The organism is Micromonospora sp. CA-248260 (assembly GCF_050942205.1).
GTDB lineage: Bacteria > Actinomycetota > Actinomycetes > Mycobacteriales > Micromonosporaceae > Micromonospora > Micromonospora antibiotica.
Genome location: NZ_CP192021.1, coordinates 1,820,329 through 2,051,014 on the forward strand (window position 1 = coordinate 1,820,329; position 230,686 = coordinate 2,051,014).

General features: G+C 72.4%; 151 protein-coding genes, 6 tRNA genes and 6 pseudogenes (2 of these 163 running past the window's edge). 87 read left to right on the forward strand and 76 right to left on the reverse strand.

The genetic code is table 11. The features are described 5' to 3' along the window. From ACQP2H_RS08375 to ACQP2H_RS08395, 5 genes and pseudogenes are all read right to left on the reverse strand, one after another. Positions 1-556, reverse strand: the 5' portion of a protein-coding gene (locus ACQP2H_RS08375; RefSeq protein WP_208570737.1) for a spermidine synthase. The gene continues 302 nt to the left of window position 1, outside the view; only the first 556 of its 858 coding nucleotides appear in the window; its start codon is at positions 554-556; the stop codon falls past the left edge of the window. A 28-nt stretch (positions 557-584) separates the two neighbouring features. Beyond that, entirely contained in the window at positions 585-1,550 is a 966-nt protein-coding gene (locus ACQP2H_RS08380) for a hypothetical protein (RefSeq protein ID WP_219468772.1), read from the reverse strand. Between the two features lie 146 nt (positions 1,551-1,696). Next, positions 1,697-4,168: pseudogene (locus tag ACQP2H_RS08385) on the reverse strand (AAA family ATPase). Then, positions 4,168-5,316 (reverse strand): exonuclease SbcCD subunit D, encoded by a 1,149-nt coding sequence (locus tag ACQP2H_RS08390; protein WP_357537714.1) that lies wholly within the window; start codon positions 5,314-5,316, stop codon positions 4,168-4,170. Before ACQP2H_RS08390 ends, ACQP2H_RS08385 begins: the two are co-directional and overlap by 1 nt. A 13-nt stretch (positions 5,317-5,329) precedes the next feature. Then, positions 5,330-7,090 (reverse strand): ATP-binding protein, encoded by a 1,761-nt coding sequence (locus tag ACQP2H_RS08395; protein WP_219468776.1) that lies wholly within the window; start codon positions 7,088-7,090, stop codon positions 5,330-5,332. A 442-nt stretch (positions 7,091-7,532) separates the two neighbouring features. Between ACQP2H_RS08395 and ACQP2H_RS08400 the strand changes: the two genes are divergently transcribed. After that, a complete protein-coding gene (locus ACQP2H_RS08400) occupies positions 7,533-9,074 on the forward strand; it encodes a M4 family metallopeptidase (protein ID WP_219468778.1) in 1,542 nt (513 codons plus the stop codon). Between the two features lie 221 nt (positions 9,075-9,295). Here the strand turns inward: ACQP2H_RS08400 and ACQP2H_RS08405 are convergent, their stop codons facing one another. Next, positions 9,296-10,081: a pyrimidine reductase family protein gene (locus tag ACQP2H_RS08405; RefSeq protein ID WP_357537936.1), complete on the reverse strand. Its 786-nt coding sequence runs from the start codon at positions 10,079-10,081 to the stop codon at positions 9,296-9,298. A 543-nt stretch (positions 10,082-10,624) separates the two neighbouring features. Between ACQP2H_RS08405 and ACQP2H_RS08410 the strand changes: the two genes are divergently transcribed. From ACQP2H_RS08410 to ACQP2H_RS08430, 5 genes are all read left to right on the forward strand, one after another. Then, entirely contained in the window at positions 10,625-11,917 is a 1,293-nt protein-coding gene (locus tag ACQP2H_RS08410) for an ABC transporter substrate-binding protein (RefSeq protein ID WP_219468783.1), read from the forward strand. Positions 11,918-12,032: 115 nt separating this feature from the next. After that, positions 12,033-13,001 (forward strand): carbohydrate ABC transporter permease, encoded by a 969-nt coding sequence (locus ACQP2H_RS08415; protein WP_204924032.1) that lies wholly within the window; start codon positions 12,033-12,035, stop codon positions 12,999-13,001. A 10-nt stretch (positions 13,002-13,011) separates the two neighbouring features. Next, complete coding sequence (locus ACQP2H_RS08420; RefSeq protein ID WP_204924033.1) at positions 13,012-13,854, forward strand: carbohydrate ABC transporter permease; 843 nt, start codon at positions 13,012-13,014, stop codon at positions 13,852-13,854. Next, complete coding sequence (locus ACQP2H_RS08425) at positions 13,851-15,284, forward strand: GH1 family beta-glucosidase (protein ID WP_219468786.1); 1,434 nt, start codon at positions 13,851-13,853, stop codon at positions 15,282-15,284. The genes ACQP2H_RS08420 and ACQP2H_RS08425 overlap by 4 nt, the downstream gene beginning before the upstream one ends. Before the next feature lie 91 nt (positions 15,285-15,375). Beyond that, positions 15,376-16,422: a LacI family DNA-binding transcriptional regulator gene (locus ACQP2H_RS08430; protein WP_208570746.1), complete on the forward strand. Its 1,047-nt coding sequence runs from the start codon at positions 15,376-15,378 to the stop codon at positions 16,420-16,422. Positions 16,423-16,581: 159 nt separating this feature from the next. Here ACQP2H_RS08430 and ACQP2H_RS08435 read toward each other — a convergent pair whose 3' ends face one another. Beyond that, the gene (locus ACQP2H_RS08435; RefSeq protein ID WP_219468788.1) at positions 16,582-17,793 is read right to left on the reverse strand and encodes an acyl-CoA dehydrogenase family protein; all 1,212 of its coding nucleotides are present in this window, start codon (positions 17,791-17,793) and stop codon (positions 16,582-16,584) included. Further along, positions 17,793-18,884, reverse strand: coding sequence for a phosphotransferase family protein (locus ACQP2H_RS08440; RefSeq protein ID WP_357538022.1), 1,092 nt, complete (start codon positions 18,882-18,884; stop codon positions 17,793-17,795). The genes ACQP2H_RS08435 and ACQP2H_RS08440 overlap by 1 nt, the downstream gene beginning before the upstream one ends. A gap of 151 nt (positions 18,885-19,035) precedes the next feature. On the opposite strand from ACQP2H_RS08440, the gene ACQP2H_RS08445 reads away from it, so the two are divergent. Both ACQP2H_RS08445 and ACQP2H_RS08450 read left to right on the forward strand, forming a co-directional pair. Continuing rightward, positions 19,036-19,737, forward strand: a complete 702-nt coding sequence (locus tag ACQP2H_RS08445; RefSeq protein ID WP_433231949.1) for an amino acid-binding protein — start codon at positions 19,036-19,038, stop codon at positions 19,735-19,737. An 89-nt stretch (positions 19,738-19,826) separates the two neighbouring features. Continuing rightward, entirely contained in the window at positions 19,827-20,984 is a 1,158-nt protein-coding gene (locus tag ACQP2H_RS08450; RefSeq protein WP_219468796.1) for a GNAT family N-acetyltransferase, read from the forward strand. A 143-nt stretch (positions 20,985-21,127) separates the two neighbouring features. On the opposite strand, the gene ACQP2H_RS08455 is transcribed toward ACQP2H_RS08450, so the two are convergent. Beyond that, a complete protein-coding gene (locus ACQP2H_RS08455) occupies positions 21,128-21,532 on the reverse strand; it encodes a VOC family protein (RefSeq protein ID WP_244253589.1) in 405 nt (134 codons plus the stop codon). 305 nt (positions 21,533-21,837) lie between these two features. Here ACQP2H_RS08455 and ACQP2H_RS08460 point away from each other — a divergent pair, with 305 nt between their 5' ends. Further along, a complete protein-coding gene (locus ACQP2H_RS08460; protein WP_363823891.1) occupies positions 21,838-24,873 on the forward strand; it encodes a glycoside hydrolase family 9 protein in 3,036 nt (1,011 codons plus the stop codon). A gap of 209 nt (positions 24,874-25,082) precedes the next feature. Continuing rightward, entirely contained in the window at positions 25,083-27,554 is a 2,472-nt protein-coding gene (locus tag ACQP2H_RS08465) for a non-reducing end alpha-L-arabinofuranosidase family hydrolase (RefSeq protein WP_433231953.1), read from the forward strand. A gap of 71 nt (positions 27,555-27,625) precedes the next feature. On the opposite strand, the gene ACQP2H_RS08470 is transcribed toward ACQP2H_RS08465, so the two are convergent. From ACQP2H_RS08470 to bioB, 3 genes are read right to left on the reverse strand one after another with little or no spacing between them, the layout of a single operon-like run. Next, entirely contained in the window at positions 27,626-28,132 is a 507-nt protein-coding gene (locus ACQP2H_RS08470) for a GNAT family N-acetyltransferase (protein ID WP_219468803.1), read from the reverse strand. Between the two features lie 3 nt (positions 28,133-28,135). Further along, positions 28,136-28,384: a hypothetical protein gene (locus tag ACQP2H_RS08475; RefSeq protein ID WP_374197555.1), complete on the reverse strand. Its 249-nt coding sequence runs from the start codon at positions 28,382-28,384 to the stop codon at positions 28,136-28,138. 4 nt (positions 28,385-28,388) lie between these two features. Then, positions 28,389-29,384 carry a biotin synthase BioB gene (gene bioB / locus ACQP2H_RS08480; RefSeq protein WP_208570754.1) on the reverse strand — a complete coding sequence of 332 codons (996 nt, stop codon included), beginning with the start codon at positions 29,382-29,384 and terminating at the stop codon, positions 28,389-28,391. Positions 29,385-29,777: 393 nt separating this feature from the next. Here bioB and ACQP2H_RS08485 point away from each other — a divergent pair. Together ACQP2H_RS08485 and bioD are read left to right on the forward strand one after the other, a co-directional pair. Beyond that, a pseudogene (locus ACQP2H_RS08485) lies at positions 29,778-30,911 on the forward strand (8-amino-7-oxononanoate synthase); the annotation flags it as partial. Between the two features lie 224 nt (positions 30,912-31,135). Continuing rightward, a complete protein-coding gene (gene bioD, locus ACQP2H_RS08490; protein ID WP_219470807.1) occupies positions 31,136-31,840 on the forward strand; it encodes a dethiobiotin synthase in 705 nt (234 codons plus the stop codon). A gap of 20 nt (positions 31,841-31,860) precedes the next feature. Here the strand turns inward: bioD and ACQP2H_RS08495 are convergent, their stop codons facing one another. From ACQP2H_RS08495 to ACQP2H_RS08505, 3 genes are all read right to left on the reverse strand, one after another. After that, complete coding sequence (locus ACQP2H_RS08495; protein ID WP_433231957.1) at positions 31,861-33,351, reverse strand: SulP family inorganic anion transporter; 1,491 nt, start codon at positions 33,349-33,351, stop codon at positions 31,861-31,863. A 634-nt stretch (positions 33,352-33,985) separates the two neighbouring features. Then, complete coding sequence (locus ACQP2H_RS08500; RefSeq protein ID WP_363823896.1) at positions 33,986-35,164, reverse strand: cytochrome P450; 1,179 nt, start codon at positions 35,162-35,164, stop codon at positions 33,986-33,988. A 9-nt stretch (positions 35,165-35,173) separates the two neighbouring features. Beyond that, positions 35,174-35,842 (reverse strand): class I SAM-dependent methyltransferase, encoded by a 669-nt coding sequence (locus ACQP2H_RS08505; protein ID WP_357537944.1) that lies wholly within the window; start codon positions 35,840-35,842, stop codon positions 35,174-35,176. Between the two features lie 193 nt (positions 35,843-36,035). Between ACQP2H_RS08505 and ACQP2H_RS08510 the strand changes: the two genes are divergently transcribed. Then, entirely contained in the window at positions 36,036-36,908 is an 873-nt protein-coding gene (locus tag ACQP2H_RS08510; protein ID WP_308291064.1) for a hypothetical protein, read from the forward strand. A 49-nt stretch (positions 36,909-36,957) separates the two neighbouring features. Here ACQP2H_RS08510 and ACQP2H_RS08515 read toward each other — a convergent pair whose 3' ends face one another. Together ACQP2H_RS08515 and ACQP2H_RS08520 are read right to left on the reverse strand one after the other, a co-directional pair. Beyond that, complete coding sequence (locus ACQP2H_RS08515) at positions 36,958-39,618, reverse strand: M36 family metallopeptidase (RefSeq protein ID WP_433231962.1); 2,661 nt, start codon at positions 39,616-39,618, stop codon at positions 36,958-36,960. Positions 39,619-40,006: 388 nt separating this feature from the next. Then, a complete protein-coding gene (locus ACQP2H_RS08520) occupies positions 40,007-40,606 on the reverse strand; it encodes a TetR/AcrR family transcriptional regulator (protein WP_219468817.1) in 600 nt (199 codons plus the stop codon). A 295-nt stretch (positions 40,607-40,901) separates the two neighbouring features. Between ACQP2H_RS08520 and ACQP2H_RS08525 the strand changes: the two genes are divergently transcribed. From ACQP2H_RS08525 to ACQP2H_RS08550, 6 genes are all read left to right on the forward strand, one after another. Continuing rightward, positions 40,902-40,974: transfer RNA gene (locus ACQP2H_RS08525), tRNA-Gly, on the forward strand. A 34-nt stretch (positions 40,975-41,008) separates the two neighbouring features. Continuing rightward, positions 41,009-41,079 (forward strand) — tRNA-Cys (locus ACQP2H_RS08530). A 13-nt stretch (positions 41,080-41,092) separates the two neighbouring features. Beyond that, a tRNA-Val gene (locus tag ACQP2H_RS08535) sits at positions 41,093-41,164 on the forward strand. Between the two features lie 225 nt (positions 41,165-41,389). After that, complete coding sequence (locus ACQP2H_RS08540) at positions 41,390-43,819, forward strand: ATP-binding protein (protein ID WP_433231964.1); 2,430 nt, start codon at positions 41,390-41,392, stop codon at positions 43,817-43,819. Positions 43,820-43,966: 147 nt separating this feature from the next. Next, positions 43,967-44,039: transfer RNA gene (locus ACQP2H_RS08545), tRNA-Gly, on the forward strand. A 9-nt stretch (positions 44,040-44,048) separates the two neighbouring features. Beyond that, a tRNA-Val gene (locus tag ACQP2H_RS08550) sits at positions 44,049-44,123 on the forward strand. 67 nt (positions 44,124-44,190) lie between these two features. Here ACQP2H_RS08550 and ACQP2H_RS08555 read toward each other — a convergent pair. Beyond that, on the reverse strand, positions 44,191-44,781 hold the full coding sequence (locus ACQP2H_RS08555; RefSeq protein ID WP_433231967.1) for a hypothetical protein: 591 nt from the start codon (positions 44,779-44,781) through the stop codon (positions 44,191-44,193). Between the two features lie 1,118 nt (positions 44,782-45,899). On the opposite strand from ACQP2H_RS08555, the gene ACQP2H_RS08560 reads away from it, so the two are divergent. Then, positions 45,900-46,904 carry an NAD-dependent epimerase/dehydratase family protein gene (locus ACQP2H_RS08560; protein WP_433231969.1) on the forward strand — a complete coding sequence of 335 codons (1,005 nt, stop codon included), beginning with the start codon at positions 45,900-45,902 and terminating at the stop codon, positions 46,902-46,904. Between the two features lie 46 nt (positions 46,905-46,950). On the opposite strand, the gene ACQP2H_RS08565 is transcribed toward ACQP2H_RS08560, so the two are convergent. Beyond that, on the reverse strand, positions 46,951-47,925 hold the full coding sequence (locus tag ACQP2H_RS08565; RefSeq protein WP_433231972.1) for an Acg family FMN-binding oxidoreductase: 975 nt from the start codon (positions 47,923-47,925) through the stop codon (positions 46,951-46,953). A gap of 306 nt (positions 47,926-48,231) precedes the next feature. Here ACQP2H_RS08565 and ACQP2H_RS08570 point away from each other — a divergent pair, with 306 nt between their 5' ends. Then, entirely contained in the window at positions 48,232-48,870 is a 639-nt protein-coding gene (locus tag ACQP2H_RS08570; RefSeq protein ID WP_208569920.1) for a response regulator, read from the forward strand. A gap of 25 nt (positions 48,871-48,895) precedes the next feature. On the opposite strand, the gene ACQP2H_RS08575 is transcribed toward ACQP2H_RS08570, so the two are convergent. Together ACQP2H_RS08575 and ACQP2H_RS08580 are read right to left on the reverse strand one after the other, a co-directional pair. Next, the gene (locus tag ACQP2H_RS08575) at positions 48,896-50,566 is read right to left on the reverse strand and encodes a sensor histidine kinase (RefSeq protein WP_219470809.1); all 1,671 of its coding nucleotides are present in this window, start codon (positions 50,564-50,566) and stop codon (positions 48,896-48,898) included. A 96-nt stretch (positions 50,567-50,662) separates the two neighbouring features. Next, positions 50,663-51,673: an Acg family FMN-binding oxidoreductase gene (locus ACQP2H_RS08580; RefSeq protein WP_255597936.1), complete on the reverse strand. Its 1,011-nt coding sequence runs from the start codon at positions 51,671-51,673 to the stop codon at positions 50,663-50,665. Between the two features lie 184 nt (positions 51,674-51,857). Between ACQP2H_RS08580 and ACQP2H_RS08585 the strand changes: the two genes are divergently transcribed. Further along, positions 51,858-54,197, forward strand: a complete 2,340-nt coding sequence (locus tag ACQP2H_RS08585; RefSeq protein WP_433231976.1) for a heavy metal translocating P-type ATPase — start codon at positions 51,858-51,860, stop codon at positions 54,195-54,197. Between the two features lie 167 nt (positions 54,198-54,364). Here the strand turns inward: ACQP2H_RS08585 and ACQP2H_RS08590 are convergent, their stop codons facing one another. From ACQP2H_RS08590 to ACQP2H_RS08605, 4 genes are all read right to left on the reverse strand, one after another. Continuing rightward, positions 54,365-55,231, reverse strand: a complete 867-nt coding sequence (locus ACQP2H_RS08590; protein ID WP_208569917.1) for a universal stress protein — start codon at positions 55,229-55,231, stop codon at positions 54,365-54,367. Between the two features lie 73 nt (positions 55,232-55,304). Beyond that, a complete protein-coding gene (locus ACQP2H_RS08595; RefSeq protein ID WP_433231979.1) occupies positions 55,305-57,707 on the reverse strand; it encodes a phosphoketolase family protein in 2,403 nt (800 codons plus the stop codon). Between the two features lie 126 nt (positions 57,708-57,833). Further along, positions 57,834-58,664 (reverse strand): universal stress protein, encoded by an 831-nt coding sequence (locus tag ACQP2H_RS08600; RefSeq protein WP_219468846.1) that lies wholly within the window; start codon positions 58,662-58,664, stop codon positions 57,834-57,836. A 53-nt stretch (positions 58,665-58,717) separates the two neighbouring features. Beyond that, positions 58,718-59,551, reverse strand: a complete 834-nt coding sequence (locus tag ACQP2H_RS08605) for a PP2C family protein-serine/threonine phosphatase (protein WP_363822913.1) — start codon at positions 59,549-59,551, stop codon at positions 58,718-58,720. Positions 59,552-59,666: 115 nt separating this feature from the next. On the opposite strand from ACQP2H_RS08605, the gene ACQP2H_RS08610 reads away from it, so the two are divergent. The 8 genes from ACQP2H_RS08610 to ACQP2H_RS08645 all read left to right on the forward strand — a co-directional run bounded on the left by ACQP2H_RS08610 (position 59,667) and on the right by ACQP2H_RS08645 (position 66,749). After that, positions 59,667-59,903 (forward strand): HTH domain-containing protein, encoded by a 237-nt coding sequence (locus ACQP2H_RS08610; protein ID WP_219468848.1) that lies wholly within the window; start codon positions 59,667-59,669, stop codon positions 59,901-59,903. Further along, on the forward strand, positions 59,900-60,481 hold the full coding sequence (locus ACQP2H_RS08615) for a Clp protease N-terminal domain-containing protein (RefSeq protein ID WP_357537952.1): 582 nt from the start codon (positions 59,900-59,902) through the stop codon (positions 60,479-60,481). Before ACQP2H_RS08610 ends, ACQP2H_RS08615 begins: the two co-directional genes overlap by 4 nt. Positions 60,482-60,583: 102 nt before the next feature. Then, entirely contained in the window at positions 60,584-61,591 is a 1,008-nt protein-coding gene (locus ACQP2H_RS08620) for a diacylglycerol/lipid kinase family protein (RefSeq protein ID WP_433231983.1), read from the forward strand. Beyond that, positions 61,584-62,585, forward strand: a complete 1,002-nt coding sequence (locus ACQP2H_RS08625; protein ID WP_433231986.1) for a YihY/virulence factor BrkB family protein — start codon at positions 61,584-61,586, stop codon at positions 62,583-62,585. Before ACQP2H_RS08620 ends, ACQP2H_RS08625 begins: the two co-directional genes overlap by 8 nt. An 82-nt stretch (positions 62,586-62,667) precedes the next feature. Beyond that, entirely contained in the window at positions 62,668-64,161 is a 1,494-nt protein-coding gene (locus tag ACQP2H_RS08630; RefSeq protein ID WP_219468861.1) for a phosphatase PAP2 family protein, read from the forward strand. Between the two features lie 10 nt (positions 64,162-64,171). Then, positions 64,172-65,032 (forward strand): endonuclease/exonuclease/phosphatase family protein, encoded by an 861-nt coding sequence (locus tag ACQP2H_RS08635; protein ID WP_433231988.1) that lies wholly within the window; start codon positions 64,172-64,174, stop codon positions 65,030-65,032. A gap of 89 nt (positions 65,033-65,121) precedes the next feature. Then, positions 65,122-65,640, forward strand: coding sequence for a SigE family RNA polymerase sigma factor (locus ACQP2H_RS08640; RefSeq protein WP_433231990.1), 519 nt, complete (start codon positions 65,122-65,124; stop codon positions 65,638-65,640). Next, complete coding sequence (locus ACQP2H_RS08645; protein WP_433231993.1) at positions 65,637-66,749, forward strand: hypothetical protein; 1,113 nt, start codon at positions 65,637-65,639, stop codon at positions 66,747-66,749. Before ACQP2H_RS08640 ends, ACQP2H_RS08645 begins: the two co-directional genes overlap by 4 nt. Positions 66,750-66,916: 167 nt before the next feature. On the opposite strand, the gene ACQP2H_RS08650 is transcribed toward ACQP2H_RS08645, so the two are convergent. Next, positions 66,917-67,798 carry an alpha/beta fold hydrolase gene (locus ACQP2H_RS08650; protein ID WP_433231995.1) on the reverse strand — a complete coding sequence of 294 codons (882 nt, stop codon included), beginning with the start codon at positions 67,796-67,798 and terminating at the stop codon, positions 66,917-66,919. A gap of 95 nt (positions 67,799-67,893) precedes the next feature. After that, on the reverse strand, positions 67,894-68,856 hold the full coding sequence (locus ACQP2H_RS08655; protein WP_363822929.1) for a TIGR03557 family F420-dependent LLM class oxidoreductase: 963 nt from the start codon (positions 68,854-68,856) through the stop codon (positions 67,894-67,896). Positions 68,857-69,250: 394 nt separating this feature from the next. Here ACQP2H_RS08655 and ACQP2H_RS08660 point away from each other — a divergent pair, with 394 nt between their 5' ends. Continuing rightward, positions 69,251-70,642 (forward strand): cellulase family glycosylhydrolase, encoded by a 1,392-nt coding sequence (locus ACQP2H_RS08660; RefSeq protein ID WP_219468868.1) that lies wholly within the window; start codon positions 69,251-69,253, stop codon positions 70,640-70,642. A gap of 90 nt (positions 70,643-70,732) precedes the next feature. Here the strand turns inward: ACQP2H_RS08660 and ACQP2H_RS08665 are convergent, their stop codons facing one another. The 4 genes from ACQP2H_RS08665 to ACQP2H_RS08680 form a co-directional block, all read right to left on the reverse strand. Then, entirely contained in the window at positions 70,733-72,928 is a 2,196-nt protein-coding gene (locus ACQP2H_RS08665; RefSeq protein WP_433231998.1) for an alpha-galactosidase, read from the reverse strand. A 195-nt stretch (positions 72,929-73,123) separates the two neighbouring features. Beyond that, positions 73,124-74,044 (reverse strand): carbohydrate ABC transporter permease, encoded by a 921-nt coding sequence (locus ACQP2H_RS08670; RefSeq protein ID WP_433232001.1) that lies wholly within the window; start codon positions 74,042-74,044, stop codon positions 73,124-73,126. Then, a complete protein-coding gene (locus ACQP2H_RS08675; protein ID WP_208569901.1) occupies positions 74,041-75,000 on the reverse strand; it encodes a carbohydrate ABC transporter permease in 960 nt (319 codons plus the stop codon). Before ACQP2H_RS08675 ends, ACQP2H_RS08670 begins: the two co-directional genes overlap by 4 nt. Positions 75,001-75,022: 22 nt before the next feature. Continuing rightward, on the reverse strand, positions 75,023-76,348 hold the full coding sequence (locus tag ACQP2H_RS08680) for an ABC transporter substrate-binding protein (RefSeq protein ID WP_219468873.1): 1,326 nt from the start codon (positions 76,346-76,348) through the stop codon (positions 75,023-75,025). 276 nt (positions 76,349-76,624) lie between these two features. Here ACQP2H_RS08680 and ACQP2H_RS08685 point away from each other — a divergent pair, with 276 nt between their 5' ends. Next, a complete protein-coding gene (locus ACQP2H_RS08685) occupies positions 76,625-78,673 on the forward strand; it encodes a beta-galactosidase (protein ID WP_219468876.1) in 2,049 nt (682 codons plus the stop codon). Between the two features lie 40 nt (positions 78,674-78,713). After that, positions 78,714-79,490 carry a DeoR/GlpR family DNA-binding transcription regulator gene (locus ACQP2H_RS08690; protein ID WP_219468880.1) on the forward strand — a complete coding sequence of 259 codons (777 nt, stop codon included), beginning with the start codon at positions 78,714-78,716 and terminating at the stop codon, positions 79,488-79,490. A 27-nt stretch (positions 79,491-79,517) separates the two neighbouring features. On the opposite strand, the gene ACQP2H_RS08695 is transcribed toward ACQP2H_RS08690, so the two are convergent. Continuing rightward, entirely contained in the window at positions 79,518-79,748 is a 231-nt protein-coding gene (locus ACQP2H_RS08695) for a hypothetical protein (RefSeq protein ID WP_219470814.1), read from the reverse strand. Between the two features lie 41 nt (positions 79,749-79,789). Beyond that, on the reverse strand, positions 79,790-80,038 hold the full coding sequence (locus tag ACQP2H_RS08700; protein WP_433232005.1) for a DivIVA domain-containing protein: 249 nt from the start codon (positions 80,036-80,038) through the stop codon (positions 79,790-79,792). Between the two features lie 304 nt (positions 80,039-80,342). Here ACQP2H_RS08700 and ACQP2H_RS08705 point away from each other — a divergent pair, with 304 nt between their 5' ends. The 5 genes from ACQP2H_RS08705 (at position 80,343) to ACQP2H_RS08725 (ending at position 85,268) form a co-directional block, all read left to right on the forward strand. Next, positions 80,343-81,206 (forward strand): helix-turn-helix domain-containing protein, encoded by an 864-nt coding sequence (locus ACQP2H_RS08705; protein WP_219468882.1) that lies wholly within the window; start codon positions 80,343-80,345, stop codon positions 81,204-81,206. After that, complete coding sequence (locus ACQP2H_RS08710) at positions 81,203-81,430, forward strand: DUF397 domain-containing protein (RefSeq protein ID WP_208569895.1); 228 nt, start codon at positions 81,203-81,205, stop codon at positions 81,428-81,430. The genes ACQP2H_RS08705 and ACQP2H_RS08710 overlap by 4 nt, the downstream gene beginning before the upstream one ends. Positions 81,431-81,574: 144 nt before the next feature. Then, the gene (locus tag ACQP2H_RS08715) at positions 81,575-81,823 is read left to right on the forward strand and encodes a type II toxin-antitoxin system Phd/YefM family antitoxin (RefSeq protein ID WP_204957158.1); all 249 of its coding nucleotides are present in this window, start codon (positions 81,575-81,577) and stop codon (positions 81,821-81,823) included. Beyond that, positions 81,820-82,203 carry a PIN domain-containing protein gene (locus tag ACQP2H_RS08720; RefSeq protein ID WP_208569894.1) on the forward strand — a complete coding sequence of 128 codons (384 nt, stop codon included), beginning with the start codon at positions 81,820-81,822 and terminating at the stop codon, positions 82,201-82,203. The genes ACQP2H_RS08715 and ACQP2H_RS08720 overlap by 4 nt, the downstream gene beginning before the upstream one ends. Before the next feature lie 251 nt (positions 82,204-82,454). After that, positions 82,455-85,268 (forward strand): hypothetical protein, encoded by a 2,814-nt coding sequence (locus ACQP2H_RS08725; RefSeq protein WP_433232009.1) that lies wholly within the window; start codon positions 82,455-82,457, stop codon positions 85,266-85,268. Positions 85,269-85,571: 303 nt separating this feature from the next. Here the strand turns inward: ACQP2H_RS08725 and ACQP2H_RS08730 are convergent, their stop codons facing one another. The 4 genes from ACQP2H_RS08730 to ACQP2H_RS08745 form a co-directional block, all read right to left on the reverse strand. After that, positions 85,572-86,495, reverse strand: coding sequence for an AEC family transporter (locus ACQP2H_RS08730; protein WP_433232011.1), 924 nt, complete (start codon positions 86,493-86,495; stop codon positions 85,572-85,574). Positions 86,496-86,550: 55 nt separating this feature from the next. After that, positions 86,551-86,781: a winged helix-turn-helix transcriptional regulator gene (locus ACQP2H_RS08735; RefSeq protein WP_219468893.1), complete on the reverse strand. Its 231-nt coding sequence runs from the start codon at positions 86,779-86,781 to the stop codon at positions 86,551-86,553. A gap of 118 nt (positions 86,782-86,899) precedes the next feature. After that, positions 86,900-88,006, reverse strand: coding sequence for a glycosyltransferase 87 family protein (locus ACQP2H_RS08740; RefSeq protein WP_219468896.1), 1,107 nt, complete (start codon positions 88,004-88,006; stop codon positions 86,900-86,902). Positions 88,007-88,442: 436 nt separating this feature from the next. Next, a complete protein-coding gene (locus ACQP2H_RS08745; RefSeq protein WP_255597939.1) occupies positions 88,443-88,820 on the reverse strand; it encodes a winged helix-turn-helix transcriptional regulator in 378 nt (125 codons plus the stop codon). 116 nt (positions 88,821-88,936) lie between these two features. On the opposite strand from ACQP2H_RS08745, the gene ACQP2H_RS08750 reads away from it, so the two are divergent. Both ACQP2H_RS08750 and ACQP2H_RS08755 read left to right on the forward strand, forming a co-directional pair. Further along, positions 88,937-89,302 carry a DoxX family protein gene (locus ACQP2H_RS08750; protein WP_219468898.1) on the forward strand — a complete coding sequence of 122 codons (366 nt, stop codon included), beginning with the start codon at positions 88,937-88,939 and terminating at the stop codon, positions 89,300-89,302. Between the two features lie 58 nt (positions 89,303-89,360). Next, the gene (locus tag ACQP2H_RS08755) at positions 89,361-89,795 is read left to right on the forward strand and encodes a hypothetical protein (protein ID WP_433232015.1); all 435 of its coding nucleotides are present in this window, start codon (positions 89,361-89,363) and stop codon (positions 89,793-89,795) included. Here the strand turns inward: ACQP2H_RS08755 and ACQP2H_RS08760 are convergent. Beyond that, on the reverse strand, positions 89,769-90,200 hold the full coding sequence (locus ACQP2H_RS08760; protein ID WP_433232018.1) for an NUDIX domain-containing protein: 432 nt from the start codon (positions 90,198-90,200) through the stop codon (positions 89,769-89,771). The genes ACQP2H_RS08755 and ACQP2H_RS08760 overlap by 27 nt on opposite strands. A gap of 101 nt (positions 90,201-90,301) precedes the next feature. Between ACQP2H_RS08760 and ACQP2H_RS08765 the strand changes: the two genes are divergently transcribed. Both ACQP2H_RS08765 and ACQP2H_RS08770 read left to right on the forward strand, forming a co-directional pair. Beyond that, positions 90,302-91,075 (forward strand): phosphotransferase, encoded by a 774-nt coding sequence (locus ACQP2H_RS08765; protein WP_433232021.1) that lies wholly within the window; start codon positions 90,302-90,304, stop codon positions 91,073-91,075. Further along, the gene (locus ACQP2H_RS08770; RefSeq protein WP_219468914.1) at positions 91,072-91,566 is read left to right on the forward strand and encodes an alpha/beta fold hydrolase; all 495 of its coding nucleotides are present in this window, start codon (positions 91,072-91,074) and stop codon (positions 91,564-91,566) included. Before ACQP2H_RS08765 ends, ACQP2H_RS08770 begins: the two co-directional genes overlap by 4 nt. An 18-nt stretch (positions 91,567-91,584) precedes the next feature. Here the strand turns inward: ACQP2H_RS08770 and ACQP2H_RS08775 are convergent, their stop codons facing one another. Further along, on the reverse strand, positions 91,585-92,439 hold the full coding sequence (locus ACQP2H_RS08775) for an alpha/beta fold hydrolase (protein ID WP_433232024.1): 855 nt from the start codon (positions 92,437-92,439) through the stop codon (positions 91,585-91,587). A 53-nt stretch (positions 92,440-92,492) separates the two neighbouring features. Here ACQP2H_RS08775 and ACQP2H_RS08780 point away from each other — a divergent pair, with 53 nt between their 5' ends. The 4 genes from ACQP2H_RS08780 (at position 92,493) to ACQP2H_RS08795 (ending at position 96,546) form a co-directional block, all read left to right on the forward strand. Beyond that, a complete protein-coding gene (locus ACQP2H_RS08780; RefSeq protein ID WP_433232027.1) occupies positions 92,493-93,161 on the forward strand; it encodes a TetR/AcrR family transcriptional regulator in 669 nt (222 codons plus the stop codon). Positions 93,162-93,423: 262 nt separating this feature from the next. Continuing rightward, positions 93,424-94,020, forward strand: coding sequence for an RICIN domain-containing protein (locus ACQP2H_RS08785; RefSeq protein WP_433232029.1), 597 nt, complete (start codon positions 93,424-93,426; stop codon positions 94,018-94,020). 214 nt (positions 94,021-94,234) lie between these two features. After that, positions 94,235-95,500 (forward strand): multidrug effflux MFS transporter, encoded by a 1,266-nt coding sequence (locus ACQP2H_RS08790; protein WP_433232031.1) that lies wholly within the window; start codon positions 94,235-94,237, stop codon positions 95,498-95,500. A 65-nt stretch (positions 95,501-95,565) separates the two neighbouring features. After that, positions 95,566-96,546, forward strand: a complete 981-nt coding sequence (locus ACQP2H_RS08795; protein WP_357537995.1) for a sporulation protein — start codon at positions 95,566-95,568, stop codon at positions 96,544-96,546. 171 nt (positions 96,547-96,717) lie between these two features. On the opposite strand, the gene ACQP2H_RS08800 is transcribed toward ACQP2H_RS08795, so the two are convergent. Next, positions 96,718-97,002: a hypothetical protein gene (locus tag ACQP2H_RS08800; RefSeq protein ID WP_433233490.1), complete on the reverse strand. Its 285-nt coding sequence runs from the start codon at positions 97,000-97,002 to the stop codon at positions 96,718-96,720. A 554-nt stretch (positions 97,003-97,556) separates the two neighbouring features. Here ACQP2H_RS08800 and ACQP2H_RS08805 point away from each other — a divergent pair. Further along, on the forward strand, positions 97,557-97,964 hold the full coding sequence (locus tag ACQP2H_RS08805) for a hypothetical protein (protein WP_374197556.1): 408 nt from the start codon (positions 97,557-97,559) through the stop codon (positions 97,962-97,964). A gap of 242 nt (positions 97,965-98,206) precedes the next feature. Here the strand turns inward: ACQP2H_RS08805 and ACQP2H_RS08810 are convergent, their stop codons facing one another. Together ACQP2H_RS08810 and ACQP2H_RS08815 are read right to left on the reverse strand one after the other, a co-directional pair. Beyond that, positions 98,207-100,465: a HelD family protein gene (locus ACQP2H_RS08810; RefSeq protein ID WP_433233492.1), complete on the reverse strand. Its 2,259-nt coding sequence runs from the start codon at positions 100,463-100,465 to the stop codon at positions 98,207-98,209. Positions 100,466-100,840: 375 nt separating this feature from the next. Next, positions 100,841-102,025 carry a LolA family protein gene (locus tag ACQP2H_RS08815; RefSeq protein WP_219468930.1) on the reverse strand — a complete coding sequence of 395 codons (1,185 nt, stop codon included), beginning with the start codon at positions 102,023-102,025 and terminating at the stop codon, positions 100,841-100,843. A 94-nt stretch (positions 102,026-102,119) separates the two neighbouring features. On the opposite strand from ACQP2H_RS08815, the gene ACQP2H_RS08820 reads away from it, so the two are divergent. Together ACQP2H_RS08820 and ACQP2H_RS08825 are read left to right on the forward strand one after the other, a co-directional pair. Continuing rightward, a complete protein-coding gene (locus ACQP2H_RS08820; protein WP_219468934.1) occupies positions 102,120-102,776 on the forward strand; it encodes a response regulator transcription factor in 657 nt (218 codons plus the stop codon). A gap of 41 nt (positions 102,777-102,817) precedes the next feature. Continuing rightward, positions 102,818-104,377 (forward strand): ATP-binding protein, encoded by a 1,560-nt coding sequence (locus ACQP2H_RS08825; RefSeq protein WP_433233494.1) that lies wholly within the window; start codon positions 102,818-102,820, stop codon positions 104,375-104,377. A gap of 235 nt (positions 104,378-104,612) precedes the next feature. Here the strand turns inward: ACQP2H_RS08825 and ACQP2H_RS08830 are convergent, their stop codons facing one another. After that, complete coding sequence (locus tag ACQP2H_RS08830) at positions 104,613-106,514, reverse strand: tetratricopeptide repeat protein (RefSeq protein ID WP_433232035.1); 1,902 nt, start codon at positions 106,512-106,514, stop codon at positions 104,613-104,615. 57 nt (positions 106,515-106,571) lie between these two features. Beyond that, positions 106,572-107,033 carry a MarR family winged helix-turn-helix transcriptional regulator gene (locus ACQP2H_RS08835; protein WP_357538033.1) on the reverse strand — a complete coding sequence of 154 codons (462 nt, stop codon included), beginning with the start codon at positions 107,031-107,033 and terminating at the stop codon, positions 106,572-106,574. A 50-nt stretch (positions 107,034-107,083) separates the two neighbouring features. Here ACQP2H_RS08835 and ACQP2H_RS08840 point away from each other — a divergent pair, with 50 nt between their 5' ends. Together ACQP2H_RS08840 and ACQP2H_RS08845 are read left to right on the forward strand one after the other, a co-directional pair. Next, positions 107,084-107,605: a VOC family protein gene (locus tag ACQP2H_RS08840; RefSeq protein WP_208569876.1), complete on the forward strand. Its 522-nt coding sequence runs from the start codon at positions 107,084-107,086 to the stop codon at positions 107,603-107,605. Between the two features lie 24 nt (positions 107,606-107,629). After that, entirely contained in the window at positions 107,630-108,634 is a 1,005-nt protein-coding gene (locus tag ACQP2H_RS08845; protein ID WP_219468940.1) for a hypothetical protein, read from the forward strand. Here the strand turns inward: ACQP2H_RS08845 and ACQP2H_RS08850 are convergent. The 4 genes from ACQP2H_RS08850 to ACQP2H_RS08865 form a co-directional block, all read right to left on the reverse strand. Beyond that, positions 108,594-109,124, reverse strand: a complete 531-nt coding sequence (locus ACQP2H_RS08850; RefSeq protein WP_219468943.1) for a potassium channel family protein — start codon at positions 109,122-109,124, stop codon at positions 108,594-108,596. The genes ACQP2H_RS08845 and ACQP2H_RS08850 overlap by 41 nt on opposite strands. A gap of 126 nt (positions 109,125-109,250) precedes the next feature. After that, positions 109,251-109,430, reverse strand: coding sequence for a DUF4236 domain-containing protein (locus ACQP2H_RS08855; protein ID WP_208569874.1), 180 nt, complete (start codon positions 109,428-109,430; stop codon positions 109,251-109,253). A 110-nt stretch (positions 109,431-109,540) separates the two neighbouring features. Continuing rightward, a complete protein-coding gene (locus ACQP2H_RS08860) occupies positions 109,541-109,996 on the reverse strand; it encodes an RrF2 family transcriptional regulator (protein WP_208569873.1) in 456 nt (151 codons plus the stop codon). Positions 109,997-110,003: 7 nt separating this feature from the next. Next, a complete protein-coding gene (locus ACQP2H_RS08865; protein ID WP_219468946.1) occupies positions 110,004-110,918 on the reverse strand; it encodes a helix-turn-helix domain-containing protein in 915 nt (304 codons plus the stop codon). Between the two features lie 158 nt (positions 110,919-111,076). Between ACQP2H_RS08865 and ACQP2H_RS08870 the strand changes: the two genes are divergently transcribed. Next, the gene (locus ACQP2H_RS08870) at positions 111,077-111,853 is read left to right on the forward strand and encodes a glucose 1-dehydrogenase (protein ID WP_219468949.1); all 777 of its coding nucleotides are present in this window, start codon (positions 111,077-111,079) and stop codon (positions 111,851-111,853) included. 167 nt (positions 111,854-112,020) lie between these two features. On the opposite strand, the gene ACQP2H_RS08875 is transcribed toward ACQP2H_RS08870, so the two are convergent. Beyond that, positions 112,021-112,452, reverse strand: a complete 432-nt coding sequence (locus tag ACQP2H_RS08875; protein WP_053653619.1) for an SsgA family sporulation/cell division regulator — start codon at positions 112,450-112,452, stop codon at positions 112,021-112,023. A gap of 293 nt (positions 112,453-112,745) precedes the next feature. Between ACQP2H_RS08875 and ACQP2H_RS08880 the strand changes: the two genes are divergently transcribed. Both ACQP2H_RS08880 and ACQP2H_RS08885 read left to right on the forward strand, forming a co-directional pair. Then, the gene (locus ACQP2H_RS08880; protein ID WP_374197557.1) at positions 112,746-113,372 is read left to right on the forward strand and encodes a TIGR02611 family protein; all 627 of its coding nucleotides are present in this window, start codon (positions 112,746-112,748) and stop codon (positions 113,370-113,372) included. A 57-nt stretch (positions 113,373-113,429) separates the two neighbouring features. Further along, positions 113,430-113,501 (forward strand) — tRNA-Val (locus ACQP2H_RS08885). A gap of 137 nt (positions 113,502-113,638) precedes the next feature. Here the strand turns inward: ACQP2H_RS08885 and ACQP2H_RS08890 are convergent. After that, a complete protein-coding gene (locus tag ACQP2H_RS08890; RefSeq protein ID WP_219468953.1) occupies positions 113,639-113,821 on the reverse strand; it encodes a hypothetical protein in 183 nt (60 codons plus the stop codon). A gap of 134 nt (positions 113,822-113,955) precedes the next feature. On the opposite strand from ACQP2H_RS08890, the gene ACQP2H_RS08895 reads away from it, so the two are divergent. The 4 genes from ACQP2H_RS08895 (at position 113,956) to ACQP2H_RS08910 (ending at position 118,514) form a co-directional block, all read left to right on the forward strand. Next, a complete protein-coding gene (locus ACQP2H_RS08895; RefSeq protein ID WP_219468956.1) occupies positions 113,956-115,152 on the forward strand; it encodes a helix-turn-helix domain-containing protein in 1,197 nt (398 codons plus the stop codon). Between the two features lie 491 nt (positions 115,153-115,643). Continuing rightward, on the forward strand, positions 115,644-115,940 hold the full coding sequence (locus ACQP2H_RS08900) for a hypothetical protein (RefSeq protein WP_219468959.1): 297 nt from the start codon (positions 115,644-115,646) through the stop codon (positions 115,938-115,940). 139 nt (positions 115,941-116,079) lie between these two features. Next, a complete protein-coding gene (locus tag ACQP2H_RS08905) occupies positions 116,080-116,274 on the forward strand; it encodes a helix-hairpin-helix domain-containing protein (RefSeq protein ID WP_219468962.1) in 195 nt (64 codons plus the stop codon). A 284-nt stretch (positions 116,275-116,558) separates the two neighbouring features. Continuing rightward, the gene (locus ACQP2H_RS08910; RefSeq protein WP_363822974.1) at positions 116,559-118,514 is read left to right on the forward strand and encodes an NACHT domain-containing protein; all 1,956 of its coding nucleotides are present in this window, start codon (positions 116,559-116,561) and stop codon (positions 118,512-118,514) included. A gap of 19 nt (positions 118,515-118,533) precedes the next feature. Here the strand turns inward: ACQP2H_RS08910 and ACQP2H_RS08915 are convergent, their stop codons facing one another. Both ACQP2H_RS08915 and ACQP2H_RS08920 read right to left on the reverse strand, forming a co-directional pair. After that, positions 118,534-119,112 (reverse strand): hypothetical protein, encoded by a 579-nt coding sequence (locus ACQP2H_RS08915; protein WP_219468968.1) that lies wholly within the window; start codon positions 119,110-119,112, stop codon positions 118,534-118,536. Between the two features lie 352 nt (positions 119,113-119,464). Next, positions 119,465-120,484 (reverse strand): class 1 isoprenoid biosynthesis enzyme, encoded by a 1,020-nt coding sequence (locus ACQP2H_RS08920; RefSeq protein WP_219468970.1) that lies wholly within the window; start codon positions 120,482-120,484, stop codon positions 119,465-119,467. Between the two features lie 381 nt (positions 120,485-120,865). Between ACQP2H_RS08920 and ACQP2H_RS08925 the strand changes: the two genes are divergently transcribed. The 8 genes from ACQP2H_RS08925 (at position 120,866) to ACQP2H_RS08960 (ending at position 133,743) form a co-directional block, all read left to right on the forward strand. Then, complete coding sequence (locus tag ACQP2H_RS08925) at positions 120,866-121,297, forward strand: hypothetical protein (protein WP_219468973.1); 432 nt, start codon at positions 120,866-120,868, stop codon at positions 121,295-121,297. A gap of 25 nt (positions 121,298-121,322) precedes the next feature. Then, positions 121,323-125,027, forward strand: a complete 3,705-nt coding sequence (locus ACQP2H_RS08930) for a hypothetical protein (protein WP_363822978.1) — start codon at positions 121,323-121,325, stop codon at positions 125,025-125,027. A gap of 128 nt (positions 125,028-125,155) precedes the next feature. Further along, positions 125,156-128,338 (forward strand): ATP-binding protein, encoded by a 3,183-nt coding sequence (locus ACQP2H_RS08935; RefSeq protein ID WP_357538010.1) that lies wholly within the window; start codon positions 125,156-125,158, stop codon positions 128,336-128,338. Positions 128,339-128,484: 146 nt separating this feature from the next. Next, positions 128,485-129,399: an NAD-dependent epimerase/dehydratase family protein gene (locus tag ACQP2H_RS08940; RefSeq protein ID WP_357538012.1), complete on the forward strand. Its 915-nt coding sequence runs from the start codon at positions 128,485-128,487 to the stop codon at positions 129,397-129,399. Positions 129,400-129,586: 187 nt separating this feature from the next. After that, complete coding sequence (locus tag ACQP2H_RS08945) at positions 129,587-130,432, forward strand: alpha/beta fold hydrolase (RefSeq protein WP_219468984.1); 846 nt, start codon at positions 129,587-129,589, stop codon at positions 130,430-130,432. A 27-nt stretch (positions 130,433-130,459) separates the two neighbouring features. Then, positions 130,460-132,340 (forward strand): 2-oxoacid:acceptor oxidoreductase subunit alpha, encoded by a 1,881-nt coding sequence (locus tag ACQP2H_RS08950; RefSeq protein WP_433233496.1) that lies wholly within the window; start codon positions 130,460-130,462, stop codon positions 132,338-132,340. Beyond that, positions 132,330-133,364 carry a 2-oxoacid:ferredoxin oxidoreductase subunit beta gene (locus ACQP2H_RS08955; protein ID WP_208569860.1) on the forward strand — a complete coding sequence of 345 codons (1,035 nt, stop codon included), beginning with the start codon at positions 132,330-132,332 and terminating at the stop codon, positions 133,362-133,364. Before ACQP2H_RS08950 ends, ACQP2H_RS08955 begins: the two co-directional genes overlap by 11 nt. A gap of 163 nt (positions 133,365-133,527) precedes the next feature. Next, positions 133,528-133,743: a DUF5988 family protein gene (locus tag ACQP2H_RS08960; RefSeq protein WP_244253270.1), complete on the forward strand. Its 216-nt coding sequence runs from the start codon at positions 133,528-133,530 to the stop codon at positions 133,741-133,743. Positions 133,744-134,107: 364 nt separating this feature from the next. On the opposite strand, the gene ACQP2H_RS08965 is transcribed toward ACQP2H_RS08960, so the two are convergent. The 7 genes from ACQP2H_RS08965 to ACQP2H_RS08995 form a co-directional block, all read right to left on the reverse strand. Beyond that, complete coding sequence (locus tag ACQP2H_RS08965) at positions 134,108-135,325, reverse strand: cytochrome P450 (protein ID WP_208569858.1); 1,218 nt, start codon at positions 135,323-135,325, stop codon at positions 134,108-134,110. A gap of 12 nt (positions 135,326-135,337) precedes the next feature. Further along, the gene (locus ACQP2H_RS08970) at positions 135,338-138,448 is read right to left on the reverse strand and encodes a non-ribosomal peptide synthetase (RefSeq protein ID WP_357538015.1); all 3,111 of its coding nucleotides are present in this window, start codon (positions 138,446-138,448) and stop codon (positions 135,338-135,340) included. Beyond that, the gene (locus ACQP2H_RS08975; protein ID WP_219468992.1) at positions 138,445-139,296 is read right to left on the reverse strand and encodes a hypothetical protein; all 852 of its coding nucleotides are present in this window, start codon (positions 139,294-139,296) and stop codon (positions 138,445-138,447) included. The genes ACQP2H_RS08970 and ACQP2H_RS08975 overlap by 4 nt, the downstream gene beginning before the upstream one ends. A gap of 184 nt (positions 139,297-139,480) precedes the next feature. After that, positions 139,481-140,257 carry a thioesterase II family protein gene (locus tag ACQP2H_RS08980; RefSeq protein ID WP_219468994.1) on the reverse strand — a complete coding sequence of 259 codons (777 nt, stop codon included), beginning with the start codon at positions 140,255-140,257 and terminating at the stop codon, positions 139,481-139,483. After that, complete coding sequence (locus ACQP2H_RS08985; RefSeq protein ID WP_433232050.1) at positions 140,254-141,039, reverse strand: AfsR/SARP family transcriptional regulator; 786 nt, start codon at positions 141,037-141,039, stop codon at positions 140,254-140,256. The genes ACQP2H_RS08980 and ACQP2H_RS08985 overlap by 4 nt, the downstream gene beginning before the upstream one ends. Positions 141,040-141,462: 423 nt before the next feature. Further along, positions 141,463-141,669 (reverse strand): hypothetical protein, encoded by a 207-nt coding sequence (locus ACQP2H_RS08990; RefSeq protein WP_219468999.1) that lies wholly within the window; start codon positions 141,667-141,669, stop codon positions 141,463-141,465. A 208-nt stretch (positions 141,670-141,877) separates the two neighbouring features. Beyond that, positions 141,878-144,871 carry a BTAD domain-containing putative transcriptional regulator gene (locus ACQP2H_RS08995; protein ID WP_433232053.1) on the reverse strand — a complete coding sequence of 998 codons (2,994 nt, stop codon included), beginning with the start codon at positions 144,869-144,871 and terminating at the stop codon, positions 141,878-141,880. Positions 144,872-145,506: 635 nt separating this feature from the next. On the opposite strand from ACQP2H_RS08995, the gene ACQP2H_RS09000 reads away from it, so the two are divergent. Together ACQP2H_RS09000 and ACQP2H_RS09005 are read left to right on the forward strand one after the other, a co-directional pair. After that, complete coding sequence (locus tag ACQP2H_RS09000) at positions 145,507-146,466, forward strand: ketoacyl-ACP synthase III family protein (RefSeq protein WP_433232056.1); 960 nt, start codon at positions 145,507-145,509, stop codon at positions 146,464-146,466. Positions 146,467-146,486: 20 nt separating this feature from the next. After that, on the forward strand, positions 146,487-146,738 hold the full coding sequence (locus ACQP2H_RS09005) for a phosphopantetheine-binding protein (protein WP_208569850.1): 252 nt from the start codon (positions 146,487-146,489) through the stop codon (positions 146,736-146,738). 114 nt (positions 146,739-146,852) lie between these two features. Here the strand turns inward: ACQP2H_RS09005 and ACQP2H_RS09010 are convergent, their stop codons facing one another. The 4 genes and pseudogenes from ACQP2H_RS09010 to ACQP2H_RS09025 all read right to left on the reverse strand — a co-directional run bounded on the left by ACQP2H_RS09010 (position 146,853) and on the right by ACQP2H_RS09025 (position 156,365). Further along, entirely contained in the window at positions 146,853-148,367 is a 1,515-nt protein-coding gene (locus ACQP2H_RS09010; protein ID WP_357538018.1) for an FAD-dependent monooxygenase, read from the reverse strand. Positions 148,368-148,378: 11 nt separating this feature from the next. Beyond that, positions 148,379-154,825 (reverse strand): annotated as a pseudogene (locus ACQP2H_RS09015) (SDR family NAD(P)-dependent oxidoreductase); the annotation flags it as partial. A gap of 128 nt (positions 154,826-154,953) precedes the next feature. Continuing rightward, the gene (locus tag ACQP2H_RS09020; protein ID WP_308291068.1) at positions 154,954-155,163 is read right to left on the reverse strand and encodes a ferredoxin; all 210 of its coding nucleotides are present in this window, start codon (positions 155,161-155,163) and stop codon (positions 154,954-154,956) included. Continuing rightward, positions 155,160-156,365: a cytochrome P450 gene (locus ACQP2H_RS09025; protein ID WP_219469013.1), complete on the reverse strand. Its 1,206-nt coding sequence runs from the start codon at positions 156,363-156,365 to the stop codon at positions 155,160-155,162. Before ACQP2H_RS09025 ends, ACQP2H_RS09020 begins: the two co-directional genes overlap by 4 nt. A gap of 184 nt (positions 156,366-156,549) precedes the next feature. Between ACQP2H_RS09025 and ACQP2H_RS09030 the strand changes: the two genes are divergently transcribed. From ACQP2H_RS09030 to ACQP2H_RS09060, 7 genes and pseudogenes are all read left to right on the forward strand, one after another. Continuing rightward, positions 156,550-168,441 (forward strand): SDR family NAD(P)-dependent oxidoreductase, encoded by an 11,892-nt coding sequence (locus ACQP2H_RS09030; RefSeq protein ID WP_433232061.1) that lies wholly within the window; start codon positions 156,550-156,552, stop codon positions 168,439-168,441. A 146-nt stretch (positions 168,442-168,587) separates the two neighbouring features. After that, positions 168,588-171,608: pseudogene (locus tag ACQP2H_RS09035) on the forward strand (type I polyketide synthase); the annotation flags it as partial. A gap of 56 nt (positions 171,609-171,664) precedes the next feature. Then, positions 171,665-185,644: pseudogene (locus ACQP2H_RS09040) on the forward strand (SDR family NAD(P)-dependent oxidoreductase); the annotation flags it as partial. A gap of 132 nt (positions 185,645-185,776) precedes the next feature. Further along, complete coding sequence (locus ACQP2H_RS09045; protein WP_219469031.1) at positions 185,777-186,814, forward strand: ketoacyl-ACP synthase III family protein; 1,038 nt, start codon at positions 185,777-185,779, stop codon at positions 186,812-186,814. 81 nt (positions 186,815-186,895) lie between these two features. Then, on the forward strand, positions 186,896-187,753 hold the full coding sequence (locus ACQP2H_RS09050) for an alpha/beta fold hydrolase (RefSeq protein ID WP_208570965.1): 858 nt from the start codon (positions 186,896-186,898) through the stop codon (positions 187,751-187,753). Positions 187,754-187,795: 42 nt separating this feature from the next. After that, positions 187,796-201,922: a type I polyketide synthase gene (locus tag ACQP2H_RS09055; protein WP_433232066.1), complete on the forward strand. Its 14,127-nt coding sequence runs from the start codon at positions 187,796-187,798 to the stop codon at positions 201,920-201,922. A 62-nt stretch (positions 201,923-201,984) separates the two neighbouring features. After that, entirely contained in the window at positions 201,985-203,619 is a 1,635-nt protein-coding gene (locus ACQP2H_RS09060; RefSeq protein WP_219469041.1) for a DHA2 family efflux MFS transporter permease subunit, read from the forward strand. 77 nt (positions 203,620-203,696) lie between these two features. On the opposite strand, the gene purU is transcribed toward ACQP2H_RS09060, so the two are convergent. Then, on the reverse strand, positions 203,697-204,548 hold the full coding sequence (gene purU, locus ACQP2H_RS09065; RefSeq protein ID WP_219469045.1) for a formyltetrahydrofolate deformylase: 852 nt from the start codon (positions 204,546-204,548) through the stop codon (positions 203,697-203,699). A 122-nt stretch (positions 204,549-204,670) separates the two neighbouring features. Further along, complete coding sequence (locus ACQP2H_RS09070; protein ID WP_208569094.1) at positions 204,671-205,159, reverse strand: MarR family transcriptional regulator; 489 nt, start codon at positions 205,157-205,159, stop codon at positions 204,671-204,673. Between the two features lie 88 nt (positions 205,160-205,247). On the opposite strand from ACQP2H_RS09070, the gene ACQP2H_RS09075 reads away from it, so the two are divergent. Then, entirely contained in the window at positions 205,248-206,096 is an 849-nt protein-coding gene (locus tag ACQP2H_RS09075) for an alpha/beta fold hydrolase (protein ID WP_219469047.1), read from the forward strand. 144 nt (positions 206,097-206,240) lie between these two features. Here the strand turns inward: ACQP2H_RS09075 and ACQP2H_RS09080 are convergent, their stop codons facing one another. The 5 genes and pseudogenes from ACQP2H_RS09080 to ACQP2H_RS09100 form a co-directional block, all read right to left on the reverse strand. After that, positions 206,241-207,914 (reverse strand): glycoside hydrolase family 27 protein, encoded by a 1,674-nt coding sequence (locus ACQP2H_RS09080; protein WP_433232071.1) that lies wholly within the window; start codon positions 207,912-207,914, stop codon positions 206,241-206,243. A 169-nt stretch (positions 207,915-208,083) separates the two neighbouring features. After that, positions 208,084-208,521: an Rv0361 family membrane protein gene (locus ACQP2H_RS09085; protein ID WP_219469051.1), complete on the reverse strand. Its 438-nt coding sequence runs from the start codon at positions 208,519-208,521 to the stop codon at positions 208,084-208,086. A gap of 96 nt (positions 208,522-208,617) precedes the next feature. After that, positions 208,618-210,875, reverse strand: a pseudogene (locus tag ACQP2H_RS09090) (catalase). Positions 210,876-211,010: 135 nt separating this feature from the next. Further along, a complete protein-coding gene (locus tag ACQP2H_RS09095) occupies positions 211,011-211,454 on the reverse strand; it encodes a hypothetical protein (RefSeq protein WP_208569099.1) in 444 nt (147 codons plus the stop codon). A 79-nt stretch (positions 211,455-211,533) separates the two neighbouring features. Then, positions 211,534-212,022 carry an iron chaperone gene (locus ACQP2H_RS09100; RefSeq protein ID WP_307799565.1) on the reverse strand — a complete coding sequence of 163 codons (489 nt, stop codon included), beginning with the start codon at positions 212,020-212,022 and terminating at the stop codon, positions 211,534-211,536. Positions 212,023-212,294: 272 nt separating this feature from the next. Here ACQP2H_RS09100 and ACQP2H_RS09105 point away from each other — a divergent pair, with 272 nt between their 5' ends. The 3 genes from ACQP2H_RS09105 to ACQP2H_RS09115 all read left to right on the forward strand — a co-directional run bounded on the left by ACQP2H_RS09105 (position 212,295) and on the right by ACQP2H_RS09115 (position 215,372). Next, positions 212,295-213,578 (forward strand): cytochrome P450, encoded by a 1,284-nt coding sequence (locus ACQP2H_RS09105; RefSeq protein ID WP_219469059.1) that lies wholly within the window; start codon positions 212,295-212,297, stop codon positions 213,576-213,578. A 170-nt stretch (positions 213,579-213,748) separates the two neighbouring features. Next, the gene (locus ACQP2H_RS09110) at positions 213,749-214,009 is read left to right on the forward strand and encodes an acyl carrier protein (protein WP_208569101.1); all 261 of its coding nucleotides are present in this window, start codon (positions 213,749-213,751) and stop codon (positions 214,007-214,009) included. A gap of 127 nt (positions 214,010-214,136) precedes the next feature. Next, the gene (locus ACQP2H_RS09115; protein ID WP_433232077.1) at positions 214,137-215,372 is read left to right on the forward strand and encodes a beta-ketoacyl-[acyl-carrier-protein] synthase family protein; all 1,236 of its coding nucleotides are present in this window, start codon (positions 214,137-214,139) and stop codon (positions 215,370-215,372) included. Between the two features lie 47 nt (positions 215,373-215,419). On the opposite strand, the gene ACQP2H_RS09120 is transcribed toward ACQP2H_RS09115, so the two are convergent. The 3 genes from ACQP2H_RS09120 to ACQP2H_RS09130 are packed head-to-tail and all read right to left on the reverse strand — an operon-like array spanning position 215,420 to position 217,842. After that, entirely contained in the window at positions 215,420-216,742 is a 1,323-nt protein-coding gene (locus tag ACQP2H_RS09120; protein ID WP_357538307.1) for a glycosyltransferase, read from the reverse strand. 43 nt (positions 216,743-216,785) lie between these two features. Continuing rightward, a complete protein-coding gene (locus tag ACQP2H_RS09125) occupies positions 216,786-217,067 on the reverse strand; it encodes a phosphopantetheine-binding protein (protein WP_307799566.1) in 282 nt (93 codons plus the stop codon). A 52-nt stretch (positions 217,068-217,119) separates the two neighbouring features. Next, entirely contained in the window at positions 217,120-217,842 is a 723-nt protein-coding gene (locus ACQP2H_RS09130) for a 4'-phosphopantetheinyl transferase family protein (protein ID WP_357538309.1), read from the reverse strand. A 78-nt stretch (positions 217,843-217,920) separates the two neighbouring features. Here ACQP2H_RS09130 and ACQP2H_RS09135 point away from each other — a divergent pair, with 78 nt between their 5' ends. Next, positions 217,921-219,318 (forward strand): condensation domain-containing protein, encoded by a 1,398-nt coding sequence (locus tag ACQP2H_RS09135; protein ID WP_357538311.1) that lies wholly within the window; start codon positions 217,921-217,923, stop codon positions 219,316-219,318. Positions 219,319-219,333: 15 nt separating this feature from the next. On the opposite strand, the gene ACQP2H_RS09140 is transcribed toward ACQP2H_RS09135, so the two are convergent. Then, positions 219,334-220,539, reverse strand: a complete 1,206-nt coding sequence (locus ACQP2H_RS09140; RefSeq protein ID WP_433232082.1) for a cytochrome P450 — start codon at positions 220,537-220,539, stop codon at positions 219,334-219,336. A gap of 36 nt (positions 220,540-220,575) precedes the next feature. Next, the gene (locus ACQP2H_RS09145) at positions 220,576-221,763 is read right to left on the reverse strand and encodes a nucleotide disphospho-sugar-binding domain-containing protein (RefSeq protein WP_433232084.1); all 1,188 of its coding nucleotides are present in this window, start codon (positions 221,761-221,763) and stop codon (positions 220,576-220,578) included. A 186-nt stretch (positions 221,764-221,949) separates the two neighbouring features. On the opposite strand from ACQP2H_RS09145, the gene ACQP2H_RS09150 reads away from it, so the two are divergent. Beyond that, positions 221,950-223,122, forward strand: a complete 1,173-nt coding sequence (locus ACQP2H_RS09150) for a cytochrome P450 (RefSeq protein WP_208569107.1) — start codon at positions 221,950-221,952, stop codon at positions 223,120-223,122. A gap of 21 nt (positions 223,123-223,143) precedes the next feature. On the opposite strand, the gene ACQP2H_RS09155 is transcribed toward ACQP2H_RS09150, so the two are convergent. After that, positions 223,144-224,007: a TauD/TfdA dioxygenase family protein gene (locus ACQP2H_RS09155; protein WP_219469074.1), complete on the reverse strand. Its 864-nt coding sequence runs from the start codon at positions 224,005-224,007 to the stop codon at positions 223,144-223,146. Positions 224,008-224,177: 170 nt separating this feature from the next. Between ACQP2H_RS09155 and ACQP2H_RS09160 the strand changes: the two genes are divergently transcribed. From ACQP2H_RS09160 to ACQP2H_RS09185, 6 genes are all read left to right on the forward strand, one after another. Next, positions 224,178-225,203, forward strand: coding sequence for a methyltransferase (locus tag ACQP2H_RS09160; protein WP_219469079.1), 1,026 nt, complete (start codon positions 224,178-224,180; stop codon positions 225,201-225,203). Positions 225,204-225,434: 231 nt separating this feature from the next. After that, entirely contained in the window at positions 225,435-226,454 is a 1,020-nt protein-coding gene (locus ACQP2H_RS09165; protein ID WP_208569110.1) for a polyprenyl synthetase family protein, read from the forward strand. After that, complete coding sequence (locus ACQP2H_RS09170) at positions 226,451-227,488, forward strand: UbiA prenyltransferase family protein (RefSeq protein WP_219469082.1); 1,038 nt, start codon at positions 226,451-226,453, stop codon at positions 227,486-227,488. The genes ACQP2H_RS09165 and ACQP2H_RS09170 overlap by 4 nt, the downstream gene beginning before the upstream one ends. After that, positions 227,485-229,185 carry a prenyltransferase/squalene oxidase repeat-containing protein gene (locus ACQP2H_RS09175; protein WP_433232090.1) on the forward strand — a complete coding sequence of 567 codons (1,701 nt, stop codon included), beginning with the start codon at positions 227,485-227,487 and terminating at the stop codon, positions 229,183-229,185. The genes ACQP2H_RS09170 and ACQP2H_RS09175 overlap by 4 nt, the downstream gene beginning before the upstream one ends. Beyond that, positions 229,182-230,465, forward strand: coding sequence for an FAD-dependent oxidoreductase (locus tag ACQP2H_RS09180; RefSeq protein WP_357538320.1), 1,284 nt, complete (start codon positions 229,182-229,184; stop codon positions 230,463-230,465). Before ACQP2H_RS09175 ends, ACQP2H_RS09180 begins: the two co-directional genes overlap by 4 nt. Next, positions 230,462-230,686, forward strand: partial view of a histidinol-phosphate transaminase gene (locus ACQP2H_RS09185; protein WP_433232093.1) — the beginning only. The gene runs 801 nt beyond the window's last position; only the first 225 of its 1,026 coding nucleotides appear in the window; it begins with the start codon at positions 230,462-230,464; its stop codon lies off the right edge, out of view. The genes ACQP2H_RS09180 and ACQP2H_RS09185 overlap by 4 nt, the downstream gene beginning before the upstream one ends.

Consider the following 230,686-nt stretch of genomic DNA (forward strand, 5'->3'; position numbering starts at 1 on the left):
GACCGTCGGCCAGGTTGGCCAGGTACCAGCCGCCCGGCGCGAGCACCCGGGCCACCTGCCCCGCGTACTCCGCGCTGGTCAGGTGGGCGGGGGTACGCGCACCGGCGAAGACGTCGGCGACCACCACGTCGTACCCTCCGTCGCGGCTGGCCTCCAGGGTGGCCCGGGCGTCGGCGACCCGCACCTTCAGCCGGGAGTCGGCCGGCCAGGGCAGCTCTCGGCGGACCAGCTCCACCAGCGCGCCGTCGACCTCGGCGACCCGCTGCGTCGACCCGGGCCGGGTGACCTGCACGTACCGGGGCAGGGTCAGCGCGCCGCCGCCCAGGTGCAGCACCCGCAGCGGGGCCCCCGGCGGGGCGAGCAGGTCCAGCGCCGCGCCGAACCGGCGGACGTACTCGAACTCCAGGTGCGTCGGGTCGGCCAGGTCCACGTGCGACTGCGGGGCGTCGTCGAGCAGCAGCGTCCACGAGCGCGGCCGGTCCGGGTCCGGCACCAGCTCGGCCCGACCGGTGTCCACGTCCACGACGATCCGATCGTCGCCCCGACGGCGGCCCATCAGCGGCACCTCCCATGGTCGTGGCCCATCAGCGACGCATCCCGCTGCGGCTGGCCATGGTCAGCGCGCGGTGCAGCAACCGGGCGTCGCCCAGCAGCCCGCGCAGCCGCCGCTCCAACCCGGCGATCGGCACCAGGTTCTGCGGGGCCCGGGGGTCCTTGTACGGCGAGGAGGCGAACCGGGGCAGGGTGACCAGCGACAGGTCGGCCAGCGCGATCGCGTCCTGCGGTTCGAGGTCGGGCGAGCACTCCAGCCGGACGATCCCGGCCCACGGCGCACCCACCGTCACCGGCAGCCGCAGGTACCACGACCAGCCACCCCAGGCGGTGCCGAGCCGGAACACCGGGGACCGCTGGCCGGAGCCCAGCCCGGTGACCACGGCGGTGAGCCGGGCGTCGAGATACTGGCTGTGCTGGGTCTTGATGTAGCCCAGGGTGCGCGGCAGCTGCCGACGCGCCCGCAGCGGGCCGTCCACCACCAGCAGGTCCCCGTCGGTGCGGGCCGCGTCGGACACGGCGACCTCCAGGGCGGTCAGCGGGGCCTGCACCGCTGCGGGCAGCTTGCTCAGCTCCCCGGTGCCGCCGACCCGGTGCACCGGGTAGCGCACCTGCCCGCAGGCCACCTCCTGCGCCGACGGGCTGGCCGTGAACAGGCCCCGACCCACCCGTGCCCCGGCCAGCTCGGCCGCGCCGCGCTCCAGGTCACAACGGACCACCCCGGCCGCGTACGAGGCGGCGATCCCCGGGTACGAGGCACCGTCCTCCTCGGCCGTCCACACGCTGGCGTCGATCCGGCGTACCCCGTCGACGAGCAGCACCACGTCCGGGGCGGCCACCCCCGGGCGCGGCCCGATCGCCCGCCAGTCCACCGCCGGCAGTTCCACGTCGGTGTCGACCTGGGTGCTGCTCGGCGTCACCGGCCCACCCGGCGTCGCCTCGAACGACGCCCCGTAGGACGGGTCCCAGGCGTCCACGAACAGCTGCGGCCCGGTCACGTCACCGCCCCACGAACCGACCTCGCGCTCACCGGGCCCGCCTTTCGTTCGCGACTGCGGGGCTCCGCTGCGCTGCACTCCTCGCGCTCACCGGGCCCGCCTTTCGTTCGCGACTGCGGGGCTCCGCTGCGCTGCGCTCCTCGCGCTCACCGGCCGGTCCGTTCGACGTGGGCCGTGCGGGCGTCCTTGCGGACCTCGAAACGCACCGGGATGCGCTCGGCCAGCGCCGGCACGTGGGTGACCACGCCGACCATCCGGTCACCCCGGGCGGCCAGGCTCTCCAGGGTGGCGGCGACGATGTCCAGGGTGGCCGCGTCGAGGGTGCCGAACCCCTCGTCCAACACGATCGACTCCAGGCTGGCGGCGGTGGTGGACATCCCGGCGAGCTGCTCGGACAGGGCCAGCGCCAGCGCCAGCGACGCCTGGAACGTCTCCCCGCCGGACAGCGTCCGCACCCCCCGGCGCAGCCCCGCGTCGTGGTGGTCGACCACGAAGAACTCACCCTTGTCGTGGACCAGGTCGTACTGCCCCTGGGACAGCTCCCGCAGGATCCGGGAGGCCCCGTCGACCAGCAGGTCCAACGCCTCGGCCAACAGCCACCGCTCGAAGTTGTTGGCCCGCAGGTGCCCGGCCAGCGCCCGCGCCGTACGCGCCTGCCGTTCGTGCTCGGCGCGCTGTTCCCGCAGCTGGAGGGCCTGCGCGCGGCGTTCGGTGATCCGCCGCAGGTCGGCCTCGGCCCGCTCGGCGGCCACCGCGACCGCCTGCGCCGGGTCGTCGGCGGGGGCAGCCCGGCGGCGTCGAGCAGGCCGCCGAGGCGTTCCTCGACCGACTCGGCGGCCGACCGCGCCATGTGCACCGCCTCGACCAGAGCGTCCCGCTCGGCCCGTCGTCGCCCGGCCTGCGCGCCGGCCCACCCGACCAGGGCCGTCCAGGCGGCGGCGACGTCGTCCCGGTCGGCGGCCGGCGGCCCGAACCGGGCCAGCCCGTCCCGGGTGGTGTCGAAGTCCCGCCAGGCGGCCCGCAGCCGCTCCTCGGCGGTGTCGGCCGCCCCCGGGCCCGCCGGGCGGCGTCCCGGCCGGACCGTACCGCCGCCGCCGCCTCGTCGAGTGCCTGCCGCAGCCGGGCGTGCTCGGCGAGCTGGTCGCGCAGCGCCGCCGGGGTGGCCGCCCCGGCGAGCTGCCCGGCCAGCTCGGTCAGCCGGCCGTGCAGCTGGTCGTGCTGGGCCCGCAGCCGGACCAGTGTCCGGTCCCGCTCCCGGGCGGCGGTGTCCCGCTCGTCGACCAGCGCCTGCGCGGCCTTGCTGGCCGCCCGGGCCGCCTTGCCGGCGGCGGTCGCCGCAGCCACCGCCGAACCGGCCGGCAACGCCGGCACCCGGGGCACCGGCTGCACGCAGACCGGGCAGGTCGCGCCGTCGACCAGGTGCGCCCGGAGCGCGACCGCCTGGTCGGTGGCCTTGGCCTCCTCGTGCGCCCGGAACGCCGCCTCCAGCTCGGCCTCGGCCCGTGCCGCCGCCTCCCGGGCCGCGTCGAGCGCCGCCACCGCCGTGTCGTGCGCGGCCCGCGCCGCGTCCAGCGCCGCCCGGACCGTGTCCGCCTCGCCGGCGAGCCGCTCCGCGTCGGCGTGCGCGCGCAGCAGCAGCCGCAGGGCGCTCTCGTCGCCCGCGCCCGCCAACTCGCCGCGCAGCTTCTCCTCCCGCTCCTCGGCCAACGCCACGGTGCGGGCCGCCGCGTCGACCGCCGCCCGCGCGGTGCTCACCGCGTGGGCCACCTCGGCCACCCCGGCGGGGGCGCGCACCCCGCCAGCCCGGCCAGATCGGCGTCGAGCGCCGCCAGCGCCGCCGTGGCCTCCCGCGCCGCCGCCCACGCCCGCTCCCGCTCCGGTACGGCCGCCGCCACCGCCACCGACAGCTCCCGGATCCGGTCGACCTGCGCGGACGCGGTGGCCAGCGTCGCGTCGTCGACGTCGGTCAACCCGCCGAGCACCCGGGCGACCGCCTCCAGCTTCGCCTCGGCCTGCCCGGCGCGTTCGGTGGCCCGTTTCTGCACGTTCTCGTAGACGCCGAGGCCGAGCAGGTTGACCAGGATCTGCTGCCGGGTGGCCGGCTTGGCGTGCAGGAAGTCGGCGAACTGCCCCTGCGGCAGCACCACGCAGGAGGTGAACTGCTCGTACGGCAGCCCGACCGCGTCCAGCACGGCCTGTTCCATCTCGGCCGGGGTGCCGGCCAGCACCTCGCCCAGGTCCTCCGGGCTGAGCCCGGTGTCGAGCTTGGTGATGTCGAACCCGGGCGGCATCAGCTGCAACCCGGCGTTGGCGGTCTTGACCGTGCCCCGGCCGTCGCGGCGGACCACCCGGGTCGCCACGTACCGGTCGCCGGCCGACTCGAAGACCAACCGGACCCGGGCCTCCACCGCCGACGGGGCGAGCGCGTTTGCCAGCCCTCGGGCGCCACCCCAGCGGGGCACCGAGCCGTAGAGGACGAAGCAGATCGCGTCCAGCACCGTCGACTTGCCCGAGCCGGTCGGCCCGACCAGGGCGAAGAAGTCGGCGTCGGTGAAGTCGACGGTGGTCTCGTCGCGGAAGACGGTGAAACCGGCCAGGTCCAGCCGCATCGGTCGCATCAGCGCTCCACCTCCTCCAGCAACTCGTCGAAGAGGTCCCGGACCCCGTCGTCGTCGTGCCCCCGGCTGCCCAGGTAGTCGGCGAACAGCTCGCGGGGGGAGCGGCCGGCCCGCTGGGCGACCCGGGTGCCGCTGCCCGGGGTGGGCAGCAGCTCGGGGTCGATCCGGATCTCCAACGCGCGGGGGAACAGCTCCTGCACCTCCTCCCGCAGGCCGGCCCGGGGCTGCTCCCGGACGAACACCCGCAGCCAGCCCTCGGGCGGGTCGGCCTCGGCCAGTTGGGCGAGGGTGCCGCGCACCGTACGCAGCGGCACCGCCGCCGACACCGGCACCTCCCGGATCCGGGCGGCGGAGTGCGCGCCCACCTCGACCAGGGTCACCGAGCAGACGTTCTCCTGCTCGCCGAAGTCGACCGCGAGCGGGCTGCCGCTGTAGCGGATCGGGCACGGGCCGATCACCCGCTGCGACCGGTGCAGGTGCCCCAGGGCCACGTAGTGCGCGGTGCCCGGGAAGACCGACGTCGGCACCGCGTAGCCGAGGACGGTGTGCGCGTCCCGCTCGCCGCCACCGGTGCTCGCCCCGACCACGGTGAGGTGGGCGGTGACCAGGTGCACCCGGTCCGGCTCGGTGAAACCCTCGGTCAGCTTCGCCAGCACCCGGCCGAGGTGGTCGGCGTAGGTCTGGGTGGCTTCGGCGGCGGTCAGCTCGTACATCTCCACCGCGCGGACCGCGTACCGCTGGGACAGGAAGGGCAGCGCGGCGAGCTGCCACCGCTCACCGTCGGCGGTGACGCCGTCGATGACGTGCTCGGCCGGGTTGTCGCGGACCCCGCCGCGCAGGGTGATGCCGGCCGCCTCCGCCCAGGGGCGCAACGCGTCGAGGGCGTGGCCGTTGTCGTGGTTGCCGCCGATCGCCACCACGTCGGCCCCGGTCCGGCGCAGCGCGGTCAACGCCCGGGTGACCAGCCGGGTCGCCTCCGGGCTCGGCGCGGCCGTGTCGTAGAGGTCACCAGCGACGATGACGAGGTCGGGGCGCTCGGCGTGGGCGATCTCCATGACCCCGGCCAGCACCTGCTTGTGCTCCTCGGCCCGGGACTGCCCCTTGAGCACCTTGCCGACGTGCCAGTCGGAGGTGTGCAGGATCTTCATGGCGGCCAGCCCCCTAGAACGGAATGTCGTCGTCGGCGCCGCCCGAGCCGACCACGGCGAACGGGTCGATCGAGCCGGTGATCGAACGCAGCGTCTCCGACGGGGCCCGGCCCGCCTCGGACACCCGGGTCGCCCAGGCCGGGAAGGGGAACTCCAGGCACAGCGGGACCGGGATGTCCGGCTGGTTGACGAACATGGTGCCCGGCTTGGCCAGCAGGGCGCGTTGCCGCTGGGCCGGTGGGAGGAAGCCGTACTCCGGGCGGGACGCCTCGGCCGGGTCGAGCCGGCCGACCACCCGGATCGCCGAGTTGGTGACGATCCGCCGCTCGACCTCGCTGGCCGTCTGCTGCGCGCCGACCAGGATCACCCCGAGCGACCGGCCCCGCTCGGCGATGTCGAGCAGCACCTCCTTGATCGGGGAGGAGCCCTCGCGGGGGGCGTACTTGTTGAGCTCGTCGAGGACGACGAAGAGCAGCGGCTTGGCGGTGCCGGACTTCTCCTTGCGTTCGAACTCGCCGCGCAGCGTCACGCCGACCACGAAGCGCTGCGCGCGGTCCGGGAGGTTGTGCAGGTCGACCACGGTGACCTGGGCGCTCTCGGCGGTGTTGATCGCGTGCGGGCGGCGGGTGGCCAGGTCGCCCCGGATCAGTCGACCCAGGTCCTTCTTGCTGCCGATCAGCCGGCGGGCGAACGCGTTGACGGTGCCCAGGCCGACCGCGCTGCCCGCCCAGTCGCCCCGGGTCTCGTCGTCGTTGAGCTGCTCGACGACGTGGTCGACGAGGTCGGCGTAGGAGCCGAGGCGCACCCCGTCGACGCTGACCCCACCGTCGGCGGGCTGGGCGTAGCGGGCCAGGTGGGCGGTGACCGAGTGCACCACCATCGTGTACTGCTGGCGTTCGTCGTCGGCGTCGGCGAAGACGTACGGCAGGAGGCGTTCGGCGCAGAACTCGCTCAGCGTCCAGTAGAAGGCGTCGACGCCGGTGAGCCGGCTGCTCACGTCGGGGGTGCCGGAGGCGTCGCCGACCCGGGGCGGGGCGTACACCCGCACGTCGGGGAACGCCCCCGCGGCCAGCCCCAGCTTGGCGTACGCGGCCCGGGTGGGATCGTCGAGACGGGCGTTGGGGTGGTCGAGGAAGAGCAGGTCCTCGCCCTTGACGTTGAAGATCAGCGCCTTGGCGTTGACCGCGTCGCCGCCCAGCACCCCGGAACGGAACACCGAGTAGAGCAGGAAGGTGGCGAAGCTGGTCTTGGTGGCCACCCCGGAGATGCCGGAGATCGACACGTGTGCGCCCCGGCTGCCGTCGAGGAAGTCGGCGTTGAGGTAGACCGGGACGCCGTCGCGGCCCATCCCCATCGGGATGCGCCGTTCCATCCGGTCGAAGTGCAGCGCGCGGGCGCGGGCGTCGCCCTCGGCCCGGTAGACCGTCGCGCCCGGCGCGGGCGGCACGTACAGCTCCGGGTCGACCCGGGTGGTGGTGATCTCGGCGGCCTCCTGCACCTGGGCCGGGAGGGTGCCGTCGGCGATGGCGAAGACGTCCGACTCGAACTGGGCGCCCTCGTGCCGGGCGCGGACCTGGGTGACCACCCCGGCGATGGTGACCGGTTCCCGGTCGGGCAGGTCGCGCCGGGTGACCACCACGTCGTCGAGCTGGAGGTAGCTGCCCGGGGAGACGGCCGTCCAGAACTGCAACGGGGTGGCGTCGGCGGTGCCGAGCACCCGGCCGACGGGCTCGCCGGGGCTGTCGATCCGGCCGTCGATCCGGTCGTCGGTCATCCGCGGGCTCCGGTCAGCTGGTCGTCTCGGTCAGGGCGCACGACCTGCATCCTGCCCGAGGAGTGCGACAGGTTGCCACGCGACGCGGCGGACGCCACCGGCGGGCGGCCGTGGCGGCGACCCCGGGGAGGCGTACGACCGCCGATTCGGTGACCCGGGGGGAGTGTGCGGTCACCGACGGTCGAGATGTCGGGTGCGGGTGACCGCGTTTCGGCAGGTGGCGCGGGGTGACGGAAATACTCCGAAAAAATCTCGGTCCAGGGCGTGACAGAAACCGGCCGGTTGGGCTGAGAATAGCCACAGCCGACATCGAGGATCTTCTTCCTTCGGTGCCGGTTGTCACGCCCGTAACCTGCGGACACGTGACCGGCCCACGGTCCACCACCGGCGGGCCATCGTCAGTCGGCACCCCCCCGACTGTCCCTGTGGAGGCAGAACCCCGATGCGCCGAACCCCCCTGATGAGCGGCCTCGCCACGGCCGCTCTCCTGGCCACCGTCGTCACGGTGCCCACGGCGGCCACCGCCGCACCCACCGGTACCGCCGACCCGTTCACCCGCGCGGTCGCCCAGCTCAAGGCCCACTCCGGTGCCGGCCTCGCCGCCGACGGCCAGACGTTCACCCCCCGCAACGTGGTGACCGACGCCGACGGCACCGAGCACGTCCGGCTCAACCGCTACTCCGACGGTCTGCCCGTCCTCGGCGGCGACCTGGTCGTCCACCTCGGCAAGGGCGACTCCTGGCGCGGCGCCACCCACCGCCTCGCCAACGCCCCGCAACGCGCCCCGAAGGCCAAGCTCAGCGAGGCCGCCGCCAGCAAGATCGCGTACGCCGCATCGACCGCCACCGGCCGCTCCGTGGCCGGCGCGCAGCTCGTCTTCGACGCCGGTGACACCGCGACCACCCTCGCCTACGAGGTGGTGGTCGGCGGCACCCACGCCGACGGCACCCCGAGCGAGCTGCACGTGCTGGTCGACGCCACCACCGGCGCGGTCCGCGACTCGTGGGAGGGCGTGCAGCGGGAGGGCACCGGCAACACCTTCCACTCGGGCACGGTCTCGGTCGGCAGCAACCTGTCCGGCAGCACCTACCAGCTCGCCGACCCGGCCCGGGGCAACCACCGCACCTACGACCTCAACGGCAGGACCAGCGGCACCGGCACCCTGGTCACCAGCACCAACAACGTGTTCGGCAACGGCACCCTGACCAACCGGCAGACCGCCGCCGCCGACGCCGCCTTCGGCGCGCAGAAGACCTGGGACTACTACAAGAGCGCGCACGGCCGCAACGGCATCCGCAACGACGGCGTCGGCGCGTACAGCCGGGTGCACTACAGCAGCAACTACGCCAACGCGTTCTGGCAGGACGCCTGCTTCTGCATGACCTACGGCGACGGCGGTTCCGGCTGGTACCCGCTGACCTCGCTCGACGTGGCCGGGCACGAGATGACCCACGGGGTCACCAGCAACACCGCCGGGCTGCGCTACAGCGGCGAGTCCGGTGGCCTCAACGAGGCCACCAGCGACATCTTCGGCACCCTGGTCGAGTTCTACGCGGCCAGCGCCAAGGACCCGGGCGACTACCTGATCGGGGAGAAGCTGCGCAGCACCGGCACCCCGCTGCGCTACATGGACAAGCCCTCCAAGGACGGCAAGTCGGCGGACTGCTGGAGCAGCTCGGTCGGCGGCCTGGACGTGCACTACTCCTCGGGCGTGGCCAACCACTTCTTCTACCTGCTCGCCGTGGGCAGCGGCACCTCCTCCTACGGCACCAGCACGACCTGCAACGGCACCACCATCACCGGCATCGGCAACACCAAGGCCGGAGCGATCTGGTACCGGGCGCTGACCCGCTACATGACCACCACCACCAACTACAAGGGCGCCCGCACCGCGACCCTGTCGGCCGCCACCGACCTGTACGGCGCGACCAGCACCGAGTACAAGACGGTCGCCGCCGCCTGGGCGGCCGTGAGCGTCAGCTGATCCCGGTCCGGCGGCGACGGCTCTCCGTCGCCGCCGGACCGTCGCGTTCATCCGCGGGGCGTGGCCACACCGGGCGGTGTGGCCACGCCCCGTGTCGTGCGGGTCCCGCCCCGCCGGTCGACCGGCCGGGCCGTCGCACCCGGGCCGGACTCGGCGGCGTACCCCGGCTGCCTGTGGTGTCGGGCGGCGCGCGCCCGGCGGACCGCCGCAGGGTGCCGGCCTCAGCCGGCGGGTGCGGCCCCGGCGGACGGCGTGTCCGCCGGGTCGCGGGCGTAGCGCAGCATGAGCACGCCGTCCCCGGCGGCCAGCGTGTGCCGCAGCGGCAGCGGTCGGGGCGGGCTGTGCGGTCCGGCGGTGATCCGCCCCGGGCCGGCCCCGGCCAACAGCGGGGCGACGGTCAGGCAGAGTTCGTCGACGAGGTCGGCCGCGGTGAGCGCGCCGAACAGGTGCGGACCACCCTCGCAGAGCAGTTGCCCCAGTCCGCGTCGACGCAGCGCGGCCAGGCCGGCGGCGAGATCGACGGTGTCCCGGCCGACCCGCACCAGGTCGACGGCGTCGGTGAGGCCGGGCGGTGCGACGGCCGTCTCGGTGGTCAGCACCACCGGGCGCACCGGGGCGTCGGCGAAGGCGGCCTGCGCCGGGTCGAGCCGCAGCGACCCGGAGACGACCGCCAGCGTGGGGTACTCGGCCAGGCCCTGCGCGCGTCGCCAGGCCCGCCGTGGCGCACTCAGCCGGATCGCCCGGTAGCCCTCGTGCCGCAGCGTGCCGGCAGCCACCAGCAGCCCGTCGCAGAGCATCCGGAGCAGACCGAAGACCCGCTTGTCCGGGGCGCCGGACAGCCCGGCGGAGTAACCGTCCAGGGTGACCGCGCCGTCGGCGCTGGCGACGAAGTTGACCCGGAGCCGGGGGGTGTCGGCGCGGGCGTAGAGCGCGGTCAGCGCGGCGTCGTCCAGCGGACCGGTGGCCGGCGCGGGCCAGATCCGCCGGATCGGGATCTCGTCGCTCATTCGCCGGCCGGACCGGTGACCACGGGGGTGGGCGCGGGGGTACGGTGCTGGCAGTCGCACCACGTCCGGCCGGGGCAGTCGTCGTGCCTGCGCTGCCGGCACGCTCGGCAGATCATGCGGGCAGCCTATGCGGTGGGGCGGGCGGCTGCCGGCCACCCTCGGCTCTTGCCGCCGAAGGTGTCCGCGCCGGGTCGGCACACCGATCGGGCGGCCGGTGCGGGCCCCCGGTGGCTGCTCTCCCGGCCGGCCCCGTCGTCGCCCGAGCGGGTCGGGGCGACCAGCCCGCTGCGCCACGTCCGGCGACCTGCGTCCCGGTGGTGGAGGGGCATAAACGCGATACCTGGTAACGATCTGGGAACGCTCCCAACGGTCTATTGACACCCCCGACACCTCCCGGCAATCTCATGGGAGCGTTCCCAAGGGCGTGGTGCGGATCACCCGCGGCCACCTCCGACGGACCGGCGGCAGACGTCGGACCGGCCCGGGACATGCAACGGCACCCCCACCACACCAACCCAGCCTCACCATCGAAAAGGGGTCAGGATGAGCGTCACCACGCGGCGTAACCGTTTCGCGGTCGCCGCCCTGGCCGCGGTCACCGCCATCGGCGGTCTCGCGGCCTGCGGCAAGGACGATGAGGCCAAGGAATCCGGCGGCAAGCCCAGCAAGCTGGTCGTCGACACCTTCGGCGAGTTCGGATACGACGAGATCATCAAGCAGTACGAGAAGGACACCGGCATCAAGGTCGAGCTGCGCAAGACCGCGCAGCTCAACGAGTACCGGCCGAAGGTGGTCCGGGCGCTCGCCACCGGTAAGGGCGCCGCGGACGTCACCGCGCTCGAAGAGGGCATCCTCAACGAGTTCAAGACCAACCCGGCCAACTGGGCCGACCTGGCGCCGCTGATTGCCGACCACAGCAAGGAATACCTGCCGTGGAAGTGGGAGCTGGGCAAGGCGGCGGACGGGCGGCTGATCGGCCTGCCCACCGACGTCGGCAGCCTCGCGGTCTGCTACCGCAAGGACCTGTTCGCCGCGGCCAAGCTGCCGACCGAGCGGGACCAGGTGGCCGCGCTCTGGCCGGACTGGAACGCCTTCATCGAGACCGGCAAGAAGTACCGCGCGGCCACCAACAAGGGCCTGATCGACTCGGTCACCACCGCGGCCAGCGCGGTCATGGTGCAGCAGGGCGGTGACCTCTTCTACGACAAGGAAGACAACGTCGTCGCCGACAAGAGCGCGGCCGTGAAGACCGCCTGGGAGACCTCGGTCGCGATGGCCGACGCGAAGATCTCCTCGAAGAGCGCCACCTGGTCGCCCGAGTGGTCGGCCGGCTTCAAGCAGGGCACCTTCGCGGCCACCTTCTGCCCGTCGTGGATGCTCGGTATCGTCGCCGACAACTCCGGCCCGGAGAACAAGGGCAAGTGGGACGTGGCGCCGGTTCCCGGCGGCGCGGGCAACTGGGGCGGCTCGTGGCTGGCCGTGCCGGCCCAGAGCAAGTTCCCGAAGGAGGCGGCGAAGCTCGCCGAGTACCTGACCAACGCCAAGAGCCAGGTCGAGGCGTTCAAGCTCAAGGGCCCGCTGCCGACCAACCTCGAGGCGCTGAAGAACCCGGACTTCACCAGCTACACCAACGAGTACTTCAGCGGTGCCCCGACCGGCAAGATCTTCGGTGAGAGCGTCGAGAAGATCCAGCCGCTGCACCTCGGCCCGAAGCACCAGGCGATCAAGGAGAACGCGTTCGAGCCGGCCCTGCGCTCGTACGAGAACGGGCAGTCCCCCAAGGACAAGGCCTGGGAGCAGTTCCTCAAGGACGCCAAGACCCAGGGCGCCTTCTGATCACTGCACCACCACCGGCGGTGGCGTCCGGGCATGTCCCGGGCGCCACCAATGGCGTCCCGTTCCACGTACCGCCCGCCTCACCGGCCCCGCCGGAGCCGGGAAAGGACCCCGCATGAGCCTCTCGGCCACGACGGCGCCGCCGTCGCCCAGCGCACCACCCCCCACACCTCCCCGGCGGCGCAGCCGGGCGATCACCCTGAACCGCCTCGACCTGAAGCTCTCGCCCTACCTCTACATCGCGCCGTTCTTCGTGATCTTCGGCATCTTCGGGTTCTACCCGATGCTGCGGACCGCGTGGATGTCGCTGCACGACTGGGACCTCATCGGTGACCACAGCTTCATCGGGTTCGACAACTACACCCGGCTGTTCACCGACGAATACTTCTGGAACGCCACGATCAACACGTTCGGCATCTTCATCCTGTCGACGATCCCGCAGTTGCTCCTGGCACTCTTCCTGGCCACCATGCTCAACCGCACCTTCCTGCGGGCCCGGACGCTGTTCCGGATGGCCATCTTCATGCCCAACGTGGTCTCCGTCGCCGCGGTGGCGATCGTCTTCGGGATGCTCTTCCAGCGCGACTTCGGTCTGATCAACTGGGTGCTCAGCCTGGTCGGCGTCGACGCGGTCGACTGGGACGCCCAGAAGTGGAGCTCCTGGACGGCCATCGCCTCCATGGTCAACTGGCGGTGGACCGGCTACAACACGCTGATCCTGCTGGCCGGCATGCAGGCCATCCCGAAGGACCTCTACGAGGCCGCCGCGATCGACGGCGCCAACCAGTGGAAGCAGTTCTGGCGGATCACCCTGCCGATGCTGACCCCCACCTTCGTCTTCGTGGTCACCCTGTCCACCATCGGTGGGCTCCAGCTCTTCACCGAGCCGCTGGTCTTCGGCAACGGCAACATCATCGGTGGCGACCAGCGCGAGTTCCAGACCCTGGCGATGTACATGTACGAACTCGGCATCGAGAACCTCAGCTCCGCCGGCTACGGCGCAGCGGTGGCCTGGGCCATGTTCGTCATGATCGCCCTGGTCTCGCTGGTGAACTTCCTGCTCGTCCGCCGTTCGGTGAAGTGAGGACCGCGCCGTGAACAAGGCATCCCAGCGCCTCTGGCGCACCAGTCCGCTGCTCTACATCGCGCTCGTCGTCGCGGTGCTCTTCTCGGTGTACCCCTTCTACTACATGGTGGTCATCGCCACCCGTAGCCTCGACCAGATCAACGACGTGCCGCCGCCGTTCACCCCGGCCGGCGAGTTCGGCGCGAACTTCGGCCGGGTGCTCGACAACGACGCGGCGAACTTCCTCACCGGCCTGCTCAACTCGGTGATCGTCTCCGCCGTGGTCACCGTCTCGGTGGTGATCACCGGGTCGCTGGCCGGGTTCGCCTTCGCCAAGCTGCGGTTCCGGGGCCGCAACGCCCTGCTGCTGACGATCATCGTGACCATGATGATCCCGACCCAGCTCGGCCTGATCCCGCTCTGGGGCATGATCCAGGACCTCGGCTGGTACGACACCCTCTACGCGGTGACCGTGCCCTTCCTGGTCAGCGCATTCGGCGTGTTCATGATGCGGCAGTACGCCATCCAGGCCATCTCCGACGAGCTGATCGAGGCCGGCCGGGTCGACGGCGCCAGCACCTTCCGGATCTTCTGGAACATCGTGCTGCCGGCGCTGCGCCCCGCCGCCGCCGTGCTCGGCCTGCTCACCTTCATGGAGACCTGGAACTCCTACCTCTGGCCGTACGCCGTGCTCACCCCCGAGAACCCGACCCTGCAGGTGTCGCTGGCGTTCCTGTCCTACGCCTACTACACCGACTACTCGCAGGTGTTCGCCGCGACCGCCATCGGCACCGTGCCCCTGGTGATCGTGTTCATCGTGTTCGGCCGCCAGATCATCGGCGGCATCATGGAAGGCGCCGTCAAGTCGTGAGCAACCCGACCCACCCGCCCGCTGTCGGCGTACTCGACCAGGGGCCGGAACTGACCTTCCCGCCCGGCTTCCTGTGGGGCGCGGCGACCGCCGCGTACCAGATCGAGGGGGCCGCCGCCGAGGGCGGCCGGACCCCGTCGATCTGGGACACGTTCAGTCACACCGAAGGGCGGGTGGTTTCCGGGCACACCGGGGACGTGGCCTGCGACCATTACCACCGGATGCCCGACGACGTCCGGATGATGGCCGAGCTGGGCCTCAAGTCGTACCGGTTCTCGGTCTCCTGGCCGCGGGTGCAGCCCGGCGGCACCGGCGGCGCCAACCAGCAGGGTCTGGACTTCTACCGGCGGCTGATCGACGAGCTGCTGGCCAACGGCATCGAGCCGTGGCTCACCCTCTACCACTGGGACCTGCCCCAGCCGCTGGAGGACGCGGGCGGCTGGCCGGCCCGGGACACCGCCGGTCGGTTCGCCGACTACGCGTCCCTGGTCGCGGACGCCGTCGGTGACCGGGTGACGTACTGGACCACCCTCAACGAGCCGTGGTGCTCGGCGTTCCTCGGCTACGGCTCCGGGGCGCACGCCCCCGGGCGTTCCGACGGGGCGGACTCGGTCCGGGCCGGGCACCACCTCATGCTCGGTCACGGGCTCGCCGTGCAGGCCCTGCGGGCCAAGCTGCCGCAGGCCCAGCTCGGCGTCACGGTCAACCTCTACCCGGTGACCCCGGCCAGCGATGCGCCCGCCGACGTCGACGCCGCCCGCCGCATCGACGGGTTGGCCAACCGGTTCTTCCTCGACCCGCTGCTGCGCGGGTCGTACCCGGCGGACCTGACCGCCGACCTGGCCGAGGTGACCGACTTCGGACACGTCCGGGACGGCGATCTGGAGATCATCTCCACCCCGTTGGACCTGGTCGGCGTCAACTACTACAGCCGGCACGTGGTGGCCGCCCCGGTCGCCGGTGAGGAGCCGGAGAAGTACTGGCGGGCACCGTCCTGCTGGCCGGGCAGCGAGGACGTCCGGTTCGTCACCCGGGGTGTCCCGGTCACCGACATGGACTGGGAGATCGACGCACCGGGCCTCGTGGAGACGCTGCGGCGGGTCCACGAGGAGTACACCGACCTGCCGCTCTACGTCACCGAGAACGGCTCGGCGTTCGTCGACACCGTGCAGGACGGTCGGGTCGACGACGTCGACCGGTTGGCCTACTTCGACGCACACCTGCGGGCATCCCACGAGGCGATCGGCGCGGGAGTGCCCCTGCGGGGCTACTTCGCGTGGTCGCTGATGGATAATTTCGAGTGGGCCTGGGGTTACACCAAGCGCTTCGGGATGGTCTGGATCGACTACGACACCCAGGCCCGTATCCCCAAGTCCAGCGCCAGGTGGTACGCCGAGGTGATCCGACGCAACGGTCTGGCCGCACAATAGGCAGAGGCCAGCCAGCATTCCGGACGGCCCCGCCGCGCCGCCCGCCCCCGGGGGCGGACGGCGGGGACCGTCCGACGTCGGAGGAGAGACGATGACAACGCAACGCACCCGGTCACTCGGGCGCCCGACCCTCGACGCGGTCGCCGCCCGCGCGGGTGTCGGGCGGGGCACGGTCTCCCGGGTGGTCAACGGTTCACCCCAGGTCAGTCCGGAGGCCCGGGCCGCCGTTCAACAGGCCATCGCCGAGCTGGGGTACGTCCCGAACCGGGCGGCACGGGCACTGGTCACCCAGCGCACCGACTCGGTGGCCCTGGTGGTCTCCGAGTCGGGGGAGCGGGTCTTCACCGAACCGTTCTTCGCCGGCATCGTCCGGGGCGTCAGCTCCGGCCTGCTGGAGACGCCGCTGCAACTCTGGCTCGCCATGGTGCAGTCCCCGATCGAACGGGAACGGGTCGAGAACCACCTGACCAACCAGCACGTCGACGGGGTGCTGCTGCTGTCGCTGCACGACTCCGACCCGCTGCCCACCCTGCTGGAGGAGCGCGACCTGCCCACCGTGCTCGGCGGTCGGCCGGCCCGGATGCTGCGCCCCGGGGCACGGCCGTCCTGGTTCGTCGACGTCGACAACGTCGGTGGGGCCCGCAACGCGGTGCAGCACCTGGCCCGGCGGGGCCGACGCCGGATCGCCACCATCGCCGGCCCGCAGGACATGGGCGCCGGCCTGGCCCGCCTGGTGGGCTACCGGGAGGCGGTGGAGTCCACCATCGGCGGGCTCGACCCGCGCATGATCGCCTACGGGGACTTCAGCGAGGGCAGCGGCGCGGCGTGCATGCGCCGGCTGCTGGACGCCTGCCCCGAGTTGGACGCGGTCTTCGTCGCCTCCGACCTGATGGCGTTCGGCGCGCTGCGGACCCTGCGTGAGTCGGGTCGCCGGGTGCCCGAGGACGTCGCGATCATCGGTTTCGACGACTCCCCGGTCGCCCAGCAGGCCGACCCGCCGCTGACCACGGTCTTCCAGCCGGTGGAGGAGATGGGCCGGCAGATGGCCCGGCTGCTGGTGGCCCGCATCCGGGGTGACGAGATCCCCACCCCGCACATCCTGCTGGACACCGAACTCATCCAGCGTGCCTCCACCTGAAGCGCTTCGACAGTTCCGGCCTCCACCCCGGGGCCGTGCCTGACCGGCGATGGCCCGGTTCGCCGCAGGCGGCACCCGCCGTGCGGCACGGGCAGCTGCGCTGTGCGGCTGGTGGCCCGCTCCCGATCCGGGCCGACGGCCGGCGGCTCAGGCTCAGGCTCAGGACCAGCGGCGCAGCTCCCGCTTGGCCAGGGACGAGCGGTGCACCTCGTCGGGGCCGTCGGCGAGCCGCAGGGTGCGGGCCTGGGCCCAGAGCCCGGCGAGCGGGGTGTCCTGGCTGACCCCGGCGCCGCCGTACCCCTGGATCGCCTTGTCGATCACCCACTCGGCCATCGCCGGCGTGGCGATCTTGATGGCCTGGATCTCGGTGTGTGCGCCCCGGTTGCCGACGGTGTCCATCAGCCAAGCGGTCTTGAGCACCAGCAGCCGGGCCTGCTCGATCCGCACCCGGGACTCGGCGATCCACTCCCGGACCACCCCCTGCTCGGCCAGCGGCCGGCCGAACGCGATCCGCTCGTTGGCCCGCCGGCAGAGCAGCTCCAGGGCCCGCTCGGCCATCCCGACCAGCCGCATGCAGTGGTGGATGCGGCCCGGACCGAGCCGGGCCTGGGCGATGGCGAACCCGGCCCCCTCGCCACCGACCAGGTTCTCCGCCGGCACCCGGACGTCGACGAAGTCGATCTCCGCGTGCCCGCCGTGCGGGGCGTCGGAGTAACCGAAGACGGTCATGCCCCGGCGGACGTGCACCCCCGGGGTGTCCCGGGGCACCAGCACCATGCTCTGTTGACGGTGCCGGTCGGCGGTGGGGTCGGTCTTGCCCATCACGATGAACAACCCACACCGGGGGTCCATCGCCCCGGACGACCACCACTTGCGCCCGTTGACCACGTAGTGGTCGCCGTCCCGGACGATCCGGGTGGCGATGTTGGTGGCGTCGGACGAGGCCACCTCCGGCTCGGTCATGCAGAACGCCGAACGGATCTCGCCGGCCAGCAGCGGGGCGAGCCATCTGTCGCGGTGCGCCTCGGAGCCGAACTCGGCCAGCAGCTCCATGTTGCCGGTGTCCGGGGCGGCGCAGTTGACCGCCTCGGGGGCCAGGTGCGGGCTGCGCCCGGTCAGCTCGGCGAGCGGGGCGTACTGCAGGTTGGTCAGCCCGGCGCCGTAGCGCGGATCGGGCAGGAAGAGGTTCCACAGGCCGCGACGGCGGGCCTCGGCCTTCAGCTCGTCGAGCACCGGGGGCCGGGCCCACGGGTCACCCGCCGCCGCGACCTGTGCGGCGTGCACCGGCTCGGCCGGCAGGACGCACTCGTCCAGGAACGCGCCGAGCCGCTCCCGCAGCTCGACGGTGCGCTCGTCGTACCCGAAGTCCATCAGTTCCCCCCGACCGCGCGCAGACCGTGCTCGACCAGCGGCGGCACCATCTCGCCGATCCGGTCGAACCCACCGCCGAGGGTCTGCCCCAGGGTGTGCCGGTAGTGGATGCCCTCGCAGATCACCGCGAGCTTGAAACAGCCGAGGGCCAGGTGCCAGTGCAGCGGCCCCACGTCGACGTCGCTGCGCCCGGCGTACCGGTCGATCAGCTCGCCGCCGGTGGGGAAACCCGCGCGCGGGCCGAGCCCGTCGGCGACCGGGTTGCCCTCGGCGAGATCACTGTCGCCGAGCACGTCCCAGTACGTCAGCAGCAGCCCCAGGTCGGCCAGCGGGTCACCCAGGGTGGCCATCTCCCAGTCCAGCACCGCCCGCACCGACACCGGGTCGACCGCGGTGAGCAGATTGTCCAGCCGGTAGTCGCCGTGCACGATCCGACCGGCGTTGACGCCCTCGGGCACCGAGGCGGCCAGCGCGTCGCGTAACTCGTCCACCCCGGGCAACTCCCGGCTGCGGGACCGGTCGAGCTGGCCGGCCCAGCGCCGCACCTGCCGGCCCAGGTAGCCCTCGGGACGACCGAAGTCGGCCAGCCCCACCTCGGCCGGGTCGACGGTGTGCAGCGCGGCGAGGGTGTCCATCATCGCCCAGGCCAGGTCGCGGCGCTGGCCGTCGGTGAGCGGATCGGTCTGCGCCCGGGTGCGCAGCACCTCGCCCGGCACCCGCTGCATCAGATAGAACGGTGCGCCGATCACCGCCGGGTCGGCGCAGAGCAGCAGCGCCTCGGGCACCGGCACGGCGGTCGGTGCGAGCGCGGCGATCACCCGGTGCTCGCGGGCCATGTCGTGCGCGGTGGCCAGCACGTGCCCCAGCGGGGGGCGGCGCAGCACCACCTCGCGTCCGCCGCAGTGCAGCAGGTAGGTCAGGTTGGACTTGCCGCCGGTGATCAGGGTGGCCCGCAGCGGCCCGTCGGCCACCAGCTCCGGCCGGTGCGCGACCAGCCAGCCGTGCAACCGGTCGAGGTCCAGCCCCGGTGGTGCGGCGTACGGCGGCCCGGGCCGGCTGCCGGGGGACGCGTCGACGGCCGGCTCGGTCATCCGAATAGTTGAGGGCAGGTCAGCCGGGTTGTCAAGGTCAGCCATTTTCCGCCGGGGACATGCCACGGCAACAGGGGCGAAATGGTCAACCGGCAGGCTGGCAACAGCCTGCCGGCCCTGTGCGGCCGGCCCGCCGAGCGGAGGGACTGACATGTTGCTGAGAGTTCGGGTGACCCTGCCGGACCGCCCCGGGACACTCGGCCAGGTGGCCCGTACGCTCGGCGTCTCCGGTGCCGACATCGTCCAGGTCGTGGTGCTGGAGCGGCTCGGTGGCCGCGCGGTCGACGACTTCACCGTGGTCTGGCCGGGCGCCGCCCGGGTCGAGGGCCTGCTCGCCGGTCTCGCCGCCATCCCCGGGGTGCGCGTCGACGGGGTGTGGCGGGCGATCGGGGCACCGACCACCACCGGTCAGGACGCCGAACTGCTCGCCCAGGTGGCGGCGAACCCCACCGACGGGGTGGCCACCCTGGTCGACGCGGTACCGGGGCTGCTCGCCGCAGACTGGGCGGTGGCGGCCGTCGTACCGCTGGACTGGGCCTCGCGGGCCGGCGCGGGGACGGCCACCGTCGGGCACGCCAGCTGGCGTGCCCCGGAGCCGCCCCGGCTGCCCGAGGTGACCCCGCTGCGGGCCCGCACCCTGACCATGGCCGACGGCACGCACTACGCGATCGCGCCGTTCGGCCGGGCCGGGCTGGTGCTGGTGGTGGCCCGGGACCACACCGAGCCGTTGACCGCCGCCGGGTTCCACGCCACCGAGGTCGACCGGCTCGCCCAGTTGGTCCGGGCCAGCGCGGTGATCCTCGGGGACCGGCTCGACCTGGTCGGCCCGCAGTCGGTGACCACCGTCACCTGACCTGGGCGAACGGTTGCCGGTGCGACACCACCGGGCAACGCCACGGCAACAGGCCCCGGGCAGGCTTCGTGGTGGGGAAGGGAGTGGGCATGGCGCTGTGGCGAGTCAGGGCGACCGTGGACGACCGGCCGGGTTACCTGTCGGTCCTCACCGCGAGTCTCGCGCTGCGAGGAGTCAACATCCTCACCGTGCAGGTGCACACCACCGAGGTCGGTGCGGTGGACGACTTCCTCGTCGACGCGCCGGACGCGCTCGACGAGGCGGACCTGATCGCCGCCGTCGAGCGGGGCCGGGGTCGCAACTGCTGGGTGGCGCGCAGCGAGGCGCGTGGCCTGGCCGACCAGCCGACCCGGGTGCTCGGCCTGGCCACCCGGTTGGTCGGCGACCCGGAACAGGCCGGTGAGGTGCTCCGGGCCACCCTCGGCGCGGACGAGGTGACCTGGCGACCGACGTCCGCCACCGGGCACGACGCGGTGGGCACCACGACCATGCTGCTGACCGACCCGACCGGCGGCTCCTACGAACTGCGCCGGCAGGCACCCAGCTTCACCCCGGCGGAATACGCGCGGGCGCAGGCGCTGGTGGAGTTGGCGGCGGCGGTGGCCCGGCGGGAAGCCGACCGGGTGACCCTGGTGCTGCCCGACGGGGCGGAACTGTCCCTCCGGCCAGCGACCGCCGACGACCTGGCCGGGGTGCTGGAGCTGCACGAGGGCTGCTCGGCGCGGAGCCGGCAACGGCGGTATCTGAGCGGCGCGGCGCTGCCCTCGCCGACCCGGCTGCGCCGCCTGCTGGAACCAGCCCGGGGGCTGACCCTGGTGGCCACGACGACCGGCTCCGACGGGGCGGCGGAGTCGGTCGTCGCGCTGGCCAACCTGCTCGCCGAGGGCGACGAGGCGGAGGTGGCGCTGCTGGTCCGCGACGACTGGCAGCGACGTGGTCTGGGCACCGCGCTGCTGCGTCGGCTGCTGACCCACGGCGAGCGGGCCGGCTACGCGGCGCTGGTCCTGCACACCCAGGCCGAAAACACGCCGATGGTGCGGACACTGGCCCGGCTGGGCCGGCCCGCGACGGTCGAGCGGGACGGCACCGTGCTCACCGTCACCGTCCCGCTGGCCGGCGTACCGGCGACCGGCGTCCCGCTGGCCGGCGTTCCAGCGACCGGCGTCCCGGTCACCGGCGGAATCCCGCGCCCCAGCACGAGCGTGGGCGGCACCCGGCCGACCAGCACGAACGGTGGGATCTGCTGACCCCACCGACCATCGAGACGACCCGTACGGCACCGGGCGGGGGCATTCCTCCCGGTGCAAGGCCGAACTCCGATGCGGGGGACGGTGCACAGGCAGGGCCCCCGGTGCGGGGGCCCTGCCCATGTCCGGCGCGATGCCCCGGATCAGCCGAAGAAGGTGCCCGCCCGGCGGTGCCCCGAGACGCAGAACCGGTTCCCCTCGGTGTCGGCGAGCACGACGTACGGTAGCTGGCCGGGTTCCGGTACGGCAGGATAGTGCGGCCAGTCGACCCGGTCGGCACCCAGCCCGAGCAGCCGGTCCACCTCGTCGTCGAGGTCCCGGTCACCCGCGTGCAGGTCGAGGTGGATACGGGGAAACTCCGCCACCGGGCTCTCGCTGACGTCCATGGCCAGCGCCACCCCCGTGGTACCCGGCGGCGGCTCCAGGACGATCCACTCGTCTGCCGGGTAGCGGGGTGGGCGACGGACGTAACCCAGCGCCTCGGCCCAGAACCGGCCGGCGCGACGGTCGTCGGTCACCCCCAACGACACCTGTTCGATCATCGACATCGATCCAGGCTAGTCACGTCGACGCCCAGCCCCGGTACGAACATCCCCCGCCCCCAACTCCGCACCCCCGCCCCGTCCCTCCGCGCCCTGCGTGTTTTCCGCGGGCTCTTCCGGGTGTCGTGGGGGTTGGCCCCTTCACAAACCGATGACCGAACGATTACATTGGCGCACATCCATGGGAGCGCTCCCGCGACTCCTTCGGTTCTCTCACCACCACCCGCCTCCGGCGGCGCTCACCACCCGCGACGCCCCCGTCCCCGCGTCCGGTGGGCGCCGCCGGAGGCACCACCGACAGGAGTTTCGCCATGCAGCACCCGAACCGGCCGGGCCGGTCGGGCGGGGGCCGACCTCGGCTCCGCCGCCTGTTCGCCACCGGTGTCGCCCTGACCAGCGGGCTGGCCCTCGCCGTCAGCGCCCTCCCGCTCACCGCCGGCGCCGCTCCCGCTGGGGCCGAGCGCGCCGCTGCCGCCGGGGCCGCTCCCGCCGCTGCCGAGCGCGCGGCTGCCGAGCGCACCACGGCTGCCGAGGCCGCCGGCACCGGCATGTTCAACTACCCCGAGGCGCTGCAGAAGTCGTTGCTGTTCTACGAGGCGCAGCAGTCCGGCAAGAAGCCGTCCTGGAACCGGGTCTCCTGGCGGGGCGACTCCGCGCTGACCGACGGGGCGGACGTCGGGGTGGACCTCACCGGCGGCTGGTACGACGCCGGTGACCACGTGAAGTTCGGCTTTCCGATGGCGTTCAGCGCCACCATGCTCGCCTGGGGTGCGGTCGAGTACCGCGACGGGTACGTCGCCTCAGGGCAGCTCACCCCGCTGTTGAACAACCTGCGCTTCGTCAACGACTACTTCATCAAGGCGCACCCCTCGGCCAACGTGCTCTACGGGCAGGTCGGCAAGGGCGACGACGACCACAAGTGGTGGGGTCCGGCCGAGGTGCTGCCGATGGCGCGGCCCGCGTACAAGATCGATGCGAGCTGTGGGGGTGCGGACCTGGCGGGGGAGACGGCGGCGGCGATGGCCGCGTCGTCGATGGTGTTCCGGCCCACCGACGCCGCCTACGCCGACAAGCTGCTCACCCATGCCAAGCAGCTCTACACGTTCGCCGACACGGTGCGTAAGAGCTACCACGAGTGCATCACCGACGCGACGAGCTTCTACAAGTCGTGGAGCGGCTACACCGACGAACTGGTCTGGGGGGCGATCTGGCTGCACCGGGCCACCGGCGACGCGACCTACCTGGCCAAGGCCGAGAGCGAGTACGACAAGCTCGGCACCGAGCCGCAGTCCACCACCCGGTCCTACAAGTGGACCCTCGCCTGGGACAACAAGCAGTTCGGGGCGTACGTGCTGCTGGCCAACCTGACCGGCAAGCAGAAGTACGTCGACGACGCCAACCGGTGGCTCGATTACTGGACGGTCGGCGTCAACGGCCAGAAGGTGCCCTACTCGCCAGGCGGGATGGCCGTCCTCGACTCCTGGGGTGCGCTGCGGTACGCGGCGAACACCAGCTTCGCGGCGCTGGTCTACAGCGACAAGACCACCGACGCCACCCGCAAGGCCCGGTTCCACGACTTCGCCGTCCGGCAGGTCAACTACGCGCTCGGCGACAACCCGCGCAAGTCCAGCTACATGATCGGCTTCGGCGCCAACGCGCCGAAGAACCCACACCACCGCACCGCCCACGGTTCCTGGTGGGACAGCCAGACGGTGCCGGTCGAGACCCGGCACGTGCTCTACGGCGCGCTGGTCGGCGGCCCGTCGGCGGCCAACGACGCCTACTCCGACAGCCGGTCGGACTACGTGATGAACGAGGTGGCCACCGACTACAACGCCGGTTTCACCTCCGCGCTGGCCCGGCTCTCCTCCGAGTACGGCGGCACCCCGCTCGCCAACTTCCCCAGCGCGGAGACCCCGGACATCGCCGAGCTGACCGTGGAGACCACGGTGATGCAGGCCGAGCCCCGGGCGACCGGGCTCAAGGCGGTCGTCTACAACAAGTCGGCGTTCCCGGCGCGGGCGCTGACCAACGGGAAGTTCCGTTACTACTTCCGGCCCGAGGGCAGCACCGCCGTGCAGGTCACCCCCGGCTACACCCAGGGGTGCCCGTCGCCGTCGACCGCCAAGCAGCTCTCCGGCGACATCTGGTACGTCGAGGTGGACTGCACCGGCTACACGATCGCCCCGGCCGGGCAGTCGCAGCACCGGATGGAGGTGCAGTTCAAGATCGGCGTACCGGAGGGCGGCACCTGGGATCCGACCAACGACCCGTCGTACCAGGCCACCGCCGGCCCGAACCCGAAGGTGCCGCTGTACGCCGGGACCACCCGGGTCTGGGGTGACGAGCCGACCTCGACGCCGACCGACACCACCCCGCCCACCGTCCCCGGCACCCCGGTCGCCTCCGCGATCACGCCCACCGGCCTGACGTTGACCTGGCCCGCGTCCACCGACACCGGTGGCAGCGGCGTGGCCGGCTACGACGTCGCCATGGAGCCGGTCGGCAGCGACGTGCGCTCCTCCTTCCGCACCACCACCAACAGCCTGACCCTGACCACGCTCTCGCCCGCCAGCAACTACCGGTTCTCGGTCCTGGCGCGCGACGGTGCCGGCAACAGCTCGTTGTGGTCGTCGGCGCTCGCGGTGGCCACCCCGGCGGGCACCGGTTCGGACACCAGCGGGCCGACCCCGCCGGGCACCCCGACCGCGTCGAACATCGGCGCGAACGGGGTCACCCTGAGCTGGACGCCGTCCACCGACAACGTCGGGGTCACCGGCTACCGGGTCTACAAGACGTCCTGGCCGGCCCATCTCGTCGTCGCCACGAGCACCGGCACCACCGCCCAGGTGACCGGGCTGACGCCGGACACGTCGTACGGGTTCTACGTGGTGGCGGTGGACGCCGCCGGCAACCCGTCCACCCCGTCGAAGACGCTCACCGTGCAGACCCTGCCGGGCACCTCGACGCCGACCCCGACGCCGACCTCCACCCCGACGCCCACCCCGACCCCGACCACGCCCGCCTCGTCGTGCAAGGTCGGCTACACCACCACCGACTGGACCAATGGCTTCACCGCCAGCATCAGCATCACCAACACCGGTACGACCGCGCTCAACGGTTGGAGCCTGGCCTTCACCTTCCCGACCAGCGGTCAGAAGGTCAGCCAGGGCTGGTCGGCGACGTTCGCCCAGACGGGGGCGGCGGTGACGGCGACCAGCATGAGCTACAACGGGGCGTTGGCCCCGGGCGCGTCCACCAGCATCGGGTTCAACGGCACCCACACCGGCAGCAACCCGAAGCCGACCACCTTCACCCTCAACGGGGCGGCCTGCACGGTCTCCTGATCATCGACGTGACGTGGCCGGCACCGCACCCTGGGTGACCGGCCACGTCTCGTCGGGCCGGGCGCGGCCAAAAATATTCCGATACTTTTCCGAAACATCTTTGTTCCGGCCGGCACATGATGGAAACATCGACGGCACTAGATGTGACAACCGATACGTCCGGCCGTCCCGTCCCGACGGCCCGGCTGTTGGCCAGCAAGGAGGCCACGATGGCAACAAGCCCATCCGTTCACCACGGCGGGAGCCGGCGACGGCGACCACCCGCCGTCCGGGCGCTGCTCGCCGGCGCGGTCAGCGTCGTGACGGTGGCAGCAGTCGCGGTGATGATGCCGTCGGCGAACGCCGCCGCGACCACGCTGGGCGCGGCCGCCGCGCAGTCGGGCCGGTACTTCGGCACGGCTATCGCGGCCGGCCGGCTCGGCGACTCGACGTACAGCACGATCGCCGGCCGCGAATTCAACATGATCACGGCCGAGAACGAGATGAAGCCGGACGCGACGCAGCCCCAGCGCGGCCAGTTCAACTTCAACTCCGGTGACCAGATCTACAACTGGGCGACCCAGCGTGGCCTGAAGGTCCGTGGGCACACCCTGGCCTGGCACGCGCAGCAGCCGGACTGGATGAAGAACCTGAGCGGCAGCACGCTGCGCCAGGCGATGATCGACCACATCAACGGCGTGATGGGCCACTACAAGGGCAAGCTCGCCGCGTGGGACGTGGTCAACGAGGCGTTCAACGAGGACGGCAGCCGCCGGTCGTCGAACCTCCAGGGCACCGGCAACGACTGGATCGAGGTGGCGTTCCGCACCGCGCGGGCCGCCGACCCGTCGGTGAAGCTCTGCTACAACGACTACAACATCGAGAACTGGTCGTACGGCAAGACGCAGGGCGTCTACCGCATGATCCAGGACTTCAAGTCCCGGGGCGTGCCGATCGACTGCGTCGGTCTGCAGACCCACTTCACCGGCGGCAGCTCGCTGCCGAGCAACTTCCAGACCACGCTGTCCAGCTTCGCCGCCCTCGGGGTGGACGTGGCGCTGACCGAGGTCGACGTCACGAACTCCTCCACCACCCAGTACGCCGGGCTGACCCAGGCGTGCCTGAACGTGCCGCGCTGCATCGGCATCACCGTGTGGGGCGTGCGCGACAGCGACTCCTGGCGCTCCAACGAGAACCCGCTGCTGTTCGACGGCGGCGGCAACAAGAAGGCCGCGTACAACTCGGTCCTCAACGCGCTCAACGCGGCCCCGCCGACCTCCGGGCCGACCACGGGCCCGCCCACCACGCCCCCGCCCACCACGACCCCGCCGCCGAGCGGCGGTGCCGGACGGATCGTCGGCGTGGCGTCGAACCGGTGCATCGACGTGCCGAACTCCACCCAGACCAACGGCACCCGGGTGCAGCTCTACGACTGCAACAGCCAGTCCAACCAGCAGTGGACGTACACCAGCAACAAGCAGCTGCGGGTCTACGGCACCAAGTGCCTGGACGCGAACGGCGCGGCCACCGCCAACGGCACCGGGATCATCATCTGGGACTGCAACAGCGGGGCCAACCAGCAGTGGAACATCAACTCCAACGGGACCATCAGCGGCGTGCAGTCCGGCCGCTGCCTGGACGTCTGGGGCACCGGCAACGGCCAGCAGGTCCAGCTGTACGACTGCCACGGGCAGACCAACCAGCAGTGGCGCACCGACTTCGGTGGCAGCAACCCGCCCACCACCGCGCCGCCGACCACGCCGCCGCCGACCACCACGCCGCCCCCGGGTGGTGGCTGCGCGCTCCCGTCGACCTACCGGTGGTCGTCGACCGGCGCGCTGACCAGCCCGAAGAACGGCTGGGTCTCTCTCAAGGACTTCACCAACGTCGTCTACAACGGCAAGCACCTGGTCTACGGCTCGTACGTCAACAGCAGCGGCCAGTACAGCTCGATGAACTTCGGCACGTTCACCAACTGGTCCGACATGGCCTCGGCCAGCCAGAACGGCATGAGCCAGGGCACCGTGGCACCCACCCTGTTCTACTTCGCCCCGAAGAACATCTGGGTGTTGGCGTACCAGTGGGGGCCGACCTCGTTCAGCTACAAGACGTCGAGCGACCCGACCAACGCCAACGGCTGGTCCTCGGCGCAGACGCTGTCCACCGCCACCCTCCCGGACGCCCCGTACGGGGTGATCGACCAGACCCTCATCGGTGACGACCAGAACATGTACCTGTTCTTCGCCGGTGACAACGGCAAGATCTACCGGTCGAGCATGCCGCTGGGGAACTTCCCGGGCAGCTTCGGTTCGAGCTACACGACGATCATGACGGACTCGACCAACAACCTGTTCGAGGGCGTCGAGGTCTACAAGGTGCAGGGCCAGAACCAGTACCTGATGATCGTCGAGGCGATCGGGAGCCAGGGGCGCTACTTCCGGTCGTTCACGTCCAACAGCCTGGGCGGCTCGTGGACCCCGCAGGCGGCCAGCGAGAGCAACCCCTTCGCCGGCAAGGCCAACAGCGGCGCCACGTGGACCAACGACATCAGCCACGGTGACCTGGTCCGCACCAACCCCGACCAGACCAAGACCATCGACGCCTGCAACCTGCAACTGCTCTACCAGGGCAAGGACCCCAACGCGAACACTGACTACAACCTGCTGCCGTGGCGGCCGGGTGTCCTCACCCTCCAGCGCTAGGCGCACCTGCGCCCGCGCAACGACCGGGGCGTGTCCGGCACCTGAGGGTGCCGGGCACGCCCCGCCCGGTTTCAGTCGGCCAGCTCCTCCGCGAGCAGGTCCATCAGCAGCGCGTCGTGCCAGTGCCCGTCCGCGCCCCGCTCGTACCGCCGCATCACGCCCACCGGGCGGAACCCCACCTTCGCGTACGCCCGGATCGCCGCCGTGTTCGCCGCCGCCGGATCGATGGTGAACCGGTGGTGGCCGTACTCGTCGACCAGGTGCCGGACCAGGGTACGGACCGCGTCCCCGCCCAGCCCGTTGCCGCGTACCGCCGGATCGAGGAAGACGTCCAGGCTGGCGTGCCGGTAGTCCGGGTCGGTCTCGGCGTACCACTGGATCGCCCCGACCAGCCGGCCCGCGTGCTCGACGACGTAGACCGTCACCGTGTCGTCGGCCAGGTCGGCCCGCACCGACGCGGCCAGGTCGTCACCGCCGCGCCACCAGCGGCGTACCTCCGGGGTGGCCCGGATCGTGGCCAGGGCGGGCACGTCCGCCTCCGTCACCGGCCGCAGCGTGACCGCCCGCCCGCGCAGCACGCCTCAGCCCCGCCGCTCGCCGTGCTCGACGCAGACCGCCGACCAGCCGACCGGCAGCACCTGCACCTTCATCCGCCGTCGACAGTGCCCGCAGTAGCGGGGCGGTTCCAGCACCCGGGCCGTCGCGCACCCCGGGTGCGGGCCCGCCGTGGCGTCCGCACCACAGCGGTCGCACCAGGTCGCGTCCGACGTCAGCACGGCGGACTCCGCCGTACGGCCGTCGGTGGTCGGGTCACCCGCGTCGGTCATCATCACCTCACAGGGTGGCGGAGAGGGCCTTGACCGGCATCTTCAGGTCGTCGAGCAGCTTCAGGTCGTCGGTCGCCGGCCGACCCAGCGTGGTCAGGTAGTTGCCGACGATCACCGCGTTGATCCCGCCCAGCAGGCCGTCGCGGGTGCCCAGGTCACCGAGGGTGATCTCCCGGCCGCCCGCGTACCGCAGGATGGTGCGCGGCATGGCCAGCCGGAACGCGGCGATGGCCCGCAGCGCGTCCTTGCCCTCCACCACCGGCCGGTCGCCGAGCGGGGTGCCCGGACGCGGGTTGAGGAAGTTCAGCGGCACCTCGTGCGGGTCCAGCTCGGCCAGCTGCGCGGCGAACTCGGCGCGCTGCTCCACGGTCTCGCCGAGGCCGAGGATGCCACCGCAGCAAACCTCCATGCCGGATTCGCGGACCATCCGCAGGGTCTCCCAGCGCTCCTCCCAGGAATGCGTGGTGACCACGTTCGGGAAGTAGGAACGGCAGGTCTCCAGGTTGTGGTTGTAGCGGTGCACGCCCATCTCGACCAGGTCGTCGACCTGCTCCTGGCTGAGCATGCCCAGCGACGCGGCGACCTGGATGTCGACCTCCGCGCGGATCGCGGCGACCCCCTCGCGCATCTGCTTCATCAACCGGTCGTCCGGCCCGCGTACGGCGGCCACGATGCAGAACTCGCTCGCCCCGGTCGCGGCCGTCTGCTTCGCCGCCTCCACCAGCGACGGGATGTCCAGCCAGACCGAGCGCACGGGGGAGGTGAACAGGCCGGACTGCGAACAGAAATGGCAGTCCTCCGGGCAGCCGCCGGTCTTGAGCGAGACGATCCCCTCGACCTCGACCTCCGGGCCGCACCACCGCATCCGCACCTCGTGGGCGAGCTGGAGGGCGGCGGGGACGTGCTCGTCGGGCAGGGTCAACACCGCGAGGACACCAGCCTGGTCGAGGCCGACGCCGTCGCCCAGCACCTGGGTCCGGGCCTGGTCGAGGATCTCTGGCATGGGTCGTACCCTACAAGGCCGCCCCGGGCCGGGAAACGCCCGAGCCGCCGCCCACCCACCGCCCCGGACCGGGCCCCGCCGACCCCGAGCCGCTGCCCCGGACCGGGCTCCGCCGACCCCGAGCCGCTGCCCGCCGGCCGCCCCGGTCCCGGCCCCGCCGACCCCTCGACCGGCTCCGTCCCCACCCCCGCACGTCGGTGCGGCGGGCCCGCCGCCACGCCGGTGCCGGCCCGGCGGATGGTAATTTCGCCCGGCGGCGACAGCGCCGCCCACCCGCCCGGCGGTACGAGCCGGGCGGGGTCGGTCGTCCGGCAACAGGCGTCGGGCGGGACGGCACGCCGGGCGGTACGGGCCGGGCGGAGCGGGTCGAACGGCGGACGGAGGCGATGACCGGTGGCGGACTGGCTGGCGGCCCTGGACCGCCGCGCCGCACTGCGGGCGAAGGCGGGACTCACCCGCACCCTGCGCCCCCGCGCCGCCGGCGACCGGGTGATCGACCTGGCCGGCAACGACTACCTGGGGCTGGCCACCCACCCGGAGGTGGTCGCCGCCGCCGGCCGGGCCCTCGCCGGGTACGGGCTGGGCGCCACCGGTTCCCGGCTGGTGCGTGGGTCCACCGACGTGCACCACGCGTTGGAGGACGACCTGGCCGACTGGCTCGGCGTCGACCGGGCACTCGTCTTCTCCTCCGGATACCTGGCCAACCTCGCCGCCGTCCGGGGCCTGGTCCAGCCGCGTACCCTGCTCGTCTCGGACGCCCACAACCATGCCTCGCTGATCGACGGCTGCCGGATCTCCGGCGCGGAGACGGTGGTCACCGCGCACGTCGACGTCGACGCCGTGGCCGCCGCACTCGCCGCCGCGCCGGGCCGCCCGGCGGTGGTGGTCACCGAGTCGGTCTTCTCCGTCGACGGTGACCTCGCCCCGCTGGCCGCGTTGCACGCCGTGGCCCGGCAGCACGGTGCGTTGCTGCTGGTCGACGACGCGCACGCGCTCGGTGTCACCGGTCCGGCCGGGGCCGGCGCGGTGGCCGCCGCCGGGCTCGCCGGTGCGTCGGACGTGGTGGTCACCGCGACCCTGTCCAAGGCGCTCGGTGGGGCCGGTGGGGTGGTCGCCGGTCCGGCCGAGTTCGTCCGGCACCTGGTGGAGACCGGGCGTACCTTCATCTTCGACACCGCGCCGCCGCCGTCGGTCGCCGCCGGGGTGCGGGCCGCCGTGGCGGTGGCCCGGGCCGCCGACGACCTGCGGGCCGAGCTGGCCGACCGGGCCCGGCACGCGGTACGCCGCCTCGGCGCGGCCGGGCTGACCGTGTCCGCCCCCGACGGCGCGGTGGTCTCGGTGACCGCCCCCGGCCCGGAGGCCGCCACCGCCTGGGCGGCCGACTGCCGGGACCGGGGCGTCGCCGTCGGCTGCTTCCGCCCGCCGTCCACCCCGGACCACCGCTCCCGGTTGCGCCTGACCCTCTCGGCCGGGGTCACCCGAGCTGACTTCGAACACGCCCTGGAGGCCATCGTGGAGTGCGCCCCGCAGTCGCGAGCTGAGGTGGTTCCCGTGAGCGCGAGGAGTGAGCCGGGTTTGCGAGCCCCGCAGTCGCGAGCTGAGGTGGTTCCCGTGAGCGCGAGGAGTGAGCCGGGTTTGCGAGCCCCGCAGTCGCGAGCTGAGGTGGTTCCCGTGAGCGCGAGGAGTGAGCCGGGTTTGCGAGCCCCGCAGTCGCGAACCGAGATTCTGCCGTGAGCGGGTGGAAGGGTGCGGTGCTGGTCACCGGGACCGACACCGAGGTCGGCAAGACGGTGGTGACGGCGGCGATCACCGCTGCCGCGCAGGCCGCCGGCCTGCGGGTCGCGGTGGTCAAGCCGGGCCAGACGGGTACGGCCACCGGCGAGCCCGGCGACATCGACTCGGTGACCCGGCTGGCCGCCCCGCTGACCGGTCGCACCCTGTCGAGTTACCCGGACCCCCTCGCCCCGCTGGCGGCGGCCCGGGTCGCCGAGTTGGAGCCGCTGGAGCTGTACACGGCCGTCGATGCGATCCGCGCGGAGGTCGACAAGCACGACCTGGTGCTCGTCGAGGGAGCCGGTGGGCTGCTGGTGCCGATGGGGCTGCGCCCGTCGGGCGAGGCGTGGACGGTCGCCGACCTGGCGGTGTCGCTGGGCGCTCCGGCGGTGGTGGTGGCCCGGGCCGGGCTCGGCACCCTCAACCACACCGCGCTCACCCTGGAGGCGTTGGAGCGTCGGGCCGTGCCCGCCGGGGTGGTGATCGGTGCCTGGCCGGCGGAGCCGCAACTGGTGCACTGGGCGAACCTGACCGAGTTGGTGCCGAACCTGCTCGGCGCGCTACCGACCGGTGCCGGGTCGATGGACCCGGGGGTGTTCCGCCGGTCCGCCCCGGGTTGGCTCACCCCCGACCTGTACGGGGTGCTCGACGACTGGCGCACCTGGGCCGAGGACGCCGGCTGAGCGGTCCGCCGCCGGTGCCCTCACTCGGTGGCGGGGACGGGCCGGGGCTGGTCGTCCTGCGCCGGCCGTGGGGCGACGACCTGCACGCTGACGGCGGCGTCGCGGTTCTGCGCCTCGACCCAGGAATCCAGGGCGGTACGGCAGGCGTGGTCGACGTGCCGCAGGCCGCCGAGGTCCAGCCGTACCCGCCGGTCGTCGGGCAGCCCGTCGAGGGTGGTCAGGATGGTGGGCAGCCGCAGGAAGGTGGCGTTGCCGCTGATCGTCACGTGCACCGGGTCGACGTCGTCGTGCACGGTGACCCGGACGTGGGACGTCTCCCAGGCGGTCTTGACCACGGCTAGGCCGAGGCCGACGAGCACGCCGGTGAACAGGTCGGTGCCGAGGATCGCGACGGCGGTCACCACCAGCACCACAGCTTCGCCCCGGTGCTCCCGCCACAGCTCGGGCAGGGCCCGCCACGGCAGCAGCTTGCATCCGGCGTGCACGAGCACGGCGGCGAGCGCGGGCATCGGGATCAGCCCCACCAGGCCGGGCACGGCGGCGACGAAGAGCAGCAGCCACACCCCGTGCAGCACCCGGGACGCCTTGGTCCGCGCCCCGGCCCGGACGTTGGCGGAGCTGCGTACGATGACGGCGGTCATCGGCAACGCGCCGAGCAGGCCGCAGACGGTGTTGCCGGTGCCCTGGGCGACGAGTTCCCGGTCGAAGTCGGTGCGCGGCCCCTGGTGCAGCCGGTCGACGGCCGCCGCGCTGAACAGGCTCTCCGCCGAGGCGACCAGGGTGAACGTGACGACGGTGGCGAGCAGCCCCGGGTCGGTGAGGGCCGTCCAGTGCCCGAACGACGGTTGGATCGCCGCGAGCAGGCCCTCCACCTCGATGGTGGCGACCGGTAGCCGCAGGACGGCGCTCACCCCGGCGACCGCGACGACGGCGACCAGCGCCCCGGGGACCAGGCCCGGCCGGCCGGGCAGGGTGTCCCAGAGCAGCATGACCACGATCGTGGCCACTCCGACGGCGAGCGACACCTGTGCCGTGCCGGAGCCGGTGAGGTACCCGACCAGGTGGGGCAACCCGGTGAAGCCGGCGAGGCCGGTCGGTGGGGTGTCGGCGCCGGCCAGGACGTGGAGCTGACCGGCGATCAGCAGCAGGCCGATACCGGTGAGCATGCCGTGCACCACGGCCACCGAGATGGCCCGGAACCACCGGCCGAGTCGTAGCAGCCCCAACCCGATCTGGAGCAGGCCGGCGACCAGCACGATGGTGCCGAGGCCGGCCAGCCCGTACCGGTCCACGGCCTCGGCGACGAGGACGGTCAGCCCGGCGGCCGGTCCGCTCACCTGGAGACTGCTGCCCGGCATCACCCCCACCACCAGCCCACCCACCACCCCCGTGACCAGTCCGAGCTCGACCGGTACGCCGGAGGCGACCGCGATCCCCACACACAGCGGCAACGCCACCAGGAACACCACCAGCGACGCCGGCAGGTCTCCGCGGACCGCCGCCCACCTCACCTGACCCCACCCCTCCACGCGCCTTGCCCACCCCACCCCACCCACCCCACCCACCCCACCCACCCCACCCGCCTCGCCCCGGTGATCAAGAGCTTTGCGTCACCGTTGATCTCCGTTTTGACCAAAACTTCTTGATCAACCCAGGAGGGCGGGGGTTTGGGTGGGGTGGGGGAGTGGTGGGGGGTTGGGGTGGGGTGCACGCTGACCTCCCGGGTTGGTGTGGCGCTGGGCGTCACGTGGGTTCAACCCGTTGTGGTGAGTGACGGTTACGCCTGTTTGGGCAGGTCGGCAGGATGATGCGTGGACGTCATCAGCTCGAAAGGGGCCGACTGGGACACCGGTGCCGGCGAATCCGTGCCGGCGAATCCGTGCCGGGCGGGGGTCGGTCCGGGCCGGAGGTGTCTTGGACCGGAGGTGCTCCACCCCGGAGATGTTCCAGGTCGGGGCCGCCCCGGGCGGAGCTGCTGCGTGGAGCGGGAGCCGGGCCGAGGCGGGTCGGGTGGGGCGGGAGGCCGTGACTGCTCATCCGCACAGCAGGGTCGGCGAATCCGTACAGCGGGGCCGGGCGTACCTGCCCCGTTCACCCGTACAGCGGGGCCGGCGTACCTGCACCGGCGGCGGGCCCGGGCGGGGCTCAGGTCGGGCGGGTGTGGGCGCGGCGGACCACGAAGGCGTCGGGCATCCGGAAGGTGAGGTTGTCCGGGCACCACGGTGGACGGACCACCGTCACCGCGTCCAGCAGCGGTGCGGCCTCGGCGACCACCACCGCCGCTTCCAGCCGGGCCAGCTGCGCGCCGACGCAGCGGTGCGCCCCCGCCCCGAAGGCCAGGTGCCGGCGTGACCCGCGCTGCCCGGGACGGAACCCGGCCGGCTCGGCCACCACCTCCGGGTCGCGGCCGGCGCGGGCCAGCCACAGCAGCATCGAGCTGCCCGCCGGCACCGGTGTGCCGCCCAGCGTGGTGTCCGTCGCGGCCACCCGTCGCCAGGTGACGATCGGCGGCTCCAGCCGCAGGCCCTCCTCCACCACGTCGGCGACCGCGACGGTGCCGGCCCGCAACCCGGCGCGCACCCCGGGTTCGCCGGTGAGCCGGTGCAGCAGCAGGGTCAGGAACTGGCTGGTGGTCTCCTGCCCGGCGACCAGCAGGAAGAACAGCGCCCCCACCACCACGTCGGGGGAGTGCCCGGCGGCACGCAGCCGGGCCGCCAACCCGCCACCGACGGCGGCGAACTCCCGTAGTACGGCGTGGAAGCGGCCCACCTCGACGGCGAGGGTCTGCTGCCGGTCGACGTCCAGCGGGGCCCAGAACAGCTCCAGGGCCGCCCGCGCGAAGTCCTTCACCGCGCCCACCGGGGCGTCCGGCAGCTCGACCAGCCGGGCCAGTGCCAGCAGGGGCAGGTCGGCGGCGAGCCGGGCGTGCAGGTCGACCGGCCGACCGGCGGCCAGGTCGGCGGCGATCCCGGCCACCCGGTCCCGTACCAGGGCCGTCAACCACGGCCGTTGGGCGGCCACCCGGTCCGGGTGCAGCGCCTCGGCGACGATCGCCCGGATCTCCGGGTGGCTGGGGCCGGCGTTGTTCGCCAGCGTCGGCGGCAACCGGAACCGGTGCGCGGTGAGCACCCGCAGCGCGGCCACCGGGATCGGCGTCACCGCGTCCAGGGCGTTGTCGGGTCGCCAGGTCACCGCGTCGGCGAGCACCTGCCGGACCAGCGCGTGCCGGGTCACCACCAGATGGCTGCCGCCGACCCGGTCGACGACCGTGGCCACGTCCGGCCAGGGCCCGTCGACGGCCCCCTCCCACCCCCGGAACAGCACCCGGTCACGCTAGCGGGCGGCCCCCGGCGGGGCGGGATCCAGCTCCCACACCGTGGTGTGCTTCACCCGTACGCTCTCCAGCGCCTCCGGCACCGGCACGTCGTAGCCGGCCAGCTCGTGGAAACGTTCCCGGGGCAGGAACGCCCGGCCCGGGTCGCCGACCAGCACCCGGGCGCCGGAGCGGGCGGCCCGCAGCAGGAAGCGCAGCACCCGACGGGCCATCGCCTCGCTGTAGAAGACGTCCCCGGCGAGCAGCACCTGCGCGTCCCCGGCGTTGCCGTCGAGGACGTCGGCCAGTTCGGCGTCGACGCGTACCCCGTTGGCGGCGGCGTTGAGGGCGACGGCGGCGACGGCCCGCTCGTCGATCTCCACCGCCCGCACGGTCGCCGCGCCGGCCCGCGCGGCGGCGATGGCGACCAGGCCGGAGCCGGAGGCGAGGTCGAGCACCCGGCGGCCGGCGACCACCTCCGGGTGGTCGGTGACGTACCGGGCCAACCCCTGCCCACCGGCCCAGGCGAACGCCCAGAACGGCGGCGGCTGGGCGCTGCGGAACTCGCCTTCGGTCAGCTCCCACAGGCCGATCGGCTCGTCGGCCTGGTGCAACAGCACCTCGGGTACGAAGGCGACCGGGGCGAGCCGGGCGTGCAGCCGGACGAAGGCGGCGGAGAGTTCGGACACCCGCCCAGGATGTCAGCCGCACGTCGGCCGGCCCGGCGCACCCTCACCGCCGGCCGATGGTGCTCCCCACACCCATTTTCGGCGTGTCGTGGGGTGCGGGTGACCGGTTCACCACTGTCGGTGTTAACCCGACCCGCACTTGCCGCTCGGCGCGAACACGCCCGTCTACCGGCTTCCCCATCCTGCTCATAGCGTGGCGAGTGGACAAGACCGACGGGAGGACGAGGCGGTGGTGATGGTGTGGCGGAACGCGCTACGGGTCGGGGCGGTGCTGGCCTGCCTCACGGGGACAGGGCTCGCCGGGCCGGCACCGGCATCGGCGGCGGACCGCTTCGCCACCGAGCTGAGCGGCCTGCCCGACGAGTTCACCGCCGGTGACCAGGTACGAACGGTCTCGGCGGTGGTGTCCCGCAAGGGCAACGGCGGATGTGTGAAGGTCCGCTGGTCGATGGTGCTCTCGGTGCAGGGGCTACGACTGGACCAGGTCAAGATGGACCGGATCGAGGAGACCGGCTCGTTCCCGCTCGACATCCGGGCCGAGGGGGCGGTGGCCCGGCTGACCGACCGGCAACTCGACCCGGGCACCCTCTGCCCGGACCGCACGGTCACCGCCACCTACCGGGTGGCCTTCGCCGAGGACGTCACCCGGGGCCGGATCACCCTGGCCGCCGAGGCGTACGACCCGAACCTGCGGCTGCTCGCCCGGCAGAGCGCCACCCGGCAGGTCGTCGGCACGGCACCTGCGCCCACCACGGCGGCACCCGAGCCGACCACCGCGTCGCCGGAGCCGACCGAGGAGGTGCTGGAGCCGACCGCGGAGGAGACCGAGCCGACCGAGGAGGCGCTCGCCGAGGTGCCGCCACCGCCCGCGGCGAACCGTTCGGCCAACCAGAGCGGCGGTTTCGGTCTGGTGCAGGCGGCCTTCCTGCTCGGTGGGCTGCTGCTCTTCCTCGGCGTCGGCCTGCTGATGCGGCTGCGGCAGCTGACCCGGACCGCCGCCGACGGGGTGGAGGGCGATGCCCGCCCGGTCCGTCGACCGGTCCGGTGGACCACCGTCCGACGGTGATCGGGGGCCGCCGGGGCCGGGTGGCGCCACCACCCGGCCCCGGCGGGTTTCACTTCCCGAACACCTGGAACTCGGCGACGCGTATCTGGTCGCGCGCCGGGCTGGCGGTGGCGCAGTCGGTCTGGGTGGCCGGGTCGTCGTCCTGCTCACCGGCGTACGCCGGGCCGCCGGTGCACTGGCTGGCCAGCACCTCCAGCCGTACGTGGGTGGCGACGGTGGTCGGCACCCGGAACGACCGCAGGATGATGTCCCGGCTGTAGGCCCGGTACTTCCCGCCGGGGAACGCGTCGTCGGCGCTGGTGTAGACCCGGGTCCAGCGGGCCGGGTCGGCACAGTCGGTGGTGCTCGCGTCGCAGGTCGACACCGCGAACGACCGCAGCGCGCTCAGGGCGTTCTGCGCGCCGGGGTCGGCGTCGCCGGTGATCGCCGGGCGGAGCATGGCGCTGACGTTGACCCGCTGCACCGGCTGCGGCGTGCCGCCGGGCAGTGTGACGGTGACCCCCTTACCGGCGACCCCGGTCAACGACGCCCAGTTGGTGGCCTCGGTGTCGTCGCCGATCCGGTCCAGGTTCACCCCGTCGCCGGTGATCGTCGCCCCGGACGTGGTGGACGCCAGGTTTCGGCTCAGCCGCAGGTCGACGTACCCCTGCTGGCCGGCCTTGGCGACCACCTCCAACCGCTGGTGGCCGAACCCGGGGGCGACCGCCAGCACCTGGTACGTCCCGGCGACGGCCTCGAAGGTGGCCGGCAGCGGGGTGGCCGGGTCGGTGTCGGCGACCGGGGTGGCCCGCGCCTCGTAGTCGCCGACGTAGAGCCGGATCGGCGCGTCGGTGCTGTCGCCCCGGGGGCGCAGGGTCAGCGTGGCGTTGCCGCCGGTCGGGCTGGCGAAGCTCGGCGTCGGGTCGGTGTCGGCGGCGCCGACGGTGGCGGCGTCGCGGCCCATCCCGGAACGGGCGAACTCGGCCCAGATCAGCTCCTGGTTGGCCCCGCCGAAGCGCAGCCGGTCGGCGGTGAGCAGGTTGTCCCGCATGTCGAGCATGCTGACCTGGCTGGCCGCCTGGAGCAGGAACGAGTCGAAGACCAGCTGCACCCAGCGCCGGTTGCCGGGGCAGTTCTCGGCGGCCACCCGGCCCTGGGCGCAGTCGAGCTGCCGCTGCGGGGTGCCCAGGCCGTACTTCTTGACCAGGGCGGCGCGGATGCGGAAGTTGGTCGCGCCCCAGATCTCCCCGTCGGCGTGTACCGCCGGTCCGGCGGTGTTGTAGCCGACGTCGGAGTAGTTGAGCGGGCTGCGGCTAAGGTCGTAGTTGCGGATGCCGCTGACCAGGTTGCCGGTGACGTAGCCGCCGGTGACGAAGGGCGTCTCACCGGGGGCGCGCAGACCGTGCTCGTAGAGGTACTCGGCGGCGAGCAGGTCACTCCACGACTCACCCATCGCCCCGCCCTGGTGCCCGCTGATCCCGCTGTCCGGGCCGGCGATCATCCGGTTGGTGATGGCGTGGGTGTACTCGTGGCCGATCACCGTCATGTCGTAGTCGCCGTCCACGCACGGCGGGTACGGCCCACCGGCCTGCGGCTGCCACAGGTACATGTTGGTGGTGGGCGGCAGCCCGTCGCGCGGGGTGGACTGGTTGGCGTTGTTGCGGTTGCCGCTCAGCGCGCCCTGCTGGGCCCGCCCCTGCTCGGCGTCACCGCCCAGGCCGGCACCGCTGACGTTGACCGCCTGGAGGTTCCAGGTGGACTCGGTGAAGCCGAGGTGCCAGGCCCAGTCGTGCATCCGGTTGTGCATGGCGAACAGGTTGGCGGTGGCCGCGTCGGCGTCGTTGCGCTGGGCGGAGGTGAACGCCGCCGGGTTGCAGCGGGACTGGTGCCACTGGTCGGTGAACGGGTACTCGTAGCGCCGGTCCGGGCGGGCGGGTGCGTTGACCAGCGGGCTGCCGGCGCCCCAGGAGACCACCGTGTTGGCGGAGTTGCCCCGGGTGGTGCCGGTGGGGGCTCCGGTGGCCAGGTCGACGTCCCAGGGCTGCCCGCTCGCCGGGTCGCGGAAGGCGGCGACACAGTCGGGTGCGGGGCTGGCGCACCAGCGGACCCGGGGGTCCTGCCCGGGGGCGAGGTCCTGCGGCGGGGTGGCCGGGTAGACCGCCCAGCTCGGGTTGTCGGAGTCGAAGTCGACGAGGTCCTCGCGGAGCAGCACCTTTGCGCTGATCGCGTCGACGTAGGTGGTGAAGGCCGCCGGGTGGTCGCTGTCGCGGCCGATCAGGGTCACCTCGTAGGCGGTCCGGTTGCCGTCGAGCGGGGTGGGCACGGCGACCGGCCGCACCTGGTGGCTGGCCACCCCGGCGGCGTCCAGGCCGGCGTCGGCGAGCGCGGCGTCGTACGCCTGCGCGGCGGTGCGGGTGGCCGGGGCGGGGGCGGAGGTGTCCCGGGACAGCGAGGAGCTGACCGAGAGCACGGTGCCGTCGGCGACCGCCACGGTGACCAGGCCGTCGTGGCCGGCGGGCAGGTCGCCGAAGCGCTGCCGCAGGGTGACCACCGCGCCGTCGCCGACCGGGCGGACCAGGAGGCGGTCGAGGGCGGCGACCGCGTCGGCGTCCAGCCCGAACAGGTCCCGCTGCTGGGTGAGGTAACGCCGGGCGGCGGCCTCCGGGTCGGCGGGCAGGCCGGTGGCGAGCCGGGCCGGGCCGAGGGCGTGCGGGTGCCGAGCCGGTTCCACCGCACCGGGACGCCGGTGGCCCGGGCCAGGCTGCGCTGGCGGGCGTCGGGTGCGGCCGTACCGGTGCGGTTGTCGACGTCGGCGCCCTGGTGGCGGTCGTCGGCGAACGAGCCGGAGCGGCCCGGGGCCGGGGCCGCGGTGTCGCCCGGTGCGGCCGTGGCGGTGCCTCCGCCGGGCAGCAGGGCGGCGACCACGGCGGCGGTCGCCAGTACGGGAACGAGCCGGCGTCGGTGCCGGCTCGTTCGGGGTGTCCACTCCGGTCTGGGCACGGAACCTCCTTGTGGGAGCGGGGACCGGCGCGACGCCGGCCCGGCGCAGGCGTGGTTACGCATGCGCATTCGTGGATACCAGGCGGATCGGGTGGGGGCAATGGCGCGCGGTGCGCGGATCAGACGAGTTGGGCGGGCTCGAGGCCCAGCTCCCGGGCGGTGACCAGCCGGATCCACTCACCGAACTGTCGCCGGGAGATCACCCGCTCGTGCACGGCGAGCTGGACGGCGAGCCCGTCCATCACCGCGTTGATCCGCCAGGCGGCCCCGGCCGGGTCGGCGCACTGGAAGGTGCCGTCGGTCACCCCGGCCGAGATCACCGCCGCCAGGTCCTGCCGCCAGCGCAGGTCCAGCCGGCGGCAGACCTTTTCCAACTCGGGGGTACGCAGCGACTCCGCCCAGCCGTCGATCCACATCGCCCAGGGGCGGCCGGTGGGGGTGTAGAGGCGCAGGATGCGCCGGAGCTTGGTCAGCGGCGGGGTGGCGGAGCGCAGCACCGCGTCCAGTCGGGACAGTTCCTGCTCGACGGCGTACGCGAAGGCCTGGGCGAGCAGCCGTTCCTTGGTGGCGAAGTGGTAGAAGACCAAGGCCTGGCTGACCCCGGCGGCGGCGGCCACGTCGGCGGTGCGGGTGTTGGCGAGTCCACGCTCGACGATCACGTCGCAGGCTGTGCGCAGCAGGGAATCCAGGCGGACATCGGCGGCGGCACGTCTCGTCACGCCGCTACGGTAACCCATCGACACGACCACAGGGAGTTACCGACCCGACCGATCGGGCAGGTGGCAGTCGGAAGCCGGACAGCGTCCCTCCGGCGCGTCGGATGGCTTCCCGACCTGTTCGGTGACGGTGCGACAGATCGGGGCACCGCCACCAGTCGAATTTCCTAGGACGCTCTGGCGGTGGTGGTGGCGCTCACCCCACCGCCCCGGACGCGCCGTCCGTCGACCCGATTTGGCATCGGTCCGACCGCTCGGCTAGAGTTTCCATCCGTCACCGGGTGTGTCCCGGAGACAAGCGGACGTAGCGCAGCTGGTAGCGCATCACCTTGCCAAGGTGAGGGTCGCGGGTTCGAATCCCGTCGTCCGCTCGGAGCTGCCGCCACGCACGACGGGGGCAACCTCGGTGGGGTGGCCGAGAGGCGAGGCAACGGCCTGCAAAGCCGTGTACGCGGGTTCAAATCCCGTCCCCACCTCGGTAACAAGCACGGGCGATTGGCGCAGTGGGAGCGCGCTTCCTTGACACGGAAGAGGTCACTGGTTCAAACCCAGTATCGCCCACACGGTCAGTAGGACCACCTTCCGCGTCCGGAAGGTGGTCCTACTGCTTTTCCCCGCCGGCCCTGCCGCCGGCCGGGACGTACCGCACCCCGCCGGATGCCGGGGAAGCCGACACCCGGTCCGGGCGGCCTCCCGGCTCGTGGGAGGTCAGCGCTCAGCGTCGATGCGATGTCTATCCTTGCTCCGACTCTGCCAAGGGACGTCGCGACGCCGGGTGGGTGTGGTGTGGGGGAGACCGGTCGGGAGGCGCTGCTCGCGTTCGCCGAGGAGTTGCGACGGCTACGCCAGCTCGCCGGCGGGCCGTCATTGAACACCCTGGTGGCGGTCGCCGCCCGGCGGGGCAGGCCACTGGCCCGCTCCACCCTCAGCGACAAGCTCAACGCCAGGTCGTTGCCCGACTGGGACTTCGTCACCGGCTACCTGGGCGCCTGCGTCGCGTACGCCGAACAGGCCGGCACCCGGTTGCCCGCCGACCTGACCGACCCGGCCAGGTGGGAGACGGCCTACTGGCGGTTGCGGGGCGCGGCGGACGCGGCACGGGCCGACGGCCGGCGGGCCGTCGCCCCCACCGACCGGGACCGACCGGCACCCGCCGGGACCCCGCCACCGCAACCGGGCGGGCGGACCCCTGAATTCGTCCCCCGGCAGCTCCCCGCGACGGTCCGGCACTTCGCGGGTCGGTCCGCGGCGCTGGCCACCCTGACCGCGCTGCTCGCCGAGCCGGCCGGCCCGCCGGGCACCGTGCCCATCTCGACCATCTGCGGCACGGCCGGGGTGGGCAAGACGACCCTCGCCGTGCACTGGGCGCACCAGGTCACCGACCGTTTCCCCGACGGGCAGCTCTACGTCAACCTGCGCGGGTACGACCCCGACGCGCCCGCACTGGCCCCGGCGGAGGCGGTGGCCGGGTTCCTGGAGGCGCTCGCGGTGCCCCCGGAGCGCATCCCGGTGGGGCTGGCGTCGCAGGCCGCGCTGTACCGCAGCCTGCTCGCCGACCGGCGGATGCTGGTGCTGCTGGACAATGCCCGTGACGCCGACCAGGTGCGTCCGCTGTTGCCCAGCTCCCCGGGCTGCCTGGTCCTGGTGACCAGCCGTAACCAGCTGCCGGGGCTGGTCACGGCCGAGGGCGCCCGTCCACTGTTGCTGGACCTGCTGTCCCCGGCGCAGGGACGCGAGTTGCTGTCCCGGCGGCTGGGTGCGGTGCGGGTCGCGGCCGAGCCGCAGGCGGTGGACCGGATCGTCGCCGCAGCGGCCGGCCTGCCGTTGGCGCTGGCCATCGTGGCTGCGCGGGCCGCCACCCACCCGGACTTCCCGCTCGCCCGACTCGCCGCCGAGCTGACCGCCACCCGGGGCGCCCTGGACGCGTTCAGCGGCGGCGAGGCCGGCAGTGACGTGCGGGCGGTGCTGTCCTGGTCGTACCGGGGTCTGGACCCGGTGGCGGCCGGCCTGTTCCGGGCGCTCGGGACGCACCCCGGCCCCGACGTGTCGGTGGCGGCAGCCGCCAGCCTCGCCGCCCTGTCGACGGCCGAGGTACGCCGGCCACTGGCGGTGCTGACCCGGGCGAACCTGCTCACCGAGCACACCCCCGGCCGGTACACCCTGCACGACCTGCTCCGGGCGTACGCGGTCGAGTCGGCCCTGCAGACCGACTCCGCCGGTCTGCGCCGGGCGGCGCTCGGCCGGCTGCTCGACCACTACCTGCACACCGCCTACGCGGCAGCTCTGCTGCTGCACCGGCATCGCGACGACATCGACCTGCCGGCGGCGCTACCCGGGGCGACGGTGGTCGAGCCGGCCGACCGGGACGAGGCATGGGCGTGGCTCGCCGCCGAACACCGGGCGCTGCTCGCCGCGATCGATCTGGCGGCCGAACACGGCTGGCCGACCCACGCCTGGCAGTTGGCGTGGAGCGTCAACACCTATCTCGACCGGGTGGGGGCCTGGCCCGACCAGTCCCGCGTCCAGGAGGTGGCGCTACGGGCCGCCACCGCAGCGGTCGACCGCGACGGTCAGGCCCGCGCCCACCGCAACCGGGCCGTCGCCTGCCTGCGCCTCGGCGCGTACGACGAGGCCCACGACCACCTGGAACGCTCCCGGCACCTGTACGCCGAGCTCGGTGACCGGGTCGGCGGCGGCCGGACCGAGCTGAACCTCGGCATCCTCGCGGAACGGCAGGGCGACCACCGGCGGGCACTCGAACACGCGCAGCGGGCGCACCGGCTCTTCGAGGCCGCCGGGCACGCGCAGGGGCAGGCCAACGCGCTCAACAACATCGGCTGGTACCACATCCAACTCGGTGACCATGCCCGCGCCCTGGACTACTGCGGGCGGGCCCTGGCGCAGCAGCAACAGACCGGGAACCGGTACTGGGAGGCGCACGCCTGGGACAGCCTCGGCTACGCGCACCACCACCTCGGCCGGCACCGTGAGGCCATCGACTGCTACCGGCACGCGCTCGCGCTGTGGCGGGAGGCCGGCGAGCGGTACTTCGAGGCCGTCACGCTGATGCACCTCGGCGACAGCCAGCAGGCCGCCGCCGAGCCCGACGTCGCCCGGGTAGCCTGGCGGCACGCCCTCGAGGTGCTCGACCGGCTCGGTCACCCCGACGCCGCCCAGGTGCGGGAACGGCTCGCCGGTCCACCGGCCCCGCAGTAGGGGCCGTCGGCGCAGGACACCCGCGGGACGCGGGGTGGCGTCGGGTGACATGGCCGGAGCGTGCGGCATGCCGGGGCGGGGTCGGCGGGGCGGGCGATCTTGCCATCGGGTAGAGTTCACCCCGTCGCCGGGGAAACCGGGCGGCACGCGGACGTAGCGCAGCTGGTAGCGCATCACCTTGCCAAGGTGAGGGTCGCGGGTTCGAATCCCGTCGTCCGCTCTCGACCACGGGCGATTGGCGCAGTGGGAGCGCGCTTCCTTGACACGGAAGAGGTCACTGGTTCAAACCCAGTATCGCCCACCAGAGAATCACGAAAGCCCCGGCTCCACTGAGCCGGGGCTTTCGCGTTGGTCAGCTGTTCGGGTGCGGGTCAGCTGTTCCAGTGCTGGGCGACGAGGTCGGCGGCCTGGGTTTCCCACTGGGCGTAGTGGTCGGGGTACGCCGACACCTGGACCGTCTGGGCGGCCTTGGTCAGGGGCATGTCCTGCCAGCCGTCGACCTGCTTGAGGCCCTTGAGGAACGCCAGGGTGGCGTACTCGGGGTCGGTGATCTGCTCCACCGTGCCCCAACCGGAGGACGGGCGCTGCTGGAACAGACCCTGCGAGTCGTGGTCGTTGCGGTCGCCGAGGTGGCCGAGGTTCTCCAGCTTCGACTCCTGCAGGGCGGTGGCGATGGACACCACGGCGGCCCGCTCGTCCATGCCGGCCTTCTTCGTCGCGGCGATGATCGCCTTGACGTTGCCGGTCTGCTCGTCGCCCAGGTCGATGCGGGACTGCTCGCCCTGCACGCCGTGCGGGATCAGCTTGCCCTTGTCCACGGCCGGCTTGTCGGCCTGGACGACGGCGACGGGGCTGGTGTCGATGGTGGGGGTGTCGCCGAGGTGCAGCGGGCCGGCGGCGAGGCCACCGGCGAAGGCGAGACCGGCGATACCGAGGACACTCTTACGCAGGATCGTGGTCATGGGGAAGCTCCTTCGGGGGGTTGACACCCACCGGGCGCCCGTGGGGACAGGCGGCGGGGGATGCGGGCACCACGTCGGCGCGCTCATGGGGGAAAGTCCGAGGGGTTCCGGTCGGGGCCTGCCGCTGACGCGGTGGCCGCACGGGCCGGAGTCAGATACAACGACCGGGGTCCCGGGGTCATTCCCGGCGGGTGGCCGGGCCGGGTGGGTGCGGTCGTGCACCGGGTGTAACGACCGGCAGTGGTCGGTCATTCCGGTGGGGGCCGCGCCGGAGGCGTAACGACCGGCAGTGGTCGGTCATTCCGCGTCGCGGCGGTGGGTCATTCTGCCGGAGGTGGTTGCATCGGGCCCGGTGGCGGGGCCGCCGCTGCGGCCGTCCACCGGGTGTAACGCATCCGGGCCGGCCGGGATTCCGTCAGGCGGCTCACGGCCGTCACCTCTGTCCGTTTTCCGGGCCGCCAGATTCGGACATTCTTCGCCGCCGGGCCGCCGGGCTGCCCTTATGCCTGTGCTGGGTGCAGCGTCCCCTGCATCACTGTTGCGCGGAAAGCTATATGCCTGTGCGTCATAAATATGCCTGACAGGCATAACGGAGCCCGAGGAGTTGCCCGTCCCGTGGACCGTTTTCAGCCGCTCAGTGGAATGCTTGCTTTTACTAGCCAAAAATCCTGTTCGTCCCTTTTTATTCGAGGCGGGTGGCCGGTACCCGGTCGGGCGTAGGCGTGTGCAGGATGATCGTGGGGCGATATGGCGGGTTCGGGCCATGCGGATACCGCCACCTCTCGAATATCGGGACGATCATCCCGGTCCGACCGGCCGGATGGCCCGGTGACCGGCGGGATGCCCTCGCCACTCGGTCAGCGGGGACGAGCCCGCCGCCACCGCACTTGCACCGTCGTGACGCCACCGTCCCTGCTGTCGACACGCCACCGCCCCTGCACCATCCACACCGGGTGCACCGCGCCGCGCGTGACGTGGACCGAACCGACCCGTGTATCGGTCGACGAAGGACCGGCGGGGAAGTCGAGCAGCGCACTGGCCCGGGTTCTGCCGATGGCAGATCCGCTGCCGGTGAACAGGGTGCCGCATCGGTGCCCCCGAACGGCAGGGTGGGACGGATGAGACTGCTGATGCTGGGCGGCACCGGGTTCGTCGGGTCCGCCATCGTGACCGAAGGGGTACGCCGGGGCTGGACGGTGACGATGTTCAACCGGGGGATACACGGGGGCACCCCGCGGGGCGTACACCGGTTGCGGGGTGATCGGACCGCGCCGGGCGGGCTGGCCGAACTGGCCGGCGGCGGGTGGGACGTGGTGGTCGACACCTGGGACGGCGCACCCCGCGCGGTACGCGACGCCGCCACGCTGCTGCACTGTGCCGGGCACTACGCCTACGTCTCCAGCGGCTCCGTCTACGCCCCGCCCGTGCGCCCCGGGGTCGGTGAGGAATCGGCGGTGGTGGCGTCGGCGGCCGACGACACCGGCGACGACGACTACGCCCGGTGCAAGGCCGGTGGGGAACTGGCCGCGACCGAGGTGTTCGGGGAACGCGCCCTGCTGGTGCGGGCCGGGCTGATCCTCGGGCCGGGGGAGGACATCGGGCGGCTGCCGTGGTGGCTGCGCCGGGTGGCCCGGGGCGGTGACGTCCTCGCACCCGGCCCGGCCGACCTGCCCGTGCAGTACGTCGACGTCCGGGACCTGGCGGCCTTCACGCTCGACCGGGCCGCCGAGGGCGTGGGCGGCGCGTTCAACGTGATCAGCCGCCCGGGGCACACCACCATGGGCGAACTGCTCACCGAGGCGGTGGCGACGACCGGCGGCGCTGCCCGACTGCGGTGGACCGCCCCCGAGGTGATCCTCGCCGCCGGGATCGAACCGTGGAACGACCTGCCGATCTGGATTCCGTCGGGCCACGAGTACCGCTGGTTGCAGGAGCGTGGCGTCGAGAAGGCGTACGCGGCGGGGCTGACCTGCCGTCCGGTGGCCGAGACGGTCGGTGACACCTGGCGCTGGCTGGAGCGGGTGGGGTCGGTCCCGCCCCGTGCGGGGCGGCCGGCGCGAGCGACCGTCGGCCTCGACCCGGCCCGGGAAGCCGCCCTGCTCGCCACCCACCATCCAGCCTGACCCGCACCGCGCAAGTCGAGCGTGGTACAGGCCGGGCGGCGGGGGTTCAGCCGGGTGCCACCGCCACGTCCAGCACCTCGTCCACGCTCCGCCTCGGTGTCGCCACCCCCGGCTGGCCGTATCCGATCCGCATCACCATCTGCGGCGTGCCGAAACGTCCCAGCGACAGCCGTAGCGCCTCCCGCGCCCCCGACACCTCGATCGGCTGCGACAGCAGCGACACCGCGAGCCCCGCGTCGGTCGCGGTCAGCAGCACCCGCTGCAACGCCTGCCCGGCCAGCACCTGGTCGACGACCGTGTTGCCGGCCGCGCCGAGCACCGCCACCAGCGGTTCCGGTTCGAAGTCGCGGCCGGGGGCCCGGTCGAGGCCGCCGAAGCCCCGCGACGGCAGCAGGTCCTGCGGCTCGGTCTGCGGACCACCGGCGCGGGCCGGCACCCCGTCGGGGGCGGGCTCGGTGCGGACCCAGTCGGCGCGTTCGGCCCGGTAGGCGGGGTCGCGTTCGAGTACCCGGTGGGCGCTGCGGGCGACCTCGGCGAAGGCGTTGACGGGGCCCACCCCGATCACCAGTTCCAGCCAGCACTGTTCGGCGCGGGCCGCCTCGCCGAGCCGCCAGCGGGCGTCGGCGGGCACCGGGTCGGGCCAGAACGGCGCCCGGTTGCTGAACCGGCGGCCGATGGCCGCGTAGAGGCTCTGCTCGGTCGGGGTGGGGCGGCGCGGCAGTTCCGGGACCAGTCGGGCCAGCACGTCCGGGTCGGCCGGGTACGGTCGCAGCCGTACGGTCGCCGGGGTGCCCGCCACGGCCAGGGACAACCGCAGGTTGAACAGGGCCGCCCCGCCGGAGATCCGGGTGCCCCAACCGCTCGGGTCGGTGGCCGGCAGCCGGCGGGTCGGGTCGACCGACACCTCGATTCCGCCGTCGCGCAGTCGGAACCGCCACGGCTGGGTGTTGTGCAGGGAGGGCGCGCGGACGGCGTCCGCGACGGCGGCCCGCAGTTGCGTCTCGGTGTACCCGGTGCCCATGGTCGTGCTCCTTCCGTGGCGGTTCGTGCCGCTCCACCCCGAGCGGGGAACGTGTCGCCCCCGGCCGGCCGACGCCGCCCCCGGTTCCCGGTGGTGGTTCCCCTCCACGGTCCGTCACCGGCAGGTGGGCCGGGCAGGGCCGGACGTCCCGACCCACCGGGCCGCCCTTCCCACCGGCGGAGCGCCCCGTGCCCGACCCGCCAGGCCGGCCCAGTCGGCGTGACACGCGAGGGAGGATGGTGCGACGTGCCAGGTTAGGGACCTTCGGCCCGTGCACGAGCGCGTCCGGGCGGGTAGAAACGAGGGATGATCCGGGTGTTCCTCCTCGACGACCACGAAGTCGTCCGCCGTGGCCTGGCCGACCTGTTGCAGAGCAGCGGCGACATCGAAGTGGTCGGCGAGTCCGGCTCCGCCCAGGAGGCGTCCCGGCGGATTCCCGCCCTCCGCCCCGACGTGGCGATCCTCGACGCCCGGCTGCCCGACGGCAACGGCATCGACGTGTGCCGGGACGTCCGGGCGGTCGACTCGTCGATCAAGGGACTGATCCTCACCTCGTACGAGGACGACGAGGCGTTGTTCGCCGCGATCATGGCGGGTGCGGCGGGTTACGTCCTCAAGCAGATCCGGGGCACCGACCTGGTGGACGCGGTCCGTCGGGTCGCGGCCGGGCAGTCGCTGCTCGACCCGGCGATCACCACCCGGGTGCTGGAGCGCATCCGCAGCGGCGTCGAGCAGCCGCGCGAGCTGAAGAGCCTCACCGAGCAGGAACGCCGCATCCTGGAGTACGTCGCCGAGGGGCTGACCAACCGGGAGATCGCCGGCAAGATGTTCCTCGCCGAGAAGACCGTGAAGAACTACGTCTCCAGTGTGCTGGCCAAGCTGGGCCTGGAGCGCCGCACCCAGGCCGCCGTCCTCGCCACCCGCCTGCTCGGCCAGCGCCCCTGACCCACCGACCCCGGCCGCCCGGGGGTCAGTCGCGCAGCGGGACCGACCAGTAGAGCTGGGTGCCGTGCGGCTCGATCCGGCGTACCTCGAACTCGCCGCCGTGCCGTTCGGCGCGCTCGCGCAGGTTGACCAGGCCACCCCGCGCGGCGGCCGGGTCACAGCCCACCCCGTCGTCGGTGACCGTCACGGTGACCCGGCCGGCGTCGACCCGGACGGCGACGGCGACCCGGTTGGCCTCGGCGTGGCGTACCGCGTTGGACAACGCCTCGCGGAGCACGGCGGTGAGGTCGGGGCGGACCGGTTCCGGCACGGCGCTGTCGATGGGCCCGTCCAACTCGACGGCGGGGCGGAAGCCGAGCGACCCGGCGGCCACGTCGACCGCCTCCCGGATCTCGGTACGCAGCGCCGCGCTCATCGGGGTACGCAGCTCGAAGATGGTGCGGCGGATGTCCCGGATGGTGGCGTCGAGGTCGTCGACGGCCGCGTTGATCCGCTTGGCGACGTCGGGGCGGGCGTGCATCGCGCCGCTCTGCAGTTGCAGGCCGGTGGCGAACAGCCGCTGGATCACCACGTCGTGCAGGTCCCGGGCGATGCGTTCGCGGTCCTCCAGGACCACCAGCAGTTCCCGTTCCTCCTGGCCCCGGGCCCGTTCCATGGCCAGGGCGGCCTGGCCGGCGAAGCTGGCCAGCAGGGTGACGTCGGCGTCGGCGGCCCGGCCGGCGTCGGGCCGGTGGGCCACCACCAGCACCCCGTGCAGGGTGTCGGCGGCGGCGAGCGGGGAGACCACCGCCGGGCCGGCGACCACCGGCACCGGCCAGGGTGCCGCCTCGGCCAGGTTGTCGAGCAGTTCCCGGCGACGCTCGGTGACCGAGCCGGCGAAGCTGGTCTCGCTGGCCGGCAGCAGCGCGCCGACCAGCCCGTCGGCGTCACCGTCGGCGGAGTCGACCACCTCGACGGTGAACTGCCCGGCGTCGTCGTCGTAGAGCAGCACCAGCGCCAGCTCCGCCTCGGCGACCTCCCGGGCCCGGCGGGCCACCAGGGTCAACGCGTCGGTCCGGCGTACCTCGCCGAGCAGCACCGAGGTGATCTCGGCGGTCGCGGCCAGCCAGCGTTCCCGACGGTGGGCCAGCGCGTAGAGCCGGGCGTTCTCGATGGCCACCCCGGCGGCGGCGGCCAACGCCACGACGATCTCCTCGTCGTCCTCGGTGAACTCCGCCGCGCCCTGCTTCTCGGCCAGGTAGAGGTTGCCGAAGACCTGGTCGCGGATGCGCACCGGCACGCCGAGGAAGCTGTGCATCGGCGGGTGGTTCGGCGGGAAGCCGTACGACTGGGGGTGCTGGGTGATGTCGGGCATGCGGACCGGGCGGGGCTCGTCGATGAGCAGGCCGAGCACCCCCCGCCCGTGCGGCAGGTCACCGATCTTCGCGTGCAGCTCGGCGTCGATGCCGTGGGTGATGAAGTCGTGCAACAGCCGGTCGGGACCGATCACGCCGAGCGCGCCGTAACGCGCACCGACCAGCTCGCAGGCCGCCTGCACGATCCGTCGCAGGGTGCTGCGCAGGTCGAGGTCGGTGCCGATGCCGACCACCGCGTCGAGCAGCGCCCGCAGCCGCTCCCGGCTGGTCACCACGTCGCCGACCCGGTCGAGCATCTCCTGGAGCAGCTCGTCGAGGCGGACCCGGGACAACGGGCTCAGCCCCAACGAGGGGACCGGATGGTCATTGCGGGAAGCAGGGGTGCTGGCGGCCACGCGGGCGAGTTTAGCGCCCGGTGACCGCCCGGCACGAGATCGTCAGGACCGCTGGTCGCGTACCGCGGAGGTGTCGACCACCTGCGCGGCCGGCAGCCGCGGGGTGTGCGGCGGGCCGGCGTGCGCCGGGTCCGCGAGCCCGATCCGCAGCACCAGGTACGGGTAGCCGAGCCCACTGAGCAGTTGCCGCAGCTTCTGCCGGGTGCCGGGCACCTCGACCACGCCGGACAGCGGCACCACCGACACCCCGTGCCGGGTGGCGGTCAGCCACAGTGCGGAGAGTGCCTCACCGGCCTCCAGCCAGCTGTCCGGTTCGTCCTCGTCGCCGTAGAGCAGCCCGTAGACGGCGGCCTTGTCGTGCCCCGGCCCCACCGGGAGGTTGCCGGGGCTGCCGAAGTCGCGGGCCGGGACGGTGGTCTGCGGCTGGTCCTGCGGCAGCACCTCCGGCGGCAGTCCGGTGCCGGTGTCGGCCCGGTGGGTCCAGTACTGCAACTCCTCGCGCGTCTGCGGGTCCTCCGCCTCCACGGTGCCGGCGTGCGAGGCGGTGGCGGCCAGCTCCATCACCTGGTCGGCGTCGAGGATCTGCAACCGGGCGCCCTCGTCGTCCGCCGCGCGGGTGATGTCGTCGACCACCTCGGCGGGCACCGGCTCGTCGCTGACCGGCCGGCGGTCGGTGTGCCGGACCTGCATGCACTGCACCAGCCGCATCGCGTCCGGGTCGGCCCCGGCAGGGGTCAGGCCGGTCAACCGGGCCAGCAGGTCCGGTTGCTGCGGGTCGGGCAGCCGCTCGACCACCGCCGTCCAGCCTTCGGCCGCCAACGCCACCCGGGCGTGGTGCAGGGCCGCGCCGCAGCTGAGCGCCAGCAGGCGGCCCTCCGGGTCGGCGGCGGTGAGCTGACGGTCCCGGACCACCCGCAGTTCCAGGGCGTCCGGCAGGACCCGCCAGCGCCACGGCTGGGTGTTGTGCACCGACGGGGCGTGGCCGGCCGTCGCGGCTGCCTCCGCGAGCGCGGTGGTCAGCGGGCGGTCCGTCGCGGGCGTCTGGTGGCTCATCGGCACGACCTTTCCGTTTCTCCCATCGTGCCCCACCCGGTCGGTCCACGGGCGGGGATACCGTCCCATCCTGCCCCGTCCGCCCCGGTACGGACACGGCGGCAGGTCCCACCCGGACGGGCACTTCGGCCTGTCGTTTTCCCGTTCGGCGCCACTGACGCGGTGCCGTTGGGACGATCCGCAGGTGGGCACGGAACAGCGGGAGTGCGTTCCGGGGCGACCGGTCGGCCGGCGTCGGGCGCGTTGGCGTGAGTGGACGCCGCTGACCCTGCTCGCCGGGGCGGTGCTGGTCGGGGCGGTCCTGTGGGCGGCCGGTCGGCGGGGAACGGCCGACGTGGTCTGGGCGGCGTCGACCCTGGTGGCGTTGGTGCCGGCGGTCTGGGCGGTGCTGCGTCAGCTGTGGCGGCGGCGGTTCGGGGTGGACGTGATCGCGGTGCTGGCGTTGGCCGGTGCGCTGCTCGTCGGGGAGTACCTGGCCGGTGCGGTGATCGCGGTGATGGTGGCGACGGGGCGGGCACTGGAGGCGTACGCGCAGGGGCGGGCGACCCGTGACCTGCGTGCCCTGCTGGAGCGGGCACCCCGGCGGGCACGGCGGCGTACCCCCGACGGGGGCGTCGAGGTGATCGGACTGGACCGGGTCGCGGTGGGTGACCAGCTGCTGGTCGGGCCGGGGGACGTGGTGCCGGTGGACGGCGTGTTGACGGCCCCGGCGACGCTGGACGAGTCGGTGGTGACCGGGGAGTCGCAACTGGTGGGCCGGGCCGCCGGGGAACAGGTGCCCAGCGGGGTCGTCAACGCCGGTGCCGCCGTGGGTCTGCGGGCCACCCGGGACGCGGCGGGCAGCACCTACGCGGGGATCGTCCGGCTGGCGCGGGAGGCGACCGCCCACCGGGCCCCGACGGTACGGCTCGCCGACCGGTACGCGGCGGCGTTCGTCCCGTTCACCCTGGTGCTGGCCGCGGTGGCCGGGGTGTGGTCGGGGGAGTTCGTCCGGGCGGTCGCGGTGCTGGTGGTGGCGACGCCGTGTCCGCTGCTGCTGGCCACCCCGATCGCGATCGTCTCCGGGTTGTCGCGGGTGGCCCGGCGGGGTGTCCTGGTGCGCGACGGTGGTTCGCTGGAGCTGCTCGGCCGGGCCCGTACCCTGCTGCTCGACAAGACGGGCACGCTGACGGCGGGCCGGCCCTGGGCGGCGGAGACGGTGGTCGCTCCCGGCGGCGACCGGGACGAGGTGCTGCGGCTGGCCGCGTCGGTGGAGCAGCTCTCCCCGCACGTGCTGGCCGTGGCGCTGGTGCGGCAGGCCCGCCAGCGGGGGCTGGCGTTGGCCACGCCGACGGAGGTGACCGAGGAGCCGGGGCGCGGGGTGAGCGGCCGGGTCGACGGCCGGCTGGTGCGGGTCGGGCAGCTCGGTGGTGACCTGCCCGGCTGGGCGGAGCTGGCCCGGGACCGGGCCGAGTTGGCCGGCTGGTCGACGGTGTGGGTGAGCGGCGACCAGGGCCCGCTCGGCGCGATCCTGCTGGCGGACCCGGTCCGTCCCGATGCCCGCCGGACGGTACGCCGGCTGCGGGAGGCCGGGTTGTCCCGGTTGCTGCTGCTCACCGGGGACCGGCCGCGTACCGCCGAGCAGGTGGCCCGGCTGGTGGGGGTGGACGAGGTGCTGGCCCGCTGTTCGCCGCAGGAGAAGGTGGACCGGGTCCGGCGGGAGTCGCGGCGGGCGGTCACCGTGATGGTGGGTGACGGGGTGAACGACGCGCCCGCGTTGGCGGCGGCGCACGTCGGGGTGGCGATGGGGGCGACCGGGGCGACCGCGTCGGCGGACGTCGCCGACGCGGTGATCACCGTGGACCGGCTGGACCGGCTCGCCGACGCCGTCGAGATCGCCCGCCACGCCCGCCGGATCGCGGTGCAGAGCGCCGCCGTCGGGATGGGGTTGGCGGTGCTCGCGATGCTGGTCGCCGCCGCCGGTCGGCTGCCGCCGGTGGCGGGCGCCTTCCTCCAGGAGGGCATCGACGTGCTGGTCATCCTCAACGCGTTGCGGGCGTTGCGTGGTGGGCTGCGCCGTCGGGACGTGCCGCCGACCACCCGCGCCCTGCTCGACCGGTACGCCGGCCAGCATGCCGGCGTACGCGACGTGCTCGCCCGGGTACGTGACACCGCCGACCTGGTGGCGACCCGGCCGACCGCCGAGGGGTGCCTGCCGGCGCTGCGCGACACGCACCGGCGGCTGACCGACGAGGTGCTGCCGCACGCCGACGCCGAGGAGCGGCAGCTCTATCCGGCGTTGGCCGGCCCGCTGGGCGGCGACGAGGCGACGGCCACGATGAGTCGGGAACACGTGGAGATCCACGGGCTGGTGGACCGGATCGGCGGTCACCTGGCCCGGGCCGACGGGCGGTTGCGCCCCGACCAGGTGCCCGACCTGCTCGCCAGCCTCTACGGACTGGACGCCGTGCTGCGCCTGCACCTGGCCGGGGAAGAGGAGGACTACCTTTCCCTCGATCCCGCCCCGCCCACCCCAGGGTCCTGATCCACTCGCCGGCTCAAACCGTCGGTACCCAGGCGGCGTCCCGCCGCTCGCGGAACGCCGCCACGCCCTCGCGGCCCTCGGCCGCCGATGTCGCGGTGTCAGGTCGTTCGGGACACCGCGACATCGGCCCGCAAGTTGATCACGCAAAGCCGCCCCGGTCGGGGTGGTCAGCGTTCGCGGACGACCGCTACCGGGCAGTGCGCGTGCTGGATGAGCTGCTGGCCGACCGAGCCGAGCAGCATCCCGCGCAGCCCGCCCCGTCCCCGGCTGCCGACCACCACGAGCTGTGCGTCCCGGCTCGCCTCGACGAGCGCGGCGGCCGGCCGGGCCGGTGCGATCTCCACCGTGACCGGCACCTGCGGGAAGGTCTCCCGCCACCCGGCGAGGGCCTGGTCGATCTCGGCCCGGTCCGCCGCGAGCCGGGCCTCGGCGTCCGGGTCGGAGGGCCGCCAGCGGTCGTCCGGCGGTTCGAAGGCCCGCAGCACCCGCAGCGGGGCGTCGCGTTGCGCGGCCCGTTCCACGGCGAACCCGAGCGCGGTGCCGGCCTGATCGGAGCCGTCGTAGCCGACCACCACCGGCCCGTCGACCTTGGCCTGCGCCTCCCGCACCACCACCACGGGGCAGTGCGCGTGGGCGGCCACCGACACCGCCGTGGAGCCGGCGAGCAGACCGGTGAAGCCGCCGTGGCCCCGGCTGCCGAGCACCAGCAGCCCGGCCTCGGCGGAGCGTTCCTCCAGCACCAGCGCGGGCGGGCCGTCGAAGACCTCGCCGTGCACGGTGACGCCGGGCCAGGCGGCGGTGGCGTCCGCGGCGGCCTTGTGCACCAGTTCCTCGACCTGCCGTCGGGCGTCGTCGTCCGGCCAGACCCCGGGGGCCACCCCCGGGCCGACCCAGCCGGCGACGGTCATCCACTCGAAGACGTACGCCAGCCGGACCGGGCGTCCGCTGCGCCGCGCCTCGGCCAGCGCCCAGTCCACGGCGACGCCCGCGTCGGCGGAACCGTCGTAGCCGACCAGGATCTCGTCGGAGTTCATCGTCTCGTCCTTTCCTGGCTGGTGGGGCGTGGTGGGCCGGCCGGTGACCGGCCCACCACGGACCCCGGAGGTGTCACTGCCCGTCGAGCTGCTGCGGCTGGGTCTCCCGGATCCAGCGCCACTCGGCGACCCGGGGGTCGTCCTCACCGTGGCGGCGGGTGTGGTCGCGGCAGGCCTGCCGGGTGTCGACCATCTCCTGCCGCAGGTGGGCGGCGCGGGCGGCCAGGCCGGGCACCCGGTCGATGACGTCGATGACCAGGTGGAAGCGGTCCAGGTCGTTGAGCATCACCATGTCGAACGGCGTGGTGGTGGTGCCCTCCTCCTTGTAGCCGCGCACGTGCAGGTTGTCGTGGTTGGCCCGGCGGTAGGTGAGCCGGTGGATCAGCCACGGGTAGCCGTGGTAGGCGAAGATGATCGGCTTGTCGCGGGTGAAGATGGTGTCGAACTCGTTGTCCGGCAGGCCGTGCGGGTGCTCCGACGACGGCTGGAGCCGCATCAGGTCGACCACGTTGACGACCCGCACCTTCAGCTCGGGCAGGTGCTGGTGGAGCAGGTCGGCGGCGGCGAGGGTCTCCAGGGTCGGCACGTCACCGGCGCAGGCGAGCACCACGTCCGGCTCCTGACCGTCGTCGGTGCTGGCCCAGTCCCAGATGCCCAGGCCGCGCCGGCAGTGCTGGACCGCCTCGTCCATGGTCAGCCAGTTCGGGGCGGGCTGCTTGCCGGCCACCACCACGTTGATGTAGTGCCGGCTGCGCAGGCAGTGGTCCATGGTGGAGAGCAGGGTGTTGCCGTCCGGCGGCAGATAGACCCGGACGACCTCGGCCTTCTTGTTGACCACGTGGTCGATGAAGCCCGGGTCCTGGTGCGAGAAACCGTTGTGGTCCTGTCGCCACACGTGGCTGGACAGCAGGTAGTTCAGCGAGGCGATCGGCTCCCGCCAGGGGATGCCCCGGGTCACCTTCAACCACTTGGCGTGCTGGTTGACCATCGAGTCGACGATGTGGATGAACGCCTCGTAGCTGGTGAAGATGCCGTGCCGGCCGGTCAGCAGGTAACCCTCCAACCAGCCCTCGCAGAGGTGCTCGGAGAGCACCTCCATCACCCGGCCGTCGGGGGAGAGGTGGTCGTCGGTGGCCTCGATCCGGCCGTCGAAGGCCCGGTCGGTGACCTCGAACGCGGCACCGAGCCGGTTGGAGGCGACCTCGTCCGGGCCGAACAGCCGGAAGGTCTGCGGGTTGGCGGTGATCACGTCGCGGACCCAGGTGCCGAGCACCCCGGCCGCGCCGACCACCGGCTCACCCGGCTGCTCGACGTCGACGGCGTAGTCGCGGAAGTCCGGCAGGGTCAGGTCCCGCAGCACCCGCCCGCCGTTGGTGACCGGGTTGGCGCTCATCCGGTGCTCGCCCTTGGGCGGCAGCGCGGTCAGCTCGGCGACCGGGGCGCCGGTGGCGTCGAAGAGCTCCTCCGGACGGTAGCTGCGCAGCCAGCGCTCCAGCTCGGCCCGGTGCTCCGGGTTGTCGCGCACCTCGGCGATGGGCACCTGGTGGGCGCGGAAGGTCCCCTCGACCTGCTTGCCGTCGACCTGGGCCGGGCCGGTCCAGCCCTTCGGGGTCCGCAGGATGATCATCGGCCAGCGGGGGCGCTCGACGTGGCCGCCGGAGCGGGCCACCCGCTGGATCTCGGCGATCTCGTCGCAGGCCCGGTCCAGGGTGGCCGCGAGGAGCTGGTGCACCTGCGTCGGGTCGTCCCCGGCGACCAGGTACGGCTGGTAGCCGTGGCCGCGCATCTGGTTGAGCAGGTCCTCGGTGGGGATCCGGTCCATGACCGTCGGGTTGGCGATCTTGTAGCCGTTGAGGTGCAGGATGGGCAGCACCGCGCCGTCGCGGGCCGGGTTGAGGAAGACGCTGGACTGCCAGCTGCCCGCCAACGGGCCGGTCTCCGCCTCACCGTCGCCGATGACGCAGGCCACCAGCAGGTCCGGGTTGTCGAAGGCGGCGCCGTAGGCGTGGCTCAGGGCGTACCCCAGCTCGCCGCCCTCGTGGATCGAGCCCGGCACCTCCGGTGCGACGTGGCTCGGGATGCCGCCGGGGAAGGAGAACTGGCGGAACAGCCGCTGCATGCCGGTCTCGTCACGGCTCACCGAGTGGTACAGCTCGCTGTAGGTGCCCTCCAGCCAGGTGTTGGCGACCAGCGCCGGGCCGCCGTGGCCGGGGCCGGTGACGAAGATCGCCGACAGGTCCCGGTTGACGATGACCCGGTTGAGGTGGGCGTAGAGCAGGTTCAGGCCGGGGCTGGTGCCCCAGTGGCCGAGCAGCCGGGGCTTGACGTGCTCGGGGGCGAGCGGCTCGCGCAGCAGCGGGTTGTCGAGCAGGTAGATCTGCCCGACGGTGAGGTAGTTCGCCGCCCGCCAGTAGGCGTCCAGCCGGCGCAGCTCGTCGTCGGTCAGGGGGCTGTGCAGGTCGAGAGCGGTGTCCATGCTGCCAAAGCCTCTCGCGGGTCGGGGAGTTCTGCACCCGGAAGCGCCGATTCGCCCCGGGCAGACCCAGTCTTCGTGATTGCCCGGTCACCGGTCAGGGCCGTTGGTCCCGCCCTCGCCGGGTCGTCATGCCCCGCCCGCCCCGGCGGAAACCAACCCACGGACGACGATGACCGGCGCGGGCGCGTGGTAGAGCAGGGTCTGGCTCACCTCGCCGAGCATCCCCCGCCCCGGCTGGTCGCCCCGGGCGCCGACCAGCGCCACCTGCACCGACCGGGACTGCTCCACCAGGACGGTCCCCGGATCGCCGCGTACGGTGTGGCACTCCGCCGGCACGTCCGGATGGTGCCGGCGGGCCTGGCCGACCAGCGTGCCGAGCACGTCGTCGCCGTCGTCGGGTCGTCCCGGCTCGATCACCCGTACCGCGATGACCCGGGCCCGGCGGCGGGCGGCACAGCCGAAGGCGAAGGCGAGCGCGGCCCGGGAGCTGGGCGAGCCGTCCACGCCGACCAGCACCGGGCCCGGGGGCGGTGGGTCGCGGCGGACCACCAGCACCGGGCAGCCGGCACGGGCGGCGAGCTGCACGGCGGGCGCGTCGGCGGGTACGCAGCCGCCGCGGCCGGCCATCCCGCCGTCCCCGATGGCCACCAGGAACGCCGTCCCGGAACGGCGGATCAGGGCCTCGACCGGTGCCCCCTCGACGATCTCCCCACTGACCGGCAGCCCTGGTTCGACATCGTTCGCGGCCGTGGCGGCCCGGGCGACCAGTTCCTCGGCGGCGTCGCGGCTGCCGGCGACCGACGGGCCGGCCAACGCGGCCTCCCAGTCGAAGGCGTGCAGCAGGGCCAGGTCCCGGCCGTGCGCGGCGGCCTCCCGGGCGGCCAGCCGGACCGTCGTGAGGTCCGTCGGCGCCGGCCCGACACCGACCACCACCGGCCCGCCCGTGGACCCGGTCATCCGGTTCACCTCCCGGGCGCCCGCACCTACGCCCCGCGCCGTCCCCACCGACGCTAGTCGCGCCGGGGGGGCGGTGGAGCCCGATCAGCCGGACGGGTCGGTCCGGTCCCCGGGTGTACGCGCAGCACGATGGCGGTGGCGTTGTCGCTGCCGCCCTCGGCCAGGCTCGCGGCGAGCAGGGCGCGTACCGCCCGGGTCGGGTCCGGCTCGGCGAGCAGTTCGCGTAGCCGGTGGTAGTCGAGCTGGTCGCTGACCCCGTCGGTGCAGAGCAGCCAGGTGTCGCCGGGGCGCAGCGGCACCCCGAGCAGGTCCGGGTCGGGCCGGTCGGGGTGGCCGAGGTAACGCAGCAGTTGGTAGCGGGCGCGGGACGCCTCCCGGGAGTTCGCCGGCCACCAGCCGTGCAGCACCCCGAGCCAGGCCATCGTGTGGTCCACGGTCACCAGTTCCAGCAGCCCGTCGCGCAGCCGGTAGGCCCGGGAGTCGCCGAGCTGGACGATCCAGGCCAGTTCGCCGTCGGGCGCGGCGAGCAGCGCGGTCAGCGTGCAGCCGGCCAGCTCGTCGACGGCGGCGCCGGCCCGGCGTACCCGGATCTGGGCCTCGGTGACGGCGGCGCGCAGCTCGCGGGGGCCGACGGCCGGCCAGCCGGCGTGGACCAGTTCGCGCAGCGTGTCCCGCGCGGTGCTGCCGGCGACCCGGCTGCCCTCGCCCTCGCCCATGCCGTCGACGACCACCGCGAACGGTAGTTCCGGGTCGACGTGCAGGACGTCGAAGTTGGCCGAGTAGCGGTGACCGGCCACGGTGCCGCCGGCGATCTCCCACTCGATCCGGCCGACGGGCAGCCGGCGGGCCGCCTCGATGGGCTGGTCGGTGGTGCGGCGACGGAACACCAGCGGACGGTAGCACCGTCGCGGGCCTGGACCGGGGTGTCCGGCGTCGTGTCGGCGCAGGTCGGGTGCGTCAACTATGGTTGACAGGGCCGAATTGTCAACGTAAGTTGACAGCATGAGTCGGGCAACGGAACTCGCGGCAGCCGCCGGCAGCACCGACCCCCGGGTCGGCCTGCGCGCGGTGCTCGCCCTGCGTCGGCTCCTCGAACGGCTGGAGGTGGTCCAGGTGGACAACGCCCGACGGCAGGGCTGGTCCTGGCAGGAGATCGCCGACGCGCTCGAGGTGAGCCGGCAGGCGGTCCACAAGAAGCACGCCGGGCGACCGGCGGTCCGAGGAACCTGGGAGGAATGATGTTCGAGCGGTTCACCGATCGGGCCCGCGCCGTCGTCCGGAGCGCGGTCGAACAGGCCCAGCGCGACGGGCGACGTCCCGTCGGCACCGAACACCTGCTGCTCGCCGTCCTGGCCGACACCGATGCGCTCGCCAGCCGGGTGCTCACCTCCGCCGGCGTCGACGCCGACGACCTTCGCGCCCGGATCCGGCGGCACGTCGGTGATGGCGGGCTCGGGCTCGGCGAGGCGGACGCGGCCGCGCTGCGCGAGATCGGCATCGACCTCGCGGCCATCGTCGCCCGGATCGAGGACAACTTCGGCCCGGACGCCCTGCGCGAGGCGGCCCCGGCCCCACGTCGACGGTGGCCGCTGCGCCGGCCGGTCGGCGGGCCCTTCTCGCCCCGTTCCCGCAAGGCGCTGGAGTTGGCGCTACGCGAGGCGCTCCGGCTGCGGCACCGGCACATCGGCACCGAACACCTGCTGCTCGGCGTGCTCCGCGAGGGTGGCGGCCTGGGGGCGGTGGTGCTGACCGAGGCGGGCGTGGACCTCGACGACCTGCGCCGACGGGTCGAGTTGGCGCTGCGGACGGCGGCCTGACCGGTCGAGTAGGTCCCAACCCGGATCAAACCTGTTTGCGGTCAATGCAACGTCGGTCGTCGTCGGGTCGCTGACCCGGCCGGGGTGCTGCACACTGACGCCGTGGACGGTGCAGAGCAGAAGCGTACGGTGACCGACGGCGACCGCGCCCCGCGCTCGGCGGTGGTGGTCAACCCGACGAAGGTGACTGATCTCGACGAGTTCCGCGCGACCGTGGAGGAGGCGCTCGCCGCCGCCGGTTGGCCGGCCCCGACCTGGTACGAGACCACCGCCGAGGACCCCGGCCGGGGCCAGACCGAGCAGGCCGTCGCCGCCGGGGCCGAGCTGGTCTTCGCCTGCGGCGGCGACGGCACCGTGATGGCCTGCGTCACCGCGCTCGCCGGCACCGACGTCGAACTCGCCGTGCTGCCCCAGGGCACCGGCAACCTGCTCGCCGCCAACCTGGGGCTCTCCAACGACCTGGCCGCCGGCCTCCAGGTGGCCGTCGAACGCGGCCGACGCCGACTCGACGTCGGCGTCGTCGACGACCAGTGCTTCGCGGTCATGGCCGGGATGGGCTTCGACGCGCAGATGCTGGCCGACACCTCCGAGACCACCAAGGCCCGCATCGGCTGGCCCGCCTACGTGGTGGGGGCGGCCAAGCACCTGCGGGACCGGCCGATGCGGCTCACCGTCCGCATCGACGACCGGCCCCCGATGCGCCGCCGGGCCCGCACCGTGCTCGTCGCCAACGTCGGGCGGCTCCAGGGCGGGGTGCGCCTGCTCACCGACGCTGAGCCCGACGACGGCTGGCTCGACGTCGCCGTGCTCACCCCCAACCGGGTCCGGCACTGGCTCGCCATGGGCTGGGCGCTGGTCCGCCGGCAGGGCAGCGTCCCCCGGATGGAGGTCCACCGGGCCCGCAAGGTCGTCATCACCAGCACCAGGGCCCAGCCCCGGCAGCTCGACGGCGACCTGATCGCACCCGGCCGCACCCTGACCGCGGAGATCAAACCTGAGTCGCTCTGGCTCTGCGTGCCGCGCCCGGCCCGTGACCCCGACCTGGCGTACGACGCCGACGCGGCGGCGCAGCGCGGCGAGAAGCTGATCGAGGAAGCCCGCCGTGAGTAGCACCAAGCTCGTCCCCGAGACCCGGTTGATGGCGTCGGACGAACTCTCCGCCGACGACGCCTGGCGTACGCTGCGCCGGCTCGGTGGCTGGCAACTGCTGCGGGACGCGTTCATCCGGTTCCGCTACGGCGACGGGTTCAGCCACTCCCGCGCGTTCGCCCTGCAACTCTGCCTCGCCGTGGTCCCGTTCCTGATCGCGCTCACCGGCCTGATCAGCGATCTGGGTGTCGAGGAGGGTGGCCGGGTGGTCGCCGACACCGTGCTGGCGCTGACCCCCGGGCAGAGCGAGCAGGTGGTGCAGGATCTCCTCGGCGACGGGGACCGCACCGAGAGTACCGGCGAGTTGGCGTTGACCCTCGGCCTGATCACCGGCCTGGTGGCGCTGACCACCACCATGGCCCAGATCGAGCGCGGCGCCAACCGGATCTACGGCGTCGAACGGGACCGCCCCGCGCTGTGGAAGTACCTGCGCGCGGCGGTGCTCGCCGTGGTCGCCGGCCTGCCCGCCCTGGCCGGGTTCCTGATCCTGGTCGGCGGCGGGGCGATGGGCGAGTCGGTGCAGCGCCACTACGAGTGGGGTGATCTCGCCGCCGGCCTCTGGGAGGTGGTGCGCTGGCCGCTGAGCCTCGTGCTGACCGTGGTCGCGGTGGCGGTGATCTTCCGGCACGCGCCCCGACGCAAGCAGCCCGGCCTGTCCTGGCTCTACTTCGGCGCCGGCATCGCCACCGCCCTGTGGTGGCTGGCCAGCCTGCTACTCGCCGCGTACGTCAAGTTCAGCGGCGGCTTCGGCCAGACGTACGGGGCGTTGACCGGGATGATGGCGTTGCTGCTGTGGGCCAACCTCACCGGCATGGCGCTGTTCGGCGGGTTGTCGTTCGCCGCCCAGTTGGAGGCGATGCGGATCGGCGCTCCGGAGCCGGCCCAGCCGGACCTGTGGGAGCCCGAGGCCGAGCGGGAGGAACTGCTCGACACCGGTGACATGACCGCACTCTGAGCCCGCCACACCGGACGGGCGTGTACGGGACGGCAGAATCGGGTACAGCGCGCCTCGCCACGTTGACGCAGGGAGGTGCGGGGTGACCGCGGTCAAGGACACGACGGCCCGACGGCCGCTCGGCCATTTCGCCGAACGGAGCGTCGCCGGCCTGCTGGCCGTGGCCGGCGCGGGCGTGGCCTTCGGGCTGCTGCTGATGCTCGTCCGGTTCAAGTGGAGCCCGATGTACCACGCCGACCACGAGGCGGCCGAATGGTTCAACGGGCTCGTCGCGCCGCACCACGCGTTGGTCACCGTGCTCCAGGCGGTCACCGACCTGGGTGGCCGACCGGTGCTGATCTGGCTGGTCACGATCGCCGTGGTCACCCTGCTGATCCGTCGCCAGTCCCGGCTGGCGGTCTACCTGATCGTGACCGGGGTGGGCGGGCTGATCCTCGACCCGTCGCTCAAGGCCCTGGTCGGCCGGCTCCGCCCGGTGGTCGACGTCCCGGTGGCCAGCGCACCCGGCAACAGCTTCCCCAGCGGGCACGCGCTCGGCTCGTTCGTCGCGTACGGGGCGTTGCTGCTGGTCTTCCTGCCCGCCATGGCGCCCCGTTGGCGTAAGCCGGCGATCGCCATCGTCGCCGTGCTGGTGGCGCTGATCGGGTTGACCCGGATCGCGCTCGGCGTGCACTTCGTCTCCGACGTGATCGGCGGCTGGCTGCTCGGCGCGGCCTGGCTCGGTGTCACCGCGTACGCCTTCCGGCTGTGGCGGCGCGAGCGTGGCCGGCCGGTGTCGTCGCTGAGCGAGGGGCTGGAACCGGAGGCCGGTGACAAGATCACCCCCGCCCCGGCCGAGGAGCACGTGCTGGAGCACCCGCGCTCCGCCGTAGCCGAGCTGCTGGTCGGCTGGGTGATCGTCTTCGGCGCGCTCTACGCCTTCGGCAGCTACGTCAGTTACCACGCCAAGGGCACCATCTTCGAGACCCTGGACACCGACGTCCCGCGCTGGTTCGCCGCCCGGCACACCGACTTCCTCACCGAGCTGAGCTGGTGGTGGAGCAAGTTCGGCGACACCCACGCCATCCTGATCGTCTCGCTGGTCTTCTGCCCGCTGGTGCTGGCCATCTGGAAGCGGTGGCGGCCGGTGCTCTTCGTGGTGCTGGCGCTCTTCGGCGAGCTGAGCCTGTTCCTCGCCTCGGCCCGGGTGGTGGACCGGCCCCGCCCGGCGGTGGAGAACCTCGACGGGCAGATGCCCACCTCGTCCTTCCCGTCTGGGCACATCGCCGCGACCACCTGCCTCTGGCTGGTCATCGCGATCATCGTGTTCGTCCGTACCGACCGCTGGTGGCGGTGGCTCTTCGTGGCGATGGCCGTGATCATGCCGGTCGGGGTGGCGGTCTCCCGGATGTACCGGGGCATGCACCACCCGACCGACTTCATGGGCGCGCTCATCCTCAGCGGCCTGTGGATCGGCCTGCTCTACTGGGTGATCCGACCCAACGCCGACGTCTACGAGGGCAACCGGCCCGAGATCGAGTCGGAACAGGTCGACGAGCTGGACGACGAGCTGGCCAAGGCCGGCCGTCCCGGGTGAGCCGGCCACCGTGCTGCGGATGATGACCTGGAACATCAGGACCGGCGGTCGGGACCGGACCGGCCCCGACCGGCGGGACCTGGTGTGCCGGGTCGTCACCGCGCAGGCCCCCGACGTGCTGGCCGTGCAGGAGCTGCGCGGCTTCGACCGGCCGGGGGTGCTGGCCGGGTTCGCCGACCGGGTGGGGATGCGCCCCCACCTGGCCCGCAGCTGCTTCGGTCAGCCGGTGGCGGTGCTGGTCCGCCCGCCGTGGCGCATCCGCTCCGCCGGGCCGGTCCGTCGACCGTTGCACCACGCGGCGCAGCGGGTCGAACTGGCCACCACCACCGGCCCGCTCACCGTGTTCGGCACCCACCTCGACCCGTACACCGGGCTGCGGCGGCGCATCGAGGCCGGCTGGCTCGCCCGTGCGGTAGGCCGCGCGCCGGGGGAGTTGGCGCTGCTCGCCGGTGACCTGAACACCCTGGACCCGGGCACCGACCACACCGACCGGGTGGCCCGGCTGCCGGCGGCGTACCGGCGGCGGCACCTGCGCCGCGACGGGCGGACCGTGGACACCCGGGCGGTGGCCCGGCTGCTCGCCGCCGGCCTGGTCGACCTCTGGACCCACGCCGCCGGGCCGCCTGAGCTGCCCCGCGTCGGCGGGCCGGCCGATCCGACCCGCGCCGCCGGCCCGGCCGAGGTCGGGTTGACCGCGCCGACCCGGCACGGCGGTGGCGTCGAGTTCTCCGGCATGCGGCTGGACTACCTGCTCGGCACCCCGGCGCTCGCCGCCCGGCTGCGCGACGTCCACGTGGTACGCGGCGGCGACACCGAGTACGCCTCCGACCACTACCCGGTCGTCGCCGAGCTGGACCTCGACCCGGCCTGACCGCCCACCACGGAACCCGTGCAACCCTTTCCGGTCCCGCCGCCATCGTTACGGGTGACAGTGCCAGCGTCCGGGACGGGGAGTGACCGATGCAGCCGACGCAACGGCAGGAGTACGTCGATTTCGTGACGGCGGTGACACCGAAGCTGCGCCGGACGGCGTACCTGCTCACCGGGGGTGACGTCCATCGTGCCGACGACGTCGTCCAGCAGACGCTCACCCGGCTCTACGTCAAGTGGGGGCGGGCACGGTCCGCCGACGACATCGGGGCGTACGTGCACCGGATGCTGGTCAACGCGTTCCGGCAGGAGCGCCGGTCCCGCTGGTTCGGGGTGCAGCTGTTCGACCGGGCACCGGAGCCGGCATCGGTGGGTGTCCCGCCGACGGATGCCGTGGTGGACACGGTCGCGGTGCGGGCCGCGCTGGCGGGGGTGCCGCCGGGGCAACGGATGGTGCTGGTGCTGCGCTTCTATACCGACCTGAGTGTCGAGCAGACCGCCGAGGTGCTGGGCTGTTCGGCCGGCAACGTCAAGAGTCAGACCGCGCGCGGACTCGCCGCGCTGCGCCGACAGCTGCCGCTGACGGACCGGACGGAGGCGAACCGATGATCCACGACGACGAGAGACTGGTCCGGGACCTGCTGACCCGGGCCGCCGACGACCTGCCGGCCGGGGGCCCGGGAGCACCGGCGTTGGTGACGGCGGGGGAACAGGCGGTGCGGCGGCGCCGTCGGCTGACCGTCGCCGCGACGGCGGTGGTCACCGCCGTGGCGCTGCTCGGCGTCACCGCCCTGGTGGGGGTACGACCGTCGCCGACCCCGGCCGACCGGACCTGGCCGCCGACAGTGGCACCAACCACCTTTGATCCCGCCCAGCAGCTCTTCCGGTTGACCTGGCTGCCCGCGGACCTGCCCCAGCGGAGTTTCTCCAGCGGCGGGGACAGGCAGTCGAGTGGGGCGGCCCTGTTCTCGCCGGTGGGTGCGGGCCCGGCGCGAACGTTGATCCGCAGCATCGGGGTGACCGTGGGCGCACGGGGGGTGGACTTCTTCACCGACCAACTGACCCGGGACAACAGCATGGCGGGAAAGTTGCGCAGCGGTCCGACGCCCTGGGCCACCCCGCCAGGTTCACCTGTCGATCCGGTGCAGGGACACCCGGCGTTCCTGCACACCAGCCCCAACGGCAAGGAGACGATGCTCTCCTGGCAGTACGCCCCGGACGCCTGGGTCACGGTCAAGGCAGTCGCGGTCGACCGGCCGGCGGAGGTGCTGCGGCGGGTGGCCGAGGGGATGGTGTGGGAGCGGCAACCGGTCCGGGTCCCGTTCCTGCTGGTGGCGCTGCCGTCGGAAGCCCGGCTCGACGAGGCACGGATAGGCTGGCGGAACGGCCGGTGGGAGGGGGCCGACCTCGTCTACCGCCTCCCGGGTTCCGCTGCTGCCGGCGCGGACTTCACCGTCGGCCTGGAGCGCGGGGAGTGGCTGGACGAGCCGACCGGCGTCGTGCACGGCCGACCGGCGTGGATTTCTGTCTGGCGTGGCTGGTCCGGCAGCTGGTCGGTCGGTGGCGTGCCCGGCTGCGCCGGCTGCCGGGCAACGGTGGGGACGAGGAGTCCGGCGGGCAGCGCCGCGCTCGGCGGCGAGGACGGGGCCCGGGACCTGGCCGCCGCCCTCCGGCCGGTCGCCACCCCCGACGACGGATCGGCCTGGCGACCGCTGTGACGTCACCCGGCGGGGAGTGGGCGCGTGGTCCCTCCCCGCCGCCGTCAGAGGAGCAGGTTGACCAGGACGGTCAGGGCGATCGAGGCGAGCACCGAGAAGAGGATCATCAGGAGGCAGCCGAGGCCGCCGCCGAGGGGTCGGATCTGCGTGTTACCGAAGCGCATGGCTCACCTTGTCGGGTTCGGGTCGAGCAGGTCACGGATCGCCCCGGCCACCGGCCCGGGGGCGGTGGTGAGCACGTTGTGGGCGGCACCGGGCACGGTGACCAGCCGGGCGTCGGGCACCAGCCGGGTCACCTGGGCCCGCCACCGGGGCGGCACGATCGGGTCGCGTTCTCCGGCGAGCACGAGGGTGGGCACGGTGATCCGGACCAGGTCCGCCTCCACCGCGTGGCGTACCGAGTGTGAGACGGTGGTGGCGACCCGCCACGGCCGGGCGTCGAGGACGTCGCGGCACAGGATCGGCGCCTGCCAGGGCGACTCCCGCAGGGTGTCCACCAGCCACCGCCCGATCAGCCCCCGGCGGGACCGGGCGGTCGGATCGCTTGTCGGCCCGGCCAGCACCAGTGCCCGGACCGCCCTGGGGCGGTCCACGGCGAGCGCGGCGGCCACCTCCGCGCCGAACGAGTGCCCGACCAGGCAGACGGGCGGCATCCGGTACGCGTCGAGCCAGGCCAGCAGGTGGGCGACGTGCTGCCGCAGGTCGTAGGCGCGGCCGGGGCGGGTGCTCAACCCGAAGCCGGGCAGGTCCGGCGCGTACACGGGGTGGGTGGTGCCGAGCGTCTCGGCCAGCGGGGTGAGATAGCGGTGCGACACGGCCAGCCCGTGCACCAGCAGCACCGGGGGTGTGTCGGGGTCCACCGGGTCGGCGGAACGCCGGGTGTGCGTGCGGAGCCGGTCGACGAGACGGAACTCGCTTGTCAACGCCGCCCGTACCCGGGGCCCGGCGGCCTCCGGGCCCGGCGCGGTGACCGGGTGGGACGTGTGGGCCGGGCCGGGAGTGTCGGCCCGGCCGGGAGTGTGGGCGGGGTGCCGATCCAGGCCGGCCATGGGGCGCGGCGCGGCGAGGGCCCGTCGCCATGCGCCGGAGCAGGCCGGGCGCGGGGCGGGGCGGGTGCGCGACCCGTCCTGCCCCGCCACGGAGGTCACAGGTCGCGCAGCCGGGGCAGCAACTGCTCCTGCGCCCAGTCCAGGAACATCGGCTGGCTGTCCCCGCCGACCTGCACGATCGCCACGTGCGTGAAACCGGCGTCGACGAAGGCGCGGAACGCCTCGACGTGCCGCTCGACGTCGGGACCGCAGGGGATACCGTCGGCGACGTCCTCCTCCCGGACGAACTGGGTGGCGGCGGCGAAGGCATCCGGGTCGGGCAGGTCGGCGTTGACCTTCCAACCGTTGCCGAACCAGCGGAACTGGTCGTGCACGATCTTGCGGCACTCGGCCTCGTCGGGGCCGTAGCAGATGGCCACCTGGCCGTAGCGGGGCTGCCCGGCGCCGCCCGCGTCGTCATAGAGCTGGATGATCCGGGAGTCGGGTTCGGTGGCGACGATGCCGTCGGCGTACTCGGCGGCGAGGGCGGCCGACGACGGTCCGGACGCGGCGACGGCCATCGGTACGGGGCGTCCCGGCCGGTCCCAGACGTAGGCGTCGGGGACGTCGAAGTGGTTGCCGGAGAAGGTCAGCGTCTCGCCGTTGAGCAGCGGACGGATGATCTGGAGCGCCTCGGAGAACATCTCGTGCCGCTGCTGCACGTGCGGCCAGCCGCCGACCACGTGTTCGTTGAGGTTCTCCCCGGCGCCGAGGCCGAGGGTGAACCGCCCGTCGGAGAGCACCCCGATGGTGCTGGCCTTCTGCGCCACCACCGCCGGGTGGTAGCGGCGGATCGGGCACGTGACGAAGGACATCAGCTCGGCCCGGCTGGTGGCGTGGGCGACCGCGCCCAGCACCGACCAGGCGTACGGGGAGTGGCCCTGCGCGTCGAGCCACGGGTAGTAGTGGTCGGACATGACCAGCTGGTCGAAGCCCGCTGCCTCCGCCCGTACCGCGTGGTCGACCAACTGCTTGGGGCCGGTCTGTTCGCACATCAGGGTGTAGCCGACGCGGACCATCCTGGTTTCTCCTCCCGGGCGACGATCGTCACCGGATACCCCTGCGCGACGCCGGTCAACCTCGCCGGTGCGGCCGGCTCACCCGACCGGGTGACCCTTGACGGCCCCGGGAGGGGGGTCTAGGGTCCGACTTAACCGGTTCAGGCTGGTGGTGTCACATCCTGTGGTGGGGATGACTGCCCCCTGTGGCGGCCCATGGTCGGTGTGGGTCGCCACAGGCCCGGCGGGAAACGCGTCAGTAACTTAACCGGTTGCCTTCCCGGCTCCATCGGCATACGCTGATCCGCACGCGGCCAGGGAGTTCCGGCGGCGGCTGTCGGGCTGCAGCCGAGCGCCACCCACCAGCATCGCCACCCCGCCAGGGCAACGGGGTCGACCCTTCCTGAGGAAACCCATGAAGAAGCGACTTTCCGTCGCCGGTGTCGCCCTGCTCACCGTCCTCGCCGCCGTGTTCGCCTTCGGTCAGCCGGCCCAGGCCGCAGCCGGTTTCACGGTCTCCGGTGGCAAGCTCTACGACGCCAACGGCAACGAGTTCATCATGCGGGGCGTCAACCACGCCCACACCTGGTACCCGCAGCAGACCACCTCCTTCGCCAACATCAAGGCGCTCGGTGCGAACACCGTCCGGGTGGTGCTGGCCAGCGGTGACCGCTGGACCAAGAACACCGCTGCCGACGTCAGCAACGTCATCTCGCTCTGCAAGGCCAACAAGCTGATCTGCGTGCTGGAGGTGCACGACACCACCGGCTACGGCGAGCAGGCCGGGGCGATCACCCTGGACCGGGCGGTCGACTACTGGCTGAGCATCGCCAGCGCCCTGCAGGGCCAGGAGCGGTACGTCATCGTCAACATCGGCAACGAGCCGTACGGCAACCAGGGCTACGCCACCTGGGCCACCGACAACGCCAACGCGATCAAGCGGCTGCGGGCCGGCGGCATCACCCACACGATCATGGTGGACGCCCCGAACTGGGGTCAGGACTGGTCGTTCACCATGCGCGACAACGCGGCCGGGGTGTTCGCCGCCGACCCGCAGAAGAACACCGTCTTCTCGATCCACATGTACGGCGTCTTCGACACCGCCGCCGAGATCAGCGACTACCTGGGCCGGTTCCGCACCGCCAAGCTGCCCATCGTGGTCGGCGAGTTCGGTTTCGACCACTCCGACGGCAACCCCGACGAGGACACCATCCTGTCGTACACCCAGGCCAACGGCATCGGTTACCTCGGCTGGTCGTGGAGCGGCAACGGCGGTGGCGTGGAGTACCTCGACATGACTACCAACTTCAACCCGGCCGCCCTGACCACCTGGGGGCAGCGGATCTTCAACGGCGTCAACGGCATCAAGTCGACCGCGAAGGAGGCGTCGGTCTACTCCGGCACCACCCCGACGACGCCGCCCACCACGCCGCCGACCACCCCGCCCACGACCCCGCCGACCAGCCCGCCGCCCACCACCCCGCCGGTCACGACCCCGCCGGCGACCGGTGGCTGCACCGCGACGTACACGATCATCGGTTCGTGGCAGGGCGGGTTCCAGGGTGAGGTCAAGGTGACCGCCGGCAGCGCGGCCATCAACGGCTGGACGACGAAGTGGACCTACGCCAACGGCCAGACCGTCAGCCAGGCCTGGAACGCGACGCTGAGCAGCAGCGGCAGCACGGTGACCGCCCGCAACGTCGACTACAACGGCCGGCTCGGTGCCGGGGCCAGCGCGGCCTTCGGTTTCATCGGCAGTTGGACCGGCAGCAACCCGGCCCCCACGGTGACCTGCACCGCGAGCTGACCGCCTCCGCAGCACCGGTGGCCGGGTCCCCTGGGGCCCGGCCACCACCGTCCTCGCCAGGATGGCGCCCTGCGTCCGGACCCGGGCCGGTCAGTCGACCGCGTCGACCTCCAGGAGCAGGGCCTGTTCCGGGTGCAGGGCCGGCAGGTGCAGACCCACCGTCGCCAGCACCGCGCCGCCCAGCGTGACACCGGGCAGCCAGCGGGGTTCGGTGATCTGCATCGCCGCCGGCTGCGGTACCCCCTCGGCCGGGCGGACGGCGTAGCGGCGGGTCGGGTCGAGGCCGGGCAGGCGGACCGGGCCGGGGGTCTGCGTGCCGGAGGTGGCCACCCGGGACACCGCGTACACGGCGCGGGAGCGGTCGTGGGCGACCACGCCGTGCGCCTGTACGGCCGGGTCCGGATGATCGAACCGCACCACCCGCCCGGTGTGCAGCAGCGGCCGGAGCCGCTTGTGCAGGGCCACCCAGGCGGTCAGCTCGGCCCGCTCCTCGGCGTCGATCGCGACGATGTCCCATTCGATGCCGTGGTGGCCGAAGAGCGCGGTGACCGCCCGGAAGCCCAGGGTGTGCACCCGGCCGGTGGTGTGCGAACGCCCCGGGCCGATGTGTGTGCCGACCAGTTCCGGGGGCAGCAGCAGGCCGGTCCAGCGTTGGATGGACAGCCGTTCCAGGGCGTCGTTGGTGTCGCTGGCCCAGACCCGGTCGGTGCGCCGCAGGATCTCCAGGTCGACCCGGGCCCCGCCGGACGAGCAGCTCTCGATCTCCAGGTGCGGGTGCCGGGCGCGTAGCTCGTCGAAGAGCCGGTAGGCCGCCACGGTCTGCGCGTGCACCCCGGGCCGGCCGGCGTGCCCGGCCTCGGTGAGGTCCCGGTTGTGGTCCCACTTGAGGTAACTGATCCCCGGGTTCCCGGTGAGCAGCGCGTCGAGCCGATTGAGCAGGTGCGCGTACGCCGCCGGGTTGGCCAGGTCCAGCACCTGCTGGTGCCGCCACGGCAGGGGTAGCCGGCCGGGGGCGGCGAGCACCCAGTCGGGGTGGGCGCGGTGCAGCTCCGAGTCGGGGTTGACCATCTCCGGTTCGACCCAGAGCCCGAACTGCATGCCGTGCCCGCGGACATGCTCGATGAGCGGCCCCAGGCCGGCGGGCCAGACGTCGGCGTCGACCTGCCAGTCGCCCAGGCCGGCCCGGTCGTGCCGGCGGCCGGTGAACCAGCCGTCGTCGAGGACGAACCGCTCGACCCCCACCTCGGCGGCCCGGTCGGCGAGGGTCCGTAACCGGTCCAGGTCGTGGTCGAAGTAGACCGCCTCCCAGACGTTGAGGGTGACCGGGCGCGGCGTGCGGGGGTGGCCGGGTCGGGCCCGCAGGTGGGTGTGCAGCAGGTCGCTGAGCCCGTCCAGCCCGGCGGGGGAGTGCACCGCGTAGAGCAGCGGGGTGGCGTACTCGTCGCCGGGGCCGAGGACGATCTCGCCGGGGGCGAGCAGTTCCCCGCCGCCCAGGGTGGACTCCCCGGTCGGGCGGCGTTCGGCGACGGTCACGTGGTCGCCGCTCCACGCGGTGTGCACCGCCCACACCTCGCCGTGGCCGAAGCCGAACCCGGCGGTGCCGGCGACCAGCAGCAGGGTGGCGTCGTGCCCGGTGCGGCCGTGCCGCCCCTCGCGGACCCACGCGCCCTGCGACCATGTGTGCCGTTGCGGTGCGCGTTCGCGGCACCAGCGCCCGGTGAGGTCGAGCAGTTCGGTGGCGACCGGAGGCACCGGCAGCGCCGGCGTCAGCTCGCGTACCTCGTAGGGGTGGTCGGCGTCGTTGCGCAGCCGGTGCCGCACGGTCAGCACCCCGACCGGGTCGAAGGTGATCTCGACGGTCAGGGTCAACCCAACGCCCGGGTCCGTCGCCCGCACGCTCACCCGCGCCGCGCCGACTCCACCCCGGTCATCCTCCTCATGGGCTACGCGCACCGCGTCCCCCACGTCGCCACGCGGATCGTCGACGTCGATCACGTCGAGGCGGAAGGCGGTCGACCAGTCCCGTCCGTGGCGGTGGCCGGCGAGGCCGGGCCGGCCGCTCCAGCCGGCGCTCGCCTCGGGCAGCAGGGACAGCACGGTCGGCGCGTCGAAGCTGCTCGGCACCACCGGTGGCACGGTGGCGTCGACCAGGGTCGGCAGGTCGTCGGCGGGCACCGGACCGAGGTCGGCCCCCCAGTGCACGATCCGGGGCAGTCCCGGGCCGCGCGCGTCGAGCACCAGGCTGGTGCGGCCCCGGCGCAGGTGGATCACGGTCGGATCGGTCATGGCGCTCATCTCCGGTGCGGGCACCCCGGCGTCCGTCACGGTGGGTGAGGTCGAGGGGTGTCAGTAGCGCGCGAGAGCGGTATGCCTGTGGGTCATATTTATGCCTGCCAGGAATACCGCTCTCGCGCGTGGGTGTGGGTGGGGGCCATCGAGATCGTCAGCTCATAGAGGCGCGGGTGGGTGGGGGCGGTGACCTCAGCCCTTGGACGCGCCCAGGGTCAGGCCCTTGACGAACTGCTTCTGCAACAGAAAGAAGATCACCAGGGTGGGGATGGCGACCAGCACCGAGCCGGCCGACACCAGGTTGTTGTCGGTGAAGAACTCGCCGCGCAGGTTGTTCAGCGAGCTGGTGACCGGGAACTTGTCGCCGGTGCGCATCAGCACCGTGGCCCAGAAGAACTCGTTGTAGATCCAGGTCACCTCCAGGGTGGCCAGCGCCGCCAGCGCCGGCCGGCACAGCGGCATGGTCACCTGCCAGTACTGCCGCCAGATGCTCGCCCCGTCCACCATGGCCGCCTCGTAGAGGTCGCGGGGCAGCGCCTTCATGTAGTTGCTCAGCACGAAGACGCAGAAGCCGCACTGGAAGGCCACGTTGACCAGGATCAGCCCCCAGTAGCTGTCGTAGAGCAGCTCGGAGTCGCTCATGAACTCCGGCAGCGGCACCTCGGTGAAGATCCGGAACAGCGGGATCAGCAACGCCTGCTGGGGCAGCAGGTTGGCGGCGGTGAACAGCCCGAGCAGGACGATGTTGAGTTTCCAGCTGAACCGGGCGATCACGAACGCCACGCACGAGGCGAGGAACAGGGTCAGCAGCACCGCCGGGACGGTGATGTAGACCGAGTTGAGGAAGTGCTTGCCGAACTCGGCGGTCCGCCAGGCGGTGACGTAGTTGTCGAGCGTCCAGCCGCCGAACGAGACGTACCCGTTGGCGGCGGTGTACTCGTAGGAGCGCAGTGAGGTCAGCACCGCCCAGAGGATCGGGAAGAGCCAACCGACGGCGACCGCGCCGAGGAACAGGTGCAGCGCCACCCGGGCGGGGCGCAGCGGCCGACGGCGCGGGGCGGCCTCGGACACCGGCTCCGAGGTCGGCGGACGGGTCGTGGTCGACGCGCTCATCGCCGGTTCTCCCTCATGACGACGGCCAGGTAGACGGTGATGAAGACCAGCGAGACGGCCAGCATGATCGTCGCCAGGGCGGAGCCGAAGCCGATCCGGCTGGCCTCGCCGACGACGTTCTGGGTGACCAGGGCGGAGATCAGCTCCAGGCCGTTGCGCCCCTTGTTGATCACCCAGACCAGGTCGAACGCGCGCAGCGACTCGATCACCGTCACCACCAGCACGATGATGTTGATGGGCCGCAGCACCGGGAAGATCACCCGGAAGAAGGTGCTGGTCTCCGATGCCCCGTCGACCGAGGCGGCCTCCCGCAGTGACGGGTCGACGCCCTTGAGCCCGGCCAGGTAGAGCAGCATGATGTAGCCGACGTGCCGCCAGCCGGCCGCGACCAGCACCGCCCAGATGTTGACGTTCGGGTCGCCGTACCAGTCGGTCTGGCTGCCCAGGACGGCGTTGAGCAGACCCTGGTCCCGGGAGTAGATGAGCTGCCAGACGAAACCGATCAGCGCCAGCGACAGCACCACCGGCAGGTAGAGCGCGGTCTGGTAGAACCGGCTGCCGCGGATCTCCTTGTCGAGGAGCACGGCGAGGAACATCCCGAACGGGGTGGCGACCACGAACAGCGCGGCCAGCCAGAGCAGGTTGTTCTGCATCGCCGGCACGAACGGCGGGTAGATGTTGACCACGTCGGAGTAGTTCCGGCCACCGACCCAGTCGATCTCGCTCAGCGGGCCGATGCCGTCCCAGTCGGTGCCGGAGAGCGCCACGGTGGCCAGCGCGGGAAACCAGACCAGGGCGACCACCAGCAGCAGCGGTACGAGCACCATCAGCGTGATCACCACGCGGTCGGTGCGGGACAGGAGCCGTAGCCGCCGACCACGACCACCCCGGGTGGGGGTGGCCGGGGTCGGTGCCGGTACGGCGTGATCCGCTTGGATCAGGGGCAGGTCGGACACGACGGTCCTCCCCCTCTCGCCGTCAGCTGGTGAAGATCGACTTTTTCTGGTTCTCGATGCTGTTGACCAGCCCGTCGATGTCCTTGGGGTTCTTGATGAACTGCTGGAGCGCCGGGATGATCACCGTGGAGGCGAAGTCCGGCCGGGTGTCGCGGTCGAGGAACTGGGCGATCTCGGTGGCCGAGCCGACCAGCTCGGCGGCCTTCTTCTGCAGGGCGGTGTAGCCGCTGGTGTCCGCGCCGCTGTTGGCGACCAGAGTGGTCGGGTCGTTCTTCACCGTGATGTCGGCGGCCTCCTTGGAGCCGACGAACTCCAGCAGTTTCTTGGCGTTGGCCTCGGACTTCGGCTTGCGGGCCAGCATGTAGCCGTCGATCGGCGCGTCCAGCGCCTTGGCCCCGATGGCCGGGTCGATCTCGGGGAAGGTGAAGAAGTCGATGTCGTCCTGCTCGTCGTTGCCGAACTGCTGGGCGACGAAGAGACCGAGCAGGTACATGCCGCTCTTCTTCTGCTGCAACGACTGGGCGGCCTCCTGCCAGGTGCGGCCCAGGCTGTCCGGCTGGTGCAGCGGCAGCAGCCCGGCCCAGGTGTCGAAGACCTTCTTGACCTTGTCGGAGGTCCACGCCTCCTTGCCGGCCATCAGGTCGATGTGGAACTGGTAGCCGTTGATGCGCAGGTTGAGGATGTCGAAGGTGCCCATCGCCGGCCAGCCGTCCTTGTCGGCGAAGGCGATCGGGGTGAGCCCGTCCCGCTTCATCTGCGCGCTGAGGGCGGTGAGCTGGTCGAGTGTGGTCGGCACCTGGTAGCCGTGCTGCTTCCAGACCGACTTGCGGTAGAACATCGCCCACGGGTAGTACGACGACGGCACGAAGTACTGCTTGCCGTCGTCCCCGGTGGACGCCTTCTTGAACGCGTCGGAGTAGCCGGAGAGCTTGCCCCACAGGTCGCTGATGTCGCCGGCCAGGCCCTTCGCGGCGAAGAAGCGCATCCGGTAGCCGGCGAACCACATGAACACGTCGTCCGGCTTGCCCTGGAGGTAGTTGTTGATGTTCTCCTGGTAGGTGTTGTGGTCGACGGTGTTGATGCTGGCCGTGATGCCGGACGAGGTCTTGAACCCGTCCATCACCTTGGCGATGACCCCCTTGGGCTGCGGGTCGGACTGGTTGGAGCCGAGCGACACCTCCTTGCTGTCGCTGCCCGACCCGGAGTCGGAGCCACAGCCGGCGAGCAGCCCGGTGCCGAGCAGCGCGCCCGCGCCGACCCCGGTGAGCAGGGAGCGTCGTCCGATGCCGGCGACGGAGGACGGTACGAGCCGGGAGAGGTACTCGGCTTCGGTGCGGGGACGGGACATGGTGCCTCCTGCGGATGAAGAGGTGCGCTGCGCCCGAGGGCCGTCAGTGGTGGGGGAGGGAGTGGGGAATGCCAACATAGATCCACCGAGAATGAACATTGGCCAACACAAACTCCCGGTGGCGCTTGAAGCTACCCGTCCGTGCGGCCCTGTCAAGAGGGCAGCTCCGGATCGGTATCGGAGCGTTGGCAGGTGGCCTGGGAGGTAAACGTTGGAAAATCCGCTCGTGTTGGAAAGTGTTGACTTGATCGACCGCTAGGGGCACGCTCTGCTCTCATGCGGCAACACGGCAGCTGGCAGGGCGACGGGATCTACTTCGGCGCCGACTACAACCCCGAGCAGTGGCCCGAGCAGGTCTGGGCCGACGACGTCGCGCTCATGCGCCGGGCCGGCGTCAACCTCGTCTCGGTCGGAATCTTCTCCTGGGCCCTGCTCGAACCGTCCCCCGGGCGGTACGAGTTCGACTGGCTCGACCGCGCCCTCGACGTCCTGCACGCCGGCGGCATCCACGTCGACCTGGCCACCGCCACCGCCAGTCCGCCCCCGTGGCTGGCGCACCGGCACCCCGAGACGCTGCCGCGTACCGCCGACGGCACCGTGCTGTGGCCCGGCGGCCGGCAGGGCTACTGCCCCAGCTCGCCGATCTTCCGCCAGCGTTCGCTGGCCCTAGTCGAGGCGGTCGCCGACCGGTACGCCGAGCACCCCGCCGTCGTCATGTGGCACGTCTCCAACGAGCTGGGCTGCCACAACGTGCACTGCTACTGCGACGTCAGCGCCGATGCGTTCCGGGAGTGGCTGCGGGAGCGCTACGGCGACCTCGACCGGCTCAACGACGCCTGGGGCACCACCTTCTGGAGCCAGCGCTACCACGACTGGGCCGAGATCAACCCGCCGCGCGCCGCGCTCACCTTCGCCAACCCCACCCAGCAGCTCGACTTCCTGCGCTTCTCCTCCGACGCCCAGCGCGCCCAGCTGCGCGCCGAACGGGAGGTGCTCAAGCGGCGGGTCCGCCAGCCGGTCACCACCAACTTCATGATCGGCATGGGCATCAAACACATGGACTACCACTCCTGGGCGTCCGACGTGGACCTGGTCGCCAACGACCACTACCTGACCGTCACCGACCCGTACGCCCACCTGGGCCTGGCGTTCGCCGCCGACCACACCCGGGGCGTGGCCGGCGGTGACCCGTGGCTGCTCATGGAACACTCCACCAGCGCGGTCAACTGGCAACCCCGCAACGTCGCCAAGACCCCCGGCCAGCTGCGCCGCAACAGCCTCACCCACGTGGCGCGCGGCGCCGACGGGGTGCTGTTCTTCCAGTGGCGGGCCTCCCGGGCCGGCGCGGAGAAGTTCCACTCCGCCCTGGTCCCGCACGCCGGCCCGGACACCAAGGTCTTCGACGAGGTCTGCCGGCTCGGCGCCGACCTCAGGGCCCTGGCCGAGGTACGCGGCAGCCGGGTCGACGCCGAGGTGGCGATCCTGTTCGACTGGGAGGCGTGGTGGGGTGTCGAGCTGGACTCCCACCCCAGCGTCGACGTCACCTACGCCGACCGGATGCGGGCGCTCTACGACGCGCTGTGGCGGGCCGGCGTCACCGCCGACGTGGTGCACCCGTCGACCGACCTGTCCGGCTACCGGCTGGTCCTCGTCCCCACCCTCTACCTGGTGCGCGACGCCGACGCCGAGGCGCTGAGCCGGTACGTCGCCGGGGGCGGCACGGCGCTGGTGACGTACTTCAGTGGGATCGTCGACGAGCACGACCACATCCGGCTCGGCGGCTACCCGGGGGCGTTCCGGGAGCTGCTCGGGGTGCGTACCGAGGAGTTCTTCCCGCTGTTGGCCGGCGACCGGGTCGTCCTCGACGACGGGTCCACCGCCGACGTGTGGACCGAGTGGCTGCACCCGGCCGGCGCCGAGGTGATGGCGTCCTACGAGGACGGTCCGCTGCCGGGTGTGCCCGCGCTGACCCGGCACCGGGTCGGCGACGGCACCGCCTGGTACCTGGCCACCCGGCTCGACGAGGCGGCCACCGACGCCCTGGTGGGCCGGCTGCTCACCGAAGCCGGGGTACGCCCACCGGTCGTCGCCCCGACGGGCGTCGAGGTGGTCCGCCGCCGGGCCGACGACCGGTCCTGGCTGTTCGTGGTCAACCACACCGACGCCGAGGTGACCCTCGACGCGACCGGCACCGACCTGCTCACCGGTCAGCCCTGCGGCGGGACGCTGCGGGTGCCCGCCGGGGAGGTGGCCGTGGTCCGGGAGGAGCAGGCGGTGACGGAGGCGGTCCCAGCGGTTGAACCGCCCCCGGCCGCAGCGGCCTGACCTGCGTACCGTTCCCTCGTCCGCGCGGTTGGGAGGTTCGATGCTCGCTCAGCAACGGCAGAACGCCATCCTGGAGCTGATCCGGCAGCGCGGCGGGGTGCGGGTCAGCCACCTGGTCGCCCGGTTCGGCGTCTCCGACATGACGATCCGCCGCGACCTGGAGGTGTTGGCCGAGCGGGGGCTGGTCGACAAGGTGCACGGCGGGGCGACCCTGGCCGGCCCCGGGTCGGCCGAGGAACCCGGCTTCGCCGCGAAGTCGATCCGCCAGCAGGACGAGAAACGGGCCATCGCCGGCCGGGCCGCCCGGATGGTCGAGCCCGGCATGGCCGTCGCGCTGTCCGCCGGCACCACCACCGCCGCGTTGGCCACCCTGCTCGGCGACGTGCCCGGGCTGACCGTGGTGACCAACTCGATCCCGGTCGCCGATGCGCTCTACCAGAATCCGCGCGTCGACCAGACGGTCGTGTTGACCGGCGGCATGCGTACCCCGTCGGACGCGCTGACCGGGCCGGTGGCCGAGGCGGCGATCCGTACCCTGAATGTGGATCTGCTCTTTCTCGGCGTGCACGGGATGAGCCCGCGCACCGGGTTCACCACCCCCAACCTGCTGGAGGCGGCGGTCAACAAGCGGTTGATCGGGGCGGCCCGGCACCTGGTGGTGCTGGCCGACCACACCAAGTGGGAGACGATCGGCATCGCCACCATCGCCCCGCTGGCCGAGGCCGATCTGTTGATCACCGACGCCGGGCTGCCGGCGGACGGCCGCCAGCAGATCGGCGAACAGGTCGGTGAGCTGGTCGTCGTCGAGGTCGACTGACCGCCGTCGCGTCCCCGCCGACCTCGGTCACCGTTCGGGGTCGCACGGCCCGTCGTGGTCGGCCCGCGCCCGGCAGCGCCGCCGGCCAGCCATGATCCGGTCACAGAACACCCACCGTCGTACGTGCTGGGCGTCCTCGGCGGAGACGGTGGCCCCGGCCACCTCGACCCCCGGCACCAAGGCCAACGACCGCGCCAGCGTGTATGCGAAACGCAACGCCTGCTCCTCGGTCGTGACCCTCACGGGCAGGTGCACCACGTAGCGGTGACCGTCGTCCCGGCGGGTCGTCGGCCCGTGGCTCAGCACGGGGGACGGTTGGCCTGGGCGCTGCGGCGGTCCCGCAGCAGCCGCTTGAGCCTCGTGTTCTCCCCGGTCAGCCGGGTCACCTCCTGATGCAGGCTGGCCAGCTCCAGGGCGATCCGGAGCAGGAACCGGCGCACCTCCCGGGGGTCGAGGCCGCGACGGCCGAAGCCGACGGTGGGGAACTGGTGGTCGCGGACCAAGACCGGATGCAGCCGGGCCGGCAGGGTGCCGTCGTCGCGGATCATTCGTCGCCTCCTGACGGGTACGGGGTCGCGGGAACCCACGCCGCCGTGATAGGTATTCAGCAAGTCGGTCGGAGCCGGAATTCGGCTTCATGTTGAGACCCGACGAGATCCGGTATGCGGCTGCCATCCGCGAGGCCGTCTCTCGTCACCTTCTCGGCTGTTGGCACAGCCGCGGTTACTGCGCTTGCACCGGGCGTCCCCGGGGGCCGGTGATCACCCTCACCCGAAGGCCACATTTCCAGTGGGCTGGAACTGGAGCAATGGTTCCTTCGCGGGCCTCGTCAACTTTTTCGAGAGGTGGATCATGCCGCACAAGCCGTTCATACGGACCCTGCGCGCGCAGTGGCTCGGCCAACAACTCCGCGCCCTCCGGGAAGAACGCGGAATGACCTTGAAACTCGTCTCGGAGCACCTGCAACGCGACATGTCGGCGCTCGGGCGCTACGAGCGGGCGGACTGGCCGATCCGCAAGGGTGACGTCGTCGCACTGCTCGACCTCTACGGTTTCCACCATGCCGCCGAGCGGGCCCGCCTGCTGGCGCTGGCCGAGGACGTGTGGCGCACCGACCGGTGGGACGAGGACTACGGCGACGTCGTCGACTCGTCCTTCATCGAATACCCGTGGCTGGAGGGCCGGGCCGACAAGGTGTGCTGCTTTCACATGACCCTCGTGCCGGGGCTGCTCCAGACCCGGGCCTACGCCGAGGCGGTGATCCGGAACGCGGCCGAGCCGGAGGCGTCCGAGTCGATGATCAACCGCTGGGTCGAGCTGCGGCTCTCCCGCCAGGAAGTGCTCTCCAAGGAACGCCCGATCACGATTCATACCGTCATCGACGAATCCGTCATGCGTCGCCGGGTCGGTGGTGCCCAGGTTCTTCGGGACCAGCTCGCACACCTGGTGAAACTCCAGGCCCTACCGCAGGTTCGTATCCAGATCATGCCGTCGTCGGTCGCTCTCCACCAGGGACTCGACGGCACGTTCTGGATCTTCCATCTTCCTGAACCGTACCCTGCGGTTGCTTACGTCGAATCACTCGGCGGCCGGCTCTACATGGAGTCGCCGAAGGCCGAGCGCTTTCTTCGTGCGTACGATCGATTGTCGAAGTCCGCACTCGGCAAGGACGAGTCCACCGCCCTGATGGGGGCCATTGCAGAGGAGTTGGCATGAACGAGGCTTTGCCTGCGGTTGCCTGGCACATCAGCACCAAGAGCGACAGCAACGGCGGGAGTTGTGTGGAGGCGGGGCCGTTGCTTGACGGCTCGGGTCGGGTGGCCGTGCGACACAGCAAGGCGCGTGACGCGGCGACGATCGTCTACACGGCTGACGAGTGGGCGGCCTTCGTCGGCGGAGTCAAGGACGGCGAGTTCGATTTCGCCAACGCCTCCTACTGAACGTCGGTTCCGGGAGGATCTTGGCGAATTCAGCCCTCCAGGGGGCCATCTGCCGCCAAGATCCTCCGCCGCCGCGGCATCGCGGTGCGCCTGTCCGTAGTGAGGTTCGCCGGCACCGCGTAGCACATGTGCTACGTTGGTCGTATGCATGAGGTGGGGCTTCGGGAGATGCGGCAGAACGCCAGCGACCTGGTGCGTCGTGCGCAGGCGGGTGAACGTTTGACGATCACCGTTGCCGGCCGTCCGGCAGCCGTGCTCGGCCCGGTCAGCCCCCGGACCTGGCGGGAGTGGGACGACCTCGCCGGCGTGTTCGACCAACCTACGGACCCCGCCTGGGCAGACGATCGGGATCTCCTGGACGGTGTCGTCACCGACCCATGGGCCGAGCGGTGAGTCGGGGCATCCTCGACACCAGCGTCCTCATCGCCAACGACGTAACACCGATCCCGGGTGAGCTGGCCATCAGCGTTGCCAGCCTTGCCGAACTCCAGTTCGGTGTCCTGGTCGCCAAGACCGCCGAGGCGAGGGCACTCCGGTTGGCGCGGTTGAGCGCCATCCAGCGCCGATTTGATCCGCTGCCCATCGACGACGTGATCGCCGACAGCTACGCACGACTGGCTGCCCGCGTCGTCGAGACCGGCCGTCAGCCGCGCGCCAGAGTGATGGATCTGCTCATCGCCGCGACCGCACACGCCCACGACGCCGCCGTCTACACCCGCAACGCCAGCGATCTCGCAGGACTCGAAGACCTGATCACGATCCGCACAATTTGACGTGACCCGTTCCGGGAACTCGTCGTCCTGGGATCTGCCATTCCCGACACCCGCCGGCCATGTCATTGGGGCCGGCCACCACCCGAGCTGCCTGGTCCCGCACCTCGGAGGCGTCGAAAACCGCCCCTACGGATCGCGCTCCCCTCGCTACGATGACGCCCTCGGCGTCGACAGAGACGCCGCCACGGGGGAGGGTACAAGTCCATATGAGACGCCTCAGAGCGGCCATACCGCTGACGGTTCTTGCGGTTGTGGCAGCCATGGTGACCACCGGTTCTCCAGCCTCGGCCGCCGACTCGTTCGATGTGACGCTGAAGAGCTGGGCCTATCTTGACTCGCAGAACCCGGACGCGAAGGTCGTCGATGCGACGGTGGCGCCGCCGGTCGGAACCTCCCGCGACGAGGCCGACCGGACGCACATCTACCGCTCCTACTTCACCTACGACCTGACCAGGTTGAAGGGCACGGTCGTCCACAGCTCATACCTGTGGACGAACGAGAAGTCGGTCGTCGACTGCTCCGCCCCGGCAACCATCGAGGTGTGGCGGACCCGCCCGGTCAAGAGCAACACCACCTGGCTGCGTCCGCCGGCCGAGATCGAGAAGCTGTTGACCGCCAAGCGGGGTGCCGGCGCCGCCTATTGCCCCAGCTACCTGGGCTTCGACATGGTTGCCACGCTCAACGCGGCGCTCAGCCGAGGTGAAAAGAGCATCACCCTGGAGTACCGGGTCGCCGCCGATCAGGAAGGCGTCGGGTGGACCGGTCGTACCTTCGACAAGCCGGTGCTCAGCGCGACGGTGAACCATCCGCCCACGATCACGAAGCTCCAACTGAAATACCCGGACCGGCCGTGCGGCACGCCGGCCAAGCCGTCACCGGCGGCGCGGAACACGGTCTTCTCAGCCACCCCCAGTGACGCGGACGAGGGCGACCACCCGACCGTGCTGTACGCGATCTGGCCGGTCGACCACCCCGACCAGCGTCGCGAATTCCATGACTACTACGGCACCGACCTGAGCCAGTACGCCGACGGTACGGTCCTCGCCTGGCAGGCACAGGCCAGCGACTACTACGACCAGGGCCCATGGAGCAGGACCTGCTACCTGGTCATGGACCTGACCGCACCGGCCAATCCGCCGAAGGTGTCGTCGCGGACCTATCCCGAGGGTGACTCCCCGGGCGGTGGCACCGGCATCGAGGGAACGTTCCGGTTCGACGGGGCTGGCGACCACGACGTGGTGGCGTTCACCTGGCGTGACTCCATGGGGTATTCCGGCCAGGTTCCGGCCCGGCACCCGGGCGGCAGGGCGACCCTGAAGTACACCCCCAAGCTACGGTTGATCACCGACCTCTATGTCGCGTCCGTCGACGCGGCGGGTAACCGGGGGCCCGAGAAGAACTACCGGTTCCGGGTCGCCGAAACGGCACCGCGCGTCGATGTCGTCGTGCAGGGCGTCGGCCTGCCGAGCACGATCACGTTCGTCGCGTCGAAGCCCGAGACCACCGCGTTCGGGTACCAGCTCAAGGACAGCGCGGAGGTCCGCCTCCCGGCGGTCGACGGCAGGGCCACCGGCCCTGTCACGTTCACCACCACCGGCCTGATCGACGTGGCCGTCCGGAGCTACGCCGACAACAAGCTGATCGGGCAGGAGACCCTGCAGGTCTGGGTCACCGACGCTCCCGGCATCGAGTCGGCGGAGTTCAACCTCGACACCGACCAGGTCGCGGGCAAGGTCGGCTCGTTCCGGTTCACCCCGCACAGCAACGATGTCGTCGCCTACGAGTACAACCTCGACGACGAGTGGAAGACCATTCCGGCAGCCGACGACGACACCGCCGTACTGCCGTGGACGGCGACGCCGGGCTGGCACTCGATGGTCGTCAGGTCGGTGCGGGCGGACGGTTCCACGTCGATGGAAGCGGACCACCAGTTCAACATCATCGACACCCGCCCGACCGCCTACGCCAACGAGCTGAGCAGCTGGCCGCGCCGGGACGGCGTCGGCGTGCCGCTCAGCGTCGAGTTGCAGAGCCAACTGCCGAACCTGACCGGATTCGTCTACCGGTTCGACGGCGGCAGCGAGCAGACCGTGCTCACCGAGGGCAATCCGTACGCTCTCATCACGGTCACGCCGACGCACGCCGGCGACAACACCGTGGTCGTTCAGGCGCTGCTGTCGGACGGTACGCGCTCGCCCGCCACCACCTACACGTTCGGCATCTGGTCCGGCCCCGTGGTCACGCAGACGCCGGAGGGCGACGGCACCGTCGGTCGGACCGTGACGTTCACTTTCCATCCGGGGCTGCCGGACGTCGCCTCCTACCGATACTCGTTCAACAGCGCCGACGAGGAGACCATCCAGGCCGGTCCCGACGGCACCGCGACGGTCACGTACACGCCGGGCTCGTGGGGCTACAACGACGTGCGGGTCACGAGCATCGGCGCGGACGGCACCGAATCGGACCTGCGGATCGCGCCGTTCAGCGTTCGGGACAACAAGGTCGCTGTCTACAGCACCTACGACTGGTCCCGGGCGGGGATCGGCTGGACCGGATACTTCTACTTCAGCACCCAACTGTTCGGCGAGGTGACCGAGTACCACTATCGGGTCAACGACGGCCCGGAGCAGATCCTGCCGGCGAGCGCCGACGGTACGGCGACGCGCGTCGCGGTGCCGTTCGAACGCAACGGTACGAACACGCTGCACGTGCGGAGCCTGACGGCGGGCGGTGAACTCTCGCCCGTGACGGATTACGACTTCACGGTCGGCAATGCGCCCTACGTCGTGAGCGCCCAGTATCCGGACGGCGTCTGGTCTGGCGGTGCAGGTGTCCCCGGCACCTTCGAGTTCAGCGGCGGCACTGCGGGAATCGTGTCCTTCTCCTGGCAGGTCGACGACGGCCCCTCGACCGACGTGGCGGCTGACAGCCAAGGGAGGGCGTCGATCACCTACACGCCGGCGCAGAACTTCGAGACGTACACCCTGTCGGTGACCGGCCACAAGGCGGACGGCACGGACACCGACACCACCCGCTACTCCATCCACGTCTCCAACGGCACCTGACGACCGCGATGCGGCACGGCCGGCCCTCCGACAGCAGAGGGTCGGCCGTTGGCCGGACGGGCTTCGTCGGCGGCGTCAAGGACGGCGAGCGCCGAACCTCGCGAGCGCCGGGGCCTGACCGGCCATCCGGCATTCAACCCGGCGACGGGAAGGCCGACTACCTCGTCGTCTACCGCGAAGGCGTAGTCCGCGCCTGGCTCAACCGCAGCGGCAACCTCTGATCCACAGGTAGCGTGGGCTGCCCACTGCCTCAACGGTGGTGGGCAGCTCCGCTGTCGAGACAACCACATCGCCGACGCGGACCTACCCGAGCAGTGCGGCTGCCGTGGCCAGGGTGGCCAGCGACAGTGTCGTGGTCAGCACCACCGCCCGGTTGGCCACCGCCTCACCGACGCCGTACTCCTGGGCGAAAATGAACGTGTTCTGCGCCGTCGGCAGGCCCGCGCACACCACCACGGCCAGCACCTGCGGCGCGGACAGGTGCAGGGCCAGCCCGGCCGCGTACGCGATGACCGGTTGCGCGACGAGCTTCAGCGCGGTGATCACGGCCAGGGCGGCGGGCTCGGCCGGCTCTGCCGGTGAGGGCGCGGTGCGGTGCAGCGACGCGCCGAGCGCGACCAGGGCGGCGGGAACCGCGGCGCCCGACAGCAGGGTGAGCGACGCGCCGGCCGCCGGCGGCAGGTGCAGGTCGGCGGCCGAGCACGCGACACCGAGCAGCGACGCCAGGATCACCGGGTTGCGTACCGGCAGGGAGGCGATCCGGCGGACCCGTACCCGCCCGGCCGGGTCGCGGTGCCGGTCCAGGGCGATCATGATCACGGGCGTCACCACGAGCACCTGCAGCAGCACGACCTGCGCCAGGAACGACACGTCGCCGAGGACCTGCGTGGCGATCGGGATGCCGAGGTTCGCCGAGTTCACGTAGCCGGCGGCCATGCCCCAAAGGTGCCGTTCGCCGGGCTCGCGACCGAACAGCCGGCCCGCGCCGACCCATCCGAACCCGACGACCGCGGCCGTGCTCACCCCGAAGGCGAGCAGCGGGCGGCCGGCGAGCCCGGAGAACGGCATCCGGGACAGGGCCAGGAACAGGGCGGCCGGCATCGCCAGATGGAACACGAAGCGGCCGAGCACCGACGCTCCCGCCGCGCCCAGCAGGCCCCCACGACAGGCCGCGTAGCCGATCACGGTGAGGACCCAGATCGGTACGAACGCCGACACCAGGCTCATCCGGGCGTTACCGGCGGGCGGACGTCGCGCCGGCCCGGGGACTGGCGGGGGTCGGTCATTCCGGCGGGGTCTGGTGGAGGGCTCGGCTCTCCTCGATGTGGGGGACGTGTTCGATGGCCCAGCCGGCGAGGGCCAGCGCGGGTGGGATGAGGCTCTTGCCGGTGGGGGTCAGCGCGTACTCCACCCGGGGCGGGACCTCCGCGTACGCCGTGCGGGACACCAGGCCGTCCCGGATGGTCCGGCCGCCGTCGCCCCGGATCATGCAGGTGTGTTCGTACTGCGACATGACCACCCCCTGTGCCTTACGCGCACCCGTGTGCCTTTTGTAAGCCCTCCATCCACGTCTTCAACGGCACCTGACGCCGGTACGAGGACAGATCTCGCAGGCGTAGGCGGCCTGGCGATCATCCACCGGACAGGCCAGGGTGGCCGGTGAACGACCGGCCATCCTGGCGTCCCCCACCGTCATCTGGTCGCCGGGCGAGCGGGCCGACCCGACGGCCGAGCGCCACCGCCACCCCGACGGACACGGCGAGGGCGGCGAGGACGTAGGCGTTGCCGACGACGTGCTCCACCGGGGTCCATTCGTACTCGCGGCGCCAACCCCACGGTGGCCACAGGAACGGGCGGGCCACGAAGACCGCGATCCACGCGAGGCCCGCCCATCGGTTGTGCTGCCACAGCGCCAGCCCGACCGGAACGGCCCACACCCAGTGGTGGGACCATGAGATCGGCGAAGCGAGCAACATGGCCAACGCTCCCAGGCCGGTGCCCAGCACCCGATCGCCGCGTCGCCAACACACGGCGCCGATGACCACGACCGCGGCAGCGAGCGGCCCGGCGACCGCAAGCCACAGCAGGTTCGGCGGCGGAGCGTCGAGTAGCCGGGTGAGCACGCCGAACACCGACTGGTTGTGGGCAAGTTGCGGGGGACCCACCCGGCCCGCCGAGAAGAGATTCTCGGTCCAGTACGCCCTTGCCGAGCCCGGGATGACCGCGACCCCGATCGCCACGGTACCGGCGAAAGCCAGGAGCGCCCGCCCTGCCGTCGTGCGGCGACCGACCATCACCAACAGCACGACGAACACGAGCGGGGTCAGCTTCACCCCGGCTGCGATGCCCACGAGGACGCCGGACCAGCGTCGTTCCGGATGGACCAGATCGATGAGCACCGCCAGCATCAGTAGCAGGTTGATCTGGCCGAACGTGAGGTTCTGCCACACCGGCTCCAGAGCGAGCGCACCCACGGTCGGCAGCGCGACATGCCACCCTGCCACGGGGCGGCCGAGCGCGCGGCCCACCAGCGCGACGGCCCCGGCCAACGCGGCCACCGAGGCCGCAGTCCACAACGCCGTAGCGAGCCAGAACGGCAGCGGACCCAGCGGCACCATCGCCAGGGCCGCGAACGGCGGATAGGTGAACCGCAGGTTGGTCGCCGGGTCACGGGACCCGTAGAGCGGCATACCGTCGAGGACCAGCCGGCCGCCGTACTGGTAGACCGAGAGATCCACGAATTCTCCGTGGACGCTCAGCTTGGCAGGTACCGCCGCCCAGGCCGCTGCCCCTGCCAGGGCGGCAGCGGCGACGACCACGGCCAGGACCGGGCCGACCCCTCGCAGCGCGGGAGGCTTCCCGCTGGGGGCGCTTCCCGGCGAGCAGCGGCTGTCTGACATTCGCCGACCATAGCGCCACGCGAACCCCATCCACACTCGACCGCCCTCGCTCGGGTCTCCCACAGAGAACGCCGCGCTCCCGGTATGAGCCCGTGCTGCGGTCTGTCAGCCTCTCTCTCCACTGTGCAGCCCCGACGACGATGACGTGCAGTAGCTCGTGACGGTCGTGACGAGTGTCTGCGGCGGAGCGCCACCGGCGAGGCGCGCGCCTGCGTCAACTACCAGCGTCACCGGCGGGTGGCGTCGCGTCGGCCCGGGGACTGGCGGGGGTCGGTCATTCCGGCGGGGTCTGGTGGAGGGCCCGGCTCGCCTCGATGTGGGGGACGTGTTCGATGGCCCAGCCGGCGAGGGCCAGCGCGGGCGGGATGAGGCTCTTGCCGGTGGGGGTCAGCGCGTACTCCACCCGGGGCGGGACCTCCGCGTACGCCGTGCGGGACACCAGGCCGTCGTGCTCCAGGTGGCGCAGGGTGAGCGTCAACATGCGCTGGGAGATGCCGGGGATCTGCTGGTGCAGCTCGGTGAAGCGCAGTGCGCCCGCGTCGAGCGTCGCCACGATGAGCAGCGTCCATTTGTTGCAGATCCGGTCCAGGATCGCCCGGATGGTCCGGCCGCCGTCGCCCCGGATCATGCAGGTGTGTTCGTACTGCGACATGACCACCCCCTGTGCCTTACGCACACCCGTGTGCCTTTTGTAAGCCCTCCGATACTGACACATGATGTGGCTAGTTCCTTCTCGTAACCATCGTGTTCAGAGCTGGAGGATCTGTCATGACACTCGCCTACTGGATCATCGCCGCCCTGCTGGCCGTCTTCTATCTCTACGCCGGGGGCAAGAAGGCCACCCAGAGCCGGGAGCAGTTGCAACCGATGATGGGCTGGGTCGACCGCGTACCCATGCCGCTGGTCCGGACCATCGGGGTGCTGGAGGTGCTCGGCGCGGCCGGCCTGGTCCTGCCGCCGCTGACCGGGATCGCACCCTGGCTCGCCGTCGCGGCGGCCGTCGGGTTCATCCTGATCCAGGTCGGCGGCATCGCGGTGCACCTGTCCCGGGGCGAGATCCGCCAGCTCGGGCTCAACGTCGTCCTGCTGGTGACCGCCGCCGTCGCCACCTGGCTGGCCACCACCTGGGTATGAGCCGCACGAGGGTCGTCCGGCTCGCCGACGCACCGCCCGCACCAGGCAGAATGCCGGGATGGCACTCGACAGGTCCGGGAAGTTGTGGCGCGGGGAGAACGTCGACGACCTCGCCGACTACCTCCGCTACTTCGCGGCGGGCGGTTACCCGGTCGCCACGGTGGTGGAGTCCCGGTGCGCCGGGTGCGACGGCCGTGCCTTCCGCGTCGACATCGACGAGGAGGAGGCGACCCGGCGGACCTGCCTCGCCTGCGGTGCGGTCGCCTTCATCGGCGACAGCGCCGACTACTGGGACGAGACCGGTCACGAGTCCTGCTCCTGCCCCTGCGGGGGTGAGGAGTTCGCCGTCGCGGTCGGCTACGCGCTCGGTGCCGACGGCGAGGTGCGCTGGGTCAGCGTCGGCCTGAGGTGTCTCGACGACGGCACGCTCGGCGTCTACGCCGACACGAAGATCGACTACCTGCCGTCACGCCACCTCCTCGATCAGGCGTGAGGCGGGCGGCCGGTCCAGGGCGCGGAGCAGCGCCGGTAGGCCGCTGTGCACGAGGGGGAGGCCGCCCAGCTCGCTGAGCCCGACCCAGGCGAGGTCGTCATGCTCGTCGGGCGCACGGTTGGTGGGCGAGCCGAGCCAGGCTCCGACGTGCCACACACCCACGTGTACGGCGTCCTCGCCGCTGCCGGACCGCAGCTCGCCCAGCCGGGAGCAGGACTCCGCGACGATCTCGACGCCGACCTCCTCGCACAGCTCACGGGCGAGGGCCTGGCGTTCGGACTCGCCCGCCTCGACGTGGCCCCCGGGCAGATCCCACAGATCCGGGTACGCCAGGCGGGCCGGACTGCGGTGCACCAGCAGGGCCGCGTCGTTCACCACGAGCGCGCCGCAGACGACGATGTGCATGCCGGGATTCGACCACAGGGGTGGGACAGTCGGGCCGTGGTCGGGTCCGGTCGGACGAAATTCGGTGTCGTCGGCGTCGTGACGCACGGTATACCCGGCAGATGCGTGAAGAAGTGCTGCCCGGCGGTAACACCACGGGTGCCGTGTTGATCGACGGTGTCGTACACAAGCGGGCGTCGCGGTGGACGACCACCGTGCACGCGGTGCTGCGGCATCTGGAGGATGCCGGGTTCGACGCCGCCCCCCGCGCGCTCGGCTTCGACGACCAGGGCCGCGAGATGCTCAGCTATCTGCCGGGGGAGACGATCGGCGGCCGGGAGCCCTGGCCCGACTGGGCGTCGGCCGACGCGCTGCTGGTGCAGGTCGGCCGGTGGCTGCGCCGGGTCCACGACCTGACCGCCGGTTTCACGCCGCCGCCGGACGAGTGCTGGTTCGTCGGCCGCACGATGGGCCCCGGGCTGGTCGTCGGGCACCAGGACGCGTCCCCCTACAACGCGGTGGTGGACGGTGCCCGGCTGGTCGGGTTCTGCGACTGGGACACCGCCGGCCCGTCGTCGCGGGAGTGGGATCTGGCGTTCTCCGCGTTGACCTGGGTGCCGCTGGCATCACCGCGCGACGGCAGCCCGTTGACCGACGGCGATCTGCGCGAGCGGGCCCGCCGGTTGCGTCTGCTGCTCGACGCGTACGGCTACGAGGGCGACCGGGGTGAGTTCGCCGCCGCCGTGCCGCAGCGGGCCCGGCGGCAGGCGGGAGTGATCCGACACCTGGCCGACGCCGGGGATGCTGCGGCGACCGCGCTGCTGCCCATCGCGGCACTGCTCGAACAGTCCGCGACCGACGTCGAAGCCCTCCCGGCGACCTTCTGGACGCATTGACCGCTTCGGGGGCGGGTGTCACCGGCACCGTCAGTCCCGGGGGTGGGCGGCGGCTGCGGCGACGGTGGCCAGCTCTTCGCCGGAGAAGCCGGCGCGGCTCACGACTGTTCTTCGGCTACCAGTTCGCCACGAAGGCCGCCACCCCGACCACCATCCCCGCGTACGCCGTCGACGTCTACGTCGAGGCGATCGTCGCTGACCCGCGCGGGCTGCGGGCCAGCTTCGGCTACTACCGGGCGCTGGACGAGACGATCGCGCAGAACGAACGGCGGGCGAAGACCCGGCTGACGCTGCCGGTGCTCGCCATCGGCGGTGCGCTCTACAGTGGCGCACTGGTCGCCGGGACGATGCGACTGGCCGCCGACGACGTCACCGAGGCGATCATCGACGACTGTGGCCACTACGCCGCCGAGGAGCAGCCGGCGCGGTTCACCGAAGCCCTGGAGGGCTTCCTCGGCGGCGGGTCGGCGTCGGCCGCGTCGCAGGGTTGAGGCCGGCCCGCCGCCGGGTCACGAGTGGGCCCGCTCCGAGGTGACCGGGGTGGTGAAGAAGTCGGCGAGCGCGTCGACCAGGTGTCGCGGGGCGCGGTTGAGCGCGTCGTGGCCGGCGCGGGGCACCGCCAGCGTGCGGGCGTGCGGCATGACCCGGGCCAGTGCCTCGTTGATCGGCCGGTAGTACGGCGGCCCGCTGCCGCCGTAGGCCAGCAGCACCTCGGCGGTGATGCCGGCCCACCGCTGCGGCGAGCTGTCGTGCTGCTGGATCAGCGCGCTCTCGTCGAGGGTGGTCGGCAGCAGGTCGCCCATGGTGCGCCCGATCGGCGTACCCAGGAACAGTCGGCAGATGGCGATCCGCGCGGCCAGTGGCAGGCGCGACGCGGCCGACTGGGTGTTGAGGCCGGCCCCGGTGAGCGCCAGGGCGCGGGCGATGTCGCCCGCGTGTGCCGCCGCGCGGGCGGCGGGCACCCAGTCGAGGGGGAACAGGCCGTTGACCTGGACCGCCGGGTCATAGAGGGCGAGCCGGTCGATCGGCAGTCCACGGGCGGCGGCGCGCAGGGCCACGAAGCCGCCGCCGCTGTGCCCGAGCACGTTGCCGCCCCCGGTGGCGGTCAGCAGTGCGGCGAGGTCGTCGACGTCCTGCTCGCCGTCGTAGGGCTCGGCGCGGGCCGCCGCGTCGGCCCGGCCGCGACGGTTGTAGAGGTGCACGGTGAACCGGTCGGCCAGCCGCACCGCCAGTCGGCGGTAGACCTCGATGGTGACGCCGCCGCCGTGCACCACGATGATGCCCGGGCCGCTGCCGGTGGAGTGGAGCACGATCTCGGCGTCGTCGGCCGCCGGCACCCGTTGCTCGGTCCAGTGCTGTTGCATGTCGTCCTCCCCAGCAAAACTGCGAACGCCGTTTGCGGTTTTAGAGTGTAGCGGTGACCTCACCCGACGAGCCAGCGCGTACCCCGATCTGGTCCCGGCCGGCCCGTGGGCAGCGCGGGCCCGCTCCGACACACACCCGGGACGAGATCGTCGCCGCCGCGATCGCGACCGCCGACGCCGACGGCATCGGCGCGGTCTCCATGCGGGCGGTCGCCGCCGCGCTGCACACCGGCGCCGGCTCGCTCTACCGCTACCTGTCCTCCCGCGACGACCTGCTCGACCTGATGGTCGACCGGGCGGCGGGGGAGTTGCGCCCCTACCCGGAGGCCGGCGACGACTGGCTCGACACCATGCTGCGCCTCGCCCGGCGGCAACTCGACCTCTACCGCCGGCACCCCTGGCTGGTGGAGGTCCTGCCCCGGCCGACCGCCCCCGGCCCGCAGAGCCTGGCCTGGTTCGACCACTGCCTGGCCGTCCTGCGGCCGGTGCCGGCCGCGACCACCACCAAGTTCGAGGCGATCGCCATGATGACCGGGGTGACGTCGCTGTTCGCCCGGCAGGAGTCCGCCGCCCCGCCGGCCGGCTTCGCCGGCATCGACCTGGCGGCGTACCCGAACCTGGTCGCCGCCGTCACCGACCCGTCACCGTCCGCGCCCCACGACCTCTTCGCGACGACGGTACGCAGCGTCCTGCGCGGCCTGCTCGTCGACGACGCCGGGTGAGGCACCTCCGCAAGGTGATCTGAGCCTTTTTCTCGAAACGCAATTCGAGCGGCGTGCTGGCGAGCCAATTCGGTACTGGTTGTGCGGCAGATCCCAACTTCGGGAATCCCTTTCCCGTAGTGGAACGGCGATGGGCGGTGGACTCCGGCCGGACGAGAAAATGATTGCAATCTCCCACCCGCATCCGGATACTTAGGAAAGGTATTCACATCTATGAATGGACTGACGTATGAGTCGTCTCCGTCGTGATCACCGTGCCCTCGTGTCGGGATTCGGAGCCACCCTTCTCGCGCTGAGCCTTCTGGTGTGGCCGGCCGCCGGTGCAACGGCGCAACTGGAAACTCCCGACCGGAACGACACGAAGATGGGAGTCAACGCCAACTACTATCAGCTCAAGAATCCGGACTCCGGATTGTGTCTGACCCTCTACAATGGCAACGCATTCGATGGGGCGCCGCTGGTCGTCATGCCATGCTCCCAGGGTGGGAAGACCATGAGCTGGGCTTTCAGTGCTGGGAACGCCGGTAATCTCTCCACCCAGGCCGATCCGAGTCGATGCGCCGACGTCCTGAACGGCGTGACCGCCGACGGAACCTCCGTACTCGACTGGACCTGCGGTTCCACCAACCCCAACCAACAGTGGACCCTCACCAACGGTGGCAGACTGCTGAGCGGACTGTCGGGCGGATGGTGTCTGTCCATCTACGGGGACAACCCGGCACCTGGGACGATCGTCGTCCTGATGTCGTGTCTGAATGAGGGCGGAAGCGCCTCCCCCTACCCCTCGCCCTCTCCGTCCCCTTCTTCGTCGCCGTCTCCGAGTGGGGCGGGCGACTACGCGAAGTGGGTTATCAGCTAGTGCCATGACATGAACGCTCGCGGTGCCGGGCCAGGTGGCTCGGGTGGCGGGCCGGCCGTGGACGTGGACGACGTGGAGCTGACCTGGCGACGTTCCGCCGATGTGGCGATACCCCAGATGCGGGGATGGCGCCACATCGGCGGAACGTGGTGAATCAGGCAGCCGAGGTCCTCGGGGTGCCGGCACTCCACCGTGATTCGTCTACGGTCCATGGGTGACACCTCCGCGGGTCGAGACGCCGTCCATGTCGTACCGGCCCGACCGGGCGGCGGGCAAGCCCTCCATGATCGCGCTGGTGCTGCTGACCGGGGTCGGGCCGTTCGCCACCGACGCGTACATCGCCGCCCTACCCGAACTGCGGCGCTCCCTGGACACCAGCGCCACCATGGCGCAGCTGACCCTGACCGCGTTCATCATCGGCGTGGCCGCCGGTCAGCTCCTGCTCGGCCCGGTCAGCGACGTACGGGGCCGGCGCGGCATCGTCCTGGTGAGCACCGTGAGTTTCGTGCTGCTGTCGCTGCTCTGCGCCGCCGCCCCGACCGCCGGGGTGCTGGTGCTCGCCCGGCTCGGGCAGGGGATCGCGGCCGGCACCGGGGTGGCGCTCGGCCGGGCGATGGTGACCGACGCGTGGCAGGGCGACCAGGCCGCCGCCCGGTTCGGCAGCATCGCCTCGGTGACGTTCCTCGGCCCGGTGCTGGCACCGGCCGTCGGCGGGGTGATCCTCGACCACGGCACCTGGCGTACCGTCTTCGTCGCCCTCACCGGGCTGGGGGCGGCGATGGCGGTGGCCGCGCTGGTCGGCCTGCCGGAGACGCTGCCCGCGCACCGCCGGCACGACGGCGGCCCACGCCCGGCGCTGGCGCGGATGGCCGGCCTGCTGCGCGACCGGACGGTGCTCACCAACCTGATCGTGCTCTGCCTGGCCATCGCCGGGTTCTTCACCTACATCGGCGGCTCGGCGTTCGTCTTCCAGACCGCCTACCGGGTGGACGAGTCCCGATACACCCTCATCTTCGCCACCAACGCCGCCGGCATGGCCGCCGCCGGGCTGCTGTTCCGGGTGCTGGTCAGGCGGGTAGGAGCCAGCCGGTTGCGGGCCGCCGGGCTCGCCGCGTCCACCGTGGCCACCCTCGCGCTGCTCGTCGTCGCCCTGGTCGACCGGGAGGCCGGGTGGCCGCTGGCCGTGCCGTGGACGCTGCTCGCCGTGGTGGTCGCCGGCATGGGTCTGACCCTGCCGGCCAGCACCGCGCTGACGCAGGAGGCCGGCCGGCGTTCCGCCGGCACCACCGCCGCGCTCCAGGGTGGTCTGGGTTTCCTCGCGGGCGCGCTGGTCACACCCCTCACCGGCCTCCTCGGGTACGCGAGCCTGCTGCCGATGGCGGCGGCCATGGCGGTCTTCTTCGTGGCGGCCTGCGTGATGCTGGTGCTGCTGGCCCGCCCCGGTGCGTCCTTTCAGGCACTTCACAGTCCTGGCAATTAGGGTGCGGCGGGTAACCGTGCGTGCTCCACGGTGGAGTACGCGCCGACCGTGAAGCGGGAGTTCCGATGGTCTTCAAAAAGATGCTGAGCGCGTTCGGGGTCGGTGGGCCCAGCGTCGACACCGTCCTGGCCAACCCGAACACCCGGCCCGGCCTGACCCTCGACGGCAACGTGAACCTGGTCGGCGGGGACGCCCCCGCCAACATCGAGCAGGTCGTCATCGGCCTGGTCACCCGGGTCGAGATCGAGGGCGGCGACAGCGAGTACGCCGGCGTCATGGAGTTCCACCGGATGGTGGTCAGCGGCCCGCTCCAGCTCGCGCCGAAGCAGCAGCTCGCCCTCCCGTTCCAGCTGCCGGTGCCGTGGGAGACCCCGATCACCGACGTATACGGTCAGCGTCTGCACGGCATGACCATGGGGCTGCGTACCGAGCTGGCGATCGCCCGCGCGGTCGACAAGAGCGACCTCGACCAGGTCAACGTCCACCCGCTGCCGGTGCACGAGCACATCCTCGGCGCGTTCCAGCAGCTCGGTTTCCGGTTCAAGCACGCCGACCTGGAGCGGGGTCACATCCGGGGCTCCCAGCAGACGTTGCCGTTCTACCAGGAGATCGAGTTCTTCGCCGCACCCCAGTACGCGCAGGCCATCACCGAGCTGGAGCTGACCTTCGTGACCGGCCCGCACGGGGTCGAGGTGGTGCTGGAGTGCGACAAGCGGGGTGGTTTCCTCAGCTCCGGGCACGACGTCTTCGGCCGCTACACCGTCTCCCACACCGACGTCGACCGGGTCGACTGGGTCCAGGTCGTCGACGGCTGGCTGCGCGAGACCACCTCCACGTACGGCAACCTGCGCGCCTCCTCCGGATACGGTGCCCCCACCCACGGCTACCCGATGCACGGCCACGGCCACCACGGCCGGGGCCCGGGGATGGGCGGCGTGGTGGCCGGTGCGGCGCTCGGTGTCGCCGGTGGCCTGGTCGCCGGTGAACTGATCGAGGACGCCTTCGAGGGCGACGACGACGGCGGCGACTTCGGCGGCGACGAGTGAACTGAGGTCACGTCCGGCGGACGGGCCGTCGCCGGGCGGGCCCCTGGTCCGGTGTGGACACACCGGGACGGCCGGACCCTGCTCGGCGGTCCCCCAGAGCAGCGATGGCCCCCGGGAGCAATCCCGGGGGCCATCGTCCCGCGCAGCTCGCGCTGCTCGGGTCAGCTACGGTCAGCGACGACCCTTGCGCTCCGCGCCGGAACGCCGTGCCGAACCCGCCTTCGCCAGGCCCCGGCTCACCAGGTAGGCGCCGGTCAGGGCGGTCAGGAACCACCACGCCTGCGTCGGGTTGTTGATGTTCAGGCCGTTCGTGGCGGTACCACGCCAGAAGGCGGAGATCACCACGACCGCGACTGCGGCGGCGTACACCCAGAACTCGGTCGTCAGGAACGACTGCTTGGTCTCCGTACCCGGAGACGGCATCGCTTCCTGGTGCCCGTCGTGCATCATCGGCATCTGCCGGGTCTGCTCGTTCATCATGGCGTTGCGCTGGGCGGTGTCCATCGGCCGGTTCATGGGCCTGGTGGATGCAGCCTGCGTGCTCATCTGGTCCTCCTCAGGATTTGATGAGTACCTGCGCTCCCTCACCCCGCTACCGCGGTCGGCCACGGCACGGTTCGCCTGCTGTGGCGGGGGCACCCTGGGTCTACCCCCCGACGGCGAGCAGGTAACACCGGCTCCGGCCGAAATTCCGCCGCCGCCGGGCCCACCCTCCGGTGCCCCGACCGTGGTACGCGGCGACGCCGCGCCGACGCAGCTCCGGTCCGCCCGGGCCGAAGCGGGGTGCGGCCCACGCGTGGTCGGGCCGAGGTGCGGTCTGCCCGGGGTCGGGCCTGGGGTGCGGCCTTTGCGTGGTCGGGGCGGGTGCGGTCCGCCCGAGGGCGGGGCGGGGTGCGGTCGCTGTCTCGACCGCCTGCTGCTGACCTGGTCCCCGGGGCTGGATGCGGTGTTTGGTCGTGCGGGCCACGGGCACGCAGCGGGTTCCGCCGAGACTCTGCGAGGTGATGGACGTGCGCGACGACGACATGATGCGGAACTCCACCCGTAAGGCCGAGGAGCGGCTCACCGCCGGGGTGTACGGCCCCGGGGCGCTCGACGAGGTGACCGTGCCCCGGGTCGACGTGACCAGAGCCCTCCAGGAGGACGACCCGGACGACGTGGCCGACGTGCCGATCGACCCGGAGGTATTGCGCGACGGTGGCCCGACCCGGGGCCAGGGGGCGGTGACCACCACCGGCGGCACCGCCGGCCCGGCCAGTGTGCGGCGGGTGGCCCGGCAGCCCGGACGACACCCGGGCACGGTCGCACCGACGACCACCGGCGACGCCACCACCGGCGGGCTGAGCACTCCGACCGGCGGCCCCGTCAGTGACCAGTCGGCCAGCGCCGTCGAGATCGGCGACTTCTCCGACGACTGACCGCGCTGCTGGAGGGGCACCCGCCCCATGATCACGCTCGAACATGGATGTAGTGGTCTCCTCTCGCCCGGGAGGCCACTACATCCATGTTGCAGCACGATCTTGCCGATCACGGGCCCGGTGCGTCGGGGCCGGGGTCGGGCGTCGAAGGGGTCGGGCATCGAAGGGTGGGCGTCGAGGGATCGGGCGGACCCCACGGCGGTCGCCCGGTGAACGCGGTGGCCCTCTTCGAGAGGTGGGGGTCAAGGGGTCGGGCGGAGCACCCCCAGGCGTTGGGTGGCGCGGGTCAGCGCGACATAGAGGTCATTGCGGCCCCGGGGGGACTCGGCGACGATCCCGTCCGGGTCGACCACCAGCACCGAGTCGAACTCCAACCCCTTGGCCTGGCCGACGGTGAGCAGCACCACCCGGCTCTCCAGCTCGGGCTGCTCGCCGACCGCCGCCTCGGGCAGCGCGGCCAGCAGTACACCCGCCAGCTCGTCGGCCCGCCCGACCGGCACGATCACCCCGAGTCGCCCCTCCCGGTCACCCGGGCGGGCATCCGCACCGCCACCGTCCAGCCCGGCGGCCTCCCGACGGGCCGCCTCGACCAGTTCCACGCCGAGCCGGCCCGGCTCGACGGTCCGGTCCCACGGCGGCACCCCGCTGTGGCGTACCGAGCGGGGTGGGCGCAGCTGCGGGTCGATCCCGGCGAGCACCTCGGCGGCGACCGCCATGACCTCCGCCGGGGTGCGGTAGCTGACGGTCAGCTCCTCCAGCCGCCAGCGCCGCGCCACGTACGGTTCCAACGCCTCGGCCCAGGACGGGGTGCCGGCCAGCGCACCGGTCTGCGCCACGTCCCCCACGATCGTCATCGACCGGCTCGGACAGCGGCGCATCAGCAGCCGCCAGGCCATCGGGGTCAACTCCTGCGCCTCGTCCACGATGATGTGCCCGAACGCCCAGCTCCGGTCGGCGGCGGCCCGCTGCGCGGTGGTCAGCCGGTCGGTCTCCTCCTGCCGTTCCAGCAGCCGGTCGGCGTCGATCAGGTCGGTGACACCGAGGATCTCACCGCCTTCGGCCTCGTCCTCCACGTCGATCGAGCGGGAGCCCCGGGCGATCTCCAGCACACCCTCGGCGTACTCGCGTTGGAAGGAGCGGATGCGTTCCCGGCGGGCGGCTGCGGCCCGCTCGTCCTCGCCGAGCAGTTCGGCGGCCTCGTCCAGCAGCGGCACGTCGGCCGGCGTCCAGCCGTCGCCCGGCGGCCGGTGCAGCAGGGCACGTTCGTCGTCGGTGAGCATCGGCGCGGCGGCGGCGATCCGCTCCGGCGAGGCGTACAGGTCGGCGAGCAGCCGCTGCGGGGTGAGCACCGGCCAGAGCTGGTCCAGCGCGGCGGTGACCTCCGGTTCCTCGCGCAGTTCCCGGCGGATCTCGGCGCGGTCCGCCTCCTCCAGCAGGTTGTCCCCGCCGAGCGGATCGGCCCCGATCCGCTCGGCGACCTGCTCGGCGAGGGCGTGTACGACCTCGATGTCGAACAGGGCACGGGCCAGGTTGTGCGGGCGGTCGGTGCGCCGGACCCGGTCACGGGCCAGGCGTACCGTCTCCGGGTCCAGCCGCAGCACCTCCCGCTGGGGCAACTCGATCTCCAGCGGCGCGTCGGGCACCCACTGCCTGTCCCGGACGGCGGCGGCGAGCACCTCGGCCAGCACCGACCGACCCTTGAGTGCGGCGGTGCGGGCCGGTTCGGCGCGGCGGGCGCTGACCCCGGGGAAGAGGTCGCCGGGGGTGCTGAGCAGCACCCCCGTCTCGGCCAGGGCCGGCAGCACCTGGGAGATGTAGCGCAGGAAGGTGGCGTTCGGCCCGACCAGCAGCACGCCCCGGGTGGAGAGCTGCTGGCGGTGGGTGTAGAGCAGGTACGCGGCGCGGTGCAGCGCGACGGCCGTCTTGCCGGTGCCGGGGCCGCCCTGCACGACCAGCACCCCGGGCAGGTCGGCCCGGATGATGCGGTCCTGCTCGACCTGGATGGTCTCGACGATGTCCCGCATCCGGCCGGTCCGGCCGGCGTTGAGCGCGGCGAGCAGGGACGCCTCACCGGTCAGCTCCTCGTGCCCGGTGGGGGAGGCGGTCTCGATGTCGAGCACCTCGTCGTTGAGGCCGGTGACCTTCCGTTCCCGGGTACGCAGGTGCCGCCGCAACCGGACACCCTGCGGGTTGGCGGCGGTGGCGAGATAGAACGGCCGGGCGGCGGGAGCGCGCCAGTCCATCAGCAGCGGTTCGTAGTCGCCGTCGGTGTCGAAGATGCCGATCCGGCCGACGTAGTGCCGGCTGCCGTCGGCCCCGTCGAGCCGACCGAAGGCCAGCCCCTGTTCGACCGCCGAGAACTGCTCTACCTGGTCGGCGTACATCCGCACGGCGCTGTCACGTTGCGAGCGGTCCTGCAGGGTGCCGCCGCCGGTGCGCAGCTCGTCGGTGAGCCGTCGGGTGGCCTGCTCACGCAGGTCGTCCAGCCGGCCGTAGAGCATCGAGACGTACTCCTGCTCGCGGCCGATCTCGTCGTCGGGTTGCCGCAGCTCGTCCGGGTGCGTTGACAAGCCGTCTCCTCGTCGATTAAAATCGCTTCTGGAATGGCTTTGTGCCATTCCTTTTTGCATTTCGGGAACTGTTCAAGATACCGCCTGCGTCGGCACTCCACCAAGCCTTCACCCTGCCCCGGCCGATGCCACCTTCCCGTGGCACACCGCAGGGCGTCCCACCCGGTGTGTTGCCACCCTCCCGGCAGGCGAGGTCGGCGCTGCCGGGGTCGGACACGCCGACGGGGGCCGGTACCGGCACACGCCGACGGGGGCCCGTACCGGCTCGCGCCGGCCCGGACCCCCGAGGGTCGTAGCGTGCAGGATTCAGCCCCGCGCGGCCTGGTACAGCCGCTCCGGGGTCACCGCCCCGGCGAGCACCCGCCCGTCGTCGGTGAGTAGCACGCTGAACAGCTTCCCGGCGAACAGCCGGCCGCTGCCCCAGTCCCCGCTGACCTTCGGCAACCCGTTGAGCATGTCGAGGGCCTGCGCCGCGCCGGGTCCGTCGGCCGGTCCCGGCTTCGCCGCGTCACCGACCGGGGTGCGCGCCGCGTCCGCCGCGTCCGTCCGCGCCACCAGCACGGTGGTCCAGCCGGTCCCGACCGTACGCAGACCGGCGTCGTCGCCCGCCCCGGGCTTCGCCGCGGCCCCGGCCTTCCGGTGCGCGTCGGCCTTCGACCCGGCCCTGTCCTTCGACCTGGCCCCGTCCTTCGACCCGGCCTCCGCACCCGGGAGGTCGCCGGTCGCCTCGGTCACCTTCACCCCGGGCGGCGGGTTGAAGGTGAACTGGTCGGCGTCCGGCCGGCGGTAGTCGACCTGGGTGAAGGCCATCTCGAAGGCCGGCTGGTCGGCACCGTTGGCGAGCACCTCGAACCGCAGCGGCACGTGCTCGGTCGCGTCGATGGCGATCCGCACCTGGTGCACCAGGGACGCCTGGTCACGCGGGGTCAGCACCAGCTCGTACGCGTCCCGACCGGCGACGGTGGCCGACCGGCCGGTGGTGACCAGCGTGCTCGGGTCGACGGCGGCCAGCGCCCGCTCGGCGGCCTCCTTCGGGGTGACCGGCAACGCGCCCTCCGCCGCCCGCCCGGTCGACTCCGGCAGGGTCCGGTGGGTCGCGGTGTTGGCCTTGCTGTCCCAGGTCCACACGTCCCGGCCGGAACGGATGACGTCCCGCTCACCGAGGGTGTCGAGCAACGCGACCCGCTGCCGGTCCGGACCCGAATACCAGACCCGCAGGGTGTGCGTGCCGCTGAGCAGCGCGGCATCCCCACCGGCCAGGCCGACCAGTTTCGGCAGCCCGAGATCGGCGCGCTGCACCACCGTGCCGGAGAGCCCGTCCAACCGGGCGGTCTGCAGGTCGACGAGCAACTGGGCGGCGCTGCGCGGCGGCAGCGCGGGTTCGGCGTTCGCGGCGAACGTGCCGATCGCGGCACCTCCGCCCACGACGGTGACCGCGGCGGCCAGTGGCACCAGCCACCGCAGGGTGGAACGGTTCTTCAGTACGGACATGGGGCACCTCCTGGGACCATCCTGCCCGTCGGGTGCTGTGAGCCGGCTGAGGACGGCGTCCCGGTCGGTCGCGTCGGGGTGGCACGCTGGGATGATGCGGGTGCTGGTGGTGGAGGACGAGACGCGGCTGGCGGCGGCGTTGCAGCGCGGCCTGACCGCCGAGGGGTTCGTGGTGGACACGGCGGGCACCGGGCCGGCCGGGCTGGACGCCGCCCGGCACGGCGGATACGACGCCATGATCCTCGACGTGATGCTCCCCGGCCTGTCCGGCTACGAGGTGGTCCGCCGGTTGCGCGCCGACGAGTGTTGGCTGCCGGTGCTGATGCTCTCCGCCAAGGACGGCGAGTACGACCAGGCCGACGGGTTGGACTGCGGGGCCGACGACTACCTGACCAAACCCTTCTCGTACGTGGTGCTGGTGGCCCGGCTGCGGGCGTTACTGCGCCGGGGCGCCCCGGAACGGCCGACCGTCCTCGCCATCGGGGACCTGAGACTGGACCCGGCCCGCCGCCGGGTCACCCGCGCCGACACCGAGGTGGTGCTCACCGCCCGGGAGTTCGCACTGCTGGAGTACCTGATCCGCCGCCCCGGCGAGGTGATCTCCAAGACCGAACTGCTCGACCACGTCTGGGACGCCAGTCTGCGTACCGCACCCAACGCGGTCGAGGTGTACGTCGGCTACCTCCGCCGCAAGATCGGCCGGGACCGGTTGGAGACCGTCCGGGGTGCCGGCTACCGGCTGACCTCGTGAGACGCCCCCGCTGGCCGGTGCTCGGCCTGCGCGCCCGGCTGATGGTGCTCGGCGTGGCCGGCCTCTCCGTGGGGCTGGCCCTCGGCGGGGTGGTGCTGCTGGTCGCGCTCGGCTGGACGCTGCAACGCACCGTCGACGAGGAGGCGTTCCGCACCGCCGACGCGGTCGCCCGGCTGGCCGGCGAGAACGCCCTGCCCGACCCGCTGCCGGTGGCCGGCGGGCAGCTCCGGGTACAGGTGGTCGACTCCGCCGGGCGGATCCGGGCCGCCTCCATCGACGCCGACCGGCTGGTGCCGATGGTCCGTCCCGACCAGCTCACCGGCACCGGCCGGCAACGCACCGTGGTGCCCGGCCAACGCCTCGGCTGGGAGGGGCCGGTGCGGGTGGTGGCGGTGCCCGCCCAGTCCGCGGGGGAACCGTTGACCGTCCTGGTGGGCCGCTCCACCGTCGACATCCGACACGCCACCCAGGCCGCCCGGACCGTGCTGCTGGTCGCCTTCCCGCTGCTGGTGGGGCTGCTCGCGGTGGTCGCCTGGCGGGTGGTCGGGGCGACCCTGCGGCCGGTCGAGGCGCTGCGCAGCGGGGCAGCCGAGATCACCGGCCGGGACGCGGCCGACCGGCTGCCGGTGCCCGCCTCCCAGGACGAGATCCACCGGCTGGCGGTCACCCTCAACGACATGCTGGACCGGCTGGAGGCGGCCCGTGCCCGGCAACGGTCGTTCCTCGCCGACGCGGCACACGAGCTGCGCAGCCCGCTGACGAACATGCGTACCGAGCTGGAGGTGGCCCAGCGCCTCGGCGACCGCACCGACTGGCCGGTCGTCGCCACCGACCTGCTCGCCGACACCGAACGGCTGGGTCGGCTCGTCGACGACCTGCTGCTGCTGGCCCGACTCGACGAGCAGCCGACACCGGGGGCCGGTCACGCCCGCGAGGCGGGGCCGGTGGAGCTGGGCGGGTTGCTCGCCGAGGTCGCCGCCCGCTGGCCGGGCCCACCGCCCGCCCCCGCGACGGAGCCACCGGACGGGGACGACCCGTCCACCCCACCCGGGGCCGGCCCTTCGTCTGTCCCGTCGGATGTGGTCAGCCGGTGCGTCCCGGCTGGTGTCGGCGTTCCGCCTGTTCCGTCGGGTGGGGGCAGCGCATCGGTGCTGTCGGGTGGGGGCAGCGCGACCGTCCCGCCGGGTGTCGGGGATCCGTCCGGGCCGCCGGTCGTGCTCGTCGCTGCGGCGTCGGGGCCGGTATGGACGGTTGGCGTCCCCGACGAACTGCGCCGGGTGCTGGGCAACCTGGTCGACAACGCCGTCCGGCACGCGCGTACCCGGGTCGTGCTGGCCGTCGAGTCGACGACGGACGGGGCGTACCACCTGGTGACGGTGACCGACGACGGGCCGGGCATCCCGGTGGCGGACCGGGACCGGGTGTTCCGCCGGTTCACCCGGCTGGACGAGGGCCGGGCCCGGGACGCGGGCGGCGCCGGGCTCGGCCTGGCCATCGTCCGGGAACTGGTCCGCCGGGGTGGCGGCACGGTCGACCTCACCGACGCGAAACCCGGCCTGACAGTCCGGCTCCACCTCCCGACCCTCCCAGACCCCGACTAACCACCCCCACCCACCCCCACCCCCACCCCCACCCGAGTTGATCAAGAGGTTTGCGTCAGGATTTTCGTTGTGGGTGACGCAAACCTCTTGATCACCGCCGCGTCCAACCGATTGCCTGGGTGATCAAGAGGTTTGCGTCAAAGATCGAGGGTGGGGTGACGTAAAGCTCTTGATCAACTCCGGCGGGGGCGGGGGCGGGGGCGGGGGCGGGGGCGAGGGGGGAGGGGGGAGGGGGTTAGCGGCGGGTGGTGCAGATGCGTTTGGCGCGGGCCACGACGTCGGTGGACCAGACCACGGCGACGGTGAAGCAGTAGTTGGTGGTGCGGTCCAGGCCGTGTACGACGAAGTTGTCGGTGCCGGGCGGCAGGGTCTGGAACGGGCGGGGATCCTGCCCGGCCTTGGCGGCGGAGAGGATCACCGGCCCCTCGCTCCCGGCCGGGTACGTCCAGGTCAGGGTGATGCCGTCGGGTCGGTCGCGCAGCGTCACCTTGCCTGGTGGGGTCCCCGGTGAGGCGGGTGGGACGGCGTTCGGCGTCGCGGCGGTCGGCGTTGCCCCGCTCGGTGCGACGGGCGGCGGGTCGTCGGAACTGCCCACCTGGGACACCCCGGCGATCACCGCGACCGCGCCCAGCAGCACCACCGCGACCCCGACCGCCACCAGCGGTACGGCACCCGGGCGGCGTGGGGGCGGGGCGTGCCGGCGCGGCACCAGCACGGGCAGCAGTCGGGACGGGTCCACCGGCGGCTCCGCCGGCACGACCCGGCGTACCCCGGCGGCCTCCTGCCCGGGGTGGCCCGGCGGCGGGGCGTAGGGGAATTCCCGCCGGTCGCCGGTCACCCCGGACCCGGCCGTCGTGGTGGCCGACTCGGGCGGCCAGTGACCGTCGTCCCCGCCCCAGCCTGACCTGGCCGAATAGCCAGAGCCAGCCGAATGGTCCGACGTGGCCGAATAGCCCGACCCGGCCGAGGTTTCCGATGTCGCCGGATAGTCGGACGTCGAGGGATGGCCGGGTGCCGCCTGATGGTCAGACGTCGTCGGATAGCCCGACGCCGCCGGATAGTCGGACGTCGAGGGATGGCCGGATGCCGCCGGATAGCCAGGCGTCGTCGGATAACCCGATGCCGCCGGACGGTCCGACGTGGCCGGATAGCCGGTGCCGCCGGGGTGTCCGGTGCCGTCACGGGTGGGGTAGCCGGCGCCGGTCGGCTGGTCGGGGGGGCCGAAGCCCGCCGGGTGACCGAAAGCGGTGGGCCGCCCGGTGCCCTGCGGGTAGCCGGTGTCGTCGGGGGGTAGCCGCTGGCCGGGCACCGTCGGCGGGTACGCCTCGTCGGCGGGCACCACCCCGGCCGACCAGGCCGACAGGTCGGGGGGCCCTTCGGCGGGTGGTGGGGTACGGGCGGCCGGCACCACCGGCGCGTCGCGTTCCGGGGTGGGCTCGTCGTCGCAGACGTGATCCGGGTCGGCAGCCGCCCGGGCCAGCGCGGCGACCTGCCGGGCCAGCGGGTCGTCGGCGGCCAGGTGCTGGCGGGCCAGCTCGCGGGCGAGAGCGAGGTTGTCGTGCGCCTCGTCGAAACGGCCGCAGTCGCGTTGCATCGCACCGAGCCGGGCGAGCATCTTGATCCCGCTGGCGTGCCCGTCGCCGTAGACCTCGCGGTGCAGCTCCCACGCGTCCTGGAGGCGTTCGCGGGCCTGGGCGCACTGGCCCCGGGCGTACTCCACGGTGGCCAGGTCGGCGTGCGCGGCGAGCACCCGCAGCGACTCGGGGCCGTCCCAGGCGGTCAGCTCCAGGATCACCTCGGAATAGAGCCGGGCGGCGCGGGCGTCGCTGCCGACCCGGTGCAGCACCGCCGCCAGGGTGGCCGCCGTGGAGATGGTCCGCTGGTCGGAGATGCCGTACAACCGGCTCGACGCCGCGTACGCGAAGGCGGCCCAGCCGCGTGCCGAGTGTGGTTCGCCGAGGGTGACCAGCAGTCGGGCCTGGAGGCCGGCGGCCTCGGCCAGCTCGGGGGAGGCGTGGTCGGGACGGGGGTCCGCGTCGGTCAGCGCGTCGGCCAGCAGACGCTGGGCGCCGGCCAGGTCGCCGGCGGACACCAGGTGCTGCGCCTGGAGGGTCAGTTCACCGAAGCCGGAAGACACGCCCCATCGTGCTTGGCCGGCAACCGTTAGTACAACCCTTGCCGGTCGGCAACTTGGTCAAGAACCGGTCAGGTGGGCGACCAACGTCTCGCTGATCCGGCGCAGCTGGTCCACCTGGGCGGGGCTGAGCGCGTCGAACAGGTGCCGGCGTACCCCCTCGACGTGGCCGGGCGCGGCGGCGGCGAGGGCCGCGAAACCGTCGTCGGTGAGGACGGCGATCTGGCCGCGCCGGTCGGTGGGGCACTCGTCGCGGCGGACCCAGCCGGCGGTCTCCAACCGGGCGACGGCGTGCGAGAGTCGGCTGCGTGACGAGCCGGTGAGGTCGGCCAGCTCGCTCATCCGCAGTTGTCGGTCGGGCACCTCGGAGAGCCGGACCAGGATCTCGTAGTAGGCGTGCGGCATCCCGGCGTCGCGTTGCAGCTCGCGGTCGAGGGTGTCGCTCAGCGCCCGGGAGGCGGTCAGGAAGGCACGCCAGGTCTGCTGCTCGTCGTGGTCCAGCCAGCGGGTCATGACCGTCATCATAGCCGCAATAGTTGAACGCTCAACCAAAACGCGCTACCGTGGGCGGCATGGGAATCCACCGCCTCAACCACGCCGTGCTCTACGTCTCCGACCTGCGTCGCAGCATCGACTTCTACCGCGACGTGCTGGGCTTCCGCCCGGTGCCGATGACCCCGGACGGGTTCCGGGGCGCGGCCTTCCTCCAGGCCCCCGACTCGACCAACGACCACGACCTCGGCCTGTTCGAGATCGGCGCGAACGCCGGCCGCTCGCAGGCCGGCCGGGCCACCGTCGGCCTCTACCACCTGGCCTGGGAGCTGGACACCCTCGACGAGCTGGCCGCGACCGCGCAGCGGCTGGCCGCCGCCGACGCCCTGGTCGGCACCTCCGACCACGGCACCACCAAGAGCCTCTACGGCCGCGACCCCGACGGGTTGGAGTTCGAGATCGTCTGGATCGTCCCGGCCGACCAGCTCGACGAGGACACCCTCGCCGCCCGCAAGCGGATCGGCCGGCTCGACCTCGACCGCGAACGGGCCCGCTACGGCGGCCAGACCCGGGGCGGGGTGGGGATCTCCGTCCCGGTCTGAACGGCCGTAGGGTAGAACGACAGCATGTCGATCGACGCCGTCCTGCCGGAGCTGCTCGTCCGCCAGCTCGACCACTGGCTGCCGGGGGCGCTGCACCGCTCCCGGCGGGCCACCCTCGCGCTGGCGTACGCCGGTGATCCGGGCAGCGCCGAGGCGGCCCTGCGGGTGGTGGCCGGCCACGCCGACCGGCTCCGGGGCCGGCGGCTCACCGTGCTGGTGCTCGCCGACGGCGGCCCCGAACTGCCCGCCCGGCTCGGCGTCGTCGGGGCCGGCCTGCCCGGTGACGTGGCCGTGCACGTGGTGCCCGGCGACCCGGCCCGGCTGCCGGTGGCACTCAAGGCGGCCGGCGCGGCGGGCGCACCGCTGCTCACCCTGGTCGACGGTGTGCCGCCGGACCGGGCGCTGCTGGCCGCCACGACCACCGGCCGACCGGCCGAGGTGCTGCTCACCGCCGCCACGACCACCGCCCTGCGGCCGGCCCTGACCGCCGCCGGGTTTCCGCTGGTCGCCGAGGTCGAGCTGGTGCCCGTCGACGGGTCACCGGCCAGCAGGGTGGCCTTCGGCACCGGGCTGGACAGGAGCCTGGAGGCGTTCAAGGACGCCCTCTGGGCCGCCGCCGGGTCCGGCGCCGCCGACAGGTCCAGGGTCACCCACGGGCCCGGGGCGGGCGACGAGTCCAGGGTCACCGACGGGTCCGGGGCCGCCGACGGGTCCATGGTGACCGGCGGGGGCGCTGCGATCCGCTACCGCGACCCGGCCGGCGGGCTGCTCGACGTCGCCGGGCCACCGGCGGCCGGTCCGTTGTGCGGCGAACTGCTCGCCGAGTTGACCCGGCACGGCCCGCGTACGGTGACCGAGCTGCGGCGGCACGCGCTGACCGCGACGGCGTACCGGGCGGTGGACGCCGGGCGCGCGCTCACCGAGCTGCTCGACACCGGTGCGGTCAGCCGGGACCCGGAGCACGGGCGGCTCGGCGGGGACGTGCTGATCAGCGCGGTCCCCGCCCCGGCCGCCCGGTCAACTGCCTGACCACGATGGACGCCCCGGTGGCGATCACCCCGATGCTGAACACCATCTGCACGCAGACGATCGCCTTGGCGAGCTGCCCCTGGGCGTGTACGTCGCCGTAGCCGACGGTGGTGAGGGTGGTCAGGGCGAAGTAGAGCGCGTCCAGCCGGGTGTGCAGCCCGGAGAACTGGTCCGGCCCGCTGCCCGCCACCACGTAGTCGGCCACCGCGAAGGCGAGCAGCCCGGCGACCAGCGCCACCACCAGGCGGCTCAACGACCGGACCTCGTCCTCGCCGACCGGGGCACCGGCACCGAGTTGACGGCCCACCTGGCGGGTCACCAGAAAGGTGACCACGGCGATCAACAGCAGGGTGCCCACCGCGCGCAGGGTCAGCCGCAGGCCGTTCGGATCAGGCTCCAACGGGATCAGGAAGTAGCTGACCAACAGCAGGGCGCAGGCCGCCAGGGTGTGCCGGCGTGCCCGCGCGTAGCTCCCGTCGTCGCGTGCCATGCGGCGATTCTGCTCCGTAGGGGCGGGGCCGACCCGGCGAATCCGGAACCCGACCGGTGCCCTACCGGGGCACAGACGTCGAACGGGACACCGGTGAACCACCGGTGCCCCGTTCGACGAAGGACGTCACGCCCGGGATTTGTCCTGCTTCCAGGACAGCGGCCCCGGCAGGTCGACGCGGTGCGCCTTGGCCTTGGAGTTCCAGGACCAGCGGCCGATCTTGATGCTCCACGACGAGAAGCCGTTCTCGGTGAAGTTCAGGATGATCGGCCCGTACTTCTTGCGCTTACGAAACATCAGGCCCATCGTGGCGCTCCCTTCGCGTTTCCTGTCGTCGTTGCCGTCTCGACCCGGTAGATGCCCGCATCCACCAAATCCGAAACCTGCTCCGGTCCGAGCTGGACGGACGCGGTGACTCAGCGCGGCTCCCACGCGTCGGGCAGGGTGGTCAGCCGCCGCACGTGCGTCGGGAGCCGGCCGCTGACCACCTCGGCGAGGCTCACCTCGTCGAGCACCTGTCGGACGGCGGCGCGGACGGCCACCCAGAGCCGGGGAAGGTTCTCCGCCGAGCCCTCGTACCGGGTCTCCTCGGGGCGCAGCCCGCGTACCCCGGCCAACGGGCCCTCGACGGCGCGCAGGATCGCCCCGACGGTGACCTCGCGCGGCGGTCGGGCCAGGGTGTAACCGCCCTCGGCGCCGCGCTGCGCCCGGACCACGCCGGCCCGACGCAGGTCGGCCAGGACAGCTTCGAGAAACTTGCGCGGCATGTCCTGCTCGCTGGCGATCGCCTGGGTGGAGAGCAGGGAGGGGTAGGCGGTGGCCAGGCTCAGGGCCGCTCGAACCGCATAGTCGCCGCGCGCGGAGATCTGCACCCTGCCATCATGCCCGTCCGGCGGGGGTGCAGGGGTCGCCGGGTCGACGTGGCGCGACGATCCGCTGCGGTGACCGCCCCCGGGCGGCCCGGAACGCACCCGGGCTCACCCCCACCTCCCGGGTGAAGAACCGGCCGAAGTTCGTCGGCTCGGGGAAGCCGAGCTGGCGGCCGATCCGGGCCACCGGCTCGTCGGTGGCGGCGAGCAGCCGGCGGGCCTGGAGCGCGACCCGCTCGTCGACCACCTGCTTGGCGCTGCGCCCGGTCACCGCCAGACAGGCCCTGGTCAGGGTACGCACCGAGCAGCCCAGGCGGGCCGCATAGTCCTCCACCCGGCGGGTGTACGGGTAACCCGCCTCCACCTCCCGGCAGAACCGGCGGAACGTGGCCGCCTCGGTCCGCTGCGGATCGGTGTCGTCGGTTGCCCGTTCGGAGTCGCGGGCACCGGGCAGCAGGGCCAGCCGGATGAGCAGGACGGCGAGCTGGTGCCGGAGCAGGGCGCGGGCGGCCGGGTCGTCCCGGTGCCGCCGGTGGTCCACCACGAGTTGGGAGACCTCGTTGATGACGGCGTCCTCGTCCTCACCGGTCAGCTGGTGGTGGTGCGGCACCGCGGCGGGGTCGACGTCCAGCCCGTGCAGGGCGTCGGCGTGCCAGCGCAGCACGATCGCGTCGAGCCGCGCGGGACAGCGCAACACCTGGCCGGGCGTGGCCCGCAGCAGGGTGCCGGGCCGGCAGGGCAGCGCGTGGAAGTCCAGCTCGACGATGCCGTGCCCACCGGTGACCAGGATGAGCAGATCGTTGTCGAGCAGGACCGGCCGGGGTTGGCCGGCGCCGGGGGTGAGGTCGCCCAGCTCCAAGATGTCGATCTCGGGGCTGGGCAGGTCGGGACGGGTTGCCGGGGGGAGCTGACCGGAAGGGACCATCGTCTTCGACCGTAACCGGGGACGGCCGGGGTCGCATCCCGGCGACGGGACCCGGTCGCGCTCCCGGGTGGCCCGGTCGACCGTCGCGGGGTTGTCCGCCCGCCGGGGCCGGGCTACGTTACCGATCGGTAAGGACCGCGACGTGCGATGGGGTGCTCATGACGGATCTGTTCTCGGTCGACGGCAAGACGGTCCTGGTCACCGGCGGCTCCCGGGGGATCGGGCTGATGATCGCCCGGGGCTTCGTCCGGGCCGGGGCCACCGTGGTCATCTCGTCCCGCAAGGCAGACGTGTGCGAGGCGGTGGCCAAGGAACTGTCCGCCGAGGGGCGCTGCGCGGCGATCCCCGCCGATCTCAGCGACGACGCGGGCGCCGAGGCCCTCGCCACCGCCGTCGGCGAACGGTACGACCGGCTCGACGTGCTGGTCAACAACGCGGGCGCGACCTGGGGTGCGCCGCTGGAGTCGTACCCGGACGCCGCGTTCGACAAGCTCTGGTCGGTCAACGTGAAGGCGGTTTTCCGGCTCACCACCGCACTGCTGCCGCTGCTGCGCGCGGCAGCCGACGACGACGACCCGGCCCGCGTGATCAACATCGGCTCCATCGACGGCCTCCGGGTGCCGGCCATGGAGGTGTACGCGTACTCCGCGACGAAAGCAGCCGTGCACATGCTCACCCGCAGCCTGGCCCACCAGCTCGCCGCTGAGCGGATCACGGTCAACGCGATCGCCCCGGGCCCGTTCGACAGCAAGATGATGGCCTTCGCCCTGGACGACCCGGCGTCGCGGGCGGCAATCGCCCAGCAGGTGCCGCTCGGTCGGATCGGCCGCCCCGAGGACATGGCCGGCACGGCGATCTACCTGTCGTCGCGGGCCGGGGCGTACCTGACCGGCGCGGTGATCCCGGTGGACGGCGGCATCACCACCCACGGCTGACCGGCGTACCCGACGGGTGGCCGGCCGGGCCCGGGGGCCGGCGGTCGGGCCGCGTACCGGCGGGCCAGGTCGCGTACCGGCGGCGGGGGTCGCAATGGTGCGGACTGGAAGTGGACGGCCGGAGCCGCGCGGACTCGGCAGATCCGCGCGGCTCCGGTACGGGTCGGTCAGCGGCCGGCGAGCAGCCGGGTCACCGCCGTGTCGACGTCCAGGTGCTCGGCCTCCCGGCCGCGCGGGACGACGACGTAGGTCCGGCGCAGGAAGCGCACCAGCACACTGCGCGGGACCTCGAACAGGGCGTTACCGTCGGGCGACGACAGGGCCAGCGCGACGAAGTCGCCGCGCGGGGTGGCCCAGGGCCAGACCCGGACGTCGCCGATGCCGGCCGGCTCGTCGAGGCCGGTGACCAGCAGTTCGCGGGCGAAGGACCAGCTCACCGCCTCGCCCCCGGCCGATTCGGCGTGGAACAGGACATGGACCGCATACGGGTCAGCAGGGTCGTAACGCAGGCTGGCACGCACCGGCAATGCGGTGGCGTCAGGCGCGACGAGCCTTAGCGACGTCTCGACCTCTACGGTCGTCGGTCGGATGACACTCATGGACGTTCTCCCCCCGGCACCGCTGCGGAACGCGCGTGTCCCGCTTTTCCCATACTCAGGTGCTACTGCTGGCTACGCTCCGCCATACGCTGACTTCACCCAGTGGTGGGAAGGGGGTCCGAATCGCCGTGAGAATGTGAGAATTCTTGTAGGATTTCCGGTTCTGCCCAGTCGGGAGCCCGTCCGAAGTCGGGTGGTTCAGTCGTCGACTTACTCCGGTAACGTCCAGTGGTCTGCGCAAGTGACGGTCCAGGACGACACTGAGGGGTGAAATGGCCACGAAACGTTCCTCAGTGGATGCGGTGAGTACGGCCGAGTCGCCGAAAGTAGGGGCCCGAGCAGCCAAAAGGCGGGGTGACAGGGTGCCGATCACACCATCGGACCGGGACGGTCGGACGACCTCCGACACCGGTCGCACCGCCGGTGCCTCCCGCGCCGCCCGAGGCCGGCCCCGACCGGCCGCCAACGGTCGGGCCCGGGGCGGCGCGGGCCGGTCGGGCCGTACCGCCCTGGCCGCCCGTCCCACCGGCTGGCGCTGGCGGCTGCGCACCACCCTTGAGCTGATCCGGGCCAACCCCACCGGCCGGGTCGCCCTCAAGATATTCATCGCCGTCGCCGGGGCGCTCGTGGTGACCGTCGGCATCGCCCTCATCCCGCTGCCCGGCCCCGGCTGGCTGATCGTCATCGCCGGCCTCGCCATCTGGGCCGTCGAGTTCCACTGGGCCCGCCGACTGCTCGGCTTCACCCGCCGCCACGTCCACGCCTGGACCCGCTGGGCCACCACCAGGTCGCTGCCGGTGCGGTTCCTGCTCGGCTCCGTCGGCCTGGTCTTCGTCGCCGTGGTGCTCTGGCTCTCGCTCAAGTACAGCCTCGGCATCGATTTGGTCGCCCAACTGCTCCGCTACCTCGCCACGACCTGAACGGGCACCCCGGGTTTTTGGCTCCGCCCCACGATCGGGTAGAGTCAACGGCGCTGAGGGCGATTAGCTCAGTGGGAGAGCGCTTCGTTCACACCGAAGAGGTCGCTGGTTCGATACCAGCATCGCCCACCCTCGATATGCAAAGCTCAAGGCCCCTCGATCGAGGGGCCTTGAGTCGTTTCTGTCGATCAATACCGGTCGAGAGGCAGCGAGAAGGCAGGTGCCGGCGGCAGGCCGGTGACGCCCTTCTGTGCAACGGCAGTGGCTCAGCTCGCTGTCAGCGGGTCTGAGGCGTACCCCTGCTCCACGCACAGTGTCGCCTCGGGGTAGTGGGCGAGCACCTTCGCGCCGTCGCGCTGCGGGTCGGCCAGGCCCACCGTGACGCACCGGCCGAAGTCGGTGCCGCAGGCGGCGAGCGCGGGGAGTAGCGCGGCCAGGCGGCGGTGCATGGTCGGACCTCCAGTGGTACGGCGGGCTGCGCCCTTCGGGCACGACGGGTACAACGAACCGGCCGGTGGTCGGGGTACCGTCCGACGAGGTGGCGACCGGGTGTCGCCTGGCCCGGTGAGCTTGGAGCGGCGCTATGGTCTCGTCTGCCGACCCGCGCTTCGGTGTAGCTCTGCGTGAGTTTCGGGAGCAGCGTGGTCTGTCGCTTCGTTCCCTGGGGCAGCGTGCTCATCGGAGTAAGAGCCATCTGCACGAGTTGGAGACGGGACTCAAGGCTCCGACAGTCGACACGGCTTGTCACCTGGATCGGGTTCTCGACGCGGGAGGTGCACTCGCGCGGTTGGTGGATGCGCCGACCGACCATGCGGCCGAGGCCGGCGAGCTGAGGGCCAGAGTCGCCGCCAGCGATGTCAGCGCGGACGTGCTCGACCGGATCGAGCAGGGCGTTGACGATCTCGCCAGTGCCTACCCGACGATGACACCGACGGGTCTCCTGCCGTTGGTGCGGCGGCATCTCTCCTACGTCGGGCGGTTGTTGGAGGGGAGGGTGACGCTCGCGCAACGGAGGCGGTTGTTGGTTGCCGGTGGCTGGTTGGCGGTGCTGCGGGCGACGGTTCACATCGACCTGCGGCAACGGACTGCTGCGGTCGCCCACCTGCGAGCCGCTCGTGACCTTGCCGAACATGCTGAGCACGGCGAGATCCAGGCGTGGTGCCTCGAAACCCGGGCCTGGGATGTGCTGACTCAAGGTGACTACCAGGGAGCACTCGATCTCTCCCGTCAAGCGCAGCGGGTCGCTCCGAAGGGGAGTTCCGCCCGCATTCAGGCGACTGCTCAGGAGGCTCGCGCCTGGGCGCGGATCGGCGATGTCGGTGCGACTCGCCGAGCGTTGGACCGGGTGGAGCGGCTGACGGCGAATCTGCCCGTTCCTGAGCGGGCCGAGCACCACTATCGCTACGACCCGGCCAAGGCTGCCGCGTACGCGGCCACGACTTTGGCGTGGGCGGGTGACCCCGGTGCCGAGCAGGTGGCGCGGGCGGTGTTGGCCGAGCTGGACCCGTACGGCGATGGGGGAGCGCGGCCCCGCCGGTCCGCGTCGGCCCGCCTCGACCTCGGTCTTGCCCTGGTCGCCGCCGGTCAGCCGGACGAGGCGGTTGCCCTGGGGGCGCAGGCGGTGGCGTCCGGACGGGTGGTGCCGTCGAACTGGTGGCGTGCTGCGGAACTGCTGGCGAAGGTGGAGCAGTCGGGAGTGCCGGAGGCAGTGACACTGCGCGATGTGTGCACCGAGTTCGCACCGGGACGGCGACTATCAGCGGACAGCACACCCGGTTAGCGGACGCTCACCCTCTGGATCGGTGGCCTGCGGAGCATGAGGCTGGACCTCGCTGAAGCCGGGCACGGAACGAGGAACACCAGTGGGGTGCTGCCCTCCATGCCCTGAAGACGGAGGGCCAGCCACATGGCGGTGAACAGCGGACTCCTGCGGCGAATTGTTGGCCGGTGCTTTCCGTCGTCGCCGGTTGTTTCCGGGGTCGGAGAACGCGTCCAGGCAGTGGAGCAGGACGCCGCCCGGCGACGGTTGTTGGACCTCGCGCGCGGCGTACCACCGCGCCCGGCAACGGGTGGGAATGCCATCTCGTCGAAGCAGCGCGTTCCGTACGACGGGTATCTGTCGGCCACGGCGCTGACCCTCGCGCGCCGGCATCGACCGGTCTGGTGTTGGCGGCGATGGCGGTGGGTCTGTCGGTGCGGGGCCGAGCTGCCCTGCCACGTCCGACACCGGATTCCGATCAGCCGTGGGCACTGGCCGACCGAGGAGGAGCAGTGACCAGTCACGGCCCGGTGCCGCCGGTCTGGAGTTGCGGCGGCTGCGACCGGCCCTGGCCGTGCCCCACCCGGCGGCAGGAACTGCGCGCGGAGTACGCCGACGCGCCGGTGTCGTTGGCCCTCCACCTCGGGGCCTGCTTCGTCCGGGCGGCCGGGGACATGCCCTGGGCACCGGCCGGCCCCCTGTACCGCCGCTTCGTCGGCTGGACCAGGCAGCCGCCGGAGGTGCAGCACCGAAGTGCGGTGACCGTGCCAGCCGCACCCGACCGGCACCAGCGCCACCAGGCCGGATGACACCCGATCCGACGGGCCGGGAGTCCACTGTCTGCTGGCCGGGCAACGGTCCGGCCGGGGACCGTAGTGGCCGTCCGGCCTCGTGACACGTTCACGTCGGTGGCTGCGGGTGCGCCTGCGGGTGCGTAGGGTCGGCGACGTGAACGCCTCCCTCGACACCCTGCCGACGATCGGTGCGCCGGCAACGCGTGCGCTGACCGCAGCCGGCTACCCGACGTTGCGCGACCTCGCGGGTGTGCCGCGCGCCGAGTTGGCCGCACTGCACGGGGTGGGGCCGAAAGCGCTCGGGATCCTTCAGAGCGCACTGGAGCAGCACGATCTCAGTCTCGGGTAGGGGTGCGGCCGGGGAAGTGCGCGACGCTGCCGCCAGCCGGTTCGGTTCGGGAACCTCCGGCCGGGCCGGACCGATCGCCTCGCTTTACGCCCTGCGATGGTCATGGCACGCTTCGTAGGCGTGCGGATGCGTGCGGTTTCAGTATGGTGGGAAGGGTAGGTCGACGGGGTTCGATGGCGAACATATGGCGGCGTAGGGCGGCGTATCCACTACTCCTCTGGCTGGTGTTGGGCGCCGTCATCGCGGGCGCGTGGAAAGTGTTCGGTAGCTCCACCCTGCTGACGGTGCTGACGATCCTGTCCACGGCGGCCGCGCTACTGCCGTTGTTCAAGGAAATCCGGTCTGAACGCGACGTCGTGAGCACCCCGGAGCAGGTCGACCAGGCCGTGCGGGTGCTCGCCATCGAGGTGCGCAAGCAGTGGGACGAGGAGTCTCGTCGGCGTCAGCTCCAGGAGACGCGGCAGATGCCGGTCCGCTGGGAGGTGGCGGAACGGCCGAAAGCCCAGTCACCGCTGCCGTCCACCGGGGAGCTGCCGCGGCTGATCGACGAGTTCGTGGGGCAGCCCCGCGCCATGGTGGTCATCGGCGAACCAGGTTCGGGTAAGACGGGCCTGTGCGTCATTCTTGCCCTCGACCTGCTGAAGGAAGCAGCCGAACGAGTTCCGCTGCTGTTGCAGATCGCCTCCTGGGATCCGGCAGAGAACCTCGACAACTGGATGGTCCGGAGACTGGTGGAGGATTATCCGTTCCTGGGTAGCGAGGCGCGGTTCGGCTCCACCGCCGGCAGTGAGATCGTCACCCAGCGCCTGGTGTTGCCGATCCTGGACGGCCTGGACGAGATGGCACCGGCGCTGCGGTCCGTCGCGCTGCGGGCGCTACACAGCGACTGGTCCGACCAGCCTTTCGTGTTGACCTGCCGTACGGAGGAGTTCCTGACGGCCAACGAACAGAACCTGCTCACGGGTCTGCTGGTCGTCCGTCTTCGGCCGCTGGAACCCCAGGCCGCGGCGAACTTCCTGCTCGACGCCAGCGCCGACGCGCGGTTGGAGGAGTGGGAGCCGGTCCTGGCCGACCTGGTCGCCCATCCGTCGAACGACCTGGCACGGACCCTGACCAATCCGCTGATGCTCGCGCTCGCACGTACCGTCTACGAGGCTGAGGACGTGTCGCCGGGTGAGCTGCTCGACAGGGAGCGGTTTCCCCGGCAGCACGACGTCGAGGAGTATCTCCTGGACCGGTTCGTTCCCACGGTGTTCCGTATCCGCCCGTACCGTGGGGTGCCGAATCCGGCCCGGGTTTCCCGTCGGTGGGATCCTGCGGTCGCCCAGCAGGCGTTGGTCTTCCTGGCCATGCATCTCCAGACCCTGGGGACTCGTGACCTCGCCTGGTGGCAGCTCACCCGTGCGGTGCCCCGTCCGGTCCCGCAGGTCGTACGGGTCACGGTGGGCACGCTGGGGTGCGGTCTGCTGGGTTGGGTGATGTTCGGGTTGTTCGGCCGGCCCTTCCTGGGAGCGGCCTTCGGCCTGGGGGTGGGCTTCCTCGCCGCGCTTCCGTTGGGAAGGTTGCGGGACAAGCGGCCGCGTCGGTTCGTACCTCGGATGCTCCGCCGCGCGGATCTGGCTCCGGAGTTTCTGGTTCGGGACATCGGCTTCGGTGTGGTGGGCGCGCTGGTCGGCGGTCTGATCGTCGGTCTGCTGTTCAGCGCCGGATACGGGGTGTTGATCGGTCTGTTCTTCGGCCTGGTGTTCGGAATGGTGCGACGGTTCACCGAGCCGACCGAGACGAAGGAACCGGCCAGTCCGGGCAACGTGTTGCGCGGCGACCGCAGCACCGTGCTGTACGGGACCGTCCTGGGGGCGACGGCGGGTGGGTTGGTCGGCGGCTTCATGGGGGGCATCGTCGGGGCCGAACAGTACGGGCTGATCTATCACCTGACCCCGGTGATGGAGGGACTCCTCGGCGCCTCGGTGGGGCTGCTGCTCGGGGCTGCCGGCCTCGGGATGATGGTCTACGCCACCAGCGCGTGGGCTCAGCTCGTGTTGGCGCGGATCTGGCTGGCGTGGCGTGGCCGAACGCCGCTACGGCTGATGACGTTTCTTGCCGACGCGCACAAGCTCGGCGTGCTGCGCCAGGTGGGGCCGCTCTACCAGTTCCGGCACGGGCTGCTCCAGGACCGTCTGGGGCGGCCGGTACCGGGGCCGGTGGAAACGCCGGAGGCGGAGCCGGCGGTTCGCGGATGACGGTCGGGTGGGGCGGGGATCACGTCGCCCGCGCCGTGGTGAGTTGCACTGGCCCGCTGAGGGACCAGTGCGCCACCCGGCCGGGCCACCGGTCGCCCGACCCGGTGTCGCCCACGCCCGCGACGTAACGGGCCTGCGGAAACCGGATGCGCGCCCAGGTGATGGGTATGTCCACCGGGCGGATCTGCAGGTCGGCCAGACGTCTCCGCACGCTGTCGCTGCCGCGACCGGCACCGTCGCTGCCCCAGTAGCCGAACTCGATTCGCGCCTGCGGCGAGACGTCGGCACCGAGGTCGGTCTGCTGGTGAAGCAACCAGGCCACGTCGGCGGGGTCGGTCAGATCCACCGTGCGGACGGCGGACCGGGTTTCTTCGACGGTCACCTGTACCCGGAGCGCGACCACCTCGAAGGGGTGTCGCCGTAGCAGCTGTGACAGGGCCTCGAGCCAACTCCGTTCGAAGGCCTGTTGTCGCCGTTCGAAGATCACCAGTGCGACGGCACGCGCGAGCGTGTAGCCGATCATCGCGACAGCGGTCCAGGTCGCCAGAACGTGGTCGACCAGCAGACGATCGGCGATCACGGCGAGCGCGGCGGCCACCAGCCAGCCCAGGGTGACGTTACGGGCGTGGGCGAAGGACGACCGGTGGGAGCCGACGGTGAACCGCCGCACGAGCGCGGCCGGCCAGCCCAGTGGTGCCGGGGGTATCGGGACACCCGGCTGTACGCTGCCCGACTCGGCCAGCATCCCCTCTGCTGTCCTCACCGCCTGCCGCCTCTCGCCGGCACCCCTGCCCGCGCTGCCGTCGTGCTCCTCGGCCGCGATGACCACGCGGGCCGCTCGCCTCCCGGGTCCACCGTCCGGGAGCGATCGGCTCTCTCCGGTTCACTCTACCGGCCGCGACCACGCCCCCACCGAACGTGAAGACAAAAAGCTAAATTGTACCCGCGCGTCAGCCGCTGTCATCGGCATGGGGATTCTCCGCCACGGGACCGATGTTCCCTGCCGGCCAGAAGAGCAACCGGTGGGGCCGGCGATCGGTGGGGTCGGGTTCCGCTGCGGGGAGACGCGGGCGGGCGAGGGTGCCGGCTCGCTGCCGGTGCCGGTCGATCAGGTGATGGACCAGCCCACCCGCCAGCATCATGAACAGCATTCCGAACAGTCGGTCACGGCTGCCCCCGGGGTACCGGTGGCGGAACTCCCGGCGTAGGTGCCCGATTCGTCGGCCGGTCTCGAACAGGGTGATCGATCCCAGCGTCACCTCGGTGGTCACGCCGGTGGCGCGGTCCAGCGCCACATCGTGGTAGTCGTCCAACACCTGGAGGACGTCGCCGAGTTCCACGAGTAGCCGCTGGTCGAGCGGTGGCAGCGCCGGCCGGAGCAGCCCGAAGAGCGCTGTCGTGCCGAGCCCGCCCTTGCCGCGGGTGATGCGCCGCAGGGCCTGCCCCGAGACGACGGACCCACGCTGCTGCCGCGACTGGATCTGGAACCGGTGCATCCGGCGAAGCGCCGCATGGACCGGTGCGGAATCCTCGTGCCGCAGCACCGTCTCGATGGCGCGGTAGAGCCCCAACAGCATCGTCTCGGCATCCGACTGTGGCTGGAAGGAACCGCCGTCGAACAGGACCGTCAACCGCTCGTCCAGGTCAGGGGCGCGGAAGTTGTCGAACAGGTCATCGTACACCCGGGTGAAGGAGCTTCCCAGCACGGCCCGGTCGGCCCGGAAGGCGATGCCCGTGGCCTGCGCGTAGCCGGACATGGCCAGACACACCTTGACACTGGTGCCCAGCAGGATCCGCGAGATCTGCCGTCGTCGGCCCACACCGGTGATGCTCGCGTCGATGATCGGCCCCACCGTCCGGTCGAAGACCTCGATGATCCCGTCGACGTCGCGTCTGACGAACCGATACACGCCCGGCCAACCCAGCGCCAGTGGCGCGAGACGCAGTACCGCGACGACCTCAGTGGACACGGCCGGTGCACTCGGGCCGAGCCGACCGGGACGGCCCTGATGATTCTGGACCCGTCACCGCCGGCCACCGTGCCTGCCGGGCGGCCGGTGCGAGTGCGTTGCGGGGATCGATCGTTGCCTAGGGGCTGTTTCACGACTGTGGGGCATGTGTCGACACTATCGAAGAACATCACCGGGTGTGTTCGGCTGATGACGCGCCGGTTCGCAGTGGTGACCTCGGCGCGGGCCGGAGGGGGTCAGCACACGGCCCGGTCGTGAGCTGGGGGACGCCACGACCACTCTCGGCTTCTCCGTCACCGATTGTGCCGGGTGGTCCGGTGGTGCGGCGTACTGAATCGGGGATTCACTGTCTGTCCACTGGGGCGACCTACCCTGCCTGGCATGACATCGAAGCGTTTCGAGTTCCGTCGTGCGGTGGCGACGGTCGTCGCGTCGGTCGGCGCGGTCGCGCTGGTCGTGGCACCGACGACGCCCGCCTCGGCCTCCACCATCCGCGACGGGTGGGTGCAGCTCTGCCCCTGGGGCAACTACCGGGTGCACCTCGAATACCTGACCCTCAACAACCAGACCGTGCAGCTGGGCCCGGTCCTCGACCCGGGGGCCGACTGCTGGTGGGGGCCGGTGCCGACCGGCAGCGAGGCCACCCTGATCTCGGTCGTCGGGCACTTCAACACCAGCACCGACACCTTCCTGGTGATCGGCCCGAACCGGAAGTACGAGACGTTCTACAACGGCGTCACCGGGATCGGCATCGCCGCCGAGGGCACGACCGCCTCCGGTGGCCGTAAGGACGCGCACTACTACCGGTACTGACCCACCCGGAACAGGGGAGACGTTCATGGTCCGCGCTGCCCGCGTACTGCTGGGGCTGTTGCTCATCGCGACGGTCGCCGTGCCCCCGCCGTCGTCGGCGCAGGCAGCGGCCCGGCCGGCGGGGGTGCCGCCGTCGACAGGCGGGGCGGCGTCGCTGGTGGCGGGCGTCGCGGGGGATGCCGAGCTGACCGCCGGCAACCGGATCGGCGGGGTCGCCGGGATGCCCGACTGGTCCCGGGTCGGCTATCTCGGCGGCCAGTCGTTGCCGACCGACGGTGATCTGGCCGGCGGCGCCTGCACGATCGACCCGGCCCGGCTGGCCGGTGAGTTCGGGGTCCGCGCGGACGATTCGGTGGACGACAGCGTGGGCCTCCAGTCGGCCATCGACCGGATCAAGGCCAACTGCTCGCCGTCGGGCAACGCCCGCCGGCTCTCGCTGATCGCGCTGCCGGCCGGGCGGATCGACATCTCCCGGCAGATCTACGTCGACGCGAACTTCCTGGTGCTGCGGGGCCAGGGCGCGGGCAGCGGCGGGACCCGGGTGGTGTTCCGGCCGGACGTCAACACCCGGTACGACACGCTGACCGCCGACGGCAGCCGGTGGAACCAGGACACCATGACGTTCGGCTCGGCACCGGACACCGGCACCGGGGGCTGGATCTGGCCGGGCCGGGCGTTGTTCAAGGTGCAGACCCGCGAGGTCGCCGAACGGTACGCCGACGAGTGGTCCGCCGCCCCCGCCAACCGTAAGGACCTGTTCGAGGGCTCGATCAACCAGCACTGGGCCTCCGGCCAGAAACTGGGATCGGCCTCCACCGACCCGGGGTTCTCGGCCCGCGCCGGGCAGAACGTGATCCGGCTCGACGCCAAGGCGAAGATGGACGGCTTCCGGGTCGGCGGCTACGTCTGGGTCGGGGTGGCCAACAGCCTGCGCTTCTACGAGCAGCAGGGGCTCGCGCCGGACGACCCGGGCACCCGGGAGAACCTGCACATGCGCCAGCAGATGTTCCGGGCGACCGCCGTGAACACGTCGGCGAAGACCGTCACCCTGGACCGCCCGCTGGAGTACGACGCGCCGGTCGACTCCACCTCGGACGGCTCCGCGCCGATCGCCGGCAACGTCTACACCAGCAAGATCACCCCGCTGCGTGCGGTGGAGGGCGTCGGCTTCGAGAACTTCGCGTTCTCCCAGGAGATGTCCGGCCTGCCCAAGCTGCTCGGTGGCGTCTACCAGCCGAGCCCGACCGACGCCGTGCACAACTACGGCAACCTGGCCCCCGAGTACGCCATGCACGGCATCGCCTTCAAGTGGGCCGCGAACAGTTGGGCGCGTGGGTTGGCCGGGTCGATGACCGGCTCGCACCCGATCGTCACCGAGGTCGCCCGCAACCTCCAGATCGAGCACAACACGTTCGACGGGGCGTGGAACAAGGGCAAGGGCGGCAACGGCTACCTGCGCGGCAGCCGGGTCTGGGACTCGCTGTGGGCCTACAACACCAGCCGGAACCTGCGGCACTTCACGTTCCAGTGGTCGGCCAGCGGCAACGTGGCGTTCGGCAACGACCTGGATTCCGACCTCAACCTGCACGGCGGCTGGGAACGCTACAACCTGTTCGAGGGCAACACCGTCCGCGTCCCGTACGAGCACCGGTCCGGCAGTTGCACCGCCAACTGCGGCGGCGAGGGCGGCGAACTGGAGGACGGCACCTGGTTCCCGATCTGGTGGGCGGCGGCGGCGAAGGCGATCAAGTGGTCCGGCGCGTCCGGCCCGCAGAACGTCTTCCACCGTAACACGATGATCAAACAGTCCGTCGCCGGTGGTCCCTACCTGCCCTACGAGCCGTATTCCAGCGACGGCGCCGATGCGGAGGCGATCTACCAGTTCGGGTCCGACCAGGCGAATCCGCGCGCGTTCACCCCGCTGAGCCAGGGCGGTACGGCGATCAAGGACTGGTCCGGCCGGGAGACCGTGAACTACGCCGGCCAGGGTGTCGCGGTACGCACCGGCGAACGGTGGCCGTCGCTGTTCCTGCGCGACGTCGGCCAACTCGAACCACGCGACGGCAACCGCCGGACGGTCGTGACCTGGAACATGCAGGGCGCGGGTTCCAGCGCGGGCGGCACCTACGAGAACAAGTACGCGACCGTGACGGGTTTCCTCAGCGCGGGGGCGCTGGCGGTGGCGCTCCAGGAGGCCGGGTCGCCACCGGCCGGCAGCGCGCACGAGCGGGGCCAGTACACCCAGAACGTGTTCCAGAACAACGGTGTCTTCCCTCCGGTGTACGAGTACTACCTGGGCACCCTGCTCGGTGAACCCACCCGTCACCTGTACTGGTTGAACACGGACACCTCGACGCAGGGCCCGAACCGGGTCAACCTGGCCATCGCCACCGCCCAGCGGGCCGACCAGATCGCCCTGGTCCCCGGTCAGGCGGGCGCCCGGCCGGCACTCGGCGTGCGGATCGGTGAGACGTTCTTCTTCACCGTGCACGGCTGGTCGGGCAACGGCGCCGGCAACGACATCCCGACCACGCTGGCGAACATCCGCACGTACATCCAGAACAACCCCGGCCCGAACGGCCCGTACGAGTGGATCGTGCTCGGTGACTTCAACCGTGAGCCCCAGGATCTGCGCAACGCCCTGCCGGCCAACCAGTACGGCGTGATGGCCCCGGACGGCAACACCCACCCGACCCTCGGGCCGGTACGCACGCTTGACTACGCCGTCACCGCCTTCGGCAACGGTGCGCCGCGGCTCTTCCAGGCCCACACGGAGACGACGATCACCAACTCCGACCACCACCCGGTGACCTACGGCTTCGAGCTGCGCGCCGCCGCGCAGGTGCCGCCGCTGTCCACGCCGACGAGGCCCGGCCAGGCCCTGCTGCGCAACGCCGCCACCACCCGGGTGGCCGACGCCGAACCCAACGGCGGGTCGCTGGTCGTGGACACCGCGTACGACCCGTCGCGGGCGCAACAGTGGCGGCTGGAAGGGGACAACGAGTTCCCCGGTCACCTGCGCCTGCAACGGGTACGGGAGGGCAACTCGACCGACGACCGCTACCTGGGCCTGGCCGACGCCGCCCCGGACGCCCGCGCGGCACTGGGCTGGTCACCGTCGCTGGCCCAGCTGTGGCGGCCGGTGAGCAACGGCGACGGCACGTACACCCTGCTCAACTACCTGACCGGCCAGGCGCTCACCGCGCTGCCGGGCGACTTCCTGCTGGCCGCCCGGGACGCGACCGACTCGCCGTACCAACGGTGGTTCCTCTCCTCCTCGACGGACCTCGAACTGCGGCGGGACATCCTGCCCGTCACCGCCCCCGCCGGCACGGAGGCCGAGCTGGGGGTGGCCGGCCCGGACGGCGTCGAGGGCCGGCCGGTGCAACTGCTGCCCACCACGACCGGCACCAGGGAGTGGCAGCCGGTGCCGGCCGGGCAGCGCGGTGCCGACCGGTGCTTCTATCTGCTCCACGGCGACGAGTACCTGACGTCCACCCCCGACGGGGGCCTGCCCCGGCCCGGCGCCCACGTCGTGCTCGACGACTACGACCCGCACAGCGAGGGACAGCTCTGGTGCGTCCACCAGGACAGCACCTCGATGAGCATCTACAACAACACGGTCGTGCAGGGCCAACTCGTCCAGACCTACCTGACCGGGCACGGCCTGAACGCGCACCTGAGCGTGGAGTCCGTGCCGGACAACGGGCGCGACGGCTGGCGTTGGTGAGTGACGCCCGGTCAGCCGGCCACCGCCTCGGGCGCGCCCTGCTCTCCGGTCGGCATTGCGGCCTTTCGCGTAAGCTGAAGGCCGTCGATGTCGTCGACGGCCGGGGGTACCGAGGTGTGGCGGGGCTGATGTCGGGACAGGGCGTCGGGGGCGAGCACCGGATCCGGTCGCCAGGCGCACTGCGACTGCAGATCCTCGGCCCGCTCCGGGCCTGGCGGGACGGCGTCGAGCTGGACCCCGGCCCCCGCCAGCGGGCCTACCTGCTCGCCCTGCTCCTGGCCCGCGCCGGTGGGCCGGTCAGCGCCACCGAGCTGATCGACCTCGTCTGGGGAGACGACGCCCCCGCGACCGCGCTCAACGTCATCCACAAGTATGTCGGTGCGCTGCGCCGCCTGCTGGAGCCCGAGCTACCACCCCGCGCGGTCGGCTCCTACCTGCACCGGCACCCGACCGGCTACCGGCTGTCCGCCACGGCGCAGATGCTCGACCTGATCGCCTTCCGCGAGCACGTCGTGGCCGCCGACGCCCACCGGGTCGGAGGGCGGGGCGGGGCCGCCCTCGACGCATACCTGCGGGCGCTCGCGTTGTGGCGGGGGCCGGCCGGTGACGGGCACGTGCACCGGCCGGGTGCCGTCGCCCTCTTCGCGGCGCTGGACGGGGAGTTCCTCGCCGCCGCCGTCGTCGCCGCCGATCTGGCCGTCTCGCTGGGGCAGCCGCACCACGTGCTGGCCCCCCTGCGCCTGGCGGCGACGATGGCACCTCTGCACGAGCCGGTGCAGGCGAGCCTGGTCACCGCGTTGGCCGCCGCCGGTCAGCAGGAGCAGGCACTGGCCGTGTTCCGGGCCGTCCGCACCGACCTCGCCGAGCAACTGGGGGTCGACCCCGGCCCGGCCCTGGGGCAGGCCTACCACCGGGCGTTCGGCCCGGCGTCGACGCGGTCGGTGCCGCCCGTGGCACCCCCGCCGCAGGCCCCGACCGGTGGCGGCCTGGTCGGCCGGGCCGGCGAACTTGCGGCACTGCACCACGCGACCACGGCGGCCCTCGCCGGGGGCACCGCGCTCGTGGTCGTCCAGGGCGAGCCCGGGGTCGGCAAGACCCGGCTGCTCCGGGAGGCCACCGCAGAGGCGGAGCAGCGCGGCGCGTTCGTCGTCCGGGGGCAGTGCCCCGAGGGCGGCGGCGCCCCCTCGATGTGGCCGTGGGTGCAGGCCATCCGCGCCGTCCTCGACGGGCTGCCCGCCGGGCAACGACACACCTCGGTCGGCCGGGAACTGGGCAGCCTCCTGGAACCGCGCCGGGACGTCCTCGCCGCGCCGGTGCTGCCCGACAACGGCTTCCCGTTCCGGCTCTTCGAGCAGGTCGTCGCGATCATCGCGGCGGCCTCGGCGCAGCGGCCGATGGTGCTCGTGCTCGACGACCTGCAATGGGCTGACAGTGCGTCACTCCAACTGGTCAGCCACCTCGCGGCCCGCCTGCCCGACCGCACCACGCTGATCGGTGCGCTACGCGACCGCGCCCCCACCCCTGGCTCCGCACTGTCCCGGATGCTCGCCACGGTCAGCCGGCTCCCCGGCCACCAGCGGATCATCCTCGGCAACCTCAACGAAGCCGAGGTGGCCGAACTCATCCGCCGGGAGACCGGTGCCGTGCCCACCCCCGATGCGACCCGCGGCATCCTCGCCCGCACCGCCGGGAACCCGTTCTTCGTCCGGGAGCTGTCCCGCCTGCTCAACGACCGGCCCCGGGGGCGGGCCGGCGTGCCGGCCACCGTACGAGACGTGGTCATCGACCGGTTGGCCGGGCTGGACGCCGACGCCCGCGACCTGCTCCGGATCGCCGCGTTGATCGGCCGGGACGTGGAACTCGGACTGCTCGCCCGCGCCGCCGGCCTCGACCTCGACGGCTGCCTCGAACGGTTGGAACCGGTGCAGGCGCTCGGCATGCTGGAGAGCCGGCCGGCCGATCCGTTCTCGCTGAGGTTCGCCCACGACCTGGTGCGCGAGGCGGTGGCCGCGACGACCCGACCGGCACAGGTCGGGCAGCTGCACCTGCGCATCGCGGACGCGCTGGAACGGGGCGGGCCGGACGCCGAGACGGTGGCCGAGCGCCTCGCGCACCACCTGTGGTCCGCCGGTCTGCTCGCCGAGCCGGCCCGGACGGCCCGGGCGCTGATCCGCGCGGGCCGGCACGCGGCGGGCAAGTCGGCGCTCGACGTCGCCGAGCGACACCTGCGCGCGGCGGTGCAGGTGGCCCGCGGCGCGGGCCTCGCCGAGTGGGAGCTGGCCGCGCTGGCCCAGCTCACCGCGGTCCTCGGGATGCGGTCGATGTACGGCTTCTCGGTGACCGACCTGCTGGAGCGGGCCGAACACCTGGCCTGTGGCCTCGGCCTGGAACGGGAGGCGGCCAGCTTCCTCTACTCCCGCTGGGCCGCCCTGGTCCAGGCGATCGAGCTCGACCGCAGCGCCCCGTTGGCCCGCCGGCTGCTGCGCCGGGGCGAGGAGTCCGGCGATCCGTGGGTGCTCGCCTGCGGTCTGCACGCCTGGGGCCTGCAACAGTGGGACTACGGGGAGATCGGCGAGGCGATCCGCTGGCTCGACCGGTCCCGGGACATGATCTTCGACATCCCGCGCAGGGACGGGGACCCAGTGCGGCACGACCTCCAGCTGCTGATGGCCGCGATGCTGGCCGAGGTCACCACGTTGCACGGTGCGGTGGCGGACGGGCGGGCCCTGCTCGACGGGCTCGAAGACCTGGCCGGCGAGGACCCGTACATGGTCACGGTGTGGGCGTGCGCCGCCACCCGCATCGCGGTGATCGTCGGCGATCCGGTGCTGGCGCTGCGCGCCTCCGGGCGGGGGATCGCGGTCGATCCCGGGTTCTCCTTCGTCTTCCTCGGCACCTACCAGCGGCTGGCCCGCTACTGGGCGCTGGCGGTCACCGGCCGGGACCCGATCGGCAACGCGGACCGGGCGCGACAGCTCATCGCCTCGCACCTGCTCGACCCGCCCCGCTCGGACGTCGCCGCCTGGCACGGGCTGCTCGGCGAGATGCTCATCGCCGGTGGGGCGGTCGACGCCGCCGCGACGGCGCTCGACCAGGCCGACTTCTATCTGGAGTCCTGCGGTCAGCGCCATCCGGAAGGGCTGCTGCTCCTGCTGCGGGCCCGGCTCCTGCGGGCCCAGGGTGAGCCGGTCGAGGTCGTGACCGCCGCCGCCGAGCAGGCACGGGCGGTGTCCGCCGAGCGGGGTGCGTTCCTGCACACCCGTCGCGCCGAACGGCTCCTCGCCGAACTGGCGACCCTGCCCACGCGATAGCGGCGTCGATCGTGGCGAGCATCCTGCCGTACGGCCTCCGGCACGTCCTCGGTGACCGCTACGTGCCGTTCGGTTTCGGCACCTGACAGCACCTCGCGGCGGTGCACCGCTTGACAAGCCGCCCCGTCCGGAGTGGACGATGGGACGTGAGAATTCTCGTGGTGGGCGGCAGTGGCCTGATCGGCACCCATGTGGTCGGGGTGCTGCGCGGGCGGGGCCACACGGTCACCACGGTGGCCCGTACCGCCCAGCCGGGCGTCGACCACCTGCTCGATCTGGAGTCCGCCGCGATCGACGACCTCCGGCCGTTGCTCGCCGGCCACGACGGGGTCGTCCTCGCCACCCGGGCGGACGAGCAGCGGGTGCTGCCCCGGCCGATCCACCCGCTCCTGCGTCGGGAACTCGTCGACCCGCTGGTGCGCCTGTTCACCGCCGCCCGCGAGGCGGGGCTCACCCGGGGGGTCGTCATGGGCTCCTACTACACCCACTTCGACCGGTTGCATCCACAGTGGCGTCTCACGACCCGCCACTCGTACATTCGGTGTCGGTGGGAACAGGCCCGGGAGGGACGGGCCGCCGCCGGCCCGGATCTGCCGGTCACCGTGCTGGAGTTGCCGTTCGTGTTCGGCCGGACCGGCGACCGGCTGCCCAACTGGGCCGGTCCGCTCGACCGGTGGGCACGGTCCCGGGCACCGCTGGCGGTTCCCGTCGGTGGAACGGCCGCCGCTTCGGCGCGCAGCGTGGCCGAGGTCGCCGTCGACGCGCTCGAACAGGCCCGGGGCGGGGACGTCCCGGTCGCCGACGAGAATCTCACCTGGGCGGCGATGATGGGCCGCATCGCCGACGCGGTCGGCCGTCCCCGTCGGGTCGGCCGCCTGCCCGCCCCCGTCGTCCGCGCCTCGCTGGGCTGCGGTGGCCTGCTGCACGGTCTCGCGCGCCGGGAGGCGGGCCTCAACCCGACCCACCTCGCCGACCTGCTGCTGGCCGACCTGTTCATCACGCCCACCACCGGCCGGTCGCTGGAACCGGCGCTGCGCGCCACCTTCGCCCCCACCGCCTAGACACGCCGCCGCCCGGCGGCGCCGGGGTCAGGCACGCCACCGCCGGGTGCGCTGCCGGTGGGCATGCCCGCGCATCGGACGTTGCCGCCGCCGCCCAGGCACGCCGCAGGATGGCCCGCGTCGGGCGGGTGGGGTGCTACAGCCACACGCAAGGTTCGCGTTAGGTCCGCCCGCGACGATCGGGCGTATGAGTGAGATCGGTCGCACGCTTCGGGTTCCGGACGCCAACCTGTACTACCAGATCTGTGGTTCCGGGCCGGTGCTGCTGATACTCCAGGGCGGGGACGGGGACGCCGACCGGGCGGCCGGTCTGGTCGAGCAGCTCGCCGACGCGTACACGGTGGTCACCTACGACCGGCGTGGCCTGTCGCGCAGCGTCATCGACCCCGACGACGGCCGTCCGGTGCCCGTGGAGACCCACGCCGACGACGTGCACCGGCTGTTGGCCGAGGTGACCTCGGAGCCGGCGGCGGTGTTCGGTTCGAGCATCGGCGGCCTCACCGGGCTGCACCTGGCCACCCGGCACCCGGAACAGGTCCGGGTGCTGGTCACGCACGAGCCGCCGATCCTCGACCTGCTGGCCGACGACATGTGCCGCACGGTCAACGCCGGTCTGGACGAGGCGGAGGAGCTGCACCGGGGCACCGGTGGCCTGCCGGCCCTGCTACGTCTGGGCGCGCTCAACGGCGTGGACTTCCGCCGGTTGGAGACCGAGCCGGGGGTGACCATGTCCCCACCCGACGAGCGGCGCACCGCGAACATCGAGTTCTTCCTGGCCCGGGACCTGCCCGCGTTCCGGGACTACCGGCTCGACATGGACGATCTCGACGCGATGAAGACCTCGCCGACCCGGGTCGTCCCGGCCGGCGGGCAGGACTCGCACGGCGTGTGGGGCTACGTCGCCGCCGAGCGCCTCGCGGCCCACCTCGGGGTGGCGACCACGGATTTCCCCGGTGGGCACGCCGGCCTGACCACCCACCCCCGCGCCTTCGCCGCCCGGCTGCGCGAGGTGCTCTCCAGTTTCGGCGTCTGACGATCGGGAGGCGAGACCATGACGACGATGGTGCACGACACGACGACGACCGGCGCGGCGACGGGACAGGCTCCGGTCCGGCAGCTCGACCGGGTGGTCATCCGCTTCGCGGGTGACTCGGGCGACGGGATGCAGCTCACCGGGGACCGGTTCACCTCGGAGACCGCCCAACTCGGCAACGACATCGCGACGCTGCCCAACTTCCCGGCCGAGATCCGGGCGCCCGCCGGCACCCTGCCGGGCGTGTCGAGCTTCCAGCTCCACTTCTCCGCCTCCGACGCCCTCACCCCCGGCGACGCACCCGACGTCCTGGTCGCGATGAACCCGGCCGCGCTCCGGGCGAACCTTGCCGACCTGCGGCGCGGCGCGGCGATCATCGTCGACACCGACGAGTTCACCGGACGCCAACTGACGAAGGTCGGTTACCGGGCCAACCCGCTGGAGGACGGTTCGCTCGACGGGTACGAGGTCCATCCGGTGCCGCTGACCACACTGACCATCGGCGCGCTCGCCGACACGGGGGTGTCGAAGCGGGACGCCGAACGGGCCAAGAACATGTTCGCGCTCGGCCTGCTGAGCTGGATCTACGCCCGTCCGTTCGCGTCGACCCTGCGGTTCCTGGAACGCAAGTTCGCCACCCGCCCGGAGTTGGCCGCCGCGAACGTCACCGCCTTCCGGGCCGGCTGGAACTACGGCGAGACCACCGAGGACTTCACCGTCCGGTACGAGGTCGCGCCGGCCCCGATGCCGCCCGGCCGGTACCGCAACATCACCGGCAACGCGGCGTTGGCGCTGGGCCTGGTGGCGGCCGGCGTCCGGTCGGAGCTGCCGGTGTTCCTCGGCGCGTACCCGATCACGCCCGCCTCGGACATCCTGCACGAGCTGTCGAAGCACAAGCGGTTCGGCATCACCACCATGCAGGCCGAGGACGAGATCGCGGCGATCGGCGCAGCTCTGGGCGCCTCCTACGGCGGGGCGCTGGGGGTGACCACCACCTCGGGGCCGGGGGTGGCGCTCAAGGGTGAGACGATCTCCCTGGCGGTCGCGCTGGAGTTGCCGCTGGTCGTCATCGACGTGCAGCGCGCCGGCCCGTCGACCGGGATGCCGACCAAGACCGAACAGGCCGACCTGGACATCGCGCTGTTCGGCCGCCACGGCGAGGCGCCACTGGCGGTGATCGCCCCGGCGACACCGGCGGACTGCTTCGCCGCGGCGATCGAGGCGGCCCGGATCGCGCTGACCTACCGCACCCCCGTCATCCTGCTGTCGGACAACTACGTGGCGAACGGCTCCGAGCCGTGGCTGCTGCCCGACGTGTCCCGGCTGCCCGACCTCCGGGTCAGCTTCGCCCGGGAACCCAACGGCCCGGACGGCCGGTTCCTGCCGTACCTGCGGGACCCGCAGACGATGGCCCGGCCGTGGGCGGTCCCGGGCACCCCGGGGTTGGCGCACCGGATCGGCGGCCTGGAGAAGGCGGACGGCACCGGCGACATCTCGTACGACCCGGCCAACCACGACCTCATGGTCCGCACCCGGGCGGCCCGCATCGCGTCGATCCCGGTGCCCGACCTGGAGGTGGAGGACCCGGACCCGGACACCCGCGTGCTGGTGCTCGGCTGGGGCTCGACGTACGGGCCGATCACGGCGGCTTGCCGGGCGCTGCGCCGACGGGGACTTGCCGTGGCGCAGGTCCACCTGCGGCACCTGAACCCCCTGCCGGCGAACCTCGGCGACGTCCTGGCCCGCTACGACCGGGTGGTCGTCCCCGAGATGAACCTGGGTCAACTCGCCCGGGTGCTGCGCGCCCGGTACCTGGTCGACGTGGTGTCCCACACCAAGGTCGAGGGTTCGCCGTTCACCACCGGCGAACTGGCGAACGTCTTCGAGAGGGTGATCGGTGATGCCTGAGGTCGCCCTGTCGTTGACCGCCCGGGACTTCCGCTCCGACCAGGAGGTCCGCTGGTGCCCCGGGTGCGGTGACTACGCCATCCTCGCCGCGGTGCAGGGGTTCCTGCCCGAGTTGGGCATCCCGCGCGAGAACATCGTCTTCATCTCCGGTATCGGCTGCTCGTCGCGCTTCCCGTACTACCTGGACACCTACGGGATGCACTCGATCCACGGGCGTGCCCCCGCCATCGCCACCGGCCTGTCCGTCAGCCGGCCCGACCTGTCGGTCTGGGTGGTCACCGGTGACGGCGACGCGCTGTCGATCGGGGGCAACCACCTGATCCATGCCCTGCGCCGCAACGTCAACCTCAAGATCCTGATGTTCAACAACCGGATCTACGGCCTGACCAAGGGGCAGTACTCGCCGACGTCCGAGCTGGGCAAGACCACCAAGTCGACGCCGGTCGGCTCGCCCGACACACCCTTCAACCCGCTCTCGCTGGCGCTCGGCGCCGAGGCGAGCTTCGTCGCCCGTACCCTGGACGCCGACCGTCAGCACCTGCAGTCGGTGCTGCGGGCCGCCGCGGCCCACCGCGGCTCGGCGTTCGTCGAGATCTACCAGAACTGCAACATCTTCAACGACGGTGCCTTCGCGCCGCTCAAGGACCCGGACGTCCGCGACGACCACCTGATCCGGCTCACCCACGGCGAGCCGATCCGGTTCGGTGCGGACGGCCGGTTCTGCGTCACGCATCCGCCGGGCGGCTTCGGGCTCGTCGTACGCCGCACCGCGGAGGTGCCGGCCGGCGAGATCGTGGTGCACGACGAGTCGGTCACCGACCCGGCGTACGCGTTCGCGCTGACCCGGCTCTCCGGCTCCGACCTGGGCACCACCCCGGTCGGCGTGTTCCGCGCCATCGACCGGCCCTGCTACGACGACACCGTACGCACGCAGCTCGCGCACGCCACCGCGACCATGCCGCACGATCCGACGGGGATGCTCGCCGAACTGCTCGACAGCGGCGACACCTGGACGATCGGCTGATCGCCGTGCACCGGAGACGAGACGGGCGGGGCCGAGGACGTCCCCGGACCGTGCGGGCCGGGGACCGGCCCGACATCGTCACCGACCGGGACGTCGGCACCGGCGCTTCCCGACCCCACCGTCGGGCACAGCCCGTCGACCGCACAGAGCCGGAGGTATGGCCATGACCACGTCGCAGGTGAAGGTTCGTCTCGAGGGCGGCCCGAACGGTTTTCCCGACGACTTTCGGGCCCGACTGGTGAGCAGCCTGGAGCCGAAGATCAAAGTCCGGTACGGCTGCGGCTACGAGCACTTCGAGCGCACCGAAGAGTCGCTGACGGCAGTCGACGGTGACGTCGTCATCTACCGCTGGACGGCGCAGACCCGCGTCGCCGAGTGACATTTCCCCCCACCCGCGGTGGCCGCCATCATCCCCCCGATGGCGGCCACCGCGCTGTTCGCACCTGATCCTTGCCCGGTAGTCGGGTCGGGCAGGTAGCGGTCGGCGCGGCCGGCGGACCTGTGCAGGGACCGGGCTCCGGGTGGACCGGGCGGGTGTGGACGGCGGTTTCGCTTTCGCGCGGCCCGGGGTTTCGCGCGGTCCGGGGTTTCGCGCGGTCCGGGGTTTCGCGGGGACCGGCCCATGTGCGCCGGGGCATCCCGTGGGGCCGGGTCCGGGCATGCCGGAAGGGTGGTGGCGGGCACGGCACTGGCACCGCCGGCGGGACGTGGCCGGCGGTGCCAGTTGGTTCCGCGAACTCAGCTCACCAGGTGACGGGAAGGGAGGTTACGCCACCGGTGAGGGTGAAGTCGCGGAACTCCAGCTCGGCTGGGGGGACAGCGAGCTGGAGGTTGGGGAAGCGGACGAGCAGCGTCGCGAACAGGCACTGCAACTCGGCCCGCGCGAGGCTCGACCCGATGCAGAACCGGGGCCCGTGCCCGAACGCGATGTGCCGGTCCGAGTCGCGGGTGATGTCGAAGCGGTCCGGGTCGACGAAGACGTCCGGGTCCCGGTTGGTCGCGGTGAAGGCCAGCAGGACCAGGTCACCGGCCGGTACGTCGGTGCCGCAGACCGTGATGTCCTGGTGGGCGTAGCGGGGCAGGACGTCCTGGGTGGACGGGGCGACCATGCGCAGCATCTCCTCGACCGCGGACGGCACCAGGCTCAGGTCGTTCTGCAGCTTCTCCCGCTGGTCGGGGTGGGTGAGCAGCAGCAGGGTGCCGAGGTCCAGCCGGGTGACCGTGGTCTCGTGGCCGGCGAAGAGCAGGCCGGCACCCATCCGGGCGATCTCGTCGTCGGTGAGGTTCTCCTGCTCGGCGACCGCGAGCAGGTCGGAGAAGACGTCCTCGCCCGGCTCGGCCCGCTTGATGTCGATCAGCCGGTACATGTAGGCGACGAGCCGTTCCCAGGCGGCCTTCGCCGCGGCGGGGTCGTCGAGCGCGGTGGCGCCGGCCGAGTAGTGCCGGAACTCGGTGCGGTCCTCCGTCGGCACGCCCAGCAGCTGGCAGATGACCAGGACCGGCAGCGGGAAGGAGAGGGCCTCGTGGAAGTCGGCCGGCTGCGGGCTCGCCGCGAGATCGTCAAGCAGCTGGTCGACGATCTCCTGCACCTGCCCGCGCAGCTTCTCCACCCGGCGGGCGGCGAACGACGGCCCGATCAGCCGCCGGAACCGCTGCCGGGCGGCGACCTCCTTGTCCGGGGTGCCCAGCGGCCCGGTCAGCACGGCCGCGTTCGCGACCCGGGCCGCCTTGGCCGGCTCCGGGTGCGATCGGCCCAGACGCGGGTCGTTGAGCAGCGTCTTGACCTCCTCGTACCGGGTGACCAGCCACGCCTCGTCACCGGCCGAGGTGCGCACCCGGACGATCGGTTGGGTGTCCCGCAGCTCGCGGAACAGGGGTGCGATGCCGTTGACGTCGAACTGGTCGCGCTCGAACGGCAGCGCGGGCAGGTCGACGACGGGCAGGTCGCTGGTGATTGTCATGGTGGATGCTCCTTAGTTGAGTGAGATCCGGTCGAGGCGCTGCCGCTGGGCCGCCCGTACGCCCTCGGCGAGTGCGATCGGCGTGGGGTTGGCGAAGATGTCGGCCAGCGCGAGCCGGACCCGCAGCCGGGCCTCGACCTGCTGGACGAGCCGGGCGGCGAGCAACGAGTGCCCCCCGGCGGTGAAGAAGTTGGACGCGGCGTGCACGTCGGCGTGGCCGAGCAGGTCCTGCCACAGGGTGATCAGCTCGTCGACCACCGGGTCGCCGCTGGCCGCCGCCGGGCGTACGGCCTCGCGTGCCCGGCGTTGCCGCTCCTCGGCGAGCCGACCCAGCGCGGGATAGTCGACCTTGTCGTTGCCGGTGGTCGGGAAGCCCGCCACGACGATGAACTCCTGCGGCACCGCGGCGTGCGGCAGCACCCCGATGGCGTGCCGCCAGAGGTCGTCGTGGACGGCGTCGTCCGGGTCGGGGCCGACGACGAACGCGACGAGTGTGCCGTCCGCGCCACCGTGCACCAGCACCGCCGCCGCGTCGACCGCCGGATGCTCACCGAGCACCGACTCGACCTCGCCCAGCTCGATCCGGTTGCCCCGCAGTTTCACCTGGCGGTCCATCCGGCCGAGCACCTCGATGGTGCCGTCCGGCCGCCAGCGGGCCAGGTCCCCGGTGCGGTAGAACCGCCCGTACCGCTCGTGCCCGCCGAACCGTTCGGCGGTCAGTTCCGGGCGGCGGTGGTAGCCGATCGCCACGCCCGCGCCGGCGATGCAGAGTTCCCCGTGCAGGCCCACCGGCAGCTCGCGACCCTCCGGGTCGACGACGAGGACCTGGGTGTTCGCGATCGGCGTACCGACGTGGACGGGCCCGCTGAACGGGGCGTCGAGCAGCGCCGCGGTGGACCAGATGGTCGTCTCCGTGGGGCCGTAGACGTTGTGCAGCTCCCGGCCGGCCCCGGCGAGTTGCCGGGCCAGCCCGGCGGGCAGCGCCTCGCCGCCGCTGAGCAGCTGGACGTCGCGTAGGACGTCCCCCGCTTGTTCGGCCACCAGCCGCCAGGTCGTCGGTGTCGCCTGCACGATGTCGACCGGATGCTGCCGCAGCACGTCCAGCAGCACCGACCCGTCGGTGCGGGCGGCGTCCGGGGCGACCACGGTCGAGCCGCCGGCCGCCAGGGGCAGGAAGAGTTCCAGGGCCGAGATGTCGAAGCTGAACGTGGTCAGCCAGAGGGTCGCGGTGCGTGCGTCGGCGTGGAGCAGGTCGACGAAGTGCTCGATCAGGTTGGCCAGCGCCCGGTGGGTGATCCAGGTGCCCTTCGGGCGTCCGGTCGACCCGGAGGTGTAGATGAGGTAGGCCGGGTCCGCACCGGCGGCGAACTCGTCGGTGGCCGGGTCGACCGGGGTCGGCTCGGCGGTGGTGACCTCCACCGGGTGCAGCACCATCCGGCCGGGCACCTCCGGCACCGGGGTGCCCGGATCGGCGATCACCACCCCCGCGCCCGAGTCGTCGAGCTGGTAGACGATCCGTTGGTACGGGTGGGCCGGGTCGATCGGCAGGTAGGCGGCCCCGGCCAGCCAGGTGCCCAGGACCGCGCCGACCAGTTCCGGACCCCGCCGGCCCAGCAGGGCGACCACCCCGCCCGGGCCCACCCCGGCCGCGCGTAGGGCCGTCCGGGTGCGCTCCGCCGCCGCCCAGATCTGGGCGTACGACACCTCGCGGTCGCCGTCGCGGACCGCCACCGCCGTCGGTGCCGCCGCGACCCGGGCGGCGATGGCCGTCAGCACCGAGGGGCTCCGCGCCGGACGGGTGGTCGCGTTCGCCGCGCCGATGGTGGCGAGGTCCGCCGGGGCGTGCAGGGGTAGCGCGTCGACCGGCTCCCCGCTGCGCTGGCCGAGCGTCACCAGCAGCGCGTCGAAGCGCGCCAGCATGGCGGTCACGTCCGCCCGCCCGAGGACCTCGGTGTAGAAGACCGCCCGTACGTCCAGCGCGCCGGCCGTCGAGATGACGAAGAACTCCAGGTCGAACTTGCTGAAACCGTTCTCCACGATGCGTCGTTGGGCCCGCAGCCCACCGAGGTCGTAGCTGGCCTGCCCCTCGTCCGGGACGTAGTTGAACAGGTGCTTGAAGACCGGGTTGCGCCAGGAACCGGTGGCCGGTCGGAACTGCGCCATCAGCGCCTCGACGGGCACCTCGCGGTGGATGATCGAGGCGAGGAACACCCCACGGGCCTCCCCGACCAGGCTGGCGAAGGTGACGCCCGGCGGGATGCGCAGCCGCAGCGGCAGCGTGTTGATGTGGTAGCCGACGGCCCGGCTGCTCTCGGCGGTCCGCAGCGAGGCGGGTGCGCCCACGACGACGTCCCGGCCCGCGCCGTGGCGGGACAGCAGCAGGCTGTACGCCGCATAGAGGATGACCGCCTCCGGTGCCCGCAGCTGCCGGGCGAGGGTACGCACCGCGTCGTACGCCGCCGCCGACAGGCGGGCGCTGACCCGGTCGCCGGTGAGGGTCGGTTGGGCCACGTCCGGGGCCTCGCACCACAGGGCGAGCCCGGACGGGTCGAACCCGGCCAGCTGGTCCCGCCAGTAGGTGAGGCTGCGTTGGCTCGGTGCCGTCTCCAGGCAGAGCGGGGCCGGCTGCGCCAGTTCGGCGGGCGGCTCGGCGTCCTCCGAGATCGCGGTGTAGTGGGCGACCAGTTCCTCGGTCAGCACCACCGAGGAGAGGGCGTCGAAGTTGAGGTGGTGCACGGCGAGGCAGAGCACGTCCCCCTCGGGGGTGCGGAACCGTCCGGCGCGCAGCAGCGGGCTGCCGTCCATCGCGAACGGGCGACCCACGTAGTCGGTGAGCAGTTCCTCCAGGTCGGCCCGGGTGACCTCGTACTGGTCCAGCGTGATGGTGATCTCGGTCGGGCCGAGGACGTGCCGCAACAGCCCCGCCGGGGTGTCGCGGAAGACCGTACGCAGCGTGGCGTGCCGCTCCAGCAGTCGGGCGAGGGTCTCCTCCAGCTCCCAGTCCCCGAGTTCACCCTCGACGTCGAGGGCCACCGCCAGGTTGTTGACGCCGGAGCCCGGGACGAGTTGGTCGAGCATCCACAGCGCCTCCTCTTTGCGGGTGGCGGCGGCCGGCCCGGTCACGACCGTGCCCCGCCGTGGACCCGTACCCGGCCGAGCAGCTCGCGGGTGGCTGCGGCGACCGCCGGGTCGGCGAGCATCCCGGCGTGCTCGACCGGGAAGGTGATCTCGTTGCCGGCGAGGTTCGTCGGGGCCTGCGGGTTGATCGTCCGGTACCCGTTGAGGCCGCTGGTGGGGCTCGCCGAGGTGAGCACCGTCGCCCGCGACCACGCCGGCAGCGGGTCGAACTGGCCGGCGGCGCAGAGGTAGCTGATGAAGGAGCGGAAGAGGGTGACCACCTCGGCGCCGCTCGTGGCGTCCAGGCCGAGCCGGGGGAAGGCCACCGCGCCGACCTGTCCGAAGATCTCGCTGAGCCGGTCCGCCAGCGGCTCCAGGCCGGCGAGGTCGCGTTGGGCCTGCCGGCCCGCCTCCCGCGCCTCGTCCAGCTCGGTCGGCGTCAGCGAGGAGGTGGCCACCTCGATGATCTTGGCGAACTGCCAGTACATGGTCAGCGGCGTGACGGTCTCGGGGTCGAACAGGATCAGCTGGGGCTCCGGCTGCCACTGACCCACCTGCGCGGCCAGGGCCGGGGCCAGTGCGCCCCCGGCGCAGAATCCCATGACCGCCGTCACCGTACGGCCGCTGTCGCGGACCTCGTCGGCCCAGCGCTTCACGTATCCCTCGCCGCTGGGCCCGACCAACGCGTCCATGCCGAGCGGAACGGTCTCCCACACGCTCGAATCCGGTCCCAGGTGCGGTGCCAGGTCGGCGAACCGCGCCTCCGGGCGGCCGGTGGCGTCGAAGTCGATGGCCAACGCGACCTCGTCGGTGCTGCCTGTCGTCAATGCTCGCCAGGTGGTCGATTCATTCATCGTGTTTCGGTCCCCTCGCTCCACTGTCCGTCTGGGGAACGCTATGGCCGGTCACTGAAACCGTTCTAAAGCCGGACCCCGCGTCGATCGACGCCGATCTTCGCCACTGCGGACGGCAATGGGGGACGCCATCCGACCGACCCCGCTGCCTGTGCGCACCGGGGCCGGTCCGTGTCGATGGGGCTCAGCTCAGCCGCAGATCCGCCTGGATCGCCCGGGCCACCGGGGCCCAGTGCCGCAGCAGGAAGAAATGGTCGCCGGCGAACGGTTGCAGGCGGAATCCGCCGTCGGTGTGGCCCGCCCAGGCCCGCGCGTCGGCGAGCTCGACCCGGGGGTCGGAACTGCCGTGCAGCGCCGTCACCGGGCACCGCAGCCGGGGCACCCCGGCCCGGGGGGCGTACGTCTCGATCGCCCGGTAGTCGGCCCGGATGGCCGGCAACACCATCGCCGTCAGTTCCTCGTCGGCGAAGACGTCGTCGTCGGTGCCGCTGAGTTCCGCGACGTCGGCGAGCAACCCCCGGTCGTCGCGCAGGTGGACCGTCTCGTGCCGGGACACCCCGGGCGCCCGGCGACCGGAGGCGAACAGCCACAGCGGGGCGACCCCGAGCTGTTCCAGGCGCAACGCCACCTCGAAGCCGAGGATCGCGCCCATGCTGTGCCCGAAGAGCGCCACCGGTCCGGGCACGGCCGCCCGGATCACCTCGGTCAGCAGGTCGGCCAGGGCGTCGATGGTGCCGACCGGCGGCTCATTGCGGCGGTCCTGCCGGCCGGGGTACTGCACGCACGTCACGTCCGCCTCGGCGGCGAGCAGTTCGACGAGCGGCCGGAAGAACGTCGCCGCGCCGCCGGCGTGCGGCAGGCAGATCAGGGTGGGTCCGCCGCTGCTGCGGGTGCCGAACCGGCGTAGCCAGAGGTCGGGCTCGTCGGTGCGGTACGGCGCGTTCGCCGTGGTCGTGGTCACGACGCCGCCGCCAGCGGGCTGACCAGCATCGACGACCCGAGGTCGCGGTCCTGGAGGATGTCCTGGTGCAGATCGCGCAGGGCCTGGCAGGGCTCGATGCCGATCTCCATGTCGAGCCGCTGGCGGGCGGTGTGGAAGACGGCCAACGCCTCGGCCCGGCGGTCCGAACGGTGCAGGGCGAGCATCAGGTACTGGTAGAGCTTCTCGCGTAGGGGCTGCTCGGTGATGAGGGCGGAGAGCTGGCCGACGATCTCACGGTGGCCGCCGAGGGTCAGCTCGATCTCCATCAGCTGCTCCAGGCACTCGATGCGCAGCTCGTTGAGCAGGGTGGCGTACGCGTACACGACCGGGCTGTCGATCAGTCCGCTGAACGCGGGTCCGCCCCAGAGCAGGAGGGCCCTGCGCAGGGTCTGGGCAGCCGGGAAGAACTGGCCGGCCCGGCGTAGCTGCTGGCCGAGGTGGGCCAGCCGGCGGAACTCGTCGGCGTCCAGGTCGCCCTCGGCGGTCAGGATGGTGTACCCCCGGGGCCGGGTCATGATGGCGGCGTCGTGGCCGCTGGCGCGCAGCACCTTGCGGAGCTGGGAGATGTAGACGTAGAGCGCGTCGTTGGCCCGGCTGGGCGTGTCCTCGCCCCAGATCTCGCTGAGCAACTGGTCGGAGGTGACCATCTGGTTCGTCTTCGCCAGCAGCACCGCCAGCAGGGTCTCGGTCTTGCGGGTACGTGGTGTGACGACACCGCCGACGCCATGGACCCGTATCTCGCCAAGGATCTCGTACTTCACGGATGTTCCCCCCGTCGAGTGGGCCCGCCGGCGCGGTGTCGGCGGTGCGTGGCATCGGGTGGAGTGCCGGCGCTGTCGTGGCGAGTCAGTCCGCCGTCTGGTCAACCCAAGTCACTACGCCACTGTGGCGCAGGTCGATACCGAATCAGTCCCGATCCGTTCCCGCCGGCCGCATCGCCGCAGTTCGCGGTGGGGAGGGCGGGCCGCCGGGATCCGGGAACGACGGCGGCGTGACGCCGGACGGGTGTCGTCGGTCGGTGGCGGAGGCGGCACCCGGGTGCGGCGACGGCGGTCCACGCCGGCACACCATGTCTACCCGATAGACCGAAGTCGCCACAACCGTTGGTTTTGAATGCGTTTTGCGTCATGCGCCCATAAGTGCCGCACTGTCGTCGTCCTCGCCATCTGGGACCGCAATGGTATTCATGGGTAGCGATGTGGGATCGTTCCGGTAGCGACGGTTGTGACAGTGGCATTGTCAAAACGACCGACGAACATCGGGGGAACGTCATGTTCAAGATTCGCATCCTGGGTCGGGCCGCTGTCGTATTGTGCCTGGCCGTTGGGGCCTCCGCGGTTACCGGGCTCGGCGCAGATCGCGGTCAGGTGGCTGCCGGTCAGGAGGGTCACACCGTTGTCACGGTGGTCGCCGACGGGCCGTTGCTCGACAATGGTGGACCACGCTGAGGCGCCCGCCAGCCGAATAACGTCATCGATCCGTAGCGGATTTTACGACGCCCCACCATGGCAGCGCATTGATCGATGTCGTCGGGCGGTGCTGTTTCGAGGTGCGGATGCCGTGCCCCGTGACGGTGGCCGCCCGGCACCGGGCCGGCGGTCAGTGCGCGACGGCCGACCGGGACTGCTCCAGCCGCCCGAGGTGCTGCTCCAGATCGTCGCCGGTGACGCCCATGGCACGGTAGAGGCTCAGCGCGGCCTGCCAGTCCGTCATCGCCTGATCCAGGTCCCCGAGACCCGCGTGGGCGCGTCCCATGCCGTCCAACGCGCGCGCCTGTTCGAGACGCAGACCGATCCGGTCTGCGTTCTCGTGGGCCGTCCGGTGCCGGGTCAGGGCACCGGTGAAGTCGCTGCGTTCCGTGCTGACCCGACCGAGGACGTTCTCCACCTCCGCACGCAGCGCCGGGTTCTCCAGGCCACCCAGCAGGCTCAGCGCGCTCAGTCCGTGCCGTTCGGCCTCGGCGAGCCGACCCAGCCGCATCAGGACCTCGGCGTACCGCGTCTCGAGCATGGCCCGGGCCCGGCGGCTGTTCGTGGTCTGCACCGGAACGGCCGCCAGGGTCAGCGTGGCCAGCGCGGCGGTCCCCTCGCCCAGGCTGCTCTGCGCCGAGGCGAGCCGGGTCAGGGCCGAGGCGAGGTCGGCCGGCTGGTCACGGCCGTCGAGCAGGCGTACCGCCTCACGGGCGCTCGTCACCGCCTCGGCGTGCATGCCGAGGACGTTCTGTAGCTGGCTGATGTTGCTCAGCGCATTGCCCTGCTCGGCCAGGCCGCCCATCGTACGGTGGATGGCCAGCGCCCGTTGCTGGTAGCTGAGCGCCTCCTCGAACCGGCCCATGCTGGCGCAGACGATGCCGATCCGGCCCAGGCAGGTGCCCTCCCCGACGGTGTCGTTGGTGTCCTGGGCGATGGCCAGCGCGTCGGCGTAACACTCCAGCGCCTCGGTGAACTCGCCGAGATACCAGTGCGCGATCGCCACGTTGATCAGATTCAGTCCCTCGTGGACCGGCTCGTCGATGCGGCGGGCGGCGGCTGCGGCGTTGCGGAAGGTGGCGACGTGCTCGTGCATCTCGCCCCGGACGTAGAGGAAGAAGGCCATCGTGCGGGGCAGGTGGCACAGGTGGAAGTCGTGCCCCCGGTCGGTCGCCAGGTCGATCGCGGCGAGCAGGTTGCGTCGTTCGGCCTCGAACCACTCCAGCGCCTCCGCCTGGTCGTCCAGCGGCGGAACGTCCTGCGGCGGATGCCGTACCCGGGCTTCGGTCACGAACCGACCGGGCTGGACCCGGTTCGCCGCGGTCTCCGCCGTGACGACGTAGTAGTCGAGCAACCGGTGCAGGGCGGTGGCGTTCTCGTCGTCGTCCTGGGCGAGGACGGTGCGGACGAAGTTGCGGACCAGGTCGTGCATCTCGTACCGGTCGAGCTGCCGCTGGATGAGCAACTGCGAGTCGAGCAGGTCCTCCAGGATCTGCTCGGCCCGCTCCTGCGGGACGCCCGCGAGCGCCGCGGCGGTGTAGGCGTCGCAGCTCTCCCCGGGGAACATCCCGATCAGGCGGAACATCTGCTGATGGTCGGGACCGACCCCGTGGTAGGACAGGCCGATGCTGGCCGCGACGCTGCGGTCGTCGAGGACCAGCTCCCGCATGAGCCGCCCCTCGCGGCGCAGCCGGCCGATCAGATAGCCGAGCGTCCACTTCGGGCGGTTGTGCAGCCGGGCCACGGCGATGCGCAGGGCCAGCGGCAGCCGTCCGCACGCCTCGACCAGGGCCTGCACCTCGGCCTCGGTCGCCCGGTGCCGGTCACCGAGCAGCCGGTGGACGATCGCGCTGGCCTCGTCGTCGAGCGGGGGGTCGAGGGTGATCGAGTGGGTCCCGTCCAGCCCGTTGAGCCGTGACCGGGTGGTGATCAGCACCAGACTGGTGGCCGAGCTGGGCAGCAACGGGAGGACCTGCTGGGCGCTGCTGGCGTTGTCCAGCAGGATCAGCAGCGACCGGTCGGCGGTCTTGGCCCGCCACAGCGCCGACCTGCCGACCTGGTCGGTGGGGAGCTGCTCGCCCGGGGTGCCCACCGCCCGCAGCAGGATGCCCAGCGCCTCGACCGGGTCGACCGGCTCCCGGCCGTAGGTGAAGCCGTGCAGGTCCAGGAAGAGCTGACCGTCGGGGAAGCCCTTGCCCAGGCGGTGTGCGGCGTGGATCGCCAGGGTGGTCTTGCCGACGCCGCCCATTCCGTTGATCGACACGAGGGTCAGCGCCGTGGCGTCCGGTCGGGCGTAACCGACGAGCGACTCCAGGGTGTCGACGTGTCCGGTGAAGTCGACCAGGTCCCGGGGGATCGTCATCGGACGGTTCGACGACGTCACGACCCGGGCCGCGGGTGCCGACGCCCGGGTGGCGGAGCGCGGATCGAGGACCGGGTCGTTGCGCAGGATCTGCTCGTGCCGCCGGTTCAGCTCCGGCCCGGGGTCGATGCCCAACTGGTCGGCGAGCGACTGCCGGGCGTCGGCATAGACCTGGAGGGCCTCGGCCTGCCGGCCGGCCTGGTAGAGCGCGGTCATCAGCAGGACCAGCAGCCGCTCCCGCATCGGGTGCTCGGCCGCCAGCGCCCGGAGCTGGCCGACCAGGTCACCCTCCTCGCCGATCTCCAGTTGCAGGGTGATCAGACGTTCGACGGTCATCAGGCGTCGTTCGTCGGCGCGGGCCGCAGCGGTGCGTACGGTGAGGCCGTTCATGCCGCTCAGCGCGTCGCCGCGCCAGAGGGACAGGCCGGTGGACAGGGCGTCGATGGCCTCGTCGGGACGGCCGCCGTCCTCGGCGGCCCGGGCCCGGACGAGTTGTCTCTCGAAGATCTTCAGGTCGACCGCAGTGTCGTGGACGTCCATCCGGTAGCCCGGCCCGTCCGTGACGATCAGCCCGGGGGGCAGCCGCCGACGCAGGTCCGCCACGATCTTCCGGATCTGGTGCGCCGCCGTCGAGGGTGGTTGCGTCTCCCAGACGACCTGCACGAGTTGTTGCAGGGTGACGACGCATCCGGTGGCCAGCAGCAGGGCCGCGAGCACCAGTTCCTGCCGGGTGCCGCCGAGGGGTACGCGGACGCTGTCCACCCACACTTCCAGGGGACCGAGGAGTTTGAAGACAATTGGTTGATCGGCGGTGATCAACGACTCTCGATCATCCCCGGATGGCAACGTGTCCCTCCCCAAGAGATGTGACGAATCGCAATTAATCATGTTTCGGCGAGAGTGTCAACCTGCTTTATTTCACGTTGTCGATATGGTCGTTAAGACCGTTCCGAGAATTTTGCCGAAGGTGTTTGTGCGGGCGGGTCCGGGCCAGCGGTGTCGGGTGCCGGGAACGACGTGCACGGGAGCGTTTCGAATAGAGGTCTCTTGTCGGCGATGCGACTCGCCCGCGCTGTGACTCTCCCTCATGAAAAGCCGCCCCGCAAGCACCGACACCTGCTCGTTCGTCGCGAGCGGGCGAGCTCGGACCGGCGGTCGGGGCGGTGATGGCGGCTGCGCCGACCGGATCCGTCCCGCCGGGTGGGGGCGCCGGACGGGCGGGTGCGCCACCACCGGCCCGTACCAAGATCCTCTTTAGGTCGCCGTTAGGCGGGCCGAGGACCGTTGGGGATGTTGGCCGCACCATTTCCCGAAAGCGGGTGGCAATGAAAGTCCAGAACGTCTTTGTCGCTGGTGTCGGCACGTATCTGCCGGACCGCATCACCACCGAAGAAGCCGTGAAACGCGGTTGGTACGACGAGGCGAACCGCACCCACAGCGATCTTCATTCGATCGCGGTCGCAGCGGACATGCCCGCCCCCGACATGGCGTTCCAGGCCGCCTCGGAGGCGATGAAGCGGTCCGCCCACCGCCCCGAGGACGTGGCGGCGCTGATGCACTGCCCGGTCCACTACCAGGGGCCCGACACCTGGTCCGCCCCGCACTACATCCTGCACGAGACGCTCGGCGGGCGGGGGGTGCCGGCGCTGGAGATCCACCACGGCTGCAACGGGATGCTGTCGGGGCTGCGGCTGGCGGCGGCGCAACTGATGGCCGACCCGGAGTCGACCGCCGTCCTGCTCACCGCCGCCGACAACTTCTCCACCCCGGTCGTCGACCGCTGGCGGATCAGCTCGCACTACGTGCTGGCCGACGGCGCGAGCGCCGCCCTGCTGTCCACCCGGGGCGGCTTCGCCGAACTCCTCGCGGTCGGCTCGGCGTCCAACCCGGCGGCCGAGGTCCTGCACCGGGGCGGCGAACCACTGTTCCCGCCGAGCATCACCACCGGGCAGCGGGTCGACCTCGAGGCGCGCTCCCGCTACTGGGCCGAGCAGTGGGCCAACGGGGTCACCCCACCGGTGTTCCACCTCGGCGACCTGGTCACCGAGACCGTCGACCGGGTGCTCGACGAGGCCGGGGTGACGATGGCCGGCATCGCCCGGGTCGCCCACAGCGGGGTGGCCCTCGACCAACTCCAGAACGGGATCTTCGACCCGCTGGGGATCACCGCCGAGCAGACCGTGTGGGACTTCAGCCGCACGGTCGGGCACTGCGGCGCCAGCGACCAGATTCTCGCCCTGGACCACCTGGTGACCACCGGCGCCGTCGGCCCGGGCGACCACGTCCTGCTGCTCGCGGTCGGCGTCGGCATCGAGGTCGGCTGCGCGGTAGTCAAGATCATCGAAGAGCACCGTTGAGTCGACCGGAAGGACCCACCGTGCAGCAGGAAACCACGGCAACCACACGTGAGGAGATCCGGCAGGCGATCGCCGTCGTGATCGGCCTCGACGCCGCAGCCATCGGCGACGACGCCAACCTGGTCCAGCTCGGCCTCACCTCCCTGCAACTGATGCGGCTGGTCAACGGCTGGCGTCGCGCCGGGATGCGCGTGCGCTTCGGTGACCTCGCCGCCGCACCCACCGTGACCGCCTGGTCGCAGCAGCTCGCCGACGCCGTCACCGCACCCTGACCCGACCGCCCCGACCCGACCGCCCCGACCCGACCGCCCCGAACCGGTCCGACCCGACCGCCCTGACGGCCAGCGCCCCCGACCACCGGTCGGGGGCGCTGGCCGTGCCACCGGTCACCCGGCCGGCTCACCGAACCACGACTTGAGCGCGCCGGACAACCCCTCGGCATCCGCGACCGGATCCCCGGCCCAGGCGACGTGACCGTCCGGACGTACCAGGACGGCGTCCACCGGGATCTCCCCGGTCGGGTCCGCGTGAACCGCGTCCACCCGGTCACCCAGTGCCGCCAGGGTGCGTCCGGCCGGCTCGGGCGTCCGGCCGGCCAGGTCCAGGTAGACCCCGCGCCCGCCATGGTGCAGGTCGGCCACGCCGCCCGACGTCGTCGCCCCCGTCGCCGTGGCGGCCAGGGGCCGTACGCCGGTCAGCGGCACATGCGGCAGCCGGCGACCCGCCGGCACCGGACCGGTCGGCTCCACCCCGACGTCGTAGCGGACGTCGAGCCCGGTGGACAGCTCCAACAGGTAGGTGTTGACCTGCGGCAGGCGCAGGAGATCGGCGAAGAGGCCACGCAGCGGGGTCACCCGGTCGATCGGATGGATCAGCGCGAGCTGCGCATCGGTGGCCGCTGCCGCCCGGACCGCCTGCGGATGGCGCTCCTCGTGGTAGGTGTCCAGCAGGTCGGGGCGGCCCCACCCGGACAGCTCCGCGGCGAGCTTCCAGCCCAGGTTCACGGCGTCCTGCAGACACAGGTTGAGGCGCAGGCCGGCCAACGGATAGAAGGTGTGCGCCGAGTCGCCGGCCAGGAAGACCCGGCCGCTGCGCATCCGGTCCACGGTCCGGGTCTGGCCGCCGTAGCGACGGACCCAGCGCACCGGCGCGTCCGGGAACTCCGCCCCGGTGAGCCGGGCGATCGCCGCACGCAGCTCGGCGGTCGTCGGCGCGGTGTCGGCGGGAGGCGCGACGTCGAACTCCGCCGTGATCACCCGCAGCAGCCCCGGCCCGACCGGCACCGCCGAGTAGACGCCCCCGCCGGGGCAGAACTTCGACCCCCGGTGCTCCGGGGGCAGGTCCGCGACCGCTATCTCCACGTCGGCCACCAGGCCGCAGTTCGCCGGGCCGGCCCCCGGGAAGTCGATGCCGGCCGCCGCGCGCACCGTGCTGTCCTCGCCGTCGGCCGCCACCAGGAAGCTGCCGTGCAGGTGGTACTCGCCGCTGGGGGTGGCGACCCGGACCCGTACGCCGTCGTCGTCCTGGTGGAAGGCCGTCACCCGGTGGCCATGGCGCACGTCGGCCCCCCGGGCCACGGCGGCGTCGCCGAGCCGCCGTGCGATGAACTGGTGCCCGAGCAGCATGGCCGGCTGGTGCCGGCCGTCGAGCGGCGACATGTCCAACCACATCAGCGAGAAGTGGGTGCCCTGCACGGGGGAGACGTGCCCGCGCAGGCCGGCGAGCAGACCCCGCTGGTCGAGCAGCTCGGCGGTGGTGGTGTTGATCGCCTGTCCGGGCGACTCGTCGGTCAGGCCGGGGCTGCGCTCCAGCACGACGACGTCGATCCCCCACAGGGTCAGCTCGTGCGCGAGCATGAGCCCGGTCAGGCTCCCCCCGGCGATGATCACTGGTGCGGTCATGTGCGACTCCTTCAGCCGATGCCGAGTTCGTTGTCGATCAGGTCGAAGATCTCGTCGTCGGTCGCCGTCGAGATCGCGGTCACCTCGTCACCGGTCTCCGCCACCACGGCGGACCGCTGCTCCTCCACCCGGTCCTGGAAGCCGGCCAGCCGGGCGGCCAGCCGGCCCATCGCCGCGGCGTTGGGTGCCGCCACCGTCAGGTCGGCGGTCAGCCGGTCCAACTCGGCGAACAACACCGCGAACGGGTCCTGCTCCCGGGGCGTCAACCGTTCACCGAGGTGCCTCGCCAGCTGTGCCGGGCTCGGGTGGTCGAAGATCAGACTGGCCGAGAGCCGCAGCTGGGTCGCCGTGGCGAGCCGGTTGCGCAGCTCCACCGCCGTGAGCGAGTCGATGCCGAGGTCCTTGAACTGCCGCTCCGGGGGGATGCCCGCCGTCCCGGCATGGCCCAGGGTGATCGCCGCGTTCTCGCAGACCAGGGTCAGCAGCAGGGCGTGCCGGTCGCCGTCGGTGAGCCCGGCGAGTCGTTCGGGCAGCGGCCTGAGCGTCGCCGGACCGTCCGGCTCCGACGAGGCTGCGTCGACCGGCCCGGTCAACGCCCGGAAGAGCGGCGCGAGCAGCCCGTCACGCGCACGGGCGGCGAGGGTGGGCAGGTGCAGCCCCATCGCGACGGTCACCGGCTGCCCCAGGTCGACGGCCGCGTCGAGGGCGGTCAGGCCGTCCGCGACGTCCATCGGCCGTACGCCGATCCGGCCGAGCCGCTGGAGATCCTGCTGCTGGAGGCCGGCGCCCATCCCCGACTCGGTGTGCCACAGCCCCCACGCGATCGTGGTGCCGGCGAGCCCCAGGGTGTGGCGGTGGTGAGTCAGGGCGTCCTGGAAGGTGTTGGCCGCGGCGTAGTTGGCCTGACCGGCGTTGCCGAGGGTGCCGGTGGCGCTGCCGAAGACGACGAGGGTGACGTCGGGGTGGTGTTGGAGTGCGGTGTGGAGGGTGTGGGTGGTGTCGATTTTGGCGGTGAGGGTGGTGTGGAGGGTGTGGGGGGTTTGGGTGGTGAGGGGGGTGTCGTGGAGGGTGCCGGCGGTGTGGATGACGGTGGTGAGGGGGTGGGTGGTGGGGATGGTGGTGAGGAGTTGGTGGAGTTGGTGGGGTTGGGTGAGGTCGATTTGGGCGGTGTGGGTGGTGGTGCCGTGGGTGTGGAGTTCGGTGGTGAGGGGGGTGAGGGTGTCGGGGTTGCCTCGGGTGGTGAGGAGGAGGTGGTGGTGGGGGTGGGTGGTGGCGAGGTGTCGTGCGGTGTGGGTGGCGAGGGCGCCGGTGGCGCCGGTGATGAGGATGGTGCCCCGCGCGGGCTGCGGTGCGGGGACGACCAGCGCGATCTTGCCGGTGTGCCTGGCCTGACTGAGGTGCCGCAGGGCGTCGGGGGCGTTGGTCACGTGCCAGCCCGTGACGGGCAGGGCGGGCAGGGCGTCGGTGGTGAGCAGGTGGGTGAGGGTGGTGAGGAGTTGGTGGATGCGGGTGGGTCCGGCGTCGAGGAGGTCGTAGGGCTGGTAGGTGAGGTGGGGGTGGGTGGTGGTGACGGTGTGCGGGTCGCGGATGTCGGTCTTGCCGATCTCCAGGAAGGTGCCCCCCTCGGCCAGCAGCGCGAGGCTGGTGTCGACGTGCGCGTGGGTCAGGGTGTTCAGCACGACGTCGACACCGGCGGGATCGGTCTCGCGGATGCGCTCGCCGTACGCCGTCGTCCGGGAGTCGTGGATGTGGGTGGCGGGGACCCCGAGGGCCGCCAGGGTGGCCTGCTTGGGTGCGCTCGCGGTGGTGTGCACGGTGGCCCCGAGGTGCCGGGCGTAGTGCAGGGCGGCCATCCCGACCCCGCCGGTGGCGGTGTGCAGGAGGAGCCGCTGACCGACCCGCAGGTCGGCCAGGTCGGTCAGGCCGTACATGGCGGTCAGGTAGACGATCGGCAGGACCGCCGCCTCGACGTCGCTGAGCCGGGCCGGGGTCCGCACCAGATGACGGTGGTCGGAGACCGCCACCGGGCCGGCACAGCCCTCGGGGAACAACCCCATCACCCGGTCCCCGACCGCCAGCCCGGTGACCTCGGAGCCGACCTCGACCACGACGCCGGCGCCCTCGCCACCGATCTGCGCGTCGTCGCCCGGGTAGAGCCCCAACGCGATCATGACGTCCCGGAAGTTCAGACCCGCCGCGCGCATCGAGACCCGTACCTCGCCGGCGGCCAACGGGCGGTCCCCCGCAGGCGACGGCACCAGCGCCAGGTTCGCCAACGTGCCGCGGCTCGTCACGTCCAGCCGCCAGTTCCCGCCGCCGGTCGGGGGCCGTAGCACGGCCGCGGAGTCGGCGACCGGGACCAGCCGGGGGACCAGTGTGGTGTCGTCCCGCACCGCCGCCTCCGGCTCCGGCCCGGCCAACGCCGACGACAACGTCGCATCGGCCGGACCCGGCAGGTCCAGCAGCGCGAACCGGTCGGGGAACTCGGCGCGCGCCGACCGGATCAACCCCCACACCGTGGACGCCGGCAGATCCTGGATCTCCGGCCCGGTCCGGGTGGCGACCGCCCCCCGGGTGACCGTCACCAGCCGGTGGTCACCGAAGGCGGGTTCGCCGATCCACCGCTGCGCCAACCCCAGCGCCCGTTCGGCGACCTCGTGGGCGAGGGCGACGACCTCGTCGCAAGGGCGCGCGGCGGCCCGGTCGATCGCCGGCCCCGGGCCACCGTCGGTCACGCAGGTCACCAGGGTGTCGGCGGCGACCGCCGTGCCGGCGTCGATCGCCGCCGCGAGAGCGTCCAGGTCGGCGTGGACGGCGACGTCGCGGCCGGCTGAGCGGAGCGCGTCGGCCAACTTCAGCGGGTCCACGCCGACCACGTGCACGGCGGTCGACCCGGCGGCCGGATCGGCCTCCTGCGGCACCCACTCGACCCGCAGCGGCGTGACCGGGGCCGACGGGGCGGCCAACTGGTCTACCGCGAGCGGCCTCGTGGTCAGCTCCTCCACGGTGATCACCTCGGCGTCGTCGAGGTCGGTGGCGACCAGCCGTACCGCGTGCTCGGAGAGCCGGGTCAACCGCACCCGCAGGGCGGCGGTGCTGCGGCCGGTCGCGCGCACCCCACCCCAGGAGAACGGCACCCGCAGCGGACCGTCGAGGTCGGCCGGCGTCGCGATCAGCGCGTGCAGCGCCGCGTCCAGCAACGCCGGGTGTACGACGTGCCCGTCGATCTCGGTCCCGTCGGGGAGGCTGACCTCCGCGTACAGCTCGTCGCCGTGCCGCCAGAGCGCCCGCAGGTTACGGAAGGTCGGGCCGTAGGCGTAGCCGTGGTCGGTCAGTCGCGCGTACAGGCCGGAGAGGTCGACGGGCTGCGCCCCCGGCGGCGGCCAGACGCCGGGCGCCGCGGGCGTGGAGTCGGGTGCCGGTTCGGGGCTGAGTGTGGCGGTGGCGTGGGTGGTCCAGGTGGTGGTGGTGCGGGTGTGGATGGTGAGGGTTTGGTGGCCGGTGGGGGTGGGGGTGGTGAGGTGGAGGTGGAGGTGGGTGGGGGTGGTGGGGTGGAGGGTGATGGGGGTGTGGAGGGTGAGGTCGGTGATGGTGGGGGTGTGGGGGGTGGTGGTGTGGAGGGTGAGGTCGAGTAGGGCGGTGGCGGGCAGGAGGGTGGTGGTGTTGATGGTGTGGTGGTGGAGCCAGGGGTGGGTGGTGGTGGTGAGGGTGCCGGTGTGGTGGGTGGTGTGGTCGGGGGTGGTGATGGTGGTGGTGAGGAGGGGGTGGGGGTGGGTGGTGTGGGTGTGGGGTTGGGGGTGGAGCCAGTAGTGGTGGTGTTGGAAGGCGTGGGTGGGGAGGGTGGTGTGGGTGGGGTTGGTGGTGGTGGGTGTGGGTGGGGTGGTGTGGGTGGTGTGGTGGGTGGCGATGGCGGTGGTGAGGGTGTGGTGTTCGGGGTGTTTGGGGTGGAGGGTGGGGGTGAAGGTGTGGCCGGTGGTGTGGGTGTGGGGTGCGGTGGTGGTGAGGGTGGTGTCGGGGCCGAGTTCGATGTGGTGGGTGGGGGTGTTGGTGAGGTGGGTGAGGGCGTGGTGGTAGCGGACGGGTTGGCGGATGTGTTGGGTCCAGTATTCGGGGGTGGTGATGTGGTGGGGGTCGGCGGGTTGGCCGGTGAGGGTGGAGAGGATGGGGGTGTGGGGTTGGTGGTAGGTGAGGGTGGTGGCGGTGGTGTGGAAGGGGGTGAGGATGGGGTCCATGTGGTGGGAGTGGAAGGCGTGGCTGACGTTGAGGCGGGTGGTTTTGTGGTGGTGGGTGTTGAGTTGGTGGGTGAGGTGTTCGATGGCGTCGTGGTCGCCGGAGATGACGAGGTGGTGGGGGCTGTTGATGGCGGCGATGGTGAGTTGGTGGGGGTATTGGGTGAGCCATTGGGTGGCTTGGGTTTCGGTGAGGTTGGTGGCGATCATGGCGCCGCCGGGGGTGGCGTTTTGCATGTGGTGGCCGCGGGCGGCGACGAGGGTGCAGGCGTCGGGGAGGGTGAGGATGCCGGCGGCGTGGGCGGCGGCGATTTCGCCGACGGAGTGGCCGATGAGGTAGTCGGGGTGGATGTTGTGGTGGGTGAGGAGGGCGTGGAGGGCGGTTTGGAGGGCGAAGAGGGCGGGTTGGGCGTATTGGGTTTGGTGGAGTGCGGGGTGGTTGGTGAAGACGAGGTCGTGTAGGGGGATGTCGAGGTGGGGGTTGAGGTGGGTGGCGCAGGCGTCGAAGGTTTCGGCGAAGGCGGGGTGTCGGGTGTGGAGTTCGGCGCCCATGTGGGGGCGTTGGGAGCCTTGGCCGGTGAATTGGAAGAGGGTTTTGGTGGTGGTGGCGTGGCCGGTGGTGGTGCCGGGGTGGGGGGTGTTGGTGGTGATGGCGTTGAGGCCGGTGAGGAGGTCGTGGAGGGTGTGGCCGGTGATGGTGGCGCGGTGGGGGTGGCGGGTGCGGGTGGTGGCGAGGGCGTGGCTGACGTGGTGGGGTGGTTGGGGGTGGTGGGTGAGGTGGTCGTGGAGGCGTTGGGCTTGGTCGTGGAGGGCGTCGGGGGTGTGGGCGGTGATGGTCCAGGTGAGGAGGGTGTTGGTGGGGGTGGGTTCGTCGGGGGTGGTGGGTTGGGGTTCGGGTTGTTCGAGGATGAGGTGGGCGTTGGTGCCGCTGATGCCGAAGGAGGAGATGGCGGTGCGGCGGGGGCGGTCGTGGTGGGGCCAGGGTTGGGTGGTGGTGAGGAGGGCGACGTTGCCGGTGGTCCAGTCGACGTGGGGGGTGGGTTCGTCGATGTGGAGGGTGGCGGGGAGGAGTCCGTGGTGCATGGCGTGGGTCATTTTGATGACGCTGGCGATGCCGGCGGCGGCTTGGGTGTGGCCGATGTTGGATTTGATGGAGCCGAGCCAGAGTGGGGTGTCGGGGTGGTGTTCCTGGCCGTAGGTGGCTAGGAGGGCGTGGGCTTCGATGGGGTCGCCGAGGGTGGTGCCGGTGCCGTGGGCGTCGACGGCGTCGATGTCGGCGGCGGTGAGGCGGGCGTTGGCCAGGGCGGCGCGGATGACGCGTTCCTGGGCGGGTCCGTTGGGTGCGGTCAGTCCGTTGGACGCGCCGTCCTGGTTGACCGCGCTGCCCCGGATGACCGCGAGGACGGGTCGTCCGGCCCGGCGGGCGTCGGACAACCGCTGCACCACCACCACACCCACACCCTCGCCCCAACCGGTGCCGTCCGCGGACGAGGAGAACGCCTTGCACCGGCCGTCGGGCGCCAGGCCACGCTGGCGGCTGAACTCCACGAAGGTGGTCGGGGTGGCCATCACCGCGACCCCACCCACGAGCGCCGTCGAGCACTCCCGCTTACGCAGCGACTGGGCGGCCAGGTGCAACGCGACCAGCGACGACGAGCAGGCGGTGTCCACCGACAACGCCGGCCCCTCCAATCCGAGGGTGTAGGCGATCCGGCCCGAGGCGAGGCTCGCGAGGCTGCCGTTGGCGACGTAACCCTCGAAGCTCTTCGGCGCCGGTCGTAACCGGGAGCCGTAGTCGTTGTACATCACCCCGACGAAGACGCCGGTGTCGGTGCCGCGCAACGCGTCCGGCGCGATACCCGCCCGCTCCACCGCCTCCCACGACGTCTCCAACAACAACCGCTGCTGCGGATCCATCGCCAACGCCTCACGCGGCGAGATCCCGAAGAACTCCGCGTCGAACCCACCCGCCTCGTACAGGAAACCACCCTGCCGCGTGTACGACCGACCCACCGCGTCCGGATCAGGATCGTAGAGACCCTCCAGATCCCACCCCCGACCCTGCGGAAAATCACCCACCGCGTCGCGACCCTCGACCACCAGATCCCACAACTGCTCCGGCGAGACCACCCCACCAGGAAAACGACACGCCATACCCACGATCGCGATCGGCTCCCGATCCTGCTCCTCCACCTCGGCGAGGCGGGCGCGGGTCTGCCGCAGATCGACGGTGGCGCGCTTGAGGTACTCACGGAACTTGTCTTCGGAGTTCGACACGGGACAGGCCTTTCCGGGTGCCAGGGATGCGGGAACCCGGCCCACGCGCCCGGTGGGCGGGCTGTCGAGCGAAGCGGGAATCAGTCCCGCTCGTGCACGGAGATGGCGTTGCTCGGGCAGTGCCGGGCGGCGGTCCGGGCCTCCTCGTACCGGTCCGCCGTCGGCTCGACGACCAGCACCACGGCGATGCCGTCCTCCTCGCGCTGGTCGAACAGGTCGGGGGCGGCGAGCACACACTGGCCCGAGCAGCAGCACTGCTCCTCGTCCACGGTCAGGCGCAGGAAACTCACCAGGTCACCTCCAGGGAGTGCAGGCCGTAGACGGTGGCCTCCTTGAACGGCTGCTCCTCGGGGGAGGTCAGCAGCTTCATGGCGGGCAGCCGGGCCAGCACCGTGTCGTAGACGATCTCGAGTTCGGCGCGGGCCAGGTTCTGCCCGAGGCACTGGTGCACGCCGTAACCGAAGGCGACGTGGCCGCGGACGCCGCGCCGGAAGTCGATGGTGCCCGGGTCGGCGAAGACGTCGCCGTCGTGGTTGGCGGCGGCGGCGGAGGCGACGAAGCCCTCACCGGCGCGCACCCGGTCCGCGCCGAGGTCGATGTCGGCCAGCGCGACCCGGGCGGTGGGGTAGTCGACGATGCTGAAGTAACGCAGCAGCTCCTCGACGGCGTTCGGGGTCAGGGTGGGATCGTCGGTCAGCTGCGTCGCGAGCCGCTCGTCCCGCAGCAGCGCGAGCAGGCCGAGCGAGATCATGCTCGCGGTGGTCTCGTGCCCGGCGAGCAGCAGCAGCATCGCGAACCCGGTGAGCAGCTCGTGGTCGTAGCAGTCCGCCGCCCGGTACTTCACCGACAGGCGACCCAGCAGGTCGTCGTCCGGATTGCCGTCCTTGCTGCTGACCAGGTCCCCGAGGAAGGCGCGGAGCGCACCGAACGACTCCTGCCGCTGCTGCGGGGTGCTGGCCCGGGCCAGCAACACCTCCGTGTGCCCCTGGAAGACCTCGCGGGAGCCGTACGGGACGCCGAGCAGCTCGCAGATGACCAGGGAGGGGACCGGCAGGGCCAGCTCCCGTACCAGGTCCACCGGGCGGGTCCCGATCGCCAGCAGCGCGTCGATCCGGTCGTCGACGATCTGCTGGATGCGCGGCCGCAGCTGCCGGATCCGGTGCACGGTGAACTCCGCGGCCACCATCCGCCGGTGCAGCGAGTGCTCCGGCTGGTCCATCGAGAGCAGGAAGCCCTTCTGCGCGAAGGCCTGCACGTTGGCGACGGTCGCCGGGAAGCCGGGGTGGGCCCGGTTGGCACTGGTGGCGGGGTGGCCGAGCAGCGTGCGGACGTACTCGTGGCTGGTGGCCAGCCACGCCGTGTTGCCGTCCTGGAGGGTCACCCGGGACAGCGGCCGGGCGGCCCGCAGCTCGGCGTACTCGCGTGGTGGGGAGAACGGGCAGGTACGGGGCATGGGGAATGCCGGTGCGCCCGGAACGCCGTCTTCGGTCATGCCGGGAACCTAGGGACGGACTCTAAATTCACCCTTACCCGCGCCCGTCAGCCCCCGGTTTCCCCGCTCCGAGCAGGCGATTTAGAGCCCTGATAGGGCGATCTAAGTACGTACGCGGACAGTCCTGTGTAGTCCGATGGGTCTGCTCTCTTCAGACCCGCGACCCCCAGGGGGATGGCCCGCGATGGCAAACGAAGACAAGCTCCGTGAGTACCTCAGGCGGGTCACCACCGACCTGCAGCAGACCCGACGCCGACTGGCCGAGGTCGAGGGTGCCGACCGGGAGCCGATCGCGATCGTGGGTATGGCGTGTCGTTTTCCTGGTGGGGTGGTCTCGCCGGAGCAGTTGTGGGATCTGGTGGTCGAGGGTCGCGACGCGGTGGGTGATTTTCCGCAGGGTCGGGGGTGGGATCTGGAGGGTCTCTACGATCCTGATCCGGACGCGGTGGGTCGGTCGTACACGCGGCAGGGTGGTTTCCTGCACGAGGCGGGTGGGTTCGACGCGGAGTTCTTCGGTATCTCGCCGCGTGAGGCGTTGGCGATGGATCCGCAGCAGCGGTTGTTGTTGGAGACGTCGTGGGAGGCGGTGGAGCGGGCGGGTATCGCGCCGGACGCGTTGCGCGGCACCGACACCGGCGTCTTCGTCGGCGCGATCCCGCAGGACTACGCGCCCGACGTCCGTGCCGTGCCGGCCGAGGCCGAGGGGTACGTCGGCTCCGGCGTGCTGACCAGCGTGGCCTCCGGCCGGATCTCCTACACCCTCGGATTGGAGGGGCCGGCGTTGTCGGTGGACACCGCCTGCTCGTCGTCGCTGGTCGCGTTGCACCTGGCGGTCCAGTCCCTGCGCCGGGGGGAGTGCTCGATGGCACTGGCCGCCGGCGTGACGGTGATGTCCGCGCCGCGGTTGTTCATCGAGTTCAGTCGGCAGCGCGGGCTGTCCCGCGACGGCCGCTGCCGGGCCTTCGCCGCCGGGGCCGACGGGACCGGGTTCTCCGAGGGTGTGGGTGTGGTGGTGGTGCAGCGGTTGTCCGACGCCCGCCGGGCCGGACGACCCGTCCTCGCGGTCATCCGGGGCAGCGCGGTCAACCAGGACGGCGCGTCCAACGGACTGACCGCACCCAACGGACCCGCCCAGGAACGCGTCATCCGCGCCGCCCTGGCCAACGCCCGCCTCACCGCCGCCGACATCGACGCCGTCGACGCCCACGGCACCGGCACCACCCTCGGCGACCCCATCGAAGCCCACGCCCTCCTAGCCACCTACGGCCAGGAACACCACCCCGACACCCCACTCTGGCTCGGCTCCATCAAATCCAACATCGGCCACACCCAAGCCGCCGCCGGCATCGCCAGCGTCATCAAAATGACCCACGCCATGCACCACGGACTCCTCCCCGCCACCCTCCACATCGACGAACCCACCCCCCACGTCGACTGGACCACCGGCAACGTCGCCCTCCTCACCACCACCCAACCCTGGCCCCACCACGACCGCCCCCGCCGCACCGCCATCTCCTCCTTCGGCATCAGCGGCACCAACGCCCACCTCATCCTCGAACAACCCGAACCCCAACCCACCACCCCCGACGAACCCACCCCCACCAACACCCTCCTCACCTGGACCATCACCGCCCACACCCCCGACGCCCTCCACGACCAAGCCCAACGCCTCCACGACCACCTCACCCACCACCCCCAACCACCCCACCACGTCAGCCACGCCCTCGCCACCACCCGCACCCGCCACCCCCACCGCGCCACCATCACCGGCCACACCCTCCACGACCTCCTCACCGGCCTCAACGCCATCACCACCAACACCCCCCACCCCGGCACCACCACCGGCCACGCCACCACCACCAAAACCCTCTTCCAATTCACCGGCCAAGGCTCCCAACGCCCCCACATGGGCGCCGAACTCCACACCCGACACCCCGCCTTCGCCGAAACCTTCGACGCCTGCGCCACCCACCTCAACCCCCACCTCGACATCCCCCTACACGACCTCGTCTTCACCAACCACCCCGCACTCCACCAAACCCAATACGCCCAACCCGCCCTCTTCGCCCTCCAAACCGCCCTCCACGCCCTCCTCACCCACCACAACATCCACCCCGACTACCTCATCGGCCACTCCGTCGGCGAAATCGCCGCCGCCCACGCCGCCGGCATCCTCACCCTCCCCGACGCCTGCACCCTCGTCGCCGCCCGCGGCCACCACATGCAAAACGCCACCCCCGGCGGCGCCATGATCGCCACCAACCTCACCGAAACCCAAGCCACCCAATGGCTCACCCAATACCCCCACCAACTCACCATCGCCGCCATCAACAGCCCCCACCACCTCGTCATCTCCGGCGACCACGACGCCATCGAACACCTCACCCACCAACTCAACACCCACCACCACAAAACCACCCGCCTCAACGTCAGCCACGCCTTCCACTCCCACCACATGGACCCCATCCTCACCCCCTTCCACACCACCGCCACCACCCTCACCTACCACCAACCCCACACCCCCATCCTCTCCACCCTCACCGGCCAACCCGCCGACCCCCACCACATCACCACCCCCGAATACTGGACCCAACACATCCGCCAACCCGTCCGCTACCACCACGCCCTCACCCACCTCACCAACACCCCCACCCACCACATCGAACTCGGCCCCGACACCACCCTCACCACCACCGCACCCCACACCCACACCACCGGCCACACCTTCACCCCCACCCTCCACCCCAAACACCCCGAACACCACACCCTCACCACCGCCATCGCCACCCACCACACCACCCACACCACCCCACCCACACCCACCACCACCAACCCCACCCACACCACCCTCCCCACCCACGCCTTCCAACACCACCACTACTGGCTCCACCCCCAACCCCACACCCACACCACCCACCCCCACCCCCTCCTCACCACCACCATCACCACCCCCGACCACACCACCCACCACACCGGCACCCTCACCACCACCACCCACCCCTGGCTCCACCACCACACCATCAACACCACCACCCTCCTGCCCGCCACCGCCCTACTCGACCTCACCCTCCACACCACCACCCCCCACACCCCCACCATCACCGACCTCACCCTCCACACCCCCATCACCCTCCACCCCACCACCCCCACCCACCTCCACCTCCACCTCACCACCCCCACCCCCACCGGCCACCAAACCCTCACCATCCACACCCGCACCACCACCACCTGGACCACCCACGCCACCGCCACACTCAGCCCCGACGAGCCCACCGTCCCGGCAGAGATCGGCATCTGGCCCCCGGCCGGTGAACCGGTCGACATCGACGCGCTCTACCCGCTGCTCGCCGCGAAGGGCTACCACTACGGGCCCTCGTTCCAGAACCTGCGCCGTGCCTGGCGTGCCGGTTCCGACGTCTACGCCGAGGTCGAGCTGCCCGACGACCTGCGCCCCGACGGTCACGCCGTGCACCCGGCGCTCGCCGACGCGGCCCTGCACGCGCTGATCGCCGTCGCCGTCGACGACCTCGGCACCGCGCCCCGCGTGCCGTACAGCTTCTCCGGCGTCGCCGTGCACGCCAACCTGGCCACGTCGGTGCGGGCCCGGCTCACCGCGATCGGCGACGGTGCGTACCAGGTGCTGCTGGCGGACCCGGCCGGGCACCCCGTGCTCTCCATCGACCGCCTCGACCTGCGCGACCTGGACCCCGCCACGCTGCCCGTCGCCGCCGCGCCCGGCACCGAGCTGCTGCACCGCCTCGACTGGCAGGAACTACGCGCGGACGCCGCGCCGCCGGCCGACCCGGCGGGCTGGGCCGTCCTCGGTACGCCCGGACCGGCGCTGCACGGCGCGCTGCCCGGCCTGCGCCAGGTGCCGGACCTCGCCGCCCTGCTCGCCGGTGAGCTGCCCGACGTGGTCTTCCTGCCCTGCCGCACCCCACGCCCGGACGAGACGCCCGCCGACGCCCCGGCCGCCACCACCGACGATCCGGTCGCCGCCGCACACGAGTTGACCGAGGCGCTGCTGCACAGCCTCCAGCAGTGGCTCGCCGAGGAACGGTTGGCCGGCACCCGACTGGTGGTCACCACCGAAGGTGGGGTCGCCGCGCACCTCGCCGACCAGATCGCCGACCTGGCCGCCGCCGCGTGCTGGGGCCTCACCCGCTCCGCGCAGGCCGAACACCCCGACCGGTTCGTGCTGCTCGACCTGGACGGACGCCCGACCGACCCGTCGGTGCTGGCCGCCGCGCTCGCAGCCGCCGAACCGCACCTCGCGGTGCGCTTCGGCGTGGCGTACGTCGACCGGCTGGTCCGCTGCGCCGACGACCCGGCGCGGCTGACGCTCCCGGACGAGAACTGGCGGTTCGGCACCACCTCCGCCGGCACCCTGGCCAACGTCGCCATGGTCCCGGCACCCGAGGCGCTGCGCCCGCTACGCGACGGCGAGGTGCGGGTACGCACCCACGCCACCGGCCTGAACTTCCGCGACGTGCTCATCGCGCTGGGCAGCTACCCCGGTGAGGCGCCACTGGGCAGCGAGGGCGCGGGCGTGGTCGTGGAGACCGGTCCCGGCGTGACCGGACTCGACCCGGGCGACCGGGTGATGGGCCTCTTCTCCGAGGGCACCGGCCCGCTCGCGGTCTGCGACCACCACCTGCTCACCCGTACCCCCGACCACCTCAGCGACAGCCAGGCCGCGGTGCTGCCGATCGCCTACCTCACCGCCATGTACGGCCTCGGCGACCTCGCCGGCCTGCGGGCCGGGCAGTCCGTCCTGATCCACACCGCCACCGGCGGGGTCGGGATGGCCGCCCTGCACTACGCCCGGCACCTCGGGGCCACCGTGCACACCACGGCCAGCATCGGCAAGCAACCCACCCTCAGCGCGCTCGGTGTGCCCGACTCCCACATCCACGACTCCCGCACCACCGCGTACCGGGAGGGGATAGCGGCGGTGGCCCCGCAGGGGGTCGACGTCGTGCTCAACAGCCTGACCCAGGCGCACGTCGACGCGGGACTGGCACTGCTGGCCGAGGGGGGCACCTTCCTGGAGATCGGCAAGACCGACATCCGCGACCCGCACACCGTCACCACCACCCACCCCCACCTCACCTACCAGCCCTACGACCTCCTCGACGCCGGACCCACCCGCATCCACCAACTCCTCACCACCCTCACCCACCTGCTCACCACCGACGCCCTGCCCGCCCTGCCGGTGGCCGTCTGGCCCGCCAGCGACCTTCCCGACGTGCTCCGGCACCTCAGCCTCGGCCGGCACACCGGCAAACTGGCCGTCACGGTGCCCGCCCCCAGACCCGCCCAGGGCACCATCCTCATCACCGGCGCCACCGGCGCCCTCGCCACCCACACCGCACGACACCTCGCCACCACCCACCCCCACCACCACCTCCTCCTCACCACCCGAGGCAACCCCGACACCCTCACCCCCCTCACCACCGAACTCCACACCCACGGCACCACCACCCACACCGCCCAAATCGACCTCACCCAACCCCACCAACTCCACCAACTCCTCACCACCATCCCCACCACCCACCCCCTCACCACCGTCATCCACACCGCCGGCACCCTCCACGACACCCCCCTCACCACCCAAACCCCCCACACCCTCCACACCACCCTCACCGCCAAAATCGACACCACCCACACCCTCCACACCGCACTCCAACACCACCCCGACGTCACCCTCGTCACCTACAGCAGCGCCGCCGCGACCATGGGGAACCCGGGCCAGGCCAACTACGGCGCGGCCAACGCCTTCCAGGACGCCCTCGCCCACCACCGCCACCGCAACGGCCTGCGCGCCACCGCCATCGGGTGGGGGCTCTGGGACACCACCAGCGGAATGGCCGGCGGTCTCGGGCGGGCCGAACTCGATCGGATCGCCGCTGCCGGCGTCCTGCCGATCGAGGTGGAGCAGGGACTCGCCGCCCTCGACGCCGCCCTCGACATCGACCGCCCGACGGTCCTGCCGGTACGACTGAACCTGGGCGCGTTCGCCGCCCGGGACGCCGTACCGCCGATGCTGAGCAGGCTGGTCCGGCCCGCCCGGCGGCGGGCGGCGGCGGCGACCGACGCCACCGGCCACCTGGCCCAGCGGCTGGCCGGGCAGACCCCGCAGGAGCAGACCGCGTTCCTGTCCGACCTGGTACGTGCCGAGGTGGACGTGGTCCTCGGTCGCACCGACGGTGAACCGGTCGACCCGCAGCGGCCCTTCCGGGAGCTGGGTGTGGACTCGCTGACGGCCGTCGAACTGCGCAACCGGCTCGTCGCCGCGACCGGCATCACGCTCGCCGCGACCGCGGTCTTCGACCACCCCACCCCGGCCGCGCTGGCGGAACACCTGCGTACCGTCGTCGCCGGGCCGGACGGCGCGGCACCGGTGACGCCGACGACCCGCACCGCCGTCGCGGTAGCCGACGACCCGGTCGCCATCATCGCCATGTCGTGCCGGTTCCCGGGCGGCGTCGCCAGCCCGGAACACCTGTGGCGGGTGGTCGCCGACGGCGTCGACACCATCGGCGACTTCCCCACCGACCGGGGCTGGAACGTGGACGACCTCTACGACCCCGACCCGGCCGCCGTCGGCCGGACCTACACCCGGCAGGGCGGGTTCCTGCGCGACGCCGACACGTTCGACGCGGACTTCTTCGAGATCAGCCCCCGTGAGGCGGCGGCGATGGACCCGCAGCAGCGGCTGCTGCTGGAGACCTCGTGGGAGGCCATCGAGGCGGCTGGCGTCGACCCGGCGGAACTGCGCGGCAGCGACACCGGCGTCTTCGTCGGCGTCATCACCAGCGACTACGTCACCCGGCTGGGCCACACCCCGGCCGGCGTCGAAGGGCACGTCTCCACCGGCACCACCACGAGCGTCGCCTCCGGCCGCATCGCCTACACCCTCGGCCTGGAGGGGCCGGCCATCACGGTCGACACCGCCTGCTCGTCGTCGCTGGTCGCCCTGCACCTCGCCGCCGGGTCACTGCGTACCGGCGAGTGCTCGCTGGCCCTGGTCGGCGGGGCCACCGTGATGGCCGGGCCGGTCAACTTCGTCGAGTTCAGCCGGCAGCGGGCGCTGTCGGTGGACGGCCGCTGCAAGGCGTTCTCATCCTCCGCCGACGGCACGGGCTGGGGCGAGGGCGTCGGCGTGATCATGTTGGAGCGGTTGTCGGACGCCCGGCGGAACGGGCACCCCGTCCTGGCTCTGGTGCGGGGTAGTGCGGTGAATCAGGACGGTGCGTCGAATGGTTTGACGGCTCCGCATGGTCCGTCGCAGGAGCGGGTGATTCGTCAGGCGTTGGCGAATGGGGGGTTGTCGGCGGGTGAGGTGGATGTGGTGGAGGCGCATGGTACGGGGACGAGGTTGGGTGATCCGATTGAGGCGCAGGCGTTGTTGGCGACGTATGGTCGGGAGCATTCCGCGGAGCGTCCGCTGTTCCTCGGCTCCCTGAAGTCGAACGTCGGCCACACCCTCGCCGCCGCCGGAGTGGCCGGCGTGATCAAGATGGTGCTGGCGATGCGGGCCGGGGTGATGCCGAAGACGCTGCACGTCGACGAGCCGACCACGCACGTGGACTGGTCGTCGGGTGCGGTGGAGCTGCTCACCGAGGCGCGGATGTGGGACGGTGACGGGCCGCGTCGGGCGGGCGTGTCGTCGTTCGGTATGAGCGGCACCAACGCGCACGTGATCCTGGAGTCGGTGCCGGAGCCGGTCGTGGTTACGGGCGACGAGCCGGTGGGGCCGGTGCCGTTGGTGTTGTCGGCGCGGTCGGTGGAGGCCCTGCGGGCGCAGGCGGTGCGGTTGGCGGGTTTTCTGGGTGGTGTTGGTGGTGGGGTGTCGTTGTCGGATGTGGCGTGGACGTTGGCGGGTCGTGCTGGGTTTGCGCATCGTGCGGTGGTGGTGGGTAATTCTCGGGCGGAGTTGGTTGCGGGTTTGACGGCGTTGGGTTCTGGCGCGGATTACGTGTCGTCTCCGATTCCGACTTCGACCACGTCTCCGGTTCCGACTGCGACTGCGTCTCCGTCTCCGAATGCGGCTCCGACTGCAACTTTGGCTTCGACTGCGGATTCGGTTCCTGCTTCGTCTTTGGTTCCGGTTCCGGTTCCGGTTTCTGTTCCGGGTTCGGGTTCTGTTCCGGGTTCGGGTGTGGTGTCGTCGGGTGTGGTGTCGGGTGGTGTGGTGTCGGGTGGGACGGTGTTTGTGTTTCCGGGTCAGGGGTCTCAGTGGTGGGGTATGGGTCGGGAGTTGTGGGAGTGTGATGCTGTTTTTCGGGGTCGGTTTGAGGAGTGTGTGGGGGTGTTGGGTGGGTTGGTGGATTGGGATGTTCGTGGGGTGTTGTTGGAGGGTGGGGAGGAGTGGTTGGGGCGGGTTGATGTGGTGCAGCCGGCGTTGTTTGTGTTGATGGTGTGTTTGGCGGAGGTGTGGCGGGCTGCGGGTGTGGTGCCGGATGCGGTGGTGGGGCATTCGCAGGGTGAGTTGGCGGCGGCGTGTGTGGCGGGGGTGTTGTCGTTGGAGGTGGCGTTGGGTGTGGTGGTGGGTCGGTCGCGGTTGGTGGGGGAGCGGTTGGCGGGGTTGGGGGGGATGGTGTCGGTGGGGTTGTCGGTGGGGGAGGTGGGTTCGTGGTTGGTGGGTTTTGGTGGTGAGTTGGTGGTGTGTGTGGTGAATGGGCCGGGGTCGTGTGTGGTGGGTGGTCCGGTGGGTTTGTTGGGTGACCTGGTCGGGTTGTTGGAGGGTGGGGGTGTGTGGTGTCGGTGGGTGCCGGTGGATTATGCGTCGCATCATCCGGTGGTGGATGTGGTGCGGGATGAGTTGTTGGGTTTGGTGGGTGGTGTGGTTGGTGGTGTGGGGGATGTGGTGGTGTATTCGTCGGTGCGGGGTGGTGTGGTGTCGGGGGTGGAGTTGGGGGGTGGTTATTGGTTTGAGAATTTGCGGTCGGTGGTGCGGTTTGATGAGGTGGTTGGGGTGTTGTTGGGGGATGGGTTTACGCGGTTTGTGGAGTGTTCTCCGCATCCGGTGTTGTCGGTGGGTTTGCGGGAGTCGTTGGGTGTGGTGGGTTCGGGTGGTGTGGTGGTGCCGACGTTGCGTCGGGGTGAGGGTGGTGTGGGTCGGGTGTTGTTGTCGTTGGGTGAGGCGTTTGTTGCGGGGGTGGAGGTTGATTGGCGTGGGGTGGTGGGTGCGGGTCGGTTGGTGGATGTGCCGACGTATGCGTTCCAGGGGGAGCGGTACTGGTTGGAGGCACCCCGCAACACCGGCGACCTGAGCGCCGCCGGTCTGGACCAGGCCGGCCACCCGATGCTCGGCGCCGCGGTCGTGCTCGCCGGTGACGCCGGGACCCTCTTCACCGGCCGGGTCTCGCTCACCACCCACCCGTGGCTCGCCGACCACCTGGTCGGCGGCACCGTCCTCCTGCCCGGCGCGGCCTTCGTCGACCTGGCCCTGCACTGCGCCGCGTACGCCGGACTGGCCATGGTCGACGACCTGACCCTGCACGCGCCGCTCGCACTGCCCGCGCACGGCGTCGTGGACCTCCAGGTCGTCGCGTCCGCCCCGGACGACACCGGCCGCCGCCGGGTGACGATCCACGGCCGGTCGGCCGACACCGACTCCGGTCAGGACTGGACCCTGCACGCCAGCGGGGTGCTGACCCCGGTTGCCGACCCGGCCGGCACGGCGCTGACCAGTTGGCCGCCCGCCGACGTGGTGCCCGTCGACCTCACCGGCCTGTACGACCGGCTCGCCGAGCACGGCTACGGCTACGGCACCGCCTTCCGGGGCCTGACCGGGCTGTGGCGGGACCCGGACCACTGCTACGCCGAGATCACCCTGCCGGAGGGGACCGACCCCACCGGCCACCGGCTGCATCCGGCGCTGCTCGACGCGGCCCTGCACCCCCTGCTGGCGCTCGCGCTCGCCGACACCGACGGCCCGCTGCCGCTGCGGATCCCGTTCTCCTGGCAGGGGGTGACGGCCGCCGACGTGACGCCCGCCCGACTGCGGGTGCGGTGGGACGCCTCCGGCGGCGAGACCGTCCGGATGGACATCGCCGACGACACCGGCACCCCGGTCGGATCGGTACGCGCGCTGACCCTCCGCGAGATCGACCCGGCCCGGCTCGCCGCGCTGCGTACCGACCGGCTGCCGCTCTACGAGATCCGCTGGAACCCCGTCGAGACCCCGGCCGGGGCGGACGCCACCCAGGACCATGTCCTCGTCGGTGCGGACGGCCACCACCTGCGTGACCTGCCGGGTGTCGATCCGGCGGACTACCCGGACGTCGAGTCGCTGCGGGCGGCGGTCGCCGACGGCCGGCCGGCACCGTCCACCGTGCTGGTCTCCTGCGTGGGCGCGGCACCCGGTGCCGGGGTCGATCCGACCGCCACCGGGCTGCCCACCCGGCAGGTGCTCGACACGGTGCAGGGCTGGCTCGCCTGCGGTGAACTGGCGCAGTCGAAGCTGGTCGTCGTGACCAGCGGCGCGTTGCCGCTGCCCGGTGACACCGACGTCGAACTGGCCATGGCACCGGTCGCCGGCCTGCTGCGTACCGCGCGGGCGGAGAACCCCGGCGCGGTGGTGCACATCGACGTCGACGCCGATTCGGGCCCGGCCCTGCCCGGCGCGTTGGCCACCGGGGAGTCGGAGATCGCGCTGCGAAACGGCGTCGGCCTCGTACCACGGTTGGTGGTACGCCGCTCGGCGGAGCCTGCCGCGCCGCCGAGGCTCGACCCGGACGGCACCGTCCTGATCACCGGGGCCACCGGGGCGCTCGGCGCTCTCGTCGCCCGGCACCTGGTGGCGACCTACGGCGTGCGGCACCTGCTGTTGCTGAGCCGGCGCGGCGCGGACGCCCCCGGCGCCGGTGACCTGCTCGCCGACCTCACCGCGCAGGGGGTGACGGCCCGGCTGGTCGCCTGCGACGTCGGGGACCGCGAATCCGTCGCCGCGGCGCTCGCCACGGTGCCGGCCGACCACCCGCTCACCGCGGTCGTGCACGCCGCCGGGGTCATCGACGACGGGGTGCTGCCCAGCCTCACCCCGCACCGCCTCGACGTCGTCTGGCGGCCGAAGGTGCAGGCCGCCCTGCACCTGCACGAGCTGACCGCGGACGCCGACCTGGCCGCGTTCGTGCTGTTCTCCTCGGTGGCGGGTCAACTCGGCAACCTCGGTCAGGGCAACTATGCGGCGGCCAACGTCGCCCTCGACGCGCTCGCCGAACACCGCCGGGCCGCCGGCCTGGTCGGCACCTCCCTGGTCTGGGGGTTGTGGGGCGAGACCGACGGCACCGGGGCCGGCGCGGCGGCGAAACTCGACCGGGCGGCGCTGGACCGGGTCAGCCGGGGCGGCCTGCTGCCGCTGTCGCTCGACGAGGGGCTAGCCCTCTTCGACGACGCGCTGGCCGCCGGCCCGGCGGTGCTGGTCACCGCCCGCTTCGACATCGCCGGCCTCAGCGCCCGCACCGAGACCGACAACGTGCCACCCCGGCTGTCCGGGCTGACCCGCACGGCCCGCCGCCCCGCCGGTGGCCAACGGGCGTCCCGACCGCTGGTCACCCGGCTCGCCGGGCTGCCGGTCGGCGAACAACAGAAGATCGTGCTGGACCTGGTACGCAGGAACGTCGTCGCCGTCCTCGGCGGCGACCGGGTGGCGCGCGTCGACGACGACCGGTCCTTCAAGGAACTCGGCTTCGAGTCGCTGTCCGCGGTCGAGTTGCGCAACCGGCTCAGCGCCGCCACCGGTCTGCAACTGCCCGCCACGATGGTCTTCGACCATCCACGGCCCACCTCGCTGGCCGAGTTCATCCGGGAGACCGCCGCGCCGGCCGACGCCGAGGGCCCGGTCCTCGCCGAACTCGACCGGCTGTCCGCCGCCATGGCGGCGGCCTCCTCCGACCGGGGGCTGCGCCGGCTGGTCGCCGCCCGGCTGGAGAGCATGCTCGCCGACTGGAAGACCACCCCGGCGGACCGGTCGGCCGGCCCGGAAGCCAACGCGCGCATCGAGTCCGCGTCCGTGGACGAGATCTTCGACCTGATCGACCAGGAGTTCGGCACGGTGCCGCAGTGAGCGGCCACCGGCCGCAGGAGTCAACGAGAGCGGGTGTCCAGCGCATGTCAGGTGACGAGGCGAAGCTCCTCAACTACCTCAAGCGGATGACCATTGAGCTGCGCGACGCCCAGGAACGCATCCGGGATCTCGAAGAGAGCCGCCACGAGCCGATCGCGCTCGTCGGGATGAGCTGCCAGTACCCCGGCGGGGTGCAGACCCCGGACGAGTTGTGGGACCTGGTCGCCGGTGAGGTCGACGCCGTGGCCGGGTTCCCCACCGACCGGGGGTGGGACCTCGACGGGCTCTACGACCCGGACCCGGACACCGTCGGCACCAGCTACGCCCGCGAGGGTGGTTTCCTCTACGACGCGGCCGAGTTCGACGCCGGGCTGTTCGCCATCACCCCCCGCGAGGCGCTGTCCATCGACCCCCAGCAGCGCCTACTGCTCGAACACGCCTGGCAGTCGATCGAGCGGGGCGGCGTCGACCCCCGGTCGCTGCGCGGCAGCGACACCGGCGTGTTCGTCGGGGTGATGTACAACGACTACGGGTCGCGGCTGATGCCGGCACCGGAGGGCTTCGAGGGGTACGTCGGCAACGGCAGCGCGGCGAGCATCGCCTCCGGCCGGATCGCCTACTCGTTGGGCTTCGAAGGGCCGGCGATCACCGTCGACACCGCCTGCTCGTCGTCGCTGGTGGCGATCCACCTGGCCTGCCAGTCGCTGCGCTGGGGCGAGTGCTCCCTGGCCCTGGCCGGAGGCGTCACGGTGATGGCGACACCGGGGGTGTTCATCGAGTTCTCCCGGCAGCGCGGCCTGTCGCCCGGCGGCCGGTGCCGGTCCTTCTCCGCCGGGGCCGACGGCGCCGGCTGGGCCGAGGGCGTCGGAGTGGTCATGTTGGAGCGGTACTCCGACGCGCTGCGCAACGGGCACCCGGTGCTCGGTCTGATCCGGGGCAGCGCGGTCAACCAGGACGGCGCCAGCAACGGCCTCACCGCCCCGAGCGGGCCCGCCCAGGAACGTGTCATCTTCAACGCCCTCGCCGACGCCCGGCTCACCCCCGCCGACCTCGACGCGGTGGAGGGGCACGGCACCGGCACCACCCTCGGCGACCCGATCGAGGTACGCGCCCTGCAAGCCGTGTACGGCGCCGGCCGGGACGCGCAACGCCCCCTCTGGCTGGGCTCGCTCAAGTCCAACATCGGGCACAGCCAGGCCGCGGCCGGAGTCGGCGGCCTGATCAAGATGGTGCAGGCGATGCGGAACGAGGTGCTGCCCCGGTCCCTGCACGCCGACCCACCGACCCCCCACGTGGACTGGTCGTCGGGCGCGGTACGCCTGCTGCGTGAGGCCGTGGCCTGGCCGGTCGCCGATCGGCCACGTCGCGTCGGCATCTCCTCCTTCGGGATCAGCGGCACGAACGCCCACCTGATCCTGGAGGAGTCGCCACCCCCGCCCGCCGGGGAACACGGGTCCGCGCCGGTGGTGACACCCGACCGCCCGACCGCCTGGCCACTGTCGGGTAACTCGCCCAAGGCACTGCGGGACCAGGCACGACGGCTCGCCGCCCACCTGCGGCGTCGACCGCTGCGGCCGGTCGACGTGGCGTACACCCTGAATCGTCGTCCGCTGTTCGCCCACCGTGCCGTTCTGCTCGGCACCGACCCGGCCGAGCTGCTCACCGGTCTGGACCGGTTGGCCGGCGGCTCGGGCTCCGCCCAGGTGGTGCGGGGCCGCCCCGCCCCGCCCGGCGGTCGTACCCTCGCCATGATCTTCTCGGGTCAGGGTTCGCAGCACGCGGGCATGGGCCGCGACCTCTACCCGGCGTTCCCGGCCTTCGCCGCGGCCCTCGACGCGGCGTGTGCGGCCCTCGACGCGCACCTGCCGGTGGTGCTGCGCGACGTGCTCTTCGCCCCGGCGGGCACCGCCCTCGCCGCGCTGCTCGACCAGACCCGGTTCGCCCAACCTGCCATCTTCGCCGTGGAGGTGGCGCTGTTCCGGCTCCTCGAACGGTTCGGCATCCGGCCCCAACGGCTCGTCGGGCACTCGGTCGGCGAGTTCGCCGCCGCCCACGTCGCCGGAGTGCTCACGCTGGCCGACGCGGCGACCCTGGTCACCGCACGCGGACGACTCATGCAGGAACTGCCGGCCGGCGGCGCGATGGTGGCGGTGCAGGCCACCGAGGCCGAGGTGACACCGATGCTGGTGGACCGGGCCGCCGAGGTCGCCGTCGCCGCCGTGAACGGACCGTCCTCCGTCGTGGTCGCCGGTGACGAGCCGGCGGTCGCCGAGATCGAGGCGGCCTGGGCCGCCCAGGGCCGGCGGACCAGCCGACTGCGGGTCAGCCACGCCTTCCACTCCCCCCGGATGGAGCCCATGCTCGACGAGTTCCGGCGGGTGGCGGCGGGCCTGACCTACCGGCCGCCGACCGTCGAGCTGGTGTCCACCGTGACCGGTCGACCGGTCGGCCCGGGTGAACTGGAGGACCCGGAATACTGGGTGGCGCACGCCCGCCGGCCGGTCCGCTTCGCCGACGCCGTCCGGGCGCTGGCCGCCGCCGAGGTCACCGAGTACCTCGAAGTCGGCCCGGACAGTGTGCTGAGCGCGGTGGTCACCGAGAACCTCGGCGTCGCCGGCACGACCGGTGCGGTGCTGCCGCTGCTGCGCCGCGACGTCGACGAGCCGGTGGCGTTCCTGACCGGGGTCGCGAACTGGTACTGCCGGGGTGGCGGCGTCGACTGGGACGCGCTGACCGACGGGCTGGCCCCGACCACCGTCGACCTGCCCACCTACGCGTTCCAGCGCAAGCACTACTGGCTGGACGCGGTCGCACCGATGGTGGCCACCCGCCGGGCACCCACGCCGCCCGACTCGCTCACCGACGGCAGTGACGAGGCGGAGCCGTCGCTGGCCGTCACCCTGCTGCGGCTACCGGCCGCCGAACGCCGGGCGACCCTGCTGATGGCCCTGCGCGGGCTGGCCGCCGAGGTGATGCGGCTCGACCGGGCCGACGACGTCGCCGCCGACGTCCCCCTGCTCGAACTCGGGTTCACCTCGCTGATGGCGATCGACCTGCGCAACCGGGCCGCCGCCGCCACCGGAGTGGACCTGCCCGCCGCGCTGGTCTACGAGCACCCGACGTTCGAGGCGATCGTCGACTACGTCGACACCCTGATCACCGTCTAGACCCTCCGCCCCACCCCCTGATGGCCCGCGATCGACGCAGAATGAGGTCAGTTGTCATGCCGCAGACCCGTGACTTTTCCGAGGACGCGATCGCTGTCGTCGGCATGTCCTGCCGCCTGCCCGGCGCGGCGAACCCGGCCGCGTTCTGGGCCCTGCTCGCCAGCGGGGGCAACGCGATCGGCGCGGCACCCACCGACCGGTCGGGGCCGACCGCCCCACCCGGCGGCTTCCTCGACGACGTCGCCGGGTTCGACGCCGCCTTCTTCGGCATCTCCCCGCGCGAGGCCACCGCGATGGACCCGCAGCAGCGGCTGATGCTGGAGCTGGCGTGGGAGGCGTTCGAGGACGCCCGGCTGGCACCCGACCAGCTGGCCGGGCGGCCTGCGGCGGTCTACGTCGGCGCCATCCAGGACGACTACGCCCAACTGGCCGGCCGGGTGCCCGCCACCGTCCACACCCTCACCGGGCTGCACCGCAGCGTCGTGGCCAACCGGATCTCCTACACACTCGGCCTGACCGGGCCCAGCGTGGTCGTCGACTCCGGGCAGTCGTCGGCGCTGGTCGCCGTGCACCAGGCCTGCGAGAGCCTGCGCGCCGGGACCGTCTCGCTGGCCCTGGCCGGCGGCGTGAACCTCATCCTGGAACCGGGGAGCACCGCCCGGGTCGGCGAGTTCGGCGGTCTCTCCCCGGACGGCACGGCCTGGGTCTTCGACGCGCGCGCCAACGGCTACGTACGCGGTGAGGGCGGCGGCCTGGTCGTGCTCAAGCGGCTCGCCGACGCGGTGGCCGACGGCGACGACATCTCCTGCGTGATCCTCGGCGGGGCCGTCAACAACGACGGTGGCGGTGCCGGCCTGACCGTCCCGGACGGCGACGGGCAGGCCGACGTGATCCGGCGGGCGCACCGGCAGGCGGGCACCGACCCGGCCCACGTCGGCTACGTCGAGCTGCACGGCACGGGCACGCCCGTCGGCGACCCGGTCGAGGCAGGCGCGCTGGGTGCGACGATCGGCGTGCACCGGCCGGCGGACGCTCCACTGGCCGTCGGTTCGGCCAAGACCAACGTCGGGCACCTCGAAGGGGCCGCCGGTCTGGTCGGTCTGCTCAAGCTCGCGTTGAGCGCCCGGCACGGGCAGATCCCGGCGAGTCTGAACTTCAGCACCGTCAACCCGCGCATCGACCTGGCCGCGCTGAACCTGCAGGTGCAGTGCACGCTCGGGCCGTGGCCGGCGGACGCCGCCGGTGACGGCGACGCCCTGGCCGGCATCTCGTCGTTCGGAATGGGCGGCACCAACGCCCACCTCGTCGTCGGGCGGGCGCCCCGGCCCACCGGCGACCGGACCGACGCGCCGACGCCCCCGCACACCGCCCCCTGGGTGGTGTCCGCTCAGAACCCCGCCGCACTGCGCGCCCAGGCGGCCACGCTGCACCGGTTCCTCACCACCGGTGGCGACGTCGCGGGCGTCGACCTCGGCTACTCGCTCGCGACGACCCGGGCCGCCCTGCGGCACCGGGCGGCGATCCGCGCCGGTGACCGCGCCGACATGCTCGCCGCCCTCGCCGCGCTCGCCGCCGGTGACGACCGACCCGACCTGGTCGTCGGCCGCGCCCAGCCCGGCCGGGTGGTCTTCGTCTTCCCCGGCCAGGGCTCGCAGTGGGAGGCGATGGCCCGTGGCCTGTACGCCGACTCCGCGGTGTTCCGCGACCGCCTCGACGAATGTGCCGACGCGCTGGCCGCGTACACCGACTGGGACCTGCGCGACGTCCTGCTCGGCGGGGACGCCGACCAGTTGGCGCGGGTCGACGTGGTCCAGCCGGTGCTGTTCGCCGTGATGGTGTCGTTGGCGGCACTGTGGCGGGCGCACGGGGTGGAACCCGACGCGGTGGTGGGGCACTCCCAGGGTGAGATCGCCGCCGCGTGCGTGGCCGGCGCGCTGACCCTGCCGGACGCGGCCCGGGTGGTGGCCCTGCGCAGTCGGGCGATCCGGGCCCTGGCCGGCACGGGCGCGATGGCGTCTGTGGCGGCGTCGGCCGAGCGGCTGCTGCCGGTGCTGGAGCAGTGGAGCGACCAGGTGGCGATCGGGGCGATCAACGGCCCCGACTCGACCGTCCTGTCCGGAGCGGTGGACGTGCTGCCGCAGGTGCTCGCCGAGCTGACCGCGCAGGGGGTGCGGTGCCGGGCCATCCCGGTGGACTACGCCTCCCACTCCCCGCAGGTCGAGACGGTCCGCGACGAGGTGCTCGCCCAGCTCACCCCGATCACGCCCACCAGTGCCCCGGTCACCTTCTACTCGTCGGTGACCGGAACGCCCGTCGACACGGCCGGTCTGGACGCCGCCTACTGGTACCGCAACCTACGGCAGACCGTCCGGTTCGAGCCGGCCGCCACGGCGTTGCTCGACGACGGGTACACCACGTTCATCGAGTGCAGCCCGCACCCGGTGCTGGCCGTCGGCCTGCGGGAGACCTTCGCCGCAGCCGGGCAGCCGGCGTCCGTCGTGCCCAGCCTGCGGCGCGACGAGGGCGGCCTCGACCGCTTCCGGCAGGCCGTCGGCCATGCGTACGTCGTGGGTGTCCCGGTCGACTGGACCACGTCCTTCCCGGGCGCACAGCGGATCTCCCTGCCCACCTACGCGTTCCAGCGCAGGCCCTTCTGGATCGACGCGCCCGCAACGGACCCGGGCACGACGACCGTACGGCCCGACGCCGACGCGCCGGTGGCCGAGGAGCCCGTCGGCGACGGGGCCTGGGCGACTGACCTGCGGGAGCTGCCGGCGGAGCGGCGCCTCGACGTCGCCCTGGAGTTGGTCCGGCGGCGGGCCGCCGGCATCCTCGGTCATTCGAACGCCACCGACGTGGACCCGGAGACGACGTTCAAGGAACTCGGCTTCTCCTCGCTCACCGTCGTGGAACTACGCGACCGGCTGGTCGCCGACACCGCCCTGCCGCTGCCGTCCTCGCTCGCCTACGACTTTCCGACTCCGGTGTTGGTGGCGGAGCGGTTGGTGGGTTTGGTGGTGGGTGGGGTTTCGGGTGTGGGTGTTGCGGGTGTGGGTGTGGGTGAGGCGGTGGCGATTGTGGGGATGGGGTGTCGTTTTGGTGGTGGGGTGGGTTCGCCGGGGGATTTGTGGGATGTGGTGTTGGGTGGGGTTGATGTGGTGGGTGGGTGGCCGGTGGATCGTGGGTGGGATGTGGAGGGTTTGGTGGGTGGTGGGGTGCCGGGGTGGGGTGGGTTTTTGGAGGGTGCGGGGGTTTTTGATGCGGAGTTTTTTGGGGTGTCTCCGCGTGAGGCTGTGGTGATGGATCCGCAGCAGCGGTTGGTGTTGGAGGTGGTGTGGGAGGCGTTGGAGGGTGCGGGTTTGGGTGTTGGTTTGGATGGTGTTGGGGTGGGGGTGTTTTTGGGGGTGATGGGTTTGGAGTATGGGCCGCGGTTGTGGGAGGCGGGGGAGGGTGTTGGTGGGTATGTGTTGACGGGTTCGGCGGGGAGTGTGGTGTCGGGTCGGGTGGCGTATGTGTTGGGTTTGGGTGGTCCGGCGGTGTCGGTGGATACGGCGTGTTCGTCGTCGTTGGTGGCGGTGCATCAGGCGGTGGGGGCGTTGCGGTCGGGTGAGGTGTCGTTGGCGGTGGCGGGTGGGGTTGCGGTGATGGGGTCGCCGGGGATGTTTGTGGAGTTTGCGCGTCAGGGTGGGTTGTCGGGGGATGGTCGGTGTAAGGCGTTTTCGTCGTCGGCGGATGGTACGGGGTGGGGTGAGGGTGTTGGTGTGGTGGTGTTGGAGCGGTTGTCGGATGCGCGGCGTAATGGGCATCGGGTGTTGGCGGTGGTGCGGGGTAGTGCGGTTAATTCGGATGGTGCGTCGAATGGTTTGACGGCTCCGCATGGTCCGTCGCAGGAGCGGGTGATTCGTCAGGCGTTGGCGAATGGGGGGTTGTCGGCGGGTGAGGTGGATGTGGTGGAGGCGCATGGTACGGGGACGAGGTTGGGTGATCCGATTGAGGCGCAGGCGTTGTTGGCGACGTATGGTCGGGAGCATTCGGCGGAGCGTCCGTTGTTTTTGGGTTCGTTGAAGTCGAATGTTGGTCATACGATGGCGGCGGCGGGTGTTGCTGGTGTGATCAAGATGGTGTTGGCGATGCGTGCTGGGGTGATGCCGAAGACGTTGCATGTTGATGAGCCGACTCCGCATGTTGATTGGTCGTCGGGTGCGGTGGAGTTGTTGACTGAGGCGCGGGTGTGGGGGGGTGTGGGGCCGCGTCGGGCGGGGGTGTCGTCGTTTGGGATCAGTGGGACGAATGCGCATGTGGTTCTGGAGTATGCGCCGGAGTTCGAGCCGGAGCCGGTGGCGGTGTCGGGTGGTGGTGAGCCGGTGGGGCCGGTGCCGTTGGTGTTGTCGGCGCGGTCGGTGGAGGCCCTGCGGGCGCAGGCGTCGCGACTGGTCCCGGTCGTCGAGCGCGGCGAGTCGCTGGCCGGAATCGCGTCGGTGCTGGTACGTGAGCGTGCCGTGTGGGAACACCGGGCGGTGGTCGTGGGCAATTCCCGCGCTGAGTTGGTCGCCGGTTTGACGGCATTGGCTTCCGGTTCGGACCACGTGTCGACGCTGGCTTCGTCTTCGTCTTCGTCTTCGTCTTCGTCTTCGTCTTCGTCTTCGTCTTCGTCTTCGTCTTTGGTTCCGGTTCCGGTTCCGGTTTCTGTTCCGGGTTCGGGTTCGGGTTCTGTTCCCGGTTCGGGTTCGGGTTCTGTTCCCGGTTCGGGTGTGGTGTTGTCGTCGGGTGTGGTGTCGTCGGGTGTGGTGTCGGGTGGTGTGGTGTCGGGTGGGACGGTGTTTGTGTTTCCGGGTCAGGGGTCTCAGTGGTGGGGTATGGGTCGGGAGTTGTGGGAGTGTGATGCTGTTTTTCGGGGTCGGTTTGAGGAGTGTGTGGGGGTGTTGGGTGGGTTGGTGGATTGGGATGTTCGTGGGGTGTTGTTGGAGGGTGGGGAGGAGTGGTTGGGGCGGGTTGATGTGGTGCAGCCGGCGTTGTTTGTGTTGATGGTGTGTTTGGCGGAGGTGTGGCGGGCTGCGGGTGTGGTGCCGGATGCGGTGGTGGGGCATTCGCAGGGTGAGTTGGCGGCGGCGTGTGTGGCGGGGGTGTTGTCGTTGGAGGTGGCGTTGGGTGTGGTGGTGGGTCGGTCGCGGTTGGTGGGGGAGCGGTTGGCGGGGTTGGGGGGGATGGTGTCGGTGGGGTTGTCGGTGGGGGAGGTGGGTTCGTGGTTGGTGGGTTTTGGTGGTGAGTTGGTGGTGTGTGTGGTGAATGGGCCGGGGTCGTGTGTGGTGGGTGGTCCGGTGGGTTTGTTGGGTGACCTGGTCGGGTTGTTGGAGGGTGGGGGTGTGTGGTGTCGGTGGGTGCCGGTGGATTATGCGTCGCATCATCCGGTGGTGGATGTGGTGCGGGATGAGTTGTTGGGTTTGGTGGGTGGTGTGGTTGGTGGTGTGGGGGATGTGGTGGTGTATTCGTCGGTGCGGGGTGGTGTGGTGTCGGGGGTGGAGTTGGGGGGTGGTTATTGGTTTGAGAATTTGCGGTCGGTGGTGCGGTTTGATGAGGTGGTTGGGGTGTTGTTGGGGGATGGGTTTACGCGGTTTGTGGAGTGTTCTCCGCATCCGGTGTTGTCGGTGGGTTTGCGGGAGTCGTTGGGTGTGGTGGGTTCGGGTGGTGTGGTGGTGCCGACGTTGCGTCGGGGTGAGGGTGGTGTGGGTCGGGTGTTGTTGTCGTTGGGTGAGGCGTTCGTTGCGGGGGTGGAGGTTGATTGGGGTCGGGTCGTTCCGGAGGCTGTCCGGGTCGACCTGCCCACCTACCCCTTCCAGGGCCGCCACTACTGGCTGAACCCGACCGCACCCGGCGGGGCCGACGTCTCGCACGCCGGTCTGACCGCCGTCACCCACCCGCTGCTCGGCGCGGTCGTCGAGCTGGCCGGCAGCGCCGTCACCGGGCTCACCGGCACCCTCTCCCTCGCCGCCCAGCCCTGGCTGGCCGAGCACGCCGTCGGCGACACCGTGCTGCTGCCCGGCACCGCGTTCGTCGAGATGGCGCTGCGTGCGGGCGACGAGGTCGGCTGCGACCACGTCGACGAGCTGACCCTCCAGGCGCCCCTGGTGCTGACCGACCGCACGCCGGTGCACGTCCGGGTGGAGATCGACGAGCCGGCCGGGGACGGTCGCCGCGAGATGAGCATCCACTCCCGGGCCGCCGACGTCGATCTTGGTACCGCCTGGACCTGCCACGCCACCGGCACGCTGGCCCCCGAATCCCCCGACCCCGACGCCCCGGCGCACCCTGCGGTGTGGCCGCCCCAGGGAGCCACCGCCGTGGACGTGCGCGACGCGTACGACGAACTGGCCGACGGCGGCTACCGCTACGGTCCCACCTTCCAGGGGCTGACCGCGATGTGGCAGCGCGGTGACGAGGTGTTCGCCGACGTGCTGCTCCCGGAGGCGGCCCACGCCGACGCCGCCTGCTTCGGCCTGCACCCGGCGCTGCTGGACGCGGCGCTGCACGCGGTGCTCATCCGTGACCGGCTGGCCGGCAGGGACGACCTGCGGTTGCCGTTCGCCTGGCAGGGCGTCACGCTCGCCGCCGCCGGGGCCTCGATGCTGCGGCTGTCGCTGCGTCCCACCGCGACCGGGGCGATCACCCTGACCGCCGCCGACGGCGCCGGCCAGCCGGTGCTCACCGTCGAGTCGTTGACCTTCCGCGAGGTCGACCCGGCCCGACTCGGCACGGCCGCCCGGCCCGACGCGCCCCCGTTGTACGGCCTCGACTGGGTCACCGAGCCCACCGGTGGCACCGTCGACCCGTCGCCGCTGCGGTGCGCCCTGCTCGGGCCGGACCCGTTCGGTCTGGGCGCGGTGCTGACCGACGCCGACCACTACGCCGATCTGCCCGCCCTGGTGGCCGCCGGACGGCAGGTCGACGTCGTCGTGGTGACCCGGCCCGACGCCCCGCAGGGCCCGGCCGTCGACGCGGCGCACGGTGCCGCCAGCTGGGCGCTCACCCTGGCCCAGGAGTGGCTCGCCACCGAGGACCTGGCCGACGCCCGGCTCGCCGTGGTGAGCCGGTACGCGGTCACCACCGACGCGGGCACGACCGCGTCCCCGCCGGCCCAAGCCACCGCCTGGGGGCTGCTGCGCTCGGCGCGGACCGAGAACCCGGGCCGGTTCCTCCTGCTCGACCTGGACGACGACCCCCGTTCGCTGGCCGCGCTGCCGGCCGCCCTCGCCACCGACCGGTCCGAACTGGCCGTCCGCGGCGGGGAGCTGCGGGTGCCCCGGCTGGCCCCGGTGCGCCCCGGCGTGCTGCCGGTGTCCGGGGGCGACTGGCGACTGGACGGCACCGGGTCGGGCAGCGTGGACGGTCTCACCATCGTGGCGGGGCAGACCCCGGTCACCGGGTCGGCCGCCCTCGCCCCGCACGAGGTCCGGATCGCGGTACGGGCCGCCGGCCTGAACTTCCGTGACGTCCTGATCACCCTCGGCGTCTACCCCGGCGAGGCCCGGATGGGCATCGAGGGTGCCGGTGTGGTGACCGAGACCGGCACGGCGGTCACCGACCTGCGGCCCGGGGACCGGGTGATGGGCATGGTGGCGGAGTCGTTCGCCGGCACCGCCACCGTGGACCACCGGCTGCTCGTGCCGATCCCGGCCGGTTGGTCGTACGCCCAGGCCGCCGCGGTACCGATCGTCTTCGCGACCGCCTACTACGGACTCGTCCACCTGGGCGGCCTAAGCGCCGGGGAGTCGGTGCTGATCCACGCCGCAGCCGGTGGCGTCGGGATGGCCGCCGTGCAGTTGGCCCACCAGCTCGGCGCAACGGTGTACGCCACGGCCAGCCCCGCCAAATGGGCGGCGGTACGGGCCCTCGGCGTCCCCGCCGACCGGATCGCCTCGTCGCGTACCGACGGGTTCGAGGCGACCTTCCGGGCCGCTGCCCCGGGTGGCGTCGACGTCGTGTTGAACAGCCTGGCCGGCGACCTGCTCGACGCGTCGTTGCGCCTGCTCGCCGACGGCGGCCGGTTCGTCGAGATGGGCAAGACCGACCTGCGTGACCCGGACCGGGTCGCCGTGGACCACCCCGGCCGCCGTTACCAGGCGTTCGACCTGATCGAGGTCGGTCGCCAGGACCCGGACCTGATCCAGCACATCCTGACCGAGATCGTCGACCGCTTCGCCCGGGGGACGCTGACCCACCTGCCGTCGAGGTGCTGGGACGTCCGGTCGGCCGCCGACGCGTTCCGCCAGCTCAGCCAGGCCCGCCAGATCGGCAAGGCGGTGCTGACCGTACCGGCCGCCTGGGACCCCGACGGCACCGTCCTGATCACCGGGGGCACCGGTACGCTCGGCGGCCTGCTCGCCCGCCACCTGGTCACCCGCCACGGCATGCGGCACCTGCTGCTGGCCAGCCGCCGTGGCCCGGCGGCCCCCGGTGCCGCCGAGCTGGTCGGCGAACTCACCGGACTCGGGGCGACGGTCGAGGTCGCCGCCGTCGACGTGGCCGACCGGGACGCCCTGGACGCCCTGCTGGCCGGTGTCCCGGCGGCGCACCCGTTGACGGCTGTGGTGCACACCGCCGGGGTGCTCGACGACGCCCTGGTCCCCGCGTTGACCGACGAGCGGGTCGCGGCGGTGCTGCGTGCCAAGGCCGACGCCGCGTGGCACCTGCACGAGGCCACCCGCCACCGTGACCTTGCCGGGTTCGTCCTCTTCTCCTCCATCATGGGTCTGCTCGGCAACGCCAGCCAGGCCAACTACGCCGCGGCGAACGTGTTCCTGGACGAGCTGGCCCACGCCCGCCGTGCCGAGGGCCTCCCGGCGATGGCCCTGGCCTGGGGCTTCTGGGACCAGCGCAGTGAGATGACCGGGCAGCTCGGTGACATCGACGTGGCCCGGATCGCCCGCCTCGGCCTGGCCCCGCTGACCGTCGAGGACGGCCTGGCCCTGTTCGACGCCGCGCTCACCGCCGACCGGCCGACGGCCGTCCCGGCCCGGCTCGCCCTCGACGCCCTGCGCTCGCCGGCGGCCGGTGCCGTCCCGGAGCTGCTCACCAGCCTGGTGGGTCGGCGTGAGCGTCGGGTCGCGGCGGCCCGGGTGACGGGCAACGCCCTGGCCGAACAGCTCATCGCGCTGCCCACCGCGGAAGGCGACCAGTTGCTGGTCGAGCTGGTCCGGCAGACCGCCGCCGCGGTGCTCGGTCACGCCTCCGCCGCCCAGGTCCCGGCCCCGGCGAAGTTCAAGGACCTCGGCTTCGACTCGCTCTCCTCGGTGGAGCTGCGTAACCGGCTGAGCGCGGCCACCGGCAGCCGGCTCTCCGCAACCATGGTGTTCGACCACCCCACCCCGACCGCAGTGGCGGCGTACCTCAGGGACGAACTGCTGGGCGGCCGGCCGGCGGTGACGGACGCGCCGCTGCCCACCCGGACCGCGACCGACGACGACCACGTCGCGATCGTCGGCATGGCCTGCCGGCTGCCCGGCGGCGTGGGTTCACCGGACGAGCTGTGGGAGTTGCTGACCAGCGGCGGCGACGCGATCGGCGAACCGCCCAACGACCGCGGCTGGGACCTCGTCGACCTCTTCGACGCCGACCCGGACCGCCCTGGCAAGACCTACGTGCTCGACGGCGGGTTCCTGCCGGAGGCGGGGGAGTTCGACGCCGGCTTCTTCGGCATCTCGCCCCGCGAGGCGCTGGCGATGGACCCGCAGCAGCGGCTGCTGCTGGAGACCTCGTGGGAGGCGCTCGAGCGGGCCGGGATCGTGCCGGAGGCCCTGAGTGGCTCGGCCACGGGGGTCTTCGTCGGCGCGCTCGCCCAGGACTACGGCTCACCGCTGCACGAGGTGTCCGAGGGCCTGGACGGGCTGCGGCTCACCGGGAGGTCCACGAGCGTCATCTCCGGGCGCGTCGCCTACGCGCTGGGCCTGCAGGGCCCGGCGGTGACTGTGGACACGGCGTGTTCGTCGTCGTTGGTGGCGTTGCACCAGGCGGTGGGGGCGTTGCGGTCGGGTGAGGTGTCGTTGGCGCTGGCCGGTGGGGTGTCGGTGATGGCGACCCCCGGCATGTTCGTCGAGTTCTCGCGGCAGCGCGGTCTGTCGGTGGACGGCCGCTGCAAGGCGTTCTCATCCTCCGCCGACGGCACGGGCTGGGGCGAGGGCGTCGGCGTGATCATGTTGGAGCGGTTGTCGGACGCCCGGCGGAACGGGCACCCCGTCCTGGCTCTGGTGCGGGGTAGTGCGGTGAATCAGGACGGTGCGTCGAATGGTTTGACGGCTCCGCATGGTCCGTCGCAGGAGCGGGTGATTCGTCAGGCGTTGGCGAGTGCGGGGTTGTCGGCGGGTGAGGTGGATGTGGTGGAGGCGCATGGTACGGGGACGAGGTTGGGTGATCCGATCGAGGCGCAGGCGTTGTTGGCGACGTATGGTCGGGAGCATTCCGCGGAGCGTCCGCTGTTCCTCGGCTCCCTGAAGTCGAACATCGGTCACACGATGGCGGCGGCGGGGATCACCGGCGTCATCAAGACCGTCCTGGCCATGCGGGCCGGGGTGATGCCGAAGACGCTGCACGTCGACGAGCCGACCACGCACGTGGACTGGTCGTCGGGTGCGGTGGAGCTGCTCACCGAGGCGCGGATGTGGGACGGTGACGGGCCGCGTCGGGCGGGCGTGTCGTCGTTCGGGATCAGCGGCACCAACGCGCACGTGATCCTGGAGTCGGTGCCGGAGCCGGTCGTGGTTACGGGCGACGAGCCGGCGGGGCCGGTGCCGTTGGTGTTGTCGGCGCGGTCGGCGGAGGCGTTGCGGGCCCAGGCGGTGCGGTTGGCCGGGCTCGTCGAGCGCGGCGAATCGCTGGCCGGAATTGCTTCCGGACTGGTGCGGGAACGTTCCCGGTGGGAGCACCGAGCAGTGGTCGTCGGCAATTCGCGCGCCGAGTTGGTCTCCGGTCTGGCGGCCGTGGGATCGGGTTCCGGCGCGGCGTTGGCCGCTGCGGGGAGTTCCGTTTCCGGTCGGGTGGTGTCGGGTGGGACGGTGTTTGTGTTTCCGGGTCAGGGGTCTCAGTGGTGGGGTATGGGTCGGGAGTTGTGGGAGTGTGATGCTGTTTTTCGGGGTCGGTTTGAGGAGTGTGTGGGGGTGTTGGGTGGGTTGGTGGATTGGGATGTTCGTGGGGTGTTGTTGGAGGGTGGGGAGGAGTGGTTGGGGCGGGTTGATGTGGTGCAGCCGGCGTTGTTTGTGTTGATGGTGTGTTTGGCGGAGGTGTGGCGGGCTGCGGGTGTGGTGCCGGATGCGGTGGTGGGGCATTCGCAGGGTGAGTTGGCGGCGGCGTGTGTGGCGGGGGTGTTGTCGTTGGAGGTGGCGTTGGGTGTGGTGGTGGGTCGGTCGCGGTTGGTGGGGGAGCGGTTGGCGGGGTTGGGGGGGATGGTGTCGGTGGGGTTGTCGGTGGGGGAGGTGGGTTCGTGGTTGGTGGGTTTTGGTGGTGAGTTGGTGGTGTGTGTGGTGAATGGGCCGGGGTCGTGTGTGGTGGGTGGTCCGGTGGGTTTGTTGGGTGACCTGGTCGGGTTGTTGGAGGGTGGGGGTGTGTGGTGTCGGTGGGTGCCGGTGGATTATGCGTCGCATCATCCGGTGGTGGATGTGGTGCGGGATGAGTTGTTGGGTTTGGTGGGTGGTGTGGTTGGTGGTGTGGGGGATGTGGTGGTGTATTCGTCGGTGCGGGGTGGTGTGGTGTCGGGGGTGGAGTTGGGGGGTGGTTATTGGTTTGAGAATTTGCGGTCGGTGGTGCGGTTTGATGAGGTGGTTGGGGTGTTGTTGGGGGATGGGTTTACGCGGTTTGTGGAGTGTTCTCCGCATCCGGTGTTGTCGGTGGGTTTGCGGGAGTCGTTGGGTGTGGTGGGTTCGGGTGGTGTGGTGGTGCCGACGTTGCGTCGGGGTGAGGGTGGTGTGGGTCGGGTGTTGTTGTCGTTGGGTGAGGCGTTTGTTGCGGGGGTGGAGGTTGATTGGGGTCGGGTCGTTCCGGAGGCTGTCCGGGTCGACCTGCCCACCTACCCCTTCCAGCACGAGCACTACTGGCTCAAGACCACCCCGTCCGGCGTCACCACCGATCGTGGCGACCATGCGCTGCTCGGCGCCCCGGTGGAGTTGCCCGGCTCCGGCGGGGTGGTGCTGACCGGCACCGTCTCCCTGGCCGGCCTGCCCTGGCTGGCCGCCCACACCGTCGGGGACACCGTCGTACTGCCCGGCACCGCCCTGCTCGACCTGGCGCTGAAGGCCGGCGACGACGTCGGGCTCGACCACGTCGACGCCCTGACCCTGCACGAGCCGTTGACCGTGCCGGCCCGGGCGGCTGTCCACCTGCGGGTGGAGATCGGCGCACCGGGGGACGACGCCCGCCGGCCGCTGAGCATCCACGCCCGACGGGCGGACACCCCGGCCGGAGCGCCCTGGCGCTGCCACGCCTCCGGCACGCTCGCCGCCGGCGTACCGTCGCCGGGTGTCGACCTGACGGTGTGGCCGCCGCCGGCCGCGACCGGAGAGCCCGCCGCCGACGGTGTCGCGCGCTGGCGGCGCGACGGTGAGGTCTTCGCCGAGGTCCGGCTGCCCGACCGGCAGCGCGCCGAGGCGGACCAATTCGGACTGCACCCGGTCCTGCTGGACGCCGCACTGCGGGCCGTCGACGACCCGGCCGACGCGCCGTCCCGGCTGGCCGAGTTGCGCGGCGTGACCCTGCGGGCGGTGGGCGCGACCGTGCTGCGGGTGCACCGTGCCGCGTCGGGGCAGGTCACCGTCGCCGACGCGACCGGTTCCCCGGTGGCGACGATCGCCGCCGTCACCACCCGCCCCTGCCCGACCGGTGAGGTCCGGACCGCGAGCGCCGCCGCCCAGGACGGCCTGTTCCGGGTGGAGTGGGTCCCGGTGTCCACGCCGGCCACCCCGCCGTCGCCGCCGACGATGGTCGTCGTCGGCGCCGATCCCCTGCGGGCCCGCGCCGGGCTGATGTCGGCGGACACCTACGCCGAGGCGTACCCCGACCTGGCCGCGCTCACCGCCGCGGTCGAAGCCGGCGCGGCCCGTCCGGACGTCATCCTGCTCAGCGACACCGACCCCGCGCCGTCGGCCGGCAGCCCCTGGGAGACCAGTCGCCTCGTCACCCTGCGCCCGGACCCGACCGCCGCGGCCCCCCGCCGCCGTGGCCGGGCGGGCACCACCGGAACCGCCGCGGTGCCGGCCGCCGCGGTGCCGGCCGCCGCGGTGCCGGCCGCCGCGGTGCCGGCCGGTGCGACGCCCGCCCATGGCGACACCGTCGTGGTGGACGGCGTCAAGGCGTCCTGGCGGGCACTGACGACGGCGCTCGCCCTGGCCGAACCGCACCTGGTCGTCCGTCGCGGGACGGTGCTGACGCCCCGCCTGGCCCGGGTCACCGTCCCGGTGGACGACGCGACGCCGCCCGACGTCACCGGGCCGGTGCTGGTCACCGGCGGCGCGTCGGCGGCGCGCGGGGCGACCGTGGCCTTCCTGCGCGGGTGCGGGATCGAGGCCGGCGACGGCAGCGGGGACGCAGCCACCACCGTGGTCCGGCTGGACCACCCCGACGCGACGGTCACCAGCGCCACCCCGACCGTCGCGCTGCTGCGGGAACGGCCCGCCGGGGACCTGTCACCCGACGAGCTCGTCCTCGTCGAGGCGGCCTGCCGCGTCGGCGGGTCACTGGTCGTCGCGGCCGGGGCCGGCGCCTGGTCGCGGTCCCCCGACGCCCCGGCGCTGCTGCGGTCGTTGGCCCCGGCCGGCACCCGCCGCACCGCACGGGCCGTCGCCGACGCCCCGGCCGGCCTCAAGCAGCGGCTGGTGCTCGCGCCCGAGGGCGACCGGGACCAGATCCTGCTGGAGCTGGTACGCCGCAACGTCGCGGCGGTGCTCGGCCTGGCGTCGGCCGAAACCGTCGAACGGGACCGGCGGTTCCGGGACGCCGGGTTCGACTCGCTGTCCGCCCTGACGGTCCGCAACCTGATCAGCACGGAGACGGACCTGCGGCTCGCGCCCACGGTGGTCTTCGACCACTCCACCCCCGACGCCCTGGTGCGTCACCTCAGGCAGGAACTGCTCGGCTACTGACGATCCGCCGGCCTGCGGCGGAACACAGCTGAAGAATGGAGGGACCCCGTGCGAGTCGAAGGTGTCTATCTCGACGGGATCGGCCACCACCTACCCGACTGGGTGAGCGCCGAGGACGCGGTCGCGGACGGCCGGTACCGGGCGGAGGTCTTCGAGGCGAGCGGCCTGACCGGGACGCACATCTCGACGAAACTGCCCGCCCTCGACATGGCGGTGCTGGCCGCCCGGACCGCGCTGGAACGGTCCTCGGCCGGGACCGCCGACGTCGAGTCGCACATCCACGCGAGCGTCTACTACCAGGGGCCCGAGGGCTCCTACCCACCCGGCTACATCCTGCGTGAGCTGGGTGTCGCCGGCGCCGGCTCCCTGGAGATCCGGCAGGGGTGCAACGGGCTGCTCGCCGCGCTGGAGATCGCCGTCGGGCAGCTCACCGGCGTGGCCGAACTCGCCGTGGCTCTGCTGACCACCGCCCAGAACTTCGAGACGCCGCTGGTCGACAGGTGGCACGGCTTCGGCGACTCGTACATCCTCGCCGACGGTGCGGCGGCGGCCGTCGTCACCACCGAACCCGGCTTCGCCGAGGTCCGGTCGATCTGTTCCGGCACCCTGCCCGGGCTGGAACGGTGGCACCGTGGCGACGGCCCGTTGACCCCGCCGGTCGAGCAGAGCGCCGAACAGGTGTCGATGACCGCGCGGGCGGCCGCCTTCACCGACGACGAGATGCCGCTGGCCCGGGCCGTGGAGAGCCTCAGCGAGTTCGACGTCGGCATCATCCGCCGGGCGCTGGTCGACGCGGACCTCAACGTCGCCGACCTGGCCCGCGTGATCACCATCAACGAGGACGCCCGGATGACCGAGTTCACCACCCTCGGCCCGCTCGGCATCGACGTGTCTCTATCGACATGGGACTATGGCCGGTCGGTTGGCCACGTCGGCGCCGCCGACCTGGTCATCTCACTGGACCACCTGCTCGACACCGGGCAGGTCCACCCCGGCGACCACCTCCTGCTGGTCTCCCAGGGCCCGGGATGGCTCTGCTCCGCCGCCGTCCTCACCCTGCTGGAGAAGCCGTCCTGGCTGGAGTGAAGTGCCGTTTTAGATGCGTTCTAGGCCCTCTGTCTAGCGTCGAACCGTCACACGTTCCGAGTGCGCAACGGAGGGGATTCAGTGGACGCGATCGTGGCCGACGATGTCGATGCCGGGACCTTTGGCGTACCCGGAGCACGTCTGTATTACGAGGTCCAGGGCCAGGGGCCGGTGTTGCTGGTCCTCCAGGCCGGTGAGGGTGACGCCGGCCGGACCAGCTATCTCGTACAGCAACTCGCCGACCGGTACACGGTGGTGACCTACGACCGGCGCGGCCTGTCCCGCAGCAAACTCGACGGGCCACCCGCAGCGTTGACCATGGAGACCCATGCCGACGACGCGAGCGCCCTGCTCGCCCACCTCACCGACCAGCCGGCCCACGTGCTCGGCTCCGGCTACGGTGCGGCGATCGGGCTCTATCTCTCGCTGCGCCACCCGGAGCAGGTCCGCACCCTGGTCGCCCACGAGGCCCCCACCCTGCGACTGCTGCCGGCGGCCACCCGCGAGCGGGTCGTACGGGGGGTGGCCGCGGCCGAACGCGCCTACCACAACGACGGTTGGGGCCCCGCTATGAAGCAGATGGCGGCACTCAGCGGCATCGACCTGACCACGCTGGAGATGGAACCGGGCGTCGACTTCCAACCGATGACGGTCGACCGGGCCGCGAACATCGAGTTCTTCGTCAAGTACGACGGCCCGGCCTTCCGCAACTGCCAGCTCGACGCCGACGACATCGCCCGGCTCAAGCAGACCGGCATCCGGGTGGTCCCGGCCGGCGGCTGCATCTCACAGGACATCTGGGCGTACGTCTGCGCGGAGGCACTCGCCGACGAACTCGGCACGGCGGTGGTGGAGTTCCCCGGTGGCCGCAACGGCCACACCACCCACCCCCGCGCCTTCTCGGCACGCCTGCACGAGGTGCTCGCCGCCGTCGCCTGACCTCCGCGCCCGACACCCAACCTCGAACAGGGACGGCCATCCATGGGAAGCACTGCCCCCGCGTACCAGGACGCCATCGCGGTCATCGGAATGTCCTGCCGATTCCCCGGCGCCGCCTCCCCGGACGAGTTCTGGGACCTGTTGGTACGCGGGGAGGAGGCGATCCGGGAAGCGCCGGCCGACCGCTGGTCCGGCGACCCGGGCACGGTCCGTCGTGGCGGCTTCCTCGACGACGTGGCCGGCTTCGACGCCCCGTTCTTCGGGGTGTCGCCCCGCGAGGCCGCCGCGATGGACCCGCAGCAGCGGCTGATGCTGGAACTGGCCTGGGAGGCGCTGGAGCACGCCGGGGCCGACCCGACGCCGCTGCGCGGCTCGTCGACCGGGGTGTTCATCGGCACGATCCAGGACGACTACGCCACCCTGACCCGGCGCGGTGGCGGCGACCCCGGCCCGCACACGCTGACCGGGCTGCACCGCAGCGTCATCGCCAACCGGGTCTCCTACCGGCTGGGCCTGGCCGGGCCGAGCATGGTGGTCGACACCGGCCAGTCGTCGGCACTGGTGGCGGTGCACCGGGCGATCGAGTCGCTGCACGCCGGCGAGTGCACGATGGTGCTCGCCGGCGGAGTCAACCTGATCCTGACCGGGGAGAGCACCGACGCCGTACGCGGCTTCGGTGGCCTGTCACCCACCGGGCGTACCCACCTGTTCGACGCCCACGCCGACGGCTACGTCCGCGGTGAGGGCGGTGGCCTGGTCGTGCTGAAGCGGCTCGCCGACGCGGTCGCCGACGGCGACCGGATCTTCTGCCTGATCCACGGCGGTGCCGTCAACAACGACGGTGGCGGCGACGGCCTGACCACGCCCAGCCAGGCCGGCCAGGAGCAGGTCGTCCAGCTCGCGCACACCCGGGCCGGCACCGACCCGGCCGACACCGGCTACGTGGAACTGCACGGCACCGGAACCCCGGTGGGTGACCCGATCGAGGCCGCCGCACTCGGTGCGGTGGTCGGCACGGCACTGGCACCCGGTGACCGGTTGCTGGTCGGCTCGGCCAAGACCAATGTGGGCCACCTGGAGGGCGCCGCCGGGGTGGTGGGGCTGATCAAGACGGCGCTCGCCCTGCGGCACGGGCTGATTCCCGCCTCCCTGCACCATGAGACGCCCAACCCGGCGATCGACTTCGCGGCCACCCGACTGACCGTGCAGACCACCCTCGCGGTCTGGCCCGTCAACCGGCCCCTGGCCGGCGTCTCGTCGTTCGGCATGGGCGGCACCAACTGCCACCTGGTCCTCGGCCCGTGGCCCGCGCCGCCCGCCGCCGTTGACGCCCCGACGTCCGTCGACGGGCCCGGGACGCCGTCGGGCACCCAGGTGGCCGCACCCGCCGTCGCCCGGGTCGTCTGGCCGCTGTCCGGTCGTACCCCGGCGGCGCTGCGCGCCCAGGCGCACCGCCTGCACCGCCATCTCACCGACCGGCCCACGGTGCCGATCGGCGCTGTCGGCCGTTCGCTGGCCGGCCGCAGCGGCTTCGACCACCGGGCCGTCGTGGTCGGCCGCGACCGTGAGGAACTGCTCGCCGGGTTGGCCGACCTCGCCGACGGCCGTCGCCGGGCGGGACTGGTCACCGGTCGGGCCGACACCGGCACCCTGGGCTTCCTGTTCACCGGGCAGGGCGCGCAACGCCCCGGGATGGGACGCGACCTGTACGACGCCTCGCCGGTCTTCGCCGAGGCGTTCGACGAGGTGTGCGCGGAACTCGACAGGCACCTGGACCGGCCGCTGCGCGAGGTCGTCTGGGACGATCCGACCGCGCTGGACCAGACCGGCTACACGCAACCCGCGCTCTTCGCCCTCCAGACGGCGCTCCACCAGCTCACCGTCTCCTTCGGGGTACGCCCCGACTACCTGCTCGGTCACTCGATCGGTGAACTGTCCGCCGGGTACGCCGCCGGGGTCTGGTCCCTGCCCGACGCCTGTCTGCTCGTCGCCGCCCGTGGTCGACTGATGCAGGCCGCGCCGGCCGGCGGCGCGATGCTGGCGATCGCCGCGCCGGAGGACGTGGTGACCGCCCACCTCGCCGACTTCGCCGCACGGCTGGACCTCGCCGCCGTGAACGGCCCGAACGCGGTCGTCGTCTCCGGCGACGCCGACGCCGTCACCGACCTCGCCGCCCGCTTCGACCAACTCGCCGTCAAGACCCGACGGCTCCGGGTCAGCCACGCCTTCCACTCCGCCCACATGGACCCGGCGCTGGACGAGTTCACCCGCGTCGCGGCCGGCATACCCGCCCGGACGCCCCAGGTGCCGGTGGTGTCGAACGTGTCCGGGAAGCTGGTGCAGGCCGAATACACCGACCCGACGTACTGGGCGGCGCAGATTCGTCGACCCGTCCGTTTCCTCGACGGCCTGCGTACGCTGCGGTCGGCCGGGGTCACCGCGTTCCTGGAACTCGGCCCGGACCCGGTGCTGACCGGGCTGGCCGAGGCGGAGCACGACGCCGGCTCCGGCAGCTCCGACGACACGGCGTACGCCGTCCTGCTGCGGCGGGACCGCGACGAGCCGACGACGGCGTTGACCGCGCTGGCCCGGCTGCACTCCCACGGTGTGCCGGTGAACTGGTCCCCACTGTGGCCGGACGCGGACCGCGCCGACCTGCCGACCTACGCGTTCCAGCGGCGACCGTACTGGATCGACACCGCCGCCTCCTCCGCCGGCACCGCCTCCACCGCCACCGCCACCGCCTCCACCGCCGGCTCCGCCGTGCCGGTCGACGTGCCTCCGTCGACCGCGCCGGAGGCACCCGCGACCGGGGCGGCGGAGGTCGACCCGGCCAGCTGGGCTGGGCGGCTGTTGGCGCTGCCCGAGCACGAGCGCCGGCCCGCCGCCGAACTGCTCGTACGTCGCCTGGTGGCCGAGACGCTCGACTATGCCGACCTGGCCGACGTCGACGGCAGTCTCACCTTCAAGGAACTCGGCATCACGTCGCTCACCGCCGTGGAACTACGCAACCTCGTGACCGCCGAAACCGGCCAGTCGTTCTCCGCCTCCATGGTCTTCGACTTTCCGACTCCGGTGTTGGTGGCGGAGCGGTTGGTGGGTTTGGTGGTGGGTGGGGTTTCGGGTGTGGGTGTTGCGGGTGTGGGTGTGGGTGAGGCGGTGGCGATTGTGGGGATGGGGTGTCGTTTTGGTGGTGGGGTGGGTTCGCCGGGGGATTTGTGGGATGTGGTGTTGGGTGGGGTTGATGTGGTGGGTGGGTGGCCGGTGGATCGTGGGTGGGATGTGGAGGGTTTGGTGGGTGGTGGGGTGCCGGGGTGGGGTGGGTTTTTGGAGGGTGCGGGGGTTTTTGATGCGGAGTTTTTTGGGGTGTCTCCGCGTGAGGCTGTGGTGATGGATCCGCAGCAGCGGTTGGTGTTGGAGGTGGTGTGGGAGGCGTTGGAGGGTGCGGGTTTGGGTGTTGGTTTGGATGGTGTTGGGGTGGGGGTGTTTTTGGGGGTGATGGGTTTGGAGTATGGGCCGCGGTTGTGGGAGGCGGGGGAGGGTGTTGGTGGGTATGTGTTGACGGGTTCGGCGGGGAGTGTGGTGTCGGGTCGGGTGGCGTATGTGTTGGGTTTGGGTGGTCCGGCGGTGTCGGTGGATACGGCGTGTTCGTCGTCGTTGGTGGCGGTGCATCAGGCGGTGGGGGCGTTGCGGTCGGGTGAGGTGTCGTTGGCGGTGGCGGGTGGGGTTGCGGTGATGGGGTCGCCGGGGATGTTTGTGGAGTTTGCGCGTCAGGGTGGGTTGTCGGGGGATGGTCGGTGTAAGGCGTTTTCGTCGTCGGCGGATGGTACGGGGTGGGGTGAGGGTGTTGGTGTGGTGGTGTTGGAGCGGTTGTCGGATGCGCGGCGTAATGGGCATCGGGTGTTGGCGGTGGTGCGGGGTAGTGCGGTTAATTCGGATGGTGCGTCGAATGGTTTGACGGCTCCGCATGGTCCGTCGCAGGAGCGGGTGATTCGTCAGGCGTTGGCGAATGGGGGGTTGTCGGCGGGTGAGGTGGATGTGGTGGAGGCGCATGGTACGGGGACGAGGTTGGGTGATCCGATTGAGGCGCAGGCGTTGTTGGCGACGTATGGTCGGGAGCATTCGGCGGAGCGTCCGTTGTTTTTGGGTTCGTTGAAGTCGAATGTTGGTCATACGATGGCGGCGGCGGGTGTTGCTGGTGTGATCAAGATGGTGTTGGCGATGCGTGCTGGGGTGATGCCGAAGACGTTGCATGTTGATGAGCCGACTCCGCATGTTGATTGGTCGTCGGGTGCGGTGGAGTTGTTGACTGAGGCGCGGGTGTGGGGGGGTGTGGGGCCGCGTCGGGCGGGGGTGTCGTCGTTTGGGATCAGTGGGACGAATGCGCATGTGGTTCTGGAGTATGCGCCGGAGTTCGAGCCGGAGCCGGTGGCGGTGTCGGGTGGTGGTGAGCCGGTGGGGCCGGTGCCGTTGGTGTTGTCGGCGCGGTCGGTGGAGTCGTTGCGGGCGCAGGCGGTGCGGTTGGCGGGTTTTCTGGGTGGTGTTGGTGGTGGGGTGTCGTTGTCGGATGTGGCGTGGACGTTGGCGGGTCGTGCTGGGTTTGCGCATCGTGCGGTGGTGGTGGGTAATTCTCGGGCGGAGTTGGTTGCGGGTTTGACGGCGTTGGGTTCTGGTGCGGATTACGTGTCGTCTCCGATTCCGACTTCGACCACGTCTCCGGTTCCGACTGCGAATGCGACTGCGTCTCCGTCTCCGAATGCGGCTCCGACTGCAACTTTGGCTTCGACTGCGGATTCGGTTCCTGCTTCGGTTTCGTCTTCGTCTTCGTCTTTGGTTCCGGTTCCGGTTCCGGTTTCTGTTCCGGTTTCGGGTTTGGTTCCGGGTTCGGGTGTGGTGTTGTCGTCGGGTGTGGTGTCGGGTGGTGTGGTGTCGGGTGGGACGGTGTTTGTGTTTCCGGGTCAGGGGTCTCAGTGGTGGGGTATGGGTCGGGAGTTGTGGGAGTGTGATGCTGTTTTTCGGGGTCGGTTTGAGGAGTGTGTGGGGGTGTTGGGTGGGTTGGTGGATTGGGATGTTCGTGGGGTGTTGTTGGAGGGTGGGGAGGAGTGGTTGGGGCGGGTTGATGTGGTGCAGCCGGCGTTGTTTGTGTTGATGGTGTGTTTGGCGGAGGTGTGGCGGGCTGCGGGTGTGGTGCCGGATGCGGTGGTGGGGCATTCGCAGGGTGAGTTGGCGGCGGCGTGTGTGGCGGGGGTGTTGTCGTTGGAGGTGGCGTTGGGTGTGGTGGTGGGTCGGTCGCGGTTGGTGGGGGAGCGGTTGGCGGGGTTGGGGGGGATGGTGTCGGTGGGGTTGTCGGTGGGGGAGGTGGGTTCGTGGTTGGTGGGTTTTGGTGGTGAGTTGGTGGTGTGTGTGGTGAATGGGCCGGGGTCGTGTGTGGTGGGTGGTCCGGTGGGTTTGTTGGGTGACCTGGTCGGGTTGTTGGAGGGTGGGGGTGTGTGGTGTCGGTGGGTGCCGGTGGATTATGCGTCGCATCATCCGGTGGTGGATGTGGTGCGGGATGAGTTGTTGGGTTTGGTGGGTGGTGTGGTTGGTGGTGTGGGGGATGTGGTGGTGTATTCGTCGGTGCGGGGTGGTGTGGTGTCGGGGGTGGAGTTGGGGGGTGGTTATTGGTTTGAGAATTTGCGGTCGGTGGTGCGGTTTGATGAGGTGGTTGGGGTGTTGTTGGGGGATGGGTTTACGCGGTTTGTGGAGTGTTCTCCGCATCCGGTGTTGTCGGTGGGTTTGCGGGAGTCGTTGGGTGTGGTGGGTTCGGGTGGTGTGGTGGTGCCGACGTTGCGTCGGGGTGAGGGTGGTGTGGGTCGGGTGTTGTTGTCGTTGGGTGAGGCGTTTGTTGCGGGGGTGGGGGTTGATTGGCGTCGGGTGGTGGGTGCGGGTCGGTTGGTGGATGTGCCGACGTATGCGTTCCAGGGGGAGCGGTACTGGTTGGAGGCACCCCGCAACACCGGCGACGACACGACCGCCACCGGCCACGCCCTGCTCGGTGCCGCGGTGGAGCTGCCCGGCTCCGGCGGGGTGGTGCTGACCGGCAGGGTGTCCCTGACCGACCAGCCGTGGCTGCGTGACCACGCGGTCGGCGACACGGTCGTCCTGCCCGGTACGGCCTTTCTCGACATGGCACTGCGCGCCGGTGACGAGGTCGGCTGTGGCCACGTCGACGAGTTGACCCTGCACCAGCCGCTCGTCCTGACCACCGGTTCCGTGCAACTGCGCGCCGTGGTCGACGCCGCTGACGACGCCGGTCGCCGGCCGGTGTCCATCTTCGCCCGGAGCGGCTCCGGCGAGACGGACTGGACGACGTGCGCCGCCGGTGTCCTCTCCGACAGTGACGACCGGGCACCGGCCGAGGGCCTGGCCGACACCTGGCCGCCGGCCGACGCGGAACCCCTCGACTGCGTCGAGCTCTACTCCGACCTGGCTACCCGGGGCTACCACTACGGCCCGGCCTTCCAGGGCGTACAGGCCGCCTGGCGGCGCGGAAACCAGGTCTTCGCGGAGGTGGCGCTCGCCGCCGAGCAGCACGCCGAGGTGACCGCCTTCGCCATCCACCCGGCGCTGCTCGACGCGGCCCTGCACGCCGGCCTGACCGACCCGGAGGCACCCGCCGCGCCGGTGGAGCTGCCCTTCGCCTGGTCCGGCGTCGCCTTGCACCGCACGGCGGCGACCACGGCCCGGGTCCAGCTCACCCGGACCGCACCCGGTGTCCTGCACCTGGTCGTCACCGACCCGACCGGCGCGGCGCTGGCCACCGTGGACACGCTCGTGATGCGGCCCATCCCCGGCGGCCTGCGGGGACCCGCCACCGACGGCGGCCTGTACGCCATCACCTGGTCACCCTCCGGTGACCGGGAGCCCGCTGCGGCGGACCCGGCGGATGCACCCGACCGGCAGGTGCTGGACCTGACCGACCGGGGGGTCGGCACCACCACCGACGGCGACGCCGCCGAGGCCGCCCGGTTGCTCGTGCACGAGGTCCACGCCGAGGTCACCCACTGGCTGACCGGGGCCGGCACCGACGGGTCCCCGGGCGGGGCCCACCCGTCGAAGCTGGTCGTGGTGACCCGGGGCGGGGTCGCGGTCGGGCCCGACGAGGACGTCGACCCGGCTGCCGCCGCCGTGTGGGGGTTGCTGCGTACCGCCCAGATCGAGCACCCGGACCGGATCGTGCTGATCGACCTGGACGACGACGAGCGCTCCCGGGCCGCCGTCACCGTCGCCGGGTTCGGCACCGAGCCACAGCTCGCCATCCGCTGCGGCGTCGAGCACCGGGCCCGGCTCACCCGGCTCGCCCCACCCGGCGACGCCTCGCGGGCCACCGCCGGGACGCGCAACGACGGCACCGTCCTGATCACCGGTGCCTCCGGGGTGCTCGGTGGGGTCTTCGCCCGTCACCTGGCCACCCGATATCCCACCCAGCGGCTGCTGCTCGTCGCCCGGCGCGGTGCCGCCGCACCCGGGATGGCCGAGTTGACCGCCGCGCTGGGCGACCTCGACGCCCGGGTGGAGGTGGCGGCCTGTGACGTGACCGACCGGACGCAGCTCGCCCGGCTGCTCGACGCGATCCCCGCCGCGTACCCGCTCACCGCCGTGGTGCACGCCGCCGGGGTGCTGGACGACGGACTGCTCACCTCCCTGCGCCCCGAGCAGCTCGACGCCGTCCTGCGGCCGAAGACCGCGGCGTGGCACCTGCACGAGTTGACCCGCGACCTCGACCTGGCCGAGTTCGTGCTCTTCTCGTCGGTGACCGCGACCCTGGGCAACGCCGGTCAGGCCAACTACACGGCGGCGAACGGCTTCCTGGACGGCCTGGCCGCTCACCGACGCGCCCACGGCCTGCCGGCCACCAGCATCGCCTGGGGCCTGTGGGCCACGGCCTCCGGCATGACCGCCCACCTGAGCCGGACCGACCTGAACCGGCTGGGCCGCGACGGGATCGGCGCGTTGGACGAGGCGGCGGGCCTGGCGCTGTTCGAGGCGGTCCGGGCGGGCCACCCGACCGGCCCGGACCCGTTGCCGGCGACCGTGGTCGCCGCCCGGCTGGACGAGGCCGCGCTCCGCGCGAAGGCGACCGCCGGGCTGCTGCCCGCCCTGTTCGGGGACCTGGTCCGGGTCGCCCCACGCCGGGTGCGGGCGACCGCCGGTGTCGACGCCGGTCAGTCCTGGGAGCGGCGGATGGCGGCGCTCCCTGCGGCCCGGCGTCGGGAGGCGGTCACCGAGCTCCTGCGCGGCGCGGTGCTCACCGTCCTCGGACACGACCCGGCCGGGACGATGGAGGCCGACCGCACCTTCAAGGACTTCGGCTTCGACTCGCTCAGCGCGGTCGAGCTGCGCAACCGGATCGGGGCCGCCACCGGGATCACCCTGCCGGTCACCCTGGTCTTCGACCACCCCACCCCGGCCGCGCTCGCCGAACACCTCGACCAGCGGGTCTCCGGCGGCACCGGTCCCGCCCCGACGCCGGTCGCCCCGACGGTCGGGCCGGCCGACGAACCCATCGCGATCGTGGCGATGGGCTGCCGCTACCCGGGTGGTGTCGAGTCCCCGGAACAGCTGTGGCGGCTCGTCGCCGACGGTGTGGACGCGGTGGGCGGGTTCCCCCGCAACCGGGGCTGGGACATGTCCGGTCTGCTCGACTCCGGCTCGGACGGGCCCGGCACCAGCCACGCCGACCAGGGTGGTTTCCTCTACGACGCCGACCGGTTCGACGCCGACTTCTTCGGCATCAACCCCCGCGAGGCCGCCGCGATGGACCCCCAGCAACGGCTGCTGCTCCAGACCGCCTGGGAGACGTTCGAACGGGCCGGCCTGCCGTCGGCCACCCTGCGCGGCAGCCGTACCGGCGTGTTCGTCGGGGTGATGTACGGCGACTACGGGGCCCGGCTCGCCACCGCGCCCGAGTCCTCCGAGGGCTACCTCTACAACGGCAGTGCCGGCAGTGTCGCCTCGGGACGCATCGCGTACACCTTCGGGTTGGAGGGGCCGGCCGTCACCGTCGACACGGCCTGCTCCTCGTCGCTGGTGTCGGTGCACCTGGCGGCGCAGGCCCTGCGTCGGGGCGAGTGCACGATGGCCCTCGCCGGTGGTGTCACCGTGATGGCCACCCCCAAGACGTTCATCGAGTTCAGCAGGCAGGGCGCGCTCTCCACCGACGGCCGGTGCCGGGCCTTCTCGTCGTCGGCGACGGGCACCGGATGGGCCGAGGGGGTCGGTCTGCTGCTGCTCGAACGGCTCTCCGACGCCGAACGCAACGGGCACGAGGTGCTCGCCGTGTTGAGCGGCTCCGCCGTCAACCAGGACGGGGCCAGCAACGGGATGACCGCGCCGAACGGGGCGGCCCAGCGTGCGGTGATCCGGCAGGCGCTCGCCTCGGCCGGGCTCACCGGCGTCGACGTCGACGCGGTGGAGGCCCACGGCACCGGCACCCGGCTCGGCGACCCGATCGAAGCCGAGGCCCTCATCGCGACGTACGGCGTCGGACGCTCCCCGCAGACGCCGCTGTGGCTCGGCTCGCTCAAGTCCAACATCGGCCACGCGCAGGCCGCCGCCGGGGTGGGTGGTGTGATCAAGATGGTGCTCGCGATGCGCCACGGCACCCTCCCGCGCACCCTGCACGTGCAGGAGCCGACGCCGCACGTGGACTGGTCGGCCGGCGCGGTCCGCCTGCTCGACGAGGCCCGGGACTGGGTCGCGGTGGCCGACCGTCCCCGCCGGGCGGGCATCTCGTCGTTCGGCATCAGCGGCACCAACGCCCACGTCATCGTCGAAGCTCCCGCGCCGGCCGGACGCCCCGGCGACGACGTCCCGGACAGCCCGTCCGCCGACGCGGGGAAGGAACCGGCCGGGGTAGCGCCGGGCACGGACGATGGCGGTGCCGGGGCGGCGGCCCTCCCGGTCCTCGTTCCCCTCTCGGCGCGTACCGCCGAGGCACTGCGCGGTCAGGCCCGCCGGTTCGCCGCCGCCCTGGCCGACCTGCCGCCCGGCTCCGACGGGCAGCGGGCGCTGGTCGCGGACACGGCGTACACCCTGGGTCGGCGGGCGGTGTTCGCGCACCGCGCGGTGCTGGTCTGCCGGGACCACGACGGCCTGCTCGCCGGCCTGTCCGCGCTCGCCGACGGCGGCGTGGCCGGCGGCGTCGTCACCGGGCGCGGCACACCCGGCGGGTTGGCCCTGATGTTCACCGGGCAGGGCAGCCAGCGTCCCGGCATGGGCGCCGAGTTGTACGCCACCGAACCCGTCTTCGCAGCGGCCTTCGACGCGGTCTGCGCCCACCTCGACCCCTACCTGGACCGTCCCCTGCGCGCAGTGGTCTTCGCCGCCCCCGACTCGGCCGACGCCGCGCTGCTGGACCGGACCCGCTACACCCAGGCGGCCCTGTTCGCCGTGCAGACGGCGCTCTACCGGCTGGTCGAGCGGGCCGGCATCGTCGCGGACCGGCTGATCGGCCACTCGATCGGTGAGGTCGTCGCCGCGCACGTGGCCGGGGTGCTCACCCTGCCCGACGCGTGCCGGCTGGTGGCGGCCCGCGGCCGGCTGATGGAGTCGGCCCCCGAGGGCGGCGCGATGATCTCGATCCGGGCCGACGAGGCCACCGTGACCGCCCTGCTCGGGCCGGACGCGCACCGGTTGAGCATCGCCGGGATCAACGGCCCGGAGTCGGTGGTCGTCTCCGGCGACGCCGACGCGGCGCAGCGGGTCGCCGAGCGGTGCCGGGCCGACGGCCTCGGCACCCGGCAGCTGCGCGTCAGCCACGCCTTCCACTCCGCACACATGGACGGTGTGCTGGCGGAGTTCGTCCGCCTCGCCGGCGAGTTGACCTTCCACGAACCCGAGATCCCGATCGTCTCCAACGTCACCGGTCGCACGGCCACCACCGAGGAACTGACCTCACCCGACTACTGGGCCCGTCACCTGCGCGGCACGGTCCGGTTCCACGACGGGGTCCGCACCCTGCACGCCGACGGGGTCCGGATCTTCGTCGAGCTGGGACCGGACCCGGTGCTCGCCGCGATGGTGCAGGGCAGCATCGGCGGTGCGGAGCCGGCACCGGTGACCGTGGCCGCGTTGCGGACCACCCAGCCGGAGCAGGACACCTTCGCGGCGGCCGTGGCGACGGTACTGGCCAACGTCGAACACCCCGACCCGGTGGCGGTGCTGGCCGCGCGCAATCCGGCCGGCCGGCTGGTCGCGTTGCCCACCTACCCGTTCCAGGCCACGCGGCACTGGCTCGACGCCCCGGCCCCGGTCGGGGACACCCGCGCCGCCGGCCAGGACACCGCGGGTCACCCCCTGCTCGGTGCCGTGGTCGAGTTGGCCGACGGGGCGGGTGAGCTGCTCACCGGTCGACTCTCGGTGGCCGACCAGCCGTGGCTGGCCGACCACGCGGTCGGCGGGGTGGTCACGCTGCCCGGCGCGGCGATCGCCGACCTGGCCGTCCGGGCTGGCGACCAGGTCGGGTGCGGGCGGGTCGACGAGCTCACCTTCCGGACGCCGATCGTGCTGCCGGCGCAGGAGGCCGTCCGGCTCCAGGTCACCGTCCGGCCGGCCGACGGGTCGGGGCGTCGGGCCTTCACCGTGCACACCCAGCCGCAGGACCGCTCCACGCCGTGGCGGCTCAACGCCGACGGAGTGCTCGGCACCGAGGCGGCCACGCCCGCCGGGTGGCCCGAGGGCGACGCGCCGTGGCCGCCGCACGGGGCGTCGCCGGTGGACCCGGACGCCCTGCACGCCGACCTGGTGGCCGCCGGCCTGGCGATCGGCCCGGCCTTCGCGGGCGTACGGGCGCTCTGGCGGGCCGGTGACGTCCACTACGCCGAGGTGGCCCTGCCCGACGAGGTGTCGTCCGACGCCGCCGGTTTCGGCCTGCACCCGGCGCTGCTCGATGCGGCACTGCGCGCCGTCGCGTTCGGCGTCCCACCGACCGACCGGCTGCACCTGCCGTTCACCGTCGCCGGTTTCGCCCTGCACGCCGGCGGCGCGACCACCGCCCGGGTACGGCTCGCGCCGGGCTCCGGGGCCGGCACCGTCTCCGTGTCGTTGGTCGACCCCGCCGGTGCGCCGATCGCCGACATCGACGAGTTGGCCCTGCGGCCGTACCAGCCGGACAGCGGGCCGACGGGTGGCCTCTACCGTCTCGACTGGCACCCCGTGGCGCTGCCGGCCGTCGACCCGAGCCCGCACCCCCGGTGGGCGGTGCTCGACGACGGTCGCGTCCTGGCCGACTCGGCGGCGGAGCTGCTCGGCCCGGCAGCCCTCTTCGTCGACATGACGGCCGTCCACGAGGCGGTGACGAACGGGGCCCCGCCGCCGTCGGTGATCGTGGTCGACGCCGTCTCCTCGATCGCCACGAGCCGGGCGATGGCCGCGCTCGCACCGCCGTTGGCCGCCGAACGGGCCGTCGCCGACACGCTGGAGTTGTTGCAGCAGTGGCTGGCCGACGACCTGCTCGCGGACGTCGGTCTGGTGGTGCTCACCGAGCTGGCGGTCGCCGCGCGCCCGGGTGAGACGCCCGATCCGGCGATGGCCGCGGTGTGGGCGATGCTCGGTAGCGCGCAGAGCGAGCACCCGGGCCGGATCACGGTGGTCGACGTGGACGGCACGCCGGCCTCGATCACCGCCCTGCCGATGGCGCTGGCCGCCCGGGATCCCCGGCTGGCCCTGCGTGACGGCGTCGCCCTCGCTCCCCGGCTCGCCCCGCTTCCCGCCCCGGCCCGGACCGCCGGGGACCGGCCGGACCCGACGGCCACGACGGGTGACCGGCTCGACGCCGACGGCCCCGTGCTGATCACGGGTGCGACCGGCGCGGTGGGGGCCGTGCTCGCCCGGCACCTCGTCGCACAGGGTGTCCGTCGGCTGGTGTTGACCGCCCGGCGCGGCCCGCAGGCGCCCGGCGCGGCGGAACTGCTCGCCGACCTGACCGCCGCCGGTGCCACCGCCACCGTCGTCGCCTGCGACGTCGCCGACCGGGACCGGTTGGCCGAGGTGCTCGACGCGTACCAGCCGGGTGCGGTCTTCCACGCCGCCGGTGTGCTCGACGACGGGGTGCTCACCGGGCTGACCGCGCAACGCTGTGCCGCCGTGCTGCGCCCCAAGGCCCGGGGCGCGTGGAACCTGCACGAACTCACCCGGGGTCGACGCCTCTCGGCTTTCGTGCTGTTCTCGTCGGTGGCCGCCACCGTCGGGACCGCCGGTCAGGCCAACTACGCGGCGGCCAACGGTTTCCTGGAGGCGCTGGCCGGGCAGCGTCGCGCCGAGGGACTTCCCGGCCTGGCCGTCGGCTGGGGGCTGTGGGGCACCGGCGGTATGGCCGGCGAGCTGGGCGCGGCGGACCGGGCCCGGCTGGCCCGCATCGGCATCTCCCCGATGGCCGCGGCCGATGCGCTGGGCCTGCTCGACGAGGCGCTCGCCGGGGTCGACCCGTACCTCCCGCCGGTCGTGGTGGCTGCGGCGTTCGCGCCGGCGGCACTACGCGCGGCGGCCGGGGCCGGTGGGCTGCCGGACGTCCTCACCGCACTGGCTCCCGTGGTGCCCGTGCCGGCCCGCCGGGCGGCGGCCGTGAGCTCCGCCCCCGGGAACGACCCGGGCAGTCTCACCGACAGCCTGGCCGCCCTGTCGACCCAGCAGCGTGGCGAGCGGCTGCTGGACCTGGTCCGCACGGAGATCCGCGGCGTCCTGGGTTACACCGACGCGGAGGTCGTGGACGACGAGCGCAGCCTGCGCGACATGGGTTTCGACTCGCTCACGGCGGTGGAGCTGCGCAACCGGCTGAACACCGTCACGGGACTGCGGCTGCCGACCACGCTCGTCTTCGACTTTCCGACCGCGGTGGCGCTGTCGGAGCAGATCGGCACCCGTCTGGTGCCGGAGACCGGTGAACCCGCCGGAGCGGTGCTGGCCGTGCTGGACCGGCTGGACGCTCTGCTGGCCACCCGCGACATCCCCGACGGGGAGGAGGACGACATCGGTGAGCGACTGAGGAATCTGCTGTGGAACTGGCAGGGCCGGCAGGGCGGCGACGAAGCCGCCGGGGGCGCCGACGAACTCGACACGATCGACGACGACGACCTGTTTCACACATTGGACCGGGAGCTCAGCGGTCCGCATCCGGATCGGCTCCCCTGACCGGCACGCGACCGTGTGGTCGGCACCGGCAACCGCATCATGAGGCATGGAAGGGAAATATCTTGAATAGGCTGCGCGGAAACCCGTGGGCGGTGCTGGCGACACTGTCGATCGGTTTCTTCATGACCCTGTTGGATCTCACGATCGTCAACATCGCCATCCCGGACGTGATGTCCGACCTGGGCGCCTCGTTCAACCAGGTGCTCTGGGTGATCAGCGCGTACTCGCTGGTCCTCGCCGTCCTGTTGATCACGACCGGGCGGCTCGGTGACCTGAAGGGACCACGGCTGCTGTTCCTCACCGGTACGGCGCTCTTCACCCTGGCGAGCGTCTTCTGCGGTGCGGCACAGAACCCCGGCCAGCTCATCGGGGCGCGGGCCGTGCAGGGCATCGGCGCGGCGATGATGGTGCCGCAGACCCTCGCGATGATCATCGGTATCTTCCCGCCGCAGCGGCGGGGCACGGCCATGGGCGTCTGGGGTGCGGTCGCCGGTGTCGCCACCATCTCCGGTCCGACCCTCGGCGGTCTGCTGGTGTCGACCTTCGGCTGGCGGTCGATCTTCTTCGTCAACGTGCCGTTGGGCATCGCCGTGCTGGTGCTGACCCCACTGCTCATCCCCAACATGAAGCCGGACCGCAAGCACCGCTTCGACGTGGTCGGCGTGCTGATCGCCACCGCGGCGCTGTTCTGCGTGGTGTTCGCCCTCAACGAGGGGGAGCGTTACGACTGGAGCGCGAAGATCTGGGCGTTGCTCGCGGTCGGGGTGGTGTTGATCGGCGTCTTCATCGCCCACCAGCGCACCAAGCAGGACGACGAACCGCTGGTGCCGTTCGCGTTGTTCCGGGACCGCAACTACACGATCATGAGCATCAACGCGGCCGTCGTCTCGATGGCGATGCTCGGACTGGTCCTGCCGATGAACCTCTACCTCCAGCAGGTCCTGGGGATGGACGCATTGCACGCCGGCCTGACGCTGGCACCCTCGCCGCTGGTCGCGATCATCGTGTCCCCGTTCGCGGGTCGGCTGTCGGACCGTATCGGCGGCAAGTTCGTCCTGCTCTTCGGTCTGACCATGTACGCCATCGGCATGGTCATCCTGGTCAGCCTGGCCCAGTTGGACAGCAAGTGGTACACCTTCCTGCCCGGTCTGCTCGTCGCCGGCGCCGGCACCGGGTCGTTGCTGGCGCCGATGGCGACCGAGGCGATGCGCGGGGTCAACCCGCGGCTGGCCGGAGCGGCGTCCGGGCTGAACAACACGGTGCGGCAGCTCGGTTCGGTGCTCGGTCTGGCGATCGTCGGCGCGCTGATCCAGAGCCGGCTCGCCACCACGGTCCGGGAGGAGGCGACCGCGCAGGCCGGGCAGTTGCCGGCGGATGTGCGTGACCGGTTCGTCGACGCCGGGGTGCAGGCCGGGGCCGGTGGTCCCGGTGGCATCTTCGGTCACCTGCCGGGCGACCTGCCGGACCAGCTCCGGGCCCAGATCGCGACGGTCTTCACCAACGTGTACGACCATGCCTTCCTGTCCATGTTGAAGACCAACTTCCTCTTCCCGATCGCCATCGTCGTGGTCGCGGCGGTGCTCACCACGTTCGTCCGGCGGCGGCCCCCGGCCCCGACCCCGCCGGGCACCGCGGTGCCCGCACCGGCGCCGGCCGCTGCGGCTGCGGTGGCCCCGACCGAGGCAAGCCGGACGTAGCACGGCTGACACCCGAGACGACGTGTCCCTGGTCCGCAGTCGCGGCCGGGGACACGTCGTTTCGGGTCGGGCGGGGTTCAGAAGACCAGCACCCGGTTGTCGTACTGGAGCAGCCGGTCGGCGCAGTGCCACTCGACGGCTCTGGCCAGGACGGTCCGTTCCACGTCCGCGCCGAGCCGGACCAGGGTGGCGGTGGTGTCCCGGTGCGAGGTGCGGATCACGTCCTGCTCGATGATCGGCCCTTCGTCCAGCGCGGCGGTGACGTAGTGCGCGGTGGCGCCGATGAGCTTCACGCCGCGCTGCCGGGCCCGCTCGTACGGGCCGGCGCCGGGGAACGCTGGTAGGAACGAGTGGTGGATGTTGATCACGGGGACGCCGACCTTCTCCAGGAACCCGCCGCTGAGGATCTGCATGTAGCGGGCCAGCACGATCAGGTCGCACTGCCCGGCCAGCAGGTCGGCGAGGGCACCCTCGGCGGCGTCCCGGGCGCCGGGCCGGACCGGGACCTCGTGGAAGGGCACGCCGAATCCGGTGACGGTGTCGCGCAGGACGGGGTGGTTCGAGGCGACCAGGGTGACGTCCGCGGCCAGCTCTCCGCGCCGCCACCGCCAGAGCAGGTCGACCAGGCAGTGGTCGGCCCGCGAGGCCAGGATCGCGATCCGTTTGACCTGTCGGGCGTCGCTGAACCGCCACCGCATGCCGAACGGCTCGGCGATGGCGGTGGCGAACTGGTCGCTCAGGCCCGCCCGTCGCTCGGGTGCGATGGTGAACTCGGTACGCAGGTAGAACTGACCGCCGCTGGGTTCGCTGGTGTACTGGTCCAGCTCCACGATGCTGGCTCCCCGCAGGTGCAGGAACCTGGCCACGGCGGCGATGATCCCCGGCTGGTCGGGGCTGGACACGATGAGACGAAGGGTGTCGACCGACATCTGCTCTCCTCGACGATCTCGGGGTGCCCGGGAAGGTGACACCCCGACGCCGAGCCTGCCCTGCGGACCTAACGCGGATCCTGCGTCGTGCCGTCGTGCCGTCGTTCACCCGTCCGTCGGGCTCATCCGTCGCTCGCCTCGGTGCCACCGCGGAGCCGCAGGAGCGCCTGCGGGGTGAGGCTGCGGGCGAGGGTCTCCAGGGCGGCGGTGATCTCGGCGATCCGCTGCGGGTCGTCGGTGCCGAGTGCCGTGGCCAGCGCGCCGTCGATCGAGGCGGCCCTGATCTGGACGACCCGGTCGGAGACCTGCTGTGCGGTGTGCAGCAGCAGCCGTCGCCGGTCGTGGGGGTCGGCCACCGCGTCGATGGCACCGGCCTTGCGCAGGCGTGCGGCGCAGACCGACACCTTGCTCTGCGGGAAGCCCGTCCGCTCGGCGATCTCGCTGACCGAGGTGCCCGGATGGGCCCGGATGTCGCTTGCCACGATGAGCACCGAGCGGTGCAGCGCCGGGTGGGGGTCTACCCCCTCGGTGGGGATCGCCTCTTCGCCGATCTTCATGAGGGTGCGCCCCAGGAGGAACAACTCGATGCCGTTCACCCGTTCAGAGTACATCAGAAACGATCCATCATTCGAGATGCATCTGATACGATGCTTTTATCGGCGCGAGGCCCGCCCGTCCGTCAAGCGCATGGAGATGCACATGTCCGCAACCGACACCCTCCGGACCGGTACGCTCGCCGTCGCCGGCGCCCGCCTCTACCACGAGGTCCGGGGCAGCGGCCCGGTCCTGCTGATCGGCCAGAGCGGTGAGGGTGACGCCCGCCGGACCGCCGACCTGGTCGCACAGCTCGCCGACGCGTACACCGTGGTGACCTACGACCGGCGCGGGCTGTCCCGCAGCGCGCTCACCGACCCCGACCGGCCGGTGACCCTGGCCGACCACGCGGACGACGCCGCCCGCCTGCTGGCCGCCCTCACCGACGAGCCGGCCGCGATGCTCGGGTGCAGCCTCGGTGCCTCGATCGGGCTCCGCCTGGCCGTCCACCATCCCGGCCGGCTGCACACGCTGGTCGCCCACGAACCGGTCTCGCCCCGGCTGCTGCCCACCGGCGAGCGGACCCGCCACGAACGCGAACTGCTCGACGTCCAACGCCTCTACGCCGCCCGTGGACTGACCGAGGCCATGCGCGAGATCGCCCGGGTGCTCGGCATCGACCCGACCTGCCAGCAGGCCGAGCCCGACCTCACCCCGCAACCGTTCACGCCGCGCCGGGTCGCCAACTTCGACACGTTCATCCGCCGGGACTTCACCGCGATCGTCGGCGACGACCTGCGCCCGGCCGACCTGCCCGGCTGCGGCACCCGGATCGTCCCGGCCGTCGGTGCCCGCACCGCACCGGAGGTCTTCGACCGCCGGTGCGCCGACCGGCTGGCCGAGCTGCTCGGGACCGCACCGGTGGTCTTCCCCGGCGGCCACAACGGCAACACCACCCACCCCCGGGGGTACGCGGCCACGCTGCGCCGGGTCCTCACCGCCGCGCAGCGCTGACCGGCGGAGCCGACCACCCACCGTGCGGCGTGGCACCGGGGCGCCGACCACCCGCCGTGCGGCGTGGCACCGGGGCGCCGACCACCCGCGGTGCGGTCCCGCGTGCCGGTGGCGCATCGGCGGCCGGTGCCGGGGTGGGACGGTTCAGCCGCGACTCCACCGCTGGCTGGTCGCGCCGTTGCAGTCCCAGATCTGGGTACGGGTGCCGTTGGCCGTGCCGTTGCCCACCAGGTCCAGGCACCGGCCCGAGCCGACCGCCGTGACGGTGCCGTCGGCGTTGAAACGCCACTTCTGGTTCGACTGGCCGTTGCAGTCCCAGATGATCACCGACGTGCCGTTGGCGGTGCCGGCGTTGTTGACGTCCAGGCACTTGGTGCCGTAGACCCGCAGCTCCTGGCTTCCGGTCGAGGTCCACGACTGGTTGGCCTGGCCGTGGCAGTCCCAGACGATGGCGGTCGCGCCGTTGGTCTGCGTCGCGCCGTTGACGTCGAGGCACCGGCCGGCGGAGACGCTGCGTACGGCCGACGTCGTGCCCGGCGGGGGCGTCGTCGGTGGGGGAGTGGTCGGCGGCGGGGTGGTCGGGGGTGGCGTCGTGGGCGGCGGGGTGGTGGGCGGGGGCGTGCCGCCGCCGGTGACCAGGAACATCGCCGCGCCGTGCGCCGGCACCGAGGCGCTGATCGTGCCGGTCGACGTCGAGCTGCTGTGCGCCCACAGGTCCCGCACCGCGTAGGACGACGCGCTGCCGAGGCCGAGCGCGCTGGCCGTGGTGGTGACGGTGGCCGTGCCGCCGCCCCGGTTGAGCAGCACCGTGGCCACCCCGCCGGAGGACATCGGCTTGCGCCAGACCTCCAGGTCACCGCTGTCACTGATCTTGTAGCCCTGCCGGCCGCCCCAGTCCTGGTTGACCGCGATGACGTCGGTGTTGGTCAGGATGGTCCGGGTGGCCGCCGACATGGTGCGCAGGTCGTTGCCGGCCAGCAGTGGGGCGTTCAGCAGCGCCCACAGGCTGAAGTGGGCCCGCGACTCGGTCTCGGTGGGGCCGTTGCCGACCTCCAGCATGTCCGGGTCGTTCCACGCGCCGGGACGGGCGTACGAGTCCTTGCCGACCTGCTGGTCGAGGATGCCCATGATGGAGTTCCAGTTGCCGCCGATGTCGCCGGTGTTGCGCCAGGAGTTGCCCACCGACGCGCCCCAGGTCCAGACGCTGTCCTGGCCCCAGTTGCACAGGCTGTAGAGGATCTGCCGGCCGGTCGCCGCCAGCGCGTCCCGCATCGCCGTGTAGCGCTGCTGTCCGCTGCGACCGAGGTGGTCGCCGCAGTTGTCGTACTTGAGGTAGTCGACGCCCCAGGACGCCCAGAGGTTGGCGTCGCGCTGCTCGTAGTTGATGCTCGCCGGGTAGCCGGCGCAGGTGGTGGTCCCGGCCGAGGAGTAGATGCCCAGCTTGAGGCCCTTGCCGTGGACGTAGTCGGCGAGCGCCTTCATGCCGCTGGGGAACTTCGCCGGGTCGGCGACCAGGTCGCCGCTGGCGTTGCGCTGTTTGGTCGACCAGCAGTCGTCGATGTTGACGTACTCGTAGCCGGCCGCCGCCATGCCGCTTGTCACCAGCGTGTCGGCGGTCTGCCGGATGAGCGTCTCGTTGACGTTGCAGCCGAACGAGTTCCAGTCGTTCCAGCCCATCTGCGGGGTGCGGGCCAGGCCGTTCTCCAGCGCCTGCGCGGGCGGGGCGCTGCCGAGCACCGCCGCGCCGGTGACCACCGCCGTGCCCAGGGTCGCCGCCAGCAGTACGGGGGACAGCAGGGCGACTCGTCGTCTGAACATGCGCACGCTCCTTGCCGGGGTGCAGGCCACGATTCGTAATACATCGACGTTCGCCAACGTAATTCGTCTGACATCTGACGTCAATACGCGCCCGTCGACCGTACCCGGGGCCGGCCTGCGCCGCCCTCGCCCGGGCCGCACCGCCCGCCGCCCGCCGTCCGGGGGTCGGTCACCGGACGTCCGGGCTGCACACCTTCCAGTCGCCGTCCTGCCGCTCGACGTTCAGCCCCACCGTCCGGGGTGCCTGGTCCGAATAGGTGACCTCGGCGGTCACCCACCGCAGGGTCGGTCCCTCGCTCAGGCGCTTGACCGTCACGTCGGTGATCCGGAACCCGGTCACCCCGTACCCGGCCGCAGGACGGTCCAGCCAGTCCGCCCGCGACTCGCGGCGTCGGTCGGCCGCACACAACATGTCGTACGCGCCGTTGTCGTCATGCCTGACCACTGCGGACAGGTAGGCGTCGGCGGCGGCGCGGATGCCGGGCTCCTCCCTCGCGTCCTTGTGGGACAGGTAGAAGCCGGCGGCCGGTGTGCCACAGCAGAGCAGCACGCCGACGCCGACGATAGCGATGACGAAACCCCGGTCGGAGAGGTCCTTCTCGGCCACCGCACCGACGGTACGGGCCGGCGGCAAGGTGCCCGCCGGCCCGGCCGCGACGGGTGTCCACCGTGCACCACGGCGGACACCCGTCGACAGCCCCCGTCAGGAGACCGAGGCGGGGAACCGGTCCCAGACCCGGTGCGCGGCCAGCAGGGGCTGCGCGTCGGCGAGCACGCCGCTCGGCGAGTCACCGGCCACCACACCCGCCGCGCCGGCCACCCCGGCCAGCTCCAGCACCCGCACGCCGTCACCCCACGCGCCGATCACCTTGGCGTGCCGCCAGCACTCCTGCACCAGCAGCAGCACCCGGGGGTCGACCACGGTGGCGTCCGCCGCGCCCTCCTTGGCGTCCCGGGCCGGCAGCGCGCCGGGGCCGGCGCGGGGGCCCCGGCCAGCAGCAGCGCGTCAAGCTCGACCGAGCGGCCGGTGGCGAAGGTCCGCTGCACCGTCAGGCCGCCCACCGTGCCGCCGTGCGCGGCGATCACCAGCGGCACCATGCCGGCGGCGGACACCTCCCGGCGTACCTGCTCGACGTCGTCGGTGTCGGCGTCCGCGTCGACCACGATGCCGACCGTCCGGCCGTCGGCCGGCCAGACGCGGCCGAGCTGGGACAGCGCCGGGCTGGGCGTGACGTCGGCCAGCGGCACGGTCGGCTCCGGTGCCGGCAGGCCCAGGCCGGTGGCCACCTGCGCGCAGAGCACCGGGTCGATGTTGGCCAGGCACTGCAACTGCCGTTCCCGGATCGCCTGGTGGTAGCACTTGCCCAACTCGAAGGTGTAGGCCCGGACGATGTGCTCCCGCTCCACCGGCGACATGCTCAGCCAGAACAGCCGGGCCTGGCTGAAGTGGTCGTCGAAGGAGGCCGGGTTGGCCCGGACCTTCGGGGCCTCGGCCACGGTGACCGGCACGTCGACGAACGCGTTCTCGGCGTCCCCGGCCGGGAACGGGTTGCCCCCGTCGAGCGAGTTCGGCCGGTACGGCGCGACCCCGGCGTGCACGGCCTGCTGGTGGAACCCGTCGCGGAGCATGTCGTTGACCGGCGCGTGCGGCCGGTTGATCGGGAGCTGCGAGAAGTTCGGCCCGCCCAGCCGGGTGAGCTGGGTGTCGACGTACGAGAAGAGCCGCCCCTGCAACAGCGGGTCGTTGGTGACGTCGATGCCCGGCACCAGGTGGCCGAGGTGGAAGGCGACCTGCTCGGTCTCGGCGAAGAAGTTCGTCGGCGTCCGGTTGAGCACCAGCTTCCCGACCGGCTGCACCGGTGCCAGCTCCTCCGGCACGATCTTGGTGGGGTCGAGCAGGTCGATGCCGGCGAAGGTCTCCTCCGGGGTGTCCGGGAAGACCTGGAGGCCGAGTTCCCACTCCGGGTACGCGCCGGCCTCGATGGCGTCGTAGAGGTCACGCCGGTGGAAGTCGGGGTCCATACCGCTGAGCAGCTGTGCCTCCTCCCAGTCCAGCGAGTGCACGCCCAGCTTCGGCTTCCAGTGGAACTTCGCCAGCACCGTCGCCCCGGCGGCGTCGACCAGCCGGAAGGTGTGCACCCCGAAGCCCTCCATGGTCCGGTACGAGCGCGGGATGCCCCGGTCGGACATGTTCCACAGGGTGTGGTGCTGCGCCTCGGTGTGCAGCGAGACGAAGTCCCAGAAGGTGTCGTGGGCGCTCTGCGCCTGCGGGATCTCCCGGTCCGGGTGCGGCTTGCCGGCGTGGATGATGTCGGGGAACTTGATCGCGTCCTGGATGAAGAAGACCGGCATGTTGTTGCCGACCAGGTCGAAGGTGCCCTCGTCGGTGTAGAACTTGGTGGCGAATCCCCGGGTGTCCCGGACGGTGTCGGCCGAGCCCCGGGACCCCAGGACGGTGGAGAACCGGACGAACACCGGCGTTTCCTTACCCTTGCGCAGGAAGCCGGCCCGGGTGACCTCTTCGGCGCCGTACCCGGTGAAGACGCCGTGCGCGCCCGCGCCCCGGGCGTGCACCACCCGCTCCGGGATGCGTTCGTGGTCGAAATGGGTGATCTTCTCGCGGAGGTGGTGGTCCTGGAGCAGCGTCGGCCCGCGCGGACCGGCCTTGAGTGAGTGGTCGGTGTCGCGCAGCCGGGCCCCCTGCGCGGTGGTGAGGAACTCGCCCTGCTGGCCGTTGGCGACGGCCGGTGCGCCGGTGGCCGCGCCGGTCGGGGTACGGGTCTGCGGTGCGCCCTGTTCCTTCTTGGGTGGCAGCGGACCGTGCGGGGTGGTGGGCTCCTCGACGGTCGGCGGGGCGGTGCCCGGTGCGCCGGGCACCTCGGGGGTGATCAGGTGGGACACCTTCTCGGCTGCGGCGTCCACCACGTCCTTGACGACTTCGGTCGGCTTGCGGGATTCCATCTGGGTGGCACCTCTTTGTGCGGAGCGGGGAACGGGTCTTCTTCCCCTACCCGGGCATCCCACCGCAAAACACGCAGGGCCGTCCGGTACGCCGCCGCCCGCCGCCCGCCCGGGCACCGCGCTGCCGCCGTGGGGTCAGCGCAACGCGCGGAGGGTGACGGCGGTGACCGCGCCGTACGCCAGGTGCGGGACCAGGTCGGCTACCCAGTCGGTGGCCGACCAGGTCCGCGGGTCGGTGACCCGCAACAGGGTCAGCGGGCCGTTGGAACCGATCATCGCCAGGCCGGTCAGCGCGAGGGTGGACACGCCCAGCGGCAACCGGCGACCACCGGCCGCCACGTAGCCGACGGCGGCGGCCACCGAGGTGACGTAGCCGAGCAACGGCCCGAGCCCGGACCGCCGGTTGGTGGCGGTCCGGGCGTCACCGAGGTCGACGTGGGCCAGTTCGGCCAACCGGCCGGCGCTGTCCTCGGCGGTGCTGCTGGCCGGCCGGGCCCGGACCACCATGTCGAGGTAGGTGACGGCGTTGAGGGCGGACGCGCCGGCCGCACCGGCGATCAGGGCTCTGCTGGTCGGCATCATCCCTGCCGCGTACCCGCCTGAGCGGCGGTGACACCCCGGAGCACCGCCCGCCAGCCGGGACACCGGCCGCTGCCGGTCAGGAGACCGCTGCCGTCACCAGTTCCCGGACCCGCTTCTCCACGGTAGGGCTCCAGGTACGCAACGCGTACGACACCGGCCAGAGGTCACCGTCGTCGAGGTGCGCCGCCTCCTGGAAGCCCAGGGTCGAGTACCGGTAGTTGAACTTGCCGGCGTCCTGGAAGAAGACGACGATCTTGCCGTCCTCGTTCGCGTACGCGGGCATCCCGTACCAGGTCTTCGGGGACAGCTGCGGAGCCGCCGTGACCACCGTCAGGTGCACCCGCTCGGCCAGCGCCCGGTCCGCCGGGGCCATCTGGGCGATCCGGTCCAGCACCGCCTGCATCCCGTCGGCCTTCTTGGCGCCCTTCTTCCCCTCGGCACGCAACTCGGCGGCGCGTTCCTGCATCGCGGCGCGCTCCTCGGCGCTGAACCCGCCGGCATCGGCCCCGGCGGCCTCTCCGGCGGTGCCGCCGCCGGACGCGGCGGTCGAACTCTTCGTGGACACGCTGTCTCCCTCACTGGGTGGACGAGGCGCGGCGTCCTGCCGGCCACCTGGGAAAAGGCTATGGTCCGGTGCCGCCGCCCGCTTCTCGATTCCTGACCAACGGCAGGCGGCCGGATGATCCCACCGTGGGGCAGGACCGGGCTGCGCCGGTCCACCCGGGTTGGCGGCCGGCTGGCGGACCCGTCGTCGGGGGTGCCGGTCGTGGACACGTCGCCGTCGATGCGTCTATGGTCACCGCATCCTCCGCCCGTGCCCGTCGTCCGAGGAGCGCCATGGGTTTCCCGGTATCCCTCGACGACCTGCTCGGCGACGAGGTACGCCGCGACCCGTACCCGTACTACGCCCGGCTGCACGAGCTGGGGGAGGCCGTCGCGCTCGCCCCGACGGCCCCGTACGCCGCGGTGGTCCACGGGTACGACGCCGCCCACCGGGTCCTGCGTGATCCGGTGTTCCGGGTGCTCGACGCGGACCACCTGGACCGGGCCGGCCTGCGCTGGCGGGACCACGCGGTGATCCGGACCCTGCAGGCCAGCATGTTCAACGCCCCGCCCGACGACCACGCCCGGATACGCCAGTTGTTCGGCCAGGCGCTGACCGCCCGCCGGGTCACCGCGTTGGAACCGGCGATCCTGCGCATCGCCGACCGGCTGCTCGACGGGCTCGCCCGGGAGGGCGCGGACGGCCGACCGGTGGACTTCATGGCCGCGTTCGCGTTGCCCCTGCCCAGTGCCGTCGTCGGCGAGCTACTGGGGGTGCCCGAGCGGGACCGGGGGTGGTTCCCGGCGCGGGTGCGGGCGTTCGACGCGGTGCTGGAGATCGGACCGCGTTCGTTCCGGGAGATCCGGGCCGCCAACGTCGCCGCCGACGAACTGACCGCCTACTTCACCGACCTGCTGGCCGTACGCCGGGCGGAGCCCCGCGACGACCTCGTCTCGGCGCTGGCGGCGATCCGGGACGGACGCCCCGACCAGCTGTCGGAGGCCGAGCTGCTGGCCAACCTGATCGTCATGTACAACGCGGGGTTCCGGACCACGGCCAACCTCTTCGGCACCGGGCTGACCCTGCTGTTGGCGCGGCCGGCGGCGTTGGCCGCGTTGCGCGCCGACCACAGCCTCGCCCCGGCCTACGTGGAGGAGATCCTGCGGTACGAGCCACCGGTGCACTTCGCCGTGCGCTACGCCGCCGAGGACACCGACATCGCCGGAGTCGCCGTCCCCCGTGGACGGTCGGTGCTGGTGCTGACCGGTGCGGCCAACCGCGACCCCCGACGGTTCCCCGACCCGGACTCCTTCGACCCGTCCCGCCCGGACAACCGGCACCTGGCCTTCAGCGCCGGGCCGCACTACTGCGTCGGCGCGGCGCTCGGCCGGGCGGAGGGGCGGCTCGTCCTGCCCCGGCTGCTGGACCGGTTCCCGGCGCTGGCGCTCGCGGCGGAGCCCGGCGAACGGCGGCAACTCATGCTGCGGGGTCACGACCGGCTCCCGGTGCGGCTCGTCGCTGCGGACACCGATCGGTCCGCCGGCACCGTCCGGGTGGACCTTGCGAATCGGTCTTGATTGAGTAAGGTCGATTCACACGGAGCGGCTGCTCCGGTGACCAGAACGGCGACGGTCACGCCGACGTCGTACCCGGTCTCCGGCCGCGTCCCCGGCCACCTGTCACGCCTCCCGCGCCCCACCGGCTGCCGGGCCCGCCGACGCCGACCTCCGGAAAGGAAACAACGGCCATGACCGACGAGATCCGCGCGTTCCTCTTCGCCGCGCTGACCGAGATGAAATACGACATCGAGGGCGCCGACGACGACACGGTGTTCGGTCCGGCCGGCCTCGACGTGGACTCGCTCGGCCTCGCCGAGCTGGCCGTCCGGGTGGAGGACCGGTTCGGGGTGGCGTTCGACGACGACGAGGCCGAGGCCCTGGCGATGATGACGGTCGGCGAGTTCTGCGGCGCGGTGTCCCGGCGCATCCAGCCCGCCTCGGCGCACTGACCGTGCCCGCCGCGCCACCCGCCCGGACGCCCGTCGACCGGTCGGCTGACCGGGCCCGGTGCGGTCGGGCCCACGGTTGTCGTCGGTGCGGCCGGGGTGTCGCCGGGACCGGGCGGGAGGGACGCGCGTGCGTGCGGGTGTGACGGTTACCGGGATCGGGCTGGTGAGCCCCGTCGGCAACACCGCCGCCGAGGTGTTCGACGCGGTCTGCGAGGGCCGCTCCGGCCTACGCCGACCACCCGGGGGGCACCCGGTCGACGGGGTCGTCGACGTCGCGGCGTTCAGCCCGGACATCGACCCGGCCAGTGTGCTGCCCGGCCCCGAGTCCCGGGTGGTGGACCGCTCGATCGTGATGGTCCTGCGGGCCGCCGAGGACGCGTTGGCCGACGCCGGTGTCGAGGTGGGCCGGGACGTCGACCCGTACCGCGTCGCCGTCATCGTCTCCGGCGTCGGCGGCCTGTCGACCCTGGCGAGCCAGGTGCTCGCGCGGGCCGAGCGGGGCCGGTTCGGGGTCAGCCCGTACCTGCTGCCCGGGACGCTGCCGAACATGGGCGCGGCACGGATCGCCATCCGGTTCGGCATCCGGGGCTACACCTCGTCGATCGGCACGGCGTGCGCGTCAGGTGCCCAGTCCCTCGGCGAGGCGCTGCGGATCCTGCGCGCCGACGAGGCCGACATGGTGGTCTGCGGGTCCAGCGAGGCGCCGCTCTTCCCGGCCTTCGTCGACGCGTTCGGCAACGCCCGCGCGCTCGCCCACGGCTGGTCCGACCCGACGGCCGCGAGCCGTCCGTTCGACCGTCGCCGCAACGGTCTCGTCCTCGGCGAGGGGGCCGGGGTGTTCGTCCTGGAACGCACCGCGCACGCCGTGGCGCGCGGCGTCCCCCGGTACGCCGACCTGCTCGGGTGGGGGGCGAACAACGACGCCTACCATCCCACCACCCCGCGCCCCGACGGGTCCGGGGCCGCGCACTGCATGCGGGCGGCGCTGCGCGACGCCGGTCTGCACGCCGACGAGATCGGCTACCTCAACGCCCACGGCACCAGCACCAAGGCCGGTGACACGGCCGAGATCGCCGCCCTGCGTGACGTCTACGGCACGGCCACCCCGCCGGTGAGTTCCACCAAGGGCGTCACCGGGCACCTGCTCGGCGTCTCCGGGGTGGTCGAGGCGGCCATCGGCATCGAGGCGCTGCGCCGCGGTCTGCTGCCGCCGACGCACAACCTCGACGACCCGGACCCGGCCGACGAGGTCGACCACATCCGCAAGCAGCCCCGGGCCGTCCCGGTGACCACCGTGATGTCCAACTCGTTCGGCTTCGGCGGCCACAACGTCAGCCTGGTGTTCGGCCCCGCCGGGGGCTGACCGGCCGGGGCCGCCCGAGCGGGCACCGGCCGGCCGCACCGGGCGGTTCAGCGGATCGTGAGCACCGTCGCGGTGTCGTGTACGCCGACCGTGACGTCGAAGTGCTGGTGCAGCATGTCGGTCAGGTAGTCGAGGTCCGCCACGAGGGGCACCGGCAGCATCGCCCGCTGGTCCGGGACGGCGTGGGTGGCGACCAGCTCGATCCGGTCGGCCTTGAGCAGCCCCCGGGTCAGGAAGGCCGGCAGGTCCTCGGGGAGGAGACAGCGCCACAGGTCGACGTTGACGATCAGATCGAGCGCACCGGCCTTGAACTGCTGGAGCACGGTGCCGAGCAGGTGCGCGTTGGTCGGGCCGGGCGGCGCGTCGTGGTCGAAGGTCTGCGAGTCGGGGCCCAGCTCCAGGGTGGACACCCCGTTGCCGATGACCAGGGCCGCGCCGGTGGCCAGCTCCGCGCGCAGCGCGGCGGGCAGCACCGCCGGCCGCCCCAACCCCGCCCGCCGGTACGCGTCGATGGCCTGGCCGTAGAGCCGGATCCGGCCCAGGTGCCGCCCGAACGTGTTGATCGAATACAGCACCTCGACGTCGTAGCGCAGGTGCTTGCGCAGCAGGTACTTCATGTTGTCCATCGAGGCGAGCCCGTTGGACGTCTTGCGGAAGTGCGGCAGATGGTAGGACGTCGCCTCGACGTCCAGTTCGAACAGGTCGGGCCGGGCCCCGTGCAGGTGGAAGATCCGGTAGAAGAACTCCAGATCCTCGAACCCCCACTTGACGATCGTCTCGTCGAAGCCGCCCACCCGCAGGAACGACTCCCGGTCCACCGACGCGTTGTGGGTCAGCCCGAGCACCCAGGGCGCGCTGGGGAAGTCGTGGATCCGTTGCGGGTGGGAGATGTCCTCCAGCCGGGGGTCGCCGCGCTCGGCGTCGAGCAGCTCCGCCCCGATCGGCTCACCCCGGCGCAGCGCGTCCGCACCGGCCCAGTCGAGGTCGTACCGCTGACCCAGCAGCACCCCGGGCCGGCCGTCGAGGGCGTCGTGGTGGGCCCGGTGCCGGGCCAGCAGGGTCGGGTGGGCCACCGTGTCGGCGTCCAGGAACAGCAGGGTGTCGGCGTGGGCGCGGGCCGCCGCCGCGTTGCGGTTGGCACTGCGGCCCCGGTTGGCTTCGCTGCGTACGCAGTCGATCCGCAGCCGGTCGGCATAGCTCCCCACGAGAGCGGTGAGCGGTTCGGCCGAACCGTCGTCACCGACGATGACCTCGAATTCCTGTGGCGGCAGGGTTTGCCGGGTCAGGGACGTCAGCGTCGTGTCGAGCGCCGTGCCGTTGTTGTGGGCGGGGATCACCACGCTCAGCCGGGGCTGGTCCATGGTCGGCATGTGACTCCTTCGCGAAACGCCGGCCAGGCCCCGTCGCGGGCCGTCAGCGGGGGGTGCAGTGCGCGGTGATGTAGTCGGCCAGGTCGGCGACCGTGGTCATCTGGTCTTCGTCCAGATCCTCCACGTCGATCTGGATCTCCAGCTCGTCCTCGATCTCGAGCAGCAGCTCCAACGCGAGGGAGGAGCTGAGGCCCAGCTCGTCCATCAGCTGGGTCCGTTCGGTGACCGGGGCCGGCGGCCTGAGCATCCGGGTCAGCAGCGTGGTCATGCTGTCGACGACCTGCGCACGCAGCTGCGGCGCAGTGGCCGTGTCGGACTCTGTCACGGGACCCTACGCTCCACCATGGAGCCATCAGAGCAAACGTGATCGTCGGGTGTCAACGGGTGCGACGATCTTCAGCCGGGGTGCCGGCGGGACGATCCGTCCACCCGGTCGGACCGTACGACGTCGCGACGTCGAACGGCGGCTCGCCGGCGAGCGCCACCGCGACCCGGTACCCGCCCGGGGTGGCGACGTCGGTGACCCGGTGCACCCCCACCGGGTCGCCGCAGCGCACCACGTCGTCGCGGTGCACCGGCAGCGCCAGCTGGGGCCAGAGCCGACCCCCGGCGGCCTTGACCACCGCCTCCTTACGGGCCCACAGCCGGGCGAACCGGTCGGCCCGGGCGGCGGCGTCGGGCCCCGAGCGGACCAGCCGCGCCTCCTCGGCGGCGAAGAACCGGTCGGCCAGCGCCACCGGGTCCAGCCCCGGCGTCGGATGCTGGATGTCCACCCCGACCGCCCGGTCGCCGGCCACGGCGATCGCGACGAGTTCGTCGGAGTAGGACAGGCTCGTCTGCGGGCCACCCCGGGGGTGGGTCAGCGTCGGTTTGCCGTGCCGGCCCCGCCGCCAGCTGAGCCGCTCGGGTGGCAGGTCCATCGCACGGCCCACCAGGACGCGCAGCGCGCCGTGCGCCACGGTGAACCGGTCCCGGGTGGCCGCCTGGGCGAGCGTCGCCGCGCGGGCCCGCTCGTCGGCGTCGAGCAGCGCCCGGTACCGGGCCAGCTCGTCCGGGGACACCCGGGCCGACACGATCCAGATCCGGACGGCGTCGGGCATGGCCGTACCCTAACGCCACCGCGGCGGCGGCGATTTGTGACGTTGACACGTGCCGATTCGCGTTGCTCTGATGGACCGATGTTCGCGCAGACCGCCGAGGCGCAGGTGCTCGTCCCGTTCGCCGGCCCGGGGGCGGGCACCGCGCCGCTGACCTGGGGTCAGCTCGCGATCATGCAGGACATGCGGGAGACCGGGTGGACGCACAACGTCAGTGGCGCGCACCCGGTGCCGGCCGGGATCACCGTGGCGGAGGTGGCGGCGCAGCTCGGCGACCTGATGAGCCGGCACCCGGCGCTGCGGATGCGGCTGGGCACCGACGAGCACGGCGAACCCTGCCAGGTGGTGTCCGCCGCCGGGGAGGTCGCCCTCGACGTGCTGGACGTCCCGGACGACGCCGACCCGGCCGACGTGGCGAAGTTCGCCTACGAACTGGGCCACGCCCGGCTGCTGGCCCACTACGACCTCTACCGGGACTGGTCGGTGCGGATGGCGGTGGTCCGGCACCGGGGTGCCCTGGTGCACCGGGTGCTGACCCTCGACCACCTGGTGGTCGACGGCACCGCGACCGCCCTGCTGATGGCCGATCTCGGGCTGGTCGACCTGACGGCCCGGCGGGCGCCCGACCCGCGTACCGTGCAGCTGCTCGATCTTGGCCGGCGGGAGCGCACACCGCCACTGCGCCGGGTCAGCGACCGGGCGGTCCGGCACTGGGAGTCGCACCTGCGCGACATCGCGCCGTCGACCTTCGGTGCGGTCACCAACCCGGCCGGGCGACACGGCCGGCGGTTCTGGCACGGCCGGTTCAGCTCACCCGCGGCCTACCTGGCGGTGCAGGCCATCGCCCGACGGACCAGGACGGACACCTCCCGGGTGCTGCTCGCGGTGATCGCCGTGGCGGTCGGCCGGGCCACCGGGGTCAGCCCGCTGACCGCCAAACTCATCGTCGGCAACCGGTTCCGGCCGGGGTTCGCCGAGGCCATCGCCCCGCTGAGCCAGAACGGCGTGCTCACCGTGGACGCCACCGACACCACCGTGGACGAGGTGGTGGCCCGGGCCCGCAAGGCCTCCGTCGCCGCCGGGATGTACGCCTACTACGACCCGGTGCAGCTCGCCGAGGCCAGCGCCCGGCTCGACGACGAACGCGGGTACCCGGCCCGGGTCACCTGCCGGATCAACGACCGTCGGGTGGTGACCCGGCAGGCGGCGGACGACGGCGCGCGTACCGAGGAGGTGACCCCCGAGCAGATCCGGCGGAAGGCGGCCGAGACGTTCCTGGTCTGGGACGGCACCCTGGACCACCTGCCAGAACAGGCGTTCATCACCGTCGAGGACCAGCCGGAGACCATCTTTCTCCAGGTCATCTTCGACCTGGGCTGTTTCACCGAGACCCAGGCCGAGGCGCTGCTGCGCGGGGTGGAGGAGGTGGCCGTCGAGGCGGCGTTCGACCCGACGGCCCCCACCCGGATCACCGGCTGAGCGCCGGGTCGACGGTCACCCGTCGACCCGGTCCCAGGTCACCGGCAGTGTCTCCAGGCTGCGTACCACCAGGCCGGGCTTGAAGCGCAACTCCTCCTCGGGTACGGCCAGCCGCAGGCCGGGCAGCCGGCGCAGCAGCGCGCCGAGGGCCTCCTGCAACTCCATCCGGGCCAGCGCCGCGCCGAGGCAGTGGTGCGGGCCGGCCCCGAACGCCAGGTGCGGGTTGTCGACCCGGCTCAGGTCGAGGGTGTCGGCCCCGGCGAACACCGAGGCGTCCCGGTTGGCCGACGCGATCGCCGGGAGCACCGGGGTGCCCGCCGGCAGGCACACCCCGCCGAGTTCCACCTCCTCGGTGGTCACCCGGGGCAGCAGCACCCCGTTGTCCCCGAGCTGGATGAACCGGGACAGCTCCTCCACCGCGCGGGCCACCGCGACCGGGTCGTCACCGCGCAGGCCGGCGAGCTGCTCGGGGTGCCGGGCCAGCACCAGCAGGAACAGGTTGAGCTGGTTGGTGGTGGTCTCGTGGCCGCCGACGAAGATGCCGGCGGTCACCGAGACGAGTTCCCGTTCGGTGAGGTCGTCGTGTTCGTCCCAGGCGTTGATCAGGGCGCTCATCAGGTCGTCGCCGGGCTCGCGGCGACGTTCGACGATCATCTCGCCGAACGCGTCCAGGGCGGCCTGCGGGGCGGCCGGGTCGGCGTCCCAGTCACCGACGAGCGCGTCGGACCACTCGCGTACCCGGTCCTGGTCCTGCTCGGGGATGCCGAACAGCTTGCTGATCACATAGATCGGCAGCGGCGCGGACAGGTGCGGGATCAGGTCCGCCGGTGGTCCCGCCGCCACCATCCCGTCGATCATCCGGTCGATCAGCGGGGCCACCGTCGGGCGCAGAGCCTCCACCCGGCGGACGGTGAACGCGTGCGACACCGCCCGGCGCATTTTGGTGTGCCGGGGCGGGTCCATCCCGATCAGCGAGTCCTCGGCCAGCGAACCCAGCTCCCGGGTCGGACGGTCGGGCCCGGCCGCGGCGGCCCGGCTGAACCGCTGGTCGGTGAAGACCCGGCGGACGTCCGCGTGCCGGGTGGCCAGGTAGGCCGACGCCCCGTCGGGCAGCGCGACGGGCGCCACCGGGCAGGTCTCCCGCAGCCGGGTGTAGTCCGGTGACGGGTGGTAGATGGTGGGAGCCGGGGCGAGCGGGTACGGAATGGGCTCTTGCGTCATCGACGACTCCTAGGGTGGTCCGACAGGCCGGTGGGCTCAGCTGCGGGGGTGCGCGGCGAGGGCCACCAGCGCCGGCACCACCTCGGCGGGGGTGGGCATCGCGCTGACCCGCTCGCGCATCGACGTCGCGGCGTCGCGCCAGGGGCCGTCGCCGATCAGCTGGCCGACCAGCTCGCGCAGCGTGTCGTCGTCGGCCCGCGCGGGCGCCAACCAGGTCCCGGCGCCGGTGAGCGCCAACCGCTCGCCGTTGAAGTGCTGGTCGCTGACCTGCGGCAGGATCAGTTGCGGCACCCCGAGGCTGAGCGCCGTCATCGTGGTCCCCGCGCCGCCCTGCTGCACCAGCGCGGCGCAGGTCGGCAGCACCAGCCGCAGCGCCAGCGGGCCGTCGACCAGTCGGACGTTGCCCGGCAACGGGCCCAACCCGGCCTGCTGGGCCCGTTCGACAAGCACGACGACCTCGACGTCCAGCCCGGCGACCGCGCGGATGACCCGGGGGAGGCCCAGCCGGTCGCTGAGCCCGGCACCGGCCATCATGGTGCCCGCCGTGACGCAGACCCGGGGCCGCTGCGGCGGGTGGTGCAGCCAGGACGGCAACACGGCCGGGCCGTTGTACGGCACGTACCGGATCGGTCGTCCCGGGCGGGTCATCGGCACCTGCATCGGTGGTGGCACCGGGTCGAGGGTCAGCCCGCCGGTGAGGTCCACGTCGGTGGCGGCGAGCCCGAACCGGCCGGCGAGCGGGCCGAGGACCTCCTCCGGGTCGAGCCGGAGGGTGACCGAGGAGTCCGGCCCCCACAGGTGCTGCACACCGGGCACGCCGAGCGCGGCGGCGGCCACCGCGGCGGCGAGGTTGAACGGCTCCCAGACCATCAGGTCGGGCTGCCAGTCCCGGCCGAAGGTGACCAGGTCGTCGAGGAGGGCGTCGGCGAACCGGACCACGCCGCCGTCGGCGGTGATCGCCGGCTCGACCGCGTCGACCGGCTCGGCGGTGCGGGTGGCCCCGTCCAGCGCCCCCACCGCGCCGATCCGGCCCGCGAACGCCTCGGCGAAGTCGAGGTCCGCACCCAGCGGCACCGCCGCCAGGCCGGCCGCGGTGATCGCCGGCACCAGCGTGGGATGGCTGGCCACCCGCACCTCGTGGCCGGCCGCCTGGAGGGCCCAGCCGAGCGGGACGAGGCCGTAGAAATGCGACCGCCAGCCCCACGTCGACATCAGAATCCGCAAAGCCGCAGTCAAGTCCGACCCATCCGCGCGCGTCACCGGGCAGTCCTGGTGCACAGATGCTAGGCGATGGATGTCGGTACCCGGAAGATCGTCGGTCGACCCAATGGATATTGACGACGACGCACCGATGGCCGAGTCTTACCGGTGCCCGATGTGGACCGCCGACCGACAGGTGGGTAGCTCGTCATGACCGTCGTCTCCGAGCTGCGGGACTATCCGTTCGAGCCGTTCACCGGTGACCTGCCGGCCGAGCTGCTCGACATGGTGGTGTCCGACCCGGTCAGCCGGGTGCGACTGCCCGACGGTCGGCCGGCCTGGCTGGTGCTCGGCTACCAGGACTGCTGCACCGTCCTGGCCGATCCCCGGTTCTCCCGGCTTCCGCCGGGCGCGACCGCGACCCCCGACGGCGTCGGCCCGCGCGAGCTGAACATGGACGGTCCGGCGCACGCCGTGGTCCGCCGGGTGGCCAGCCGGGCGTTCACCGCCCGCCGCATCGACACCTTCCGCCCCCGGGTGCGTCGGCTGGTGGACGCGCTGCTCGACGACCTGCTCGCCGGCCCCCGGCCCGCCGACCTGGTGGCGGCCCTGGTGGCGCCGCTGCCCGTGTACGTGGTCTGCGACGTGCTGGGGGTCCCGGTCGCCGACCGGCCCCGGTTCTACGGGTGGATCGAGGGCCTCAACTCGGTCACCGCGTACGGTTCGGCCGATGCCGCCACCGCGCAGGCCCAGCTGCGGGACTACCTGGCCGGGCAGTTGGCCGACAAGCGGGTGAGCCCCGGCGACGACCTGCTCTCGGCCTGGGTGCTCGGCAGGGACGCGCACGAGCTGGTCGACGCCGAGCTGGTGGAGCTGGCGATGGGGGTGCTGCTCGGCGGGCTGGAGATCAACTCCACCAGCGCCGGGCTGCGCGCGCTGTTCCAGCACCCCGAGCAGTTGGCGAAGCTGCGGGCCGACCCGGGCAAGCTGTCCTCGGCGACCGACGAGATCCTGCGCTACACGTCGGTGAGCAGCATGTTCCGGGTCCAGGTGGTGCAGGAGGACCTGACCCTCGGCGGGGTGGCGATGCGCGCCGGGGACTGCGTGATGGCGATCCCGTGGGCGGGCAACCGCGATCCCCGGGTCTTCCCCGACCCCAACGTCTTCGACATCGACCGGGTGCCGACCGCGCCGCACCTCACCTTCGGCTTCGGGCCGCACTTCTGCCTGGGCACCGCGCTGGGCCGGATGCAGGTGGAGCTGTCGATCGGCGAGCTGCTGCGGCGGCTGCCGGGGCTGACGCCGGCGGTGCCGATCGAGCAGATCCCGTGGCGGCACGACCGGATGAACGGCGGCATCGCGTCGTTCCCGGTCACCTGGTGAGCCGCCGGGGTGGCCCGGCGGTCAGTAGTTGTCCACCGCGTTGACCCGGTCCGGCCAGTAACGCTGGCCGGGTGCGGCGACGTAGTGGTCCCACCGGGGCGCGTCACCGGTCGGGTGGTCACCGAGCACCGTGATCCGCTGACCGCGCCGCAGGCCGTCGTAGTCGTTGATCGCATAGTGCTGGGTGACCCGGTTGTCCCAGATCGCCACGTCGCCGACGCGCCAGCGGTACCGGCAGGTGAACTGCGGGCCCTCGGAGAACGCGAACAGGTACTCCAGCAGCGCGTCGCTCTCGTTGCGGCTCAGCTGCGGGATGTGCGAGGTGAACAGCCGGTTGACGTACAACGAGCGGCGGCCGGTCTCGGGGTGCACCCGGACCACCGGGTGCTCGGCCCGACTGGTGAACTCGGTGCCGATCCGGATGACGTGGATGGCGGTCAACCCGTCGAGCAGGTCGCGCATGGGCGCGGACAACGCCTCGTACACCTTGCACTGGTTGGTCCACATGGTGTCGCCGCCGGTCTCGGGCAGCTCGACCAGGTGCAGGATGGAGGCGATCGGTGGGCTCTGGTGGAAGGTCATGTCGGTGTGCCAGACGTCGACCTTCCCACCGTGCTCGGAGTCGATGAGGACGATCTCCGGATGCCCCTGGAGCCGGGGCAGGTACGGGTGCAGCTCGACCTCGCCGAAGCGCCGACCGAAGGCGATGTGCGCCTGCGGGGTCAACCCGGTCTGCCCGGCGACGAAGACCACCTGGTGCGCCAGCAGCAGCCGGTGCAGGTGGGCGAAGCCCTCGTCGGTCAGGGTGTTCAGGTCGATGCCGTGGACCTCGGCGCCCAGGGCGCCCGCGACGAGCCGTACCTGCGGCACGAGGGAAGTGGTCATCGGTGCTTCCTCCGGTCTGGGCCCCGGGCCCGTCGGCGCATTGTTCCACGACGGTGAATGGGATCTCCACCGTCGATGTTGACGCCGTCACGCCGCCCTTGGGAACATTCGGGCCGCCGGACGACGGCCACGGCCATCGTGGACGCGTGGCGCGACAGGAGGCTGTCCGGGTGACGATCGAGACCCCGACCGATGACGACGCGGCGGCCCGGCTGGGCCGGCTGACCGACCTGGCGACCCCGTTCGCGGTCCGCACGGCGGTGACGCTGCGGGTCCCGGAGCGGATCGCGGCCGGTACGACCCGCCTCACCGAGCTGGCCGACGGGTGCGACGCCGACCCGGACGCCCTGGGCCGGTTGCTGCGCTACCTGGTCCACCGGGGCGTCTTCGTCGAGCCGGCTCCCGACGAGTTCGCGCTGACCGACGTCGGTGAGCTGCTCTGCGACCGTGACGGCGGCGGGCACGGCGGCTACCTGGATCTCGACGGTCTCGGGGCCCGGATGGACCTCGCCTACACCGGGCTGCCGACGGCGATCCGCACCGGCGGGCCCGGCTACCAGGCGGTGCACGGGCGGGACTTCTGGGCCGACCTGGACGCCCACCCGTCCTACCGGGCCTACTTCGACGCGTTGATGCTCAGTCAGCAGCGGTTCACCGCACCCCAGGTGGCGGCGCTCTACCCGTGGGAGCGGGTGGGTCACGTCGTCGACGTCGCCGGGGGTGCCGGCGGGCTGCTGCGGGAGCTGCTGACGACCCACCCGCACCTGCGGGGCACCCTGGTCGACCGGGCCGAGCCGGTGGCCACGGCGGCGGGCACGTTCGCCGAGCACGGGCTGACCGGGCGGGTCGACACGGTGGTCGGGGACTTCTTCGCCGAGTTGCCGGCCGGCGCCGACGTCTACGTGGTGTCCCGGGCGTTGACCGACTGGAGCGACACGCACGCCACGGCGATCCTGCGCCGGTGCGCCGAGGCGGCCGGCAAGACCGGACGGGTACTGGTGGTGGAGGTGCTGCCGACCGACCCGTACGTGCCGCACCGGTCCCCGTACGACCTGCAGATGCTGGTGTTGGTGGGTGGCCGGGAGCGGGGCGTGGCCGACCACACGGCGTTGGCCTCGGCGGCCGGTCTGGCACCGGTCGGGACCTATCGCGGCACCGACGGACTGACCCTGTTGGAGTTCGCGGCGGACGCCTGATCCGGCGGCGGGTGATCTGACTTTCGTACCTGATTCCGGCTATCGGTGTGACACACGGTGAGCAGGTCAGCGGATTTCTCTGGGCATCAACCGATTTGATGGTGAATTGGTTCGTGACATTCGTGTTTCTCCATCGCCGGGGCGGTTTTCCGATGGTTGTTCAGGGCGGGACCGGCAGGTAACGTCTCGCGTGGCGGCTGGGCCGAGCCTTTGCGAAAGGGTCGACACGCTATGACTGTTACTGGCTTTACGCGTTTTCCGCCCTTCATCGACGACCTTGCCCGCAGTGAATCCGGGCGGCTGCTGCACGCGGAGTTCGAGCGTCGGTGGCCCGAGACGACCGACCAGTTGGTGGGGATCGCCCGGTACGCCCTGTTGCCGGCGGGCAAGCTGCTGCGTCCGATGATGACGCTGCACGCCGCCGAGGCGGTGGGCGGGTCGCCGTCCCGGGTGCTGCCGGCCGCGCTGGGGATGGAGTACCTGCACGTCGCGACGCTCGTGCACGACGACATCATCGACGCCGACACGCTGCGGCGGGGTCGCCCGGCGGTGCCGGTGGCGTTCGGGATTCCCAGCGCCATCGTGGTGGGTGACCACCTCATCTTCACGGCCTTTCAGTCCATTGTGGAATCAGGGGTGACCGCACCCCCGGGGCACGTCGCCGCCGCCGTCGCGGCCCTGGCCGAGGCGGGCCGGGACCTGTGCCGGGGCCAGATGCTCGAGACGCAGCTCGTCGGTGACCTGGACGCGGGCGCCCGGTGGTACCCGGAGATGATCCGGCTCAAGACCGGCGCGCTGTTCCGCGCGGTCTGCCACGTCGGCGCGCTGCTCGGCGGAGCCGACCCGCAACTCGCCGCCGGGCTGGCCCGCTACGGCGAGCACCTCGGCATCGCCTTCCAGATCCGCGACGACCTGCTGTCCTACGTGGCCACTCCCGAACAGACCGGCAAACCGGCCACCAGCGACCTCAACAACGGTCGGCCGACCCTGCCGCTGCTGCTCGCCTACGACGCGGCCACCGACACCGCCCGGGTCGAGCTGATGGCGGTGCTGCACCGGCGCGGCGCCGGCCCGGGGGACGTCGAGTGGGTCGCCGCCCTGCTCGACGAGGTCGACGCGGTGCAGGCGGCCCGGCGGCAGATGGCGGAGCACGCCGAGCAGGCCCTGGCGGAGCTGACCGCGCTCACCCCCTCCGCCAGCGCCGACGTGCTCACCGGCATCGCGCACTGGATGACGAGCGAGACGGCGTGAGCACAGCCGGTGCCGTACGCGCGCTGCGCGCCCACATCGAAACCTGGCGGCCGTACACCCTGTGGTATGTCGGGCTGGTCGGGCTCGCCGGCGCGGCCCTGGCCGACGGCCCGCACCACCCGTGGCTGCTGGTGTCGGCCTGGGCCGCCCCGACCGCCGGCTGGCTGGGCGGCCACTACCTCGGCGACTACTTCGACCGGGACCTCGACGCCGGCAGCAAGCCGCACCGGCCGATCCCGTCCGGCCGGCTGGCCGCCCGCACGGCGCTGTGGTGCGGCGGGGTCTGCTTCGCGGTCCTCGCGCTGCTGGCGGTGCTCGGCGGCTGGGGCACCACCTCGGCCGCCGTGCTCGCCGCGTTCGGCATCGTCGCCTACAGCCGCTGGTGCAAGGCGCGCGGCGTCGCCGGGAACCTGGTCCGGGGCGCACTCGGCGCGATCGCGCTGCTCTACGGGGCGCTGGCCGTCGGACTCTCCCCGGACCCCCCGTCGGCGGTGCCGGTGCTGCTCGCCGCGATGGTCGCGTTCTGGTCGCACGACACGATGTCCAACCTGGTCGGTGCGTTGCGCGACATCGACGGTGACCGGGCCGGCGGCTACCACACGCTGCCGGTACGCCGGGGTTCGCCGTTCGCGGTACGCACCGTGCTGGCCCTCTACGCGGTGACCGTCGTCGCCGCGCTCACCGCCGGGCTGCTGGCCGGGCCGGACGGCCGGACCGGCTACCTGGCCACGCTGATCGTGGTCCTGGTGCTGGGGGTCGTCGCCCTCGCCCCACTGGTCGCGCACCGCGCCGACATGCCCGTCGTGGTGGCGCTGCGGGCGCACTCCGTCCTGGTCGTCGAGCGGGTGGTGCTGGCCTCGGCCCTGGTCGGGCTGCGGCTGGGTATCGGCCTGCAACTGCTGCTGGTGCTGCCGATGGTCGGGTTGACCTGGTGGGCCCAGCACCTGATGCGTGCCCGGCACGAACTCGGCACCGGCCGACCGGCACTGGCCCTGGCCACCCCCCGCCGAGCCGCCATGGAGGACGTGTCATGACCGTTGTGCCCACCGAGGCCCTCGACCGGGCCATCAGCGACGGCGCGGAGGCGCTGCTGCGCCGGCAGCGCCCCGACGGGGTCTTCGGCGACGACCCACCGGCCTCGGTGCTGGGCACCGCGGGTACGGTCGCCGCCCTGCACGCCGCCGACCCGGTGGGCAGCGCCGACCTGGTCGACGCCGGCACCTCATGGCTGCGCCGGCAACAGCACGACGACGGCGGTTGGGGCGGCGTGGTGGGGGCCGACAGCGAGGTCGTCGCCACCGCCGTCGCGGTCGCCGCCCTGGCCCTGACCGCACCGGAGGCCAGCGCCGAGGCGATCACGGCCGGCCGCGCCCGGCTGGCCGCGATGGGGGGTGTCGACACGGTCACCGACCCGGCCATCTCGCTGCTCTGCCGGCAACTGCTCACCCTGGCCGGGATGACCGTCGAGGCGGGCCCGCTGCGCCGGCTGCCGTTGGAGATCGTGCTGTTCGACCGGGTCCGCCGGCAACGGCTGTCGTTCCGTACCTCGCCGTTCATCGGGCTGGCCCTGATGCAGGCCGACCTGCTGCCCACCGGCCGACTGCGCCGGGCCACCCTGCGCCGGGCCCGCCCGGCGGCCCTGCGGCTGCTGCGCGCGATCTACGACCACGAAGGCCGGACCGGCGCGCTGAGCGAGGACCCGTGGCCCGCCGCCCTGGTGCTGCTCGGCCTGGCCCGCTCCGGCGAGGCCCCGGACATCGCCACGGCCGTCGTCGGCTGGCTGCGTCGCGCGGTCCGCCCCGACGGCGCCTGGGACGCGGTGACCAACCTCGACCTGACCCGCTCCGGCTACGCGGTGACCGGGCTGGCCGCCGCCGGCTACGCCGCCGACCCCCGGTTGGCCCCGACCCGGGACTTCTTCCACGCCACCCAGAAACCGACCGCGTTCACGGTGCTCGACGTGCCGCCGGGCGGATGGAGCTACTCCAACGTGGGCGGCTGGCCGGTGACCCTGGAGTCCGCCGAGATCCTCTCGGCGCTCGCCGGCTACCCCGACGCCGACACCGACCCGGTGCTGCGCAGCGGCCTGACCTGGCTCATCGGCCGGCAGGACACCCGGGGCTCGTGGAGCCTGTGGGTGCGCGACACCAAGCTCGCCAACGACGGGCCCTGCCCCGCCATCACCAGCCAGGCCGTCCTCGCCCTGCACGACACCGGCCACCCCGACGACCACCCGGCGGTCGCCGCCGGGGCGGCCTGGCTGCTGACCGCCGGACGCCCCAACGGCAGCTACGAGAACCTCTGGTACCGCGACCACACCTCCGGCACGGCGGTCGTGGTGACGGCGCTGTCCCGGGTCGGCCACGCCCGGCACGACGTGGTCCGCCGGGCGGCCGGCTGGCTGCGCGACACCCAACTGCCGGACGGGTCGTGGGGGCCGGGCGACGGCACCGCCGGGTCGGTCGAGGAGACCGGCTGGGCCGTCCAGGGGCTGCTGGCCACCGGCGACCCCGCGCACGCCGACGCGGTCGACCGGGGGGTCAGCTGGCTGCTCGCCGCCGCCGGGCCCGACGGCGGCTGGCCGGCCACCCGGGTCTGCAACTACATCCGCCACCACCTGCGCTACCCCAACGCCGTGATCACCCAGGCGGTCGCGCTGCGGGCGCTCGGCGAATACCGGCGTACCGTCGCCGGGCGGGCGGGCGTCACACCCGGCGCGGTGGCCCGATGAGCGCCGACGTCGTCGTGGTCGGGGCCGGGGCCGGCGGCCTGGCCGCAGCCCGCGCGCTCGGCGCCCGCGGGCTGCGGGTGGTCGTGCTCGACCGGCAACGCACCCCCGCGTCGATCGCCAAGGGCGAGATCCTCCAACCCGAGACGGTACGCATCCTCGACGGCTGGGGCGTGCTCGACGCCCTGCGGGCCACCGGCGCGCGTCCGGTCGACCAGCTGGCCATCCGCGACCCGCAGGGCCGGGCACTGCTCGCCCTCGACTACGGCACCCTGCCGGGCAGCCACCGGCAGATCCTCTGCGCCGACTACGGCGACCTGCGCGGCGTCCTCGCCGACGGGCTGCCCGGCACCGTCGAGCTCCGCTGGGGGCAGCGGGTCACCGGCCCACTGCGCGCCGCCGACGGCCGGGTCACCGGGGTCCGGGTCACCGGCGGCGACGGCGAGCAGGACATCCCGGCGGCGCTGGTGGTCGCCGCCGACGGGATGTCCTCACCGCTGCGCAAGGCCGTCGGCATCGACGTCGAGCGGCGGGAGTACCCGCACGGCCTGGTCGCCTTCGACGTGCCCGGGGTGGAGGTGGCCGACGAGGTGTCGGCCTACCGCACCGACCGGGGGCTGTGCCTGGTCTACCCGCTGCCCGGCGGGCGCTGCCGGGTCTACGTCCAGGTGACGCCGGGCGAGTTCCGCGGCCACAGCGCCGCCGACCTGGCCGCCTGGTGCGACCGGCTGCTCGCCGGGGTGCCCGCCATCCGGCCGCTGGGGTCGGCGTTGCGGGCCAGCCTGCAACGGCGGCAGCTCCTCGCCGTCTACCGGCTGCGCGCGGCGCAGCTGACCGTGCCCGGCCTCGCCCTCGTCGGCGAGGCCGCCCACGCGGTGCACCCGATGGCGGCGCAGGGCGTCAACAGCTCACTCGCCGACGCCGAGACCCTCGCCGCCACCCTCACCGCCGACGGGGACCGCCCGGACGCCGCCGGGGTGGACCGGGCACTGCGGAACTACGACACCGCCCGCCGACCCCAGCTCGACCACATCGCCACGGTCAGCCACAACGCCGCCCGCATGATCACCAGCGTGTCGGGGCTGCCCCGGCTGCTCGGGGCGCGGATGATGCGGCGCACCGCGGCCAACCCCCGGCTGCTCGGGCTCACCGCCGGCAACCTGTCCGGCACGAACGTCCGACCGCTGTCCCTGGTCGACCGGATCTACCAGCTCGGGCTCCTCACCGACCGGCACGCCCACCCGCCCGTCCCGCCGGCCCCGCAACGAAGTGAGCGACGATGACCACTGCCACCATCGTCGGCACCCAGCCGCCGGCCGACCTGTCGATGAACGAGACGCCGTACCCGCCGCTGCCGAGCATCCGACGGATCGTCGAGGACGGGGCCGCCGCCCTCCAGCGGTACCCGGACCGCACCGCCGCCGCACTGCGGGGCACCCTGGCCGCACGGTTGGGCGTGGGACCGGAGGCGATCCTCGTCGGGCCCGGCTCGGCCGGGCTGTGC

Excerpts from the sequence above, each read along its gene's own strand:
- ACQP2H_RS08390 (WP_357537714.1), bottom strand. The coding sequence starts at position 5,316 with ATGAAGATCCTGCACACCTCCGACTGGCACGTCGGCAAGGTGCTCAAG.
- ACQP2H_RS08395 (WP_219468776.1), bottom strand. The coding sequence starts at position 7,090 with ATGACCGACGACCGGATCGACGGCCGGATCGACAGCCCCGGCGAGCCC.
- ACQP2H_RS08400 (WP_219468778.1), top strand. The coding sequence starts at position 7,533 with ATGCGCCGAACCCCCCTGATGAGCGGCCTCGCCACGGCCGCTCTCCTG.
- ACQP2H_RS08405 (WP_357537936.1), bottom strand. The coding sequence starts at position 10,081 with ATGAGCGACGAGATCCCGATCCGGCGGATCTGGCCCGCGCCGGCCACC.
- ACQP2H_RS08410 (WP_219468783.1), top strand. The coding sequence starts at position 10,625 with ATGAGCGTCACCACGCGGCGTAACCGTTTCGCGGTCGCCGCCCTGGCC.
- ACQP2H_RS08415 (WP_204924032.1), top strand. The coding sequence starts at position 12,033 with ATGAGCCTCTCGGCCACGACGGCGCCGCCGTCGCCCAGCGCACCACCC.
- ACQP2H_RS08430 (WP_208570746.1), top strand. The coding sequence starts at position 15,376 with ATGACAACGCAACGCACCCGGTCACTCGGGCGCCCGACCCTCGACGCG.
- ACQP2H_RS08435 (WP_219468788.1), bottom strand. The coding sequence starts at position 17,793 with ATGGACTTCGGGTACGACGAGCGCACCGTCGAGCTGCGGGAGCGGCTC.
- ACQP2H_RS08440 (WP_357538022.1), bottom strand. The coding sequence starts at position 18,884 with ATGACCGAGCCGGCCGTCGACGCGTCCCCCGGCAGCCGGCCCGGGCCG.
- ACQP2H_RS08445 (WP_433231949.1), top strand. The coding sequence starts at position 19,036 with ATGTTGCTGAGAGTTCGGGTGACCCTGCCGGACCGCCCCGGGACACTC.
- ACQP2H_RS08450 (WP_219468796.1), top strand. The coding sequence starts at position 19,827 with ATGGCGCTGTGGCGAGTCAGGGCGACCGTGGACGACCGGCCGGGTTAC.
- ACQP2H_RS08455 (WP_244253589.1), bottom strand. The coding sequence starts at position 21,532 with ATGTCGATGATCGAACAGGTGTCGTTGGGGGTGACCGACGACCGTCGC.
- ACQP2H_RS08460 (WP_363823891.1), top strand. The coding sequence starts at position 21,838 with ATGCAGCACCCGAACCGGCCGGGCCGGTCGGGCGGGGGCCGACCTCGG.
- ACQP2H_RS08465 (WP_433231953.1), top strand. The coding sequence starts at position 25,083 with ATGGCAACAAGCCCATCCGTTCACCACGGCGGGAGCCGGCGACGGCGA.
- ACQP2H_RS08475 (WP_374197555.1), bottom strand. The coding sequence starts at position 28,384 with ATGATGACCGACGCGGGTGACCCGACCACCGACGGCCGTACGGCGGAG.
- bioB (WP_208570754.1), bottom strand. The coding sequence starts at position 29,384 with ATGCCAGAGATCCTCGACCAGGCCCGGACCCAGGTGCTGGGCGACGGC.
- ACQP2H_RS08555 (WP_433231967.1), bottom strand. The coding sequence starts at position 44,781 with ATGACCACGATCCTGCGTAAGAGTGTCCTCGGTATCGCCGGTCTCGCC.
- ACQP2H_RS08560 (WP_433231969.1), top strand. The coding sequence starts at position 45,900 with ATGAGACTGCTGATGCTGGGCGGCACCGGGTTCGTCGGGTCCGCCATC.
- ACQP2H_RS08565 (WP_433231972.1), bottom strand. The coding sequence starts at position 47,925 with ATGGGCACCGGGTACACCGAGACGCAACTGCGGGCCGCCGTCGCGGAC.
- ACQP2H_RS08570 (WP_208569920.1), top strand. The coding sequence starts at position 48,232 with ATGATCCGGGTGTTCCTCCTCGACGACCACGAAGTCGTCCGCCGTGGC.
- ACQP2H_RS08580 (WP_255597936.1), bottom strand. The coding sequence starts at position 51,673 with ATGAGCCACCAGACGCCCGCGACGGACCGCCCGCTGACCACCGCGCTC.
- ACQP2H_RS08590 (WP_208569917.1), bottom strand. The coding sequence starts at position 55,231 with ATGAACTCCGACGAGATCCTGGTCGGCTACGACGGTTCCGCCGACGCG.
- ACQP2H_RS08595 (WP_433231979.1), bottom strand. The coding sequence starts at position 57,707 with ATGGACACCGCTCTCGACCTGCACAGCCCCCTGACCGACGACGAGCTG.
- ACQP2H_RS08600 (WP_219468846.1), bottom strand. The coding sequence starts at position 58,664 with ATGACCGGGTCCACGGGCGGGCCGGTGGTGGTCGGTGTCGGGCCGGCG.
- ACQP2H_RS08610 (WP_219468848.1), top strand. The coding sequence starts at position 59,667 with ATGAGTCGGGCAACGGAACTCGCGGCAGCCGCCGGCAGCACCGACCCC.
- ACQP2H_RS08615 (WP_357537952.1), top strand. The coding sequence starts at position 59,900 with ATGATGTTCGAGCGGTTCACCGATCGGGCCCGCGCCGTCGTCCGGAGC.
- ACQP2H_RS08640 (WP_433231990.1), top strand. The coding sequence starts at position 65,122 with ATGCAGCCGACGCAACGGCAGGAGTACGTCGATTTCGTGACGGCGGTG.
- ACQP2H_RS08645 (WP_433231993.1), top strand. The coding sequence starts at position 65,637 with ATGATCCACGACGACGAGAGACTGGTCCGGGACCTGCTGACCCGGGCC.
- ACQP2H_RS08650 (WP_433231995.1), bottom strand. The coding sequence starts at position 67,798 with ATGGCCGGCCTGGATCGGCACCCCGCCCACACTCCCGGCCGGGCCGAC.
- ACQP2H_RS08655 (WP_363822929.1), bottom strand. The coding sequence starts at position 68,856 with ATGGTCCGCGTCGGCTACACCCTGATGTGCGAACAGACCGGCCCCAAG.
- ACQP2H_RS08660 (WP_219468868.1), top strand. The coding sequence starts at position 69,251 with ATGAAGAAGCGACTTTCCGTCGCCGGTGTCGCCCTGCTCACCGTCCTC.
- ACQP2H_RS08665 (WP_433231998.1), bottom strand. The coding sequence starts at position 72,928 with ATGACCGATCCGACCGTGATCCACCTGCGCCGGGGCCGCACCAGCCTG.
- ACQP2H_RS08670 (WP_433232001.1), bottom strand. The coding sequence starts at position 74,044 with ATGAGCGCGTCGACCACGACCCGTCCGCCGACCTCGGAGCCGGTGTCC.
- ACQP2H_RS08680 (WP_219468873.1), bottom strand. The coding sequence starts at position 76,348 with ATGTCCCGTCCCCGCACCGAAGCCGAGTACCTCTCCCGGCTCGTACCG.
- ACQP2H_RS08685 (WP_219468876.1), top strand. The coding sequence starts at position 76,625 with ATGCGGCAACACGGCAGCTGGCAGGGCGACGGGATCTACTTCGGCGCC.
- ACQP2H_RS08690 (WP_219468880.1), top strand. The coding sequence starts at position 78,714 with ATGCTCGCTCAGCAACGGCAGAACGCCATCCTGGAGCTGATCCGGCAG.
- ACQP2H_RS08700 (WP_433232005.1), bottom strand. The coding sequence starts at position 80,038 with ATGATCCGCGACGACGGCACCCTGCCGGCCCGGCTGCATCCGGTCTTG.
- ACQP2H_RS08705 (WP_219468882.1), top strand. The coding sequence starts at position 80,343 with ATGCCGCACAAGCCGTTCATACGGACCCTGCGCGCGCAGTGGCTCGGC.
- ACQP2H_RS08710 (WP_208569895.1), top strand. The coding sequence starts at position 81,203 with ATGAACGAGGCTTTGCCTGCGGTTGCCTGGCACATCAGCACCAAGAGC.
- ACQP2H_RS08715 (WP_204957158.1), top strand. The coding sequence starts at position 81,575 with ATGCATGAGGTGGGGCTTCGGGAGATGCGGCAGAACGCCAGCGACCTG.
- ACQP2H_RS08730 (WP_433232011.1), bottom strand. The coding sequence starts at position 86,495 with ATGAGCCTGGTGTCGGCGTTCGTACCGATCTGGGTCCTCACCGTGATC.
- ACQP2H_RS08735 (WP_219468893.1), bottom strand. The coding sequence starts at position 86,781 with ATGTCGCAGTACGAACACACCTGCATGATCCGGGGCGACGGCGGCCGG.
- ACQP2H_RS08745 (WP_255597939.1), bottom strand. The coding sequence starts at position 88,820 with ATGTCGCAGTACGAACACACCTGCATGATCCGGGGCGACGGCGGCCGG.
- ACQP2H_RS08750 (WP_219468898.1), top strand. The coding sequence starts at position 88,937 with ATGACACTCGCCTACTGGATCATCGCCGCCCTGCTGGCCGTCTTCTAT.
- ACQP2H_RS08755 (WP_433232015.1), top strand. The coding sequence starts at position 89,361 with ATGGCACTCGACAGGTCCGGGAAGTTGTGGCGCGGGGAGAACGTCGAC.
- ACQP2H_RS08760 (WP_433232018.1), bottom strand. The coding sequence starts at position 90,200 with ATGCACATCGTCGTCTGCGGCGCGCTCGTGGTGAACGACGCGGCCCTG.
- ACQP2H_RS08765 (WP_433232021.1), top strand. The coding sequence starts at position 90,302 with ATGCGTGAAGAAGTGCTGCCCGGCGGTAACACCACGGGTGCCGTGTTG.
- ACQP2H_RS08775 (WP_433232024.1), bottom strand. The coding sequence starts at position 92,439 with ATGCAACAGCACTGGACCGAGCAACGGGTGCCGGCGGCCGACGACGCC.
- ACQP2H_RS08795 (WP_357537995.1), top strand. The coding sequence starts at position 95,566 with ATGGTCTTCAAAAAGATGCTGAGCGCGTTCGGGGTCGGTGGGCCCAGC.
- ACQP2H_RS08800 (WP_433233490.1), bottom strand. The coding sequence starts at position 97,002 with ATGCCGATGATGCACGACGGGCACCAGGAAGCGATGCCGTCTCCGGGT.
- ACQP2H_RS08810 (WP_433233492.1), bottom strand. The coding sequence starts at position 100,465 with ATGCTCTACGGCCGGCTGGACGACCTGCGTGAGCAGGCCACCCGACGG.
- ACQP2H_RS08815 (WP_219468930.1), bottom strand. The coding sequence starts at position 102,025 with ATGTCCGTACTGAAGAACCGTTCCACCCTGCGGTGGCTGGTGCCACTG.
- ACQP2H_RS08820 (WP_219468934.1), top strand. The coding sequence starts at position 102,120 with ATGCGGGTGCTGGTGGTGGAGGACGAGACGCGGCTGGCGGCGGCGTTG.
- ACQP2H_RS08825 (WP_433233494.1), top strand. The coding sequence starts at position 102,818 with ATGGTGCTCGGCGTGGCCGGCCTCTCCGTGGGGCTGGCCCTCGGCGGG.
- ACQP2H_RS08835 (WP_357538033.1), bottom strand. The coding sequence starts at position 107,033 with ATGACGGTCATGACCCGCTGGCTGGACCACGACGAGCAGCAGACCTGG.
- ACQP2H_RS08840 (WP_208569876.1), top strand. The coding sequence starts at position 107,084 with ATGGGAATCCACCGCCTCAACCACGCCGTGCTCTACGTCTCCGACCTG.
- ACQP2H_RS08845 (WP_219468940.1), top strand. The coding sequence starts at position 107,630 with ATGTCGATCGACGCCGTCCTGCCGGAGCTGCTCGTCCGCCAGCTCGAC.
- ACQP2H_RS08850 (WP_219468943.1), bottom strand. The coding sequence starts at position 109,124 with ATGGCACGCGACGACGGGAGCTACGCGCGGGCACGCCGGCACACCCTG.
- ACQP2H_RS08855 (WP_208569874.1), bottom strand. The coding sequence starts at position 109,430 with ATGGGCCTGATGTTTCGTAAGCGCAAGAAGTACGGGCCGATCATCCTG.
- ACQP2H_RS08865 (WP_219468946.1), bottom strand. The coding sequence starts at position 110,918 with ATGGTCCCTTCCGGTCAGCTCCCCCCGGCAACCCGTCCCGACCTGCCC.
- ACQP2H_RS08870 (WP_219468949.1), top strand. The coding sequence starts at position 111,077 with ATGACGGATCTGTTCTCGGTCGACGGCAAGACGGTCCTGGTCACCGGC.
- ACQP2H_RS08875 (WP_053653619.1), bottom strand. The coding sequence starts at position 112,452 with ATGAGTGTCATCCGACCGACGACCGTAGAGGTCGAGACGTCGCTAAGG.
- ACQP2H_RS08890 (WP_219468953.1), bottom strand. The coding sequence starts at position 113,821 with ATGCACCGCCGCCTGGCCGCGCTACTCCCCGCGCTCGCCGCCTGCGGC.
- ACQP2H_RS08895 (WP_219468956.1), top strand. The coding sequence starts at position 113,956 with ATGGTCTCGTCTGCCGACCCGCGCTTCGGTGTAGCTCTGCGTGAGTTT.
- ACQP2H_RS08925 (WP_219468973.1), top strand. The coding sequence starts at position 120,866 with ATGACATCGAAGCGTTTCGAGTTCCGTCGTGCGGTGGCGACGGTCGTC.
- ACQP2H_RS08930 (WP_363822978.1), top strand. The coding sequence starts at position 121,323 with ATGGTCCGCGCTGCCCGCGTACTGCTGGGGCTGTTGCTCATCGCGACG.
- ACQP2H_RS08935 (WP_357538010.1), top strand. The coding sequence starts at position 125,156 with ATGTCGGGACAGGGCGTCGGGGGCGAGCACCGGATCCGGTCGCCAGGC.
- ACQP2H_RS08945 (WP_219468984.1), top strand. The coding sequence starts at position 129,587 with ATGAGTGAGATCGGTCGCACGCTTCGGGTTCCGGACGCCAACCTGTAC.
- ACQP2H_RS08950 (WP_433233496.1), top strand. The coding sequence starts at position 130,460 with ATGGTGCACGACACGACGACGACCGGCGCGGCGACGGGACAGGCTCCG.
- ACQP2H_RS08960 (WP_244253270.1), top strand. The coding sequence starts at position 133,528 with ATGACCACGTCGCAGGTGAAGGTTCGTCTCGAGGGCGGCCCGAACGGT.
- ACQP2H_RS08965 (WP_208569858.1), bottom strand. The coding sequence starts at position 135,325 with ATGACAATCACCAGCGACCTGCCCGTCGTCGACCTGCCCGCGCTGCCG.
- ACQP2H_RS08975 (WP_219468992.1), bottom strand. The coding sequence starts at position 139,296 with ATGAATGAATCGACCACCTGGCGAGCATTGACGACAGGCAGCACCGAC.
- ACQP2H_RS09010 (WP_357538018.1), bottom strand. The coding sequence starts at position 148,367 with ATGACCGCACCAGTGATCATCGCCGGGGGGAGCCTGACCGGGCTCATG.
- ACQP2H_RS09025 (WP_219469013.1), bottom strand. The coding sequence starts at position 156,365 with ATGACCGAAGACGGCGTTCCGGGCGCACCGGCATTCCCCATGCCCCGT.
- ACQP2H_RS09030 (WP_433232061.1), top strand. The coding sequence starts at position 156,550 with ATGGCAAACGAAGACAAGCTCCGTGAGTACCTCAGGCGGGTCACCACC.
- ACQP2H_RS09055 (WP_433232066.1), top strand. The coding sequence starts at position 187,796 with ATGGGAAGCACTGCCCCCGCGTACCAGGACGCCATCGCGGTCATCGGA.
- purU (WP_219469045.1), bottom strand. The coding sequence starts at position 204,548 with ATGTCGGTCGACACCCTTCGTCTCATCGTGTCCAGCCCCGACCAGCCG.
- ACQP2H_RS09070 (WP_208569094.1), bottom strand. The coding sequence starts at position 205,159 with ATGTACTCTGAACGGGTGAACGGCATCGAGTTGTTCCTCCTGGGGCGC.
- ACQP2H_RS09075 (WP_219469047.1), top strand. The coding sequence starts at position 205,248 with ATGTCCGCAACCGACACCCTCCGGACCGGTACGCTCGCCGTCGCCGGC.
- ACQP2H_RS09080 (WP_433232071.1), bottom strand. The coding sequence starts at position 207,914 with ATGTTCAGACGACGAGTCGCCCTGCTGTCCCCCGTACTGCTGGCGGCG.
- ACQP2H_RS09095 (WP_208569099.1), bottom strand. The coding sequence starts at position 211,454 with ATGCCGACCAGCAGAGCCCTGATCGCCGGTGCGGCCGGCGCGTCCGCC.
- ACQP2H_RS09105 (WP_219469059.1), top strand. The coding sequence starts at position 212,295 with ATGGGTTTCCCGGTATCCCTCGACGACCTGCTCGGCGACGAGGTACGC.
- ACQP2H_RS09110 (WP_208569101.1), top strand. The coding sequence starts at position 213,749 with ATGACCGACGAGATCCGCGCGTTCCTCTTCGCCGCGCTGACCGAGATG.
- ACQP2H_RS09120 (WP_357538307.1), bottom strand. The coding sequence starts at position 216,742 with ATGCCGACCATGGACCAGCCCCGGCTGAGCGTGGTGATCCCCGCCCAC.
- ACQP2H_RS09130 (WP_357538309.1), bottom strand. The coding sequence starts at position 217,842 with ATGCCCGACGCCGTCCGGATCTGGATCGTGTCGGCCCGGGTGTCCCCG.
- ACQP2H_RS09135 (WP_357538311.1), top strand. The coding sequence starts at position 217,921 with ATGTTCGCGCAGACCGCCGAGGCGCAGGTGCTCGTCCCGTTCGCCGGC.
- ACQP2H_RS09140 (WP_433232082.1), bottom strand. The coding sequence starts at position 220,539 with ATGACGCAAGAGCCCATTCCGTACCCGCTCGCCCCGGCTCCCACCATC.
- ACQP2H_RS09150 (WP_208569107.1), top strand. The coding sequence starts at position 221,950 with ATGACCGTCGTCTCCGAGCTGCGGGACTATCCGTTCGAGCCGTTCACC.
- ACQP2H_RS09155 (WP_219469074.1), bottom strand. The coding sequence starts at position 224,007 with ATGACCACTTCCCTCGTGCCGCAGGTACGGCTCGTCGCGGGCGCCCTG.
- ACQP2H_RS09165 (WP_208569110.1), top strand. The coding sequence starts at position 225,435 with ATGACTGTTACTGGCTTTACGCGTTTTCCGCCCTTCATCGACGACCTT.
- ACQP2H_RS09175 (WP_433232090.1), top strand. The coding sequence starts at position 227,485 with ATGACCGTTGTGCCCACCGAGGCCCTCGACCGGGCCATCAGCGACGGC.
- ACQP2H_RS09180 (WP_357538320.1), top strand. The coding sequence starts at position 229,182 with ATGAGCGCCGACGTCGTCGTGGTCGGGGCCGGGGCCGGCGGCCTGGCC.